The organism is Paenibacillus sp. FSL k6-2145 (assembly GCF_037976585.1).
Taxonomy (GTDB): Bacteria; Bacillota; Bacilli; order Paenibacillales; family Paenibacillaceae; genus Paenibacillus.
Genome location: NZ_CP150267.1, coordinates 6,920,347 through 7,114,147, shown reverse-complemented (window position 1 = coordinate 7,114,147; position 193,801 = coordinate 6,920,347). Strand labels below are relative to the sequence as shown.

182 protein-coding genes, 4 tRNA genes, 1 other RNA gene and 1 other annotated feature (1 of these 188 cut by a window edge) are annotated in these 193,801 nt (G+C 46.2%); of the genes, 159 read left to right on the top strand and 28 right to left on the bottom strand.

The genetic code is table 11. The features are described from left to right. Window positions 1-106: 106 nt before the first annotated feature. On the top strand, window positions 107-1,552 hold the full coding sequence (locus NZ043_RS31580; protein ID WP_339310132.1) for an SbcC/MukB-like Walker B domain-containing protein: 1,446 nt from the start codon (window positions 107-109) through the stop codon (window positions 1,550-1,552). Between the two features lie 515 nt (window positions 1,553-2,067). Then, window positions 2,068-2,412: a hypothetical protein gene (locus tag NZ043_RS31575; protein ID WP_036674796.1), complete on the top strand. Its 345-nt coding sequence runs from the start codon at window positions 2,068-2,070 to the stop codon at window positions 2,410-2,412. 758 nt (window positions 2,413-3,170) lie between these two features. Here NZ043_RS31575 and NZ043_RS31570 read toward each other — a convergent pair. Together NZ043_RS31570 and NZ043_RS31565 are read right to left on the bottom strand one after the other, a co-directional pair. Further along, on the bottom strand, window positions 3,171-4,304 hold the full coding sequence (locus NZ043_RS31570; protein ID WP_339310130.1) for a bifunctional cystathionine gamma-lyase/homocysteine desulfhydrase: 1,134 nt from the start codon (window positions 4,302-4,304) through the stop codon (window positions 3,171-3,173). A gap of 1 nt (window position 4,305) precedes the next feature. Next, window positions 4,306-5,229: a cysteine synthase family protein gene (locus tag NZ043_RS31565; protein ID WP_339310128.1), complete on the bottom strand. Its 924-nt coding sequence runs from the start codon at window positions 5,227-5,229 to the stop codon at window positions 4,306-4,308. Between the two features lie 247 nt (window positions 5,230-5,476). Here NZ043_RS31565 and NZ043_RS31560 point away from each other — a divergent pair, with 247 nt between their 5' ends. The 24 genes from NZ043_RS31560 to rnpB all read left to right on the top strand — a co-directional run bounded on the left by NZ043_RS31560 (window position 5,477) and on the right by rnpB (window position 28,258). Continuing rightward, window positions 5,477-5,836, top strand: coding sequence for a histidine triad nucleotide-binding protein (locus NZ043_RS31560; RefSeq protein ID WP_024628477.1), 360 nt, complete (start codon window positions 5,477-5,479; stop codon window positions 5,834-5,836). A 232-nt stretch (window positions 5,837-6,068) separates the two neighbouring features. Then, window positions 6,069-6,242, top strand: a complete 174-nt coding sequence (gene rpsU, locus NZ043_RS31555; protein WP_005547957.1) for a 30S ribosomal protein S21 — start codon at window positions 6,069-6,071, stop codon at window positions 6,240-6,242. A gap of 15 nt (window positions 6,243-6,257) precedes the next feature. Continuing rightward, complete coding sequence (locus NZ043_RS31550; protein ID WP_017687237.1) at window positions 6,258-6,701, top strand: GatB/YqeY domain-containing protein; 444 nt, start codon at window positions 6,258-6,260, stop codon at window positions 6,699-6,701. Window positions 6,702-6,983: 282 nt separating this feature from the next. After that, window positions 6,984-8,306: an NfeD family protein gene (locus NZ043_RS31545; RefSeq protein ID WP_051450046.1), complete on the top strand. Its 1,323-nt coding sequence runs from the start codon at window positions 6,984-6,986 to the stop codon at window positions 8,304-8,306. A gap of 159 nt (window positions 8,307-8,465) precedes the next feature. Then, window positions 8,466-9,476 (top strand): flotillin-like protein FloA, encoded by a 1,011-nt coding sequence (gene floA / locus NZ043_RS31540; RefSeq protein WP_076332307.1) that lies wholly within the window; start codon window positions 8,466-8,468, stop codon window positions 9,474-9,476. Between the two features lie 13 nt (window positions 9,477-9,489). Next, a complete protein-coding gene (locus NZ043_RS31535) occupies window positions 9,490-10,092 on the top strand; it encodes a hypothetical protein (RefSeq protein ID WP_091028413.1) in 603 nt (200 codons plus the stop codon). A 180-nt stretch (window positions 10,093-10,272) separates the two neighbouring features. Beyond that, on the top strand, window positions 10,273-10,566 hold the full coding sequence (gene yqfC, locus NZ043_RS31530) for a sporulation protein YqfC (protein ID WP_017687241.1): 294 nt from the start codon (window positions 10,273-10,275) through the stop codon (window positions 10,564-10,566). Then, window positions 10,563-11,756, top strand: coding sequence for a sporulation protein YqfD (gene yqfD, locus NZ043_RS31525; RefSeq protein ID WP_133385559.1), 1,194 nt, complete (start codon window positions 10,563-10,565; stop codon window positions 11,754-11,756). The genes yqfC and yqfD overlap by 4 nt, the downstream gene beginning before the upstream one ends. A 6-nt stretch (window positions 11,757-11,762) precedes the next feature. After that, the gene (locus tag NZ043_RS31520) at window positions 11,763-12,734 is read left to right on the top strand and encodes a PhoH family protein (RefSeq protein WP_017687243.1); all 972 of its coding nucleotides are present in this window, start codon (window positions 11,763-11,765) and stop codon (window positions 12,732-12,734) included. Window positions 12,735-12,750: 16 nt separating this feature from the next. Continuing rightward, on the top strand, window positions 12,751-15,000 hold the full coding sequence (locus tag NZ043_RS31515) for an HDIG domain-containing metalloprotein (protein WP_036674803.1): 2,250 nt from the start codon (window positions 12,751-12,753) through the stop codon (window positions 14,998-15,000). A 113-nt stretch (window positions 15,001-15,113) separates the two neighbouring features. Continuing rightward, window positions 15,114-15,611, top strand: a complete 498-nt coding sequence (ybeY, locus tag NZ043_RS31510; protein WP_036674804.1) for an rRNA maturation RNase YbeY — start codon at window positions 15,114-15,116, stop codon at window positions 15,609-15,611. Then, complete coding sequence (locus tag NZ043_RS31505) at window positions 15,611-15,982, top strand: diacylglycerol kinase family protein (protein ID WP_017687246.1); 372 nt, start codon at window positions 15,611-15,613, stop codon at window positions 15,980-15,982. The genes ybeY and NZ043_RS31505 overlap by 1 nt, the downstream gene beginning before the upstream one ends. Before the next feature lie 255 nt (window positions 15,983-16,237). Next, on the top strand, window positions 16,238-16,651 hold the full coding sequence (locus NZ043_RS31500) for a cytidine deaminase (protein ID WP_076211616.1): 414 nt from the start codon (window positions 16,238-16,240) through the stop codon (window positions 16,649-16,651). A gap of 37 nt (window positions 16,652-16,688) precedes the next feature. Next, on the top strand, window positions 16,689-17,588 hold the full coding sequence (gene era / locus NZ043_RS31495) for a GTPase Era (protein ID WP_062835494.1): 900 nt from the start codon (window positions 16,689-16,691) through the stop codon (window positions 17,586-17,588). Window positions 17,589-17,692: 104 nt separating this feature from the next. Then, complete coding sequence (locus NZ043_RS31490; RefSeq protein ID WP_074095877.1) at window positions 17,693-17,833, top strand: YqzL family protein; 141 nt, start codon at window positions 17,693-17,695, stop codon at window positions 17,831-17,833. A 33-nt stretch (window positions 17,834-17,866) separates the two neighbouring features. Next, window positions 17,867-18,619 (top strand): DNA repair protein RecO, encoded by a 753-nt coding sequence (recO, locus tag NZ043_RS31485; RefSeq protein ID WP_091028417.1) that lies wholly within the window; start codon window positions 17,867-17,869, stop codon window positions 18,617-18,619. 410 nt (window positions 18,620-19,029) lie between these two features. After that, complete coding sequence (gene glyQ / locus NZ043_RS31480; RefSeq protein ID WP_017687252.1) at window positions 19,030-19,917, top strand: glycine--tRNA ligase subunit alpha; 888 nt, start codon at window positions 19,030-19,032, stop codon at window positions 19,915-19,917. Beyond that, complete coding sequence (gene glyS / locus NZ043_RS31475; RefSeq protein WP_249912142.1) at window positions 19,910-21,985, top strand: glycine--tRNA ligase subunit beta; 2,076 nt, start codon at window positions 19,910-19,912, stop codon at window positions 21,983-21,985. Before glyQ ends, glyS begins: the two co-directional genes overlap by 8 nt. Before the next feature lie 208 nt (window positions 21,986-22,193). Continuing rightward, the gene (locus tag NZ043_RS31470; protein ID WP_047843776.1) at window positions 22,194-22,682 is read left to right on the top strand and encodes a YaiI/YqxD family protein; all 489 of its coding nucleotides are present in this window, start codon (window positions 22,194-22,196) and stop codon (window positions 22,680-22,682) included. A 47-nt stretch (window positions 22,683-22,729) separates the two neighbouring features. Continuing rightward, a complete protein-coding gene (gene dnaG / locus NZ043_RS31465) occupies window positions 22,730-24,550 on the top strand; it encodes a DNA primase (RefSeq protein ID WP_338587987.1) in 1,821 nt (606 codons plus the stop codon). A 43-nt stretch (window positions 24,551-24,593) separates the two neighbouring features. Continuing rightward, on the top strand, window positions 24,594-25,733 hold the full coding sequence (rpoD, locus tag NZ043_RS31460; protein ID WP_062835490.1) for an RNA polymerase sigma factor RpoD: 1,140 nt from the start codon (window positions 24,594-24,596) through the stop codon (window positions 25,731-25,733). 184 nt (window positions 25,734-25,917) lie between these two features. Next, entirely contained in the window at window positions 25,918-26,676 is a 759-nt protein-coding gene (locus tag NZ043_RS31455; protein WP_133385556.1) for a class I SAM-dependent methyltransferase, read from the top strand. Then, window positions 26,652-27,767 carry a Nif3-like dinuclear metal center hexameric protein gene (locus NZ043_RS31450; RefSeq protein ID WP_036674810.1) on the top strand — a complete coding sequence of 372 codons (1,116 nt, stop codon included), beginning with the start codon at window positions 26,652-26,654 and terminating at the stop codon, window positions 27,765-27,767. Before NZ043_RS31455 ends, NZ043_RS31450 begins: the two co-directional genes overlap by 25 nt. Before the next feature lie 82 nt (window positions 27,768-27,849). Continuing rightward, window positions 27,850-28,258: RNase P RNA component class A (gene rnpB, locus NZ043_RS31445), an RNA gene on the top strand. 258 nt (window positions 28,259-28,516) lie between these two features. Here the strand turns inward: rnpB and NZ043_RS31440 are convergent. Beyond that, window positions 28,517-29,746, bottom strand: coding sequence for a PLP-dependent aminotransferase family protein (locus NZ043_RS31440; RefSeq protein WP_339310124.1), 1,230 nt, complete (start codon window positions 29,744-29,746; stop codon window positions 28,517-28,519). A 107-nt stretch (window positions 29,747-29,853) separates the two neighbouring features. Between NZ043_RS31440 and NZ043_RS31435 the strand changes: the two genes are divergently transcribed. Both NZ043_RS31435 and NZ043_RS31430 read left to right on the top strand, forming a co-directional pair. Then, window positions 29,854-31,374, top strand: a complete 1,521-nt coding sequence (locus NZ043_RS31435) for a PLP-dependent aminotransferase family protein (protein WP_339310122.1) — start codon at window positions 29,854-29,856, stop codon at window positions 31,372-31,374. An 86-nt stretch (window positions 31,375-31,460) separates the two neighbouring features. Continuing rightward, a complete protein-coding gene (locus NZ043_RS31430) occupies window positions 31,461-31,718 on the top strand; it encodes a hypothetical protein (RefSeq protein ID WP_076211601.1) in 258 nt (85 codons plus the stop codon). Between the two features lie 101 nt (window positions 31,719-31,819). Here the strand turns inward: NZ043_RS31430 and NZ043_RS31425 are convergent, their stop codons facing one another. Next, on the bottom strand, window positions 31,820-33,694 hold the full coding sequence (locus tag NZ043_RS31425; protein ID WP_339310120.1) for a S8 family peptidase: 1,875 nt from the start codon (window positions 33,692-33,694) through the stop codon (window positions 31,820-31,822). Between the two features lie 283 nt (window positions 33,695-33,977). On the opposite strand from NZ043_RS31425, the gene NZ043_RS31420 reads away from it, so the two are divergent. From NZ043_RS31420 to thiI, 6 genes are all read left to right on the top strand, one after another. Then, window positions 33,978-34,484, top strand: coding sequence for a YpuI family protein (locus tag NZ043_RS31420; RefSeq protein ID WP_062835484.1), 507 nt, complete (start codon window positions 33,978-33,980; stop codon window positions 34,482-34,484). A 165-nt stretch (window positions 34,485-34,649) separates the two neighbouring features. Beyond that, window positions 34,650-34,868: a DUF1540 domain-containing protein gene (locus NZ043_RS31415; RefSeq protein ID WP_074095869.1), complete on the top strand. Its 219-nt coding sequence runs from the start codon at window positions 34,650-34,652 to the stop codon at window positions 34,866-34,868. A gap of 107 nt (window positions 34,869-34,975) precedes the next feature. Beyond that, the gene (locus NZ043_RS31410) at window positions 34,976-35,317 is read left to right on the top strand and encodes a hypothetical protein (RefSeq protein WP_240768140.1); all 342 of its coding nucleotides are present in this window, start codon (window positions 34,976-34,978) and stop codon (window positions 35,315-35,317) included. 190 nt (window positions 35,318-35,507) lie between these two features. Beyond that, complete coding sequence (locus NZ043_RS31405) at window positions 35,508-36,260, top strand: lytic transglycosylase domain-containing protein (protein ID WP_133385550.1); 753 nt, start codon at window positions 35,508-35,510, stop codon at window positions 36,258-36,260. Between the two features lie 171 nt (window positions 36,261-36,431). Further along, window positions 36,432-37,580: a cysteine desulfurase family protein gene (locus tag NZ043_RS31400; protein ID WP_339310119.1), complete on the top strand. Its 1,149-nt coding sequence runs from the start codon at window positions 36,432-36,434 to the stop codon at window positions 37,578-37,580. Window positions 37,581-37,585: 5 nt separating this feature from the next. After that, window positions 37,586-38,827 carry a tRNA uracil 4-sulfurtransferase ThiI gene (gene thiI / locus NZ043_RS31395; protein WP_133386013.1) on the top strand — a complete coding sequence of 414 codons (1,242 nt, stop codon included), beginning with the start codon at window positions 37,586-37,588 and terminating at the stop codon, window positions 38,825-38,827. 124 nt (window positions 38,828-38,951) lie between these two features. On the opposite strand, the gene NZ043_RS31390 is transcribed toward thiI, so the two are convergent. Beyond that, window positions 38,952-39,662, bottom strand: a complete 711-nt coding sequence (locus NZ043_RS31390) for a TerC family protein (protein WP_133385548.1) — start codon at window positions 39,660-39,662, stop codon at window positions 38,952-38,954. Window positions 39,663-39,749: 87 nt separating this feature from the next. Between NZ043_RS31390 and NZ043_RS31385 the strand changes: the two genes are divergently transcribed. The 6 genes from NZ043_RS31385 (at window position 39,750) to NZ043_RS31360 (ending at window position 45,519) form a co-directional block, all read left to right on the top strand. Further along, window positions 39,750-40,409: a TerC family protein gene (locus NZ043_RS31385; RefSeq protein WP_133385547.1), complete on the top strand. Its 660-nt coding sequence runs from the start codon at window positions 39,750-39,752 to the stop codon at window positions 40,407-40,409. A 296-nt stretch (window positions 40,410-40,705) separates the two neighbouring features. After that, the gene (locus NZ043_RS31380) at window positions 40,706-41,200 is read left to right on the top strand and encodes a hypothetical protein (RefSeq protein WP_133385546.1); all 495 of its coding nucleotides are present in this window, start codon (window positions 40,706-40,708) and stop codon (window positions 41,198-41,200) included. A 176-nt stretch (window positions 41,201-41,376) separates the two neighbouring features. Next, window positions 41,377-43,221 carry a translational GTPase TypA gene (typA, locus tag NZ043_RS31375; RefSeq protein WP_091028450.1) on the top strand — a complete coding sequence of 615 codons (1,845 nt, stop codon included), beginning with the start codon at window positions 41,377-41,379 and terminating at the stop codon, window positions 43,219-43,221. Between the two features lie 298 nt (window positions 43,222-43,519). Continuing rightward, window positions 43,520-43,816 (top strand): YlaH-like family protein, encoded by a 297-nt coding sequence (locus NZ043_RS31370; RefSeq protein ID WP_036614990.1) that lies wholly within the window; start codon window positions 43,520-43,522, stop codon window positions 43,814-43,816. A gap of 90 nt (window positions 43,817-43,906) precedes the next feature. After that, window positions 43,907-44,968: an LCP family protein gene (locus NZ043_RS31365; RefSeq protein ID WP_036614987.1), complete on the top strand. Its 1,062-nt coding sequence runs from the start codon at window positions 43,907-43,909 to the stop codon at window positions 44,966-44,968. A gap of 98 nt (window positions 44,969-45,066) precedes the next feature. Then, window positions 45,067-45,519: a pyridoxamine 5'-phosphate oxidase family protein gene (locus NZ043_RS31360; protein ID WP_076211583.1), complete on the top strand. Its 453-nt coding sequence runs from the start codon at window positions 45,067-45,069 to the stop codon at window positions 45,517-45,519. A 7-nt stretch (window positions 45,520-45,526) separates the two neighbouring features. Here the strand turns inward: NZ043_RS31360 and NZ043_RS31355 are convergent, their stop codons facing one another. Beyond that, on the bottom strand, window positions 45,527-46,222 hold the full coding sequence (locus tag NZ043_RS31355) for a YhcN/YlaJ family sporulation lipoprotein (RefSeq protein ID WP_133385545.1): 696 nt from the start codon (window positions 46,220-46,222) through the stop codon (window positions 45,527-45,529). A 152-nt stretch (window positions 46,223-46,374) separates the two neighbouring features. Between NZ043_RS31355 and NZ043_RS31350 the strand changes: the two genes are divergently transcribed. Next, window positions 46,375-47,709, top strand: coding sequence for a PhoH family protein (locus NZ043_RS31350; protein ID WP_024628438.1), 1,335 nt, complete (start codon window positions 46,375-46,377; stop codon window positions 47,707-47,709). 221 nt (window positions 47,710-47,930) lie between these two features. Beyond that, window positions 47,931-49,202 carry an extracellular solute-binding protein gene (locus NZ043_RS31345; RefSeq protein ID WP_133385544.1) on the top strand — a complete coding sequence of 424 codons (1,272 nt, stop codon included), beginning with the start codon at window positions 47,931-47,933 and terminating at the stop codon, window positions 49,200-49,202. Window positions 49,203-49,204: 2 nt separating this feature from the next. Here NZ043_RS31345 and NZ043_RS31340 read toward each other — a convergent pair whose 3' ends face one another. Continuing rightward, complete coding sequence (locus NZ043_RS31340; protein WP_133385543.1) at window positions 49,205-50,284, bottom strand: hypothetical protein; 1,080 nt, start codon at window positions 50,282-50,284, stop codon at window positions 49,205-49,207. A 184-nt stretch (window positions 50,285-50,468) separates the two neighbouring features. Next, window positions 50,469-50,705, bottom strand: a complete 237-nt coding sequence (locus tag NZ043_RS31335) for a DUF2626 domain-containing protein (protein WP_017687281.1) — start codon at window positions 50,703-50,705, stop codon at window positions 50,469-50,471. Between the two features lie 314 nt (window positions 50,706-51,019). Here NZ043_RS31335 and NZ043_RS31330 point away from each other — a divergent pair, with 314 nt between their 5' ends. The 37 genes from NZ043_RS31330 to NZ043_RS31150 all read left to right on the top strand — a co-directional run bounded on the left by NZ043_RS31330 (window position 51,020) and on the right by NZ043_RS31150 (window position 94,103). Then, window positions 51,020-51,670, top strand: coding sequence for an RsfA family transcriptional regulator (locus NZ043_RS31330; RefSeq protein ID WP_076211575.1), 651 nt, complete (start codon window positions 51,020-51,022; stop codon window positions 51,668-51,670). Between the two features lie 150 nt (window positions 51,671-51,820). Beyond that, window positions 51,821-52,780 (top strand): 2-dehydropantoate 2-reductase, encoded by a 960-nt coding sequence (locus NZ043_RS31325; protein ID WP_133385542.1) that lies wholly within the window; start codon window positions 51,821-51,823, stop codon window positions 52,778-52,780. Beyond that, window positions 52,780-53,154 (top strand): DUF3397 domain-containing protein, encoded by a 375-nt coding sequence (locus NZ043_RS31320; RefSeq protein ID WP_091028465.1) that lies wholly within the window; start codon window positions 52,780-52,782, stop codon window positions 53,152-53,154. The genes NZ043_RS31325 and NZ043_RS31320 overlap by 1 nt, the downstream gene beginning before the upstream one ends. Before the next feature lie 153 nt (window positions 53,155-53,307). Beyond that, window positions 53,308-55,005, top strand: a complete 1,698-nt coding sequence (locus tag NZ043_RS31315) for a peptide ABC transporter substrate-binding protein (protein WP_133385541.1) — start codon at window positions 53,308-53,310, stop codon at window positions 55,003-55,005. Window positions 55,006-55,194: 189 nt separating this feature from the next. Further along, entirely contained in the window at window positions 55,195-56,127 is a 933-nt protein-coding gene (locus tag NZ043_RS31310) for an ABC transporter permease (protein WP_076211567.1), read from the top strand. Window positions 56,128-56,129: 2 nt separating this feature from the next. Then, window positions 56,130-57,056 (top strand): ABC transporter permease, encoded by a 927-nt coding sequence (locus NZ043_RS31305; RefSeq protein WP_083657091.1) that lies wholly within the window; start codon window positions 56,130-56,132, stop codon window positions 57,054-57,056. A gap of 17 nt (window positions 57,057-57,073) precedes the next feature. Further along, the gene (locus tag NZ043_RS31300) at window positions 57,074-58,843 is read left to right on the top strand and encodes an ABC transporter ATP-binding protein (RefSeq protein WP_124116013.1); all 1,770 of its coding nucleotides are present in this window, start codon (window positions 57,074-57,076) and stop codon (window positions 58,841-58,843) included. Window positions 58,844-59,000: 157 nt separating this feature from the next. Beyond that, window positions 59,001-60,632: a bacillithiol biosynthesis cysteine-adding enzyme BshC gene (bshC, locus tag NZ043_RS31295; RefSeq protein ID WP_133385540.1), complete on the top strand. Its 1,632-nt coding sequence runs from the start codon at window positions 59,001-59,003 to the stop codon at window positions 60,630-60,632. 45 nt (window positions 60,633-60,677) lie between these two features. After that, entirely contained in the window at window positions 60,678-61,943 is a 1,266-nt protein-coding gene (locus NZ043_RS31290; protein WP_047843755.1) for an adenosylhomocysteinase, read from the top strand. Window positions 61,944-62,216: 273 nt separating this feature from the next. Continuing rightward, the gene (gene mraZ / locus NZ043_RS31285) at window positions 62,217-62,654 is read left to right on the top strand and encodes a division/cell wall cluster transcriptional repressor MraZ (protein ID WP_017687291.1); all 438 of its coding nucleotides are present in this window, start codon (window positions 62,217-62,219) and stop codon (window positions 62,652-62,654) included. An 18-nt stretch (window positions 62,655-62,672) separates the two neighbouring features. Next, complete coding sequence (gene rsmH / locus NZ043_RS31280) at window positions 62,673-63,623, top strand: 16S rRNA (cytosine(1402)-N(4))-methyltransferase RsmH (RefSeq protein ID WP_091028473.1); 951 nt, start codon at window positions 62,673-62,675, stop codon at window positions 63,621-63,623. A 27-nt stretch (window positions 63,624-63,650) separates the two neighbouring features. Next, window positions 63,651-64,079, top strand: coding sequence for a hypothetical protein (locus NZ043_RS31275; protein WP_076211549.1), 429 nt, complete (start codon window positions 63,651-63,653; stop codon window positions 64,077-64,079). A 12-nt stretch (window positions 64,080-64,091) separates the two neighbouring features. Continuing rightward, complete coding sequence (locus NZ043_RS31270) at window positions 64,092-66,452, top strand: penicillin-binding transpeptidase domain-containing protein (protein WP_339310108.1); 2,361 nt, start codon at window positions 64,092-64,094, stop codon at window positions 66,450-66,452. 94 nt (window positions 66,453-66,546) lie between these two features. Further along, the gene (locus NZ043_RS31265) at window positions 66,547-68,499 is read left to right on the top strand and encodes a stage V sporulation protein D (RefSeq protein WP_076211545.1); all 1,953 of its coding nucleotides are present in this window, start codon (window positions 66,547-66,549) and stop codon (window positions 68,497-68,499) included. Between the two features lie 140 nt (window positions 68,500-68,639). Then, complete coding sequence (locus NZ043_RS31260) at window positions 68,640-70,127, top strand: UDP-N-acetylmuramoyl-L-alanyl-D-glutamate--2,6-diaminopimelate ligase (RefSeq protein WP_124116018.1); 1,488 nt, start codon at window positions 68,640-68,642, stop codon at window positions 70,125-70,127. Further along, a complete protein-coding gene (murF, locus tag NZ043_RS31255; protein WP_339312924.1) occupies window positions 70,127-71,539 on the top strand; it encodes a UDP-N-acetylmuramoyl-tripeptide--D-alanyl-D-alanine ligase in 1,413 nt (470 codons plus the stop codon). Before NZ043_RS31260 ends, murF begins: the two co-directional genes overlap by 1 nt. Window positions 71,540-71,551: 12 nt before the next feature. Further along, on the top strand, window positions 71,552-72,520 hold the full coding sequence (gene mraY / locus NZ043_RS31250) for a phospho-N-acetylmuramoyl-pentapeptide-transferase (RefSeq protein ID WP_047843751.1): 969 nt from the start codon (window positions 71,552-71,554) through the stop codon (window positions 72,518-72,520). A 3-nt stretch (window positions 72,521-72,523) separates the two neighbouring features. Continuing rightward, window positions 72,524-73,945 (top strand): UDP-N-acetylmuramoyl-L-alanine--D-glutamate ligase, encoded by a 1,422-nt coding sequence (murD, locus tag NZ043_RS31245; protein ID WP_339310105.1) that lies wholly within the window; start codon window positions 72,524-72,526, stop codon window positions 73,943-73,945. Window positions 73,946-73,993: 48 nt separating this feature from the next. Then, window positions 73,994-75,091 carry a stage V sporulation protein E gene (spoVE, locus tag NZ043_RS31240; protein ID WP_062835457.1) on the top strand — a complete coding sequence of 366 codons (1,098 nt, stop codon included), beginning with the start codon at window positions 73,994-73,996 and terminating at the stop codon, window positions 75,089-75,091. Between the two features lie 7 nt (window positions 75,092-75,098). After that, a complete protein-coding gene (gene murG / locus NZ043_RS31235) occupies window positions 75,099-76,208 on the top strand; it encodes an undecaprenyldiphospho-muramoylpentapeptide beta-N-acetylglucosaminyltransferase (RefSeq protein WP_074095850.1) in 1,110 nt (369 codons plus the stop codon). A 149-nt stretch (window positions 76,209-76,357) separates the two neighbouring features. Further along, window positions 76,358-77,263, top strand: coding sequence for a UDP-N-acetylmuramate dehydrogenase (murB, locus tag NZ043_RS31230; protein WP_339310103.1), 906 nt, complete (start codon window positions 76,358-76,360; stop codon window positions 77,261-77,263). A gap of 17 nt (window positions 77,264-77,280) precedes the next feature. Then, window positions 77,281-78,564, top strand: a complete 1,284-nt coding sequence (murA, locus tag NZ043_RS31225) for a UDP-N-acetylglucosamine 1-carboxyvinyltransferase (protein ID WP_339310101.1) — start codon at window positions 77,281-77,283, stop codon at window positions 78,562-78,564. Window positions 78,565-78,622: 58 nt separating this feature from the next. Continuing rightward, window positions 78,623-79,390, top strand: coding sequence for an FtsQ-type POTRA domain-containing protein (locus tag NZ043_RS31220; RefSeq protein WP_091028483.1), 768 nt, complete (start codon window positions 78,623-78,625; stop codon window positions 79,388-79,390). A 293-nt stretch (window positions 79,391-79,683) separates the two neighbouring features. Continuing rightward, window positions 79,684-80,970, top strand: coding sequence for a cell division protein FtsA (gene ftsA / locus NZ043_RS31215; RefSeq protein ID WP_074095848.1), 1,287 nt, complete (start codon window positions 79,684-79,686; stop codon window positions 80,968-80,970). A 151-nt stretch (window positions 80,971-81,121) separates the two neighbouring features. Continuing rightward, the gene (gene ftsZ / locus NZ043_RS31210; protein WP_091028484.1) at window positions 81,122-82,237 is read left to right on the top strand and encodes a cell division protein FtsZ; all 1,116 of its coding nucleotides are present in this window, start codon (window positions 81,122-81,124) and stop codon (window positions 82,235-82,237) included. A 261-nt stretch (window positions 82,238-82,498) separates the two neighbouring features. After that, complete coding sequence (gene spoIIGA / locus NZ043_RS31205) at window positions 82,499-83,479, top strand: sigma-E processing peptidase SpoIIGA (RefSeq protein WP_091014080.1); 981 nt, start codon at window positions 82,499-82,501, stop codon at window positions 83,477-83,479. An 11-nt stretch (window positions 83,480-83,490) separates the two neighbouring features. After that, a complete protein-coding gene (sigE, locus tag NZ043_RS31200) occupies window positions 83,491-84,213 on the top strand; it encodes an RNA polymerase sporulation sigma factor SigE (RefSeq protein WP_017687308.1) in 723 nt (240 codons plus the stop codon). A 111-nt stretch (window positions 84,214-84,324) separates the two neighbouring features. Beyond that, window positions 84,325-85,107 (top strand): RNA polymerase sporulation sigma factor SigG, encoded by a 783-nt coding sequence (sigG, locus tag NZ043_RS31195; RefSeq protein ID WP_017687309.1) that lies wholly within the window; start codon window positions 84,325-84,327, stop codon window positions 85,105-85,107. 174 nt (window positions 85,108-85,281) lie between these two features. Beyond that, entirely contained in the window at window positions 85,282-85,674 is a 393-nt protein-coding gene (locus NZ043_RS31190) for a YlmC/YmxH family sporulation protein (protein WP_251035120.1), read from the top strand. Window positions 85,675-85,725: 51 nt separating this feature from the next. Beyond that, on the top strand, window positions 85,726-86,625 hold the full coding sequence (pgeF, locus tag NZ043_RS31185; protein WP_091028486.1) for a peptidoglycan editing factor PgeF: 900 nt from the start codon (window positions 85,726-85,728) through the stop codon (window positions 86,623-86,625). A 6-nt stretch (window positions 86,626-86,631) separates the two neighbouring features. Then, complete coding sequence (locus NZ043_RS31180; RefSeq protein ID WP_036614854.1) at window positions 86,632-87,333, top strand: YggS family pyridoxal phosphate-dependent enzyme; 702 nt, start codon at window positions 86,632-86,634, stop codon at window positions 87,331-87,333. After that, window positions 87,324-87,791 carry a cell division protein SepF gene (locus NZ043_RS31175; RefSeq protein ID WP_036614853.1) on the top strand — a complete coding sequence of 156 codons (468 nt, stop codon included), beginning with the start codon at window positions 87,324-87,326 and terminating at the stop codon, window positions 87,789-87,791. The genes NZ043_RS31180 and NZ043_RS31175 overlap by 10 nt, the downstream gene beginning before the upstream one ends. A gap of 16 nt (window positions 87,792-87,807) precedes the next feature. Next, a complete protein-coding gene (locus tag NZ043_RS31170) occupies window positions 87,808-88,068 on the top strand; it encodes a YggT family protein (protein ID WP_091034807.1) in 261 nt (86 codons plus the stop codon). A 15-nt stretch (window positions 88,069-88,083) separates the two neighbouring features. Then, window positions 88,084-88,866 carry a YlmH/Sll1252 family protein gene (locus NZ043_RS31165; RefSeq protein WP_091014083.1) on the top strand — a complete coding sequence of 261 codons (783 nt, stop codon included), beginning with the start codon at window positions 88,084-88,086 and terminating at the stop codon, window positions 88,864-88,866. Between the two features lie 240 nt (window positions 88,867-89,106). Continuing rightward, window positions 89,107-89,616, top strand: a complete 510-nt coding sequence (locus NZ043_RS31160) for a DivIVA domain-containing protein (RefSeq protein WP_062835445.1) — start codon at window positions 89,107-89,109, stop codon at window positions 89,614-89,616. Window positions 89,617-89,673: 57 nt separating this feature from the next. Continuing rightward, window positions 89,674-89,966: a binding site (T-box leader), on the top strand. Between the two features lie 513 nt (window positions 89,967-90,479). Further along, window positions 90,480-93,578: an isoleucine--tRNA ligase gene (gene ileS / locus NZ043_RS31155; protein WP_339310096.1), complete on the top strand. Its 3,099-nt coding sequence runs from the start codon at window positions 90,480-90,482 to the stop codon at window positions 93,576-93,578. Between the two features lie 165 nt (window positions 93,579-93,743). After that, window positions 93,744-94,103, top strand: coding sequence for a DUF5665 domain-containing protein (locus tag NZ043_RS31150; RefSeq protein WP_091028493.1), 360 nt, complete (start codon window positions 93,744-93,746; stop codon window positions 94,101-94,103). A 38-nt stretch (window positions 94,104-94,141) separates the two neighbouring features. Here the strand turns inward: NZ043_RS31150 and NZ043_RS31145 are convergent, their stop codons facing one another. Further along, the gene (locus tag NZ043_RS31145; protein ID WP_091028495.1) at window positions 94,142-94,879 is read right to left on the bottom strand and encodes a TraR/DksA C4-type zinc finger protein; all 738 of its coding nucleotides are present in this window, start codon (window positions 94,877-94,879) and stop codon (window positions 94,142-94,144) included. Between the two features lie 222 nt (window positions 94,880-95,101). Between NZ043_RS31145 and lspA the strand changes: the two genes are divergently transcribed. The 8 genes from lspA to NZ043_RS31105 all read left to right on the top strand — a co-directional run bounded on the left by lspA (window position 95,102) and on the right by NZ043_RS31105 (window position 101,620). After that, a complete protein-coding gene (lspA, locus tag NZ043_RS31140; RefSeq protein ID WP_091028497.1) occupies window positions 95,102-95,596 on the top strand; it encodes a signal peptidase II in 495 nt (164 codons plus the stop codon). Further along, window positions 95,580-96,551 carry an RluA family pseudouridine synthase gene (locus tag NZ043_RS31135; protein WP_091028499.1) on the top strand — a complete coding sequence of 324 codons (972 nt, stop codon included), beginning with the start codon at window positions 95,580-95,582 and terminating at the stop codon, window positions 96,549-96,551. The genes lspA and NZ043_RS31135 overlap by 17 nt, the downstream gene beginning before the upstream one ends. A 110-nt stretch (window positions 96,552-96,661) precedes the next feature. Further along, window positions 96,662-97,915 (top strand): LL-diaminopimelate aminotransferase, encoded by a 1,254-nt coding sequence (locus NZ043_RS31130; protein ID WP_339310094.1) that lies wholly within the window; start codon window positions 96,662-96,664, stop codon window positions 97,913-97,915. Window positions 97,916-98,118: 203 nt separating this feature from the next. Continuing rightward, window positions 98,119-99,009, top strand: coding sequence for a decaprenyl-phosphate phosphoribosyltransferase (locus NZ043_RS31125; protein ID WP_133386011.1), 891 nt, complete (start codon window positions 98,119-98,121; stop codon window positions 99,007-99,009). An 18-nt stretch (window positions 99,010-99,027) separates the two neighbouring features. Next, window positions 99,028-99,660 (top strand): HAD-IB family hydrolase, encoded by a 633-nt coding sequence (locus NZ043_RS31120; RefSeq protein WP_036614827.1) that lies wholly within the window; start codon window positions 99,028-99,030, stop codon window positions 99,658-99,660. Further along, on the top strand, window positions 99,648-99,977 hold the full coding sequence (locus NZ043_RS31115) for an EamA family transporter (RefSeq protein WP_339310092.1): 330 nt from the start codon (window positions 99,648-99,650) through the stop codon (window positions 99,975-99,977). The genes NZ043_RS31120 and NZ043_RS31115 overlap by 13 nt, the downstream gene beginning before the upstream one ends. Continuing rightward, on the top strand, window positions 99,964-100,284 hold the full coding sequence (locus NZ043_RS31110) for an EamA family transporter (protein WP_308737804.1): 321 nt from the start codon (window positions 99,964-99,966) through the stop codon (window positions 100,282-100,284). Before NZ043_RS31115 ends, NZ043_RS31110 begins: the two co-directional genes overlap by 14 nt. A gap of 31 nt (window positions 100,285-100,315) precedes the next feature. Further along, window positions 100,316-101,620, top strand: coding sequence for a DUF6080 domain-containing protein (locus tag NZ043_RS31105; RefSeq protein WP_339310090.1), 1,305 nt, complete (start codon window positions 100,316-100,318; stop codon window positions 101,618-101,620). A gap of 91 nt (window positions 101,621-101,711) precedes the next feature. On the opposite strand, the gene NZ043_RS31100 is transcribed toward NZ043_RS31105, so the two are convergent. Continuing rightward, complete coding sequence (locus tag NZ043_RS31100) at window positions 101,712-104,387, bottom strand: YhgE/Pip domain-containing protein (protein ID WP_339310088.1); 2,676 nt, start codon at window positions 104,385-104,387, stop codon at window positions 101,712-101,714. Between the two features lie 709 nt (window positions 104,388-105,096). Between NZ043_RS31100 and pyrR the strand changes: the two genes are divergently transcribed. The 21 genes from pyrR (at window position 105,097) to NZ043_RS30995 (ending at window position 126,688) form a co-directional block, all read left to right on the top strand. Further along, the gene (gene pyrR, locus NZ043_RS31095) at window positions 105,097-105,660 is read left to right on the top strand and encodes a bifunctional pyr operon transcriptional regulator/uracil phosphoribosyltransferase PyrR (protein WP_091034809.1); all 564 of its coding nucleotides are present in this window, start codon (window positions 105,097-105,099) and stop codon (window positions 105,658-105,660) included. Beyond that, a complete protein-coding gene (locus tag NZ043_RS31090; protein ID WP_276314456.1) occupies window positions 105,657-106,571 on the top strand; it encodes an aspartate carbamoyltransferase catalytic subunit in 915 nt (304 codons plus the stop codon). Before pyrR ends, NZ043_RS31090 begins: the two co-directional genes overlap by 4 nt. A gap of 126 nt (window positions 106,572-106,697) precedes the next feature. Further along, window positions 106,698-108,002 carry a dihydroorotase gene (locus NZ043_RS31085; RefSeq protein WP_339310087.1) on the top strand — a complete coding sequence of 435 codons (1,305 nt, stop codon included), beginning with the start codon at window positions 106,698-106,700 and terminating at the stop codon, window positions 108,000-108,002. A 437-nt stretch (window positions 108,003-108,439) separates the two neighbouring features. After that, on the top strand, window positions 108,440-109,582 hold the full coding sequence (carA, locus tag NZ043_RS31080) for a glutamine-hydrolyzing carbamoyl-phosphate synthase small subunit (protein ID WP_062835434.1): 1,143 nt from the start codon (window positions 108,440-108,442) through the stop codon (window positions 109,580-109,582). 1 nt (window position 109,583) lies between these two features. Beyond that, window positions 109,584-112,802 carry a carbamoyl-phosphate synthase large subunit gene (gene carB / locus NZ043_RS31075; RefSeq protein WP_062835433.1) on the top strand — a complete coding sequence of 1,073 codons (3,219 nt, stop codon included), beginning with the start codon at window positions 109,584-109,586 and terminating at the stop codon, window positions 112,800-112,802. Window positions 112,803-112,905: 103 nt separating this feature from the next. Next, window positions 112,906-113,646, top strand: coding sequence for an orotidine-5'-phosphate decarboxylase (gene pyrF, locus NZ043_RS31070; RefSeq protein ID WP_272907465.1), 741 nt, complete (start codon window positions 112,906-112,908; stop codon window positions 113,644-113,646). Continuing rightward, the gene (gene pyrE / locus NZ043_RS31065; RefSeq protein ID WP_036614805.1) at window positions 113,643-114,284 is read left to right on the top strand and encodes an orotate phosphoribosyltransferase; all 642 of its coding nucleotides are present in this window, start codon (window positions 113,643-113,645) and stop codon (window positions 114,282-114,284) included. The genes pyrF and pyrE overlap by 4 nt, the downstream gene beginning before the upstream one ends. A gap of 272 nt (window positions 114,285-114,556) precedes the next feature. Beyond that, a complete protein-coding gene (locus NZ043_RS31060) occupies window positions 114,557-115,504 on the top strand; it encodes an ABC transporter ATP-binding protein (RefSeq protein ID WP_105599685.1) in 948 nt (315 codons plus the stop codon). Continuing rightward, window positions 115,467-116,576 (top strand): efflux RND transporter periplasmic adaptor subunit, encoded by a 1,110-nt coding sequence (locus tag NZ043_RS31055; RefSeq protein WP_091028513.1) that lies wholly within the window; start codon window positions 115,467-115,469, stop codon window positions 116,574-116,576. Before NZ043_RS31060 ends, NZ043_RS31055 begins: the two co-directional genes overlap by 38 nt. Further along, a complete protein-coding gene (locus tag NZ043_RS31050; RefSeq protein WP_339310083.1) occupies window positions 116,576-119,494 on the top strand; it encodes an FtsX-like permease family protein in 2,919 nt (972 codons plus the stop codon). The genes NZ043_RS31055 and NZ043_RS31050 overlap by 1 nt, the downstream gene beginning before the upstream one ends. A 2-nt stretch (window positions 119,495-119,496) precedes the next feature. Further along, window positions 119,497-120,360: an ABC transporter ATP-binding protein gene (locus NZ043_RS31045; RefSeq protein ID WP_091028519.1), complete on the top strand. Its 864-nt coding sequence runs from the start codon at window positions 119,497-119,499 to the stop codon at window positions 120,358-120,360. 20 nt (window positions 120,361-120,380) lie between these two features. Further along, window positions 120,381-121,832, top strand: a complete 1,452-nt coding sequence (locus tag NZ043_RS31040; protein ID WP_339310080.1) for an extracellular solute-binding protein — start codon at window positions 120,381-120,383, stop codon at window positions 121,830-121,832. A 106-nt stretch (window positions 121,833-121,938) separates the two neighbouring features. Then, window positions 121,939-122,130, top strand: a complete 192-nt coding sequence (locus tag NZ043_RS31035) for a hypothetical protein (protein ID WP_047843730.1) — start codon at window positions 121,939-121,941, stop codon at window positions 122,128-122,130. Between the two features lie 71 nt (window positions 122,131-122,201). Next, a tRNA-Met gene (locus tag NZ043_RS31030) sits at window positions 122,202-122,275 on the top strand. Window positions 122,276-122,331: 56 nt separating this feature from the next. Then, a tRNA-Ile gene (locus NZ043_RS31025) sits at window positions 122,332-122,405 on the top strand. A 184-nt stretch (window positions 122,406-122,589) separates the two neighbouring features. Beyond that, window positions 122,590-123,015: a hypothetical protein gene (locus NZ043_RS31020; RefSeq protein ID WP_062835427.1), complete on the top strand. Its 426-nt coding sequence runs from the start codon at window positions 122,590-122,592 to the stop codon at window positions 123,013-123,015. 237 nt (window positions 123,016-123,252) lie between these two features. Further along, a complete protein-coding gene (locus NZ043_RS31015) occupies window positions 123,253-124,809 on the top strand; it encodes a tetratricopeptide repeat protein (protein WP_339310077.1) in 1,557 nt (518 codons plus the stop codon). 146 nt (window positions 124,810-124,955) lie between these two features. Then, a complete protein-coding gene (locus NZ043_RS31010) occupies window positions 124,956-125,123 on the top strand; it encodes a hypothetical protein (RefSeq protein ID WP_339310075.1) in 168 nt (55 codons plus the stop codon). Window positions 125,124-125,294: 171 nt separating this feature from the next. Then, the gene (locus tag NZ043_RS31005; RefSeq protein WP_339310073.1) at window positions 125,295-125,969 is read left to right on the top strand and encodes a hypothetical protein; all 675 of its coding nucleotides are present in this window, start codon (window positions 125,295-125,297) and stop codon (window positions 125,967-125,969) included. Between the two features lie 117 nt (window positions 125,970-126,086). Beyond that, on the top strand, window positions 126,087-126,200 hold the full coding sequence (locus NZ043_RS31000; protein WP_082219140.1) for a YjcZ family sporulation protein: 114 nt from the start codon (window positions 126,087-126,089) through the stop codon (window positions 126,198-126,200). Between the two features lie 158 nt (window positions 126,201-126,358). Beyond that, window positions 126,359-126,688 (top strand): DUF1904 family protein, encoded by a 330-nt coding sequence (locus NZ043_RS30995; protein WP_091028528.1) that lies wholly within the window; start codon window positions 126,359-126,361, stop codon window positions 126,686-126,688. A 40-nt stretch (window positions 126,689-126,728) separates the two neighbouring features. Here NZ043_RS30995 and NZ043_RS30990 read toward each other — a convergent pair whose 3' ends face one another. Both NZ043_RS30990 and NZ043_RS30985 read right to left on the bottom strand, forming a co-directional pair. Beyond that, complete coding sequence (locus tag NZ043_RS30990) at window positions 126,729-127,952, bottom strand: MFS transporter (protein WP_339310071.1); 1,224 nt, start codon at window positions 127,950-127,952, stop codon at window positions 126,729-126,731. A gap of 141 nt (window positions 127,953-128,093) precedes the next feature. Next, window positions 128,094-128,282, bottom strand: coding sequence for a DUF6199 family natural product biosynthesis protein (locus tag NZ043_RS30985; RefSeq protein ID WP_051447369.1), 189 nt, complete (start codon window positions 128,280-128,282; stop codon window positions 128,094-128,096). Between the two features lie 311 nt (window positions 128,283-128,593). Between NZ043_RS30985 and NZ043_RS30980 the strand changes: the two genes are divergently transcribed. Both NZ043_RS30980 and NZ043_RS30975 read left to right on the top strand, forming a co-directional pair. After that, window positions 128,594-129,742, top strand: a complete 1,149-nt coding sequence (locus tag NZ043_RS30980; RefSeq protein WP_165980228.1) for an ATP-binding protein — start codon at window positions 128,594-128,596, stop codon at window positions 129,740-129,742. A 108-nt stretch (window positions 129,743-129,850) separates the two neighbouring features. Beyond that, on the top strand, window positions 129,851-130,333 hold the full coding sequence (locus NZ043_RS30975) for a NucA/NucB deoxyribonuclease domain-containing protein (RefSeq protein ID WP_105599677.1): 483 nt from the start codon (window positions 129,851-129,853) through the stop codon (window positions 130,331-130,333). A gap of 193 nt (window positions 130,334-130,526) precedes the next feature. On the opposite strand, the gene NZ043_RS30970 is transcribed toward NZ043_RS30975, so the two are convergent. Next, the gene (locus NZ043_RS30970) at window positions 130,527-130,751 is read right to left on the bottom strand and encodes a hypothetical protein (RefSeq protein ID WP_017687353.1); all 225 of its coding nucleotides are present in this window, start codon (window positions 130,749-130,751) and stop codon (window positions 130,527-130,529) included. 207 nt (window positions 130,752-130,958) lie between these two features. Between NZ043_RS30970 and NZ043_RS30965 the strand changes: the two genes are divergently transcribed. From NZ043_RS30965 to NZ043_RS30955, 3 genes are all read left to right on the top strand, one after another. Next, window positions 130,959-131,408, top strand: a complete 450-nt coding sequence (locus NZ043_RS30965) for a general stress protein (protein WP_253501886.1) — start codon at window positions 130,959-130,961, stop codon at window positions 131,406-131,408. A gap of 463 nt (window positions 131,409-131,871) precedes the next feature. After that, window positions 131,872-131,957 (top strand) — tRNA-Leu (locus tag NZ043_RS30960). Window positions 131,958-132,326: 369 nt separating this feature from the next. After that, window positions 132,327-135,248 (top strand): insulinase family protein, encoded by a 2,922-nt coding sequence (locus NZ043_RS30955; RefSeq protein WP_339310067.1) that lies wholly within the window; start codon window positions 132,327-132,329, stop codon window positions 135,246-135,248. Between the two features lie 147 nt (window positions 135,249-135,395). Here the strand turns inward: NZ043_RS30955 and NZ043_RS30950 are convergent, their stop codons facing one another. Further along, entirely contained in the window at window positions 135,396-136,103 is a 708-nt protein-coding gene (locus NZ043_RS30950; RefSeq protein WP_017687366.1) for a helix-turn-helix transcriptional regulator, read from the bottom strand. Between the two features lie 250 nt (window positions 136,104-136,353). Between NZ043_RS30950 and NZ043_RS30945 the strand changes: the two genes are divergently transcribed. From NZ043_RS30945 to NZ043_RS30925, 5 genes are all read left to right on the top strand, one after another. After that, window positions 136,354-137,574 (top strand): MalY/PatB family protein, encoded by a 1,221-nt coding sequence (locus NZ043_RS30945; RefSeq protein WP_339310065.1) that lies wholly within the window; start codon window positions 136,354-136,356, stop codon window positions 137,572-137,574. A 241-nt stretch (window positions 137,575-137,815) separates the two neighbouring features. Then, entirely contained in the window at window positions 137,816-138,484 is a 669-nt protein-coding gene (gene ung / locus NZ043_RS30940; protein WP_091028548.1) for a uracil-DNA glycosylase, read from the top strand. 19 nt (window positions 138,485-138,503) lie between these two features. Then, a complete protein-coding gene (locus tag NZ043_RS30935; protein WP_017687369.1) occupies window positions 138,504-138,923 on the top strand; it encodes a hypothetical protein in 420 nt (139 codons plus the stop codon). A 451-nt stretch (window positions 138,924-139,374) separates the two neighbouring features. Then, the gene (locus NZ043_RS30930; RefSeq protein ID WP_091028552.1) at window positions 139,375-139,959 is read left to right on the top strand and encodes a TIGR00730 family Rossman fold protein; all 585 of its coding nucleotides are present in this window, start codon (window positions 139,375-139,377) and stop codon (window positions 139,957-139,959) included. A 120-nt stretch (window positions 139,960-140,079) separates the two neighbouring features. After that, a complete protein-coding gene (locus tag NZ043_RS30925) occupies window positions 140,080-140,208 on the top strand; it encodes a hypothetical protein (protein ID WP_255319930.1) in 129 nt (42 codons plus the stop codon). 218 nt (window positions 140,209-140,426) lie between these two features. Here NZ043_RS30925 and NZ043_RS30920 read toward each other — a convergent pair whose 3' ends face one another. Beyond that, window positions 140,427-140,693, bottom strand: a complete 267-nt coding sequence (locus tag NZ043_RS30920) for a hypothetical protein (RefSeq protein WP_036614763.1) — start codon at window positions 140,691-140,693, stop codon at window positions 140,427-140,429. Between the two features lie 231 nt (window positions 140,694-140,924). Here NZ043_RS30920 and NZ043_RS30915 point away from each other — a divergent pair, with 231 nt between their 5' ends. From NZ043_RS30915 to NZ043_RS30870, 10 genes are all read left to right on the top strand, one after another. Next, a complete protein-coding gene (locus NZ043_RS30915; protein WP_091028554.1) occupies window positions 140,925-141,662 on the top strand; it encodes a glycerophosphodiester phosphodiesterase in 738 nt (245 codons plus the stop codon). Between the two features lie 272 nt (window positions 141,663-141,934). Beyond that, window positions 141,935-142,990 (top strand): iron ABC transporter permease, encoded by a 1,056-nt coding sequence (locus NZ043_RS30910; RefSeq protein WP_036614761.1) that lies wholly within the window; start codon window positions 141,935-141,937, stop codon window positions 142,988-142,990. A 2-nt stretch (window positions 142,991-142,992) separates the two neighbouring features. Continuing rightward, window positions 142,993-144,024 carry an iron ABC transporter permease gene (locus tag NZ043_RS30905; protein ID WP_091028555.1) on the top strand — a complete coding sequence of 344 codons (1,032 nt, stop codon included), beginning with the start codon at window positions 142,993-142,995 and terminating at the stop codon, window positions 144,022-144,024. A 44-nt stretch (window positions 144,025-144,068) separates the two neighbouring features. After that, a complete protein-coding gene (locus tag NZ043_RS30900; RefSeq protein WP_105599668.1) occupies window positions 144,069-145,784 on the top strand; it encodes an ABC transporter ATP-binding protein in 1,716 nt (571 codons plus the stop codon). 233 nt (window positions 145,785-146,017) lie between these two features. Further along, window positions 146,018-146,347 (top strand): hypothetical protein, encoded by a 330-nt coding sequence (locus tag NZ043_RS30895; RefSeq protein WP_339310060.1) that lies wholly within the window; start codon window positions 146,018-146,020, stop codon window positions 146,345-146,347. 125 nt (window positions 146,348-146,472) lie between these two features. Beyond that, the gene (locus NZ043_RS30890; RefSeq protein WP_339310058.1) at window positions 146,473-147,042 is read left to right on the top strand and encodes a DUF3221 domain-containing protein; all 570 of its coding nucleotides are present in this window, start codon (window positions 146,473-146,475) and stop codon (window positions 147,040-147,042) included. A gap of 49 nt (window positions 147,043-147,091) precedes the next feature. Beyond that, window positions 147,092-147,493, top strand: coding sequence for a DUF5071 domain-containing protein (locus tag NZ043_RS30885; RefSeq protein WP_339310056.1), 402 nt, complete (start codon window positions 147,092-147,094; stop codon window positions 147,491-147,493). Between the two features lie 84 nt (window positions 147,494-147,577). Beyond that, window positions 147,578-148,663 carry a DUF3626 domain-containing protein gene (locus NZ043_RS30880; protein ID WP_339312922.1) on the top strand — a complete coding sequence of 362 codons (1,086 nt, stop codon included), beginning with the start codon at window positions 147,578-147,580 and terminating at the stop codon, window positions 148,661-148,663. A 303-nt stretch (window positions 148,664-148,966) separates the two neighbouring features. Next, on the top strand, window positions 148,967-149,146 hold the full coding sequence (locus NZ043_RS30875) for a ribbon-helix-helix domain-containing protein (RefSeq protein WP_339310054.1): 180 nt from the start codon (window positions 148,967-148,969) through the stop codon (window positions 149,144-149,146). Window positions 149,147-149,285: 139 nt separating this feature from the next. Then, a complete protein-coding gene (locus NZ043_RS30870; RefSeq protein WP_339310053.1) occupies window positions 149,286-149,585 on the top strand; it encodes a DUF6809 family protein in 300 nt (99 codons plus the stop codon). A 215-nt stretch (window positions 149,586-149,800) separates the two neighbouring features. On the opposite strand, the gene NZ043_RS30865 is transcribed toward NZ043_RS30870, so the two are convergent. Next, entirely contained in the window at window positions 149,801-150,703 is a 903-nt protein-coding gene (locus NZ043_RS30865) for a manganese catalase family protein (protein ID WP_091014199.1), read from the bottom strand. A 254-nt stretch (window positions 150,704-150,957) separates the two neighbouring features. Between NZ043_RS30865 and NZ043_RS30860 the strand changes: the two genes are divergently transcribed. The 4 genes from NZ043_RS30860 to NZ043_RS30845 all read left to right on the top strand — a co-directional run bounded on the left by NZ043_RS30860 (window position 150,958) and on the right by NZ043_RS30845 (window position 152,325). Beyond that, the gene (locus tag NZ043_RS30860) at window positions 150,958-151,266 is read left to right on the top strand and encodes a hypothetical protein (protein ID WP_339310052.1); all 309 of its coding nucleotides are present in this window, start codon (window positions 150,958-150,960) and stop codon (window positions 151,264-151,266) included. Between the two features lie 56 nt (window positions 151,267-151,322). Next, complete coding sequence (locus tag NZ043_RS30855; protein ID WP_124116058.1) at window positions 151,323-151,643, top strand: DUF3889 domain-containing protein; 321 nt, start codon at window positions 151,323-151,325, stop codon at window positions 151,641-151,643. A 195-nt stretch (window positions 151,644-151,838) separates the two neighbouring features. Next, window positions 151,839-152,060: a hypothetical protein gene (locus tag NZ043_RS30850; RefSeq protein WP_017687387.1), complete on the top strand. Its 222-nt coding sequence runs from the start codon at window positions 151,839-151,841 to the stop codon at window positions 152,058-152,060. After that, complete coding sequence (locus NZ043_RS30845; protein ID WP_047843713.1) at window positions 152,044-152,325, top strand: hypothetical protein; 282 nt, start codon at window positions 152,044-152,046, stop codon at window positions 152,323-152,325. The genes NZ043_RS30850 and NZ043_RS30845 overlap by 17 nt, the downstream gene beginning before the upstream one ends. Before the next feature lie 74 nt (window positions 152,326-152,399). On the opposite strand, the gene NZ043_RS30840 is transcribed toward NZ043_RS30845, so the two are convergent. The 3 genes from NZ043_RS30840 to NZ043_RS30830 all read right to left on the bottom strand — a co-directional run bounded on the left by NZ043_RS30840 (window position 152,400) and on the right by NZ043_RS30830 (window position 153,688). Next, a complete protein-coding gene (locus NZ043_RS30840; protein WP_253439183.1) occupies window positions 152,400-152,636 on the bottom strand; it encodes a DUF3892 domain-containing protein in 237 nt (78 codons plus the stop codon). A 112-nt stretch (window positions 152,637-152,748) separates the two neighbouring features. Beyond that, entirely contained in the window at window positions 152,749-153,192 is a 444-nt protein-coding gene (locus NZ043_RS30835; protein ID WP_339312920.1) for a GNAT family N-acetyltransferase, read from the bottom strand. 238 nt (window positions 153,193-153,430) lie between these two features. Beyond that, window positions 153,431-153,688, bottom strand: coding sequence for a hypothetical protein (locus tag NZ043_RS30830; RefSeq protein WP_339310048.1), 258 nt, complete (start codon window positions 153,686-153,688; stop codon window positions 153,431-153,433). Window positions 153,689-153,887: 199 nt separating this feature from the next. On the opposite strand from NZ043_RS30830, the gene NZ043_RS30825 reads away from it, so the two are divergent. From NZ043_RS30825 to NZ043_RS30805, 5 genes are all read left to right on the top strand, one after another. Beyond that, window positions 153,888-153,959, top strand: a tRNA-Val gene (locus NZ043_RS30825). A gap of 243 nt (window positions 153,960-154,202) precedes the next feature. After that, window positions 154,203-156,413 carry a M1 family metallopeptidase gene (locus tag NZ043_RS30820; protein WP_339310047.1) on the top strand — a complete coding sequence of 737 codons (2,211 nt, stop codon included), beginning with the start codon at window positions 154,203-154,205 and terminating at the stop codon, window positions 156,411-156,413. 172 nt (window positions 156,414-156,585) lie between these two features. Then, on the top strand, window positions 156,586-156,858 hold the full coding sequence (locus NZ043_RS30815; RefSeq protein WP_339310045.1) for a hypothetical protein: 273 nt from the start codon (window positions 156,586-156,588) through the stop codon (window positions 156,856-156,858). After that, a complete protein-coding gene (locus NZ043_RS30810; protein ID WP_339310043.1) occupies window positions 156,845-157,843 on the top strand; it encodes a hypothetical protein in 999 nt (332 codons plus the stop codon). Before NZ043_RS30815 ends, NZ043_RS30810 begins: the two co-directional genes overlap by 14 nt. A 2-nt stretch (window positions 157,844-157,845) precedes the next feature. Beyond that, window positions 157,846-158,532 carry a hypothetical protein gene (locus NZ043_RS30805; protein ID WP_339310041.1) on the top strand — a complete coding sequence of 229 codons (687 nt, stop codon included), beginning with the start codon at window positions 157,846-157,848 and terminating at the stop codon, window positions 158,530-158,532. 217 nt (window positions 158,533-158,749) lie between these two features. On the opposite strand, the gene NZ043_RS30800 is transcribed toward NZ043_RS30805, so the two are convergent. Further along, a complete protein-coding gene (locus NZ043_RS30800; protein ID WP_339312918.1) occupies window positions 158,750-159,898 on the bottom strand; it encodes a chromate transporter in 1,149 nt (382 codons plus the stop codon). A gap of 318 nt (window positions 159,899-160,216) precedes the next feature. On the opposite strand from NZ043_RS30800, the gene NZ043_RS30795 reads away from it, so the two are divergent. From NZ043_RS30795 to NZ043_RS30770, 6 genes are all read left to right on the top strand, one after another. Next, entirely contained in the window at window positions 160,217-160,636 is a 420-nt protein-coding gene (locus NZ043_RS30795; protein ID WP_124116066.1) for an organic hydroperoxide resistance protein, read from the top strand. A gap of 180 nt (window positions 160,637-160,816) precedes the next feature. Beyond that, window positions 160,817-161,383, top strand: a complete 567-nt coding sequence (locus tag NZ043_RS30790) for a YdhK family protein (RefSeq protein WP_339310039.1) — start codon at window positions 160,817-160,819, stop codon at window positions 161,381-161,383. 111 nt (window positions 161,384-161,494) lie between these two features. Next, window positions 161,495-161,674 (top strand): hypothetical protein, encoded by a 180-nt coding sequence (locus tag NZ043_RS30785; protein ID WP_017687398.1) that lies wholly within the window; start codon window positions 161,495-161,497, stop codon window positions 161,672-161,674. Between the two features lie 74 nt (window positions 161,675-161,748). Beyond that, the gene (locus NZ043_RS30780) at window positions 161,749-161,949 is read left to right on the top strand and encodes a hypothetical protein (protein ID WP_253439158.1); all 201 of its coding nucleotides are present in this window, start codon (window positions 161,749-161,751) and stop codon (window positions 161,947-161,949) included. 199 nt (window positions 161,950-162,148) lie between these two features. Beyond that, window positions 162,149-162,703 (top strand): copper amine oxidase N-terminal domain-containing protein, encoded by a 555-nt coding sequence (locus NZ043_RS30775; RefSeq protein ID WP_253439155.1) that lies wholly within the window; start codon window positions 162,149-162,151, stop codon window positions 162,701-162,703. 97 nt (window positions 162,704-162,800) lie between these two features. Then, on the top strand, window positions 162,801-163,118 hold the full coding sequence (locus NZ043_RS30770) for a DUF1292 domain-containing protein (protein ID WP_036614722.1): 318 nt from the start codon (window positions 162,801-162,803) through the stop codon (window positions 163,116-163,118). 217 nt (window positions 163,119-163,335) lie between these two features. Here NZ043_RS30770 and NZ043_RS30765 read toward each other — a convergent pair whose 3' ends face one another. Further along, on the bottom strand, window positions 163,336-164,811 hold the full coding sequence (locus NZ043_RS30765) for an aminotransferase class I/II-fold pyridoxal phosphate-dependent enzyme (RefSeq protein ID WP_253442690.1): 1,476 nt from the start codon (window positions 164,809-164,811) through the stop codon (window positions 163,336-163,338). 177 nt (window positions 164,812-164,988) lie between these two features. Between NZ043_RS30765 and NZ043_RS30760 the strand changes: the two genes are divergently transcribed. Then, complete coding sequence (locus NZ043_RS30760) at window positions 164,989-166,284, top strand: MFS transporter (RefSeq protein ID WP_339310037.1); 1,296 nt, start codon at window positions 164,989-164,991, stop codon at window positions 166,282-166,284. Window positions 166,285-166,581: 297 nt separating this feature from the next. Further along, window positions 166,582-167,181: a hypothetical protein gene (locus NZ043_RS30755; RefSeq protein WP_253439148.1), complete on the top strand. Its 600-nt coding sequence runs from the start codon at window positions 166,582-166,584 to the stop codon at window positions 167,179-167,181. A 106-nt stretch (window positions 167,182-167,287) separates the two neighbouring features. On the opposite strand, the gene NZ043_RS30750 is transcribed toward NZ043_RS30755, so the two are convergent. Then, window positions 167,288-167,893: a suppressor of fused domain protein gene (locus tag NZ043_RS30750; protein WP_339310035.1), complete on the bottom strand. Its 606-nt coding sequence runs from the start codon at window positions 167,891-167,893 to the stop codon at window positions 167,288-167,290. Between the two features lie 262 nt (window positions 167,894-168,155). On the opposite strand from NZ043_RS30750, the gene gndA reads away from it, so the two are divergent. Further along, entirely contained in the window at window positions 168,156-169,565 is a 1,410-nt protein-coding gene (gene gndA / locus NZ043_RS30745) for an NADP-dependent phosphogluconate dehydrogenase (RefSeq protein ID WP_339310033.1), read from the top strand. A 374-nt stretch (window positions 169,566-169,939) separates the two neighbouring features. After that, window positions 169,940-170,449, top strand: a complete 510-nt coding sequence (locus tag NZ043_RS30740) for a shikimate kinase (RefSeq protein ID WP_339310031.1) — start codon at window positions 169,940-169,942, stop codon at window positions 170,447-170,449. 130 nt (window positions 170,450-170,579) lie between these two features. Here the strand turns inward: NZ043_RS30740 and NZ043_RS30735 are convergent, their stop codons facing one another. Further along, entirely contained in the window at window positions 170,580-170,885 is a 306-nt protein-coding gene (locus NZ043_RS30735; protein WP_017687407.1) for a rhodanese-like domain-containing protein, read from the bottom strand. A 106-nt stretch (window positions 170,886-170,991) separates the two neighbouring features. Here NZ043_RS30735 and aroA point away from each other — a divergent pair, with 106 nt between their 5' ends. The 4 genes from aroA to ptsP all read left to right on the top strand — a co-directional run bounded on the left by aroA (window position 170,992) and on the right by ptsP (window position 176,616). After that, window positions 170,992-172,287 (top strand): 3-phosphoshikimate 1-carboxyvinyltransferase, encoded by a 1,296-nt coding sequence (gene aroA, locus NZ043_RS30730; RefSeq protein ID WP_339310030.1) that lies wholly within the window; start codon window positions 170,992-170,994, stop codon window positions 172,285-172,287. A gap of 59 nt (window positions 172,288-172,346) precedes the next feature. Next, window positions 172,347-172,781 carry a CoA-binding protein gene (locus NZ043_RS30725; RefSeq protein ID WP_017687409.1) on the top strand — a complete coding sequence of 145 codons (435 nt, stop codon included), beginning with the start codon at window positions 172,347-172,349 and terminating at the stop codon, window positions 172,779-172,781. Window positions 172,782-172,978: 197 nt separating this feature from the next. Next, entirely contained in the window at window positions 172,979-174,859 is a 1,881-nt protein-coding gene (locus NZ043_RS30720) for a glucose PTS transporter subunit IIA (RefSeq protein WP_036674872.1), read from the top strand. Continuing rightward, on the top strand, window positions 174,856-176,616 hold the full coding sequence (gene ptsP, locus NZ043_RS30715; protein ID WP_036614699.1) for a phosphoenolpyruvate--protein phosphotransferase: 1,761 nt from the start codon (window positions 174,856-174,858) through the stop codon (window positions 176,614-176,616). Before NZ043_RS30720 ends, ptsP begins: the two co-directional genes overlap by 4 nt. A gap of 120 nt (window positions 176,617-176,736) precedes the next feature. Here the strand turns inward: ptsP and NZ043_RS30710 are convergent, their stop codons facing one another. Beyond that, window positions 176,737-177,261, bottom strand: coding sequence for a type 1 glutamine amidotransferase domain-containing protein (locus NZ043_RS30710; RefSeq protein WP_133385497.1), 525 nt, complete (start codon window positions 177,259-177,261; stop codon window positions 176,737-176,739). Between the two features lie 275 nt (window positions 177,262-177,536). On the opposite strand from NZ043_RS30710, the gene NZ043_RS30705 reads away from it, so the two are divergent. The 4 genes from NZ043_RS30705 to NZ043_RS30690 all read left to right on the top strand — a co-directional run bounded on the left by NZ043_RS30705 (window position 177,537) and on the right by NZ043_RS30690 (window position 180,341). Beyond that, window positions 177,537-177,950 (top strand): hypothetical protein, encoded by a 414-nt coding sequence (locus tag NZ043_RS30705; protein ID WP_091014249.1) that lies wholly within the window; start codon window positions 177,537-177,539, stop codon window positions 177,948-177,950. Window positions 177,951-178,072: 122 nt separating this feature from the next. Beyond that, entirely contained in the window at window positions 178,073-178,420 is a 348-nt protein-coding gene (gene ytxJ / locus NZ043_RS30700) for a bacillithiol system redox-active protein YtxJ (RefSeq protein WP_091028599.1), read from the top strand. Window positions 178,421-178,512: 92 nt separating this feature from the next. Continuing rightward, window positions 178,513-179,526, top strand: coding sequence for a catabolite control protein A (gene ccpA / locus NZ043_RS30695; protein WP_062835383.1), 1,014 nt, complete (start codon window positions 178,513-178,515; stop codon window positions 179,524-179,526). 119 nt (window positions 179,527-179,645) lie between these two features. After that, a complete protein-coding gene (locus NZ043_RS30690) occupies window positions 179,646-180,341 on the top strand; it encodes a 5'-methylthioadenosine/adenosylhomocysteine nucleosidase (RefSeq protein ID WP_133385496.1) in 696 nt (231 codons plus the stop codon). Between the two features lie 133 nt (window positions 180,342-180,474). On the opposite strand, the gene NZ043_RS30685 is transcribed toward NZ043_RS30690, so the two are convergent. Further along, window positions 180,475-181,107: a GNAT family N-acetyltransferase gene (locus NZ043_RS30685; RefSeq protein ID WP_133385495.1), complete on the bottom strand. Its 633-nt coding sequence runs from the start codon at window positions 181,105-181,107 to the stop codon at window positions 180,475-180,477. Window positions 181,108-181,403: 296 nt separating this feature from the next. Between NZ043_RS30685 and acsA the strand changes: the two genes are divergently transcribed. Continuing rightward, complete coding sequence (gene acsA / locus NZ043_RS30680; RefSeq protein ID WP_091028608.1) at window positions 181,404-183,128, top strand: acetate--CoA ligase; 1,725 nt, start codon at window positions 181,404-181,406, stop codon at window positions 183,126-183,128. Between the two features lie 240 nt (window positions 183,129-183,368). On the opposite strand, the gene NZ043_RS30675 is transcribed toward acsA, so the two are convergent. The 3 genes from NZ043_RS30675 to rpsD all read right to left on the bottom strand — a co-directional run bounded on the left by NZ043_RS30675 (window position 183,369) and on the right by rpsD (window position 189,593). Further along, window positions 183,369-186,470, bottom strand: a complete 3,102-nt coding sequence (locus tag NZ043_RS30675) for a transglycosylase domain-containing protein (RefSeq protein WP_133385494.1) — start codon at window positions 186,468-186,470, stop codon at window positions 183,369-183,371. Window positions 186,471-186,699: 229 nt separating this feature from the next. Further along, window positions 186,700-188,805 (bottom strand): methyl-accepting chemotaxis protein, encoded by a 2,106-nt coding sequence (locus tag NZ043_RS30670; protein WP_339310025.1) that lies wholly within the window; start codon window positions 188,803-188,805, stop codon window positions 186,700-186,702. Between the two features lie 188 nt (window positions 188,806-188,993). Continuing rightward, complete coding sequence (gene rpsD / locus NZ043_RS30665; protein ID WP_062835377.1) at window positions 188,994-189,593, bottom strand: 30S ribosomal protein S4; 600 nt, start codon at window positions 189,591-189,593, stop codon at window positions 188,994-188,996. A gap of 465 nt (window positions 189,594-190,058) precedes the next feature. On the opposite strand from rpsD, the gene NZ043_RS30660 reads away from it, so the two are divergent. The 3 genes from NZ043_RS30660 to NZ043_RS30650 form a co-directional block, all read left to right on the top strand. After that, on the top strand, window positions 190,059-192,050 hold the full coding sequence (locus tag NZ043_RS30660; protein WP_133385492.1) for a sensor domain-containing diguanylate cyclase: 1,992 nt from the start codon (window positions 190,059-190,061) through the stop codon (window positions 192,048-192,050). A gap of 97 nt (window positions 192,051-192,147) precedes the next feature. Beyond that, the gene (locus tag NZ043_RS30655; protein WP_133385491.1) at window positions 192,148-193,038 is read left to right on the top strand and encodes a hypothetical protein; all 891 of its coding nucleotides are present in this window, start codon (window positions 192,148-192,150) and stop codon (window positions 193,036-193,038) included. A 111-nt stretch (window positions 193,039-193,149) separates the two neighbouring features. Beyond that, window positions 193,150-193,801: the 5' portion of an aminopeptidase gene (locus NZ043_RS30650; protein WP_339310023.1), read on the top strand. It continues 464 nt past the right edge of the window; 652 of the gene's 1,116 nt are visible here — the first part of the coding sequence; the start codon lies at window positions 193,150-193,152; the stop codon falls past the right edge of the window.

Below are 193,801 nucleotides of genomic sequence, written 5' to 3'. Positions count from 1 at the left end.
ACACGGGCGCTCCCCGGCAGGCTGGGCATCGCGTGCCGCTGCGCTGCGCAAAGCCACGCAGGCGCTGGCTGCCGCAGCAGCGCCGCTCCAGGTCGAAGCCGCCGCGTTGCAGCAGGCGGCTGTGGGCGCTCAGCAGCGCCGCATGGAAGCGGCAGCTGCGCAAGAGGTCGGCCGTGCCGGGCTCGCCCAGGCGGAGCGCAAGCTGGCCGAGAGCGAGGCCGCAGCGGCTGCCTTGCAGGGCCGCTGGGCCGCGGAACTGCCAGGCATCGCACAGGAGGAGGCCAAGGCCCTCTATCAGGCGATGCAGGAGCGCGATGCGCGCGCCGAAGACATCAAGGAACGTCTGAACAAAAGCGTGACGTTCCTTGAGGAAAAAGACGAAATCATTCAATCTCTCCAGCAGAAGCTGGTGGAATTGGATAAACAACTGATTCAGTGGCAAACGGAGTGGCAGGGCAATAGCAAACAGCTGGCCGAGAAGGAAGAGCGCTTGCGCCAGTGGGTTGGAGAGCAGCGGGTAGAAGATCTGATTACTGCGGCTCAGGCTCGTCTGGATGGACTGCGGAAAACAGCTTCGGACTCGGCACAACGCTTCAAAGAAGCGGACACGCTGAAGCAGGAATCAGCCAAGAAAGACGTTATGGCTCAGCAGGCAGCCGCCTCGGCCACAGAACATCTGCAACAGGCACAGGAACGGTGGAAGCAATTGCTGGAACAATCCCCGTTTGACTCGGATGATGCCGTTGTGTCCGCGGCGATTCCTTCCCAGGAAGCAGAGCGACTGGCAGGGGAGATCCAGCAGCACCGTGAACGTGAGCGTGAACTGTCATCCCAATTGCGTGAACTGGAACAAAAGCTGGGTGGTGCTGTTGTATCGGAGGAACAGTGGTTAGCCTGCACCGAACGTTTGCAGCAGGTCCGAATTGAGGACGAGGCTGCCCTTCGTGCTAAAGCACGTGCAGAACGTGATCTGGAGGATGTGGAGCAGCGACATGTTCGCTGGACCGAACTGGAGAACAAGCGGGTGGAGGTAAGCCATCAAGGCGAACTGCTCAGCAAACTGCAATCCGCGTTCAGAGGCAATGCTTTTGTCGAGTATATTGCCGAAGAACAACTGATGCAGGTTAGTCATGCGGCATCTCAGCGTCTGCGCTTCCTGACCAAACAGCGTTATTCACTGGAGGTGGATTCCGGTGGTGGTTTTGTGATTTGTGATGATGCCAACGGGGGAGTCAAACGACCGGTATCAACGTTGTCAGGTGGCGAGACGTTTTTGACTTCGTTGTCACTGGCCTTGGCACTGTCGGCCCAGATTCAGCTGCGAGGTCAGTACCCACTTCAATTCTTCTTCCTGGATGAAGGGTTTGGTACCCTTGACCCTGAACTGTTGGATACCGTCATTACGTCTCTGGAAAAATTGCATGACGACCGATTGGCTGTTGGTGTAATCAGTCACGTGCCTGAACTGCGTGCACGCTTGCCGCGCAAACTTGTGGTGATTCCAGCAGGTGAGGCCGGAAACGGCTCACGTGTGGTCTTGGAGACTCTGTAGAGGTAAACGTGTATGATGTATATCCGCTCACAATCCGGGCTTGGGCCAGAATGCCGAAAATATAGTGCGGATGAATGTTTGTCATGAGAAGTGACCTGTTACCGCTTGAACGGCAGGACGTGGAGAAAAGAGGGAGGCATTACGCTTCTCTCTGCCCCGAGAGTTTCAGCAATATAAAATGATAAAAGCTCTTATAGCCCAAGTGACTGAATATTTCCGAATTGATATTGTGAGAATATTTCTTTTCTTCCTTTTATAACATAGCGGAGTGAGTTACATCACAGATACAGGTTCATCCCGCTGTTATACTACAGTTAAGCCGACAAACTTTATTTAAGTACCCCGGCGGACATCTGATCAGGACGTTTCCTGAATAGATGTCCGCGCAGCAGCCTTCCAAGGAAGCCGCTCACGGGGTGCTTCTTTTTTGTGTTTTTTCGTCAGTAGTGTCAATTCGCCCAGTTCTGAATACCATAAAAAGGTGATCAAGAGCAGAATCAGGGAGGCGTTGGCAAGTGGAAAAAGTGGAAGCGAAGAAAATATGTAAGGAACACATGCACCGTTATGTATGTGTACAGATGAATGACGGTATGCACTACGATGGCATTATGGAAAATGTGGATGACGAAATGATCTACTTGGCTGTTCCCGTTGGACCAGAAGCCATGGTGAATCATGCGAACTGGGCTCCAAATGCAATGCCGGGAGCGAACTATCCGATAGGTCATACTCGCGGATTTTATCCAGGTTACGGCTACCCTACACCTTATCCGTATTATGGTTATGGCCGTAGACGTTTTAACCGACTGGTGCTCCCGTTATTTGCGCTTACAGCGTTAACCCTTTTACCGTACTATTGAAATTAAAAAAAACAGGCATAACTACAGTGATTCATTCTCATGCTTCTTATGAAATCTCGAAAATAACTAGCTGAGGATGGATGTTTCATTCATGGTACAGTACAGCAAGAAATAGAGAGGTCTTATCACATACGGAGTCTCAGCCTGATGTATCGCAACAGTCATTGCAATACTACAGGCAACATACCGAATATCCAAAAAAGGTCATGCCTGTGCAGAAGCGAACTTCTGTAAGGCATGACCTTTTATTGAATCTAATTAGTGTAAGGTCGATGATGAACGGATGGCACATAACGTGTATTCAAACTTACTTAAAGCAGAAGCGGGCCTTAACGTGTCCGCAGCAGAGGCGTACCGCATCCTGAATAAGCGAGAACGTGCCCATGTGCAAGCAAACGATCAAGACACCGAAAAACTTTAATTCTCTATTGGATAAAAATTTTCGCTTCGGGGTGGAATCGTTGCTGTTCTCTGGCCCACGATTGGAGGAGCAAAGCATGATGTGAATGCTGACGAATCTGAGGCATCTTATTCAAGGCTTTGAAGCGCCCTCAGAATTTTAAGGAATCTGATACACCTTATAACCGAATAAAGAGCCGCTTTCAGCATTTTTTTGAGTTATTTCGGGAAATAACGTGCCTGATGTTCCTTATAATTTCAAATGAGAGCCTGAACATCAAATAAGACGTCCTGTGTTCCCTGGAAAATCGTCCACTACTCCCTCTCCAAGATCAACCAGCATGGACTTCAAAATGTACTTAACTTAATGCAGATTTCAAATCCTCAAGTAAATCTTCAACATCCTCGATCCCAACGGAGATCCGAATCAAACCATCCGTGATCCCCAATTCTTGCCGACGTTCATAGGGAATGGAAGCATGTGTCATTCGGGCAGGGACAGAAATTAAACTTTCCACCGCGCCCAGACTTTCAGCCAATGTGAAATAACGGACTTTGCTTAACACGTCATCTACTTTTTCAGCACTGCCTACATCAAAGGAAACCATACCGCCATATCCTCTCGCTTGCGTGGAAGCGAGCTTATGCTGTGGATGGTCGGGCAACCCGGGATAATAAACTTTGCTCACCGTTGGATGCTGATTCAGAAATGTCACAAGCTGCTCTGTATTGCTTTCTTGCGCTTCCATCCGCAATCCCAATGTTTTAAGACCTCGCATCAACAACCAGGAATCCATAGGTCCCAGGACTGCGCCGATTGCATTTTGGATAAAATGCAGATCTTCTCCAAGTTGCTCGCTGTTAACAACCGCAAGTCCCGCCACGACATCACTATGACCACCGATATATTTCGTTGCAGAATGCAGTACAATATCTGCCCCCAGAGCCAGTGGTGTCTGCCAATAAGGCGTACTAAACGTGTTATCCACGATGAACAACAATTCATGTTGTTTCGACCATTTCGCTACAGAAGCAATATCAGTGACCTTGAGTAACGGATTGGTAGGTGTTTCTACATAGATGGCCTTCGTATTGGATTGCAGAGCTTGCTCCAGTGCTTGTAGTGAGGTGGTATCTACAAAGGTAGACTCGATCCCCAGACGATTCAGCACCTTGGTGAAAATGCGATAGGTCCCGCCGTATACATCATCCGTTAGAATGACGTGATCTCCAGTTTTCAACAGAGACATTACAGCGTGAATTGCAGCCATTCCCGAACTAAAAGCAAAACCTCGAACGCCATCCTCCAGCTCTTTAATAACTTCTTCTAACGCATGACGGGTAGGGTTGCCTGTACGTGAATACTCGTATCCTTTGTGTACGCCAACCGATTCTTGCTCATACGTGCTTACTTGATAGATCGGTACACTCACTGCCCCAGTGTGTGGATCACCAACAATACCTGCATGAATCAGCTTTGTTTTGGGTCTCATTTCATTGACCTCCATTATAGATATTTTGACTTAAATACCGTTCGCTGCTATCCGGGAAAATAACGACGATGTTACTTCCGGGAGCTGCGTGAACAGCTTCGTTTAATGCGGCTTGCATAGCTGCGCCTGAGGAACTTCCTACCAGTAAGCCTTCCAACAAGGCTAGATCCTTGACCCGCTCAAAGGCATCTTCATCTGAGATCGTATGAATGGCATCAAAGTAACTCACATCCATAAAAGAAGATAACGTTTCGACCCCTATTCCTTCTGTACGATGTGGTCCCGATGGACCTCCTCCGAGAATCGAACCTTCGGGTTCTACGATACATGTTTTAATTAACGGTTTTTGCTCCTTCAAATAGCGAGATACTCCCATGAAAGTTCCGCCAGACCCGGCTCCGGCGATATATACATCCACCTGCCCGTTCAGATCACGCCAAATCTCAGGGCCCAGATGTTCATAATGTACGAGTGGGTTATCCGCATTGGAGAACTGACCTGGAATATACGAACCCGGTATTTCTTTCGCCAGCGATTCCGCCTTGCGTATGGCACCGGTGATTCCTTCGGATGTGGGTGTGTTGACTACCGTAGCACCAAGGGCTTTCATCAACTGCTGCTTCTCAACGCTGAACTTCTGAGGTACCGTGAAAATGACCTTTAAATTAAGGCCTACAGCCGCCATTGCAAGACCAATTCCTGTGTTGCCTGCGGTAGCTTCGATCACCGTTCCACCTGGCTTAACATCTCCTCGTGCCAAGGCCTTCTCCAATAAAAACTTGCCAATCCGGTCTTTCACACTTCCTCCAGGATTCATGAATTCCAGTTTGGCGAACAGGCGGATTCCTTCCGGTAATGGATAACGAGTTAATTCAAGTAGAGGTGTATTACCTATAAGTTCCTGTACATGTTGATAAACGGTCAAATTAACCAATCTCCTTTTGTGTGTCATTAACCATACATATTTGTTTAATTGGGAAAAGTGCGTGATAAAACCATATTTCAATAAAATGGCTTGGTATACATCCAATGTCGTATAGTGTTCGACTTGATGATAGATGGAGAGTTGACCTAGATTACCTGGTTGTGTGTCTAGAGATTGGACGTGGGTTTTTACTTCTAGTATGATAGAAGGGAATACATACACTGGAATACAAAGGAGGGTATGAACTATGGATTGCTTATTTTGCAAAATTGTAGAGGGCAGCATTCCCTCCAATAAAGTGCTTGAGAATGACCATGTTATCGTTTTTCATGACATCCAGCCCGCTGCACCGACGCATGTTCTTGTCATTCCGAAGAAACATATTGCTTCCATGAATGAAGTTACTGCAGAAGATCTGCCATTGATCGGCGAGATTCATCTGGCTGCTCAAGAAGCGGCTAAGCGTCTTGGCGTGGAGGAAACAGGATATCGCTTAATCAACAATTGTGGTAAGGATGGAGAACAAACCGTTCATCATCTGCATTACCATTTGTTGGGTGGTACCAGACTTGGCGTGTTGACAAGTCTGTCCGATTCTCACAAATAAACGAGCTAATGGGTACTAATATTGAGGATTTAGTCATATGCATTAAATCCACGAATGTGTGACCAAATGCTTATATAATGAATTCATTTCATAATACCTTTGAGTTATAAAATGGATTCAAATAAGTGATCATTACATTGAGGTTGACACCTTTATTACCTTTCGCCTATAATGAAAGATGATGAACCGTGTTATTGCTCTTGGACGGTCTGGTCGGAGGGAGGGAAAACTGGTGTCTGAAACTAAAGTTCGCAAAAACGAGACTATTGATGCTGCACTTCGTCGTTTTAAACGCTCCATCGCTAAAGATGGCGTATTGGCTGAGGTGAAGAAACGTAAGCATTATGAGAAGCCAAGCGTAAAGCGCAAGAAAAAGTCCGAGGCTGCTCGTAAGAGAAAGTTTTAGGAGGATTTTAACTACATGAATCTTAGCGAACGATTGAACGAAGATATGAAGCAAGCGATGAAGAGTAAGGACAAGTTCAGACTCTCCAACATTCGGTTGATTCGTTCGACGATCAAGAATCTTGAAATAGATTTGAAAAGAGATTTGGATGACAACGAAGTGCTTGATATCCTGAGTCGTGAAATCAAACAGCGCAAAGATGCCCTCCAAGAATTTGACAAAGCGGGCCGTGAAGATCTCGCGGCAAATGCAAAAGCGGAAATTGAAGTACTCATCCAGTACCTTCCCACACAGCTTACCGAAGAAGAAATTAAAGTTATTGTACAGCAGACCATCCAGGAAACCGGTGCTTCTTCGAAAGCCGAGATGGGGAAAGTCATGGCGGCCCTTATGCCGAAAGTTAAAGGCAAAGCGGACGGCAAACTGGTAAATCAAGCAGTTCAACAATTTCTGCAATAAAGCAAATCAATAAACACCTCCTGACTTGTCAGGAGGTGTTTTTTCCATTTATCAGAAAGCATGATGTCCTTGGGATGACGAAATTTCTTTTTAATGGTTAATATATATTATTATGGATTTTTATTCTTGCAATTGATCGAGTTTTCAAATATAATTTTAAGATTTTGAAACGAAATGTTGCATTGCACGTAATAAATACCATAAGCTGGACAGTATAACATTAATGGAAAAGGGGGGACTATTGTGAAGGGAAAGCGCCGGAAGAAGCTTACGGGGCCATTGATGCTCTTAATGCTGCTGACGCTGTTGCTTCCTGTCTGGATTGGATCACCGTCAGCGCATGCAGCTGAGAAGAGTGGTGCCGTATATATTATTCCGGTTGATAAACCAATCGAGCAGGGACTTGGCAAGTTCATGGAACGCGGGTTCAAGCAAGCAGAAGAGATGAATGCTGGCCTGATCGTTCTTGATATCAATACGCCGGGAGGCCGTGTCGACACTGCAGAAGCATTGGGTACCCTGATCAAGGACAGTCCGATTGAGACTGTTGCATTTGTTCGTGGAGATGCTGCTTCAGCCGGGAGTTTTCTGGCTCTGAATGCAGATAAGATCGTAATGTCACCAGGCAGTATGATTGGTGCGGCAGCAATGGTCGACAGTACGGGTAAACATGTTGATGATCCAAAACTTGTTGCATTCTGGAAAAGCAAAATGCAGGGAGCGGCAGAAATCAGTGGTCGTGATGGCAAGATTGCAGCTGGAATGACGGATGTTAACATCGTTGTTGAAATGCCAGAGATCAATAAAACCAAGCAAAAAGGTGAAATTATTGCTCTCTCGGCTGAAGAAGCGCTGAAAGTTGGTTATGCCGACCACATCAGCAACACACCGGAAGAAGCGGCAGCTTGGCTCGGTTACAGTCAGGATGACGTATTTAAGGTAGAACGAACAACAGCGGAGAATATCTCCTCTTTTCTTACCAATCCGGTTGTCATGACTGTATTATTGTTCCTCGGAATCGCGGGTGTGATCATTGAATTGATTGTTCCTGGTTTTGGAGTTCCTGGTATTGTAGGTATCGTGTGTTTCGTGTTGTATTTCTCGGGTAATTACATTGCGGGATTTGCCGGAGCAGAGACATGGGTGCTATTTACCGTCGGACTCATCATGATGATTCTGGAGATGTTTATTCCGAGCTTTGGTATTCTGGGGATTTTGGGATCAATTGCGCTTGTGGCCGGTGTTGTAAGGGCTGCTTATGATACGAGTGATGCATTTGTATCTCTGGGTATCGCTTTTGGAGCAGCACTGGTAGTCATTGCGATCATCTCAATTATCTTTAAGGATCGAGGGATATGGAATCGGTTCATATTGAGTGACAGCATGTCTGCGGATCGGGGTTATTCATCAGCCACAGAACGCAAAGAGCTGGTTGGTCTGCAAGGAATCAGTCTGACACCACTTCGTCCTTCTGGAACAGCGATGTTTGAAGGGGAACGAATTGACGTTGTGACGGACGGAGATTTTATTCCCATCGATACTCCGATTATTGTGATTAAAGCGGAAGGTACCCGGATTGTGGTTCAGCAAGCTTTGCCGGTGTAACTCGCTCTGTTGTCGAAGCGGATTAACGCTTCGGCAATGTACATAACCATTAGCTGAAGCTGCCAGCGTGGTGCATTTCTTTAATTTTAGCAGCGGACTTATGAATGCCTTCTCAAATATTTTTATCAAATTCTAATTGCAAATGGAGGAAATTAAACAATGGACACATCTATGATTACGATTTTGCTCATTGCGGTAGTAGGTATTATCGTATTGAGCGTATTCTTCAGCTTTTTCCCGGTTATGCTCTGGGTTTCAGCGATTGCATCCGGCGTACGTGTAAGTATTATTACTCTGGTAGCGATGAGACTGAGACGTGTAACGCCTAGCCGTATCGTTAATCCAATGATTAAAGCAACTAAAGCCGGTCTTAAACTCTCAATGAACCAACTGGAAAGTCACTTCTTGGCCGGTGGTAATGTTGACCGTGTTGTAAACGCTCTGATTGCTGCACAACGTGCCAACATTCCACTCGAATTTGAACGTGCTGCTGCTATTGACCTCGCAGGTCGTGACGTATTACAAGCCGTACAAATGAGCGTTAACCCACGTGTTATCGAAACACCGATTGTCTCTGCGGTAGCCAAAGATGGTATTGAAGTTAAAGTTAGAGCGCGGGTTACGGTTCGTGCCAATATTGACCGTCTCGTCGGTGGTGCTGGTGAAGAAACGATCATCGCCCGTGTTGGTGAAGGTATCGTAAGTACAAACGGTTCCTCCAATTCTCACAAAGACGTCCTGGAAAACCCGGACCTGATCTCCCGTACCGTATTGTCCAAAGGTCTGGATGCAGGTACTGCTTTTGAAATCCTGTCCATTGATATTGCGGACGTTGATGTAGGTAAAAACATTGGTGCCTTCTTGCAAACAGAGCAAGCAGAAGCTGACAAACGTATCGCACAAGCGAAAGCGGAAGAGCGTCGCGCAATGGCCGTAGCCCAAGAGCAAGAGATGAAAGCACGCGTAGTGGAAATGAGAGCACGCGTTGTAGAATCCGAATCCCAAGTACCTTTGGCAATGTCTGAAGCTCTGCGTAGTGGTAAGATTGGTGTTATGGACTATATGAACCTGAAGAATATTGAAGCGGATACTCAAATGCGTAATACCTTGGGAAAACCTGGTGAAGGTTCGAATTCCAACGATCAGGGTGATTCCAAAAACGGAAGATAGGCGGTGAGTGCATATGGGCCTATTTGAATGGATTTTTGATAATCTGTATATTGTGGCCGTCATCGGTTTTGCGCTCTTCTCCTTCTTGGGGAAAGCTGCCAAATCGGCTGATCCGAACAAAAAGCGTCCTGCCAACGGGATGCCTACGTTTGGAGGCAGCGGTGATTCAGGCCGGGATGAACGCTCAAGAGACAACTCATCTCCGCAGCAGCAGTCTTCCGGACCTGCAGACCCACGTTATGATGAACAGTATGACGATCGGTATGATGACGTGCAATATGAGAATCAGTATGATCAGCCGTACTCGGAGCCTGCTGCATCTTCTCGCCCCGCAACTGACTACAGAAGTGAGGGCACGATGAGTGCCATGGAAAATTCACTTGAGGAACAGATGAGAGGCATGGAAGAACAGCAGCGCTTGATTGAAGAACGTTTGAATCGCATCTCTTCTGCGAATCGGCCAGTTGTGTCTGATTCCAGTTGGGATGAGACCAGCATTGATGAATCGGGAGCGTCTCCGCTTCGTCCTGCTGATATTCGCACAGGTGTCCTGTGGGCAGAAGTACTGGGTTCTCCTCGTTCCAAACAGCCGTTTGGTACAAGAGGGAAACTATAAATAAGTTAAGTTGCTGGACGGAAATAAAGCCGTCTCTGGTGAGCATAAAGCCGCCGGAGACGGCTTTTTCTGTGTTCTATCCTTTTTTCTCAACATTCGTCCCTAACACGCCCCGGAATTTTCATAAATTCATGAATCTGCGCATAAGTTGAACTGTAGAGGAAGGGGGAAGACCTTCGAATGACCCGGATCAGCCGCAAGCTGCGCAGATGGACCAGTGAAGTGTTGGATCTGCCGCAGGATGTGCTTTATGATATGCCACGGTTAACCCTGATCGGCAGTAAGCAACTGTATATAGAGAATCATCGCGGTGTCATCCATTTCACCCCGGATCGCATCGTGCTGGCTCTTTCCCAAGGCCAGTTGGAGATCAAAGGAACTGCCTTGGTGATACGTAACATTTTGCCGGATGAAGTAGCTGTTGAAGGAACGATTCTGGATATTCATATGAATGGAGTGGAGGGGAACGGATGAAGCAGCCCAGTCTGTACAAACTGCGGGGAGCAGTCCGAATCACGGTCACTGGGGGAGACATTGAAACATTGATCAACACGGTGGCAGAGCAGGGACTGGAAGTTTGGAACCTGCGTGCTCACGATGGACGCGTGGCAGAGATGAACATTCTGCTGCCGCATTTTTTCAGGTTGCGTCCTGTGTTGAAACGGACAGGCTGCAGGGTGAAAGTAACCCATCGCAGCGGTTTCCCCTTTTTTGCGGCCCGTTTATTGCGGAGGAAGTTCTTTCTTGGGGGTATGCTGTTTTTTGTGGCAGCTTTGTTTGCGTTGTCGTCCATGGTATGGAGTGTGGAGGTCAAGGGTAACGTCACCATTCCCACCGACGAGGTGCTTGCAGCAGCGAAGAAAGAGGGGATATATCCTTTGCAATGGGGGTTCCGTCTGCAAAGCCAAGACAAGCTCTCTAGACAGCTTGCACTCGCTCTGCCGGATGTAACCTGGATTGGCGTGAGCAAAGAGGGGACAACCATTACCATTCAGGTCGTAGAATCGGCGCAACCCAAGCGCGAACCATTGCTGAATCCCAGACATTTGATCAGCAAGTCAGATGCTGTGGTCACTCAAATCTATGCGGAGCAGGGACGCCCTGTTGTTCAGAAGGACATGCGTGTCAAAAAGGGTCAGGTATTGATCTCGGGGATTCTCGGGGATGAGGAGAACACTAAAACCATCGTTGCCAAAGGCGAAGTTCGTGGTCTGGTATGGCGTGAGTATCAGGTAGAGGTTCCGCTGGTGCAAAAACATAACACAATGACAGGTGAGAGCAAAGAACGTTTTTATATGGTGCTGGGGAAATGGGCGATCCAACTGTGGGGGTACGGAAGTACACCGTTCAGTTCATTTGATACCGAGAGTAATCATAAACCATTGACGTGGCGATCCTTTACACTTCCCATGGGTTGGCTGACAGAGAAAGATCTGGAGACCCGAGAGCATGAGCAACAACAGACGATAGAATGGGCCAGAACGAAAGGATTGGAAGGAGCAAGGAACGATATTATCGCCAAAAACGGCAAAGGAACAAAAATTATAAGTGAAAAAATTTTGCATGAGAAGAAAGAGAATGGTAAAGTTTATATGAAAGTCTTATTTGAAGTAGAAGAAAGCATTGCGGAAGAACTTCCGCTAGTCCATAGTCAAGGAGAATGAGGATATTTGTCAGAGCAAACACGCAGCATACAAATCTCCCTCCAGAGTGCGGGAGAGGGCCAATCTCTTTTTGGACCCCAAGATACTTTTCTTAAACTGATTGAATCCGAGATTCCCGCCCAGATTGCATCCCGTGAAGCGGAGATTGTGATATTTGGCAACGCACAGCAGGTGGAATCGCTTGAACAATTATTTGACGTGTTACTGCAATTGATACGCAATGGATATGTGTTAACCGAGAGAGATGTGAAGTATGCGATTGAACTTGCCAAGGATATGCGGGCAGACCAGCTATTGGATCTGTTCAAGGGTGAGATTACAACGACATACCGAGGTAAACCAATCCGTGTTAAAACCATTGGGCAGAAGCACTATGTAACTACAATTAAAAAACGTGATATTGTATTTGGCATTGGTCCTGCCGGTACGGGTAAAACCTACCTTGCTGTTGTTCTGGCTGTTGCCGCAATTAAAGAAGGCAGCGTCAAACGCATTGTGCTCACACGGCCTGCTGTTGAAGCGGGAGAGAGTCTTGGGTTTTTGCCAGGTGATCTTCAAGAAAAGGTAGACCCGTATCTGAGACCGCTGTACGATGCCCTGTATGACGTTATGGGACAAGAACAGACCGCTAAGGCACTGGAGCGAGGATTAATCGAAATCGCGCCACTCGCCTACATGCGGGGGCGTACGCTGGATGACTCCTTCATCATTCTCGATGAAGCACAGAACACAACGCCGGAACAGATGAAGATGTTTCTGACTCGTCTTGGTTTTGGCTCCAAAATGGTCATCACCGGAGACGTGACACAGATTGATTTACCGCGTGGTAAGAAATCCGGGCTTGTGGAAGCGAATACGATCTTGAATGAAGTTAACGAGATTGGATTTGTCTATTTTGCCGAGCAAGATGTTGTACGGCATTCCCTTGTCCAGAAAATTATCGTGGCTTACAACCACGCCGCAGAAAATCAAGCATAGAAAGGGATTGTCTAAAGTGACCTCGAAGGAACCGTCAAAAGGCAAATCTTTTCAGAATAAGGCTACAGGATGGAAGTATAGCGTGTGGGCACGCTATCTTCTGTTTTTGTTTCTGGTGATTCTTTTCTACGTCAGTCTGGCTTCCAAGCTGCTCCCTGAGCGGTATGATATTCAGGAAGGTACACGGAGTGAAGTGGATATTGCTGCGCCCATGCAGATTCCGAATAACAAGGCCACACTCAAAGCACAGGAAGAAGCTGCTGAACGGGTACAGCCGATATTTCAGATTGTCCAGCTACGAAATGAAAATTTGATGACTACTCTGCTTGATCGTGTTGATCGATTAAATCAGGATGATCAGATCTCAAGTCAGGACAAGATTGATATATATCGGGATGAAATTCCGCAGCGCCAGAAGGATTTTGTGACCAACTATATCAATAATAATCGGAAAGCCGGTACATACTCCGAGACTCTGTTGGAAGAGATCAGAAATGTGGTACAGGAGCAAAGCTACCGTATTCCTGAAGAAACTTACATCAAAATCTCGCGTCTCACATCGGATGATATCCAGGAGATGAAACCGGTTGCGAGGGATATTGTTGCCCGGTTAATGACGGATCAGATCAGCGATGCAACCACTGCCCGTGCCAAAGTAGCTGAGATGGTGAGTGTCAGCTCTCTTGGTAAGCGTACGCAACGTGAGGTCGTGCAAGAGCTTGCTCGCCTCGTGGTGACCGCTAACCGCTTCTACGATGAAGAGGGAACGAAGGAAGCGAAAGTTCAGGCGCGTGAGAACACGCAAACCGTCTTTATCAAGCAAGGGGACACATTAGTTGCCAAGGGTGAGATGATCACCCCGGAGATGTATACTTTGCTGGATGAAAATGACCTGCTGAAAAATGAAGTGAACTACTGGCCGCAGCTTGGACTTCTTATGTTTTCCTGCCTGTTGTCGGCAGCCATTCTGATGTATATTCAGCAAGGCAGCGGAACGCATTTCAAATATAATAATGCGCAGCTGTTGATGCTTGTTCTCATTTTTATTATTACGATTGTAGTTATGCATGTGACGGCGATTATCCAGACCAATGAGAGGTCTTATGTTGGCTTCCTTGCACCTGTTGCGGTAGGAGCGATGTTAATTGCGCTGTTGCTGGATACGTCGCTTGCCTTTGTATGTTCGATTTTGATCGGTATGTTGTCCAGCATTATTTTGAATACGCATCAGGGTCAACTTTTTGACTTCGAACTAGGTTTCTTTGCTGTATTGGTTTCATTTGTTGCGATCTTTGCAACTCATAAGGCTAGCCAGCGATCAACAATCCTGAAAGGGGCCATTATGGTCTGTCTGTTCGGGTCGATAGCCGTCTTCACCCTGGCTTTAATTGACTCGGGAGATTGGAATCGAACCACGACACTGTATGGGGTTGGGTTTGCATTTGCGGGTGGCGTATTAACTGCCATACTGGTCATTGGGCTGATGCCATTTTTTGAAACTTCATTTGGCATCTTGTCAGCGCTCAAACTGGTAGAACTGTCTAATCCGAACCATCCGCTTCTACGTAAGTTGCTGACGGAGACACCGGGTACCTATCATCACAGCGTTATGGTAGGCAATCTGTCCGAAGCAGCAGCAGAAGCCATAGGAGCTAACGGATTGCTCTGCCGAGTGGGTTCGTATTATCATGATATTGGCAAGACGAAGCGTCCCATCTATTTTATTGAAAATCAGAACAATATGGAGAATCCGCATGATTCAATTGATCCGAAACTGAGCAAATCCATTATCGTAGCCCATGCGCGCGATGGGGTGGAAATGCAGAAGGATTACAAGCTGCCCAGACCTATTCGGGATATTGCGGAACAGCACCACGGCACGACATTTCTCCACTATTTCTATCACAAAGCACTGCGCCAGGCGGAAGAAGCAGGCGTTGAGCCTGATTTCACGGAAGAAGATTTCCGTTACCCTGGGCCAAAGGCTCAGTCCAAGGAATCGGCTATTGTTGGCATTGCCGATAGTGTGGAGGCTGCTGTGAGATCTTTGCGCAAACCGACAGTGGAGCAAGTGGAGTCCATGATTGAGAAGATTATTAAAGGACGATTGGACGATCATCAATTCAATGATTGTGACCTTACGATGCGTGAACTGGATATCGTCGCCAGAACATTAAAGGAAACGGTGATGGGTATCTTCCACTCCAGGATCGAATATCCGGAGGAGATTAAGAAACCAAAGCCGACTTCACCCGAAGCAGGCTAATTTAATAATAGTTCGTGTTCAAAAAGGTTGGTTTTCAGTACCGAGAAGATGGGATGAAGTTAGAAAGTTTTTTTGAACAACCTCTAATATTAGTAGATAGGAGTTATGAAGGAATGAGTCTTAATCTGGCATGGAATAATGAACAACAGGATAAAGAAATTACAGAACCGATGATTGCAATGCTGGAACAGTTGCTGAACCTTGCAGGAGAAGCGGAAGGTGTTGCAGACGGGGAAGTGGCTCTGACTTTTGTAAACGATGAGCAGATCCATGAGTTGAACCGTGATTATCGCGGCATTGACCGTCCTACGGATGTACTGTCTTTTGCGATGAACGAAACGGTTGATGAAGAGCTTGATATTATCTATGAGCTGGACGAAGATGAAGAAATGGAAGAAATGCCGGATGTTCTTGGTGACATCATCATTTCCGTACCACGGACCATCCTGCAAAGTGAGGAGTATGGACACTCATTTGAACGTGAACTTGGTTTTCTGTTTGTCCATGGTTTTTTACACCTGCTCGGATATGACCATCAGGATGAAGCAAGTGAGGCTGAAATGATGGGTAAACAAGAAGCGGTATTGGCCCAGGCCGGGTTGACACGATAATGAAAAGGCGCTCCTGGGGTCTGGTATTCCGCAATGCTGCGGAAGGAATCGCATATGGGTTGCGGACTCAGCGTAATGTGAGAGTTCACACGGGAGTGGCTATTTTGATGTGTGTAGCCGGCTTTTTTTTCAGAATCTCAAGAACGGATTGGATGTTTGTGCTGACCGCTGTCTTTTTGGTGCTGGTGACTGAATTGATGAACACGGCTGTAGAGGCAGCGGTTGACTTGGCACACCCCCATATCCATCCGCTGGCAAAAGCGGCAAAGGATACCGCGGCCGGGGCAGTTCTGCTGGCTGCGGTATTCGCCGTCATCATCGGTTGTATCGTTTTCATTAAGCCGGTGATGAGCTGGCTGGGTTTGTACTGATTTTGTTTTAACCTTGTTTTGATTTGATTTTAATACTACACACTAATATAAATTTACTTGATGCAAACACGATAACGGAGAGGTCAGAAGAAACCTGAAGAAACGGAGTGTGCGCCTTTATCCCCGGATTTCCCCTTTAAAAGGGATCAAAAAAATCTGGGGATAACAGCGCTCGGAAGGTTGTTCTGACAGCGGAGTGTCCAGTGTAAATGCACTAGTTTGATTTTATATTGCACCCTAAGGGAGAGAATAATGATGGATAACGGTTTGTTAATGCAAGAAGCAATTAAGGCACGTACGAAGGCGTATACGCCTTACTCCCATTTTGGTGTAGGCGCGGCTTTGCTTGACAGTGAAGGTCATGTGCATCATGGTTGTAATATTGAGAATGCTGCTTATACCCCAGGTAACTGTGCTGAGCGTACAGCGATGTTCAGTGCCATTGCAGGTGGGCAGAAGCCTCGCAGCTTCAAAGCGATTGCCATTGTGGGAGACACGGATGGTCCGATTGCTCCATGTGGCGTATGTCGTCAGGTCATGTACGAACTGTGTGAACCGGATATGAAAGTTATCTTGGGGAACATGAAAGGTGATCTGCAAGAGACCACCGTTGCTGAACTGTTACCTTGGGCTTTTGGGCCTTCTGATCTGAATTCTGCCAAAAAATAAACCAATATTCCAGGCCTAGGCGCCTGAGGAGGAACATATGAAAAAACAAGCATTTAAATCCGGTTTTGTAGCTATTATTGGACGTCCAAACGTAGGTAAATCCACACTGATGAACCAGGTGATCGGACAGAAAATTGCGATCATGTCGGACAAACCACAAACCACACGTAATAAAATTCATGGTGTATATACATCCGAACATCAGCAAATCGTATTCTTGGACACACCGGGTATTCACAAACGTCAATCCAAACTTGGCGATTACATGAACCAGACTGCTCTGAACACACTTGGAGAAGTAGAAGCAGCGCTGTTCCTGATTGACGCTTCGGAAGGCATGGGTGGCGGTGACCGTTATATTGCGGAACAGTTGAAAAATATTCGTACGCCTGTCATTCTTGTCATGAATAAAATTGACAAAATTGAGCCGGAAGCGCTGCTGCCCCTTATTGAGGAGTATCGCAAACTGCATGATTTCGCTGAAATCGTGCCTGTATCTGCCATGCTCGGCAGCAATGTAAGCACCTTATTGGAACAGCTCGGCAAGTATTTGCCAGAAGGTCCACAGTACTATCCTGATGACCAGGTTACTGACCATCCGGAGCAGTTTGTATGTGCAGAGTTGATCCGTGAGAAAATTTTGCAGATGACTCGTGAAGAAGTGCCACACTCCATTGCCGTAACGATTGAGGATATGAAAGTGCAAGATAACGGTGTCGTTTATATCTCAGCTGTCATTTTTGTGGAACGGGATTCGCAAAAAGGAATCATTATCGGGAAGCAGGGTGCCCTTCTGAAAGAAGTGGGTAAACGAGCTCGACACGATATTCAGAACTTGCTCGGCTCCAAAATTTTCATGGACCTGTGGGTTAAAGTGAAAAAAGACTGGAGAAATCAGGATAGAGTTCTGCGTGACCTTGGCTTTGGCCGCGACTGATCGTCGGAATTGTATCCAGTAATTGCAACACATAGTTTACCTTGCAAGACTCCATCCTATTTGGTAGATGCAGACGTCATTTCCGAAGAGAGGATGAAATTCCGATGCGAGATTTTTCGTGGAAGGTTTTTGCGATGACGGGGGATGTAGAGTCCTATTTGTTATATACCGAGGCATGTAACTCGTTAGGACAGGAGTCGGATAACGCAAGGGAAGTGATTGAAGATGAAGAAGCCGAAGGATAATTGGCTGATTCGGGAATGGTTAGGTGACGAGGCATGCTATACAGGGTGGAAGGGATTGTCATCCGCAGCATGGACTACGGCGAAGGGAACAAAATCATTACGCTTTGCACCGAAAGCGGCGGGAAAGTAGGAGTACTCGTCCGCGGTGCCAAAAAGCCCAAGAGCCGACATGCTGCACTGGTGCAGCCGTTTACGTATGGTCAATATGTATATTTTCGAAATACAGGTCTAGGCACACTGAACGCTGGAGAAATTGTTGAATCTTATCATGAGTTGCGTGAAGATTTGGTCAAGGCCTCTTATGCCTCTTATGCGTGTGAACTATTGGATCGTGTGCTTCAGGATGAAGAGACGGGGACATTTTGGTTCAAACAGTTAAAGGCGTGTTTGCAGGCGTTGAAGGAAGAGAAAGATCCGGTTGTTATTACAAGTCTGTACGAAATGAAAATATTACAGGCATCTGGATATGGTCCACAGTTTGATGAGTGCATCTCCTGCAACCAGGAGCGACCAGATGAGCAGTTGTTTATGAGTCCCAGACTTGGTGGCGTCTTGTGTCGAGCATGCAAACATTTCGATCCTCCAGCGATGTCAGTAAGTCCAAAGGCTCTGAAGTTGTTGCGTTTGTTCGCGCAGTTGGATCTGCAGCGCTTGGGGAATATATCAGTGAGTGAGTCTACCCGTGATGAGATCAAAAAGTTGATGCGTGCCTTTATGGATCATCAGCTCGGTCTGAATCTTAAATCCCGTTCTTTCCTCGATCAGATGGAGAAGTACGGGATTTGAGGCGTTTTGGTGGAAGCGAAACTATATCTTGACTTCATACTAGATTTTATATATTATGAAATATAATTTCTCTTTATGAGACATGCATTGAACGAGAAAGTAAAAGACTGGATTTATTGCATTCATGGACACAAGTCGTTGTATAACACTTGGTAATCATGAATGAGCGAGCCGGGGATGGTGGGAGCCTGGCTGAATCGGTCTTTGAAACGGCACTCGGGAGCATGAATGGACACGGAAAAGTGGGCTGGAACGAACAGGATCATCCTGTTTGATCTAAGCCAAGTAGGGTGGAACCGCGGGAATAGCTCTCGTCCCTACGTCTGTACAACAGGCGTAGGACGGGGGCTATTTATTGTTGTCTTCACCGTCCTAAGCTTGCTAACAAACCATTGAAAAGGAGCATGATTATGAATTTTCAGCAGATGATTCTAACGCTGCAACAATTCTGGGCCGAGCATAACTGTATTATTGTCCAGCCATACGATACGGAAAAAGGGGCAGGTACGATGAACCCGATGACCTTTTTGCGCTCGCTTGGACCCGAACCTTGGAAAGTGGCCTATGTGGAGCCTTCCCGTCGTCCTTCGGACGGACGTTATGGTGAGAACCCTAACCGGCTGTACCAGCATCATCAGTTCCAGGTAATCATCAAGCCTTCACCGGACAATATTCAGGAAATTTACCTGGAAAGTCTAAAGCGTCTGGGCATTGATCCGCTCAAACATGATATTCGGTTTGTTGAAGATAACTGGGAGAATCCTTCCCTCGGTTGTGCAGGTCTTGGTTGGGAAGTATGGTTGGATGGAATGGAAATTACACAATTTACGTATTTCCAACAGGTTGGTGGAATCGAGACAAATCCGGTAGCTGTTGAAATTACGTATGGTATGGAGCGTTTGGCTTCTTACATTCAGGATAAAGAGAATGTGTTTGATCTGGAATGGGTGGAAGGTATCACTTATGGTGATGTATTCCGTCAGCCAGAATTCGAACACTCTAAATATACGTTTGAAGTATCTGATGTCAAAATGCTGTTTACACTCTTCAACATGCATGAAGAAGAAGCAAACAAGGCCATGGCGCAGCATCTGGTATTCCCGGCATATGACTATGTGCTGAAATGTTCCCACACGTTCAACCTGTTGGATGCACGTGGAGCTATCAGTGTAACGGAACGTACGGGTTACATCACACGTGTCCGTAATCTGGCTCGCCAAGTCGCTGCAACATATATGGAAGAGCGTGAGAAGCTAGGCTTCCCGCTGATCAAGAAAGGGGGAGCCGAGCATGTCTAAGGATCTGTTGTTTGAAATCGGGCTGGAAGAAGTACCTGCACGCTTTATGCGCGCAGCAATCGCACAGCTGCAAGAGCGTGTCGTGAAATGGCTTGACGCATCCCGCATTGCTTATGGTGAAGTGAATGCATATGCTACACCGCGCCGTCTGGCTGTTTTGATTCAAAATGTGGCTGAAAAACAGGAAGATATCGAGGAAGAAGTGAAAGGTCCTTCACGCAAAATTGCCCTGGATGACAGTGGCAATTGGAGCAAGGCTGCACTCGGATTCGCCCGCAGTCAAGGTGTTGAACCGGACCAGTTTACGTTCAAGGAACTGAACGGTGTCGAATATATCTATGCAACGAAGAGTAGCAAAGGTGTGGAAACGGCTTCTGTGGTTGGGGAAGGATTACTTTCTGTATTACATGCCATGACGTTCCCGAAATTCATGCGTTGGGCTTCCTATGATTTCAAATTTGTACGTCCAATCCGCTGGATTGTGGCTATGCTCGGCAGTGATGTTATCGATCTGGAAGTGACAGGTGTTAAATCGGGTAATGTAACTCGCGGACATCGTTTCCTGGGTAAGGAGGCCGTGATCTCCACTCCGTCTTCATACGTGGAAGTGTTGCGTGCAGAACATGTCATTGCTGATATCCAGGAACGTGAACAGATGATTGTATCCCAGATTCAGGCACTGGCTGCTGAGAAGAAATGGGATATCGCGATTAAGGAAGACTTGCTGGAGGAAGTCCTGTTCCTGGTGGAAACACCTACCGTATTGTTCGGGACATTTGACTCCTCATTCTTGAATATTCCACAAGAAGTATTGATTACTTCCATGCGTGAGCATCAGCGTTATTTCCCTGTACTGGACAATGAAGGACAATTGTTGCCATTCTTCGTGACGGTACGTAACGGTGGAAGTGATTCACTGGACGTTATTGCCAAAGGGAATGAGAAAGTACTGCGTGCACGTCTGTCTGATGCCAAGTTCTTCTATGAGGAAGACCAGAAACTTCAGATTAAGGATGCATTGTCGAAGCTGGAAAGTATCGTCTTCCAGGAAGAGCTGGGAACAGTTGGAGATAAAGTACGCCGTATTCGCAAGATTGCCGATGGAATTGCTGCCAAACTGCAAGTATCCGGTGATGTTGCCGAATCCGTTAGCCGCTCAGCAGATATCTGCAAATTCGATCTGGTGACACTGATGGTGGGTGAATTCCCGGAACTGCAAGGTGTGATGGGTGAGGATTACGCTCGTAAAGCTGGCGAAAAAGAAGAAGTGGCTAAAGCGGTATTTGAACACTATCAGCCACGTTTCGCTGGAGATCAATCCCCTGCTTCTCTTGTTGGTGCCATTGTGAGTGCTGCGGACAAAATGGATACAATCGTGGGTTGTTTCTCAATCAACATTATTCCAACGGGTTCTCAGGATCCGTACGCGTTGCGCCGTCAGGCTGCAGGTATTGTACAGATTTTGCTGGATCACAAGCTTCCGCTGACATTGTCAGACGTGTTCGGAGCAGCACTTCAAGTGCATGCCCAGATGAACCTGTTGAAACGTGCAGATGAAGAGATTCGTAAAGATCTGCAAGACTTCTTTGGTCTTCGTGTGAAAAAATTGTTGTCCGAAACCGTTCGCTACGACGTAGTGGATGCCGTAATTTCTTCCGGATTCGATGATATCAGCGCTGTGGTTCCAAAAGGTGAAGCGTTGATGGCGGCTGTTCTGACAGGAGACGCATTCAAAACAACGGTTGAATCGTTCAACCGTGTGGGTAACCTGGCTGCCAAAGCATCCAATGCTTCTGTACATCCAGAACTGTTCACAGAAGATGGAGAGCGTCAGTTACACGAGTCATGGAGCAGAACGAATGCAGAATATCGTCAGGCTTTGACTCAGCATCATGCTGCTGAAGCACTGGCTATTGCATCTGCCTGGAAGGATGGTATTACCTCATTCTTCGATTCGGTTATGGTTATGGCTGAAGATGAAGCTGTTCGGGCGAATCGACTTGCCTTGCTCGCAGCTATTGATCGTGACTTAAAAGGATTTGCTGATTTTTCCAAGTTGGTTTGGTAATTGGACGTATTTCATGAGTCCTTTTCCACAGACTTGGCGCAAAGCTAAAATTCAGTATTAAAGAAGGATATATGAGGGTATAAATATACGGAACGGGTTGTGAAATGTATTTTTTACAACCGCTCCGTATTTTAGCCTTTGATTTCCCTTGTTGTGGCAGAAGGATTTTGCCTGGCCGGGGTCGTATATAACAATATGCAGCTATTTTATGAAACCGGGTGGTCTGGGTTTGAGTGAGTTAAATATACGTCACATTGTTGTGGATGGTGATGCTTGCCCGGTCAAAACCGAGATTGCGCAAACCGCTCGCCTTTTCAACATCCCCGTATTGTTAGTCTCTTCATTTGATCATTTGCTTCAAGGAGGAGAAGGGGTACGAACCGTGCAAGTGGATCGCAGTGATCAGAGCGCAGACCTGTATATTGCTAATCATATTAAGCCATATGATGTGGTTATCACTCAGGACTATGGACTTGCGGCACTTGCGCTCGGCAAACGTTGTTATGTTTTATCCTTTCGTGGTCGTGAGTTCAACGATCGTGACATTGATTTCATGTTGGATTCTCGTCATACTGCGGCCAAAGCACGAAAAAGAGGCCATTACGGGAAAGGCCCAAAGCCTTTCACAGAGCAGGATCGAGAAATGTTTCAACATAAACTGACAAAACTTTTAAAAGATTTGCAGGAGAATGTGTAAGTTTATCGAATTATATTTACGTGTTGAAGAGATGAAGGTGGCCAGAGATGAGTACCGGACAAGGCGGTATACCCGAAAGTATTATTGAATCGGTGTTACAGCAGAATGATATTGTCGATACGGTGAGCCGATTTGTGCATCTGACCAAACAGGGGAAGTATATGAAGGGCCTCTGTCCTTTTCATTCCGAGAAGACGCCTTCGTTCACCGTTACACCTGAGAAACAAATTTTCTACTGCTACGGTTGCGGCACGGGTGGAAATGCCATCAAATTCAGGATGGAAATCGAAGGGTTATCCTTTCCCGAGGCTGTCAAGACGATGGCGGAAGAAAGTCACATCTCTATGGGGGACTGGCAAGGGCGTGAATCTGCTCATGTGAATCCGGAGACGGAACGTCTATTGGAGGCTTATGAGCTTACCGCGAAGCTGTATCATTTTTTGTTGAAAAATACAGAGCACGGCAAGTCAGCCATGGAGTATTTACGCTCAAGAGGTTTTGGCGACAAGTTGATCGACCAGTTTCAGATTGGTTTCGCACCAAATCGTTGGGACACACTGGTACAATTTCTCGAGAAACGTAACTATCCGCTTGAAGAGATGGAAAAGGGTGGACTTCTGTCACCGCGAAATGAAGGTCAGGGATATGTGGATCGATTCCGAGACCGGATTATGTTCCCGATTAATGGCAGGAGCGGTAAGCCGATTGCATTTGCAGGACGCATATTGGGAGATGGGCAACCGAAGTATCTAAATTCACCGGAAACCCGGTTATTTAACAAAAGCCGTGTTCTCTATAATCTGCATCATGCCAAAAATGCAATTCGCAAACAAAGACAAGCCATTTTGTTCGAGGGATATGGTGATGTCATCTCCGCATGGGATCAGGACATCCAGAATGGTGTAGCGGCAATGGGCACTGCGCTAACCGAGAATCAGGCACTGATGCTCAAAGGGATGTGTGACGAAGTCATCATATGTTATGACGGCGACAAAGCAGGACAGGCTGCTGCACTCAAAAACTTCCCTATTCTTGAGGAAGCTGGATTGCAGGTCAAAGTGGCTCTCATACCCGAGGGACTTGACCCGGATGATTTTATCCGGAAGCATGGTGGTGAACGGTTCCGAAACCAGATTGTGGATGGTGCCGTGACAACTACAAAATTTAAACTTATAAACTTGAAAAAAAGCCATATACTGCTAGAGGGTGGCGGACAAATCGCCTATTCGAAAGAAGCAGTAAAATTGATTGCACCCTTACCTTCTCCAACAGAAAGGGAAGTGTATCTTCGTGAACTGGCTGCAGAAGTGGACGTATCCTTCGAAACATTGAAGCAGGAGTGTAATGAAGAACGGGAGGCAATGAAAAATAACCTCCAGTACGGGGATAATAACCCGAAAAGGTGGAATAATGGTAGGCAACAAAATAGGCAGGTGCCTACACCGAATCTGTTGCCGGCTTATCACGCTGCCGAACGCAAACTGATTGCCTGGATGTTGCAGGATGATGAGGCTGCCCAGTACGTGAATGAGCATCTTGGTGAAGCTTTTAACTTGGATGATCATGCAGCTATTGCTGCTTATCTATATGCCTACTATGCGCAAGGCAAACCGTCGGATACAAGCCGTTTTATGTCTTCACTGCATGACGATCGCTTGGAAAAAACGGTCAGTTCAATCTCGATGATGGATGGTCCAGGTGAATGGAGTATTCAAATGCTCGATGATTGCATCAGGGAAGTGCTGAAGTATCCGCGTAAAAAAGAGTACGATTTGAAAAAAGAAGAAATGATTGCTGCAGAGCGGGCAGGTGATTCTGTACGCGCGGCACAGATTGCAATTGAAATGATTGCCCTAGAGAGACAGTGAACGTCTGATGATTAGATGTTTCTAGGGAGGAGGGAGTCGAGTTATGGCGAATGATCAGCATACTGAACTAGAAACAGAATTGACACTGGATCAGGTTAAAGATCAATTGATTGAATCAGGTAAGAAAAGAGCTTCGCTGAATTACAAGGAAATTATAGAGAAACTCTCTCCTTTTGAGCAGGATGCAGAGCAAATGGATGAGTTCTATGAGCAACTGAGCGATCTGGGTATCGATGTAGTGAATGAAAATGATGAAGAGGTTACACTTCGTCCTAGTGAAGATTCCGAGAACAACACCAGAGAGGGAGAGGACGAATTTCACTTTGATGATGACCTGAGCTTGCCGCCAGGTATCAAAATCAATGACCCTGTCCGTATGTACCTCAAGGAAATTGGTCGTGTGCCACTGTTGTCGGCAGATGATGAAGTACAACTGGCTAAACGGATTGAGAACGGGGATGAAGAAGCCAAGCGTCGTCTGGCTGAAGCGAACCTTCGACTTGTAGTCAGTATCGCCAAGCGTTACGTTGGACGTGGAATGTTGTTCCTTGATTTGATTCAGGAAGGTAATATGGGTCTGATCAAAGCGGTTGAGAAGTTCGACCACAAAAAAGGATACAAGTTCAGTACGTATGCTACATGGTGGATTCGCCAAGCGATCACTCGTGCTATTGCTGACCAGGCGCGTACCATTCGTATCCCTGTACACATGGTGGAGACGATTAATAAGCTGATCCGGGTATCCCGTCAGCTGTTGCAGGAACTTGGGCGTGAACCGACACCAGAAGAAATCGCTGCTGAGATGGATCTGAGTGTAGAAAAAGTTCGTGAAATTACGAAGATTGCACAGGAACCGGTTTCTCTGGAAACACCAATTGGTGAGGAAGATGATTCCCATCTGGGTGACTTCATTGAGGATCAGGAAGCACTTGCTCCGGCGGATGCTGCTGCGTATGAGTTGCTGAAAGAACAGCTCGAAGATGTATTGGATACACTTACTGAACGTGAAGAGAATGTGCTTCGTCTACGTTTTGGTCTGGACGATGGACGGACGAGAACGCTGGAGGAAGTTGGCAAGGTATTTGGTGTTACGCGTGAGCGTATTCGTCAGATCGAAGCCAAGGCTCTTCGTAAATTGCGCCACCCGAGTCGTAGTAAACGACTCAAGGATTTCCTCGAATAATCGAACTATGGGAGACTTTCCGCAAGACGCTTTAGCGGCGGCGGGGTCTCCTTTATTTTTAATTTAAACGTCTTGATTTCTTGGTTTTGGAAATTCATCCTTGAAATGTTTTATTGGATTTTATTTTATCGCTTTTCCTTGTTCAATGCAAATCAATAAATTAAATGAATGGTGTAGGTGCTTCATGAAACTTTCGAATCGATTACAGCGAATACATGATCAAATTCCCGATGGCAGCCGTATGGCTGATATCGGTTCAGACCACGCGTTGCTGCCAGTAGCTGCTATCCGCAGTGGGAAAGCTGCGAGTGCAGTAGCCGGGGAAGTCAATCCTGGCCCTTATGATGCTGCATGCAAACAAGTCAGTGATGCTGGCCTGAAAGAAAAAATAACGGTACGCCGTGGAGACGGATTGGATGTAATCTCTGCAGGAGAAGTGGATGTCATCACCATTGCAGGCATGGGTGGTGCCCTGATTGCCTCTATTTTGGACCGAGGTTTATCCAAACTGGAAGGAGTCCAGTTACTTATTTTGCAACCAAATGTGGGAGAGGATATCCTCAGACGCTGGTTGTTGGAGCATCACTGGGTGGTTGTAGCAGAACAGTTGCTCGAAGAAGATGGAAAAATTTATGAGATTATAACGGCGATGCCACAATCTGTAAGCCCGATAGCCAATGTAGAGGTGTATCGTGCACGCCCGCTTCAAGGCGGGGCAGAATTAACGGAAGATTTGCTGCTGCGGATGGGACCTTATTTGGTGGATCGTCCAACGGATGTATTCTTTGCCAAATGGGAAAGTGAGATCATCAAACTGCAAGGGGTTGTAAACTCGATCTCCAAATCCGATCAGGATTCTTCCCGGGACAAGGCGGCTGAGGTAGAGCGTCTTATCGCAAACTTGAAGGAGGTTTTGGCATGTTTGCCAAAGGTCAAACTGTAATTCAACTGATGGAGCAGCTCGCTCCCAAACATCTGGCTGTACCGGATGACCGCATAGGTCTCCAGCTAGGCAGTTTGCAAAAAGAAATCAGTCACGTGTTAGTGGCTTTGGATGTAACGGATGAAGTGGTGGACGAAGCGATTCGTATTGGTGCGAACCTGATTATCGCTCATCATGCCATCATTTTCCGTCCGGTTAAGTCACTGAGTACAGATACACCTATGGGTAAATTGTATGAAAAGCTGATTAAGCATGATATCGCTGTCTATATCAGTCATACGAACCTGGATGTGGCCGAGGGTGGTATGAATGACTGGATGGCCGAGGCACTTGGCATCGAGAGTAAAGAATCGCTGGAAGATGTACACACAGATCATCTGTACAAGCTGGCTGTGTTTGTACCTCGTACCCATCATGAACAGGTTCTTCAAGCCATTCTGGAAGCCGGAGCGGGGAGTATCGGCCAATACAACAAGTGCAGCTTTAACACGGAAGGTACAGGAACGTTTGTACCTGGTGAAGGGACTCAACCGTTTATCGGTACCCAAGGGCAAATGGAACGTGTGGAAGAAATGCGAATTGAGACCATCGTACCCCAAAGTCTGAGAAGTAAGGTCGTTCAGGCGATGCTTAAGGCTCATCCGTATGAGGAAGTGGCCTATGACCTCTATGCCATGGATTTAAAGGGCCGTACGCTTGGTTTGGGACGCTTGGGACCCCTTAGGGAACCTAAGACATTAGGTGAGCTTGTGGAGGTCGTGAAGACCCAATTCAATGTGCCTCATGTGCGCGTAGTAGGAGATCTGAACAAGCAGATCAAAAAAGCAGCGGTTCTTGGCGGCTCTGGCAGCCGTTATGCGCTCACTGCCCGCTTCAAAGGTGCGGATGTTATTGTGACCGGAGATATTGATTATCACACGGCTCATGATGCTTTAATGGCAGGTATGTGTATCATTGACCCGGGACATAATTCCGAAAAGATTATGAAACCAAAAACAGCGGATTGGCTTCGTTCCCGTTTGGAAGAAAAACGATATGATACGCAAGTCACAGCTTCAGAGGTAAATACGGAAGTATTCCAATTTATCTAAAAAGACCGTTGCTATGTGGTTTCCAGTAATATTAAGCTTGTCTGGGAACCTAAATGCCTGTATACTATGTAATGTTGTTCGGAAAGCTTGACAGACAATCGCTGGTGGCCTTGTTGCCACGAGAGGAAAGTCCGGGCTCCACAGGGCAGGATGCTGGATAACGTCCAGTCAGCGCGAGTTGAAGGATAGTGCCACAGAAATGGACCGCCGATGGCCGGATTTTCCGGCACAGGCAAGGATGGAACCGAGGTGTAAGAGACCCCGAGGAACGCTGGTGACTTCGTTCCTGGTAAACCCCATCTGGAGCAAGACCTAATGGGACACAGCCGCCTTTTCGGAGGAGGCAGCCTTAGCCCGAGGTGTGTCTAGGTTGGTCGCTTGAGCTGTGCAGCAATGCATGGCCTAGATAGATGATTGTCGCTTCTGGTGGGAGGGTAGTTCCCGTATGAACCACGAAGAGCACAGAACCCGGCTTACGGTAAGCTTTCCTAACTGCAACAACAACACCATAGCAACACAATGTAGTCCACCTATCAGTCGAGGACAACTCGTATGAATCATCCGATGGCCTGACTGATCAGAAGGACCCATGAACATCTAAAAAAACATAACTCCTGTTGATAACAGGTTCTATAAAAATAAGGCGGCAGTTCCGAGATTCTCGGGCCTGCCGCCTTATTTTTATTTCTCATATCAAGTTATTTAACCTTCATACACTAATGGAATAGCGAAGCGTTTATGACAGTTCATTACAGTGTAACAACACTGTCCGATGTTAAGGAAGCATGCCAACGTTGGATGGCGCGATCCATTCTTTCCACGGCTTCAGGAAGGAGCTCAGGGTCCGTATGAGTAAAGTTGATTCGCATGCGGTTTAACTCTGGTGTACCTGCATAGAAGGAATCACCTGGCACAATGCAAACTTTCTCCTGGATACCGTAAGTGAACAGATTGCTTGCAAGCATGCCTTCAGGCAATTGCAGCCACAAGAACATGCCACCTTGTGGTGAATTCCACGAGATGCCTTCCCAAGCTTTGGCTGCCATAAGAGTCGTCAGTGTTTTCATGCGTTTTTCGTAATCCTCTGAAATACGGCGAATATGCGCATCCAGATCGAAAGATTCAAGCAGTGCATGAAGCGCTCTTTGGTCAATGCTGCTGGAGTGCAAGTCGGCACCTTGTTTGGCTCGTGCTGTCATTTTGACAATATCGGGAGCAGCCAGTATCCAGCCAGTACGAAGGCCAGGTGCTACCGTTTTGGAGAATGTACTGGTGTAGATAACATTGGAAGGGCCGTCATAGGATGCTGCATCCAGTTCTGCGAGAGCAGGGACATCCAATTGCTCCGGATTGAACCGAATTTCACCATAGGGGTCATCTTCCAGAATGAGTACACCATACTTGCGGCACAGATCCACAGCCTGCTGTCTTCTTTCTCGGGACCATACTTTTCCCGTAGGATTGGAGAACGTGGGATTAATGTAGACAAGTTTTGGACGATGCAACTGGAGCTGTTCCTCCAGAGATTCAGGCAACATGCCGTGATCATCACAGGCTACGCCGTGAGATTCAGCCTGATAGGAATGAATGACCTGCAGAGCAGCGAGGTAGGTTGGTGATTCAACCAATACGCGGTCACCCGGGTCAAGAAGGATGCGGCAAACCAAGTCAATGGATTGCTGTGAACCCGTAGTGAGAAGCATGTGATCGGGTGAAGCGGGAATGCCCTTGGATTCAAGACGTTCGGCGATTTTGGCGCGAAGAGGACGGTAACCCTCAGTCTCCGCATATTGAAGAGCGGCTGCTCCGCTCATAAATACTTTTTCATATGCAACGCGGATGGCTTCCAGCGGGAATGAAGTCTGGGCTGGTAATCCACCGGCTAGTGAGATCATTCCAGGTGCCTGAGCGGCCTGGAGCATGTCGCGAACGACAGAGGACGGGGTGTTTTGTGCCATTTTGGACCAAGGGATACTCATGTTATTCTCATCTCCTGTTATTCACTGTTATACTGATATTATAAACTATAATAGACGGACTACACTATAACAGTAAAATGAAGATCATAACAGTTGGGGGAGCACACATGCATATTGAATTAAAGCGGGGAAGCAGTACCAAATTGTACGTGCAGATTGCGCTAACGATTGCCGATCGCATCAGATCAGGACTCATTGAACCCGGAACCCGGCTTCCTTCTGTTCGTAAAATGACCACGGATTTGGGTGTCAGCCTAGTCACTGTATCCAAAGCGTATGCTGAACTTGAAGCGATTCAATTGATCACCTGCTCCCAGGGGAAAGGTTGTTATGTGAGAGGTACATTGAACGTGGATCAGACGGAGGATATGGACCGAGCGCAGCGAAATAATGCCAACAGTGAATCCAGTACGTCATGGAATTGGCAGATGGCACTGGTGGATTATTTACCTCGAGCGCAGCTCTGGAGACATTTTGATACGTCACCTCAAGTGCGGTATGAACTTCATATGTCAGCGATTCAGCCGGAATTGTTGCCTACACGCGAGATTATCGACAGCGCCTACCGACTCTCCTCTGATCACACAGAGCGTATGGCAGCTTACGGATCTTTTCAGGGGGATCGGGAGCTTAGACAGATCTTTGCCGAACATTTTGCCGAGCGTGGACTACAGGCTGCACCTGAACGCATGTTAATTACAAGTGGTGCACAGCAGGGGATCGATCTTGTGGCACGGACTTTTGTCGGACCTGGGGATGTTGTATACATGGAGGCACCAAGCTATACGGGAGCCATTGATGTATTTACGAGTAGAGGCGCGAAGATCATTACGGTCCCGATGGATGACGAAGGCATGCGTATTGATCTGTTGACCCGATTATGTGATACCTATCCACCCAAGCTGATCTATACGATCCCGACCTATCACAATCCAACAGGTATCACGATGAGTGCAAGAAGACGAGCACAACTTCTTAATCTCGCGCAAAGCTACCACTGCCTCATTCTGGAGGATGATCCGTTTGCAGATCTTTATTTTCGGGACCCTCCCCCGGCTTCCATTAAATCGATGGATGGGACAGGCCATGTCGTATATATCAAAAGCTTCAGCAAGGTGTTGTCTCCCGGTTGCCGTATAGCCTGCGCCATCGCAGACGGAAGCGTATTGACCCGGCTTGTGGCCGCGAAATCTACTGCGGATTTGGGGAGTCCGCTGCTTACACAAAAGGCACTGCAATCTTTTATTCAGAATCAGTACGGTGCCTATGTATCCCGATTGAGGGATGAATTGTATTCTCGCTTGTGCGCAGCTTCTAAAGTGCTGGAAGAGCATGCTACTATGGGCATGCAATGGCGCTTGCCAGAGGGAGGACTCAATCTGTGGCTCCAACTTCCCAGTAACTTGGATATGCGTGAGTTGCATCATCAGTCGCTTGCTGCTGGGGTCTCTTTCCTCCCCGGTTCCGCCTGTTATGTAGGGGAGATGGATACACCAAGTCTGCGTATCTGCTTCACTGTAACAAATGTTGAGCTTTTGTGTGAAGGACTTCGTGTACTGTGCCAAGTCATTGACAGAGTAACACCTGGGCAGGGTGGGACAGTGGCGGACAGGCTACCGCTCATATAATTTTTCGGACTATGGACATACATCCAATCCACTTTCGATCTGTTGCAATAGGTTATAGTATCACCAGAAAGGGAGTTGGTTTTGAAATGAACCATTACTGTCCACCGCTTTGCCCGATTGTCTGTGACCCGATCCAGGTTGTTGAGGATTATTACATCCCACAAATCGTACCTGTAATCCACCCGATTGAAGTGATCAAAAAACATCACTGTGTTCCGATTCATCACCACATGTATCCTGTTGTTGTCAAAGAAGAAGACCCTTGTTATGTATCCAGCCATAATCCGAAGAAAAAATCCGTGAAAAAATCAAGTAAAGCCCGCACATCTTCTCGCAAGCGCTAATTGCGGCGGGTGCCCCGGGGAATTGGATGTAAACCAAAAGAGCAGCGTACGCCCCGGGGCGCAGCTGCTTTTGTATTTTTTACAGATTATCCTCATTACGATTACTGGGTATACTTTTTCATCGTGTTATCCATTTGTTGTCTGACATGTTGCGGCCAGAATTGCAAAGGAGCGCTGTTGCCTGATGCGGCTTGCAGTGCCTTATAGACATCGATTTGCCCATAGCCGAAATACTTGTCGTGACCAGGATCACCGAGGTCAATAACACTTTGGCGCATCAAATCCATCACTTCCGTGTTGGTCAAGTCCGGGTTCAACGAACGAATCAAACCTGCAAGTGCGGCTACATGAGGGCTAGCCATGGACGTTCCAGATAAGGCCGCATACTGATTGTTTGGATAGGTACTGGCGATACTGGACCCCGGAGCCATCACATCCACATAGTCCCCGTAGTTGGAATAGGAAGCTTTGCTCATATCCGGGTCCGTAGCAGATACGGCAAATACTTCAGGATAAGCAGCTGGGTATCCTGGACGCTCTGTATTATCGTTCCCCGTGGCTGCAATCAGGACGATATCCCGGTCAAAAGCGTATTTGATGGCATCATGAAGAAATTGCGCATCAGCATAATTGCCCAGACTCATGTTGATCACTTTGGCTCCATGATCGGCTGCCCAGATGATGCCTTCGGCAACGGCATACGTGGTACCAGAACCTGAGTTGTCGAGTACTTTAACCGGTAGTACCTTGTTATACCAGCTCATGCCTGCCACGCCTTCATTATTGTTGACAGTAGCGCCGATAATGCCTGCGACGTGTGTCCCATGTCCCACATCATCCATCGGTTGGCTTCCCGGCTCAACCACATTATAACCCTCAAGGAGCTTGCCCTTCAGGTCAGGATGATTCATATCAACCCCCGTGTCGACCACCGCAACGATGACATCTTTGTTTCCCTTGGTAATATTCCAACCTCTGTTTGTCTCAATCGCAGGCAGGTTCCACTGATAATCGGAGAACAAAATGTCATTGGGTATCGTTACATCTGTTTGTTCAGTTACAGTATCATTGGTTAAATACATATAGTGGGGTTCCATATAGAGTGGATTCCATTTGCTTTCGAAATAACTATGCAATTGTTTGTAACTCATGTGTTCTGACCGAAAAACATACGTGTATCCCAGCTTGCGCGCAGATTGTGCTCTCAGATCGGATTTAATGATACGCATATCCCGTTCACCGGGATCTTGGCGAAATCGGATGACGATTTCATTTTCGTAAAAATGACTGGCATTTGCATTGTCATGTCCGGTCTTCACTGTGATTTCGTTAAGGGTATCCGGGTGAACAGACTCGATTTTGAATTTACCCTCACGCGGATAAGGGATCATGCGAAGATTTTTGCGCTGATGTTGTTCAACAGCATTTAATACGTTCTGGCTGAACAAGGCAATTACAGCTCTTTTGCCATCTTTGGAGGGTTGCCCCATAACAAAATATTTTTCCTTTCCCAAAGGAAAAGAAGAGGATTCAAAACTTTGACATTTGTTTACCGCTTTTTTGGCAAGATTGAACGAATGTTGAAGCTTCTGTTGTTCCAACTTGCTTCCTTGTGTGGAGGCCTGATCAAAGGGCTTATTAAAAGAGCCATTGGTATTCATGAGATGAATGGATCTGATATGTTCATGTGAATGTTGGAGATCATTCACATATCGGCTAACCTGCGCAGCATTCATTGTGGCGGTTTTCTCCAGCATGATACTGAGATGTTGCTTGGCATCCATACGGGTCAGAAGATCGGTTGCTTTGACATCCTGCACTTTCAGACGCTGCTTACTCGTGTGCTCTTCATGAGCAGAGTCGGACAGGGCACTTGGCTTAGGTTCGGGACGATTGGATGTTGGAAGCAAGAGCGTCAGTGCGAGTGCTCCCGCACCAGCTGCAAGGGCCCAGTTAATCCATTTCGGTCTGGACATGGTGGATGGAACCTCCTTCGTTCATTTTGGACAATCATTAACAGTGCTTCGTCGTTGTCACTGGTTATATCTATCGTTAGAAAAAGCGGATATTTTTATGCAGGCGAGTTCGAGTCTAACTGCGGATAATAGGCATGTTTAACGGCAGAAGCGGAAAGCATGATTAAGGGATACCGCTCGTCATCTTTTTATGGTAGGATTATAGCTGAGAATTCAAAGGTCAGGGGAAAACCACCGTTGGCCGACCTATATGTAAGGACTTATTTAAGGGGGAGCTACCTTTATGTCAGCAGCCAATGTACAGAAAACATGTGAGTCAACTAGGGAAAAGTTAAAACCGGCTATCGATCGGATTGAAAAATTTTTGAATGAGAATGCTTTGCCTGAACTGGATCAGAATCAGACGGAAGAATCAACAGCCTTCTACAAAGGATTTCTTTCAGATCTCCGTCATTTGCTCGTTTTTTCTGAAGTTTCTTACGAAAAACTTGGCGTTGTGCTGCGTCGTGCCAACTTTGATGTCGATTTTGCCGAAAAGGCTCTTTATAATACGTATCATCAATGCGTAAACAGCTTTTTCTATCCCAAAAATGAATGTTATTCCGAAGACGGAAGATACGCTTACACAGGACAAGATGCCATTCGTTTCCGTGACAAGCCAATCCGTGCAGTACGGGATGTCATTCTTGAGGTTTCCAAAACGTACGAAGAATTGCGCGATGATCTGGCATATTATGAAAGTGATTACCTGACTCAGCGCCGTATGCAAAATCAACGGAATCACGCCTAATTAACGTTTAAACCTTAATATGAAATTGGACGAAACCGCCCTTGTGGCGGTTTTTTTGTGTTTTTAGTGAGAATCAGACGAGGTGTGATCATGTCATCATCTGGCATTTTGACGGGGAATATCAGGTTTGTGGCGGGGAGACAATAGTAGTCGAGGTGATAAAAAATGAGCCAAGACAAACCAATTGTCAAATGCAGCGTCTCCAACTGCAACTTTTGGGGAGAAAACAACTTCTGCCACGCTGATGCCATCATGATTGACATTGACCAACATGCCACCCGTCGTCTGCATGAGGAATTTGCCGGTGAGACATTTGACTCCGATCACCATGATCACGCACGCACATCCTCTGCAACATGCTGTCACACGTTCAAACCCAAGTGAGCAGTCATCCCTATTCATAACGGAGGTGCTTCCCAATGAAAAATGATGATAATAAGTTTAATATTGAAGATCGCCCTGAAACCAAGGGTGACGGTGAAAAACAGCGTATGCGCGTCGATTATCCCAGAAAAGCACATCGGGAAGAATATGGGGCAGAGGTCGCTCCTCCGACTGTTGTAAGAACTGGAGGTACCGAACGGGCAGAGCCTGTACCTGAGAAACATGAGGCAGACCGGGTCATGGAATCAACAGGCAAGGTCGCGGGTTACATGGGACTTGCCTTCGGGATCGCGTCTTTGTTCATGTGGTCAATCGTACTTGGACCGGCCGCAGCCGTACTGGGTTACTATGCATATGTGAATGGTCGTAAGACAGCGGGAGCTTGGTCCATTGGACTGGGTATTGTAGCCACGCTGAGTTATTTTTTCATGATTCCATTTGCTCGCTAACGTGTAAAATGGTTCATTCAAAAGCCTTCTGTTCTCACCCAAATGTGGTGAATTACAGAAGGTTTTTTTCGTATATGCGCAGGTTAGGTGGGAAGATTCATATATTTTTTTGAAAACAATGGAACCTTGCTGTAAAACGATGTAGAATAAGGTCATAATACGCTTAATTATACGGGAGTGGGTATAACTCATGCAGATTGATCCAAGCGGATCGCGGCAGTTGTTGGAACTGCAACTATCCAATGTGAATAACCAAACCAGTGGATCACAATCGGATGCTGGTTCAACAGTGGATTTCGCCAATGTGATGGACGGGCTGTTAGGCACGGGTGCCAATTCGACGAGCAATACGGATTCCACCGCTACGGTCTCCAAAAGATCCAGTGATGGTTTGTTGTGGCTGCAACTCGGAAGCACGTACAATCCGGATATAAATACGGCAGGATCGTCCGCTGTCCCCAATAACATCGTTGAGTCTTTATTATCTTCATCCAATACAGGAATCGTGGATTCCGGTGCATCTGTACCTACGGATTATGAATCTTTGATTGCCGAGGCAAGTTCCAAATACGGTGTTCCTGAATCATTGATCAAGGCCGTCATTGACACAGAGTCTAATTTTAACCCAAATGTGGTGTCCTCTGCCGGTGCCAAAGGGCTCATGCAATTAATGGATGGCACGGCTGCAGGGCTAGGTGTGAGTAATTCATTTGATCCTGCCCAGAACATTGATGCGGGTACGAAGTATCTTTCCCTTCAGCTCCAGCGTTTCGGTGGAGAAGTGAAGATGGCGCTTGCTGCATATAATGCAGGACCTGGCCGTGTTTCACGTCTGGGTGTGTCGAGTGATAGCGAACTGATGAGTGTACTTAACCGTCTGCCTTCCGAAACTCAGAATTATATCTCCAAGGTGGAGAAGGCACAGTCGAAGTATGTGATCTAAATTCACAGAAAGACATTTGCGATAACAATGATAGGCAAGCCAAGATCAAATGTGGGAGCAGTAGCGCTTGAAACGCCTGTTCCCGGTTGGTCTTTTTGTGTTGTACGGGTATCATGTTACAATGCTCACTGTAGGTTCATGAACGAAGAGATAAGGGAGGTCTAACCTCATTTGAAATATTTTGATTATGCTGCAACCACACCTCCCCATCCGGATGTAATTCGTACGATGGCCGAGATTATGGAAACACAATTCGGTAATCCGTCCTCCATCCATGGGTATGGAGAGCGTGCTCATCAGTTGCTGCGTCGTGCACGATCCGGCTGTGCTGCGGCTATAGGAGTTAAGCCTGAGGAGATTGTATTTACTTCCGGTGCGACCGAGAGCAATAATCTTGCGATAAAAGGTGTGGCATTACGTTATCAGTCACGGGGCAAACACATCATCACTACGGCTACCGAGCATGCCTCGGTGTATGAAAGTTTTATGCAATTGCAACAGTGGGGATGGGAAGTGACATTACTACCTGTGAATTCCGATGGAGTGGTCAACGCTCAGCAGGTTGTAGACGTGATTAGGCCCGACACGGTGCTTGTGAGTCTGATGCATGTAAATAATGAAACAGGAGCCATCCATCCGATTGCAGAGATCGGCAAACAGCTCAAAAAGAAAGCACCACGGGTGCTTTTCCATGTGGATGGTGTTCAAGGCTTTGGAAAAATGAAGGCTAAACCTGCCGCTTGGGGGGCAGATCTATACAGTCTATCTGCTCACAAGATTCGTGGACCGAAGGGAGCAGGTCTCCTGTATGTGCGAAGTGGAGTGGAGCTTACGCCACTATTGTCAGGAGGATCACAGGAGCAGGGCCTAAGAGCAGGCACAGAAAACGTGGCCTTGCTGGTAGGCATGGCAAAGGCCATGCGGATGGCAGCAGAAGGGCAGGTTGATTTTGCCCGACGTACAACGGTGCTCCGTGATCGACTGATGGAAACGATACGTGCCATTCCTGAATTTGAATTGAACAGTCGCACAGAGGGGGCACCTCATATTGTGCACTTCTCCTATCCCGGGATGAAGGCAGAAGTGGCGCTGCACACCTTGGAACAACTTGGTGTAACCATATCGACCCAATCTGCCTGTTCTTCGCGTTCGGCTGAACCGAGTCGGGCTCTAATTGCGATGGGCAGAGATGCAGCTTGTGCTGGTGGCGGATTGCGTATTAGTCTTGGAGATGAACATACAGAAGAAGATGTAGCCTTGCTTGAACAGGCTTTACATCAGATGGTGGCGCAGTTGCGGCCCCTCGAAAGGCGGATGTAATGGATATGAAATATGATATGCTGCTTCTCCGTTTCGGAGAGTTTATGTTAAAAGGGAAAAATCGTGCCCGATTTGAAAAAACGATCATTACACAGGTGAAAGCTTTGCTTAAACCTTATCCTGGAGCGAGCCTTCGCAAAGAATATGGCCGTGTCTATGTGGATCTTGGCGGTGAATCACATACTGAACTGATTAAGGTGCTGAAGCGGGTATTCGGTGTGATGTCAATTAGTCCAGTTAAAGTTACACCATCAGAGCTTGATGAGATTGTGAAAACAGCAGTTGCGTTTATGGACGAAAGGGAAGACGAATTCAAAGAAGGCACCACATTTAAGGTAAATGTAAGGCGGGTATGGAAGGAGTTCCCGAACTCTTCCCATGAAATGAACCATTTGGTCGGTTCCCCGATCCTTCGGAAGTTCCAGCAATTGAGTGTTGATGTTCGCCAACCTGATATTGAGCTGAGAGTGGAAATTCGGGATCAGGGCACCTATATTTTCAACGAAACCATTCCGGCAGTAGGTGGGTTTCCGCTGGGTACAAATGGCAAAGCGATGGTACTGCTATCAGGTGGGATAGACAGCCCGGTGGCAGCCTGGTCTTCCATGCGCCGTGGACTGGAAGTGGAATGTGTACATTTTTACAGTTACCCGTTCACAAGCCAGCGTGCCAAGGAAAAAGTCATTGATTTGGCGCGTGCCCTTGCTGATCATGCAGGAACAATCAAGCTGCATCTGGTTCCATTTACGGAGATCCAAACGGCATTTACCCAGCTGGGTCAGGACAATCTGATTATTACCCTGATGAGACGTTCAATGCTGCGAATTGCCTCCAAACTTGCCGAGCGTGAGCGGGCACTAGCACTGATCACCGGGGATAGCCTGGGCCAAGTAGCGAGTCAGACTCTTCCGAGTATGAATGTCATTGGTCGTGCGACAGATCTGCCACTTTTGCGACCACTGGTTATGATGGATAAACAGGAGATCATTACCCTGTCCAAACAGATCGGAACGTATGACATATCTATTTTGCCATATGAGGATTGCTGTACTCTCTTTGTGCCAAAGTCACCTTCAACCAATCCAAATCTTCGAATTGTGGATAAAATTGAATCAACAATGAGCCATCTGTCAGAATGGGTGGATCAAGCGGTGGAACAAACTGAAACGATCACACTGCACGCGGGTGAAACTTCTGTGGTAACGAATCAGACGGGCGACAATGGCATGAAGGATGACTGGTTCTAAACTCAATAAAAATTAGCATGGCTGACATAATAAGGGCTATGTTAACTGCAAAAAAAAGGACTGTCCGATGAAATATCGTTCAGTCCTTTGCTGTATTCAGATGAAATTTTTAGTTTGAATTAGCCTACGAATAGGAGCGTTGCTGTTCCCCGCCAGATCCCTTGTGGCTGGAACTGCTGGAGCGTTTGCGATAACCTGCAAAGACTACGCCTGCAATAACCACAACGATGAAGAGAATGCGCAATGCCGGATGTTCAGTAAAGTAAGGCAAGAGTCGCCGTTCCTCAGTGATCATATTAGAAGCCGTATACCCCAGAACAATGGCTCCGACATAGATGATCCAAGGAAAATGATTAATTAGCTTGATAAACAGGGTACTGCCCCAGACGATAATCGGTACACTAATCAGGAGTCCAAGGATGACAAGCACGAGATGCTGCTGCGCTGCTCCAGCAACTGCAATCACGTTATCTAATCCCATGGCTGCATCTGCGATCACGATGGTACGAATAGCGGTCCACAAGGAAGTTCCCGCCTGAACATCATTGTGTTCATCTCCCTGATCCGCCAATAATTTATAGGCAATCCAGATCAGAAGTATGCCTCCCACAAGCAAGAGCCACGGAACTTTAAGCAACCATAAAACAACAACTGTTGCTAAAATTCGAATCAAAAGTGCGCCGCCAGTTCCATATAGAATCGCCTTTTTCTGCACGGAAGGGTGCAAATTTCGAGCTGCGAGACCAATGACGATGGCATTATCCCCAGCCAGAATTAGATCAATAAAGACAACGTTCAGCAAAGCCAGCCAGAATGTGGGACTAAATAGCTCCATGAGATATGTCACTCCTTATATACGGTTCAATCATTAAGAATAGCATGGACAACTCTGACATACAAGTTAATGTGGGGGGATGAGGACATGGATACGCTATGGCTGTTAACTGAAATTTTAATGATCAATCTGGTATTGAGTGGAGATAATGCGGTTGTTATTGCGCTTGCCAGCAAGGATCTTCCACCAATACAACGTAAAAAGGCGGTATGGTGGGGGGCTTTTGGTGCGGTAGTGTTACGCTGCGTATTAACCTTTGTAGCGGTATTATTGCTGGGAATTCCCTTTATCCAAGCAGCAGGTGGGCTGTTGCTACTCTGGATTGCAGTAAAGCTGCTGCTTCAAAATGATGATGAAGTACATATTCGAGAAGTTTCTACGACCTGGAAAGCCATTCAAACCATTCTGATTGCCGATTTTGTAATGAGCTTGGATAATGTTTTGGCCATAGCGGCTTTGGCAGATGGAGATTTGGCTTTAATTGTCATTGGTATTGCAATCAGTATCCCCATCGTCGTATGGGGGAGCGGGTTAATTGTTGGTTTGTTGAAGCGATTTCCGATTCTTGTATTCGCCGGAGCAGGCATCTTAGCCTTCACAGCAGGTGAGATGGTGATGAAAGACCCCAAGTTAGGAGAATGGCTGGGAGGTATGGCATCAGAGGTGCATACGCTGCTACCCGTAGCAATGGCTTGTCTTGTGGTTGCGATTGGAGGCGCACATAAATTTGTGCGGAAGAACGCATAGTTTAATTTTGGATAAAAGCTTGAACATATGACCGTCTGAACCGTCCGGTTTAGGCGGTTTTGTGTTGAGAGAATACGCTTGTGAATACAACAACCATTGGGCTAGTCATAAGTTGCACAATTTAGGGTAATAAAGGTAAAGGACGCACGCAAAGTGCGACATAAAGTATAGTTTTTTGCCGAAACATCGGATACACTAGAAGCAGGATTACAGGTTTAAAATCAACAGTCAGCATGAAATGCGTATCGTTTATGAAGAAATAAAGTACATAGCCATAGTATAAGAGGTGATTGCAGATGAGGATGAGAAATGAAAAAGCGATTGGACTATTTATTGCAGCTGCGGGAATTATTATTCTGCTTGGCAAGTTTGGCGTGTTTGGATTTATCGGTCGCAATTTCTGGCCTTTGCTGATCCTGCTGCCAGGCATCGCCCTTCATGCGTTATATTATGCGCGCATTTCACCATCGTGGTCCCTTGTTCCTGCCGGCATACTAACGGTGTATGGTGTTTTATTCAGTATAACGAATACATGGGGCGCTGGACTTATGAGCAGGCTGTGGCCAGCATTCTTGCTTGGGTTCGCCATAGGGTTACTCGAATATGGAATGGCTGAACGGCGAAGACCGGAATATGTGTTACCTGCAGCTTTGATCCTTGGTGCAGTGTCCATCATATTATTCGGATTTACCTTGCTGCAAACGGGAATAATCTATGTACTTGCTGTCCTTTTGATCTTGGCCGGAGTCTGGTTATTGCTTGGGCGAGGACGTCAAGGGAGAGGCTGGTAACATTCCCAGTGGTCTTTTCGTGCGAAATATCTTGATTTTTACCTATAATAAACTATAATATAAGGGATATAGACATGCGTCGGGATATCACCGACGCTTATTTTGTGAGTAACCTGCGAAATTGCGGGAAGTTTAGTAGATAAGAATTGAAATTGGAAAGGATATGGATACAAACCATGCATTCAAGAGAACACATTCGCAATATTGCGATTATTGCCCACGTCGACCACGGGAAAACTACGCTCGTCGACAAGTTGCTCCAGCAATCCGGTACTTTCCGTGATCACGAAACGGTACAGGAGCGCGCAATGGACTCCAACGATTTGGAGCGTGAACGCGGTATTACGATTTTGGCCAAAAACACGGCTATAACTTATAAAGATTATCTGATCAACATTGTGGATACACCAGGACACGCCGACTTCGGTGGTGAAGTGGAACGTATCATGAAAATGGTTGACGGCGTATTGCTCGTTGTTGATGCATATGAAGGCTGTATGCCACAAACGAAGTTCGTACTTCGTAAAGCTCTGGAGCACAACCTGACACCAATCGTTGTTGTTAACAAAATTGACCGTCCAGCGGCTCGCCCGACTGAGGTTATTGATGAAGTATTGGACCTGTTCATTGAACTGGGTGCCAACGATCAACAACTTGAATTCCCTGTTGTATATGCTTCCGCATTGAACGGAACATCCAGCATGGATAATGATCCTGCAAAACAGGATGACAACATGATGGCGATTTACAATACCATCGTTAGTCATATCCCACACCCTACCGAAAATGTTGAAGAACCACTTCAATTCCTCGTTACTTTGATGGACTACAATGAATACCTTGGCCGTATTGCCATTGGTCGTGTTAACCGCGGTGTGATCCGTCAAGGACAATCGGTAACGGTTATTATGCGTGATGGTAAGAGCAAAACTGCACGTATCGAGAAACTGTTCGGTTTCCAAGGTCTCAAACGTATTGAGACGGAAGAAGCAGGAGCAGGCGACATCGTTGCCATTGCAGGAATCAAGGACATCAACATTGGTGAAACCATCGCTGATCCAAACAATCCAGAAGCACTTCCAGTTTTGAAAATTGATGAGCCTACACTGCAAATGACGTTCCTCGTGAACAACAGTCCATTCGCAGGTCGTGAAGGTAAATGGGTAACTTCCCGTAAACTTCGTGAGCGTTTGTTAAAAGAATTGGAAACAGACGTTTCCCTTCGTGTTGACGAAACGGATAGCCCGGATGCATTTGTCGTTTCCGGACGTGGTGAGCTTCACTTAGGTATCCTGATTGAGAACATGCGTCGTGAAGGATATGAGCTTCAAGTATCCAAACCAGAAGTTATCGTTAAAGAAGTAGACGGTAAGAAAATGGAACCTCTTGAGCGCTTGTTGATTGATATCCCTGAAGAAAGCATGGGTTCCGTAATGGAGAGCCTGGGCGCACGTAAAGCAGAGATGGTTAACATGGTCAACACAGGTAGTGGTCAAGTTCGTCTGGAGTTCCTGATTCCAGCACGTGGTTTGATCGGATATAGCACCAACTTCCTGACATTGACTCGTGGTTACGGTGTAATGAACCATGCATTTGACAGCTACGCTCCAGTAGTATCCGGTCAAGTGGGTGGACGTCACCAAGGCGTGCTGATCTCCACTGAAACGGGTACATCTACGTTCTACGGAATGATGGGCGTTGAGGATCGCGGTACGCTCTTCTTGGAGCCAGGTACTGAGATCTACGAAGGTATGATTGTTGGTGAACATACACGTGACAATGATATCGTTGTTAACATCTGCAAAGAAAAACAACTGACTAACGTTCGTTCTTCCGGTAAAGATGATACGGTTAAAATTAAAACTCCGATTATCTTCTCGTTGGAACAGGCGCTTGAATATCTGAATGAAGATGAATATTGTGAAATTACACCAAAATCTATTCGTCTTCGTAAGAAAATCCTGAACAAATCCGAGCGTGAACGTGCAGAAAAACAACGCAAAATGGCTTCGAAAGCCTAATAACAACAAAATAATATATATAAGTTAGCATTTGATGGAACACAGAAGTTAACGATGTTACGCACAGTGGAAGTAGTGAAGGGATCGGAATCGATTCTGCAGAAGCGAAGCGTTCGCCTTTATCCCCGGATTTTACCATTGAAAAATGGATCAAAAAAATCTGGGGATAACAGCGATCAAAAGAACGATCCGATACCGGAACGGTCACCTCCGATGTGTGTTTTATTCAGAGTTATCGAAAGGGTTTCACAATAGTTAACTTATATCCTAGCATGAACACGAAAGGAGCTGGCTGTGCATGCAAGCATGGTTCGCATCACACCCGATCGTAGCCTACATCGTCATCTTTGTATTGATTACTTACGTATATAACAAGGTGTTTCGGGTACGTCAGAAATTGCCACTTGGTAAGGAAATCGTTCTCTATATTTTGATGGCGATGGGCACATTCATGCTTCTTATTTTTCAGATTGACAAGCTGCCCATCATTCAATGTTTGTTGGTCGCGGTTGGTTTGATGTTGTTAGTGAGAGTGCGTTATTTTATTGAAGGTCGTCAAAAGAAAAAAGCGGAAGCTGCCGCTCGAAACTCATAAATCCTGTCTTGTACAGACCATCCGTTTTCCTTAGGGAAAGCGGTTGTCTTTTATTTAGACAAAAACAGATGTGATAAAGGTGTTGAAGATATGAACTCAAATTCGAACGGACTGCCTCCACGGAGACAGGCACCAACGCAATCCGGTGCTTCTGGATCGAAGAATGGCAAGGGCAAGCAGCCTAAGAAGAAAAAGAGAATGAATGCTTTTGGCAGAATCCTTTTAAGTCTATTGGTTATTGCCATTGTGGTAGGCGGTGGATATGCGTACTGGGTATACAATCAAGTCGTGGATACAGGCATCGATAAACCGGTACCTCCCGGGATGTCAGCCACAACCAAACCGATCACGATGCTGTTATTAGGCACAGATAACCGTCCTGAAACTGGCACATATCTCTCGGATGTTGTTATGGTGGCTTCGTTGAATCCGGAGACCAAGACGGCAACCATTGTATCATTGCCTCGAGACACGCGTATTCAATTGGATGGGTACAAATCCAACAAGCTGAATTCCTATTATCCAAGATTCAAAGCACAGGAAAAAACCACTGGCAAAAATGCAGAGGATCAGATGAAAGAAATGATGGGCAAGTATTTGGATGTAGATATTAATTATACAACCGTCCTGAATTTCCAGGCATTCCGTGATGCTGTCAATGCCGTGGGTGGCGTGGATGTGACTGTGGATAAAAATATGTGTTATAGAGATACAGCCGATGGTACAGATATCAATCTGGTCGCAGGCGCACAACATCTCGATGGTAAAGCAGCACTAGATTTTGTTCGTTACCGCAAATCCAATTGTAATCCAAAGACTGATGAATCCAATGACTTTGATCGTAACAAACGTCAAAACCAAGTGCTGAACTCCATGCTGGATCAGATGAAATCTCTTGGGGGCATTACAAAGATCAGCAAAGTGATTGGTGCAGTTGACAAGAATATGACGACAGATGTGGAATCGGAACAAATGAAAAACTTTATCTCGACGTATTGGAACATTTCCACCTCGGATGTACATTATACTCCGGTTACCGGAGAGTGGAGAAGTCCATATGTGTATATTAATGAGACGGAACTCGCCAATGCCAAGCAGGCTTTACAAGATACTCTTTCAGGTAAAGTAACGGCTTCACCTTCAGGCGAATAACCTTCATTCTTTTGGGATTGGAAGCACGTTAATCGGTATGCTATAATAACATAAACCAAGTACAAGAATTGCATAAAGAAGGTTAGGGGGCTGGTTGAATGTCCGAAGCCGTCACACAATTAACTGAATCTCTTTTACAGCAATTCAAGAATGAGACCTTTGTGCTTCTGAGCACAGTGGATGTAGAATCCGGAGGTCCGACTTCAACAGCCATCTCCTGGATTTATGCGGAGAATGCTTCTACTTTTCGTTTAGCGATCGATCATCGTTCACGTTTAGTGAATAACATGATTACTAATCCGCTCATTACGGTGACTGTCTTTGGAGAAGAGACGGTGTACGCAGTGAACGGACGTGCTGCGGTACGACAAGATCCGCTGCAGGACGTTCCATTTAATATGTGCTGTTTCGACATTACAATTGAAGCGGTGAGGAATGCTCTGTTTTACGGCGCTCAATTGTCCTCTGTGCCTCAATACGTCAAAATATATGATCAGCGTGCCGCTGAGAAATTAGATGAGCAGGTTTTTGCTGCCATGAAAAAAGCCTAGTGAGAGATCACTGGGCTTTTTGTTGTCTTTTGTCAGATGAATGCAGCTGCTGCATTTGTTGTTTTTGATTCACGTTTTCATCCGGATTTTGACGGACTTTGACGTCTTTCGGGAGTTGAGGGATAATTCGTCCCACCATGTCAGCAAGTTCTGAAGCAAAACCGGAGATGGGGTGCCCTTGACGAATATGTTCACCGATTTCTTTAATTCGTTCAGTGACATCTGCATCAGCAGTAACGATGGAATCTACACCTTCGGGGTCTTTGCGAAGTGCCTCGGCAACAGCGTACTTAATGGTACCAACCCGAGCACGTTCCAGTTCACCATCAACATCGATGCCAACTACGGCTGTATTACCGAGTATGACGCAGTTCGCATCTTCAACACCTTCCACTTGCTTGGCAAGGGCTTTAAGGTGATTGATTCGTTTTTCATTGGGCATCCGGCCACTCTGTGCATCATCCGCAATGTTGGTATCATGGACTTCACCTGTATTCTCATTGAGGCGGTCCAAACGTGAAGGATTCATCCGATCTTCCTGTGCATTGAGCATGTGAGATCCTTTCCCTTGATCTTGCTGAGTTGTTACATTTCCTCCGTAACCTTTCGCATGTGTACCTTGATTCGGCGAAGCGCTGCGTGTGGAACTGTTGCAACCTGTAAGTATAAAGATCAGAAGCAGCGTGCAAACCCATATTTTCATAAATGTTCATCCTTTCTCGGAGTTTTTCAGAATGGTTGACAATTATTTTGCCCTAGTCGAATACATTTATGTATGGGATCATGATTGTCCATGCCGCTGCTGAAAGATCACACTATCCATGCCTTTAACGACGCCGCTTTGGAGGGGATTGAATGAAAAAGATTTTTGTATTGGATACCAACGTGCTTCTGCATGACCCCAATGCCATATTTGCCTTTGAGGAACATGAGGTAATCATTCCCGCGGTTGTACTGGAGGAGATCGACTCCAAAAAAAGAAATGCCGATGAAATTGGGCGTAATGCCCGTAATGTATCCAGACTGTTAGACGGATTACGTGAGCTGGGTCACTTGCACAGTGGGGTACCTTTGGCTAATGGAGGTAACCTGAAAGTAGAGCTAAATCATCGGAGTTTCGTGAAAGTTCAGGAAATGTTTGGTGAAGTGTCCAACGATAATCGCATTTTGGCTGTCGCACTGAATTATCAGATTGAGGAGAATGAAAAGGAAGTAGTCGAACGTCAGGTCGTGCTTGTCAGTAAAGATGTACTTGTGCGTATCAAAGCGGATGTACTTGGTCTGTTCACACAGGATTACTTATCAGATCGGACGGCAGGACTCAGTGAGTTATATCCAGGTTATACGGCCCTTAAAGTTCATCCGTCAGTGATTGATGAGTTTTACACATATCGTTTTTTACCGATCAAACCGTTACAGTTGTCTTATTCGTTGTATCCGAATGAATTTGTCATTCTCAAGGATGAGATGGGAACCAATAAATCGGCTTTGCTTAAAGTCAATACAGAGGGAACAAAGCTGGAACCGCTTTTCCTCAGTAATGACAATGTCTGGGGTATTAGCGCACGTAACGCACAACAACGGATGGCATTGGAACTGCTTTTAAATGATGACATCCCGCTTGTTACCATCACAGGTAAAGCTGGAACAGGGAAAACCTTGCTGGCACTTGCAGCAGGTCTACTAAAGGTAGAGGATGATCATAAATACAAAAAACTGTTGATCGCTCGTCCTGTCGTTCCCATGGGGAAAGATATCGGTTACTTGCCTGGTGAGAAAGAAGAAAAACTTCGTCCATGGATGCAGCCGATTTATGATAATCTGGAGTTTTTGTTTGACACCAAAAAAGCCGGAGATATCGATAAAATCCTAATGGGGCTTGGCAGTATCCAGGTGGAGGCCTTAACGTATATTCGTGGAAGATCGATACCTGGACAGTTTATTATTATTGATGAAGCTCAGAACCTCTCCCGCCATGAAGTGAAGACCATTGTATCCAGGGTCGGTGAAGGCAGTAAGATTATTTTGATGGGAGACCCCGAACAGATAGACCATCCGTATCTTGATTCTGCCAGTAACGGCCTGACATATATCGTGGAACGGTTCAAACAAGAGGGAATTAGCGGACACATCATGCTCGAAAAAGGAGAACGGTCCAAGCTGGCACAGCTTGCAGCTGATTTATTGTAATATTTAGGGGATTTATTTCCCGGAAAATGTTGTTATTAAAGCCGGCTCCTGGAGTCGGCTTTTTGCTGAAAAAATAAGTAAGCGTTATTACACAGAACTCGATATGCTCGTATTATGCAAAAATCCGAAAAAGTGTTTTTCGGCAGGGTAGGACAAGAGTACTACTTATTTGTTACAATAATTGCTGCAGGAAAAAACTAGGTGAACAGGGAGGGAAGTTAATGAAGCGTAGACATCAGGTTGTTTTATTCGCGGTATTGCTGCTTTCGTTAACGATCTTGTCACCAAGTTTTGACTTTAGAGGTTCGCAGCTCAATCAGGAACGCGATCAGGAAAAGGATGCTTTTCCTGGGTCTTCGTCCCGTAATGAAGATGCTCAAGCTCCGCTGGAGGTTGTAGTGGCCATGTCGGATGAAGAGTTTCAAGCCTTTCAAAAAATAGCTAAAGAAGTTGCTGTTTCCCAGCTGGTAGAAGTTAATCTTCGGAATGAGAAGCCGGATACATATAAGCATGTTTTGGATCTTGAATTTTCACTGGGGGAGAACGGTGATGTTGTTCTGCTTGATAGTGAGGAAGTGCAATACTATGCCCAAAAAGGGTACCTGTATCCGTTAAACGGAACAACATTATCGAAGTCGCTAGGAGATACGGTAGTTGGGTTACGGGGAATGACAGAGTGGAATGGTTATCAGTGGGGAATGCCTTTTGATTTTGATCCGTACATTCTGGCTGCACAATCTTCATTTCTGAAGAGAGCTGGTCTGGAGTCATTACCTCGAAATAAAGATCAGTGGGTCAAACTTACTCAACAAGCCATTGCGGAAGGCATCCCTTTAATTACAATGAACATCAATGATATGTACGGGACAAATGCGTGGCTGAATCATTTGGAACCGAGAATGGCACCAGATCAAGTTAAACGAACACAAATAGATTCGCAAACGGGGGATCTTCAGCAGGGGATTCAGTTGATGAATCAGATTCAGCCCCTTATTAGGCTTGAGTCTACCAATCCAGGGTTCTTTCCAACTGCTGACCAAAACGACACACCGATGGTTGTATCATTGTTATCTCAATTATTGAATGCGGATCAAGCGAGTACAGTTGAAAAAGATTCTTTGGAGCGGATTTCTTTGGAAACCTTGGAAACTGTAAACTCCAGAAGCCTTGTCATTACTGCGGGTTCGGTTGAGGCTGAGGAGGCCAGTAGATGGATTGAAGGAATGACCTCTGCTACGACACAGCTGAAATGGTACCAACAGGTCAACCGGTTGCCCGCAAAGCAACAGGAGCTGGATTTGGAGTCTGAGAAACTCGTTGGACCTTATGACATGACAAAGGGACAATCCTGGTTCTCAACCACCCAAGATGTCCCCGCTGCAACGAACAAAAGTCATGCTCTAATAACTCGTTTTCATAAAAAAGTACAACAATTCCTAAAGGGAGAAATTACAGCGAATCAATACGTAGACAGTATTAGAACGACGAACTAACTTTAAAAGGATATAGCTAGTTTTACTTCCAGTACGCCTTCACTTGTTGAAACATCGGTTGCTTTAACAAACGATAGGATTTTCTGTGGATAGAACCCAAGGTCAAATTCTCTTTCCAGCATTCGGCGAGTGGTATCTGGTAGTTCAAGCTGGTTGAATACAAGTTTGTCCACATGAAAACGAATGGAGTTTTGAGGTTCATTCTCTACCGTATAATGTCCTTCGATGCTTAATTGCAACTGATCCCGCTGACCGGAAGCTATAATCTTATCCTGGTTAAACTGAAAGGCAAAGTCTTCAAAGATTGGATTTTGGGAACGCAGAAATGCATTAAGCTCATCCTGCCCAATTCGAATCGTATACGTTGTTCCAGTCGTGGATATACCTCCGTTTTGTTTTTGGATAAAATCGGGCAGGTTCTGCATGGCAGATGCCAATGCTTTGAAATATCGTTTCACCTCATAGATGCCGATATTCTCCCAATAAAGGGTCAGTTCATCCATCAGTTTCTGAATCGCTGCCGCATCTCCGCTGGTGGCTATTTGGGCATCCATTTCTTTTTGCAAGGTGACTACACGTTCCCGCTGGTTTTGAAGATTAGTCTTCATTTCGGTTAATTCTGTTGTAGTCTGATGAATCTGAGTGGAAGTCTGTTGCAGGGTGTGATAACGGTCCTGATACTTGTCCAGCACAGCTTGATCCCGTCCGATAATAATCTGGTAATAATCATACAGTACAAACAGGTCTTTGAATGACCTGGCTCCCAGGACCGTCATGAGGAGGCTGTCGCGTTCTCCTGTGTAGTAGGACCTTACTACAGCTCCGGCCCGATCTTGCTGAATATGTATCTGTTCTTCCTGTTCCTGAAGCTGGACGGATAATGTCTCGTATTGTTGAGCCAGCTGCTTCTGCCTTTCGGCGATGCGTTCGATTTCGTGATCGATTTCAACAATAGATAGACTTTTTTGCAATATCTCACGTGTATCCTCAGGTGAAGACTCTCCATAGGCATGGGCTAAAGGTAGCTGGAGGAATAAAATGATGCATAATATAAAGGCGGCAATGCCGTATTGACGTTTCACCGATCCATTCTCCTTTCCACTTCTTAAATGACAATCGTACAGGCTTGTTGTCTTCCAGACAATATATGAAACAAATACGTGAAATATCCTTAGTGGTTACATAACACCACGAACAATCATTTAGTCTGAACACAACAAAAAAGCAACCCGACAGATATCGGATCACTTTGATGCTGCAGGTGGATTAGAGCGGCAACCCCATTTCGAATACGGTCCAGTAGCTGAACCCCGTGAATGTTACGATCATATAACCCCAGAAGAGCAATATGTACGTTCGCTCGGTAAATTTCAAGTATCCCAAAATGACAAAAAACGCAGTCTGCAGGAAAAAAAGCAAAGCCATTTCGACCAGATCTCCCGCAAAAGCCATCAGGCCAATTGCAAGCGTGAAGAACCCGAGTACCCGAAACATGCGTGCCACGGTAAATCCTCCTCTCCTAAGTACGTTCATAGATTGTCTACACAACATTATACCGGGAAAGGAAAAACGTGTAAACAAATTTGGATATGAAAGCGAATTCTTTTTTTACTCAATGTAAGTATAGAGGGATATGTTTTACGTATGTCACGTATGAGCAAGCCTGAATGTGGAAATACATTTTAGTATGAAATCAATTCTATGAACTCTATGAGAGGCATAAGAATGAATGAAGCAGCTTTTATACCTAATTCACATACCGGGCTTCCGGTAATGCGGACGGTTATTTTAGGATGTTGTTAGGAGGGTATTATAGCATGACTGCAGTGAGACAGGATGCTTGGAGTACAGAGGACGATTTGATATTGGCTGAGGTTACTTTGCGTCATATTCGGGAAGGCAGTACACAATTGGCCGCTTTTGAAGAGGTGGGCGAAAAAATAGGCAGAACATCTGCCGCATGCGGTTTTCGCTGGAACAGTTGTGTACGTAAAAAGTATGATTCTGCCATCAGTAACGCCAAGGCACAACGACAAAAACGAAGTTATCTCAGAAAGCAACCAGCTATGCTCGGACCGCAGGTTGCAGCACTGTCTACACTGGACACTGAAGAACATCTGTACAAATCAGATGGGATCTCAGACGATTCATTATCGATGGATGCAGTAATCCGCTTCCTGCGACAATGGAAGGGAACAGTGCAGGAGAGTAATCGTCAACTCAAGATGCTGGAGAAGGAGCTTCGCGAGAAAGAAGATGAATTGCTTGAACTACGTCTTGAGAATGACCGTCTTTCCAAGGAAGTGAATGAAGTGCAGACGGATTACCGTGTTGTGAACGACGACTATAAAGCTTTGATTCAGATTATGGATCGGGCTCGCAGACTCGCATTTTTGTCCGAAGAAGAAGAGGAACTTAAGACACGTTTCAAGATGGATGCCAACGGGAATCTGGAACGAATTGAATAACAAGTTCAGACGTTTGATTTGTGAAAGTCAGGTATGAACCCGCCACACCTCCGTTACACAACGGCAGGTATGACGGGTTTTTAGTTTGGTGTTTTTGTTCTATTATAGATAATAGAAGAGCAACTACTGAAGCGGAGAGGAGTGCATCATATGATTATTGACATCGTAGGAGCGGGGGCACTGGGTCTTTTGTATGGCGGGAAACTGCTGGCGTCAGGTAACCAGGTCAGATTTTGGACAAGAACAATTGCTCAGGCAAACCTGCTCAGCCATGATGGAGTAACCATTGTGGAACGTGGCGAGGAGATACATATTCTACCGGATCAAATACAGGCGAAACCTATAAGTGAGCTGGCTGACACATGGAAGAACACACCAGGAGAATGGTTGCTGCTCATGATTAAGCAGACAAGCATTGATGATTTCATTCATGAGATTAGTCCATTACAAGATCATGTGCTGAATATCGCTTGTTTCCAAAATGGGATGGGCCATCTGGCAAAACTTCAAGCAGCTTTGCCAAAGTCGCTTCTGTGTAGTGCGGTTACAACAGAAGGTGCGAAGCGCACACAAAGTCAGGTAACTCGTGCAGGTACAGGTGAAACCAGGCTGGGGAGGTACAACATACATATAGTAGCTTCTACCTCTATAGAGAAGGAGAGAACATTTACTCTGTCGGGATCGTTGCAGCAGGCAGGATTTGACTGTACAGTGTCGAATGAAATCGATAAGCTGATATACAGGAAACTATTGATTAATTCAGTCATTAACCCGCTTACGGCACTATGGCGAATCCCTAATGGAGAACTGATCATCAAGGAAGAACGAAAGAGGCTAATGCGCCAGTTATATGATGAAGTATTGTTAATCTACTCTGCAAGTGGAATATGTTTGGGTCAGGATATGTGGGATCAACTGATATCGGTCTGTCGTTCTACTGCCACGAATACTTCCTCCATGCTTGCAGATGTTCTCGCTGGACGTGGTACAGAAGTGAGGTCAATTAACGGTCATATTGTAAGAATGGCACAGAAGTTGGACCTTGTTGCACCTACACATGAAATACTGCTTCATCTGATTGAAGGAATGCAACCGGAAGGAGTGAATTAATGGGACTTTTTATTGTGTTGAGCATATTGCCCTTTTTTCCGTTCTTTCTTGTTTATTGGGGAATGTACGTATGGAAAAAAGACAAACGGAACGCCATGCGGATGGCAATGGATGTAACCACTTTTTTTCTTGTTTTTTCAGTATCGGCGTTATTCAACTTAACATTTGATTCGAATTTTGGTTTTTATCTGACACTATTACTCATACTACTAGCACTTGGATTCATCGGAGGTGCGCAAAATCGACTAAAGGGGAAGGTCGATGGGGGGAGAATGTTCCGGGCCGTATGGCGCATGGCCTTCATCATTATGAGTTTCGGGTATGTTTTGTTTACTTTATTTGGATTAATTAGATACTTCATGCAACAGATGTGAGGTTACATAACGCAAAAGGGCTAAAAAATGTGTCGATTTTGTCGAAAACTGAAAAAAACATTACTTTCTGAAAAAGTAATGTAGATTTTTTTGACCGGTGGTTGTATAATCTATAAACATATAAACCATATCAATTTAGGGGGAACGTGTTAGATGAAAAGGAAAAGTCTATTAGTCCTTTTGACGCTGATTTTGGCGTTCGGTACCGTACTTGCAGCGTGCGGATCGAAAAACGAAGGCACAGGTAACACCGATACTGGTTCTGCAAGCGAAGGAAATGGTCTTGCTAAAGATCAAATTCTGAAAATCAACCTGTCAGCTGAACCTCCTACGTTGGACCCGGCTCAAGCAAAAGACAGCCAAACCAACACAGTTTTGAAATTCTTGTATGAAGGTCTTGTACGCATCGATGCTGATGGTAAAGAACAAGCGGGCGTAGCTAAAGACTGGACAATCTCCGAAGATGGTTTGAAATATGTTTTCAACCTGAACCCGGATGCTAAATGGAGCAACGGTGATGCAATCACTGCCGAAGACTTTGTTCGTTCTTGGGAACGTGCTTTGAAACCGGAAACAGCTTCTCCATATGCATACCAATTGTACTATATTAAAGGCGCTGAAGGTTACAACCTCAGCAAAGATGAAACATACAAAGGTACTAAAGTCACAGATTTCTCACAAGTAGGCGTTAAAGCTACTGATGAACACACATTGGAAGTAACGTTGGAAAACCCAACACCTTACTTCTTGGGTCTGACAGCATTCTACACGTACTACCCAGTACATGCATCTGCTGACACAAATGACAAATTCTTCACAGACTACAAAAACATGATCGTTAACGGACCATTTGTAATGGATCAATATTCTAAAGGTCAAAAAATTGTTGTGAAGAAAAACGATGGTTACCATGCAGCTGCCGATATTAAATTGGCTCAAATCGATATGTCTCTGACGAACAGCAGTGCTTCCGAGCTGCAAGCTTACAAATCAGGACAATTGGACTACACTGGTGCACCTAACGGTGAAATTCCATCCGACCAAATTCCTTCTGTAAAAGCGGAATTGCCGGACGAGTTCAAAGCTACTGGTATTGCAAGTACGTACTACTATCAGTTCAACGTAAACGAAGCACCATTTAACAACGTTAAAATCCGTAAAGCATTTGCAATGGCAATTCAACGTCAGCTGATTGTTGACAAAGTTACACAAGGTGGACAAATTCCAGCATTCGGCTTTGTACCTCCAGGTATCCGTGGTGAAAACGGCGAATTCCGTGATGAGCACAAAGACGATTACTTCACAGAAAATGTGGAAGAAGCTAAAGCATTGCTTGCTGAAGGTATGAAAGAAGAAGGTTACACAACATTGCCAGCTGTTACGTTGATCTACAACACTAGTGATGGTCACGCGAAAATCGCTTTGGCGGTTGCTGACATGTGGAAACAAAATCTTGGTGTTGATGTGAAAACAGAAAACCAAGAGTGGGGCGTATTCCTTGAGAACCGTCAAAACCAAAACTTCCAAGTAGCTCGTGCAGGTTGGTCTGCTGACTACAACGATCCATACAACTTCTTGGAAATGTGGACTACTGGAAACACAAACAATGATTCCAAATTCAGCAACGAACAGTATGACAAAGATGTTAAAGACACTGTAAAATCTGCTGATCCAGCTGCACGTATGGCTGCATTTGCTGACGCTGAGAAAATCCTGATTCAAGATGAAATGGGCGTTATGCCAATCTATTACTACACTAACGTATCTTTGACCAAGCCTTACCTGAAAGGCGTACAACTTGATTTCAGTGGAGCTATTGACTTCACACGTGCATATCTGGAAGAGAAATAAGTTGTTCTGAAGTCTAATATGAATACTTCGGGATATATATGTGGAATTCCATATATATCCCGATTTTTTGTATGTGCACCGATTTTCCTTATAATTCTTGAAATTTCCGATAAATGGATTGGACTTTATTTCTGTCTAATTCTACAATCGATTTGTATACAAAATATTGTTTGTGGAGGTGTGCAAGGGTTGGTTAAGTATGTGTTGAAAAAACTATTATTTATGCTGCTATCGCTTTTCATACTCGCATCTGCAACCTTCTTCCTGATGAAGGCTATTCCGGGTGACCCTTTTACATCCGAGAAAAAAGTATCGCCTGAAATTCGGGTTTTGCTGGAACAGAAGTATGGATTGGACAAACCGATGTATGAACAATACCTGAAGTATATGGGTGGAATCCTTAAGGGAGATTTCGGAGTCTCAATGAAATATCTCAATCGAGATGTAGCCGGAATGATCGGCGAAACATTCACCGCTTCGCTGAAGCTTGGAGTGTTTGCAATTGTTATCTCCATTATCGTGGGTGTTTTGCTGGGGCTTATTGCTGCAGTTTACCATCGTAAACTCATTGATGATATCACGATGATCCTCGCTGTTATAGGTATAGCTGTTCCGAGCTTCTTGCTTGCGTCACTATTGCAGTATCTCTTTGCTACTAAATTAGGCTGGTTTAACGTTATGGGCTTTGATGGTCCATTGGATTACGTTCTTCCGGTTGCAGCGCTATCTGCATCTCCGATTGCTTTTATCGCTCGTTTGACGCGTTCGAGCATGCTTGAAGTCTTACATGCAGATTATATCAAAACAGCTAAAGCCAAAGGTCTGAAATGGCCTGCAATTATGTTTAAACACGTTGTAAGAAACGGTATTCTACCAGTAGTAACTTATGTTGGTCCAATGACAGCGAATATCATCACAGGTTCCGTTGTAATTGAACAGATCTTTAACATCGGGGGAATTGGTAAAGTATTCGTAGAGAGTATCACAAACCGTGATTACACTATGATCATGGGGATTACAATTTTCTATGGTATCCTCCTGATGTTGGCTCGTTTCTTTACGGATATCGCTTACGTGCTGATTGATCCTAGAATTAAGCTGGAAAGCCGGAAGGGGGCATAACGTTGTCTGGCACGAATAATAAAAAGAATGAAACGGCGAACACGAACCTGACTAGTCAGGCAGCGGTAAAACCGCAAGAAAGTGTATCCCTTTTTAAAGATGCCATGTACAGACTTGCAACCAATAAGGCTGCTATGATAAGTCTGGGTGTATTGGTTCTTGTCGTGATTTTCTCTTTGATTGGTCCAACTTCTTTGTTTACAAGTTATAATTATTATTCCAATGATTTGTTGAATGCCAATGCAGCGCCGAGTGCGGAGCACTGGTTCGGTACGGACGAGCTTGGTCGTGACGTGTGGGTAAGAACTTGGGTAGGAGCACGTGTATCCCTTACTGTAGGTTTGGCCGCAGCCTTGATTGACCTTGTTATCGGGGTTATTTATGGAGCGATCATGGGTTTCTACGGTGGACGTGTAGATGGAATTATGAACAAGTTTTCCGAAATCCTCTACTCCTTGCCGTACATGCTTGTTGTAATTTTGTTGCTGGTTGTACTGGAACCAAGTCTGACAACGATTATCATTGCCCTCACCATCACAGGCTGGATCAGCATGTCATGGATTGTGCGTGGTGAGATTATGCAACTCAAAAACAGAGACTTTATTCTTGCTGCAAGGTCCATGGGAGCAAGCACAGGGCGTCAATTGTTCCGTCATTTGCTGCCCAATGCAATAGGACCGATTCTTGTAACATTGACATTGTCTATTCCAAATGCAATCTTTGCTGAAGCGTTCCTGAGCTTCCTTGGATTGGGTGTATCAGCACCAAGATCTTCACTTGGTTCTATGATCAATGATGCACTTACAGGCTGGACGCTATTCCCGTGGCGGATGTGGTTCCCAGCAGGTCTAATGGTTCTTACAATGCTTGCATTTAACTTGCTCGGAGACGGTCTGCGTGACGCACTCGATCCGAAATTACGTAAATAGAAACAGGAGGTGGGATTATGGAGCCGATTTTAACTGTCAAAGACCTGAGTGTGTCGTTCTCAACACGTTCTGGTGAATTTGATGCCGTTAAACATGTGAGTTTTGAACTTGGCAAAGGAGAGACGCTGGGGATCGTAGGTGAATCGGGTAGTGGTAAGAGTGTTACCGCCCAAACCATCATGAAATTGATTCCCTCCCCGCCTTCGAAGGTCAAAAGCGGAGAAATTACTTTTCACGGGCAAGACCTGCTGAATAAGACAGACAAACAAATGGAAGCGATTCGTGGTAAAGATATCGGTATGATCTTCCAAGATCCAATGACTTCTTTGAATCCTACCATTAAAATTGGTAAACAAATTACCGAAGTATTGCGCAAGCATCAGAACATGTCCAAACAAGCGGCGAATAAAGCGGCTTTGGAGATGCTGGAACTTGTAGGTATTAAAAATGCGGCTATTCGCATGAATCATTATCCTCACCAATTCTCTGGTGGTATGCGTCAGCGTGCCATGATTGCGATCGCGCTTGCATGTCGTCCATCCCTTCTGATTGCGGATGAGCCGACAACTGCACTTGACGTTACAATTCAGGCTCAAATTCTGGATGTCATGAAAGACATGCAGCAAAAGCTGGGAACATCGATCATGCTGATTACGCATGACCTTGGTGTCGTAGCGGGTATGTGTGACCGTGTTGTTGTTATGAAGGAAGGCGAAGTTGTTGAAACAGGAACAACTGCTGAAATCTTTAGTAACCCTCAACATCCATACACCATTAAATTGCTGAATGCTTTGCCTCGTCTGGACGAGCCCAAAAAGGAAAAACCAGCTCCTGCTGGTATTATCAAAGGCAGCAATAAGCCTCTGGTACAAGTGAAAAACTTGAAACAGTACTTTAATTTGGGTAAAGGTAACATTCTCAAAGCGGTCAATGACGTAAGCTTTGATATCTTTGAAGGTGAAACACTTGGCGTTGTAGGCGAGTCTGGCTGTGGTAAATCCACAACAGGTCGTACCATTCTGCGTCTGTATGAGCCAACTGGCGGAAATGTTAACTTTAACGGAACGGATATCTACAAGTTGTCCCCGCGTAAAATGAAAGAAATGCGTAAAGATATGCAGATGATCTTCCAAGATCCATATGCATCTCTTAACCCGCGTTTCAATGTTATGGATATTATCGGGGAGTCCCTCGATATTCATGGTCTGGCTTCCAGCTCTAAAGAGCGTAAGAGACGAGTGGAGGAACTGCTTGATCTGGTAGGTTTGAATCCAAGTCATGCTCTTCGTTATCCGCATGAATTCTCCGGTGGTCAAAGACAACGGATCGGGATTGCACGTGCACTTGCTGTAGACCCTAAATTCATCATCTGTGATGAGCCATTGTCTGCACTGGATGTATCCATTCAGGCGCAGGTCGTTAAATTGCTTGAAGAACTTCAGCAACGTCTCGGCTTGACATATCTGTTTATTGCGCATGACTTGTCGATGGTTAAACATATCAGTGACCGTGTCGCTGTAATGTACATGGGTAAAGTGGTTGAGCTCGCAGAAAGTGAAGAACTGTATGCGAACCCTGTCCACCCTTATACCAAAACATTGCTCTCAGCAATCCCTGTACCTGATCCGGAAGTGGAAGCGAACAAACGTCGCATCTTGCTGCCGGAAGAGCATATGAGCCCGATTCAGAATGGATCTGGTGGTCCTGCAAATGACCCGTACAACCTGGAAAATGCTCAATTGATTGAGGTTTCCAAAGGTCACTGGGTTGCAGAACCTTACGTATAATAGGAATATTAAAGCGATATGCTATTATTGATGTATTAAGAGCCGCCGACTCGTTCGGCGGTTTTTTTTGTATTTTAATCACTTTCTTTTGACGAAGCGGCCTTGAATTCGGTACAATCAAGAAAGGCTCTTTGAAGCAGAATAGGAGGCAGACCTCATGAACGGTATTACCGAGGCACTCCGCAGCGGATCAAGACTTGCAGAAGATTATATCTGTTCAAGAGATGCTGCGCGTGGCCTTTACGAGTATGACATTCGCTGGGAATCAGGACTTCAGGCGCGTGCCGAGTGGCTGGACCAATCGGAAAACACACGTATTGATCGTCGTGATCTGGCAGAGTATTTACGTATATATAATAAGCGGGTGAACGACCATGGAGAGGTTCATGCGTCCATCACACGTCTTGCCGAACAAGATGCACTAGTGGTTACAGGAGGACAGCAGAGCGGTCTGCTCACCGGACCACTGTTCGTCATATACAAAGCCGCCAGTGTTGTGGCAGCTGCGCGTGAAGCGGAAGAAAGACTTCAACGCCCGGTAGTCCCAGTATTTTGGATTGCCGGTGAAGACCATGACTGGGATGAGGTTAACCACACATATCTACCTGATCATCAGGGAGACATGAAGAAGGTCAAGTTACAAGGACGATTCGCAGGAAGGGATTCTGTGAGTAATGTTCATGTGGATACACAGCAGTGGGTGAATGTACTCGAACAGGTGGAACATCTGTTACCTGATACGATACATAAACCAGGACTGATGAAATGCATCACAGAGATCCATCAATCCAGTTCAAATCTGAGTGATGCATTTGCCCGCATGATATCTGCCTTGTTTGCCAGCAGTGGACTTGTTCTAATGGATGCATCGGATCCAGATTTACGCAGGTTGGAACAGCCCGTGTTTGAGCGGTTGATACGCAAAAATGAAGTGCTGCGCAACGCATACACACAAGGTGCTGCGCTGGTACAACAAGCTGGTTATGCTATGCCTGCCGAAGTAGCGGAGGATGGAGCCAATCTGTTCTACATTCATGAAGGTACGCGTTTGCTCTTGTTGTTGAAGGACGGCTTATATAGTGATCGCAAAGGTTTGGTTTCTTTCACAGAGGAACGTTTGCTACAGGAACTGGGAGAACATCCGGAGCGCTTCAGTAACAACGTATTGACACGACCATTAATGCAAGATTCCGTGCTGCCTGTAGCCGCTGTTATTTTGGGGCAAGGTGAAATTGCATATTGGGGTTTGACTCGGGAAGCATTCCGTCAGTTCGGACTGCAAATGCCCATTTTGTTGCCGCGGTTGTCTTTCACCATTATGGAAGATATTCATCACAAACATATGAAACAATATGGACTTTCTTTTCAGGATGTTCAATATCATATGGAAGAAAAGAAGGAGCAGTGGCTCGCACAACAGGAGACGTTCCAGGTAGATGAACAGTTTGACAAGGTTCAGGAAGCGTTTCTTCAACTGTACGGACCTTTGCTAGATGAGATCGCGGAGATTCATCCGGGACTGGAACGAATTGGCGATACCAATTTGAGTAAAATCAACGAGCAAATGCAGTATCTGAAACAGCAGACTCACAAAGCTATCGAAGATAAACATAATGTGAGTCTAAGGCACTGGAACGGCATTCAGAACTCCTTATTCCCAACGGGCAAACCACAGGAACGAGTACATAATGCACTCTTTTACCTGAATCGTTATGGCACCGAGTGGATCGATGAACTGATTAAGGCCTCAAGTGAATTCCTTGGAGAGCACAAGGTCATTGCACTGTAGAGCCCTTTATAATAGAAGAAACACATAAACGAGGAGGATTATGAAATGACTACACCTGCATTGCAAAACAGTATTGTTAAAGATATGGGACTCGCTTCAGAGGGTCACCTGAAAATTGATTGGGTAGAAGCGCATATGCCGGTACTGAACCGCATTCGTCGCCAGTTCGAACAGGATCTGCCCTTCAAAGGTTTGAAGGTTGCCATTTGTCTTCATCTGGAGGCGAAAACAGCTTATTTGGCAAAAGTGATCCAAGCGGGTGGTGCAGAAGTAACAATTACGCATAGCAATCCATTGTCTACACAAGATGATGTTTGCGCAGCATTGGTGGAAGACGGCGTTACGGTGTATGCGAAGTACAATCCGGAACCTGCGGAATTCAAATCACTGCAACTGCGTGCGCTTGAGGTGAAGCCTGATCTCATTATTGATGATGGTGGAGACTTTGCAACCATTATTGCATCAGAGCGCCCGGACCTAGCAGCAACAATTCGCGGAGGAGCAGAAGAAACGACAACGGGTATTATTCGTTTGAAAGCATTGGCGAAAGAAGGCCAATTGAAGTTTCCGATGGTTGCGGTTAATGACGCATACTGCAAGTATCTGTTTGACAATCGCTACGGCACTGGACAATCTGCATTCGACGGGATTATTCGTACAACTAACTTGGTTATCGCTGGTAAAAACGTAGTGGTAGCAGGTTATGGCTGGTGTGGTAAAGGGGTAGCAATGCGCGCCAAAGGTCTTGGTGCGAATGTGATCGTAACCGAGATCGATCCAATCAAAGCGGTAGAAGCACACATGGACGGATTCCGGGTCATGACGATGGTGGAAGCCGCCAAATTGGGCGACTTCTTTATTGCAGTTACAGGCAATAAGGATGTTATCACAGGTGAGCATTACGATGTGATGAAGGACGGAGCGATCCTGAGTAATGCAGGTCACTTTGATGTTGAAGTGAATAAACCTGAACTGGCTAAACGTTCCGAATCGATTCGCACAGTTCGTCGCAACATTGAGGAATACCGTTTCAAAGACGGTCGTAAAATGTACCTTCTTGCAGAAGGTCGTCTTGTGAACCTGGGTGCAGCAGATGGTCACCCTGCCGAAATCATGGATACGACATTTGCTCTGCAGGCGCTTGGTCTGCGTTATGTAAGTGAGAATTATGAAAACTTGGGTAAAAACGTCGTTAATGTACCTTATGATATTGACCAACAGGTTGCCAGCTATAAACTTGAAAGCCTGAATATTGGCATCGACTCCTTGTCAGCTGAGCAAGAGAAATACCTGGATAGCTGGAAATTTTAAGCACTATCCAATAATTACAAGCTGATGAAATGATTCAATAGGTATAGAATGGTTTATTGATGATATGGCTCATGTGCGGGTAGACATACGGTTGCCCGTTTAAGGGAAGCGTCTTTGATCCTGAGTGACAGGATCAAGGACGTTTTTTTATGCTGAAAAATTAAAAAATCAAGTCATGCAAGAAGGGTTTTGATTTTTTTGTGCGAATCTATTATGCTTAGGTGGTGGAAAGTGGGGCAAAGTGGGAGAAACGGGTGAGGAGTGAATGGGCCAATGTTTATGGGGGAGTTCCAACATAGCATTGATGATAAGGGTCGGGTTATCATTCCGGCTAAATTCCGCGAATCTCTGGGACCGTCTTTCGTTGTCACACGGGGTTTGGACCAGTGTCTTTTCGTGTACCCCATGGAGGAGTGGGGGGTCATGGAACAGAAGCTCAAAGCACTGCCATTGATGAAATCTGATGCACGTGCGTTTACCCGGTTTTTTTTCTCGGGTGCAACCGAATGTGAACTGGACAAACAGGGCAGGGTAAATCTGCCGGGCAATTTAAGAGAGTATGCCAAGCTGGACAAGGATTGTGTTGTTCTTGGCGTGTCGAACCGGGTGGAGATTTGGAGCAAAGGCATATGGGAGAGTTATTTCAATCAATCCGAAGAAGCATTCAACGACATTGCCGAAAAGCTGGTCGATTTTAATTTTGATTTATAAAGTCAGGAGGGGTGCAGGTTGTTTCACCACATAACCGTACTCAAAGAAGAGGCAACAGAGGGATTAAACATCAAGCAGGACGGTATATACGTGGACTGCACTTTAGGCGGTGGCGGACATAGCTCCGTGATTGCTTCCAAGCTCGGTCCAGGGGGACGTCTGATCGCACTTGATCAGGATGATTGGGCTTTGGATAATGCTCGCGAGAAGCTCGCTGCTTATGGAGAACGTGTAACATTGGTGAAAACCAATTTTCGAGATCTGGAACAGGTACTCAAGGATCTGGATGTACCAATGAAGGATGGTGCACCACAGGTCGACGGTATTTTGTACGACTTGGGTGTGTCATCTCCGCAATTTGATGAAGGAGAACGTGGATTCAGTTACAATCACGATGCTCCGCTCGATATGCGAATGGACCAGGATGCAATGCTGACGGCCAAAGAGATTGTGAATGAGTGGCCAGAAGAAGAGATTGCTCGAATTTTGTATCGCTATGGTGAAGAGAAGTTTTCGAGAAGAATTGCCCGTGTTATCGTCGGAAAACGAGCGCAGTCTACCATTGAGACGACAGGTGAACTCGTGGAACTGATCAAGGAAGGCATCCCGGCGGCAGCTCGACGTACTGGTGGACATCCTGCCAAACGCAGCTTCCAGGCACTACGCATTGCCGTCAACGATGAGTTGGGCGCGTTTGAAGAAGGCTTGCATCAGGCTGTTCGTTGTCTGGCACCAGGAGGACGTGTATCTGTTATTACCTTCCACTCCCTTGAGGATCGGATATGTAAACAGATTTTCAGCAGTTATCTGGAAAAATGTACATGTCCACCCGATTTTCCGTTGTGTGTATGCGGCGGCAAGGGGGCCCTGCGTTTAGTTAACAGAAAACCGTTGATTCCAACGGAAACGGAATTGACCGAAAATTCACGTGCTCGTTCAGCCAAGCTGCGCGTAGCCGAGAAATTGTAGATCAAGAGTGGAGGAGAGAATCGGAGTATGGCATATACACGTGGTAATCTCGCTGTAAAAGAAAAAGCGTCCCAGGAACGTGTGACCCAGCAACGATACAAAGAAACCACCAAAGTGGTGACCCGTCGTACGGGTCTTCCGGCACGCGAGAAGATTTTGTATCTGATTACCGTGGTTGCAGTTATCCTTGTTGGTGGAGCCTTAATGTCTCGTTATGCTCATATCTATGATCTGAACAAACAGGCACAGTCTACTATTTCGGATATCAAGGGGTATGAAAAGACGATTGCAGACCTGCAGGTGGAAAAAGAAACATTGAACAACCAGGTCATCGAAAATGCAAAACAACTTGGTTACGTTGAAGCTTCCGGTAAAGATGTCATTTATGTACCTCGTTCAACAAGTACGAAATCAACTGGTACTGAGTCGTCCTCCAATACAGCAAGCAGTAAGTAAAGAGGTGTTCCGATGATAAAAAGAATAAAGATGCGCACGTTGCTTATAGGGGGATGTATTACCCTCTTTTTTCTTGTACTCGTAACCCGAATCTTTTTCATTCAAGTTGTGAATGGCGGTGTATGGCAGGAACGGGCGGCCGGTTTGGTAGAGCGGGAACAGACGATTAAGGCTGCACGTGGAACGATTACGGATCGAAATGGTAACATTTTGGCTACCGATTCCCCTGCGTATACGGTTTCTGTTAATCCGTTATTAATTAATGAACTCGGAATTCAGGATGTTGTTACGGAGAAGCTCTCTTCCCTTCTTGGAAAAAATGAGAGTGAAATGCGTGCTCTGGTCACAGCCAAAAAGGAAGATGGCAAGTTCTATCAGCAACGTGAAGTACGCAGTGAAGGATATAAGATAAGTCCTGAGCTTGCGGAAAAAGTCAACGAACTGCGTGAGGAATTACAAGAAGAATACAAGGCTCGTAATGCAATTGTCATGGCTCAAGAGTCGAAGCGTTTTTACCCTGAAGAAACACTTGCTTCTCATCTCTTGGGATATATGAGCCGTGATGGGAAAGCTGTAAATGGACTTGAAGTCTCATATGATGAAGCACTGACAGGTACAGATGGATATCTGAATTATCAGAAGGATGCCAAAGGCATTAAACTTCCGGATTCACAGGATAACTATCTGCCACCTCAGAATGGTAAGAACCTAACGCTGACCATCGATGATACGATCCAGTTCTACATTGAGGATGCAATGAAAGAAGCGGTTGCCAAGTATAATCCACTGAGCATGACGGTCATTGCAGCGGACCCAAACACAATGGAGATTCTGGGGATGGCGAACTGGCCAACCTTTAACCCGAATACGTATGGAAGTACACCTGATCAAAAGAATTTTATCAACCATGCTACTCAATCTATCTATGAGCCAGGTAGTACATTTAAAATAGTTACGCTAGCAGGGGCTGTAGAAGAAAAACTCTTTGATCCCAATGCAAGTTTTGAATCCAAACGCATGTATATTGGTGGTTTCCCAATTAGTGATAATGGTCATGCCTATGGTTGGATCTCGTATCTCGAAGGTGTCAAACGGTCAAGTAACATTGCTTTTGTTAACTTGGGTTACAACATGCTTGGCGGTGAACGTCTGCGTCATTACATAGACGAATTCGGTTTCGGCAAAAAGACGGGTATTGATTTGCCAAATGAGGCAGCGTCCCCGATCAAGCCACTGGTTTACAAATCCGAGATTGCCACGGCAGCCTATGGTCATGGTCTTGTACAGGTAACACCAATTCAACAGGTCGCAGCCATCTCTGCGATTGCCAACGGCGGCAAATTGCTGGAGCCACATCTGGTGAAGGAGATCAAGAACCCGAATGATGGGACAACGGAAGTGATCAAACCTAAAGTTGTTCGTCAGGTGATTTCCAAGGAATCTTCCAAACTGGTGAGCGGTTATCTGGAACAAGTAGTTGCAGACCAAACGATTGGTACCGGTCGTAACGCCTATATTGAAGGTTACCGTGTAGCTGGTAAGACAGGTACGGCAAGAAAGGTTGTTAACGGGGCATACAGCAAGTCGAAAGACGTTGTATCGTTTATTGGATTCGCGCCCGTGAATAATCCGAAGATTGCTATACTTGTTGTCATTGACCAACCGGATGGAACCAACATTGGGGGAGGAACCGCAGCTGCCCCGGTGTTCAAAAAGATTGTCAGCCAGACTCTTCAATACATGGGAATACCCAAAGATACAGCCAAAACTCCTGACAAAAAGTCAAAAGAAGTCTCTGTCGTGCAAGCCAAGGCGCCTGACTTGAGTGGCAAGACAGCCAAACAGGCCAGAAGCCAGCTTCTAAGCGCGGGTATTGCTTATGTGACACTTGGTCAAGGTGATAATGTAATTCGGCAGTATCCGGTTGCTGGCGCCTCTATGAATCCAGGCCAACGAATCTATCTGCTAACGGAAGAAAGCAGCAAGATGAAGATTCCCGATCTAACAGGTGAATCTCTCCGTGATGCCCTTGAAGTACTTTCTCTCATGAAGGTGGGGGTTACGGTCAAGGGTGAGGGTTATGTCGTGAAGCAAACCGAGCAGGTCGCAGGTGAGCAGAGAACTGTACAGTTGAACTTGCAAACTGCCAAAGCTGCAGTGACAGGTATAGCCGATGAGGCTCCAATCTCATCTGATCCGTCGTCAGAAGCTGAAGTGAAGGAACAAGAGCCTTCGGGCGGAGAAGGTAAAACCGACGGAACAGACGAAACAGATGAAACAGATGAAACAGATGAAACAGATAACAACAAGGCTTCTGCCAATGAATCCGAATCTTCTGATGATCCAGCCACAAACGGAGCTTCGCTTCCTTAGGGAGCTCTGACAGCTTGTTCTAACCCCCGGTTGTCCTGAATATTCATGAATGGAACGAATGTCATGATTTTGGGACGAGTGGGGGGATCTTTTCGTGAAGGGATCAAGCGTAAATCTGCGGCGCAGGTTGCTATGGAGTTTAATGATTTTAGTTTTGTTATTTTCGGCCCTGATGATCAGGCTTGCTTATGTACAGCTCGGGGAAGGCCCTGAATTGTCAGCAAAAGCAGAAGAATCCTGGCGGCGTAATATTCCTTACTCCGCCAAGCGGGGGGAGATCCTGGATCGAAATGGAACCTCTCTGGCCTATAATGTGACAACACCGACCATTATGGCCATTCCGGCTCAGGTTAAAGAAGCTGAAACGACAGCTAAAGCGTTGGCCCCATTGCTTGGGATGACGGAAGAAAAAGTGCTTGCAACCATCAAGAAACGAGAACTCATTGTAAGACTACAACCCGGCGGCCGCAAAATTACGATGGAGAAAGCTCAGCGCATCCGTGATTTGAAGCTTCCGGGTATCGTTGTTGCTGAGGACAATAAACGTTTTTATCCTTATGATGATTTGGCTGCCCATATTCTTGGTTTTACGGGCATTGATAATCAGGGCTTAACGGGTGTCGAGAAGAAGTATGATGATAAGCTGAATGGTTTGAATGGCAGTGTGTCCTACTTGTCCGATGCGGCCGGAAGGCTAATGCCGGGCTCATCCGAGAAGTATGTGGAACCGAAGGACGGCCTTAACCTCAAGCTGACCATTGATAAATCCATTCAGTCTATCATGGAGAGAGAACTGGATCAGGCCATGGTGAAGTTCCAGGCGAACTCAGCATTGGCCATAGCGATGAATCCCAAAACGGGTGAAATTTTGGGGATGTCCAGCAGGCCGGGATACGAACCTGCCGATTATCAGCAATATCCCGCGGAGATATACAATCGGAATTTACCGATCTGGATGACCTACGAGCCGGGCTCCACATTTAAGATTATTACCTTGGCAGCAGCGCTTGAAGAGAAAAAGGTCAATCTGCAACAGGATCAATTTTTTGATCCCGGATATGTTGAGGTTGGTGGAGCTCGTCTGCGTTGCTGGAAAAAGGGCGGCCACGGAAGTCAGACCTTCTTACAAGTTGTGGAGAACTCATGTAACCCGGGCTTTGTGGCTTTGGGGCAGAGGCTGGGCAAAGAATCGCTCTTCTCCTATATTAAAGACTTTGGCTTCGGTACCAAAACAGGGATCGACCTCAGTGGAGAAGCCAGTGGGATTCTGTTCAAACTGTCCAGAGTGGGGCCTGTCGAGCTTGCAACGACTGCTTTTGGTCAAGGTGTATCCGTAACGCCCATTCAGCAAGTAGCAGCTGTGTCAGCGGCCATCAATGGGGGTAAACTTTACAAGCCTTATGTTACGAAAGCGTGGGTCCATCCGGTTACCGGAGAAGTCATGGAAGAAGCCAAACCGGAACTGGTTCGTCAGGTGATCTCGGAGAATACATCCAAACAAGTACGTGAAGCCCTCGAGAGTGTTGTCGCAAAAGGTACCGGGCGTCCGGCATTCATTGATGGATACCGGGTCGGTGGCAAAACAGGTACAGCCCAGAAGGTTATCAACGGACGTTATTCCTCAACAGAGCATATCGTATCCTTTATCGGATTTGCACCGGCAGATGACCCACAGATTGTGGTCTATACCGCTGTTGATAATCCCAAAGGAATTCAGTTCGGAGGTGTGGTTGCCGCCCCGATTGTGCAGAACATCCTTGAAGATGCTTTGCATTATATGAATGTACCTGTTCGGAAGGATCAGGTCGCCAAAGAATACAAGTATGGTGAAACCAAAATCGTGACAGTTCCAGACCTGACAGGAGCTACTGTTGAAGATCTGTACGAAGACCTGAACATGAATTTTATGCTGGCGAAGTCTGGCAGTGGTAAATACGTGATTAATCAGGCACCCAAACCTGGGGCGAGGGTAGATCAGGGATCAACCATCCGCATTTATATGGGGGATGTACTGAATGATGCACATGATCACACAAAGGATGAATAACAGGGCTTAGGGGTAGTTTGAGGCTTCTAGCGCAACAAAATTCATCCAAGTGCGTTTCATTATTGGGTTGTATTGACGATATTAATAAATACAGACATATGTTAAAACAGAAGTATATTTGGAAAAGTGAGGTTATTCATGTGCTTTTAAAACAATTTGCATCGATGCTGACCACCGCCCGCCTCGTGGGCGAATCAAATACAGAATGCCAAAACCTTCAGACAGATTCCCGGCAGGTAAAACCGGGTGATCTGTTTATCTGTCTTCCGGGACATACGGTAGATGGTCATGATTATGCAGAAAAAGCTGTAAATGCTGGTGCAGTTGCATTGGTGGTTGAACGGCAGCTGGATCTTCCTGTGCCACAATTGCTGGTGAAGGATAGCCGATTTGCGATGGCTGTTCTGGCAGATTTCTTTTTTGACTCGCCAAGCCAGAAGATGAATATGATTGGTGTAACGGGAACGAACGGAAAAACAACGACCACCTATTTGATTGAAAAAATCATGAGTGATTACGGACGCAAGACGGGATTGATCGGTACTATTCAAATGCGGTATGACGGTCGCACCTACCCGATGTCAGGAACGACACCAGAGGCGCTTGATCTGCAGCGTAGTTTGCATGATATGGTTCAGAAGGGTACGGACTGTTGTGTTATGGAAGTTTCTTCTCACGCATTGGAACAAGGGCGAGTAAAGGGAACAAATTTCCGTACTGCGGTATTTACTAACCTGACGCAAGATCATCTGGACTACCACCATTCCATGGAGGAATATCGCGGGGCCAAAGGATTGTTCTTTGCACGTCTGGGTAACGGTTATACAGAAGATGTTTCACAGCGTAAATTCGCTGTCATCAATGCAGATGATCCGGCTGCGGCTTATTTCATCTCTGTGACGGCGGCTGAAGTGATTACATATGGCATGGGTGAAAAGGCGGATGTACGCGCATCCCAAATCTCAATCACGTCTCAGGGAACTTCTTTCCACGTGGATACATTTGCAGGCAGCGCGGATATTCGATTGCGCATGGTAGGCAAATTCAATGTGTACAATGCAATGGCAGCAATCTCTGCAGCGCTGGTGGAAGGTATTCCGCTGGAAGAGATCAAGCGCAGTCTGGAGACGGTTCCGGGCGTGGATGGACGTGTTGAAGGAGTGGACGAAGGACAGCCATTTGCTGTTATTGTCGATTATGCCCATACACCGGATGGACTGGAGAATGTGCTGCGGACGGTGAAAGAATTTGCCGAAGGACGTGTAATTTGCGTGTTTGGCTGTGGTGGTGACAGGGACCGTACCAAACGCCCTCTCATGGGGAAAATTGCTGCGAATTATAGTGATTTTGTACTGGTTACTTCCGATAATCCACGGACAGAAGATCCGGATCTGATTCTCAAAGACATTGAACAGGGCCTGATTGAAGAATCCGTTCCTGCTGAACGTTATACGATGATTGTGGATCGACGCCAGGCGATTCATGAAGCTATTGAAATGGCAAGCCCAGCCGATGTAGTATTGATTGCGGGCAAGGGTCACGAGACCTATCAGATTATCGGCACAACCAAAACCGATTTTGATGACCGAATCATAGCCAAAGAAGCGATAAGGGGCAAATCCAATTGATAAAAAGAACATTGGCACAATTGGCCGAGATGTGTGGAGGAACATTAAGTGACGTTGCCACTCATGGCAATGTAATGGTTGAAGGGGTGTTTACCGATTCGCGTAAACCTCTGGAAGGCAGTTTGTTTATCCCGCTAGTGGGTGAAAGGTTTGACGGACACGAATTTGTGCAAGCCTGTCTAGAGAAGAGGGCTGCAGGCGCGATCTGGCAAAAGGATCATGGTATTCCGCCACAAGGAGCTGTCATTGTTGTTGACGACACACTTGTCGCACTGCAAGCACTCGCATCTGCGTATCTCACGGAGAATAAAGCGGCTGTAGTCGGCATTACAGGCAGTAACGGCAAGACAACAACAAAGGACATCGTTGATGCCATTCTCTCAACGACTTTTAAAGTGCATAAGACGCAAGGCAACTTCAATAATCACATTGGTTTACCGCTGACTGTACTAAGCATGGACCCGGATACCGAGATTATCATTTTGGAGATGGGTATGAGTGGTCGCGGGGAAATTAACGATTTGTCAGTTATTGCTCAGCCAGATGTAGCGATTATAACCAATATTGGTGAATCTCATCTGCTTCAGCTGGGGTCCAGATTGGAGATTGCCAGAGCCAAAGCCGAGATTGCCGCGGGATTGAAGCCTGGCGGGTTACTGATCTACAACGGAGACGAGCCTTTAATTGCACAAGTCCTTGAAGAGCCCGCAACGAAACAACCCGATGGATTGCAGCGGTTTACATTTGGTCTGCAAACCGATAATGATGACTATCCTACCGGACTTATGAATGCGCAGAACGGCGTAGTTTTCACCACCAAACAGTTTGGAGAACATGCATTTACGCTACCTCTGCTGGGAACGCATAATGTCGTTAACTGTCTGGCTGCTTTGGCTGTAGCCCGTCATTTCAAAGTGACGACTGAGCAGATTGCCGCGGGATTGTCTCGCTTGAAACTGACAGGCATGCGTATTGAGGTTACTCAAGGCGTTAGTGGTCTAACCCTGCTGAATGATGCATACAATGCAAGTCCAACCTCCATGAAGGCCGCAATCGATGTACTAGAAGGTCTGAAAGGATATCGCATGAAAGTGGCTGTGCTTGGTGATATGCTTGAACTCGGTCCTCAGGAGCAGGATCTGCATCTTGGAATTGGTGAGTATATTACATCTGCCAAAATGGACATGGTGCTCGTATATGGCCCGCTATCAGCACATATTGCTGAAGGAGCAAGAAAGCATATGCCGGCAGAGGCTGTGCATGCTTTTATAGATAAAGAAGAAATGACCCGTTATCTACTGGAGAAACTACATCCCAGAGACGTTATCTTGTTCAAAGCCTCAAGAGGCATGAAGCTGGAGGACGTGGTCGAAGCATTACAGATAGCACCATTACAGAATCGAGTAGACTAGAGGGGTGAACCCATGGATTTTCAGGTATTACTGTTAACAATCGGTGTTTCATTTATTCTGGCGGTGATTGCCGCACCGCTCCTGATTCCGCTGTTACGTCGAATGAAATTCGGACAGCAGGTTAGGGAAGATGGGCCTCAGAGCCATTTGAAAAAAAGCGGAACACCTACAATGGGTGGAGTCGTCATTTTAGTTGCGTTCACATTGGCCTTTTTGAAATTTTCGGCAGTCAAAAATACAGACTTTTATGTCTTGCTTGTGGCTACGCTGGGATTTGGGCTCATTGGTTTCCTTGATGATTACATCAAAATTGTGTTCAAACGTTCGCTGGGACTGACGGCCAGACAAAAAATGCTGGGCCAATTGTTCTTCAGTGCAGTGATGTGTTTCTTGCTGATCCAGAATGGACACAGCACAGCCATCTCTATTCCGGGTACGTCATTCTCATTTGACTGGACCGGATGGTTCTATTATCCGTTTGTTGTATTCATGATGCTTGCCATTACCAATGCGGTTAACTTTACCGACGGTCTGGATGGTTTGCTGTCAGGGGTAAGTGCTATTGCCTTTGGCGCGTTTGCCATTGTGGCGATGCAAGCCACGTCGATGCCGGCAGCCGTGTGTGCAGCAGCGATGATCGGAGCCGTACTCGGTTTTCTGGTATACAATGCACATCCGGCCAAAGTGTTTATGGGAGACACCGGTTCTCTGGGTATTGGCGGTGCGATTGGTGCGGTAGCCATTGTAACCAAAACAGAGCTTCTTTTTGTCATCATTGGTGGTATTTTTGTTATCGAGATCTTGTCTGTCATCATTCAAGTGGTATCTTTCAAGACTCGTGGCAAGCGTGTATTCAAAATGAGCCCCATTCACCATCACTTTGAATTAAGTGGTTGGTCAGAATGGCGGGTTGTTATTACCTTTTGGGCGGTAGGCGCAATTCTGGCCGCTCTTGGACTTTATCTCAACAAGGGGTTGTAGATCATGAATCATCCTGAATCATATCGCGGACAACAAGTAGTCGTGCTCGGATTGGCCAAAAGCGGCGTACAGGTCGCCAAAGTGCTGGATCGCGCCGGAGCGAAGGTTACAGTAAATGATAAAAAAGAGAGAGATCAGTGTCCCGAAGCTTCCGAATTGGAGGCTTTGGGAATTTCTGTTGTATGCGGAGGACATCCGGATGATCTGATTCACAGTGGTGTGAAGCTGGTTGTCAAAAACCCGGGTATCCCATACCATGCTGCTCCTGTGCAGCAAGCTCTGGCATTGGGCATTGAAGTGGTGACCGAAGTAGAGGTTGCTTATCATCTATGTGCTGCACCCATGATCGGGATTACGGGCTCCAACGGTAAAACAACAACCACCACTTGGGTGGGGGAAATGTTGGAACATGCCGGCCTCAACCCGATCGTTGCCGGTAATATCGGAACACCTCTCTGTGAAGCGGCAGAACAAGCTTCTCCAGATAACTGGATGGTTGTTGAGCTTAGCAGTTTCCAACTCAAAGGAACGGTTGATTTCCGTCCCCGGATTGCCAGCTTGCTTAACGTTGCAGAGACGCATCTAGACTATCACGGGGATCTGGATGATTATGTGGCTTCCAAAGCGAAATTGTTCGCAAATCAGCAACCTGACGACGTGGCCATTCTGAATTGGGATGATGCGGTATGTCGTGGTCTAGTTCCTTACATCAAAGGCAGATTGCTTCCCTTCTCAATGATTGAGAAGTTGGACGTAGGTGTATATGCAGATCCTCCTTATGTGGATGGAGAAGAGGATGATGTGAAGCGTCAGATGATCTACGCGGATGAAAAGGGAAATCACCACACCATTATTGACATCGAGAACATTGGCATCGCTGGACGATTCAATGTGGAAAATGCAATGGCCGCTGTGGCCATTGCCGTAGCGGCAGGAGCTGATCCAGCAGTGCTGGTTGCTCCGCTTGCAGATTTCAAGGCGGTTGAACACCGACTTGAATACGTTTTAGAGCATAATGGCTCTGCGTATTACAACAACTCCAAAGCGACCAATTCGAAAGCTACGGTTATGGCCCTGAATTCGTTCAAGGAACCGGTCGTATTAATTGCTGGAGGGTTGGATCGTGGGTCAGACATGATGGAGTTGTTGCCCTTGTTCCAGGAACGGGTAAAAGCTGTCGTTGCAATTGGAGAGACACGGACAAAAATTGCCAAGGTCGCGGAACTTGCCGGATTAAAGCAAATTAAGGTCGTCGATAATGAGGAGGACGCTGCCCGGACGTTAACCGTTGCTGTGCAGGAAGCATCGAAACTTGCCAGTGCCGGTGATGTCGTTTTGTTATCCCCGGCATGTGCAAGTTGGGACATGTTTGCTTCCTATGAAGAGCGGGGACGCATTTTTAAAGAGGCGGCGCATAACTTGTAAGTAGGGGGGTGGAAAAGCCCCTACTTCCATGCAAGGGGTGGCCTCCTGATGAAACAGACGCGACCGGCACCAGATATTTGGTTGCTGATTTGTATTTTGGCATTGCTTGCCATCGGCATTATTATGGTATATAGTGCGGGCTCGGTGCTTGCCTTTCATGACTATGGCGATTCATTTTATTTTGTAAAAAGACAGGCTCTGTTTGCGGTGCTTGGGCTTGTGGCCATGTTCGTAACTGCTAACGTTGACTACCGGGTGTGGAGGAAATATGCCAAACCTATATTGATTGCCTGTTTTATTATGCTCATCGCGGTGCTCATTCCTGGCATCGGTGTGGTTCGCGGTGGTGCACGAAGTTGGCTGGGCATTGGTTCGTTCGGTATTCAGCCCTCAGAATTCATGAAACTGGGCATGATTCTGTTTCTTGCTCACTGGTTGAGCAAGGAACCGGGCAAAATCAAAACCTTCACAACGGGGCTTCTGCCACCGTTGGGATTGATCGGTTTGGCTTTTGGGATTATTATGCTGCAACCTGATTTGGGGACTGGCACCGTGATGATGGGCGCATCGATGCTTATTATTTTCACAGCCGGAGCGCGAATGAAACATCTGAGCTTGCTTGCTCTTGGCGGCGTAGCGGGGTTTGCAGCTTTGATTGCAGCAGCACCCTATCGGTTGCAGCGTATCACAGCGTTTTTGGACCCGTGGTCCGATCCGCTGGGTGCCGGATATCAGATCATTCAATCCTTATACGCGATTGGTCCTGGTGGACTGGCGGGATTGGGACTGGGTATGAGCCGGCAGAAGTACAGTTATGTACCTGAACCGCAAACGGACTTTATTTTTAGTATTTTGGCCGAAGAACTCGGCTTTATAGGTGGAATGATTGTATTATTGTTGTTTCTGGTGCTGGTGTGGAGAGGAATGCGTGTAGCCATGACCGTTCCGGATGCCTTTGGCAGTCTGCTTGGTGTTGGTATCGTAGGTATGGTCGCCGTACAGGTTATTATTAACATTGGTGTTGTCATTGGCATGATGCCTGTTACGGGCATTACATTACCTCTGATCAGTTACGGCGGATCATCATTGACCCTCATGCTCACAGCACTGGGCATTTTAGTGAATTTATCCCGTTATGCGAGGTGACTATGCGATGCGAGTCGTTCTAAGCGGTGGCGGTACGGGTGGACATATCTATCCGGCCGTTGCCATAGCAAGACAATGCGAGGCGGAGAACCCGGACTCGACATTTCTATATATTGGAGGAACCAGAGGGCTGGAAAGTAAACTGGTACCCCAGGAAAATATTCCTTTTAAATCCATTGATATTACGGGCTTTCGGCGGAAATTGTCCATCGATAACCTGAAAACAGTCATGCGTTTCATTCAAGGTGTACGCAAGTCCAAAAAAATGCTGAAGGAATTCAAACCGGATGTTGTGATTGGTACAGGTGGATATGTGTGTGGACCTGTGGTATATGCAGCAACAAAACTGGGAATTCCGAGTATAATTCATGAACAGAACGCCATCCCTGGTCTGACGAACAAATTTTTGATGCGTTATGTGGACACGGTTGCCGTTAGCTTTGAAGGTTCTGAAAAATCGTTTTCCGGCGCAAAAAAGGTGATCTACACTGGTAATCCGCGAGCGACTACGGTAGCCCAGGCTAGCCGTGATCGTGGTTTTGCCACGTTAGGTGTACCGATGAACAGCCGTGTTGTTCTTGTGGTTGGTGGCAGTCGCGGGGCAAAAGCAATCAATCAGGCCATGGTGGACATGGCTCCAATGCTGGAACAACTGGACGATGTACACGTAGTTTACGTGACAGGGGATACCTATTTTGATGAAACGCGTGAAGCCATTCGCAGCTCATTGGGTACGATGCCAAACCACCTGCATGTCCTGCCTTACGTGCACAATATGCCTGAGGTGCTTGCCTGCACATCCTTGATTGTAAACCGCGCAGGTGCATCATTCCTTGCAGAGATCACATCACTGGGTATTCCTTCGATCCTGATTCCTTCACCTAACGTGACTAATAATCATCAGGAAGCCAATGCACGCACGCTTGAAGGTGGAGGTGCGTCACTCACGATGCTGGAGAAGGATCTTACAGGCAAAGTCCTGTATGAAGCCATCGCCAAGATTATGAATGATGAATCGGGACGCAAACGAATGGCTGAAGCCTCCCGGAAACTGGGGAAACCCGATGCAGCTGAAGTGCTTGTTCATGAAATTCAGCGTCTTGCTGCACGCCGATAAAGTGTGATTGTGGGCGATTGTCACACACAAGACGGGGCTGACATAAGATACCGTATAAATCGTGACCATCGTTCCATGGCGCCAGAACACGGTCTGTAACAACAGAAGATACCGTGCTCATCGGTTTTGAAGCAAAGGAGGAAGCAAACATGCATCAGTGGATATCGTTACTATCCCAGAATAATGTTGGCAGAGTTCTTGAAAACGAATCGCTAGCCAAATACACCACATGGAAGATCGGCGGTCCTGCGGATGCACTGGTCATTCCCGAGAATAAAGAGCAGATGATGAATCTCATTCAATTGCTTCACACGTATCAGATTCCGTGGATGCAACTTGGGCGGGGCTCAAACATGCTGGTGTCAGACAAAGGAATACGTGGTGTTGTGGTGAAACCAGGCGAGGGCTTTGATTATGCCGAATTTCACGAAGGCGGTGTAACCGCCGGAGCGGCGCATTCTTTTGTTAAACTCAGTGTGGTTGCTGCCAAAAAGGAATGGACCGGTCTGGAATTCGGCAGCGGTATCCCCGGCACTGTCGGTGGAGCTGTGTACATGAATGCAGGCGCGCATGGATCGGATGTGTCACGGATATTCAAATTCGCTGAGATTGTACTGGAGACAGGGGAATTGGTACGTTACAGCAAGGAGGACATGGATTTTGCCTACCGCCACTCTGTTCTGCATGATCGGAGAGGCATTGTGCTGGAAGCCACATTTGAACTCCAGCATGGGGAGCGCAACGTCATTTCGGAAACGATGGCGGCTTACAAAGATCGCCGGCGCCGCACACAGCCACTGCAGATGGCATGTGCAGGCAGTGTATTCCGAAATCCACCGGGTGATCATGCAGCCCGTCTGATTGAAGCAGCAGGGCTGAAAGGAATGATCCAGGGAGGCGCACAGGTATCCACCATGCATGCCAATTTCATTGTTAATACAGGCCAAGCAACAGCAGAGGACGTTATCACCCTAATGCAGCAGATACAGAGCACTATATCATCTCAAAACGGTATTAACCTGGTACCGGAAGTCTTCGTAGTGGGTGAGCGGTAAACCCCGGAGGTGATACATTGGACAAATTGGTGATTGAAGGCGGGAAACCCCTCTCAGGATCCATACGCATCCATGGAGCAAAAAATGCCGCTTTACCGATTATGGCCGCAAGTTTGTTGGCAGATGGAGAAGTTACACTGCATAACGTTCCACACTTGCTGGACATTGAAGTGATGCTGTATATCCTGGAACGGCTTGGATGCACGTGTCGGCATGAACAGGGAACAGTGACGATTAATACCTCGTCTATCCGGTCATATGATGTGCCAGAAGATCTAATGAAGCAGATGCGCTCTTCCATTTTTTTGATGGGACCATTGCTGGCTAAGTTTGGGCAAGTGTCAGTGTATCAGCCAGGCGGCTGTGCCATTGGAGAACGCAAAATTGATCTTCACCTCCGGGGCCTGGAAGCGCTCGGAGCTTTGATTGAAGAGCAGGACCAACAGATTATCTGTCATGGGCACAATCTGGTGGGTACAGATATTCATTTGGATTTCCCAAGTGTGGGAGCGACCGAAAACATCATGATGGCAGCCGTCCTGGCTAAAGGCACGACAACCATTTGCAACGCGGCAAGAGAACCTGAAATACAAGACCTGCAACACTTTTTGAATGCTATGGGTGCAAGCATTATTGGTGCAGGAACGGATACAATCACGATCAATGGCGTTGAGAAACTGAAGCCTTGCTCCTATGAGATTATACCGGATCGAATCGTTGCCGGAACCGTGATGATTGCAGCAGCAGCAACACGAGGCAATGTTACGCTTACACACTGCAATCCTGCTCATCTTACTTCACTTATACATGTATTGAAGCGCACTGGTGTTCAAATCACAGTCTGCAATGATATAATGACGGTGAGCTGTATGAGCCGTCCCAAATCAGTAGACCGTATTGTGACTTCTCCGTATCCTTCGTTTCCGACAGATTTGCAATCTCAAATCATGGTGCTGCTCAGTCTGGCAGACGGATTCAGTGTGATGAAGGAAACGGTATTCGAGGGTCGGTTCAAACATGTGGATGAACTGAATGTGATGGGGGCTGATATTTCAGTCGATCTGAACGCAGCATTTATCCGTGGTGTTCCCCGTCTGTACGGGGCTACAGTAGAAGCAACCGATCTTCGTGCAGGTGCAGCTCTGGTCATTGCTGGTCTGGCTGCTCAAGGCAAAACGGTTGTGGAGCAAGTGCATCATATTGACCGGGGCTACGATCAGATCGAGAAGTTATTCCAAAGTCTTGGAGCATCGGTTGAGCGACAGTCGCCCGTTTCGAAACAGTTGGATTTTGCCAATTAACGTCCTTGGAGTCCCCTTCTTGAAGGGAGGGGACCTGAGGCTTTGTGGAGCGCTACTTATGCCTAAAAGTCAAATTCCGGTTCTGAAGAAGAATCGGCCAAAAGGAAACACAAGCCGCAAAATTGTAATTATTCTCTTATTATTATTTATTGTATTGCTCGCTGTATTATTCTTTCGTTCTTCCATGAGTCGGATTTCGGCAATTGAAATTACGGGTAATGTATATACAGCAACTTCAGAACTGCTGGAGAAAAGCGGGCTGAAAGAAGGCGAACAATTTTTTGGGACAAGTACTGCCGAGGTTATTGAGCGTCTCAAGACCATCAAGGCGATTTCCACCGTTACCGTGGACAAGCAATTTCCGGGTATTATCCATATCAAGGTTCAGGAATATGCCACGGTTGCTTATGAGCTTGGTTCTGACGGTACGTTAAAAGCGATATTAGCCAGTGGGACAAGCTTGACGGTTCCGGCAACAATTGGTGTTGCTGTGGAGAAGCCCATATTGACCCAATGGAAGGCTGATGATCCACTCAAAGCCAAACTGAGCCAGACACTGGCTAAAATTCCGAATGAATTGACGACGGATATTTCGGAAATTATTCCGAATCCAACACCTTCATTTCCGGATCAGATTCGGATGTATACCAAATCACAGTTTGAAGTGATTACAACCGTCTCTCTTTTATCGGATAAAGTGGAGTATCTGAATCAGGTGATTGAGACCGAACGGCCTGGGAAAATCACCATGCTTGAGGCAGATACCTATGTCCCTTTCATCCCGGATGACCCGGAAGATGATGCTGAACTAGGAGGAACCCCCTGATCTTTGCCATTATGAGGCTGGACTGAATATGAAAGCCTAGGCAGGTCGGGGTTTGGCCCCGTCAGAGCAATGAAACTTGTTCTTTCTGAGATGAAGAAAAAATGATACACTTGAACTTATGGCACATGAGTTGCCTCCTTCTTTTTTCTTCAATGTTTTATGTCTGGCAACCAGATTTTGACACCCAAAAACATTGTAGAAAAAAGAGGGAAAGCCTGAAGTGTGTTGAATATGTTTTAAGAGTGTTTAAATTCGAACTTAATTTACTATTGGAGTCAGGAGGTGCCACAGACTTGAGCAACAATGACATCATTGTTAGTTTGGACATCGGTACATCCAAAATTCGCGCTATTATTGGGGAAATGAATAATGGAACCTTTAATATTATAGGAGTTGGATCTGCCGACTCGGAGGGAATTCGCAAAGGTGTAATCGTAGATATCGATCAGACGGTGCAGTCGATTCGCAACGCAGTGGATCATGCAGAACGTATGGTAGGTATTCAAATATCCGAAGTGTATGTTGGAATCTCGGGAAATCATATCGGACTGATGAGCAGTCACGGCGTCGTGGCTGTGTCTAACGAGGATCGTGAAATCGGAGAAGAAGACATGGAACGGGTGTTGAAAGCAGCCGAAGTCATTGCAGTTCCGCCGGAACGGGAAATTATTGATGTTGTCGCCAAGCAATATGTTGTAGATGGCTTGGAGGGCATACAGGACCCCCGTGGTATGATTGGTGTTCGTTTGGAAGTTGAAGCAACGATCATAACGGGTGCAAAAACCGCGATACATAATCTTTTGCGCTGCGTGGAAAAAGCGGGTCTGAAAGTAAGCGATTTGGTTCTCATGTCGCTTGGAGCGGGTCAACTGGCTTTGTCCAAAGATGAAAAAACGATGGGTTCAGTGCTTGTTGATATTGGAGCAGGTGCAACCACCATCGCCATTTTTGAAGAAGACAGTCTTGTTGCAACATCAACGTTGCCTATAGGTGGGGAATTCGTAACAAATGATATCGCCTATGGCTTACGCACGTTAACGGATCAGGCGGAGAAGGTGAAACTGAAATATGGTTGTGCCTGGTTGGATGATGCTGCTGCGGATGTGATGTTCAAAGTCACCCGAATTGGCAGTAATGTAGACAAGGAGTTTTCACAAGAGGATCTGGCGGCTATTATTGAACCTAGGGTTCAGGAAATATTCCAGATGATATCCCAAGAAGTGAAGCGTCTTGGTTACAACGAGCTTCCTGGAGGTTATATACTAACGGGAGGTACGGTCTCTATGCCGGGGGTTCTGCAGGTCGCTCAGCATGAGCTTGCTGCTTCGGTACGAGTTGCAGTTCCGGATTATATTGGTGTGCGTGACCCTGGGTTTACAAGCGGAGTCGGCATATTGCATAGTGTAATTCGCAGTTTGCGCATTCGTCCCTCGATCAATAACGGCGGTGGAAATAACAACAACAACAATAATAACAACAAGAAACCGACCAACCGTCCGAAGCCAAATACGGCACAGGAATCGGAGCAAAAACCCGGTCTGTTCGAACGGCTGAAGAATATGTTCAGCGAATTTATATAACAGGTTGGATCCATTTCATACATTCTTGTAAGCCGTCTGAATGCGCCGGTACTAAAATAAACGCTTTCGTTCGTCGATATATGAAATTGATTCGGTTCAAATCAAAAATTGGACGGGCCATCCATGCACATTGAGGGGGAGATGGAATAATATGTTGGAATTTGATTTCGAGATGGAGAGCTTGGCTCAAATTAAAGTCATCGGTGTAGGCGGCGGCGGAAGCAATGCAGTCAACCGTATGATTGAAAATGGTGTACAAGGTGTTGAATTTATTACGGTGAATACGGATGCGCAGGCGTTACACCTGGCGAAATCCGAGCATAAATTGCAAATCGGTGATAAATTGACTCGTGGTCTTGGTGCTGGCGCCAACCCGGATGTAGGTAAAAAAGCAGCGGAAGAGTCCCGCGATCTGATCATGAACACGTTGAAAGGTGCAGACATGGTATTTGTTACAGCCGGTATGGGCGGTGGTACAGGTACAGGTGCGGCTCCGGTTATTGCCGAAATCGCTAAAGAGTGTGGTGCGCTTACAGTGGGTGTCGTAACTCGCCCATTTACATTTGAAGGACGCAAGCGTTCCAGCCATGCAGAGCAAGGTATTGAAGCTCTCAAGGAAAAAGTCGACACACTGATCGTTATTCCTAATGATCGTTTGCTCGAAATCGTAGATAAAAAGACACCTATGCTTGAAGCGTTCCGTCAAGCGGATAACGTACTTCGTCAAGCGGTACAAGGTATCTCTGATTTGATCGCTGTACCGGGTCTGATCAACCTTGACTTTGCTGACGTCAAAACGATTATGCATGAACGTGGTTCTGCACTTATGGGGATTGGTGAATCAACAGGTGAGAATCGTGCGGCAGAAGCAGCACGGAAAGCCATTATGAGTCCTTTGCTTGAAACTTCTATTGAAGGTGCTCGCGGCGTAATCATGAACATTACGGGTGGCATTAATCTGTCCCTGTATGAAGTGAACGAAGCGGCAGAGATCGTAACGTCTGCTTCCGACCCGGAAGTAAACATGATCTTTGGTGCCATCATTGACGAAGACCTGAAAGAGGAGATTAAGGTTACAGTTATTGCAACTGGTTTTGAAGATAAACCTGCTCCACCACCACCAGGACGTAAGCCAGCTCCAGCAACAGCGGAGACGACGGATACGCGTTCGCCGAACCTGCGTCCTTTCGGAAATCAGCCGAGCAATGATCAGCTGGACATTCCGACATTTTTACGCAATCGTTCACGCAATAACAACAACGATTAATACGCAAATCAATTTATTGGAAACCCGGTACTCCTTATGGAGCGACCGGGTTTTTTCTGTTTATTTAGATATCATAGCATACAGCAATGAACAAATTCTGAACAAAGGGCCTGAGCAATTCCGACAAAAAAAGTTGGAACCACACCCCCATGATTAGACAGACTTTGAACAGGGGGCTCCGTATACTTGTGAATATGCTCATGAATATCAGGATATCGGGTACCGGTATTTCGATATGTTGCGCGCAGGCAGGTGAAGACTTTGGTTGTTTATGTGGATTTAATTTTTTTGACAAACCTGTGTATTGACGGTGCACTCATCGGAATGACCGCCTGGATGCGCAAGACAAAGCTGGTTTGGTGGCGATGGTTGCTGTCAGCCATTGTGGGTGCATTATACGTGGTCATGATGTTTGTACCGGAGTTTGATTTTATGTTCACCTTTTTGATCAAGTTCGGGTTCTCGCTGGTCATGCTTACGATTGCTTTTGGTTTTAAAGGTCTGCAGGCTTTTGCGAGGACGCTCGGTACCTTCTATGTGATTAATTTTGTCGCTGCCGGAGGTATTCTGGGTGTGCATTACATGCTTCAGAGCTCCGGTGAGTTGTTTAACGGCATTTGGTTCACGGCTTCTGGCGGTATGTCATTTGATCTGAAAATTGCTTTCTGGTTCACGTTTATCGTATTTTTTGCTGTCCTGTTTTTATTCAAAGCTGTGCAGAGTTCAAAACGGAAAACGGATCGCATGACGACCTATTTGGGCAAAGTTGAGGTCTGCATCGATGAGGTAGTCATTTCTTGTACAGGCCTTCTGGATACGGGCAATCAACTAACAGATCCCTTATCGCGCATGCCGGTCATGGTGATGGAGGTTTCGTTATGGCAAGACATGTTACCTGCTTCATGGAAGGGGAGACTCAAGGACGAGGCGCCGGACAACCTTATTCTCGAGCTTGATCAGGAAAGTTTTCAGTGGCAGGATCGACTGCGGCTAGTGCCTTATCGGGGCATTAACAAAGGGACTGCGTTTATGTTGGCCATGAAGCCGGACCGGGTGAAGGTGACGATGGAGGAAACATGTTATGAGACGACAAGAGTACTCATTGGGCTGGATGGAGGTGTTTTGTCGTCGGATGGGAAATACCAGGCCGTGATTCATCCTGAACTTGTGCAAGACGCTGCTTCTGCGCAGTCTACGGCTCTCTCTGCGGGAGCAACAGAAAAGCCGCTGAATGTGGTATAGGAGGAACGTACATGCTTGTGAAATGGAAACTGGTGGCGCAGCTGCAATACTACCGTCTGTTATTTTTATTGGGACTCAAAAGCGAAGAGATCTATTATATTGGGGGAAGTGAGGCACTTCCGCCGCCATTGACAAGGGAAGAAGAAGAATTTTTACTGCAAAAATTATCCTCGGGAGACTCGGCCATTCGCGCGATGCTTATTGAGCGCAATCTGCGTCTGGTGGTGTACATCGCACGCAAATTTGAAAACACTGGAATCAATATTGAGGATTTGGTCTCCATTGGAGCCATCGGATTGATTAAAGCAGTTAATACATTTGACCCGGAAAAGAAAATCAAACTGGCAACCTATGCTTCACGTTGTATCGAAAATGAAATTTTGATGTACCTGAGACGTAATAGTAAGATCCGAACTGAAGTTTCTTTTGATGAACCGCTCAACATTGATTGGGATGGAAATGAACTATTATTATCCGATGTATTGGGTACTGAAAACGATACAATCTATCGGAATATTGAAGAGCAGGTAGACCGGAAACTTTTGCACAAGGCACTGGAAAAATTAACGGAGCGCGAGCGAATGATTATGGAGCTTCGTTTTGGCCTGACGGATGGGGAAGAAAAGACTCAAAAAGATGTAGCGGATCTACTTGGAATCTCCCAATCCTACATCTCTCGACTCGAAAAAAGAATCATTAAAAGACTCCGCAAGGAGTTCAATAAAATGGTCTGAAATACATCTTTGGTCAGAATGGGTATTACTGGCAAGGGTGCCAAGTACGAATAAAAAAGCCTGCCCCGGAGATAATGTACATTAATGTTTCTCCTTGGGAGGTAAATCACGATGACCCGAAACAAAGTCGAGATTTGTGGCGTGGACACCGCAAAATTGCCTGTCCTCACCAACACTGAAATGCGGGAATTGTTTCATTCCCTTCAGCAACACCATGATCGCTCAGCAAGAGAGAAATTAGTGAATGGCAACCTGCGTCTGGTACTCAGTGTCATTCAGCGTTTTAACAATCGGGGGGAGTTTGTCGATGATCTGTTCCAGGTTGGTTGCATCGGCCTGATGAAAGCCATTGATAATTTTGATTTATCCCAGAATGTCAAATTTTCAACCTACGCGGTGCCGATGATTATCGGTGAAATCCGTCGATACCTGCGTGATAATAACCCAATTCGGGTATCTCGCTCCTTGAGGGACATTGCTTACAAAGCACTTCAGGTCCGTGACAGCCTGACGAATAAAAACTCCCGGGAACCGACGATATTCGAAATTGCGGAAGTACTGAATGTGCCGAAGGAAGATGTTGTTTTTGCATTGGACGCCATTCAGGACCCGGTCTCGCTCTTCGAACCGATTTATCATGATGGTGGAGATCCGATCTATGTCATGGATCAGATCAGTGATGACAGAAACAAGGATGTGTCATGGATCGAAGAAATTGCACTCCGTGAAGCAATGCATCGTCTTGGTCAGCGGGAAAAAATGATTTTGTCGATGCGGTTTTTCGAAGGGAAAACCCAGATGGAAGTGGCTGATGAAATTGGCATTTCCCAGGCTCAGGTATCACGTCTGGAGAAATCAGCGATACAACAGATGCAGAAACATGTGAAGTCGTAACACGATGCAAGAGCAGGAGGACGATCAATCGGGGCAGTGTATACCGTTGGTCGTCTTTTTGTGTTAAGCCGTTTCCACATTCAAAGAAAAATAGGACATTTTTCGCCCCTGAAACATATATTGTATAGAAGCGTGAGGAACGGGCAGAAGAGTAATAACAGGGGGCGGGAATGAATGAAAGTAAATACGAGCGAAGTAGCGGCACGAGGCATGAAAATCTCGGACTTTCAGACAAAGGATGTCATTAACATTACAGATGGTAAACGCCTCGGTCAGATCAGTGATTTGGAGCTGGATTTGAAGCAGGGACGAATTGAAGCGATTGTAGTCCCAGGGTACAGCCGTTTTATGGGTCTTTTTGGCGGGGGAACGGATCTGGTGATTCCCTGGAGAAACATTGTGAAGATTGGTTCAGATGTGATCCTGGTAAAGATGGATGAGGTGAAGGAAAATACGTATGACGAGCGTGATCGCGAAGCGCGCCTGTATGATGAACAGCAGCATAACCGGACAGAGCGTGTGGAACGCATTGAACGATCAGACCGTAATCAGCGTCGAACGATATAAATGAGACAGAATGTGGCTCATTTGGTACACTGGAAGTGGTGAGGTGAGATAATGGAACCCTTTGTATTGGATAAGGAATTACTTGAACGGACCAAGAACCCAAATTCAGATTTCAGTCCTGATCCGTTATTATTATATGTTGAGCCCTGGACACAGCAATTTGAACAGTTGTCAGTCGGTTTTACGACGAGGCATGGTGGAGTCGGAAAAGCTCCGTATGCCACGCTCAATTGTGCTTATCATGTGGGGGATGACCCTGAAGTTGTACTTAACAACCGCAGACTTGTAACCGAGAAGCTTGGCTTTGCAGCAGAAGCATGGACCTGTGGAGAGCAGGTGCATGGCAAACATGTAGCTGTAATTACCGCTGAAGATCGGAGCAGAGGATTATTTGATCGTCAATCTGCGTTGCAGGATACGGATGGATTGGTCACGAATGTGCCTGGTGTGCTGCTGACTTCTTTCTACGCAGACTGTGTTCCGCTTTATTTCTATGACCCAGTGCAGCAAGCGGTAGGTCTTGCTCATGCCGGCTGGAAAGGTACAGTTGCGGGTATCGCTGTATCCATGGTGGAGACGATGGAACGGGAGTATGGCAGCCGCAGGCAGGACATCCGGGCTGCAATCGGTCCCTCGATTGGGGATTGCTGTTATGAAGTGGATGAGGCGGTCATGCAGCATGTACGGGTTTGGTTTGATGATTCCCCGGTTAATGATGAATACAAGGATTCTGCTTCTAAACAAGCATATCGAGCCGTGAATAACGGTAAAACGATGTTAAACTTGAAAGAATGTAATCGACACATTATGATGAAAGCAGGAATAATGCCGGATCATATCGAATGTACAACATGGTGTACAAGTTGTCATCCCGAACTATTTTTCTCCTATCGGAAGGAAAATGGTGTTACAGGGCGGATGGCGAGCTGGATTGGGCTGGAAGAGAGGTGACCCTCTGTGTCATTGGAGGAGCGTATTCAACAGGTAAATCAGAAGATCGAAGACGCATGTCGGCGCAGTAACCGTCATCGTGATGATGTGAATGTGATTGCGGTCACGAAATATGTCTCACTTGAAACAACGGGATCGGTGCTGGATCATGGTCTTGAGCATATTGGAGAAAACCGGTGGCAGGATGCACAGGCCAAATGGGAAGCTTTTGGTCAACAGGGTACCTGGCACTTTATCGGTCATTTGCAGACAAATAAGGTGAAAGACGTGATTGGCAAGTTTCGTTACATACATTCACTGGATCGTTTGTCATTGGCGAAGGAGTTGGATAAAAAAGCCGCTTCACTTGGCATCCAAGTGGAAACGTTTTTGCAGGTGAATATTTCGGGTGAAGAGAGCAAGTATGGATTACAGCCTGAACAGGCAAGTTCTTTTTTGCGTGATATTCGTTCGTTCAACAATCTCAAGGTCGTTGGCCTGATGACCATGGCACCTCATGAGGAAGATCCGGAGCTGACGCGTCCCGTATTTCGTGGCTTGCGTGAGCTGAGAGATCAATTGAATGGACAAGCCCTTACAGCAGAGCCACTGACTGAGCTGTCAATGGGGATGTCCAATGATTTTGAAGTGGCCATTGAAGAAGGTGCAACCTGGGTACGGCTAGGATCGATTCTCGTAGGAAAAGAGGAGGGTTCACGATGGGCGTAATGAATAAATTTATGAATTTCCTCGGACTTCAGGAAGAGGAAGAGATTGTGGAACGTGAACGAATGGCTGCGCAGGAGGAAAATGAGGCTGAACATCAGGAAGCTGAAACCTCCAGTCTCGATAAACGTAGAAACCAAAGGGGGAATAATGTGGTGAGCATTCATTCCCAGAAAAATGTTAAAGTTGTCCTGTATGAACCGCGTTCTTATGACGAGGCTCAGGAAATTGCCGACCATCTGCGTTCGCATCGTACCGTTGTGGTGAACTTGCAACGAATTCGCCAGGACCAAGCGCTGCGCGTTATTGATTTTTTGAGTGGCACGGTATATGCATTGGGTGGCGGTATTTCCAAAATCGGCGGAAACATTTTTCTCTGTACGCCAGATACGGTTGAAATTCAGGGCTCAATTACGGAAATACTGGCTGACAGCGAGCAAGATTATAACAGAATGAGGTGAGCCACTTTTGTATCAGATTGAAAGCGTGTTGTACACGTTATACCAGATTTACTTTTACATGGTCATTGTCTACATATTGATGTCTTGGCTTCCCAATGCGCGGGAAAGCTTCATCGGTGAATGGCTGGGCAAATTAGTGGAGCCATATCTAAGACCATTCCGTCGATTTATCCCCCCTTTGTTCGGTGTGCTGGATATTTCCCCGATTGTGGCGCTAATCGTTCTGCAACTCGCGCTTAATGGGCTGATCTCCATACTTCGGTATTTTGTATATTAGGGTAGGGTGATATAGATGAGCGGTGAAATTTACGAACATTTTAGCCATGATGAGCGGGATTTTGTAGATAAGGCTTCGGATTGGGTTGAGCGGGCAGGTAAGTATCATGATATGAAGCTAACTGACTTCCTTGATCCAAGACAGGTTTTTATCTTACAGACTCTTGCCAATCGCCGTAACGATGTTCAGATTCGTCTGGATGGTGGTTACGAGGCTGCTGAACGCAAGCGTGCGCTGGTTGCACCTGATTATATGTATCTGGATGATGAGGATATGGGTATGCAGGTGCTCAGTATCACGTCTGATGATCAGAAAATCTCGGAGCTGGAGCATGGGGACTATATGGGTTCCCTGCTCGGGCTTGGGATGAAACGTGGAAAGATCGGGGATATCCAAGTGCTGGAGGACGGTTGCCATACAGTGGTGGCGGCGGAAACCGGCGCTTTTTTATCGCTTCAACTGAATCAGGTGCATCGGTTACATGTGTTCACAGAGTTACTTCCTTTGGATCAGATGCGATGGTCAGAGAGTAAGCTGGAGACGATGGACATTACGGTCGCTTCTCTTCGTTTGGATGGAATCTGCGCAGATGTGTATCGGCTTAGTCGCAGTAAAGTGCTGGTGCCGATCAAAGCTGGTCGCTGCCGTGTGAACTGGAAAGTTGAGGAAGATCCTTCCAAATCACTAAAAGCGGGTGATGTCGTATCCATTCAGGGATTTGGCCGTTTCAAGGTTATGGAACAGGATGGGATGACCAAAAAAGGACGTTGCCGAGTGAAAATCGGCAAATTTGCCTGAGTCTGTTGCAGGAAAATCCGCTTTCTTGTCGAAATGTTTATCATAAAGGTGTAGAAAATACGCGGTGTATCCGATATACATTAAGTCAAAGCTTTACATGAACGTTGGAGGATGCAATTCTGATCCTGCATTCCGTATACGTTGCCAAGGTTAGGCATCAACGATACGGCCCCTTGGGTGGTACCCATATGCTGCAAACCTTCTCTGGACGGGAAGGAACTTTAACAGGAGGTGGACAGCATGCCATTAACGCCGCTGGACATACACAACAAGGAATTTTCCCGACGTTTGCGCGGGTATGACGAGGATGAAGTCAATGAATTCCTGGATCAAGTCATCAAAGATTACGAAGGCGTCATTCGCGAGAACAAAGAGCTGAGCAATCAGTTGCTGTCCGTTCAGGAAAAGCTGGATCATTTTGCCACGATTGAAGAGACACTTAGCAAAACGATCATCATTGCACAGGAAGCTGCTGATGATGTGAAGAACAATGCGAAGAAAGAAGCGCAGTTGATCGTGAAGGAAGCAGAGAAGAATGCAGACCGGATCGTGAATGAATCGCTGGGAAAATCGCGTAAAATTGCTTTGGAAGTGGAAGAACTGAAAAAGCAGGCATCGATTTATCGTGCCCGTTTCCGCACGCTTGTTGAAGCGCAGCTTGAACTGTTGACTCAGGATGGTTGGGAAGTGCTGGAGAGCCGGGAGCAGGAAGTGCGTGACCGTGAGCGGGAGATGAAAGAAATTTATTAGTCTGTCGCCTGGTTGACTTTTGTCTGCAAAGAGGCTATAACTATATTCATAATGAATAGTGATTCCATGACGGGTTCAGTACGTTATGATCTCATCCCTCAGAGAGTTGGTGGTTGGTGCAAACCAATGGATGAGTTATAGCCGAATATCTCCCCGGAGAAGTGACGCTGAAGCGGTGATTGTGATTGCCGTGTGTAAGCCGAACCGTAAGCCGTACGTTATAACGGCACCCTGCGGTAGTATAGCGGGGCATAAGCGCTGTTGATGACAGAGCATACCTAGGCTTGCCTGGATGTGGTTTGTGATGAACAGAATTAGGGTGGTAACGCGAGTATAGCCTCGTCCCTTTCCAGGGACGGGGCTTTTTTGTGTCCAAAAAAGGCGAGCGTTCATGAGGCCCGAAGGGACCTCAAGGAGAGAGCCGCCCCGCCGGGAGAGCGAAGCGCCCGGCACACGGGTTTCGCTAAGGCGAACGCCCATGAGGCCCGAAGGGACCTCAAGGAGAGAGCCTCCCCGCCGGGGGAGCGAAGCGCCCGGCAATCAGGGTTCGCTAAGGCGAACGCCCATGAGTCCCGAAGGGACCTCAGGGAGAGAGCCTCCCGCCGGGAAAGCGAAGCACCCGGCAACACCCGCCTCGCGGTAAGGCCATGCGGCGTTCACGCAGAGAACAGCCGCAAAATGGCCGCCACTACGCACATCCACCCCTCGCCCATAAGCGCCACCGATCCCTACCGACAACCCATCCCGGGTGTCCAGAGGGCGGAGCGCCTATGGGGTCCCCCTTGGCAAGGGGGATTTAGGGGGATTGAAACGCTTTTTGTGGACGGTCCACAATCCAACCAAAGAAAGGGAAGATAATCATCATGCAACGAGTTGACGTCAAAGAGAAGGCACGTGCCAGAGAATTACGCGTGTTAGATAAATGGAAAACGGAGAATACATTTAAAAGATCCATCGAAAACCGGGAGGGCAAGCCAAACTTCGTATTTTACGAGGGTCCACCAACAGCGAACGGTAAACCGCATATCGGTCATGTACTGGGACGGGTAATCAAGGATTTTGTTGGACGGTATAACACGATGAAGGGTTACCGTGTTGTTCGTAAAGCAGGCTGGGATACACATGGTCTGCCTGTAGAACTGGGTGTACAGAAGAAGCTAGGTATCTCCCACAAGTGGGAAATCGAAGATTACGGCGTGGAAAAATTCATTAACGAATGTAAAGCGAGTGTATTCGAGTACGAGCAACAATGGCGTGATCTGACAGAAGGCATCGGATATTGGACGGATATGGATAACCCATACATCACTCTTGATAACAACTACATCGAGAGTGTATGGAACATCCTGGCGACGATCCATGAGAAAGGTCTTTTGTATCGTGGTCACCGTGTGAGCCCGTATTGTCCATCTTGTCAGACAACATTGAGTTCCCATGAAGTTGCACAAGGATACAAAGACGTCAAAGACCTGAGTGCTACAGCGAAATTCAAACTGAATGACAGCGGAGAATTTGTACTGGCTTGGACGACAACACCTTGGACACTGCCTTCACACGTTGCACTTGCCGTGAATCCGGATATGGACTACTCCCGTGTTCGTCAAGGTGATGAAGTGTACATCATGGCAACCAATCTGGTTGAAAAAGTGATGAAAGATACCAAAGGTGAGTATGAGATCATCGGTGCACTGAAAGGTGCCGACCTAGTTGGCAAAACGTATGATCCTCCGTTCAACTACGTACAGGCTGAGAAAGCCAACATCATTCTGGGTGCAGGCTTTGTAACGGATGCAAGTGGTACGGGTATCGTACACATGGCTCCTGCCCATGGTGAAGATGACTACCGTGTATGCCGTGAGAATGGGATCAGCTTTGTGAACATGGTGGACTTGGAAGGTAAATTTGTAGCTGAGGTTACTGACTTTGCCGGACGTTTCGTGAAGGATTGTGATATTGATATCGTGCGATATCTGTCTGAAAATGGACGTTTGTTCAGCAAAGAAAAATATGAGCACAGCTATCCGTTCTGCTGGCGTTGTGATACACCGCTTCTGTACTATGCAATGGACAGTTGGTTTATCCAAACGACAGCCATCAAGGACCAATTGATTGCCAACAATAGTGAAGTGGATTGGTACCCAGGTCACGTTCGTGAAGGTCGCTTCGGGAAATTCCTTGAGGATCTGGTGGATTGGAACATCAGCCGTGATCGTTATTGGGGAACACCGCTGAACATCTGGGTGTGCGAGGAGACTGGCGAACAATTTGCTCCACACAGCATTGCAGAATTGCGTGCTCGTGCGGTAGGTGATGTGCCTGAGAATCTTGAATTGCATAAACCATATGTGGATGACGTTAAAGTCATGAGCTCTTGTGGCAAATATGAAATGAAACGTACACCGGAAGTGATCGATGTCTGGTTCGACAGCGGCTCCATGCCGTTTGCCCAGCAACACTATCCATTTGAAAATAAAGAAGTATTCGAACAGCAGTATCCTGCTGATATGATCTGTGAGGGAATTGACCAGACACGTGGCTGGTTCTACAGCTTGCTGGCGGTTTCTACCCTTTTGACAGGCAAAGCGCCTTACAAAGCGGTTATGGCTACAGGACACGTTCTTGATGAGAACGGACAGAAGATGTCCAAATCCAAAGGTAACGTTATCGATCCTTGGGAAGTGATTGAAGAATACGGTACAGATGCATTCCGCTGGGCTTTGTTGTCTGACAGTGCACCGTGGAACAGCAAACGTTTCTCCAAAGGTATCGTAGGCGAAGCCAAATCCAAAATGGTGGATACGCTGGTTAACACCCATGCATTCCTGACGCTTTATGCTACCATTGATGGATTTGATCCACAGGAGCACCCGTTCCAACTGTCCGCACACAAGCTGGATCGCTGGATTCTGTCGAGACTGAACAGCCTGATCCTGGTTGTAGAAAAAGCGTTGCTGGTTAACGACTATCTGAACTCTTCCAAAGCGATTGAAGCATTTGTTGATGAACTGAGTAACTGGTATATCCGTCGTTCCCGTGACCGTTTCTGGGGAAGTGGTCTGACAGAGGATAAACTGGACGCATATCGCACATTAACTGAGGTTCTGGTGACTACTGCGAAGTTGGTTGCTCCGTTCACACCGATGCTGGCAGAAGATATCTATCTGAACCTTGCAACAGGTGAGAGTGTGCACATGGAAGACTATCCGGTAGCCAATGAAGCGATGATTGATGTAGGACTGGAACAGGATATGGAGACGGCTCGCCGCGTGGTTGAACTTGCCCGTAACGTTCGTAACGAAACAGGCATCAAGACACGTCAGCCACTGTCCGAATTGATTGTTTCTCTGGATAAAGGGTTTGACCTGGCAAGTTATGAAGAGATCATTAAGGAAGAGATCAATGTAAAAGGAATCCGTACGGAGCATAATGATGCGGAATTTGTTGACTTTACATTAAAGCTGAACCTGAAAGTTGCAGGTAAGAAATACGGTAAAAACGTAGGATTCCTGCAAAACTTCTTCAAGGGAATGTCGGCTGATGAGACGCGTAAAGTGGTTTCGGAGGGTGTGCTGAACATCGTTTCACCGGAAGGCGAAGAGCTGCAAGTGACGAGCGAAGAATTATTGGTTGATAAACAGGCCAAATCAGGTTTTGCTTCAGCATCAGGTTACGGTCTGACGGTGGCGCTCAATACCGAAATCACGCCAGCATTGGAACAGGAAGGCTGGGTCCGCGAAGTGGTTCGTGCTGTGCAGGATACCCGGAAACGACTGGATCTGCCAATTGAGAAAAGAGTACGTTTGACGCTGGATGTGGATGCATCCCTTCAGGAAGCTATTCAGGCGTTTGATGATGTGTTGCGTGAAAATGTTCTCGTAACCGAAGTCACTTTTGGTTCGAATGAGTCGATGGAACGTGTTGAAGCCGGAGGCAAATCGATCGGTATTTACATCGAAGCGTAATTCGGAGCATGTCCCATCCAATTAGGACAGAATTTAGAGTATAAACCAACGAGCCGCAGAGGCAGGGACATATTCCCTGGTTCTGGGCTCGTTTGTTTTTTAAGCAAAAAGGCAATGATTCTATAGTGCAGTCAATCTATATTGATCAAAGGAACTGACCATAACATGAGCGAACATGACAAGCAACCCGCATCCACTTCACAACAATCAACATCTGACAATCTAAATTCGCATGACAAAATTGAAGAGTTACATACCCTGACGAACCGTCTGGCGAATGAACTGGAACGTTCACGAATTGCGCAATACACAGAATTGCTGAACAGGCCATGGAAGCTGATTGGACTTAACCTGTTGTCTGGAGCCGCCCGAGGTGTGGGGATTGCGATTGGGTTTACCTTTTTTGCAGCAACGATCATTTACGTTTTGCAGCTACTTGGGGCGCTTAATCTTCCCATTGTTGGAGACTACATCGCTGATATTGTGCGCATTGTCCAGCGTCAGCTTGATATGAACACCTACTAAGCGATTATCAATTAAAGGTGAAAGATATCAAAGTGCATTTAGTACATGTCATCCGTCTCCATATCCGGTTCTAACAGACCCTCGCCTTCACGGTTCTCCAGGTACTGACGATATTGCCGATTGCGCACGATGGAGACGTCATGACCATAGATGTCCGTGGCAACAAAGCTTTCGTACGCTTCAACGCAGCCTTCCACTTCATCGGTTGCTTCAATCGCCATAACATCATAGCTGTCGATATCACGTCCCTCAGCCATGGCTGGTGAGTTCGATGTGCCCCAGCTTTCAACAATCTGCCAGGTGTCTTCACCATCGAAGCCATTTTGGTCATCACGCTCGTCCAGACTGGTTCGACCAAATGCCGGGGCAAGGAATTCTTCCTCTACAGGACGGTTTTCGGAGACAACGGTTTCCGGTTGATGTTTTTTGCAGTATTTGGTGTAGGGAACAGCTTCCATGCGTTCATAAGGGATGGGTTGCTGGCAGACCGCACATGTTCCGTAATGTCCTTCTTCGATGGAGTGAAGTGCAGAATCGATTCGTTCCAATTGGAATTCATCATGTTCCAGCAGGGAAATATCTTTCTCACGTTCATACACCTCCGTAGCTATGTCGCCAGGATGGTTATCAATCGGTGATAATTCACCTGTCTGTAGTTTAAGGGAATCTCCAAGGCCATAATGTTCGTTTTCCGACAGTCTATGTTCAATATCACGCTTATCGGACATCAGTTGGGAACGTAAAAATTGCAGTTGTTTGTTAGTAAAATGTGACATGATTTTCCCCTTTCTGCGTTCATGCTGGAATCCGGATTTTGACTCTATTGTAGGATGTGCCATTAAGGGCAAGATTACAGAAGGGAAATGTTATCGTTTTTGCCATAAGCGTTGCTGATATAGCGCGTCGTGGACGATTTCCAAACAGCTGTGCTACAATAAACAAGTCTGGCGTAAGGCTGGTATCGTTTGGAAAAGACAAGAACGGAGTGACAAACAAACGTGGTGTATTATATCCTCGCTTTTATCGTATTTTTATTGGATCAGGGAACCAAGTATCTGATTGCAACCCGGATGGAACTCAGAGAAGAAATTCCGGTCATCGGCAATTTCTTTGTCATCACATCACATCGTAACTCAGGAGCAGCTTTTGGCATTCTGCAAGACCAGCGTTGGTTCTTTATCGTGGTTACGTTGATTGTGGTCGTTGCCTTGATTTGGTATTTGCAAAAGGTAAAAGATACCCCGCACAAATTGCTGCCTGTGGCGCTTAGTTTGGTGCTTGGTGGAGCAATTGGCAACTTCCTTGACCGGGCATTGACCGGAGAAGTTGTAGATTTTGTACAACTTAATTTTGGAAGTTATACGTTTCCCATTTTTAACATCGCCGATTCGGCAATCTGCATCGGTGTAGCGTTAATCATTGTGGAGACGTTGCTTGAAGGACGGCGCGAAAAAGCAGCCGCGAAGATTGAAGGGAATGAACATCATGAGTAATCCGAATAAGGAACAGATTAACGACGAAGAACTAATGAATGGCAATGAACGTATGGAATGGACCGTTGCCGCTGAACATAAAAAAGAACGAATTGACAAATATATTACGGAAGCTGTGGATAACGTATCTCGCTCCCAGGTTCAATTGTGGATCGGAGACGGGATGGTTACGGTAAATGGTGCTGTTGTCAAAGCCAATGCCAAGTTATCCGAAGGGGATCTGGTTGAGTTACAGATTCCTGAACCGGCTGCCGTTGAGATCATTGCCGAAGATATTCCGCTGGAAGTGGTATATGAAGATAGCGACTTGATCGTGATCAATAAACAACGTGGTCTTGTGGTGCATCCAGCACCAGGACATACGTCGGGCACACTCGTCAATGCACTTATGCACCACTGTAAAGACCTCTCGGGTATTAATGGGGAGTTGCGTCCTGGTATTGTGCATCGTATCGATAAGGATACATCGGGTTTGATCATGGCTGCCAAGAACGATCGTGCTCATGCATCACTGGCTGCTCAGTTGAAGGAACATACGGTGAATAGACGGTATATTGCGCTCGTTCATGGTCATCTTAACCATGATCAAGGGACCATTGATGCACCGATTGGACGGGATACCAATGACCGCAAAATGTATACGGTCACAGAACGTAACAGTAAACATGCCGTTACGCATTTTACCGTTACTGAGCGGATTAATGATTACACCTTGTTGGAATTGAAACTGGAGACAGGACGTACTCACCAGATTCGGGTTCACATGAAATTTATTGGTCACCCGCTTGTAGGAGATCCAACTTATGGACGGAATAAAGGCATCAAAATGCAAGGACAGGCTCTTCATGCGGCCATTCTTGGATTTGTGCATCCAACAACGGGAGAATACCTTGAATTTTCAGCTCCGATTCCGCAAGATATGGAAGACGTGCTTGCCTCGCTACGCAGTCGTTAACAGCTCCAAGAAAGTACAAATGTTCGGATACTTTGTCCATGGCTTTGATCACGCAAATGCTTCATATTAAAGTGTAGAAATTTGCGTCAAATGAGGAGATGAACAACGTTATGAGTATCGATAAATATCAAGAAACTTACATTCAGACTAATTTTGCCGACCGTATCGGTGGCTCCAACTATGGTAAAGACACGAACATTTATAAATTCGAGAAAATCAAACGTGCCAAAGCTTCGGCCAAAAAAGATTTTCCCGATGTGGAACTGATCGACCTTGGTGTAGGTGAACCGGACGAAATGGCGGATGCAGGCATTGTGGCTGCACTCGCAGAAGAAGCTTCCAGACCTGAGAACCGTGGTTATGCCGACAATGGTATTCCTGAATTCAAGGCTGCTGCTGCTTCTTACCTGAAAAACGTATTTAACGTAGAAGGTATTGATGCAGATACTGAAATCGTACACTCCATTGGCTCCAAACCGGCTTTGGCGATGATGCCTTCATGCTTCATCAATCCGGGTGATGTGACCATCATGACCGTTCCAGGTTATCCGGTTATGGGCACACATACGAAGTATCTGGGTGGAGAAGTGTTCAACATTCAGTTGACGAAAGAGAACAACTTCCTGCCTGATCTGACGGCTATTCCGGAAGACATCGCAAAACGTGCGAAGTTGCTCTACCTGAACTACCCGAACAACCCTACAGGCGCTAGCGCGACGGTCGAGTTCTTCACTGAAGTCGTGGAGTGGGCTAAGAAATACAATGTTGTGGTTGTACATGATGCTCCATACGCAGCATTGACGTATGATGGCAAGAAACCGTTCAGCTTCCTGTCGGTACCTGGAGCGAAGGATGTCGGCGTAGAGCTGCACTCTCTATCCAAGTCATACAACATGACGGGGTGGAGAATCGGATTCGTAGCGGGTAACCCGCTTGTAGTCAAAGCATTCAGTGACGTGAAGGACAACAATGACTCCGGTCAGTTCATCGCGATTCAAAAGGCTGCCGCTTACGGATTGAATCACCCTGAAATTACGGAAAAAATTGCAGAGAAATATTCCCGTCGTCACGACATGCTCGTTGCCGCATTGAACGAACTGGGCTTCCAGGCTGAAAAACCTAAAGGTTCATTCTTCCTGTATGTTGAAGCACCAAAAGGTGTGGTTGGAGGACGTCGCTTCGAATCAGGCGAAGATTTCTCCCAATTCCTGATCCGTGAGAAACTGATCTCATCCGTACCTTGGGATGATGCGGGTAACTTTGTTCGTTTCTCCGTAACCTTTGAAGCGAAGGGTGTAGAAGAAGAGAAACGTGTTATTGCTGAGATCAAACGTCGTCTGAGCGACGTGCAATTCGAATTTTAATTGTAGTACCCTATAGATTAAACATGTGAAAACGAAGAGACCGGTAACGGTCTCTTTTTTTATGCCCATATTAGATTTTTTTCATTTACTCCCTTTACAAAATTATACAAGCAACATATGATTAGATCTTTACGTTATTTGTTATATACAGAAGTTGTTTTTGAAGGGAGTTATTACAATTGTTATCATCACGAACGAGTACGGTGTCCTCACCGGCTACAGGAACAGGCAGTACAGTGTCAGGATTATTCAGATTGTTAAGACCCAAACAGTGGACTAAAAATCTGCTGTTATTTGCTGCGTTACTATTCTCTTTTGAGGAGATTCGGACGGAAACCATTCTTGCGACGTTGCTCGGTTTTATTCTATTTAGCCTCGTTGCAGGCTGTGTGTATATTTTAAATGACTTTGTAGACCGGGACAGGGATCGACAGCATCCGGTGAAAAAGTATCGTCCTATGGCTTCTGGGCAGGTGAATCCGAGTCATGCTTTGTTGTTTGGCATTATTCTATTAATCCTTTCCGTAGGAACGGCCTTCATGATGAACCCTCTATTCGGGGTGTTATGTATCGTCTATTTCCTGTTGAATGTATCGTATTCATTTGTGCTGAAACATCTCGTTATCCTGGATATGATGACTATTGCAGCCGGGTTTGTACTTCGTGCCATTGCAGGTGGTGTGTTGATCCATGTGCCATTCACACCGTGGTTTTTGATCTGTACAATGCTGTTGTCGTTATTTCTGGCCATTGGCAAACGCAGAAATGAACTTACGTTGCTTGAGGGAAATACGGGATCACACCGTAAGGTTTTGGATAACTACTCCATTACATTACTGGATCAATTCAATACGATTGTGACGACAGCTACGATTATCAGTTATTCCCTGTTCACATTCACTTCAGATCGAACCATTCATCTCATGTGGACGATTCCATTGGTCATTTACGGCATGTTCCGTTACCTGTATCTGATCCACATGAAGAACCAGGGAGGTTCGCCCGATCGGGTGTTGTTTGAGGACAAGCCCATATTAATTACGGTTATGTTGTATGTGATAAGTGTTGTTACAATCTTTGCTATCTTTGAATAAAGGCTGAGGGGGATCAGGGTGAAAAGCACGAAAGTCGCAATTTTTGATATTGATAAAACGATCATACGCAGTGATTCCATGTTTCAATTTGTGCATTACGGTGTTCGCCGTTACCCGTGGCAGGTATGGAGATTACCTGTCATCGCATTACATACCGTGTTATTCAAGGCAGGTTTCATGACGGTTGAACAAGTCAAACGATCCTACTTTCAAGAGATTGAGCGTATGTCTGAAAAAGATCTCGAACATTTCTTTGATACTCGTTTGCGTACGTCCATTTTTGCCGAGGCCAGTGTAGAGATGCAACATCGTAAAGAAGCAGGCTATCATGTCTTACTGGTAACTGCATCTCCGCATGCCTATATGAAATACTTTAATAATTTCCCCTGGGTGGATCATGTAATTGGAACTGAACTTGTCCGTCATGAGAATGGTTACACATGCAGAGTTGATGGCAGCAATTGCAAAGGGGAAGAGAAGGTACGCCGAATTCAGGCTTATCTGAGTGAGAAGAATATGGTCATTGATTATGACCAGTCATGTTCCTACTCGGACTCCTTATCCGACCTTCCAGTCATGCAGCTAGTGAGTCAACGATACTTTATTAACAAGCGTGTTCCGGACATGGAGGCATTAACGTGGGGGAAATAAAATCGCGTCATACTGGTAAATGGTTGATGCTCGTTTCCGCATTTCTGACAGCAACGGGTCAATTGTTCTGGAAATGGGGATTAACCGAGTGGATCTACCTGGGTGTTGGTTTTCTGTGTTATGGACTTGGAGCGATTTTGATGATTAAAGCTTTTGCTCTGGAAAAACTCTCTGTTGCTTATCCTCTGATGTGTGTCAGCTACGTATTTGCCTTAATCTATGGATATTTTTTGCTTGGGGAAGAAATTACGGTGCAGAAGCTGGCAGCAGTTGTGTTGCTTGGAATCGGGGTGACATTAACCAGTGTTGATCGATAGCTGGATGGTTGCCGTATTAATTGTCATGACGTTGTGTGGTGCACTGGGCGGGGCCGGACTGAAAGCTTATGCATCCAGTCGCAATCGTCTGCATGTACTCATGGGACTTGGATTCTACGGAACGGGTGCGTTGCTGAATATTGTATTGCTAAAGTTTCTTCCATTAACCGTAGTGTTGCCTGCGAACGCATTAACATATGTTTGGACTCTCATCATAGCGCGGCTGGTATTTAAAGAGATGGTGGGCCCTTTACGCTGGATAGGTGTGGCATGTATTATGGGTGGTCTACTGTTACTGGTATTTTAGAACTTATTTAATCAGGATGTGAAATGAAAGCATGAACTTTTTAGATTACTTATTTTATAATCGCAGAGCCAACTGGACAGCCTTTTACCTGTTTGCAGGATTTGCTTTGTTCTATGGTTTAATGAACGGCTCGTATATTCTGTACATTGAAAATAATGCAGAGATGCTTGGGAAGTATACCCCATTTAATACGACACTGTTTCCAATCAATTTATTCAACTTTGATCCTTCAATGTATTATGGGGACAACAGTTCTTCCGTGATCCATCCGCTGATCTCCTTTCTCGCAGTCACCCTTGCGGCTGTAGCGAAACTGCTGGGAGGCAACTGGTTCTTTCTAATCCTGCAATCGCTGATTAATGCGGGTTCAGTGGTGCTGGCGTATCTGTTCCTGAGTCAAAAAGAAGATAAACCAACCATTGTACCGCTGTTGTTCGCCTTACTGTTTGGTTTAAGCTCCTACCTGATGTATACCGCGTTGATCCCGGATTCGTATCCGTATGTACAGTTCGTTATCCTGTTCTCGGTGGTTTACATGCAGTATACTCGTGAGCGTCAGGACGTACGATATGTACCTAATGCATTGATTGCGTCCATTAACTTCGGACTAACCTCGACCAACATCGTACCGTTTGCTGCTGCCACATTCTTCAATATACATGCATGGCGCAATAAGGCAAATTTGAAAAAATACATCGGCATCATGGCACTGGCGGTTCTGATCATCGTCGTATTAACTGGTATTCAGTATGTTGCATTTGGAGGTCGAAGCTGGGTTAGTAACTGGCTATTGGGCATTCAAAATGGTGGGACTAGCTATGCTACACCATTCCAGTTCGCTGTTCACTGGAAAGCATTGACCATGCTAACCATCAATCCGATGCTGACACCGAAGATGCATTTACTGGACCCGGGCATGGCAGCCTTTGTTACGGATCTATCCCGTTCCAATCCAATCTATGTGCAGATTACAGGTATCTTTATTTTACTTTTGGCACTCATGGGCTTCATTAAGGGCATTCGTGAACGTGAAGTATGGACCCTTGTGCCATATATTCTATTTGCCTTTTTGCTTCATGTAGTCGTGGGCTTTGGATTGGCTGTATTTCAATATGATATGTACCTGTATGCGGGGCACTATCTGTTTGCGTTCTTCCTGTTGGGTGGAGGTTTTGTCATCAGCCTTCGTCCTGGATTGGGGAAAAAAGTGGTTATAGGCTTGATCATGTTATGTGTTATCGTTACGGCAAGTAACAACATCTATCGCCATGTAGAAACATTAACAACAATCAAACAATCCTATAATCAGTTGGAACAGGAACGCTCAGTGAATTAATCAAGATGTATCGATTCATATAATGAAATAAGATAAGGCCATTGGATGGGAAGTCCAATGGTCTTATCTTATTTAGTGTCCAGTAAATGAGTTAAGCAATAATTTTGGTCCTCTTGGCATTCTCGGCTGAACGTTTGGTGAGACTGCTGAGTGGACGTTTCAAAGCGAGAGCAACAATGAGACTTAGCGCGATGAACATACACAACCACAGAATATCCTTGATTGCAGTAGACCACAATATGCCGCCGACCGACTCACGCAGCAGACTGATCGCATACGTGAAGGGCATGAACGGATTTAATGCCTGGAAAAAGGGTGATGTCATGCTGATTGGGAACGTACCGCCGGAGCTGGAGAACTGGAACACCATGAAGATAATGGCGATCCCTTTTCCGATATTCCCAAAAACGGACAGCAGGGTGTACGTTATGGTGACAAATACGGCACTCACCAGCATGGCAAACAGGACAAACCACAGTTTATCTGCGACATAGGTACCCAGGATTAAGATATCTCCCAGGGTGACGCATATCGCCTGAAGTAACCCAATGGTCAGAAAAGTAGCGAGACGTCCAAGATACAACTCATATCCCCGGAACCTGCCCTCTGGATTTTCAGCTTCGGCACGAAGCAGAGAAATCAGCAGTGTTGAGCCAACCCACAAGGACAGCACGCCATAAAATGGTGACATGGCCGATCCATAATTCGGAATTGGGTAAAGCTGTTGTTCCTTGATTTGCACCGGACTTGCAAGGAAAGCACTTTCTTCTTCGATATCGCCGCGCAAAAGTTTGGCGAGCTCGGCAAACTGGTTATTACCTTCGACTTCCCTAAGTTTGTCAGCAGCCTTACTGATGGCACTTTCTAATGCTGGCAGATCATCACGTACCAGCGTGGCAACACGATGTACTCCTTTTTCGACCTCCGGAAGCTGGTTCTGGACAAAATCGGATGCCTTGCCTATCTGTTTCTCGGCATTAGGCAGATCATTACGAACAAAATCAGCCGTTTCGTTCAGTTTGGTTCCCAGCTTGGGCAGATCATTTCGAATTAATGAAGACACGGTGTTCAAAGCTTGGATAAAACCTTCACTTTTGTTCGCGAGTGTCTCTGATATCTGATGGATCTTAGATTGTATTTGCGGCAGTTCGCTCTGGATTTTTGTCAACTCGGTCTGCCCAAACGTAATTCCTTCTTTGGCAGATGCAAGAATGTCCGCAATATCAGGAATACGATCTTTTGCTCCTTGCAGAGTTTCTGCTGAAGTGGAGAGGATGGATCTTAGTTTATCCGCTCCAGCCGATAGAGCCGGCGATATATCACTTTCGTAAGTGTTCAAGAAATTGCCAATGCCGCTGCTAATGTCCTTGGAGAGCGTATTTAACTGAGCGATGACATCTGCGGGCAGTGTTGTATTACGACGTATGGCATCACTCATGATCCCAGCCAGACGGATTTGCAACTGAAGTTTATCAGAAACGGAGTTCAGCTGCTTAATTTTATCGGCAAGTGGATGGCTTGGAAGCAAGTTGTCTATTTTGCCCAAGAGTTCTGCCATACTGTCGACGAGTTTTACCGCAATCCCCAAGCGTGCAGCAATCCGGTCCAGATCTTCTGCTGTGGGCAAGTTATCAAGATCCGAATTTTGCAATTGTGCAAATACGTCTCCAGCAGCGTTAGTAATCTGCTGCACCAGCAGCAGATTTTGGCGGATCGTTGGGCCAATAGCCTGAAACGCTTCTTCGCTAGAATCCACGAACTGATTTAATCCCTCTGCAAGCTCAATCCCGTTGCCAGCGATTTGTGATACTTTGTCCAGATCTTGTTCTGCGGCCGTTACGATAGACAGAGCTTTGTTGGTTTTAACCAGCGCCGTTTGGATGACATCTGATACCTGACCAAAGTGTTCATCCACTTCTCGAATGCGTTCTACCGCTTTTTGTATATCCGGTATCCGCCCTTGAATAGCCAGCACTTCGGAAGCCGCATCATTAATTTGTGGCCAATACTCCTGCACCTTGAGCACATACTGTGCCGCTTCATTGATTTCAGGCAGTTTTTTCTCGATATCAACGATCTTTTGAGCATCTTTTACAATCTCAGGCATGGCTTTTTCTACTTCTAGTACCTTTTGACCAGCGGCTTGAATGGCCGGGAGATTTTTCTCCAGTGTGAAAATGCCATTCTCCATCTTGCGCAAAGTTGGAAGCTGGGCATTAATTTCAACCCCGGCTTCCTTCAACTTGCTTAGAACGGCCTCACTGACAGCTTCAGTGAAGTTTTCATTGATTTGTGTTGTTATGGCAGATACACCAGAGCCTGTGATTTTAGGAGCAATGGCATTCACCTTCTCATTAACGGTATAGATCACCTCTGGGCGCTCCAGCTTTCCGTCAACGATACCTGTAATTTTGGATGAAAAGTCTCCGGGAATGAGCAGGCTTGCATAATAATCTCCAGTCTGTACACCCCGACTAGCCTCGGTCCGATCTACAAAAGTCCAGCCCAGCTTTTCATTGTGTTTGAGGCTGGATACCAGTTCGTCTCCGATATTAACATTGGTTCCTTCAACAGTTGCACCCTTGTCCTCGGTTGTCACTGCAATTTTGATCCCCTGGGTGTTACTGTACGGGTCCCATACGGACTTCACGTTGACCCAGTCATACACCCCGGGCAGTAAAATGATAGCCACAATTAAAAATATACCTGTGGGAACCTTCAGAATATGTAACCAGTCTGTTTTGTAAACGTGCCAAATGTGACGCATGACTTCCTCCTAAATGTACATAAATGTAGGGCGTATCTTATTTCTATGACGCATATTTGTGAATCTTATGTATATCGGCATTATGGCAGCATCTATGAACGGGTTCATGTTTATAAACTGTACCCATTTCAATTGGACCTAATGCAGAGCTTTCATATATTGCTTAAATGAGATTCACCGTTTCTTCTAAAAAGAAGTGTTTTGTCTCTACATAAGCATAGTCAAAGGTTTATTTTGGTTATATCAAATTTCTCATTTGCCTATGGATAAATATGCAGAAATGTTGTATAATTATGAATAACCAATGAGATGTATTGTGCATGGATGTTTTTCAGCCTAACTGCTGATTCTAAGAAGAACGTAGCAGAGGGTTTTCACCTGCGATGGTGAGGTGTTGACAGGGGGTTGTCTTTCTGTCATAATTCATGAAGACAAACGGACATATTGATTACAGAACCCTGTGAGGTCCTGCAATATGAACGACATGAATAGCACCTTTAAATCAGTCCCGTGAGACTGGCAAGGTAACGTGAACGATACATCGTTTTTTTGCTGCGGCAAATGAAGCGATGCATCCCCGAGAGTAAACTTTCTTCAGAGCGGTCTGAAGTTCGGAGACTCCTTGCCAATAAACACGGCAAGGAGTCTTTTTTTTTCTCCTCGTCACGGGGCCATGATGCTGAAGGGAAATCCTGAGGAGGCTGAACGCATGAGCACAGAGACACATGTCATTATGGATGAGACGGCGATCCGCCGCGCACTAACACGGATTGCCCATGAGATATTGGAGAAAAACAAAGGAATCGACGATTGTGTGCTGGTCGGTATCCGCACACGCGGGGTTTACCTCGCAGAACGGATTGCCGCCAAGATTGAAGAAATCGAAGGCGCCAAAGTCCCCTGGGGAGAACTGGATGTGACTCCTTACCGCGATGACCGCTTGGACGAAAATAAAGCGAATCGCAAGGAAAGGTTGATTATGACACCTGAATCACTTTCGATTCATAACAAAAAAGTGATTTTGTTCGATGATGTGCTCTATACCGGACGGACGATTCGCGCAGCGATGGATGCCCTGATGGACTGTGGAAGACCGCAGAACATTCAGCTGGCTGTACTCGCAGACCGCGGACACCGGGAACTTCCAATTCGACCTGATTTTATCGGCAAGAATGTGCCGACTTCCAAATCAGAGGAGATCGAAGTTGCACTCATGGAAACGGACGGACAGGACGAAGTCAAAATCACTCAGAACCGGGGGGAGCAAGCATAATGATTACACAGACAGCATTGAGAGACCGAAGCTTGCTTGGACTGAAGGAACTTAGTCGAGGAGAAATCGAGTCCATTCTGAACAGAGCGGCTCACTGGGAAGCGCAGAAAGAGAAACTGGCTCCTGTACTGGAATCACGCTTTGTTGCGAACATGTTCTTCGAGAACAGCACACGTACCCGCTTCTCCTTCGAAATGGCAGAGAAACGCCTGGGTGCACAAGTGCTGAACTTTACGGCAGCCGCATCCAGTGTGGAAAAAGGAGAGTCCATCTACGATACGGTACGAACACTTGAGTCGATGGGCATTGATGCAGGCGTGATCCGGTTGAAACCGGCAGGCGTTCTGCAACAACTGGCTCAGAAAGTGAATGTACCACTCGTGAACGCCGGAGATGGCAACAATGAGCATCCCACACAGGCGTTGCTGGATCTCTACACAATGAGGAAAGCATTTGGCGAACTGAAGGGCTTGCGTGTCTCCATCATTGGTGACATCCTGCATAGCCGTGTAGCTCGTTCCAACCTGTGGGCACTGCAAAAGTTTGGTGCAGATGTACGCTTCTGTGCTCCGCAAACGATGCAGGCACCGGAACTCGCAGAGCATGCTCCTTATGTCGGTCTTGAAGAAGCGCTGGATGCAGATGTAGTCATGATGCTCCGTGTTCAACTGGAACGTCATCAACATGGCTTAATTACTTCAGCTGAGGATTATCGCGAACACTACGGATTGACGGAAGAACGGGCATCACGCCTAAAACCAAGCACCATTATCATGCACCCTGCTCCTGTGAATCGCAACGTCGAGGTAGATGACGCGGTTGTGGAAAGTGAAGCATCACGGATCTTCCCGCAGATGGCAAATGGCGTTCCCATCCGCATGGCGGTTATGGAACGTGCGATGAAACTGTAACAGGGTCTGGCTGTGGGTCATAGGCTGACGGTACGGTAGTTCTTATAGAGCAATAAGAGAGTACACGATAAAGAAAATCATCCGGCTTGCCTGGTAAGCTGGACAGAACCGAAGCGGAGGGCAATTATGCTACAGATTATAAAAAACGCGAACGTCTTGAACCAAAAAGGGGAACTTGAACGGAAAACCATCATTATAGATGAAGGTAAAATTAAAAAGATCGCTGGTCTGGAAGACCAAGCTGTACTGGATGCCGAAAAATCAGCACAGAGTGTAACAGACGCATCAGGCAAACTGGTCATTCCGGGATTGATCGATATGCACGTGCATCTGCGTGAACCTGGATTCGTACACAAAGAGACGATCGAGACAGGTGCCCGTTCAGCAGCACAAGGTGGTTTTACAACAATCGCTTGCATGCCAAACACAAGACCAGTAACAGATACAGCGGAAGTTGTGAAGCTGGTACTGGATAAGGCCAAAGAAGCTGATCTGGTTAAAGTGTTGCCTTATGCTGCCATTACAAAAAATGAACTGGGTCGTGAACTTACCGATTTTGCCGCATTAAAAGAAGCAGGCGCTATTGGATTTACAGATGACGGTGTAGGCGTACAAAACGCTCAAATGATGAAAGATGCCATGAGCCTCGCGGCAAGCATGGATATGCCAGTGATCGCACACTGTGAAGATGACTCACTGGTTGTTGGTGGATATGTGACGGAAGGTGAGTTTTCGAAGCGCCACGGCATCAAAGGGATTCCAAATGAATCCGAAGCCATCCACGTTGGCCGTGATATCTTGCTCGCAGAAGCAACAGGAGTTCACTACCATGTCTGTCACGTAAGTACAGAGCAATCGGTTCGTCTGATTCGTCTAGCGAAGTCCATCGGCATTAAAGTAACTGCTGAGGTATGTCCACACCATCTGGTGTTGTCGGATGAAGATATCCCGGGCATGGATGCCAACTGGAAAATGAACCCGCCACTACGCTCACCACGCGATGTGCAGGCTTGTATTGAAGGCTTGCTAGACGGTACGCTGGATATGATCGTAACTGATCACGCGCCACACAGTGAAGAAGAGAAAGCCAAAGGCATGGAGCTGGCACCTTTCGGAATCGTAGGATTCGAAACCGCCTTCCCACTGCTGTACACCAAGTTTGTGGAAACAGGACTGTGGAGCTTGGACTTCCTGGTGAAACGCATGACAGCTGATCCGGCACGTGTATTCCGACTGGATACTGGCAAACTGGAAGAAGGAGCACCAGCGGATATCACGATGATTGACCTGAACGAGGAAAAAGCAGTTGATCCTGCAACGTTTGCAACCAAAGGAAGAAACACCCCATTCACAGGCTGGAAGCTGAAAGGCTGGGCCGTACAAACATGGGTGGACGGCAAAAGCGTATGGAGCAACACTGTACAACAATAAAACGGTAACTCAGCAAATTTATAAATCAGTAATCTTTAACTCTTTATATCAGTAACAGTAATTCTTAACTTTTTTAAAACAACAAATCTTTTTAAATCTAACTCTAAAACTTAATCTACAACTTTTACACCAGTAACATCTTTTCAACTAACTCGAGGCAGATCATTGCCGAGAGTCAAATATACGAAACAAGCAAAGTTGAATGTCATGGTTTTGAACTTGGACACCAACGTAACTGCGGAGCGGACAGAAAAGACCCGAAGAAGCAAAGCGTTCGCCTTTATCACCGGATTACATCATTTGAAAAATGATAAAAAGTAATCCGGGGATAACAGCGATCAAAGGGTTTTCTGTCAGCGGAGCCGCACAATCGTAACGTCCCCCATGTTCAACCCAAATGCCATTCAACGTTGATAAACACAGAGGAGTGAAATGGGATGCAGGCACAGGCAAGATTATTGTTGGAAGACGGCACACTGTTCACCGGGAAAGCATTTGGTGCTGAAGGTGAAACTACAGGTGAGGTCGTTTTTAATACGGGAATTACAGGCTATCAAGAGGTGCTTTCGGATCCTTCCTATTGCGGTCAAATCGTAACCATGACGTATCCGCTGATCGGAAACTACGGCATTACGCGTGATGACTTTGAGTCGATTCGTCCATACGTACATGGTTTCGTTGTGCGTCGTCATGAGCCAACGCCAAGCAACTGGCGTGCGGAATACAGCGTAGACAATCTGCTCAAAGAATACGGCATCGTAGGAATCAGCGAAATTGATACACGCATGTTGACTCGCCGGATTCGTCACCACGGCACAATGAAGGGAATTCTCACAACAGGATCGAAGCCTGTGGAAGAACTGCTGGAGATGATGGGAGACACCACCATTGCCGAGCTGCGTAACCAGGTGCCAATGACTTCTACGGAGCATGTCTACAACAGCCCAGGAACGGCTGAACGTATTGTGCTTGTGGATTACGGTGCTAAAACAGGAATCTTGCGCGAACTCAGCAAACGTAACTGTGACGTTGTTGTTGTTCCACACGATGTAACAGCAGACGAGATTCGTCGCCTGAACCCGGATGGCATTCAACTGTCCAACGGCCCTGGGGACCCGAAAGACGTACCTCACGCAGTTAAGATGATCAGTGAACTGCTTGGCGAATACCCGATCTTCGGTATCTGCCTGGGTCACCAGTTGTTCGCACTTGCAGCAGGAGCAGACACCGAAAAACTTAAGTTCGGACATCGCGGAGGAAACCACCCGGTGAAAGAACTGGAGAGCGGACGTTGCTTCATCACATCCCAGAACCATGGATTTACCGTAAACGAAGAGTCTGTGAAGAGTACAGACCTGGAAGTTACACATATCAACAATAACGATAAGACCATTGAAGGTCTGAAACATAAATCATTCCCGGCATTCTCGGTTCAATATCACCCTGAAGCAGCCCCGGGTCCTTACGACAACAGCTATCTGTTCGACCGCTTCATCGAGATGATTCGCGAGCACAAGATCACTAACCCGCAAAAGCCGCGTCAAGCCGTATTGGCAGCCGCAGTGAAAGGAGCACAATAACATGCCGATTAACAAAGATCTCAAAAAAATCCTGGTGATTGGTTCCGGTCCAATCGTCATCGGTCAAGCGGCCGAGTTCGACTATGCCGGTACGCAAGCTTGCCAGGCTCTGAAAGAAGAAGGCGTGGAAGTTGTACTTATCAACAGCAACCCGGCGACCATTATGACGGATACAAACATGGCTGATAAAGTCTACATTGAGCCAATTACACTGGATTTTGTAACCCAAATCATTCGTCAGGAGCGTCCAGACGGCTTGTTGCCAACACTGGGTGGTCAGACAGGTCTGAACATGGCGGTAGAACTGGCACGTGCAGGCGTGCTGGAACGTGAAAATGTGAAATTGCTCGGAACACAGCTGACTTCCATCGAGAAAGCGGAAGATCGTGATCTGTTCCGTGACCTGATGCGTGAACTGGAACAGCCTGTACCTGAGAGTGTGATCGTAACCACACTTGAAGAATCACTTGAATTTGCAAATGAGATTGGTTATCCAATCATCGTGCGTCCAGCCTATACGCTGGGCGGAACAGGCGGCGGAATCTGTGCGAACGAAGAAGAGCTACGCGAGACCGTGGTAGCGGGAATTCGTTACAGCCCGATTGGGCAATGTCTGGTCGAGAAGAGCATTGCAGGCATGAAAGAAGTCGAGTATGAGGTTATGCGGGACAAAAATGATAACTGTATCGTTGTCTGCAACATGGAAAACTTCGACCCGGTAGGTGTTCATACAGGCGACAGTATCGTTGTAGCACCAAGCCAAACCCTGTCGGACCGTGAATATCAAATGCTGCGTTCAGCTTCCCTGAAAATCATCCGTGCCCTGAACATCGAGGGTGGATGTAACGTACAGTTTGCACTGGACCCACACAGCTTCCAATACTATGTTATCGAAGTAAATCCACGGGTAAGCCGTTCATCGGCTCTGGCTTCCAAAGCAACGGGTTATCCGATTGCCAAAATGGCTGCCAAAATTGCCATGGGTTACACGTTGGATGAAATCGTGAACCCGGTAACAGGTCAAACGTACGCTTGTTTCGAGCCTACGCTGGATTATATCGTGAGCAAAATTCCTCGCTGGCCGTTCGACAAGTTCATCTCGGCGAACCGTAAACTGGGAACTCAGATGAAAGCAACAGGCGAAGTAATGGCGATTGGCCGGACATTCGAAGAGTCGATTCACAAAGCAGTTCGTTCCCTGGAAATTGGCGTACATCGCCTCTACCTGAAGGATGCCGAAACGCTGGACGAAGCTACCTTGAACGAACGTCTGATCAAAGCAGATGATGAGCGCATCTTCCTGATTGCCGAAGCATTCCGCAGAGGTTATACGTTGCAACAGCTACAGGATTTGACCAAGATTGACTGGTGGTTCCTGGACAAAATCGAAGGTCTGATCGCATTCGAAGATCGCATTCGCGAAGAATCCGAATTGTCTTCCGACATTCTGTATCAAGCGAAACGCCTTGGATTCACAGACCGTGCCATTGCTGAACTGCGTGCGCAAGGTCAACCAGGAGGCACATTAACAACTGAAGCGGAAGTTAGAACTCGTCGGGAAGCAGAGAACCTGCGCCCAGTGTACAAAATGGTAGATACATGTGCAGCTGAGTTCGAAGCAACAACGCCATATTACTACTCAACTTACGAGACAGAGAATGAAGTGATCCCTTCAGACAAGCAAAAAGTTGTGGTGCTGGGTTCAGGACCAATCCGGATCGGTCAAGGGATTGAGTTTGACTACTCTACTGTTCACGCAGTATGGGCATTGCAAAAAGCAGGATATGAAGCAGTCATTATCAACAATAACCCGGAGACGGTGTCTACGGACTTTAATACATCCGATCGCCTGTACTTTGAACCGCTCTTCTTCGAAGATGTCATGAACGTGATTGAACAGGAGAAACCAGTAGGGGTTATCGTACAGTTCGGTGGTCAAACGGCCATCAACCTGGCAGCACCACTGCGTAATGCAGGTGTAACCATTCTCGGAACGGATCTGGAAAGCATCGATGAGGCGGAGGACCGCAAGAAGTTCGAACGTCTGCTCTCCCGTCTGGAGATTGCACAGCCAAAAGGTAAAACAGTCATTTCCGTTGATGATGCGGTAGAAACAGCTCAAAGTCTGGGCTACCCAGTATTGGTTCGTCCTTCCTATGTACTTGGCGGTCGTGCGATGGAGATTGTATACTCCGATGCTGAATTGCTGACATACATGGAACAGGCGGTTAAAATCAATCCGGAGCATCCGGTCCTGATCGACCGTTATATGATGGGTAAAGAAGTTGAGGTTGACGCCATCTGTGATGGTGAAACGGTATTGATTCCAGGAATCATGGAACATATCGAGCGTGCAGGGGTTCACTCTGGTGACTCCATCGCGGTATATCCTCCTCAACACCTGTCCCAGGATATGAAAGAGAAAATTGTAGAGATTACAATCAAAATTGCCAAAGAACTGAAAACGGTAGGTTTGGTCAACATCCAGTTTGTTATCCATGATGGCCAAGTGTACATTATCGAGGTGAACCCGCGTTCATCCCGTACCGTACCATTCCTGAGCAAAGTAACCAACATTCCGATGGCGAACCTGGCAACACAAGCCATTCTGGGTGTGAAACTGAAAGATCTTGGCTATGTCGATGGACTGTGGCCTGAATCAGATCATGTATCTGTCAAAGTTCCGGTCTTCTCCTTCGCGAAACTGCGTCGTGTTGAACCAACCCTCGGACCTGAGATGAAATCCACAGGTGAGGTTATGGGTCGTGACCCGAATTACGCTAAAGCGTTGTTCAAAGGTCTCATCGGCGCAGGAATGAAAATTCCGGCAACCGGAGCGATTGTTGTGACTGTAGCAGACAAAGACAAAGACGAAGCGGTTCCTTTGCTCGAAGGTTTCTACAGACTGGGTTACAAAATCATGGCTACCGGCGGAACAGCAGCTGCGCTTGAAGCAGCGAACATTCCGGTAACGACTGTGAACAAATTAAGTGAAGGTTCGCCAAACATTCTGGATATGATCCGCAGCGGCGAAGCAAACTTTGTCTTCAACACACTCACCAAAGGCAAAACACCGCAGCGTGATGGATTCCGTATCCGTCGTGAAGCGGTAGAAAACGGCATTGTATGTATGACTTCATTGGATACGATTCGTGCGCTGCTGATTATGCTGCAAACGATCAACTTCTCTTCGGAAGCAATGCCTGTCTTTGTAAAATAAATAACTCTCTGATGAAGGACATCAGTCAGCCTGCGGGCTGGCGGGATGTCCTTTATATCGGGCAAAAACGGAAAAAATGAGCAAGTGGAGGGGAGCGCTGGTGATGAATCAAGCGAGTTTCAATGAAATGGCTGGCCGTCTGATGGTGGCACTGGATTATCCTGGAGCGGAAGAAGCGAAAGCATTGGTACAAGCTCTTGAAGGCATTCCCTGTTATCTCAAGGTGGGTATGCAGCTGTTCTACGCAGCAGGACCTGACTTTATTCGGGAGTTGAAATCCAAAGGTTACTCCGTTTTTCTGGATGTGAAAATGCATGACATTCCCAACACCGTTCGTGGCGGTGCTGAAAGTATCACACGTCTTGGGGTAGACATGTTCAATGTACATGCAGCGGGTGGAGCCCTCATGATGCGTGCTGCACGTGAAGGTGCTGAGGCAGCAATCGCTGCCGATCCTTCCCTTAGCAAGCCCGAGATCATTGCAGTCACCCAACTCACCAGTACAAGTCTGGAAACGATGAATAACGAGATTGGCATCCCGGGAAGTGTGGAAGCTGCTGTGGTCCGTTATGCAGGACTGGCCCAAGAGGCTGGACTGGATGGGGTTGTTGCTTCTCCGCTGGAAGTACCTGCAATTCGGGCAGCGTGTGGCAGTGCTTTTCACACCGTTACACCAGGAATTCGTCCAGCGGGTAGTGGTCTGGGAGATCAGACACGCGTCTTGACGCCGGGTGAAGCCATCGCCAGAGGCAGTCATTACATTGTTGTAGGCAGACCCATTACAGGCGCTCCCAATCCGCGTGAAGCGGCAGAAACCATTTTGAAGGAGATGTTGAACGCATGATCGAACTGAATGAGATTCCGAATCATATTGCTTCCCAACTGTTGAAAATTAAAGCCGTGGCGTTACGTCCACAGCAGCCATTTACATGGACATCCGGCATCAAATCACCAATATACTGCGATAACCGCTTAACGATGTCCTATCCGGAGATTCGCAACGATATCGCTGAGGCCTTTGCAACGATTATTCGTAACCAATACCCGGATGCAGAAGTCATTGCAGGTACGGCAACCGCAGGTATCCCGCATGCTGCCTGGGTGGCTCAGAAGCTGGATCTGCCGATGGCCTACATTCGTGATAAAGCGAAAGGACACGGCAAGGAGAACTTGATCGAAGGTCTGATTACCGAAGGACAGAAAGTGGTTGTCATCGAAGATCTGATCTCTACAGGTGGAAGCTCGATCAAAGCAGCCGAAGCTGTACGCGTAGCAGGTGCAACACCGCTCGCCGTACTTGCCATCTTCAGCTACCAGCTGGATAAAGGTGTTAAAGCATTCGAAGACGCAGGAATTCCACTTCAGACGTTGTCCAATTACACGGCTCTGATGGATGTGGCTTTGGCTCAGGGAACGATTCAGGAGAGTGACTTTGAATTGCTCAAATCCTGGCGTGAAGATCCTTCTTCATTTGGTAAATAATATCATTGATACCTCGAAAAAATGTTCATGAATGAACGGTATCAAAATTGTAATGATTGCCGTCATAGCGGCAAAACCATCGAATATGCAAGAGGCATCCCGCACTTTGGGGTGCTTTTTTCGTTTGTTCATCAAAATATTAACTTTTTCCCTCTACCGTTGTAAAAAGCTTGTAACTTTTAGTTGGGATCGGTCGTTTATAATTCAGTGTAGGTTGGAACAGATTTCTAATTTTAGGTTTTTTGAAGAAATGATCGGTATATCAAGAAAGGATGAGCGTGATTGCTGGCATGAAGAATTTATTTCTCAGAAAAAGAACTGCCAAGAGCCAGTCAGGCGATGAACATCAACAGGGGGAAACACCGTTGGAGGCATCGACGGAGTCGGGGGAAAGTACATACATAAGTGAACCAGCGCACCCGACAAGTGAAGTATCTTTATCTGAAAGTGAAATCGCTTCGGATGAAGTGGCTGCAGCTGCTGTCACCACCGTTGATGAACCCCAGAAGAAGATCAAACCAAAAAAGGATATGTTACCTCCATATGATGGACCTGTACTGGAGGTGCGTAACGTGCATCGCAGTTTCCAGACAGGCAGTCGCATTATCCATGTGCTCAAAGGCATTGATATGGAAGTGAATCCGCAACAACTGGTCATGCTGAAGGGGCGATCGGGCTCAGGAAAAACAACACTGCTGAATATGCTCGGTGGACTGGATCAGCCTTCAAGTGGAGACATTCTGTTCTCTGGCCAGCCTCTTCAGGATTGGGGAGACCGGAGGCGGACCGCTTTGCGGCGTAAAGAGATCGGTTTTATTTTTCAGGCATATGCACTCATGCCCTTATTATCTGCTTGGGAAAATGTAGAACTGTCGCTGCGCATGGCGGATGTTCCGCGAGCGGAATGGAAGGACAGGGTTGGTCACTGTCTGGATCTGGTTGGACTATCCAAACGGGTGAAGCACCGACCTTTCGAGATGTCCGGGGGAGAGCAACAGCGTGTGGCTATAGCCAAGGCCATTGCACATAGACCCAGATTGTTGCTTGCGGATGAGCCTACAGCGGAATTGGATTCCAAGATGGGCGCTCAGGTCATGGCCGTATTCCGCAATATTATTGAAGTAGAACAAGTAACAATATGTATGACTACACACGATCCTACAATTTTGGAGGTTGCGGACCATGTTTATGAAATGGCGGACGGCAGATTTATCAGGTAAAGGGGCCGCTCCGAAGAGGGGGAAACGCGCAGCACTTATTGTACTTGGTGCGATAATGGTTGCAACGATGTCCGGCTGCTCATTGCTGCCGTCAGAAACAGAAGAAGAAGTGCTTCCGCCTATTACGCCGCCAACGATCTCCAAGAAACCGGAATATGAAGTCCGGACGGAAACGTTGGAGAAAAAAGTAAGTGGTAGTGGCAAGATGATGAGTCAGCGGGAAGAGAAGGTGTACTTCACGCTTGATGGCATGCATGTCAAAGAGTTAAATGTTAAACCAGGGGATAAAGTGAAAAAGGGCCAACTTCTCGCGGTGCTCGATGTGGAGAGTGTGGAGAAGGAGATCCGTGGCAAGAAACTTGCTATTCGCAAATCCGAAGTTCAAATGAAGGAAACACTCCGCAAGAAGGATGAGATGGACCCGGTGGAGTTCGAAGAAGCAACGATTGCTTTTGAAGAACTGCGCCAGGAACTCGCTGATCTGGAAGAACAACTGGGCAAAGCCACGTTGACTGCTCCGTTTGGCGGTACCGTTATTGCTGTGCAGGTAGAGAAGGGTGCAGCCGTGAAAGCGTATGATCCGATTGCTACGATTGCGGATACATCCAATCTGGTTGTGGCAGCTACCTTTGCCAAGGAAGATCTGGAGAAGTTCTCAGCTGGGATGAAGGCAGAAGTAGATATTAATGGAGCTGGTAAAGTCGCTGGCAAAATTAAAGTCATGCCTATCGCGGAAGCATCGGGAAGCGGCAGTGGCGAAGGGACGGGTGAAGGCGGTACGCCTCCAACCAAGGAAACGCTGGATAAGTATGTTATCGTTACCCTTGCAAAAATGCCAAAAGGCGTGGAACGTGGCACACCACTATCGGTCTCAATTGTAACGCAGCGTACCGAGAACGCAATTGTGATTCCTGTATCCGCTTTACGCTCCATCGGTTCAAGAACGTATGTACAAGTCGTGGAGAGTGATGGCAGCAAGCGTGAAGTGGACGTTGAAGTTGGTCAGCAGACATCGACAGATGTCGAGATTCTGAAAGGTCTGACCGTAGGCCAGAAAGTAGTGGGACGCTAATGGGGCTGCCATTGCTTCGGCTGCTGTTCCGCAAAATGTGGAACACGCGCTGGATGACCTTCAGCACACTGATCGGATTGATTGTGGCGGTAGCGTTCACCGTCAGTATTCCAATGTATGCCGATGGTGCGCTGAAACGGGTTGTCGCGCAGACGCTGCAGGATAACAGTGAAGGGTTGCCAGCCGGTTCGTTGCTGATGAGTTATCAGGCACCAGGTGGCGTGAAGACAGACACTCGGGGTCTGGACGAAGTAGATCGTTATATTCGTGAGGATGTTCCTCGCGACATCGGGTTTCCTTTTCATACGTATGTGAATTCGAGATCCATTCGCAGCACAGAGGTAAGCCCGGAAGATCCAACCAAAGTGGATGCCAGCAGGGTACGCAGTATGAGTCTGGGTACGATGAGTGGGCTGGATGCACAGGTGAATTACTCTGCCGGGGTGAAACCTGGAAACCAGGTCAAAGATGACACGATCGAGGCAGTCATGTTGGAAGAGGGCATGTACCGTAACGATCTGCATATCGGTGACATTCTGGAATATCCGGTGTATAGCGGCCTTGATATTACGTTACGTGTGAAGATTACGGGGTCCTTCAAGGCAGATGATCCGAACAGCCCTTACTGGGTACAGGGATTTGACGGCATGATGAATGGACTTTATGTGGATGAATCGGTTTTTAATGATGTTTTACTGAAGGAAAAAGGGATTCCACTTCAAAATTCACGTTGGTATTATGCCTTTGATCTGAAGGAAATTCAAACCAGCCAGTTATCAGGTCTGACTTCCATGCTGGAAAGGCTGGATATCGATCTGTACCAGCGGCTGAAAGATACAAAAGTGGACATCACCTTTGGTGATCTGCTCAAGCAGTTCCGCAGTCAGAGTCTGCAATTGCAGACCATGTTGTTTACCTTGGCAGCACCGATGATTGCGATGGTCTTTTATTTCATTGCGATGAATGCCAGACAGTCATTACAAAAGCAAGAGAGTGATATTGCGGTATTGCGCAGCCGTGGAGCTTCAGCTCGGCAGATCTTCTCTCTTTACCTGCTTGAAGGCATATTTCTGGGCGCTATTGCGCTGGTTATTGGGCCGTTGCTTGGTTGGTTTATGGCCAAGAGTATCGGTTCAGCAAGTGGTTTTCTCTCGTTCGTAGATCGGAAGTCCATTCCAATCGGTGTATCAAAAGAAGCTATTCTCCTGGGCGTAGCAGCGGTCCTTGTTGCGATCATCGCATCACTTATCCCTGCGATAACCTATGCACGGGCAACCATTGTATCTGCCAAACGGCGCCAAGCACGGACAGACCGTGCTCCAGTATGGCAACGCTGGTTCCTAGACGTTGTGTTGCTGGGTCTGGCTGGATATGGATACTACCTGTTCTATGAACGTCAGATGTTGACCTTCCAGACCGGAATGACAACTGATCAGTTGCAGGTACAGCCGTTTCTGTTCTTTGTACCAGCACTCGCTATCTTTGCGCTTGGACTATTCTTCCTGCGCTTGTTCCCGTGGATATTAAAGCTCATTCAGTTGATCGGTCGCAAGTTTCTCCCGGTCCCGTTGTATCTGACATTAACACAGCTATCGCGTTCATCTTCTTCATATTATCCGCTGATGATCCTCCTTGTACTGACACTGGGACTTGGGGTTTACAACTCGGCTGCTGCTCGGACGATTGATCTGAATTCCACTGAGCGTACCTTGTACCGTTATGGTTCTGATGTGATTATGCAGACTGTGTGGGAAGGAACACCTGAGGTTAAACCCGGTGGTTCCGGACAGAATGGCGGTACGGGTGGAGGTCAACAAGGTGGTGGCAATGGAGGAGGAGGTTCTGCTGGTGGTGGTTCCGGCGGAGGCAATGGCGGTGGAGGTGCTCCAGGCGGCGGCGGTTCTTCGCAGCCATCCAAAGTCATCTACTCCGAACCTCCATTTGAAGTGTTCCGCAGATTAGACGGGGTTGAACATGCAGCACGAGTGCTGCAGACCAAAGGCAATATTATCGTCTCTGGTAAATCGGGCGGACAGGGGATGCTGGTCGGAATTGATAATGTGGACTTTGCTCAAGTGGCGTGGTTCCGCAACGATCTGTTCCCGGCACATCCCTACAAGTATCTTGACTTGCTTGGTAGATATGAAGGGGCTGTATTGATCTCTTCCAAATTTGCTGACAAATTTAAGTTGAAAACTGGAGACCTCGTCTCCATGGGTGTACAGGGACAGGCGATTGAATTCGTCGTGTTCGGGATCATTCCTTACTGGCCAGCCCAGTATCCGGATCAGATGCCATTCTTCGTGGCGAATCTGGATTATATCTATGATCAGGTGCCTCTGATTCCTTATGAGGTATGGCTGAAAATGGAACCGGATGCCAAAGTGGCTCCACTAATGGAGAAACTTGCAGCAGAAGGCATTGAGTTATCGTCTGTGCGTGACGTACGGACCGAATTGGTATCTCAGGGTAAACATCCGTCAAGAGGTGGCGTATTCGGGATTCTGAGCCTTGGTTTCCTGGTTTCGGTTATTATCTCGTTGATCGGATACGTGCTGTACTGGTTCTTCAACCTGTCTGGACGTGTTGTGCAGTTTGGTGTATTACGAGCCATGGGGTTATCACGCGCACAACTGAGCGGTATGCTGCTGCTGGAGCAGGTGTTCACAGCAGGTCTATCGATCCTGCTCGGTATCGGTATTGGTCAGGTATCCAGTCGTTTATTCCTGCCATTCCTGCAAACAACGGATAATGTATCTGCTCAGGTACCTCCGTTCCGGATTGTGTTTGAACAGCAAGATATGTTGCAACTGTATGGGGTCACCGTAGTGATGCTGGTCATTGGTGCAACGATGTTGCTCTGGCAGATTCGCAGATTGCGGGTTCACCAGGCAGTCAAAATGGGAGAGGAGAGGTAAACGTGATCCAATGCGAAGGACTTGTCAAAATTTTTAAATCCAGCGATGTGGAAGTCGTTGCCCTTCAGGGTCTCAACCTGACTGTCAATCAAGGTGAAATGATGGCCATCATCGGTAACAGCGGTAGCGGTAAATCCACGCTGCTGAATATTCTGGGCGGGCTTGATCGTCCTACAGCTGGTACGGCTGTTGTGGGAGACTGGGATTTGCTGAAAATGACAGATGCCCAATTGGTCGAATACAAACGTCATACGGTAGGTTTTATCTGGCAAAATAACGGTCGTAACTTGCTGCCTTATCTCACTGCATTGGAAAATGTAGAGACTCCCATGATTCTGGGAGGCAAGCGTGATCGTGCTTACGCGAAACAGTTGCTCGAATGGGTAGGTCTTAAGGATCGGATGCATAACAAATTGCATCAATTGTCAGGAGGAGAGCAGCAACGGGTAGCGATTGCGATCTCATTATCCAATCGTCCCAAAATTCTGCTTGCAGATGAACCAACCGGTTCGGTCGATTCCGAGACATGTGATACAATTATGGGCATTTTCCGAAGAATGAACAAGGAACTCGGCGTTACGATTGTCATCGTTACCCATGACTTGACGCTTGCTGGCAAGGTAGACCGGATCGTTGCGATTCGGGACGGCTTGACCAGTACCGAGTTTGTGAAGCGCAACCCGAATCTGGATGATGAGCATAACTTGTCCGAATCGGGTATGCCGGACATTCACGAAGCATTTGTCATTATTGACCGTGCAGGGCGGCTTCAGGTGCCAAAAGAGTATCTGGAGGCCTTATCCATTGATAACCGGGCTACATTGGAATTTGACGGTGAACGTATTGTGATTACACCGCCAAGATAATTAAGAGGGGGAACTGGGAAATGAAGAATAGTATGTGGGGAAAACGTGTGCTGGCTGTCATCGCTACTGCGACGCTAGCACTGCCACTGATTGCTGGCTGTACGGCAAGTGAGGCCAAGGATACGGAGCAGCGTGTATTACGTGTGGCTACGTTGTGGGGAGGACAGGATGACAGTTACTTCCGTCAGCAATTCACCGATGCTTTTGAATTGACACATCCCAATGTAACCATCGAAATTGTAGCTGCTGTTGATCAGAGCAGCATGTATGGTTATGGCAACACGGAAGAACAGCCGGAAGTCCCGGATACGATGGAGAGTCTGAAGAAGATTATGACTGGGGATAACCCGGTTGACGTTATCGTGGCCGATACCGCCACTGTGAAATCATTAATTCAGGAGAATCTGGTGAAACAGCTGGACCCACTGATGCAGGAAGATAAGTTTGATACCAGTGATATCGTGCCTAGTGTACTGGAGGGAATTAAGGACCTTGGGGATCAGAGCATCTATGCATTGACACCAACGTTCTCCTCATCGGCTTTGTTCTATAACAAGGGTATGTTTGAAAAAGCAGGCGTGGAACCGCCAACGGACAACATGACATGGGACGATATTTTCAATCTGGGTACCCGTCTAACGAAAGGTGAAGGTAAAGACCATGTATTTGGTTTCTCCTTCACGACATATCAGGGTGGTTCGCCGTACTACTCCATGCAACAGTACTACAGCTCGTTGCAGCTGAAGACGTTTGATGACAAAGCAGAGAAGATGACAGTAGATTCTCCTCAATGGGAGAAAGTGTGGAGCACCATCAGCAAACTTGCGATTGACAAAGTTATTCCTAAAGGTGACGAACCGCAGGATCAGAATACGAATGGACGATACGATCCGGTACAGGGTGACCTATTCCTGAGCGGCAAGACAGCCATGGTTATTGGTGATTACAGCTATATTAATCAATTAATTGATGCGAATAAAAATGCGGATAAAATGAAAGACTTTACGAAAGTGGATTGGGATGTTGTAACACCTCCAGTTCACCCGGAAGCTCCTGAAATTGGAGGCAGCATCTATCTGAGCAACCTCATGGCGATTAATAGTGCGGCTCAGAACCCGGATGATGCGTGGGAACTGATCAAGTACATGAACAGTGAGGACTGGGCCAAGATCAAAGCACGTAGCAGCTATGAGATGGTATCACGGAAGAGCTTCATTAAGCCAAAAGATGGCCTGGATTATAACATTCAAGCATTCTATGCGCTGAAGCCGGTCCCGCCAACAAATACCAATCTGGATAAGATGTATCAAAAATCCCCAGGCTTATGGCAAGTCAATGAAAAAGGTATGGAATATTTCAACCAAGTACTAGAGAACAAAAAGACACCAAAAGAAGCACTTGGTGAGTGGGCAGCTAAAGGAAACGAGATGCTGGAGAAATTGAAAAAGGATCCTAAAGCTACGTTTCAATGAGATTTGATGAAGTAGTCATATCATGATAAGGATATAGCCGCTGAAGATTTTAATCTTTGGCGGCTATTTTTATGAAAATGGGGTATTCTACAAAAAGCAGGAATAAATGACGACTCCGGAAAGGACGAGCGGTATGCACTGGGTATATTTCAGCAAGTTGTATGCAACCAAATTTCAGGCAGGATGTCTGGCCAAGCGTATGGAGCAGGATGGGTGGATTTACGGTCATAATGAACCGGCGGAAGTTGAAGTTTATCGATCACGTAAAGGTCGTTATGGTGTACGTTTTATTCCCTGACTTTACCCCTTGACTTATAGGGTGACGATAGTGTATATTAATTAAGTCGCTGTTTTAATATTTCTTACTGACGCGGGGTGGAGCAGCCCGGTAGCTCGTCGGGCTCATAACCCGAAGGCCGCAGGTTCAAATCCTGCCCCCGCAATTTAGTTTCACTTGGATGATTCACAGCCATCATCTGCACGTTATACATTATGTCTAGGGCCCTTAGCTCAGTTGGTTAGAGCGGTCGGCTCATAACCGATTGGTCACAGGTTCGAGTCCTGTAGGGCCCATACTCTTAAAACCCTTGCCTAGCAAGGGTTTTTTTCTGTCTTCATTTAGGTGCTAGAGTCAAAAATGTAATTTGTTAATAGTGTCTTTCTAGTATGCCCTTTTTTTGCGTAATTCAGTGTATGTCCACGCCGTACACCAAATCTCGCATATACTATCCTATCCCACACATAGGAGGTAGATTTCATGAGTCAATTTATTGATGCAAGAACCTCGCAGAATGCGAGTTTGGCTAACTCAATTGCCATACCAATCCTTGTAATTAACACGCCTCAATTATTTGGACAAATCGGTTTGATAACCACTGCTGGCATTGGAGCAAACCCGCGGGTGCAGTTCAAGGGAACTGTGTCTGTACAACTTCCTTTAGCGCTGGTTGGTATCACCATCACAATTGTCAGAGGAACTGCGCCAACAGATCCTGTTATTTATTCTGCAACTTCCACATTTAGTTTGAGCATCCTGGCACCTCAGATTATTACCTTCTCTGCCGATGACTTCAACCCACCAATTACACCTCAATTGACGTACACTGCATTTGTGAGTTCCAACTTGTTGGGTACGATCCGTGTAGGCCCCGAGAACTTCGACGGAGTCTTGTATTCCGACTAATGCTCAGCGGCCTTGCCTAAATGAATTAGATCAATATTCTTCTTGAATGAAGGACATCACAGACCTGCCCTCAAAAGCAGGTTTTTTTCTAGTTAAAGGGGAAAACTGAACTTCATCGAGTAGGCAGGGTTCTATGATATAATGCATTACAGAGACTGAATGGTATTCGAACTAAAGTAGTCCGTCAACATCTGAGAATCTTATGAAATTAGTGATAGAAAGCAGGTTTCCATTTTAATGACGTCAAATGAAAGTCAACGTTTTCGTTACAGCGAAGCTCCAGTCTGGGATTGGCAGAGAGCTTATTATGAACAAAAGGGGCTAGAGGCTTGGACAGAGAATCAGGTCCCTCAATATATTACCAGTAATCCGATGATTGCCACGGCGTATGCAGAGATGATTTTTGGCTTTCTTCAGGACCTCGCGAACAAGGGACAGATCACCGAGACCGTGACTATTCTGGAACTTGGGGCGGGTGTAGGGCGTTTGGCACACCAAATCCTACTTAAACTGATTGAATTAAAGGATTTTGCAGGAATAGATTTACCTCCTTTCAAATATGTATTGACAGATCTCGTAGCGGAGAATGTGCGGGGTTGGAGAGAGCATCCATCCATGGAATCCTTAATTCAACAAGGTATAGTGGATTTTGCGCGTTTTGACGCTGTAGCAGATACGGAGCTAAAACTGGTCGTTGCGGGTACAGTTATTCGGCCGGGTGATCTGAAACAACCGTTGTTGTTGATTGCCAATTACTTTTTTGACAGCATTCCGCAGGAATTAATCTATATTGGGGATGGCGAGATCTACGAGTGCGATCTGCTTGTTCAGTCTCCGGATCGTCGTCATGATCTTGAACCCGCTGAGATGCTGAAGAACATGACGCTGAGTTATGAGTATCGCCGAGCGCCTGAATACAGTGCAGATAACTATCCGTATTCGGAACTGATCACATTGTACAAGGCGGAGCTGGAGGATTCACACATCCTTTTTCCCGCAATTGGCTTGTCCTGTCTCGAACGGTTGAACAGGCTGTCTCAGTCAGGTTATGTGTTGATTACCGCTGATAAAGGGGATCATCGACTGGATAACTGGAAGTTCGCAGAGCCACCTGAATTCGTTCTGCACGGGAGTTTTTCTTTAACGGCTAACTACCATGCGATTCAATATGTCTTGGAACAACAGGGAGCACATACGCGATTCACAACACATCATTATAAAGATCTGAACGTTGGGTGCATGTTAATGGTGGACGAACCGATCAGTTATGTGAACACGCGACTGGCCTACCATCGATTTGTTGAACGTTTTGGGCCGGATGACTTTTTCAGTATGAAACAATGGGTAGACTCTCGAATAGAAAGTATGGAGTTGAAGCATATTTTACCGTTTTGGCGTCTGGGTGGATATGATGCTGAGTTCTTGATTCACAGTGCTACCCACATTTCCAGTCTTCTTCCTGATGCAAGTGATGAGGAAATGCTTGATATTCAGTCTGGTATTCATACGATGTGGTCCTCCTACTATGTGATGGAGCAGCAAGGAGGTCTCGCATTTCTGGCAGGGCAGCTGTTATATGAGATGTATATGTATGAGGATGCAAAACGGTTTCTGGAGATATCATTGGTTGCAGACCCGAGTAATCATAATCCAGCCGTCTTGTACGATTTGGCTGTGTGCTGTTACGAACTTGAACTGGAAGAAGAAACCCTGTCATATACCCGTAAGGTACTAGCTCTGGAACCTGATCATGAAGAGGCAGCAGCGTTGCTCCAGAGTTTCGAGTTGATCTGAACGGAACAATTGAAGTCTTGTCTCCTATATGTATCTTGGATGTAATTGGTAATGTTTATATAGAAATTGAAACCTTTAATTGAACTTCATCGTATTAATGGGATATTCAACCAATTATTTCTATAGTACATAAAGGAGACAGAGCTATGAAGAAAATGTTATCCGTTGCATTATATCCATTTGCTTGGGTGTTGGGGGCACTGAGTATTTTATCTGGAAATGCAGACAGTGTCCTATTGGTGAAAGATATCGCTACAGAACGAAGCTATGATGGGCAGGCTATCTATGATAGTATTGAACGTAGAAATGCCTAACTACATATCATTCAACTGTAAAGGTAATTGTTTCACCTAGCAATAACATGAGAACCAATTACTCTTGAAGCGAAGTACGGTGAGCAGGAGTTCTGTCCGTACAATCTTTAAGCCGGTTTCGTACCTTATTCAGGTATGAACCGGCTTTTATTTATGAATGGGGGATGCCAGATGAAGATTATCATTGGACAACCGAGGCTGGAACAGCATTTGCTGCAGCTTGAAGCCGAACTCAAGCAACACCCTGATGCAGATATATTGCTCTTTCCTGAAGGTTATCTGAACCAGAATGTTGAGGAAGCTTGCAGGTTGGCGGCTGAATATGGGACCATGATTGTATCAGGTCATCGCAGATTGGACGAACGTCCAAAGGACCGATCGATTATCATCAGTAAGGCTGGAGAGATTGTATTGGAGAAAGCTAAATATACACCTGCTGAGACGGCTCAGGAACAGGGTTGGGTAATAAGCACTTTATTGTGTGATGAGCTGGTCCTGCAAGGATTTGGCAATGAGAATATAGGGAATGTGGACATTGTGATGCATTCCATTGGTGTGGGCATGTTCAGTGAAGAGCAGTACGGTGAGTGGGTCGAAGAGGCTCGGCAGATCGCCTTGAAGCATCAATGTATTGTCATGGGGACAAGCCATGCGGATGGTTCGTACCGTGATAGCGAGATCTCCATTCCAATCGCCTATTTTATTACACCTGATGGAAAGGTTGTTCTGACATCCCGAAGTGATACACGTACTCGTACAATCCTTCTGGACAGAGAAAATACAGACCCGTCACCTCAGGAGTCACAAGAAAAACAACTGAAAATCTCCATCGAACCATCCGGTTAAATCACCGGGTATGAATCCTTGATGAATGGGCTGATGAACTTGCCGATTCGCCCGGTCACTTGCGCGGAATACGCATATGTTATGGCATACCTTGAAATTCAAAGGAGGCCAATCAAAATGAGTCAAGTTGGATACGGTTGTTGTAATGCTGGTGGCGGATGGACTTCTACAAGTGCAATTCTTGTGCTTTTCATCCTGCTGGTGATCATCACAAAATCTTTCTGGCTGTAAGTCACGTATCGAAACGTACAAACAGTGGCTCCGCTGAGACTTCAGCGGGGCTTTTCCTATTTATAAGCAGCAACATAGCCATCCATGATATTTGACAACTGAAAACAATGTGCTTAAAATCACATAAGAGACTATTAACAGAGATTGAAGGGATAGCAATGCCGTTTATTCGCTTTAAAGGATTCACAGGTCCTCAGCTAGAGGAAGTTGTACCCCAAATTACAGAGCAGATGGCCCTAATTACTCATATTCCAAGGGAGAGAATGAAGGCAGAGCGTCATGATGTACAAGCGCTAACACCTTCTCCGGCTTCTATAGAGATTCTGATGTTTCAACGTGACCAGGAGATTCATAATCGGATTGCATCGTCGGTGCAAGCTATTTTGGAAGAAGCATACATGCCGGATGTGCATATTTTCTTCAATATATTGTCACCTAATTTGTATTATAAAAAAGGCAGGCCGCTGACAGATTATCGATTGGATTGAGATTGTAAGGGACGAGCAGAATGTTGCTCGTCTCTTTGATTTACATATTTTTCGTATGTTTAGCAATGGGCTGGTTCCTGTGAACCCTGCTCAACGATAATGAGCATATCGCAGATACAATAAACAAGGCTCCACCGATAAGGTATACCCACCGAACGCCCAGTTGATCTGCGACTAGACCAAAGATGACTATGGATACACTCATAACCGTGGATATCAGGAAGCCATGAGTGGCGTATACCTTGGTTAAGGATTCGACAGGTACACTGTTCTGAAGCGCTGTCTGCTGAGCCACATCACGAATCTGATGAACTGGACCCATGAGTATGCATAACACCAAAGCGAGCCATGGCAGGTTGTTTAGACCATAAACGACGGTCAGCAGGCTGAAGAGGAGAGAACCCATGGTCATACTTGCGATTAGATGCTTCTGAATACGTTTGGCCAGCGCAAGAGCCAGAATACCTCCAAGCATGGTTCCAGCAGCGTAACTCGAGTTCATGAGTCCCCACCAACCTTCTCCTCGTCCCAGAGCTTCTTTTGCAAAGGCCAGTGTGACAGCTCCAATCCAGATGGAACCCGCAAGAGCCTGAGCAATGTCCATCAGCGTGAGCAGTCGTAATGATGGATTGTTCCAAAGTATACTCCAGCCTTCCCTAAATACATTCCACGATACAGCAGATTTCTGAGGTTGTTCTACATTCCGTGTGAGCGAGCCCATGGCAATCATGAAGATCAGAACGGCCCAGGACAGGCTTGTAGCTGCCCAGAAGGTCTGTGACGCCCCCCAGTTCATCACGGCGAATCCCGTCATGGCGTAACCGACAATGGTTACAGTCTGATTGGAGAAAGATAGTAGGCTATTTGCCTTCACGAGGTCTTCTCCTTGAACCAATCGTGGCGTTAAAGCATTCAGTAACGGAGTTTCCCATCCGTCCAATAAGGATAGTATGACCACGCCGAACAATAGAAGCGGCAGTTGTGAAATCAAGTGATTCAACGAAATGGCTATACAGGTCAAGATTAATGTTTTGGCTATGGAAATGCTGATCAGTAGTCTGGAGAATGGGAAACGGTTCACAAGTAATGGCAAAGTGAAACCTGCTATTATGCGTGCAGTGATCTGAATAAGTGGAAACATTGCAGCAGAGAGTACCGATCCAGTGAGACCGTATATAAACGTAGTAATGACCATGATATATATGACATTAATAAGCGAGAGCAGCGTTTTGGCGGCCCAGTACGGATAAAATGCGATGTTCATGCCAATGGTGTCCTTTCCGAAACGATATATCTATATTACGGGCATTGTCATCATTACACCACAAACAAAGTTATCATTTTCCCGTCATTTCACCCACAAAAAAACTGCCCAACAGGGCAGTCATCTTCTAATGCCTATAGTTCATGCCATAGCGAGTGTGAAGGCGATAAGTAACATCAGCAGGCTGGTCGTTCTGACCATAGTCATATAAGGCCTGCTGGGTTCGGCTTCACCCCGGGAAATCCAGCCATAACGCAGATACCAGCCGAATTTTGGGAAACAGAGATTGATGATACAGAGTACCATGAATATAAAAAAGAGGGTTCTCATACCCATCTTCCTTTCTCACTTACATAACGGATCTCATCTTAACGTTTGCGTCTGGTAAAAAAGACTACAATCAAAATGATAATGATGATAATTAACAGAAATTTCATGTATGTTCCTCCTGATGAGTAGTTAGGTTATTGTGTAATGTTAGTTATCAACTATTACCCAAGAACCACATGACTTGAATAACTGTGTTACAATTAAAATATATTGATTTAATATCAACACATTCCGTTTGGTTAGTTTTCTCTCCTTATAATGTACGATTGCAGAATATATAAACATTAATGTGTTAGATGAAGGAGGAAGGCATGAGCCAACATAATCAACTCTCATTACAATGGGAATTTATCATCTCGAAAGTGAAATCCTCCGTGACGGTGGTCGATGCTACCTTGCCTGAGCTTCCGCTCATGTATGTAAACGAACACTTTACCCAACTGACAGGATACACGTATGAAGAGTCTGTCGGACACAATTGCCGATTTTTGCAAGGGCAGGATACAGACCCCGAAACGGTAATGCAGATTCGTGATGCGTTAAAGAAACAACAATCCATTAAGATTGATATTTTAAATTATACAAAAAGTGGTCAGAAGTTCTGGAACGAACTGAATATTGATCCGATCTTTAATGAATCTGGAGAGTGTTTATATTTTGTAGGCATTCAATACGATATTTCAGAACGGAAGTATGCTGAACAGCAGTTGAAGTTTGCAACTTCCATGGCTGAGATGAACAGCAGAGGGCAATTGGAATTCATCGGCAAGTTGAATCACGAGCTTCGTACCCCGCTTAACGGCATTATGGGCATGATCGAACTTGCCAGTATGGGTGAAACTACGGATGAGCAGAAAGAATATCTGGAGCTTGCACGTCAATCAGGTGAGGCGCTGCTGAACATCATTAACAATAGCCTGGATATGGCGAAACTGGGCAGAGGCAAAATGGATGTTGAAAACATTGAGTTTCAACCCCTGAAGCTGATTCAACAGATTGTGAAGACACATGAACCTGCGGCACAGAATAAACAAATACGTCTGCTCTGTCATGCTGATCTGAATGTTCCTGATGTGCTTATCGGTGATCCGCTAAGACTTCGGCAGGTACTGGATAATTTGCTGAGTAATGCGATCAAGTTCACGGAACAAGGTGAAGTGCAGTTACAGGTGGATGTGAGGAAACAACTGATGGATACCGTTGTATTGGTATTCTCTGTGAGTGATACGGGAATTGGCATTCCTCAGCATCAGATCGAACAATTGTTTGATGCATTTACCCAGACCGACATCTCCCATGCGCGCCGATTTGGCGGAAGTGGTCTTGGTCTGACCATCTGCAAAGAACTGCTGGAACTGATGAATGGTCAGATTTCGGTGGAGAGTAAAGAAGGGAAAGGCACACAGTTTGAGGTGACACTGCCCTTGCTGCGCCAACAGGCCATTCCCAATGTAGGATAATAATCAAGCAGGACAGCCGGGCGGTCTCGGCTGTTTTTTTATTTTTTTGGATTGTTTTACGAACGGGTGTTCTGTTATAATGCAAGTGTTGAATGGGGGAGACACAGCATGAGTAAGAGACGCACAAGAAGAAAGCGTAAAGGTAAACAAGGTTTCAAAAAGCAGGTTTTGACGCTGGTAGCAATGCTTCTGGTAGCCCTCTATGCCTGGGCTGGGGGCGAATGGCCGGAGGAGATACCTTCTCCATTCGGTGGGACTAATAAGAGTGTAGACCATACCATTACGTTCCCTTCAGAGCGTTATCCCGAAACAGCCAACCATATTAAAGCTGCTATCAAGGCAGGGCATTCGGATGTATGCACCATTGATCGTAATGGAGCGGAAGGCAATCGGGATTTATCACTTAAGGGTGTTCCGGTCAAAAAAGGTAAGGATCGTGACGAGTGGCCCATGGCGATGTGTGCTGAGGGAGGAACAGGTGCAGATATCCAGTACATTACCCCGAAGGATAATCGTGGTGCAGGTTCATGGGTAGGGAATCAGTTAAGTACATATCCGGATGGAACACGAGTGAAGTTTGTAGTGAAGTAACAACAGGATATGGGTGGACAGAAACAAGAGTAGTAAGGCCTTTGTTGTGAGGCTAGTGGCAGCGTGGTACAGCATAAGTAGAAGAGAAAAACCAGACGTGCATGCGTCTGGTTTTTTGGTATGATGTGCTGGCATAAATAGATCCAGTTAACGTATCTATACGGGAACTGAGTTTCTAGGATTACAGATCCGACTATACGAGTTGCATTCCGCTTAAATGATGAGACCGGATGCTTAACAGACGCGTAACATGTTCAACCTCATCAAACGGTATCCACAGACTGCCGTGAACCGTACGTAAGGAAAGAATGGATGTATCAGCGGTACGCTCGGGAAATCCAGTTACCGTCTGACCGCTTGTATTACGAACCATGATCTGTTGTTTGCGCCGGATGGCAATTTCTACCTCTTTTTTCATAAGTCATTGCTCCTGATTATGAGATGTTAAATCCATATGTCAATGTTTTCAATGGTTAATTTGTCTTCTTTATCTAGTCTATCAGAACTAGGTATAGATTTCCAGAAGAGAAATCAACATTCTTCTAGGTGATTTGTCTTAGCTGTGGACGATCCGTTTTTGAATGGGGATTACGGGGTTATATTAGGGTAAAAGGAGGGGAACGGAATGACACAATTGATTATTGGGCTGGCCCGTACCGAAAACGAGGCTATAATTATGCTGAATCAGGTGAAAGAGGAAGGCATCAAGGATAAATATTTGGGAGCGGTGGCGAAGGAGCAGCTCAATCTGGAGCTGGTAAGCGAGAAGACGGGGCTGCCCAAACCGTTGAAGGGTGCCGGGACAGATGGTGCCTTTGGCGCTCTGAAAGGCATATTGGCTGGGCTGGGGAAGCGAATGGATCAGACAATGTCGATCGGAAATGCAGTGCGTAGACTCGCTGGTAATGAGATTGGGAGTGAGACTGATGATTTGGTGCTTACACTGACTGAAGCGGGGATTTCGGAGGAGGATGCGCGGTATTACGAAGATTGGCTGTTAAAGGACCATATCTTGGTTATTGTGGAGTGCAGTGAGGAAGAAGCGGCTCGTGTTCGACCTATTTTACTTTTTTAGTTTAATTTAAGGCTGATTTTAGGTTTCTTTAATGTTGGGGAGGTATTCTTATCTCACACCTCCCTTAATATAGATTGGTTTACCGGAAGTCCGGGACCGCAACTCGGACTTTCTAGGCACTGCGAGCTGACGCTTGCAGTGCCTGTTTCATTTATATAAGTTGAACTAAAGATTATTTACACTGACACTCCGATGACAGAATAACCTTCTAATCGCTGTTATCCCCAGATTTTTTCGATTCCCTTTTCTCAAGGGAAAATCCGGTGATAGCGTATGCTTCCGATGCAGCTTTCTTTCAGAAAGCTTTTAGGCGAGCGCTTCGCTTTTTCAGTTTTTTCTGTCCTCTCCGTTATCGTGTAAATCATTAGTTAAACTTATATAGTTAGATTATTTTAATAAAAGTGTTGCAAAGTTAATTAGTTCATGGTAAGATATTTCTTGTCGCCAAGAAATACATAATCCTGCCGGGGTGGCGGAATTGGCAGACGCACAGGACTTAAAATCCTGCGGTAGGTGACTACCGTACCGGTTCGATCCCGGTCCTCGGCATATTAAAAAAAAGATCGCATGAGCTTGTTAACCAAGCTGCATGTGATCTTTTTTTTGTGTTCTTTACTATGAATATGATGTCATAGCTGACCACTTCACCGTGCAGTTCATAAACATAAACCCTGCATAATACATATCAGAAGGTACATTTATCTGACTTTTATGAAGAGACGGAACAATGGTGTATACTATCCATAGGCATATATTACCTTTACCTTGCTGAACGATATAGGTTCAACTACACATTTACACGATACAGCGATCGGAAGGTTATTCTGTCATCGGAGTGCCCGTGTAAATAACCATATTTGAACTTATGTAGAGTCACAAAACCAATAAAACAATCTTATGGACGGAGGACTCAAGTTTATGTTGAAACAGCTTAAGCCATACAAGGTGTTACAGGAGCGCAGAATCGAAGAATTGAAATCGGATGCGTATCTGTTGGAGCACCAGAAATCCGGGGCCAAAATTGTACTTTTGTCCAATCAGGACGACAACAAAGTATTCAGTATCGGTTTCCGCACACCTCCGGAAGATGATACAGGGGTAGCCCATATCCTCGAACACTCCGTGCTCTGTGGGTCCAAGAAATTTCCGGCCAAGGATTCTTTTGTTGAGTTGCTGAAAGGTTCATTGAATACATTCCTTAACGCCATGACGTATCCCGATAAGACGATCTATCCGATCGCGAGTCGTAATGATCACGACTTCCATAACCTGATGGATATATATCTGGATGCGGTATTAAATACAAACATTTATGAGAATGAAAAGATATTTTTGCAGGAAGGCTGGAACTACAACCTGACCTCTGCAGATGATGAGTTAACTTACAACGGAGTTGTATATAACGAGATGAAAGGTGCCTTTTCTTCACCGGAACGAATGGTGCGCAGAGAAGTGTTGAACTCCCTTTTCCCGGATACCACTTACTCCTCTGAGTCTGGCGGGTTCCCAGAAGCTATCCTGGATCTGACTTATCAAGGGTTGCTGGATTTCCACACGAGATACTATCATCCTTCCAACAGTTACATCTATCTCTACGGCGATATGGATATGGAAGAGAAGCTGCAATGGCTCGATGAGAACTACCTGAGTGCATATGATCGAATCGAGATTGATTCGGCCATTCAACTTCAACCTGCCTTTGCAGAACGGGTAGACACAGTTAAGACTTACTCTGCGGGAAGTACGGAATCGGAAGTGGATAACAGCTTCTTGACCTATAATGCGGTGATCGGCACAAGTCTGGACAAGGAACTGAACATTTCGTTCCAAATTCTGTTATACGCCCTGCTGAACGCTCCGGGAGCGGTATTGAAACAGGCTTTGCTGGATAAAGGAATTGCGAAGGACGTCTACGGTTCGTATGATGACAGCCTGTATCAGCCAGTGTTCACGGTGGGACTGAAGAAGAGTAACCTGGCGAGCAAAGAGGATTTCCTCGGAACGGTCAAAGAAGTGCTTGAGCGTGTGGTAAAAGAAGGCTTTGATCCTAAAGCGCTCCTTGCAGGAATTAACTCGTATGAGTTCAATCACAGAGAAGCGGACTATGGCAGAATGCCGAAGGGTCTGATCTACGGATTCTCCTCCCTGCAAAGCTGGTTGTACGATGAAGATGCACCTTTCACTCATTTAGAAGCCAATGACGTATTTGCTGAGCTGCGGACAAAAATGAACGAAGGTTACTTCGAGCAACTGATTGAGAAGTATTTATTGCAAAACACACATACTTCCTTTGTAGCTCTGACACCGGACAAAGGGTTGAATTCACGTAAAGAAGAAGCGCTGAAAGCACGGCTGAAAACCATCCAAGCCGGACTTAGCGAGGAAGAAGTTCAGACGTTGATTCAGAAAACGGAAGCACTCGCCGAGTATCAGAATACACCTTCAACCAAAGAGCAGCAGCAGGTCATTCCGACGTTATCGATTGAAGATATTGAACCAAAAGCCTCTACGTTGCATCAAACGTTGAACCAGGTCGACGGTACAACCATTCTTCATCATAACCTCTACACCAACGGAATTGGTTATCTGAGACTGTTGTTCGATATCAAAGAAGTGCCACGTCATCTCCTGCCGTATGCAGGGTTGCTCAAGAATGTACTGGGTTACGTGGATACTCAAAACTACTCGTTCAATGAACTGTCCAATGAAATTCATATTCATTCAGGCGGTATTCATAGCGGGATTGGATCTTATGCCAACGCACATAAGCATAATGAATTCAAGGCTACCTATGAGTTCAACGCCAAAGTGTTGTATGACAAGCTTGGATTTGCCTTTGATATGATCAAAGAAATTGTGTTCACATCCCGATTCGATAATTCGAAGCGATTGTATGAGATCATCTCCCAGATGAAAGGTAACCTGCAACGTAATCTGATCAATAGCGGACACTCTGCTGGAATTGGCCGGTCTTCGTCCAAACATTCAGCGGTTGCGGATTTCAGGGAAGCTGTAAGTGGTATCGCGTTTTACCAGTGGCTTGAGGATCTTCAGGCGAATTTTGAGGCTAAAAAAGAAGAGTTATCTTCTAGCTTGCAAGAGTTGACGGGGTATATTTTCAGACCGGAGAACTTGCTTGTTAGTTACACTGCGGATGATCAGGGATATGAAGGACTGGAGCAACGGGTATCTGATCTGAAAGCGAAGCTATTCACACATGAGGTTGCCAAGGAAGAATTTACATTCACACCGGCTACTCATAAGGAAGGATTCCGTTCCCCGTCAGAAGTGCAGTACGTGGTGCAAACGGGCAATTATATCGACAAAGGATATCAATACACCGGTTCACTACGGGTCTTGCAGGGAATCCTGTCTCTGGATTACTTATGGACCAATATCCGGGCCAAAGGTGGAGCTTATGGCTGCATGTCAGGCTTCAGACGGAACGGAGACAGCTACGTTGCATCGTATCGTGATCCGAACCTGGATAAAACGTACAAAGTATATGAAGAGATACCGCAATATTTGACCGATTTCCGGGCAGATGAGCGGGAAATGACGCGTTATATCATTGGTGCGATCCAAGATCTTGATACGCCGAGAACACCTTATGGTGAGGGGGCATTCTCTCTGGAGTGTTATCTGTCAAATGTGACTGAAGCGGATCTGCAACAGGAACGTGACGAAGTGTTAAGCACGAAGGAAAGCGACATTATCGGTTTTGCTGAGCTTTTATCTGCCATACTTGAACAACAACAGCGCTGCGTAATCGGTAATGAGAACAAGATTGAGGAACAGAAACAAATGTTTGACGAAACGCTTGATTTAATTAAAAACTAAGCGTAAGTCTCGCTTATTCCCGGATCGAATAGGCGTCATAGCGAAAGGCACTTTTATGAGCTGGTTTCAACAGCTTATAGAAGTGCCTTTTCTAATGGGGAGGGACTGTCTCTATCCCATATGAGAATGTGTGACACGCTACGTTGTTCAAGTGACAGCGAGCATGTTGTATATTTTCAGGGTCCGCAGATCTTCCTTTGAGATTTTTAATTCATTATATAACTCCTGATTCTCGGGCAACGGGGTTCTGGAGAATAACATTTTGAGCGCGATCGGCATGAAAGGTCTGAAGGAGACACCAGCCATCAGTCCCCATTTTTTCTCTGATTCCTGAAAAGAAGCCAGAATATTAATATATAGATTCTCCAGCGGTGTAGCCTGATTTTTCAAAATCAGCGTGGTGAGTGTATCATAATGCTCGGTGTGGCCCCAATACATATTCTCGCATTCCTGATAGTTCTCAAAGTCCTTCACATTCATATACATCACGGTGCGATAACGGTTGGCATCCGACTGAGCCATCATGTCAATGACACAACGAATCAGACTGTTGTTACGCCCGTCATAGAAGTAGGAATAGAAACGAGTGGAGTTCTTGAAAAAGCTGGACGGGACCGCGTTCATCAGGGGAGATGCATGCCTAGGTTCTTGATACAAGAGTTGCTCTACCTGAATGTTTAGCGCATTCGCAATATGATGTAACGTGACCAGATCAAGTGTAATATCTCCGCTTTCATATTTGGACAGAGTGCCCTTGCTCTTGAAGATCTGATCCGCAAGCTGTTGGATGGTCAGTCCCCGCCACTTCCGAAAGTTTCGTATTTTTTTGCCAACTTCCTGATTGATATTGTTCATAATCGGTTCTCCTTATGCAATGTTTCTTGAGAGTACGTGAAAATGATGAAAGTCATTCATAAAAATGATGTTATATGAGAAATATATCACTTTTTCATCGAAATACCTATTTTGGAGAAACAATTAACTTCATTTGTTTCGTCAGGGTAGATTGTATTGCATTTGATGCAATTCTTGCGTCATGAAATAATAGGTGTAATACGACATGAAACGACAATGAAAAAGTAAAGCAGATAGAGGAGCAGAAGCTATGAAATATAACTTTGATGAGATTATAGACCGCACAGGAACAAATGCCATGAATACGGATGGTTTCCGTCAATATATTTTTAACGCCACAGAGGACATGACTTTTCCATTCAAAGATGAAGAGTTTATTCGCATGTGGATTGCAGATATGGAATTTGCCACACCTCCCGAGATTCTGGATGCAGTTAAGGAGCGTCTGGACCGTAGAATTATGGGTTACTCCCAGGTGTTTGATCCGGCATATTACGAAGCTGTCTCGAACTGGATGAAGAGATACTATGACTGGTCCTTCCCGAAGGAGCATTTGGAGACCTCAAACGGGATCATCCCCGCTTTGTATGAACTGGTGGAATATATCTGTCAATCGGATGAGAAAGTACTGATCGTGACTCCGTCTTATGGTTTCTTCAAGTCAGCAGCGGAGCATAATGATCTTGAACTGGTATGTTCGGATATGCTCAATGAGCAGGGACGTTACTCGATTGATTTTGAGGATTTTGAAGCCAAGGCCAAGGATGAAAAGGTAAGGGTTTGTATTTTCTGCAACCCCCATAATCCGTCTGGACGCGTCTGGACAACGGAAGAGTTACAACGTGTGGGTGAGATCTGTCTGAGGAACAATGTATGGATTATTTCGGATGAAATTCACTGTGATCTGCTGCGGACTGGCAAGAGACATACGCCACTCGCGAAGCTGTTCCCGGATACTGATCGAATCATTACATGCATGTCTCCGAGCAAAACATTCAACATGGCTGGTCTGATGTTCTCCAATGTCATCATTCCGAATAAGGCACTTCGAGAGATCTGGCAGGCACGCCATTATGGTTTCAAAAACCCACTGAGCATCGCTGCCACGCAAGCGGCTTACGAAACGGGTGATGAATGGCTGAAACAATTAAAAGGGTATCTAGACGCCAATTTCGCCTGCGTAGAACAGGTTGTGAAGCAGCATCTACCACTAGCTGTTTTTCACATTCCGGAAGCCACATATCTGGCCTGGATTGATATCTCGGCATATGCTCCCCAACATGTAAGTTTACCGTTATTCTTCGCGGAGCAAGCGGGTGTGTTGCTCGAAGATGGTCATATGTTTGTAGCCAATGGTGAGGGTTGTATTCGGTTGAATCTGGCTTGTCCCCGTGCTGTCCTTCAGGAAGGATTACGGAGAATCAGCAGTGTGCTTGTGAAAGAAGTCGAAGAGGTGCCCGTCCAAGTGTAAATTCATCAAGTCATCACGCAACAGCGAGATGACTTTTTTGTATGAGTATACGGATTGCAGTAAGAACAAGGTTTATTTTGAGGTGAACTTATACCCTGATGTGCAATTCTGGTCTGCTGTCCCCGGTTATGTTAAAATGGTGGATAGTCTATGAGTTGCATGACATGCGGCTCTCAGAAGGAAGAGCTCAGTAGTTGGGCTGAACGCAACTGCATTCATCAGGGGAAAGGAGCCTATACATATGTTTGGAAACGATTGGGACAAGGTGCTTCAGGAAGAGACGGAAGCCGAATATTTTAACAAGATTCGTTACACTCTCGCCGCCGAGTACAAAACGCAGACGGTCTTTCCGCCCAAAGAAGACCTGTTCTCCGCACTGAAGCTGACGCCGTATCATCAGGTTAAGGCCGTTATTATTGGTCAGGACCCTTATCACGGAGCGGGACAGGCTCATGGCTTAAGCTTTTCGGTTAGACCGGGGGTACGTGTACCTCCTTCTCTGAAAAATATATATAAGGAACTTCATGCCGATCTGGACCTGCCAATTCCGAATCATGGATCTCTGGTTCATTGGGCGCAGCAGGGAGTCCTGCTATTAAATGCTGTTCTGACGGTCCGTGAAGGTCAGCCGAACTCCCATCAGGCACTGGGCTGGCAGACGTTTACGGATGCTGTCATTCGCGCGCTGAATGAACGTTCAGAGCCGATGGTATATATGCTGTGGGGCAGTCATGCCCAGAAGAAAGGTACATTTATTAACAGGGACAAGCATCTGGTACTGGAGTCTACACATCCCAGTCCGCTTGCTGCGCATCGCGGATTCCTCGGCAGTCGTCCCTTTTCCAAAGCCAATGATTTCTTGACCTCCAAAGGTATTGAACCGATCGATTGGAAGATACCTGAAAACTAGACAGATGGAGGTGAGAACATTGCGACATTGGATAGGACGAAAAGTAGCGGTATATCGTGCAACAGGCATACGGGAGCCATTGAAGGGAACGCTGGTCGAGTGGGATGAAGAAGCGGAATGTGTACGGATCGGACCAAAACGGATTAAGGTATCGTTTGACAATATCGCAATGATCAGACCTCTTCCCGAAGAGAGTCTTCCCTTAAAGAAAGCACGTTCTGAAGTGCACAAGGTTGGATATGTGATGAAAAAGGCGATTCAGTTCGAAAATGCAATCTATTTCAAGTCACAGGTGATGATCTGGCGCCGGGCCAAGATTGTAGCGTTATCCACAACGATTCTGCGTCATGATGAGGATCAGGTCGAACTTGCAGATGGCCGGGTTCTGCGTAAAGACAAGCATATGTTTGTCGTGCGTTCACGCCGTGGGATACGTTAGTTATACGAAGATTTAATATTCATTTCATGCAAAGATCATATGGATTTAATGTTCGGTCTGTATATTAGATAGTAACAACCCCTTCTAAATTGATGTGTATTAAAACGGGAGCCCGGCCGGCTGCAAACGGTCGGGTATTTTTTTGTCCATTAGTTCTGTTAACCTGTTGTACATACCCATAACATTCATGTTATATATTATTAAAATAGATAAATTGAACTAAACATTTACACGAGAACGTAGAGGGCAGAAATAACCTGAAGAAGCGGAGCGTTCGCCTAAAAGCTTTCTGAAAGAAAGCTACATCGGAAGCATACGATATTCACCTTTGTAAAATTGAATCAAAAAATCTGGTGATAACAGCGATCGGAAGGTTGTTCTGTCATCGAAGTGGCAAGTGTAAATATTCTTTAGTTCAATCTAAAAAGATCATGAGAAGGAGTGAAACCCAATGAAACGTATAGCTGTTTTTGCAGGCTCCAATCCGGGAAATCACCCCGAATATACAGAGAAGGCTGTTCAACTGGGAAAACAAATTGCCGATAGTGGTTATGCACTGGTCTATGGTGGTTCTTGTATGGGTTTGATGGGTGCAGTAGCAGATGCTGCTCTTGAGCAAGGGGGAGAGGTAATCGGGGTAATGCCTACCGGATTGTTCCGGGGCGAGGTTGTTCACGGAGGGCTCACACAACTGATTGAAGTGGGAACCATGCATGAACGGAAGGCTACGATGGCTGAATTATCCGATGGATTCATTGCACTTCCCGGCGGCATGGGTACATTTGAAGAACTATTCGAGGTACTGTGCTGGGCACAGATCGGTATTCATCGTAAACCTGTTGGCTTATTAAATGTCAACGGATATTATGGACCGCTAATGAAGATGGTAGAACATAGCGTACAGGAAGGATTCTCCAACACTTCGCATCTCAGTCTGTGGAGTCTGGAAGCTGATCCGGCTGAACTGATCAAACAAATGTCATCCTATATTCCTGCAGAGCTGACTCAGAAGTGGTCACAACTCAACGGGAAATGAGTGCATAAGAAGACGGGCCTGTACCCAATCGTTCCTCGGGAGAATTTTCGATCTGCCCAAGCAAGTTGCGCTATCGGACATAGTCTATAGTGTACTTCGATGAAGAGGGGAGTGTCACTGATGAGCGAACTCAAAGGTACAGGTTACGGATATTGCGGAGGCTTCGGTGGTGGAGCATGGACATCGACAGGTGCAATTCTGGTATTGTTCATTCTGTTGGTTATTATCTCTCGCACATTCATTCTGTAATTCGGTCAGTATCCCGGGACGGGGATGACGCTGCAGAGGCAGCGCCCGAATAAAAAATGACCTTTCCAAAGAGACGCTGGTATATGCCGGCGTTTCAGGGGAACGGTTTTTTGACGTTTCCAGCATACGTTGAGTATTTGAAAAAGCAAAAACCTGCCCCTGAATAAGGTCAGAAGCAGGAGAGAGCCTCCTGAGCCATTAGCTGCGCAACAAGCAGCTTACACCACAACAGCAGTTTGATCCGGATTACTTAACGATTTCCAGGCGATATATAGCCCGATGGCGGCTGCAATTAAGGAGAGTATTGCTGCAACAATAGCCAGCTGATCCAGTGTGTTGGGTGAACTGGAGTTAAGAGAACGCTGATTAGCCGTCTTGCCGGATTTGTTTTTGATATGGACAGATGATCTGGAAAGCCTGGAAGCCGACTGTAACTGGGATGTGTGAGGACGCGTAGGTATCGATTTTTTCTTTGAGGGATTCAATAGTCAACCTCCTTATAACGGAGTTCAGTGCTTCCATCGTTCATACTATGTTATGTCGATTTTCAGATTGAGTTCGCAAAAATGAGTGAATCCCCAGCCCGTTAGATGTTGGGCCCGGTCGCTAGTATCAGCGAAGCAGGCAACCGATTATACGCTCTGTTAATACAGGTCTAACAAACGGTGTTTATAGTAAGGATCATAGAGTGAAGCTTGAACACAGGAGGCGCTGGAATGAGGAACATGGAGATTATTGCCCACCGTGGTGCATCTGCCGTATGCCCGGAGAATACGATGAGCGCTTTTGAACGGAGTCTGGAGCTTGGAGCAACAGGCATTGAGACCGATGTGCAGATGACGAGTGATGGCAGACTGGTACTGATTCATGATGAGACGTTAAGCCGAACTGGCGGCACAGAAGGCTGGGTTAAGGATACGACTTACGATCAATTGCGCACACGGGATGCGGGGTCCTGGTTCCATGCTGATTTTGCCGGCGAACGTATTCCTTCTCTGGAGGAGTTATTTAAGCTGGTACAGGGGAAAGGAACCCTGCTTAATCTGGAATTGAAAAATGGTATTGTGAGTTATAAAGGGATGGAAGAGATGGTTATACAGGCGATCCGGGACTGGAATCTGGAGCAACAGGTCGTGCTGTCCAGCTTCAATCATGCATCGCTCGTGAGATGTAAACGTCTTGCCCCGGAGATTCGTACAGCACTTCTATATATGGAAAAGTTGTATCGTCCCTATGATTATGCCGCCAAACTCGAGGCTACCGGCCTTCATCCCTACAAGCTGGCGGTGACACAAGAAGATGTTGCTGCTGCACTGGCACATGGCGTTGTTACCTATCCATTTACGGTGAATGATCCTGCTGAGATGCAGGCCATGATTGACATGGGTGTGCAAGGGATCATTACTGATGTTCCGGATGTCCTGGCATCCTTACTTACGGTACATGCTCGTTAAACGAGTCTGTATTTTACATGTTCTACATATGCAATGATAAGGCTGTGTTCGAGCTATTTGGCTCTTGCGCAGCCTTTTTGCGTGTAAAATTGTGTGCAAATCTTCATATATGCAATAAACATGTCCTATTTGTCCATTGCCAGAGCCCGTGGATTCACTTACAATGGTCTATGGGAATGAGAATCAATATCATTAAAGTTCGGTATTTATAGAGAGGTGATTGTTATGTACATAGGTTTGAGCAGCTCCACTCATAACGAGGGTGGGCGCGTATGAGTTCACAAGCTTCACCAGAAAAACATAATCCGGATTCACCCACAGCGAAGATACACACTCGTCCGTGGGCAGCCACACTTATTCTTACAGGGGGAGTTTTGCTACTCGCTCTGGGTATGGCGTTGTCCATTTCATTTGGTGCTGCTGATATTAAGCTTAGTGTAGTCTGGAAGGCTATCTTTGATTTCAATCCTGAGCTGACACCACATCAGATCATATGGGAGATTCGATTACCACGTATCCTTGGAGGAGCAATGGTAGGTGCATGTTTCGCTGTAGCTGGTGCGATCATGCAGGGTATGACTCGTAACCCGCTGGCCGATTCAGGTCTGCTTGGGTTAAATGCGGGAGCTGGATTTGCGCTTGCAGTTTGTTTTGCCTTCTTCCCTGGATTGCCATTTATGTATATCATCATGTATTCCTTCCTTGGGGCAGGGCTTGGTGTCCTGTTGGTGTATGGTTTTGGTGCAGCTTCCAAATCAGGCCTTACACCACTACGCCTTGTACTTGCAGGTGCGGCTGTATCAGCGATGTTGTCGGCACTCAGTGAAGGGATTGCATTATATTTCAGAATTGGACAAGATCTGGCTTTCTGGACAGCCGGTGGTGTAGCCGGAACGAAGTGGTCTCAACTTGAGGTCATGTTCCCATGGGTACTCGCGGCACTGATCGCAGGTCTTCTCATCTCCCGTTCCATTACTCTGCTTAGTCTCGGAGAAGATATTGCGGTGGGCTTGGGGCAACGTACTGGGCTGATCAAGCTCATAGGCCTGATTGTTGTACTGATTCTCGCGGGTACGGCTGTGTCCGTGGTGGGTGCGGTCGGTTTTGTTGGACTCATTATTCCCCATCTCACGCGGAAGCTGGTTGGGGTCGATTATCGCTGGATTATTCCATGTTCCGCTGTGATGGGCAGTCTGTTGCTTGTATTTGCGGATCTGGCTGCACGTATGATTAACCCGCCGTACGAGACGCCAATTGGCGCATTGGTTGCCCTCATCGGGGTACCATTCTTCCTGTATCTGGCGCGTAAAGAAAGGAGGACTCTGTAACTATGGAATCCTCAACAATAGTTGGAGCAGAGCGCAAGAAGAGAACCAAGAGTACGATTGTCCTCATTGTGCTTGCCCTATTAATTATTACGGCTTTTGTGGTGAGCATGAACACAGGTTTTACCAAGCTTTCGCCGCTTGAGGTGATGCGAACCCTGTTTGGTGGAGGCACGGCGAAACAGGAATTGATCCTGTTTGAATTCCGTCTGCCACGTATTGTAATTTCGGTGCTGGTCGGGGCCGGACTTGCGTTATCTGGTTGTATTTTGCAGGGAGTATCTCGGAATGCGTTGGCAGATCCGGGGATCCTCGGGATTAATGCAGGTGCTGGTCTGGTCGTCATGTTATTTGTTTCCTTTTTCCCGACAACGACAGCGGCGCCGGTATTTCTTTTACCAATTCTGGCCCTGATCGGTTCTGGTTTTGCTGCATTTCTGATCTACGTTCTCTCTTATAAAAAAGGAGAGGGCATCCTGCCTACGCGTATGCTGCTAACGGGGATCGGGGTAGCGGCGGGAATCAGTTCTGCCATGATCGTGCTTACGTTACGGCTTAGTCCGGAAAAGTATCAATTTGTAGCTACCTGGATGGCAGGCAGCATCTGGGGTTCGAACTGGAAATTTGTAACGGCATTGCTACCGTTTCTTATTATTCTTGTCCCGCTTGTTCTGTATAAGGCACGTGTATTGAACGTACTGAATCTGGGGGACCAGACTGCAAGCGGACTCGGGACTCCGGTTGAGCGTGAGCGACTGATTTTGCTTGCGGCTGCTGTAGGACTTGCCGGCTCATGTGTATCTGTAAGTGGGGGGATCGGTTTTGTTGGTCTGATCGGACCGCATTTGGCGCGTCGTCTGGTCGGTCCCAAACATCAATTTCTTTTACCCGCATCTGCACTGATCGGTTCATTGCTCGTACTGGTTGCAGATACGCTGGGTCGTGTCATACTACAGCCTTCGGAGATTCCTGCGGGGATCCTGGTTGCCATTATTGGTGCGCCATACTTCCTGTACCTCTTAAGCAAGACGAAATAGAACGTAATCATCATTGTGTGGTTGCATAAGGAGGACTTCAGTCCATGCTTCGCCGTTTCTTTGCCTATTATAGGCCTTACAAAAAGCTCTTTATTCTTGACTTCAGTTGTGCGATTTTAGTCGCTCTGCTGGAGCTGGCATTTCCACTGGCGGTCAACCGGGTAGTCGATGATCTGCTGCCAGGCGGCCGCTGGGACTGGATTCTATGGGCGTGTCTAGCACTGCTAGGCATCTACTTCCTGAATTCATTTCTGAACTTCGTGGTTACCTATTGGGGACACAAGCTGGGCATTAACATTGAGACGGATATGCGTAAAAGTCTGTTTAATCATGTGCAGAAGTTATCGTTCCGTTTCTTCGATAATACAAAAACAGGGCACCTCGTCTCCCGCATGACTAACGACCTGATGGATATCGGTGAGATTGCCCATCATGGTCCAGAGGATGTATTTATCGCGGTCATGACACTGATTGGTGCATTCAGCATCATGATGAGCATTAACGGAAATCTGGCGGTGTTAACCTTTATCATCGTACCGCTGATTATTTATCTGTCGCTCTACTTTGGTAGCAAAATGTCCAAGGCATTCAGCCGAATGTTCGGAGATATTGCAGACTTCAACGCTCGTGTAGAGAACAATATCACAGGTATCCGTGTTGTTCAGGCTTTTGCTAATGAAGAGCATGAAAAAGCACAATTCGCTGTGAACAACGGTCGTTTCCGTCAAACGAAGCTGATCGCATACAAAATCATGGCCTGGAATTCCTCTGTCAGTTATATGCTGATGAAGCTGGTATCCCTCTTTGTCCTGGTATGCGGAACATGGTTTGTCATTAACGGCAGTATGACCTACGGTCAGTTCATTGCATTTATTATGTTGTCCAATGTGTTCCTGACACCGATTCAGAAGATCAACTCGGTTATTGAGACGTATCCGAAAGGGATTGCAGGCTTCAAACGTTATACGGAGCTGCTTGATATGGAACCGGATGTGGAAGATCGTCCAGGGGCCGTTGCGGTATCCCATTTGCGTGGAGATATTTGTTATGAGCAAGTGACCTTTGGTTATTCGGATCAGGAGCCTGTACTCAAAGGTATCGATCTTAATGTACATGCAGGAGAAACTGTGGCCCTCGTCGGTCCATCGGGTGCAGGTAAAACAACGCTGTGCAGTCTGCTGCCACGATTCTATGATGTGCTGGAAGGTCGCATCACGATTGATGGTCAGGAGATACAGGACATGACGCTGGACTCCTTGCGCAGTCAGATCGGTATTGTACAACAGGATGTATTCCTCTTCGATGGAACCATTCGCGAGAATATTGCCTACGGCAAGCTGGACGCATCCGAAGAAGAAATCTGGATGGCCGCCAGACGTGCACAGATGGAACCTTTGATTCAATCGATGCCGGAAGGATTGGATACGTTAATTGGTGAACGCGGCGTGAAGCTGTCCGGTGGACAGAAACAGCGTTTGTCTATTGCCCGTATGTTCCTGAAAAACCCACCAATTCTGATCCTGGACGAAGCCACATCCGCGCTGGATACAGAAACGGAAGCGGCGATTCAGCAATCCCTTGCTGAACTGTCCGAGGGCCGGACCACACTGGTTATTGCTCACCGATTGGCTACGATCAAAAATGCAGACCGCATTATTGTCGTTGCTGAACAAGGTATTACGGAGCAGGGACGTCATGAAGAATTACTCGCAGCAGGTGGGGTGTACAGCCGCCTTCACTATGCGCAGTTTGGCGCGTAACCTGTTCGATATGGGTTAACAATGTTAATAAGAGAAGTAATGCCATCGTTCATGACTTGGAAGGAGTCAGAACGATGGCATTTTTTTCTGTGATGTGAATAGGATGTAGGTCTGGGGTGCTGAATTGTGTCTGCCTGTGATCAAGGGACATGGAAACGGGTAATGATCATCAAGTCTCAAACACTACTTGGTTAAGATACTCATCATTATTTATAGCGTAGGAGGCGAACGAGATGCAGATGAACGACATGCTTAAAATTCTTATGACCTGTCTATTATTTATTCTAATTTTGTGGCTTCTCATTAAAGGAGTTCGTAAACTTTCCAGTCCTGGCGCGGGGTCTGGTTTTCGACGCTGGGGTGGATGGTTCATTGGGCTTTTCATTATCGGGGCTGTGCCACTCGGTTTTTCGCTATACACAGAGATCTTTGATGAGCGCCTGGATGCCAACATCGGCTTGGGGCTTGCCATGCTGTTTGTTTGGGCCTATTGTGTGATCTTGTTATGCGCGGCGTTGGTGGTATGGGGCAGGTATGTGTATAAAAGGAATATAAAGAAGTGAATATATGGGTTGGTCGTGCTGGGCCCATGAGTATGTTAAAGGTGAGCTAACGGCAGTATTTGTAACAATAACCTGATATGAAACGTTAAGCTTAGAAAGAGGTGTTAGTAAAGGGGGATTTACATATGTCCTATCTTCGTCAAGTCTTTATGTTGCTCTCAACCCTAATCGTATGCCTTACCGGATGTTCAGAACAGATCGAGTGCAACTCCGTGCAGACTCAAGCCGATGCACCAAGTGAAGATGGATTCACTGGTTATGTGGTTGATCGTAAAGACGATTCCATTCTTGTTGTTGATCCTGCCTACCGGGATAACAGTTCCAATGGAGGAGCCGATCGATATTATCCGGCAAAATGGTTCTCCAATGCACCTGATCCGCAGATCGGCTCCTATGTTGAAGTCTGGACAGATGGAGGCCCGGAAAATCAACCCTATCCCGGGCAGGCCAGAGCAGAAAAGATAGCGGTATCTTGTCCAGTGGCACCGGATGGTGGGCATATGACGGATGCGGATGCGATTCGTAGTGGACTTCTTTCACTTGATACAGAGAACATCCGTGTTCCAGTGATTGAAGATGTACAATTTGATCATGATGCAGGAACGTGGACGATTCGCATGAGAGATGCGATGTCAACGACGGAGAATCAAGATGAGATTGATATCAAAGTAGACGATGTAGCGCCAGTCGAGTAACACAGGTGGGGTATGATTTTGCACATTGAGATTGAGGAAGGAAGTTTAAATGGATATTAGGGAGTGCCTTCCCCGCGATAAGTTTGATTATGAAGCGGTGCGTAAGTTAAGTGAGTTCAGTGATGTCGAATTAAAAGTTATCATCCCAGAGCTTATGGAGTGGTTACAAGACGGGAATTGGCCTATCTCTAAGCCGGTAGAGGATCTACTATTGAGACTGGGCGAAGACTTAATTCCTCATATTAAAGATGTATTGCAAACCCAAGATCCACAGTGGGAATATTTCATTTTGGTCGGATTAATTGATCGATTGCCTGTATCTCATCTAAGTATGCTACGGTCGGATTTGGTAAGGATACTTGAGTCTCCTACACCGAGTGAGGTACTTGAGGAGTTGGATGAGGTTATCGTGGAGCTTTTGGAAAAGATGAAGGAGACCAACGAGAGGTAAGTGGAGATACTAGGCTACAATCTATATGATAAACAAGGAAAACGCCATTATGATTTTATAAAAAGAGAAAGGACTCTTCCGCCCATGGAGTTATCAAGGTCTCAGCAATTAGCTCAAGAGCATGTAACCAAATATGCAAGAAGCCGCAAAAATGAGGCGGACCAAACCATTAGGGAAATCCTTCATATGTCCAATATCGAGCTGAAGACATTTGAAGATGCTATCGCCAAACTAAAATCTCATGCAAGGATCGCGTTACACTTTCACCCAGATCGATTAGATCTGTCCATGAAAAGCGTGGCTGAAGCACTACTTGAGCAGGGGATTTATAAAAGTCAGTTTGAGACTTTCTTATCTAATGGAAGTGTATCCGCATTTTCAGGCGGTGAACGTGACGTTTGGGAAAATAAAATGTTTGGCGGAGCGTACCAAATCAACGGCTCAACCAATAGCGAACGGCCCAAGTATGGGGCACTCCATGTCATGTTACATCCCGATGGACCTGCTCCTCGTTTTGGATCATGTTACTTCCTTTTATCCACTGAGGTCTCCCAGCGTTGCACGTATACCTATTTGGATTCTCACCAAGACCCCGAGGAAAAGGGAACGTATGAGGAATTTGACCTTATTTTGGCTGCTCTCATGAGGGATGTATTCTATAGTGGTTTTGCCATTGGCGAAAGAAATCTAACGGTTCAAAAGTTCATCGGCCATATGCTCGTCAATCTTGAGAAACCCTTCCAAAATCCATCCAACCAAGAGCCAAACCGAAATCTGGACCATTATATCGAAACTCAGGTTCATGGTGACATTTCTCTTGAAAAAGATGTCAAGATGCTTGTTGCGGATCCATCATTTAAAGGCACCCATACCGGACGAATCTTGGAGCAGATTTGTCTAAAGTATTCCATTGATCTCCATTGGCACATGGGTTTTACACTATTGGTTGATGAGGTTCCTAATGATTTTCGTGGTCCTTCGATGCCTTCACTGGCCAAAAGAATTGCCAAAAGTGATTTTATTGATGCAAATATCATTGGCTCTGCAGCTATGGAATTGAAACAAAATCCAAGTCATTGGATCGATCGAGGAACCTACAAAGAAGTTCTACAAGAATTAAAATTACTCTGGCATGTTTTAGTGAGATATGGAAAGCCAGTGGAAAAGTGAAAACATTTTTCGAAATTAAAAATATTGAATATGTAGTGATAAAAATGCTAAAACAACAAATTCTTTTTCCTACTTGTTTGCGTATCTCCTGAATCTTAATTGTTAATCAATAATAGTACTCTAACAACCTTAAGCGCCTAGCCTTTCAAGGTTGTTTGTTTTTTTATCATTCAAACGGATTACTGACTATAGATTTATCTATGAATCTGTTGTGACAAAAACGAACGTATGTTTTACAAATACATTGACTTTTTGTCCGGGCAATAATATATTGTTGTCAGGACAAAAAAAGAGGTGAAGCAAATGTCCGCCAAAAAGATGGGGCGGCCTAAATCTGACAAACCCAAAAGCAGAACGATTGAGATACGTGTTGACGAGGAAATTATGAACAAGCTCGATATTTCGGCTGAGAAGCTGAATACGAATCGATCAGACATCGTTCGCAAAGGGATTGAGATGATTTACGACGAGCTCCAAAAATAAAAAGGAAGCAGCGCTAGTCCCGCGAAGAACACGCTGCTTCCTATACCGCAATCACTTGAATGAGCGACTGCATAAATATCCTACCATGTGCAGAACGTTCATTCAAGTGAGGTGCGAGAAGATATACAGGAGGATGCACATGAATTCGATATTAGAAGCATTATATAATGGACGACTTCGACCGGATGAGATGATGATGCCGACACATCCTGAATACCAAGCGTTAGGACGGCAGATTGCAGCTCTGACAGAGCAGTGGAAGAATCGATTGAGCGAGGAAGAATTCCATGAGCTTGAACAGTTATTTGACTTGTGTGGCAGATGTGAGGGCATGCATACGGAAGCAGCGTTTGCACAAGGTTTTCGTCTGGGTGCCAACATGCTCATTGAAGTCATGAGTCAGCGGGAGGAATCGGTGTTGGAGTTTAACGAAGTTTAACGATGTGAACAGAGATCCGGTTTACTTTTACAGCTAATTTCTCAGAAAATGACGTGCATACAACATGCTCATTTTGCATCATAAAATTGTATCATAAATTGATTATAACAAAGCCCTCGAATCCTCTCTGCATTCAGCAGCAGGGTTCAAGGGCTTCACTTAAACATAGAGTTAACAATATATATAGGGAAAGAACCTGTTAAACAAATTGTTCCTTAATCCGCAATATTCCCCGCCATCTTCAGACGGCGAGCAATCTCTTTGAAGTCTTCTTGCGAAATGCCTGGTGCGAATTCTTCCTCGACCGCAGGAGCTTCCGGGATCGGGAAACCTTCTGGTATACCCTGGATTACTTCCAGAGGTTGTCCATCTTCGGGGTGAGTTCCTTTCCAGATCTGACCAATGGCGTTGAAATCTTTATCACTATAGGTATACAGCTTGGTGTGTACCCCTTTTTCTTCATATTTGCGAGCCTCGTTGAAGGCTTTGTTGTTCAGTGAGGGAATAGGAACCAGCTTGGTCACATTTACGCCAGTTGCAATCTCAAGTGCTTTTGCATATGCGACAACATGCACGCCGCCACGTACCAGCAGGAAACCAACCACTTCGCGGGCTGCGGGGTGATCTGTCATCTCATATACCTTCATTTTATGCGTACGCGCTCCACATTCGAGGAAAAAGTTGTGCAACAGATCTTCGACCAGATTGCCGCTGTTGAAGACGTTTGCTCCCGTCCATGGATTACCCATAGAGTCAAAAGGCATTGCGCCTTGTGCACCTGCCAGATAGTGATAAGACAGACGAGCATCTTTCACGGAACCTAGCGGCGTATCGTCGGGTTCTTTGTACTCGGTTGATCCTCTAAGACATTTGTTAATCCCGTGAGACACCAGCTCAACATGTCCCAATTCTTCGGCCGTAATACTCATGACCAGATCATAGAAGGGCTTTAACTTTTCTTTGGAGCGAAAATTAAACGATTGATAGAGGTAGTTGTTCAACGTTGACATTTCTCCGAATTTGCCGCCGAGCAATTCCTGTATGGCTGCCGCTGCATTCGGATCGGGCTTCTCGACATTGGGAATCTCAATCAGAATTTCATCCAAGCGTTTGAACATTCGGGTGTAACCTCCTCAAAGTGGTATTGCAGAACATGTAGAAATGTTAGCCATTAAGTCAGGCTGTCATGGCCTATTACACGGTTATTCCCTTTTTTAAACATAAAATCAACCAAATGGGACTTAAGTATTGCATCGCATGCTGCATATCTTCTCCCTTTTGTTATTTCCAATTCCGTGAATTTTATGTATAATCTAACCTTTAAATGGGGCTTCCAGTTACAAGAGAATTAAGGTACATAAAGGAGTTAAAGATGAACAAACGTTGGGTAAAAATAGTGTGGATTTCGATGTTTCTGATGATGCTGATGTACATAAGCAGCGAGTCTGTCACAGCATACGCCGGTACGAACGAGGTTCAGGTGGATGAAGCAACGAGGCAGTTACTTGAGAAGAAATACGGGTTGGAACGTCCTCAGGAACTACAGACACAACAACCATTTTTCTCGGGTGACTGGGGAATGAGTTTCCGGACAGAGCCGCCTGATTCGTTGGACCGTCTTGTTCATGTGGTTCCTTTTTCCCTACGGCCACTGGCCTGGATCTTTCGTTTATTCGTGTAAAATGAAACCCGGACGGGCAATATAACAGAAATATATTGTCCCAAGGAGTGAGTGAAATGAGAATGCTCATTGTTACCGTCATGTCGGTAGTCCTGAGTTTAGCCGGAATTACATCAGGAACAGGTGGCGCCATCCCTGATTATGCGAAGTGGGGAATTATTGCGGTCAAAGAAACACAGACCAAATATAATGTGGATATTTTGGACTATAAGCACATCGGTCGTACCTCTCTAACAGCGGATCAGTCACGGGAACAGTTCAAGCTATGGGTTCGTGCCAAAGATGGCAAGCAGTTCGCGGTCTATGTGAATGTTGATTTTAATCCATCTACACAGCAATTAAAAAAAGTGCAATTTTCGGAATCGGATCGACACTGATCCGTTACTGAACTGGGTCATTACAAGTCACGTAGTTATATGAGCAGCATTATTAGAGGAACCAGACTCCCTTGATCGTTAAGGTGAAAGTCTGGTTTTTTTATTTTACAAAATCCTTTTTTTACTATTGAATAAAGAACTTATGTTCGCATATAATATGAAATACAAACAAACGTTCTTATCGGAGGGATGATAATGCTAGGGAAATATATTGGCCAGATGGTGGAGCTTGTCTACATGGATCGTGCAGGGCAGATTACGCAGCGACAGATTCGAATTAACAGTGTACGTGGAGGGATGATTAGAGCATCGGCGGGAAAAGAAGGCTCACCCCGAACATTTCTGGAGCAAGGTATTCTGGCATGGCGTCCTGTTACGGATCTGAATGGGGAGGTAAAGTATGCTGAACGACTTTGAACGCAAGATTTTGCGTATTATGGTGAACTATGCAGGACAACGGCGCAGGTTGCCGCGTATGGATGAACTAGAGAATAAGACGGGACGGAGCAGAGCTTACATTCATGAGTCATTGCTGGAGCTTGAACGCACCGGACACATCGCGTGGGAGAATCGGTCTACTCTCGAAGGGATACAGATTTTGCAGGCATGGGAACAGGTGCAACAGCCGATTCGCAAAAGCCAGCCTTCCGGGGACTCCGTAAAATATTTTACGGACTACTAATTCTAATAAGAAAACGCCAACCCGGATAACCGGATTGGCGCTTCTGTGTAACACGTACGATCTGTGCATCTATTTTAGAAGTGGGGAAGTTGGTCCAGGTTGTTGGTTGGGTCACCGTCGGCATCGCCGCGAATATACATTTCGCCATCTTTGCCTTTAAATACATTCACGCCGGCAATAGCGCCAGCCTTTACTTCTGCAAGTGCTTGTTGGTAATCCAGTACACGTCCTGCTGAAGTCTGAAAGGCTGTCAGGTCACCGTCGCCATTTTTCTGTACGGCTGTGAAACTCTCGCGTGTCGATTGATCCATGATGTCACACTCTCCTTATATGACGAGATAGGAATCTGTTTACCTGATTAGCCTATCCGAATTCTTGGGAAGTATGCATCATATGCTGATCAGACTTGCCAATGCCGAAGATTTACAGACTCTTTTTCATACGAACATGCAGAATATCTGCATCATAAAAAGGTTCTTCCGAAATTACTTCATAGCCCAGTTTCTCATAGAATTTCTGCGCCTGACATTGAGCATCCAGTAGGGAATAGGATAAACCGAGTTCACGTGCCAGTTCCTCCATCGCAAGCAGAAGCACGCGTCCATAACCGAATGAACGATGAGACTCAAGCACCGCGATCCGCTGCATTTTGGCCGTATCCTTGCTGTAATAGATCAGACGTCCTGTAGCTACAGCTTGCCCTTCCGTACTTAACAAAACGTGATGCACATCCGGACTGATGACATCGTAGTGATCAATCTCAATCTCGGCAGGCACCTGCTGCTCGATCACAAAAACGTGATTGCGAATACCCAGGGCTTGTTCCAGTTGTTCTTGCGTCGTTACATAACTAATCTCAGCTGCCAATTCCATTCCTTCTTTCTGCTCTTGCGCGACATATCAGACTGAATTATACAAAAAAATGTTTTTCCTGTATAGTGAAGTCTGGAACATATTGGGAGAGGAGGGGGTAGTGATGGGCATGACAGGCATCATGATCATTACATTGTTAATGTCGACGGGAATGATTACTCTGTTGTATTACGTTACGAAGAAAGCATACTCACGCAAGTGGGATGAAGATGAGTAATTCACCTGTTAATCTTCACGGTAATACTTCACTGCTTCCTCGTGGAGAATATACATCTTGAATTACAGACTTGGAGTATACGTCCAGCCAGACGGGCAGAGATTCAACATTTTCATTGGGTTGTTTTAACTGTTGGAATTGAACCGTATGTTCATCCCGCTCCAAGCCGCAACCAGTAACGGTTGTACTGAGAATCATAAGCCCAGCAAAGAGAAAGAAGCTTTTGGTAAATGTATGTTTATTGGATTTTGACCGTTTTGTTAAATTTCTCATAGGGAATTCACCTCGTTGTAGAAATGGTAATCTTTCCTTTATTGTGCACCATTTCGGGTGAATTATAACCAAATAAATCATTGACAATGAACACGGTTACTTGATATGATACTGTTACTTGATTGGGAAATAATTATGTATCATGATCTGTTAGCTCAGCTAAAGATAGTGGTATGACCGTTAACATCTTAATTATTACAGGGCGATAGCTCAGCGGGAGAGCATTATCTTGACAGGGTAAGGGTCGTGGGTTCGATCCCCACTCGTCCTATATGTAAAATGAAAGGCAACTCCTTTTGAGAATTATATCTCAAGAGGGGTTGTTTTTTTTATAATAATATTGCTACCTCCAATAACATATGTAGGTGGTTTTTGTTGATAATAAATATACTTAATGGTACAGGTTCTTTCCTCTTTTTTTAAACAAAACTTAAATAAAACATAAATTCAGCGTAAGGTTCGTCTTCTATACTTGGTTCTGAGATCAACAGACACTTTTTAGAGGAGAGAACTTATGAATTATTCAAGTCTATTTACATCAAAGTTAGCCAGAGTAGGGATCGCGGGTACACTCGCCTTAATACTAGCAACAAGCCCACTTGCCAACATGGGGGTTATTGCCGCGGAAGCAGTCCCATCACTTGTTTCTACGAAGATGCATAACACACAGAAAGACTCCCTGGAGCATGCCCCAATTCAATACCAGATCCAGGCTCGGCTGAATGAGAAGGACATGACTCTCCGGGGTAACGAAAAGATTACGTACCGTAACACAAGCAAGGATACTCTGAAGCAAGTAGTCCTCCATACGTATGCTGATGCGAACCTGTCGAAGTCTACACAGGCGAGCATGTACCAACAGCATAATGAAAAGATTAGTAAAGATCATCAAGAGAAGACAGCGGAGGACTTTCTGGGTGGCATCGATATTCAGGCTGTAACAGCAGATAGCCAATCGCTGGATTTCCATAAGGAAAACCAAGCGTTGACCGTACAGTTGAAAGAGCCCGTTCAACCAGGTGAATCGGTATCATTCCAACTGGAGTTTCAGTTGAATATACCCTATGGCACACAGCGAGTTTCCTACTATAAGGACATGATCAATGGTGCACACTGGTTCCCGGTGATGTCTGTATACGACGAGGTTAAGCATCAATGGAACAAGGCACCGTATAGTCGAACATTTGAGAGCGATTATTACACCTCATCGGACTTTGAAGTTCAATTAAATGTTCCTGATGAGTATCAGGTAGCCATGCCGGGTATAATCACCACTCAAGACAGTACAGAACATGGTCGTAAAGTTGTTTCTGCTGTGGCTGAGAATACAAGGGAGTTTGCATTCTTTGCTAGTCCAAACCTTCAGGTGGAGAGGGTTACCCGTAACGGTCTGACGGTGGAATACTATTATTACAACGATGATCCATCCAAGAAAAAGATCGTTGACCGGTACATTAATCAGGCATTCAAGGTCATCGATTTCTATAGTGAGAAATATGGCAAGTATCCTTATCCAGAGTTTCGGATTGTTGAGACGTATGTACAAGGTGTAGCCGTGGAGTATGCGAGGCTCATTCAGATGGGACAGATTCAAAGCGGTGCTGTTCCAGAGAAAGATACGACATTTGTGCATGAGATTGCGCATCAGTGGTTTCATGCATTAATTGGGAATAATTCAGAGAAAGAGTCTTTCCTGGATGAAGGATTTGCAGATTTTTCGATGGTCTATTTTGCCGAGAAACACGGAGACAAGCTTAATGGCTTTAGATCCTTACAGTTTGATGATTCATCCGTAGAGGTGGCGATTGCGTCAACGAATGATGAGGTAGAGGACTTGGCTAGTCTGGTCTTCTATCAAAAAGGACGACAAGCGATATACCAGTTTTACCGCTCCGTCGGTGAAGAGAAGTTTGATCAATTTATGAAAGAATATTTCAATCGATACGTGTACCAGAATGCAACGATTGATGGACTTCTTCATACCATTGAAGATGTGCTCGGAAAAGAACAGCGTATGGAAATGGAGACAGCACTATATAAACCTAATTTTGTGTTGAAGCCTGAATACCAGCTGTCGTTGGAAGAGCGAACCGCCTATTTGCATGACGTTTTTCAATTACAGTATCAGACAGTCATGAAACTGATTCCGGATTTACCTTTTGAAGTTATGAACCGCATGATGGATAAAGTTCTTCAGGGTGAGCGTTTAACCATTGTGCTCAGTGATCGGGTAAGCAAGATAGCAGACAAGCAGCAGGAAGCAATCGTGAGTCAGCTGACCTCGTTTTTGGATATGAGTGGTGTGAAGTATGACGTGGTTAGGGATCGCCGTGAACTGAAGCAAAAATTGAAAAAGGACATGGCTACCAGCAACCTGATTGTGATTGGCAATGCGAAGTCAAACGGAGTGGTGCAGGCTTTGAAATCCAGCATCATGGACCGGGCGAATCAGATTGGTTTTGACTGGAAGCAGACTATGAAGCAACCGCTGGCTGCCGGCGCGTACATTACCAAACATCCTTATAATCAGAATCGGTTGATGCTTCACTATTTCTGGAATGAAGATCATCTAAGTGAGGCAAGATTTGAACCATTTATGATGAAAATACAACAAACTATCGGATTCACTAACGACTTTTACCAGTACTATGTATTGGATAACCAAGGCAAGGAGAAATCCGATAAAAAAGTTGCGAATCCCATATCTTCACTTTTTGCGGAGTAAATAGTACAAATTTTTCCTTCAACAGGTTAGCCAATTCTTATTGGTTAGCCTGTTTAGTCTTGTTATGAAAAACCAGACTTAGAATAATAGGCTGCAAGATGGGCATAATGCTTTAACAGAAAGGTAACTTCATGAATATACTTATCGGGAGAATACAATAGGAGGGATTAATATGAAGGATCAACATTATCCGGGCGTACCAATGAAAGGGACAATGGCTGATTGCAACGGTAAAGGAATTAAAGGAATCACTAAAATGAAAGCGTATTCATATAGTGCTAGAATTCGCCCTATCATTCGTATTTCTCAGGAGTCAGCTGCGAATGAGGGTAATGTTGTTGATTATTCAATCCTATTAAAGGACGCTTCGGATGTTTTATATTCGCGACCGGTAACGGGTAATACCCCGTTCACGAAGGAGTTGAGTTCCCATGTCTATGACTGAGAATATTGCTCAGGCAGCACTCGAAGCAGCGATGAAGGCGAATAGGGCCATTGCACCTTATGACTATTGTGATGCAGAATCCAGACACATGTACACGCCTCAATTTGATAAAAAAATGGACAATCCTATATATACCGCTGCGATGGCGGGTTTGCAATCGATCTACTGGTTTCGGGCAATCAAAGTGAAGGGGCTTATCCCTGATGCGAAAGCAGATTATTATGCTACGTATTCTACCAACCATAATCGTATCGGTGGAATTGGACTTGCGTATTCCAACAGCCCGACAGGACCATGGACCAAACACGGACAGGTATATCTCGATACTGTGGTGGGGAATTCGACGGAAACGCCATTTGTGATCTGGAACGATGAAGAACAATTGTTCTTTATGTATTATCAACAAAACGGACTTGGAATCAATCAATCGACGGCACTTGCAACCTCTGTAGACATGATTAACTGGACAAGAGTGGGTTTGATTTTGGACAAACCTCCCGGTTTCCCAGGTGATGGTCATACCGGTTACTTCTCGTGTTTTAGAAATGGTGGCAAATGGATCGGTTTCTCGGTAATGGGCGGCGGTGACTTTGGCCGTAAATGTATCTGGCATTCTCATGACGGACGTAGCTGGTTAGCTGATCCAAGACCATTAATGGGTGGTAATGATGCGACTTTATCAGCGGAAGAAAACATTTCGAGACCCAATGCAGGTGTATTTATGTACAAAGGGAGCATGTGGTGGCTGGGCATGTTATCGGCTTATGCTTCAGGTGGGGTTACGACTGTAGCTCGGCCTGCCATTGCCAAGATCAGCGCAGACTTCCGTCAACTGTTGGACAAACCTTCAGATATATATTTTCCGGCATTGAATTGGGAAACGACCAACATGCAATCCTTGATGGTGTCCGTTATGGACGGTGTAGTGTACGTGTATTACAATACCGATCATAATATCGGTGTAGCCTATTCGGTGGGGGTGTAGAGATGATTATACGTGATGCAGCGGGTCAGATTGTGCCCTTTGGAAAGGTCCACAAACAGCTTGTGGCCGATTTTCTATACGGAACGTTACCGGATTGGGTGGAGGTTGTGGGCACCCCTACGTTTGAGCCTTTGCCCGACAGAGGGACCATAACAGTTACAACACCGACCACGGCAGGAGCGACGGCAGAGTTGAAAATGAAACATCTGATTGACAGCTCGAAAGTAACAGCAATTGCAATTACTTTGGAAGCGCTACAATTCAACGGGAATATTGGAATATCAGTTCAGGTTGGCATTAAATCCAAGGATAGCAAGGCCGGCATCACCTTTTTTCATAACGTTAATCAGAAGTATGGTATGGTCCGAGCCTATAAAGCAGATGGAACGTACACGGATTTTAAGCAAAACATGGTTTTCTTCACCACCCAAGGTTTGGCGGGAGATGAGGCGCAGAATCGTAAGAACCTGACGGTGCTGCTCTGCACCGGGTTACAGTTCTCGGCGGGGTTCGAAAGACCTTCCGTGTGGCTTGGTGCGGATGATCAGTATGGAGGTGTTGCTGCTGACCTGAGTGGTGGGTTGTTCCAACATGGAGAATTGCAATGTCTGTTGAAACTCACCACAAGCAAGGCTGAGGCCAAGTATTTCAAATGTGCACAGATGAAAGTGGATATCTGGAGTAACTAATCAAACTGGGGAGCAGTCTGAAGACGAACAAGGAGCCTGATTGGAAGGGAGTAACAACATACTACGCCAAGCTGGGATTGGAGAAACTTGAATTGGGATGCTGAAGAAAATAAATAGATGATCTGCATGGATCGGTCAATAACTTACTGGCAGTAATAGGGTACCTAAACACCTGACGCTTTGAAAAAGAAGTGCAGTGTTTGGGTACCTTTTTTATTTAGAGAAGGTTCATCATTGTACCGCCTGCTGCACCAGCAGCGACAACGATCCACGGTGGTACTTTCCAAAAAACGAGCATTAGAAACAACATGCATACCAGGGCAAAATCAACAGGAGTCAGGATCGCAGTTGTCCAAAGCGGATCGTACAACGACGCCAACAAAATACCTACAACGGCTGCATTAATTCCGAGTAATGCATCTTGAGTTTTCGAGCTTTTGCATAAAGAATTCCAGAAGGGCAATGCGCCTACGATCAGAAGGAAAGCTGGCAAAAAGATAGCGATCGTTGCAACCAAAGCTCCTGGAATGCCACGCATCATCGCTCCTAAATAACTGGCAAAGGTGAACAATGGTCCGGGTACAGCTTGTGCTGCTCCATATCCCGCCAAAAAATCGGACTTGTTGATCATACCTGCCGGGACGAATTCACGTTCCAGTAACGGAAGTACAACATGCCCTCCGCCAAATACGAGTGATCCTGAACGGTAGAAGCTATCAAAGAATAACAGCCACCCCGAACGATCAAAGGGTGTGAGTAACGGGAGAAGAATCAGGATTCCAAAGAACGTAGCCAAACAGACGATTGCCAAGTTACGATTCACAGGGACAGACAAGTCTACTGTTTTAAACTCAGTCATTTTACTAAAATGAACCATCCCTATTACGCCTGCAATAACAATAAAAAGGATTGGAGTGAACGCAGTCTGCCACACAAGAGTCGCCGCTGCAGTAAAGATAGCGATGGTTGCCCTGTAGCGGTCAGGAGTTAGTTTTTGCCCCATGCCCCATATCGCCTGAGCGACAATAGCTACAGCAACAATTTTCAGACCGTGAATCCAGCCAGTACTGCTGATATCAAATCCTTGCAGAAGAAAAGCGAACAATACTAACGCAATGACAGATGGAAGTGTAAAACCAAGCCAAGCCATCAGTCCCCCCAGCAATCCGCCTCGGATGATGCCAATTCCAATCCCGACTTGACTGCTGGCAGGTCCGGGCAAAAATTGACATAGCGCAACTAAATCTGCATAGCTTCGTTCATCCATCCATTTTCTACGGCGAACATATTCTTCATGGAAATAACCAAGATGAGCGATGGGTCCTCCAAATGAAGTAAGGCCCAGTTTGGTTGATACAGCCAACATCTCATAGAGTGTCCTGAATTTATGTTTGGGCTTGTCCGGGGATAGAAATGAATTATTCTCCAAACGTGTTATTCCTCCTTAGGTTCGACTTAAGCAATCTGATGGATGACAGTTAAGAAAGGAGACATTTCCTCTACTGATGACTACAATGATAATCCTCATCATCGCTAATCATTTAAACGCAGCATTAAACTGTATTATTTTTTAATAATAACTATTTACATACACAATTTAATTGTGTACAATGTAATTGTTAGCGATACAAGAGAATAGAAATTTAGCCAAAATAAATCTAATCAACTAAAGGAGTTTTCACAAATGAAAACATTATATGAAACAACAGTCATCAATACAGGTGGACGTCAAGGAATTGTACAATCCCCGGATAACGTGTTTATGTTGGATGTTGCGGCACCGCCTGAACTGGGAGGACAAGTGACAACAGCTACCAATCCGGAGCAATTGTTTGCAGCAGGGTATAGTGCTTGTTTTAACTCCGCACTGGAGTTTCAGTTGAAGAAACACAAAGTTGAAATTGAAAGAAGTACTGTAGCTGCAACCGTCATGTTGGTGACGGATCCTGAGGATAACGGCGTGAAGCTTCAAGTCGATTTGGAAGTTAAAATTCTTGGTCTGGATGAGGAGACAGCACAGAAATTTGTGAAACTTGCCCATGACTACTGCCCATATTCCAAAGGAATTAAAGGGAACGTGAATGTTAACGTGGAACTGGCGTAAGGTATAATCACTGAAATGATTTGTTCTTGATAAGAAGCCTCCGAGAAATCGTGAGGCTTTTTTGGTTTATTTTGCTCCGAGTAAGATACACCTTGCCCAGAAAAAAACAATAATAATGGTTGTGATATACCTATAGGGGGTATAATGAGTAGTATAAATAGAATTAAAGGAGTGCAAAACATGAAAAAGTACTTACTGACCATATCGACTATAATGATCGCAAGCAGTTTGGTTTTGAGTGGATGTGGCAAGGAGACTCGGCAGACTATTGAAAGTAACGATGACAGTCGTACAACCACCGCAGGTGAGATGCACCATTCTGAATCGGGAGAGCTACCGGAAGGACTGCGGGAGAAAAGCAATCCCACCTTTCCAATAGGAAGCCAGGCGTTGATGAGTGCCGATCACATGTCGGGCATGAAGGGTGCAAAAGCAAAGATCGTTGGAGCATATGAGACTACGGTATATGCAGTGACGTATACCCCAACCACAGGTGGAGATCCCGTACAGAATCATAAATGGGTTATTCATGAGGAAATACACGATCATACGGAACAATCGTATGCGGTAGGTTCTGAGGTGCTGTTGAGCGCTGATCACATGAAAGGAATGAAGGGTGCCAAGGCCACAATTGAGACTGCTGAACAGACAACGGTATATATGGTTGATTACACCCCGACAACAGGGGGAGATTCGATAAAAAACCACAAATGGGTCACAGAAGAAGAACTATCTGCTATCCAATAGAACCATTTGCATCAAACAGCCCTTTTGATACAGAAAAATCAAATTCATACTCAATTATGGGTTATAATGGTATTAAGATTACACAAAACTGCTGAAAGGGGGAATGTACTTATGATGGATTTTAGCAAACCACCCCATGGCTCTGAGACCGATACACACCGTCAGCGTCATCAGGAGAATGAACAGAAATACCTGTCCGGAGGCAAGAGCATTTGGTATGAAATCAGCAACTGGCTCATTCTTGGAGGTATCCTCCTTGTCATATTTTTATTATTTAAATACGTTTTCTAAATAGACACACAACCGGGCGAATCCCCATATGATGCATTACATCAGTAAGCATTTGGGGAAATGGGGAATCCGGGATGGCAAAAGCAAAGGGAAAGAAAGCTCCCGCATTAAAGAGTGACAAAATTCGGGTGTCCATGAAGTTGGTCACTTCCGATGTATGTGAGAGATGTAAAACACCATGTACACGAGGCATGGATTACGCTGCGCGGATGCGAATTGATGGGGCTATAGGCAAGGGCGTTCCCTGTATCCTGACCCGCCATACTTCATCATAACTCTTCGTATAATTCCGTAATTATAACAATAATAGAACAGAGGCATCCTTTAATGAGGAGTGCCTCTATTTGTGCATTCCAAGGGGTGGAAAAAATTCTGGATAAAAAATGAAAAATGATGAAAAACAGCGCAACTTTGTGGATGAATCTACAGTATAAATGTACAACAGCTAGCAGCAGGGGAGGGAATATTGACGGGATGAAATGGAAACGAGTATTGCTTTGTGTCACGGTATTCTCCTTGCTCGGCGGGTCTTTATTGTTTGCTGATTCGGTGAACGAGAAGATTCGTGTTCTCATTAACGGCAAGGAAGCAGCTGATGGAGGTTATCTCATTGATGGAACGACCTATGTACCCGTAAGGGAAGCCGGAGGCGTCGTCAAGTGGGATAGCAGTAACAAGAGAGTAACGGTGATCAAACCGAATGTACATATTTTTCTCTTCAAGGGAGACACTGTATTTGGCAACGTTAACGTAGGGAAGCTGAAATTCAATGTATTTTCCCAAGTGGACAGTCTGACAGCAGATGTAGCTGCGGTGAAAGTAACGATTACCAATCCAAGCGGTCAGGTGAAGGATATCCAGTCACAGGAGCTTACGACACAGAAGGATAACTTCTGGTTCCGCACATACGATTTTACGTACGATTTCAGTCGTGCCGGCAAGTATCAAGTCGGCTTTCATATTAAAGAAAATGCAAACAGCAGCTACGTCCTGGTAGCGGAGAAAATCATTACAGCGCTGAACGATTGAAGCGAAAATAACCCTGTGAGTTAAATTGACCTGGGTCATTGAACATGTTACGATATGCAAGGTTACACAATTTCTATTTATAAAGCGAGGTATTTCAATGAGCGATCACACACATGAACACGGCGATGGCTGCGGATGCGGGCAAGACCACGACCACGACCACGAGCATGAAGAAGTCCTTCTCACATTAACTGACGAGAACGGCCAAGACGTGGAGATGGTTTTGGTTGAGACGTTTGACGTGGAGAAGCATGTTTATGCGCTCCTGCTGGAACGTAACAATCCTGAAGCTGACGGCATCATCCTGCGTATGGAAGAAGAAGACGAGGAAATGGTGCTCTACAATATTGAAGACGAAGAAGAGTGGAACCGCGTTGAAGCGGCTTACAACGAACTCGTTGCATCACAAGAATAGTCATTCTTTTGGAACATAACACGAAGGCTCCTTGAATTCAGGGGGCCTTTTGTTTGCTTTTAAGAAGTGGACGAGCATATGTATGATCGGTTTGAAGGACGAAATAGACGGGAAAATGCAAACTCACTTGTCCAATAAAATTGTCTGACAAAATTAAAAAGACCAAGCGCAAGGCTTGGTCCTTCAAGTTTATCCCTGCTCAGCGCGAGGGGGTGTTTTAGAAAATGGCATCGGCTTCCACGATCACTTTAACGTTGGTTACGCTGCGATCTTCGGGTCCTTTGACAGGCAATCCAACTTCGACATGATCGATGATGTAGTCGATGTTCTCTTGGGTAATAACCTCACCCGGTAACAGGATCGGAATTCCTGGCGGATAGACATAGATGAATTCCGAGATAATACGTCCTGCGGATTCCTTAAACGGAATCACTTCGGTATCACCGTAGAATGCATCACGTGGAGTCAACATCAACTGTGGAATATCCGGCACTTTGACTACCAGTTCATGGGCTGGGTTCACTTGATAATAGGTACGGGAGAGATCCTGCAGAGCGTTCAGCAAGATATCCACGCTGTCGTCCGTATCTCCTGGCGTGATGAGACACAGAATATTGTACATATCACTAAGTTCGACCTCAATGTTGTAATGCTCACGCAGCCAGTTCTCTGTCTCGTACCCTGTAATGCCCAGATGGCGAACATGGATGGTTACTTTGGTTGGGTCGTAATTGAAGGTCGCTTCTGTACCCAGCAGCTCTTTACCGAAACAATACAGTCCATCCATATCGTTAATCGAACGTCTGGCAAAATCGGCCAGATCAATCGCCTTCTGTGCAATCTCACGACCGTGGAGTGCCAGGTTACGTCTGGATGTGTCGAGTGAAGCAAGCAAAATGTATGAAGTTGATGTTGAGGTGAGCAGACTCAGGATCGTCTGTACACGCTGTGGATTCACGAATCCATTCTTCGTGTTCAGGTTGAGTACGGAACTCTGTGTCATGGAGCCACCAAGCTTGTGAACACTGGTTGCAGCCATATCGGCACCTGCTGCCATCGCAGACAATGGCAGATCCTCATGGAAATGAATGAGTACGCCATGTGCTTCATCAACAAGCACAGGGACTTGATAGCTGTGTGCCAGCTCAACAATCTCTTTCAGATCGGTAACCACGCCGTAATAGGTCGGGTTAATGACAAGTAATGCCTTGGCATCCGGATGACGCTCAAGTGCACGACGGATGGACTGTGTAGTCACTCCATGGTCAATACCCAGATTGGCATCTTGTGAAGGAGAAACAAATACGGGTTTGGCGCCTGAGAAAATAATGGCGGACAGAACCGATTTATGCACATTGCGGGGCACAATAATTTTGTCACCCGGTGAGCATACAGACAGAATCATGGTCATAATGGCACTGCTTGTGCCTTGTACACTAAAATAGGTATAATCGGCTCCGAAGGCATCTGCTGCCAAAATCTGTGCTTCCTGAATGACACCGGTTGGCTGATGCAGGTCATCCAGCGGTGCGATGTTAATCAAATCTATGGAGAAGGCATTATCGCCAATAAATTCACGGAATTCGGTATCCGCTCCCAATCCTTTTTTATGGCCCGGAATATGAAACTGTACCGGATTGAGTGCCGCATGATTTTTTAAAGCGGTAAACAGCGGCGTACGGTGGTGATTCATTATTGCTGTCACAACCCTTCCTAATAAAATTGGTAAACAAAGATGAGTATAGCAAATTAAGACCCGAATGCAACAGGTATAATCGACAATTTTTTAAATTGCCGAGATTTGGGCACATTCCCCACGGTTACACTAAGGATAGGGAATAGGCAAATGAACGCCGAAAGGGGAAAAAGAATGCAAACTGATACAAAACCAGCCAAAATTTTGCGATCACCATTTTTTATCGCGATGTGGCTGACACTTTTTCTAGTTGAAATTATCAAAGGAGCCCTGTTGGTAGCCGTTTTGCCCGTGTATATGGACAATATTCTGGGTCTGTCCGCAGGCGTCATTGGTGTGGCATTTGCTCTTCAATATCTGGGCGATAATCTGTTCCGGGCACCTTCCGGCTGGGCAGCAGAACGGATCGGGTTCCGCGCAACGATGGTCACAGCACTAATCTGTACCCTAATCGCTGTTATTATGATCCTTTTTCTCAAAAGTGCCGTTGGACTGGCCATGGCCTGTCTGATTCTTGGCATCGGTACGTCACCGCTCTGGCCTTGCGCCATGACAGGAGTGACTGCGATGTCAGGCCCACAGAACAAGAATGGTACAGCAATGGGGGCGCTGGAGATGGCCGCTCTGGGCGGTACAGGCCTTGGTCCAGTCGGCATGAACTGGTTGCTGGAGCGTACGCATCATGATTATCGCACCATATTTCTTGTGTTGATGGGTTGTGCCATTCTCGTTATTCTGGTGGCCATGATTCTTCCTGGACGTGTCATCGTCGAAGGAGAGGAGCATGCCGAGCAAGCGGTGAAGAATCGAGATGTGAAATATCCAGCCAAACCAAACTTGCTCACGCCGTTCATCCGGCTGCAAAAGAGTGTAAAGGGCACACTGCAGCGGGTTCGCAGCACGCTTAATGTTAATCCGTTAGTGTATCCTGCCTTGTTTATGCAGTCATTTGTCATTGGGCTGCTCAGTCCAGTAATCACGCTATATACACGCACAGACCTGCATATCTCACCCAACCTGTATAGTCTGTTGTTGATTGCGGGGGGAGGAATAACCGTTATTGCCTTACTGCCTGTAGGTAAAATGGTAGACAGGTTTGGTACGAAACCATTCCTGAACGTTGGTTTTTTGATGGCGTCAGCAAGTCTGTTCGCATTTTCCTCCATAACATCCATTCCGGTAGTCTTTGGTGTTGTTATGCTGGTGGGCGTCAGTTATGCCATGATTCTGCCCGCCTGGAATGCGTTTGTAGCCACACTGATTCCCAAAGGGGAGCGGGGAGCAATCTGGGGATTCTTCCTCACTTTGCAGGGATCAGGCATGGTTGTAGGTCCAATTGTTTCCGGATTGTTGTGGGACCACGTTAGCCATCCGGCCCCATTCATTGGCAGTGCCATCGTCATGGCAGGACTTGCCGTAGTGCACTTTGTGTTATCCCGTAATCCGTTTCGCACCGCTCCAGCCAAATAAAATAGAAAAAAGGGAGTTCCGTCAACCTTCATGGTTGTGGAGCTCCCTTTTTTGATGTGGCGGGTTATCCTTCTCGCCACAGAAGTTAACAGCATTTGGGATGTTTATAACATGAAAATCGGGGGCTTGCCCCTGTGCGCTTGCGGAAAGCTGTAGTGCTGCGGTCCTTTCGGTGAAAAATAGTCAAATAACCAAGTACCCTTACATAAAATGAAGTATAAAATAGGGTAAGCCGATTGAGTAGAAGCGATTGAAGACGAGGGCCGGAGCAGATCCGGTACAGATGGAGGGAGTGCCGTGAATAAGAGTTATGAAGTTGAATATTGCAATCTGGAGCTGCGGTTCAACCGTCGGCATATCCAAAATTTGATCAGAGACCTTATTCGTGAGGGATATTCACTATATTGGAGCGAGGACGAATCCTTTTTTATCCTGTCAGTCCGGACCGGCCGCAAGCTGGTAAAGCTCCGCTTTCAACAGACACGCACGGGGAACTATAAGATGACTGGGGATTACATCATTAAGGACGCAAAGCTTGCAGAATGGCTGGAGAAGCTGATTGGAGATACACGTGGGCATGCAGTTGTGAAGCGGTTTAAGGATCAGCAGATGACTGTTGAGAACATTTTATTCGGTGAAGTGATTCGGCTCGTGGAAGTTTCTGGTTTCAAACAGCGTGTGATATTTCAAAAGGAACCCGCGCCAACGGCGGAAGAGATGGAAGAAATGTTCCTCTCGCGTGAAGGCGAGGAAAGGCTCATGTTGTTGCGCATGGAAGTGGACGATGAACTGGAGCGCCTCCACACTGCCATACAGATGGATAATCTAGACAAAGCAAATGCTTGTCGTGAAGTCTTAAAACAACTGTCCGGACATCTGTTAATGTTGGAAGGTTGAGGAACAGTTAACGCTGGAAGGTGAATGAAAACTGCTCTCGAAAAATAACATCAATTCATATCAAAACCCTGGCGCAAGCCAGGGCTTTATTTGTATATAGAGGGCATTATGGACGACAGGGGTCAATGATAGAGTATTCCGAGCTTTCGATGAAGGCGTCGAATTCATCCAATCCCGCGGATAACAACAGATTGGCTTCATACGAGGTGATGGGGATGGCCCATAGTAACGGAATCGTTTCATGGCCTACGTGTATCTGTTCCAAGGATTCGCTTTCACCTCGCAATTCATCGAGGAGAAAGGCAGTTACAGTCCAACGGGAGGGTGCTAATTCGCTCGATGTCATCACACGCGGAACCGTTGAATCCGGTACATTTTCGATGTGATGGGAGATCAGATCGGCCATATAGGTGTTCACACGCTCCACATTTTCCCCACCGAGATTGGGTTGCAGCGCGAGCATCCACTCCGAAGCGACCTTCTCCCCTGAAGGACGACATGCCTGAGACAATCCGACCGTTGCGAATCTGGCGATGTCTGCATGCGCGGTGGGAGGGAAATAATAAATTTCGATATGAATGCCTCGGTTCGGTTGCGAAAGAACGGTTCTGAGCTCTGGCATACCCCATTCATTGATATAAGCCCCCAACAAAAAGGTTCTGCGAATATCCATTAAAAATTGTTCTTGCTTTGAAAGCTGTTCCCATGCCACGTGTTATGCTCCTCCTTCTTCAGTCCAGGTTCAATGGATATGATTATACCATCAGATGTACAATATTGGATTACTTTGGCATGATCTATTGTCTTCACGGTTCTATTTATGAAAATACGATGAACACCTCAGCAGATTGGGGTGTTTTCTCGTTGCGTACCTGTACCACGGGGTTCACTTCTATACATAAAACCGTTAAAATGGGAGTATTGTTGAGAATTTATTTCAATAAAATTAATTGGAGCAAAGGATGGAGGACCAGATGACAAAACAACAAATTGGCGTAATTGGCCTGGCTGTCATGGGCAAAAATTTGGCCCTTAACATTGAAAGCAAAGGTTTCTCAGTATCGGTATATAACCGTTCCCCGGAGAAAACCAATGATCTTCTGAAAGAAGCTGAAGGTAAAAACCTGACAGGCTCATTCTCCATTGAAGAGTTCGTAGCATCCCTGGAATCCCCGCGCAAAATTTTGATCATGGTACAAGCCGGTAAAGCGACCGACGCTACCATTGAACAACTGCTTCCTCACCTGGATGAGGGCGACATCATCATCGATGGAGGGAACGCATACTTCCCTGACACGCAACGTCGCAGCAAAGAGTTGGAAGACAAAGGTATTCGCTTCATCGGTACAGGTGTGTCCGGTGGTGAAGAAGGCGCACTGAAAGGCCCTTCCATCATGCCTGGTGGACAGGAAAGTGCTTATAAACTGGTTGAACCGATTCTGACGGCGATCTCGGCCAAAGTCGGTGACGATCCATGTTGTACATATATTGGACCTGATGGTGCCGGACACTATGTGAAAATGGTACATAACGGTATTGAGTACGGAGATATGCAGTTGATTGGTGAAGCGTACCACTTGCTCAAATCCGTATTGAACGTTTCCGTTGAAGAGTTGCATGAGATCTTCACCGAGTGGAATCAAGGAGAGCTGGACAGCTACCTGATTGAAATCACTGCAGATATCTTCTCCAAATACGATCCAGAAACAGGCAAACCAATGGTTGACGTGATTCTGGACGCGGCTGGACAAAAAGGAACAGGTAAATGGACAAGCCAAAGTGCGCTGGATCTCGGCGTTCCATTGTCCATGATCACAGAATCCGTATTCTCCCGGTTCCTGTCTGCGATGAAAGACGAGCGTGTAGCAGCTAGCAAAATCCTGAGTGGACCAGCGACTGAAGCGTTCTCCGGCGACAAAAAAGCATTTATCGAGAGCGTGCGTAAAGCCCTCTTTGCAAGTAAAATCGTATCCTACGCACAAGGATTTGCACAAATGCGTGCAGCTTCCGACGAGTATGGCTGGGATCTGAAATACGGCAACATTGCCATGATCTTCCGCGGCGGCTGCATCATCCGTTCGCAGTTCCTGCAAAACATCAAGGAAGCTTATGATAAAGACGCAGCTCTGAAAAACTTGCTCTTGGATCCTTACTTCCAAAACATCGTTGAGTCTTATCAAGGCGCATGGCGTGAAGTTGTAGCGGCTGCTGTAAAACAAGGTGTTCCAGTACCTGGTTTCTCCAGCGCACTGTCTTACTACGACAGCTACCGTACAGAGCGTTTGCCAGCAAACTTGCTGCAAGCACAACGTGACTACTTTGGTGCTCACACGTTCAAACGTGTGGACAAAGAAGGCAGCTTCCACCACAACTGGATGGAGTAGTATCACCTATACGAATTCGATGAGATTTGGGTTGAGCGCCTTAAAGAGGCAGATTTGGCCTGCTAAGAGGCTTAAAAGAGGTTTGGCGTTCCGGTGATTGCCGGTTAACGCTAGGCCTCTTTTTTACTGTAAATAAGCTTATTGGGGTTCGTCAGGTTGCTGAAGAGTACGGATTGAGAAGTTTGGGGGCTCAAAACTGCTTGAGGTTGAGATCTTACGTAGCTTATATGCTGGGAGTTACTTGATCTGTCTTGGAAGTACCTGCGGATGGTCGAAAGGAAGTCGGTTGGGAGATGGTCTTTCCCAGTCCGCAGGGCTGTGTTATGATAGGACAAAAGTGCTCACGAATTGCTTGAATTAAAGGAGTGTACACCTTGAGCAAGTCTAACAATATTATTCTCATCGGCATGATGGGAACCGGCAAATCAACCGTCGCTGATATGCTCGCACGTGAGCTTGGTTACCGATTGATTGATGTGGACGCCGCGGTGGAAAAAGAGGAAGGCTGTACGATTCCGGAACTGTTCACCGACAAGGGAGAGACGTATTTCCGTGATGCCGAGAGCCGCGTGTTGTGTTCGGTACTGGAGAAAAAGTCACAGGTCATAGCGACCGGAGGTGGCGTGGTGCTGCGTTCAGATAATTGTGACGTGATGTTGGAAAATGGTTGGGTTGTTGCTCTGACTGCTGATCCGGCAGTGATTGTGGAACGTGTTAGCGGCTGTGACAATCGTCCCCTTCTTGCAGGCAATGCAGAGGAACGCATCAAGGCAATTATGGAGGAACGGAAAGACGCATACCGGTTCGCACATTATACGGTGGATACAACCGAGTTATCCGCTGCTGAAGTGACTCGTTTAATTTTAGCGCATTACCGCGTCTAAGCTTGTTATCATCGAAGTTTGATGGATGAAAGATGGTGGCAGATATAACAAAACGGGCCATATTGGCCCGTTTCTAAGAGTGGAGTAGAAGTTAAAGGTTACAAATGATTTCGCTTCTCTCCGGGTTACTCTAGTCTTCCTGTTGCCACTGAAGCATACCGCCGACCATGTTCGTACAGCCTTCATATCCCAGTTGCTGCAGATATTCACAGGCACGCTCACTGCGGTAGCCGCTACGACAGATGATCACGATCTCGCCTGATTTCTCAATCTCAGACAGTCGGTCCGGAATCTGTCCAAGCGGGATATGCTTGGCTCCTTCGATCATACCTTGCGCGACTTCATCGTCCTCGCGGACGTCTATCATCTGCAGCTTCTCTCCCGCCTGTAAACGGCGGCGCAGCTCAGACGTTTCAATTTCAGCTATTTGTGTCATATTCAGGTCCTCTTTTCTGTATGGACTTAACGCCTATAATGATACCCAAGCGATGCATGGAATGTCAATTTGGCCACAATATAATCAATGAAGGAGAATTTCATCCATGGACGTTATTGTTAAACCAACCCCCACTCTGAACGGGGAAATCGGGGCTCTGTCCTCCAAAAACTACACTACCCGCTATTTGCTGGCTGCTGCGCTGGCAGAAGGCACAAGTACCATTCATTTCCCAGCACACAGTGAAGACAGTGACGCCATGCGCAGATGTATTCGTGATCTTGGGGCAGTACTTGAAGAAGACGACAGCAAGATTGTGATCAAGGGCTTCGGCAGTCATCCCCGTGATGTGCGTGAGTTGAATGTGGGGAATGCGGGTGCTGTACTTCGTTTCCTGATGGGAGTTACAGCGCTCTGCCCTGACGTTACATTTGTAAATACGTACCCGGATTCGCTGGGCAAACGTCCGCATGATGACCTGATCGATGCGCTTGGCCAACTGGGTGTAGAAGTACAGCACGAACAAGGACGTTTGCCGATTACAATTAAAGGTGGCAATGCCAAGGGTGGACACATTCGTGTATCCGGCTCCGTCAGCTCCCAATATCTGAGCGCATTGTTGTTTGTTACGCCTTTGCTTGCAGAAGACAGCACCATTGAAGTGCTGAATGACCTGAAGTCCAAGGTCGTTATCGGACAGACGCTGGAAGTGCTGGAGCAGGCAGGTATCGTTATCCATGCAAGTGATGATTACATGTCCTTCCGTGTACCAGGTGGACAGGCATACCAGCCAACGACTTATACGGTACAAGGGGATTATCCTGGATCAGCAGCGGTTCTTGCAGCAGCAGCGGTTACACAGTCTGATGTGAAAATTCTGCGCCTGATGGATCAGAGCAAACAGGGTGAACGTGCCATCGTTGACGTGCTGCGCATGATGGAAGTGCCATTGACACATGAGAACGATGTTGTACACGTTCAAGGTAATGGCAGACTGAAAGCGATCGAATTCGACGGGGATGCCGCGACGGACGCCGTTTTGGCTATGGTAGCCGCAGCTGTGTTTGCGGAAGGCACGTCACGGTTCTATAATGTAGAGAACCTGCGTTACAAGGAATGTGACCGAATCACCGATTACTTGAACGAACTGCGGAAGGCAGGAGCGAACGTTGAAGAGCGTCAAGCTGAGATTATCGTACACGGACGTCCAGAAGGCGTTGAAGGCGGCGTTGAGATTAACGCTCACTACGATCATCGCGTAATTATGGCGCTTACTGTTGTTGGTCTGCGTTCCAAGGAGCCGCTTCGTATTCGGGATGCACACCATGTAGCCAAGTCTTATCCGCAATATTTCGATCATTTGCAGGCGCTTGGCGCCTCGGTTCAATGGGTAAAAGAGTAAATAACTGAAAATCAGTCTTTTGAACACGCACTTTAATCAGAAAAGGATGGTGCTTGAACATGGAATTTAACAACCCTACTCGTGAAGAAATTGGACAACTTTTGCGCAAGGCAGGCAACATCGCAGTCGTCGGCTTATCAGACAAATCAGATCGCACTTCCTATATGGTGGCAGAAGCCATGCAGAGCAGAGGTTATCGCATCATCCCGGTTAATCCACAGGTGCAAGGTGAAATCCTTGGCGAGACGGTATATGCCACACTCGCGGATATTCCAGAGCCGGTAGACATTGTCAATGTGTTTCGTCGCGAAGAGTTTTGCGCGGATGTCGCTCGTGACGCCGCTGCCATCAAAGCCAATGTGCTGTGGCTGCAGCTTGGCATCCATAGTGATGAAGCGGTCCAGATTGCTGCAGAGAATGGCATGACAGCGGTAACGAATCGTTGTATCAAGGTAGAGGATTCCATCGTTCTGCGCGGCGCTGGACGCGGCTGAGAGGCTCGTTCACCTGTGATCGAATGATCTCCTGATCTGAACCAATTGAATGATTATAGGATGAATCCCGTTAACTTGAAGTTGACGGGATTTTTTCTGCTCTATTTTTGCCGTTATTAATTACCAATTGGTTACTGTTTTGCTTTGACAAAACGTTGCGTAAAGCTTACCATCTAGGATAGAAAGGAGAGGTCGCCATGAATTGGCTCGGATCCTTGCAGCAGCTCGGACGAGCGGTAATGCTGCCTACAATGGTCCTGCCCGCAGCCGCAATTTTGCTCAGTGTTGGCAGTCTGCCTTGGGACGCCTGGGGATTGGATATTGTCGGTGAAGTGTCTACCGTGGCCGGACACGGTATTTTTTATTTCTTACCGTATTTGTTCGCTGTCGGTGTAGCACTGGGACTCTCCAACCAGGCCGGACAAGCGGGACTTGCTGCTTTGGCTGGTATCGTGATATATGATCAGGTGACTCGGAACTTTGGGGATGGCACCGTTCAGCCCGCTTCCTTAATCGGAATCATACTCGGCGCGCTTGCCGGTGGGATGCATAATCGGTTTAAAAGCATTAAACTGCCTGAAATTTTACAATTTTTTGGAGGTTCAAGGTTTGTTTTGCTCATCGTCGGACTCTGTTCGGCATTGTTCTCCTGTTTTATGTTATGGCTCGCTCCGATCCTACAGCATGGATTGAACGGCATTGCTACTTGGGAATACAGTCTCGGGGGTTTTGGACTGTTCATTTACGGGGTGTTATACAGGGTGCTGGTGGCTTTCGGGCTTCATCACCTGCTTAACAATGTGTTTTGGTTCCAGTTAGGGACGTTTGAAACGCCTGATGGTAACATTGTGCAAGGGGATTTGCCCCGATTTTTTGCAGGTGATCCAACGGCAGGATTCTTTATGGCGGGTTTGTTTCCCATCATGATGTTTGCCATTCCGGCAATAGCCTTTGCTATTATTCAGGAAGCCAGGGAAGATCTGAAACCAAAAATCAAGAAAACTTTTCTGACATCGGCACTCGTTTGTTTTCTAACCGGGGTATCGGAACAGATTGAGTTTGCTTTTTTGTTCGCGGCACCTTATCTGTTCATCGTGCATGCAGTGATGTCCGGCGTTGCCATGTGGATTAGTTACTGGCTTGATATCCGGCATGGATTTTCTTACTCCGCAGGTATTATTGATTACATACTCAATTTCCATCTATCGGAGAATGCTTGGAAGCTCATTCCGATTGGCATACTATATGGGCTGGTTTACTACTTCCTGTTCCGATGGGCGATTCGTACGTTCAAGATTCCAACACCAGGACGTGAAGAGGGCTCCATGCTGGAAGATTGGGTAGGTAACATTCCTTATCAAGCACCTTTAATCCTCGAAGCATTGGGTGGGAAGAGTAACATTGTACAGGTTGAAGCATGTATTACACGTCTTCGCCTGACTGTGCATGATGACCGCCTGATCGACACGGGTGCCATGAAGAGTATGGGGTCCGCTGGACTGATCAAGTTGGGTGGCGGTAACGTACAGGTGGTATTCGGGACCTACTCGGAATTGATTCGGGAAGAAATCGCGAAGCTGCTGGAAAGAGATCTGCAACAGGTTCTGTTCTGTGCCCCCGTTCAGGGCAAAATGCTCCCAATTGAAGAGGTGCCAGATCAGATCTTTGCAGCCAAGCTTGTGGGTGATGGTGTAGCCTTTGTTCCGGAAAAGGGAGAGCTGGTCTCACCCGTGTACGGAACGATTATGCACTTGTACCCGACCATGCATGCCTTGGGTATTTCTACCCGTGAGGGGCTTGAGGTGTTACTGCATATCGGCATCGATACCTCTCAATTGAAAGGCCATTTTGAAGCTTTTGTTCAGGAGGGCGATACGGTGGAGCCAGGGCAGTTGTTGATCAAGTTTGATCTGGCAGTACTCCGCGAGCAAGCGGCGTCACTGACAACACCAATGGTAATTACGAATCCGGATCGTGTAAAATCATGGAGTTTTGCTCCATTTAAGCAAGTTAAGAAAGGTCAGGCATCCGTTATGTCCGTGGTGCTCTATGACAGGAACGTTGGAGGGGTAGAATGAAGATACAAGGCATCAACGGAGCTGCAGGCATAGCCATCGGCAAAGCATTTGTCCTGCCCAGTTGGGAATGGGATCTGCCGGATCAGAAGATGGATTCGGTAGATCTCGCCCAAGAGTTCGAACGGCTGTATGAGGGCATACGGACATCTAAGGATGAGATCGAATATATCAAAAATGAGTTCAAGGAAGTTGTTGGTCCGGAGGAGTCCAGTATTTTTGATGCACATCTTGCAATCCTCGAAGATCCAGTATTCATGAACGAAATTCGCGGCATTATCGAGCGTCAATATAAGGCAGCAGAAGTGGCGGTCAAAGAAGCCATTGATCACTTTGTCACGATGTTTGACTTGCTGGAAGACGAGTATATGAAGGAGCGGGCCATTGACATCAAAGATGTGGGTAACCGTCTGCTCAAGCATTTGCTCGGTGCACCGGAGATTACACTTCCTTCGGATACCCAGCCGTATGTGCTCGTTGCCAAAGAGCTTTCGCCATCTCAACTGGCGCATCTGAATCCGACCCATGTACTAGGCATTGTGACCTTGATTGGCGGGAAAACATCACATTCTGCGATTATGGCTCGTGCCCTTGGTATTCCTCTCGTTTCCGGTCTGGAAGCGAGTCTTGGCATGCCGGTAGAGACAGGGGATATGCTTGTGGTGGATGGTGACAATGGCTTGGTATTTACGGACCCGGATCGCAAGACGATTGAACGGTATACCATGCTTCGCAGCAAACAACTGAAGAAAAAGGAACAACTTCAAGTCCTTGCTACCGTGGATGCCGTAACCAAAGATGGGGCCGTTTTGCACTTGGCTTCCAATATCAGTTCGGTGAAGGAATTGGACCTTGCTTTGAAACAAGGAGCCAAAGGTGTGGGCTTGTTCCGAACAGAGTTTTTGTATATGGACCGTGCTACGTTCCCGGGTGAGCAAGAACAGTATGAGGTGTATCGTCTTGTGGCAGAGAAAACAGCAGGACAATCTGTTGTTATTCGTACACTGGATATCGGTGGTGACAAGCAACTCGATTACTTTGAACTGCCGGAGGAAGACAATCCGTTTCTGGGGTACCGTGCCATTCGGATTAGTCTGGACCGCAAGGATCTGTTCAAAACACAGCTTACAGCCATTCTGCGTGCCAGCGCTGCCGGAAATGTCAAAATCATGTACCCGATGATCTCTTCGGTGGAAGAACTTCAGCAGGCCAATGAGATTCTCCGTGAGGCGATGTCTGATCTGGACGAGCGCGGATTATCATACGATCCTCACATTCAGGTGGGAATTATGATTGAAGTTCCTGCAGCGGTGATGATTGCTGATCTGCTCGCAGAGGAAGCGGATTTCTTCAGTATTGGTACGAACGACCTGGTTCAATATGTACTGGCAGTAGATCGAATGAATGAGCAGATCGCTCATATGTATCACCCCTATCATCCGGCTGTTCTGCGGATGCTTCGTGCGACAGCAGATGCGGCTCATACGGCTGGAATTGATGTCAGTGTGTGCGGAGAGATGGCAGGGGACGAACGCGCCATTCCGCTTTGGTTGGAGCTTGGCATTCGCCACTTGAGTATGTCTCCACAATCCCTGTTACGTGTGAAGCACAGAGTGCTGAACACAACAGCATCGGCCGCCAAAGAAGAAGCGCGAAAGTGCTTCGCCTTACGGACCAGCGGAGATATTGAGGAGCGACTGCAAGTCTTTAATGACTCCACGGGAAGTCCAGATGAACAAAGTGGTTCGAACGCATCGTGATTAGGTAAAATGGATATAAATACCTTTAAGTTAATATATTTACATTTGTGATAATTATTTATTGGAAAACTTGTTATATAAAATAACCCCAATGTGCATGAGAGCACAATGGGGTTATTTTTACTTGTCAGCGAGTGCATCACAGAATGCCTTGCCATAAGGTGGAAGGTCAGGCGGACGACGTGCCGAGATGATATGTCCATCAACAACAACCGCTTCATCTTTCCAGATCGCACCTGCATTTTCCATGTCATCCCGAATGCCTGGTGTAGAGGTTACCGTTACCCCGTCCAGAATTTTGGCAGAAATCAGCACCCAGCCCGCATGACAGATCTGTCCAATCGGTTTCCGGTCTGCATTCATTTCCTTCACAAGCTCCAGTACTTTGGAATAACGACGCAGTTTATCTGGCGCCCAGCCGCCTGGCACGAGAATACCATCGTAATCTGAACTGTCGAGTTCATCGAAACTGTATTCGGCTTCAGCAGGCACACCGTATTTGCCAATATAGGTTTTTCCTTTTTTCTCACCAGCAAGATACACTTCTGCACCTTCTTCACGAACCCGATGTACAGGGTACCACAATTCTAAATCCTCGAATTCTTCATCGACCAGAGCGATGACTTTTTTACCGGTTAATCTCATGTCCATCTCTCCTTTTTGCGGTGATATGTCTGTTGCGTCTTTAATTGTAACAGATTCTCCAAGGGACTTCATGGAAGTGCATATTCAGTTTGGAGGAAGCGATTACAAGTCAGTAACTGCCTGCATTCGACAACCTTCATCTGGAGGGAGTGGTAATTTGTGCAACCTTTCGTATATAGCAGGATTTGAGCCGAAATAGGTCGAATGGTACTTATATAGAGTATAGAACGAATGAGGTGATGGTGGTGCGCAAGTCGTGCAGATGTGGACATGTAATGGAGTTGGAATTAAGAACAGTGGTATACGCCAAAAAAGTGGAGATTCGAAACGTACCCGTATTTGCGTGTACAGACTGTGTATCATACGAAGTGCTTCCGCCGGTCAAGCCGGACTTAACAGAATGCATAAACACATTGGGTGAACAGCCCGTGAAGCAAGACGTATCTTTTGGTGAACGTAATGAACTGGCAGACCTGTTTCATGAGCTACTGCTGGCCTGGCCGGATGCGACCGATCGGGAGATGGAATATCGAATGCAGCAAGCAGTGGAGGAGCGTATCAATCTGTTGCTGGACATTATGGGTTACGCAACGAAGTCTGGTGATACAGCGTGGATTGAGACCACGGAGCGCAGATTAAGTCAATTATCCGGATTTGTGTGGCAGGAGTACTTCTCAAATGCTGTCTAATTTTGACGTGTAAAATGCTTGTTTTCATGAAAATTGGCTTTTTCGCGCACTTTTTGTTAAGATATCGAAGAGTGAAAACGCTCAACATAGCGGTATTCCTGGTAAAGGGGGATGTATATCTAATGGCTGACATGACTAAAATGACAAGTATTGAACAGCTAAACTCCGCAGTGGAGGCTACCGAGGATCAACCCTTGCTTCTGTTTAAGCATAGCACGCGCTGTCCGATCAGCTCGAACGCTTATCAGGAGATGAACGATTATTTGCTTAACAATGCCAATGAACAAGTGAAATATGGCATCATCTATGTTGTGGAAGATCGCCCGGTATCGAATGAAGCAGCAGACAAGCTGGGTGTTAAGCACGAATCTCCACAGGCAATCCTGATCAAAAAGGGAATTCCTGTATGGCATACTTCCCATTCAGATATTACTAGAACCACACTTACGAATGTTTTGAGTGAGTCCTAAAGCCTATTTTAATTGATTAATGCAAAAATTTGTCGTAATATAAATCTTAATGAAAATGGTATGAAAATTTACTGGTAATGGAGAGAAGTACTGTGACGGTAACCATTTATGATGTGGCACGTGAAGCTGGAGTGTCTATGGCAACGGTATCACGGGTAGTTAATAATAACCCTAATGTCAAACCGCAAACGCGGAAAAAAGTATATGAAGCCATCGAACGGTTGGGATATCGTCCGAACGCGGTAGCCAGAGGTCTGGCAAGCAAGAAGACAACCACGGTCGGGGTCGTTATTCCAGATATTTCGAACTCAACCTTCGCGGAGATTGCCCGCGGAATTGAAGATATTGCGAATATGTATCACTACAATATTATTTTGTGTAATGCAGATAAGAAGAAAGAAAAAGAAATTCGTGTTATCAACACGTTGCTCGAAAAGCAAGTAGACGGACTGCTCTTCATGGGTGGAACAGTAACGGACGAACACATTCAGGCGTTCCAGTCTGCGGCTGTGCCGATCGTACTTTGTGCAACGAGTGATGAGAAGGGCACATTCCCTTCGGTGGATATTGACCATGAGGCGGCTGCGTTTGACGCGGTAAACACCCTGATTCGTCATGGACACAAGGAAATTGCGATGATCAGTGGTACACTGCAAGATCCGGCGAATGGATATGCCCGTTTCCAAGGTTACAAGAAAGCACTGGAAGCAGCAGGCATGGAATACCAAGAAGATCTGGTACGTATCGGTAACTATCGTTATGAATCCGGTGTGGAAGCGATGAAATATTTCCTCGGACTGAAGAAGAAGCCGTCGGCGATCTTTGCTGCAACAGATGAAATGGCGATTGGTGCCATTCACAGCATTCAGGATGAAGGTCTGAAAGTACCGGATGATTTCTCCATTATTAGTGTGGATAACATCCGTATGGCTTCCATGGTGCGTCCTCAGTTGACAACAGTGGCTCAGCCAATGTACGACCTGGGTGCAGTAGCGATGCGTTTGCTGACCAAGTTGATGAAGAAAGAAAATGTGGAGAACCCACGGGTTATTTTGCCGCATGAAACGATTCTTCGTCTGTCTGTAAGTCACGCAGATGTAGTTTAATCGGGATTATATACAGTAAGGGAGAAGTCATTCTCTCTACATAGTGGATATGCGAAAGCTCCGGAGACGGAGCTTTTGTGCTGAATGAGGTTAAAAGTGAAAACAGGAGGTATCGGAAGATGCGTGAAACGATTGGGATTATCGGAGCGATGGATGAAGAAGTTGAGCTTTTGCTGGCAGGCATGAAGCAGCTTGAGACGGTCAAACAAACCGGGATTACATACGTTGCAGGCGAGTGGCTGGGCAAGCAAATTGTCGTGTGCAAATCCGGCGTAGGTAAAGTCAATGCAGCGGTTACGACGCAGATCTTGATTGATCGTTTTCAAGTTAATCGGATTATCTTCACAGGTGTTGCGGGTGCAGTTAACCCCGATCTGAACATCGGAGATATGGTTATATCGTCTGTATGTGTTCAGCACGACATGGATGTAACGCCACTGGGGTTCGCACGCGGGGTTATCCCTTACCAGGAGACATCTGCATTCCCTGCCGACGCTTCACTTATTAAACTGGCTGAAGAAGCATGTAAAGCTCAGGAAGCCAATTATCTGATCGGTAAAGTGTTATCTGGAGACCAATTTATTGCGAATAAAGATACGGTTAATATGTTATATACCGAAATGGACGGTGCATGTGCCGAGATGGAAGGGGCTGCAGTTGCTCAGGTCTGTTACATGAATCGGGTACCATTTGTTGTCCTGCGTGGTATGTCAGATAAAGCGGATGGTTCGGCGCATGTTAACTTTGCTGAATTTACCGTGCAATCTTCGCAGCGTTCACATCGCATTGTGGAGCATATGTTAGAAAATATGTAATGGCATAAGTCTGGACTGTGAGGCAATACGTTATGAATGAAAACCGCCCTTCGATTAGCTGTTCCATGAAGTATGGAGCAACGCTGCGAGAGGCGGTTTTGTTATGTATATTGTTTTGGAATAGATCATCGAATCAGTACATGAAGCGATGGCGAAAGCGTACACGATCAAACTGTTCTTCTGATGTGATGGGCACCTGACTTCCGATTCGCACCATCAAACAGTTTGCAGGATGTGAACAGATTTCGGGGTCGTCTGTTGCATACCAGGTCATGTCGATCGTTTCCATCAGCCTCTCCATCATTTTGCGATAATCCCATACGTTTAGTCCGCTGCCCTTCAGATCCCAATGCCAATAATATTCTGTGGTGAAAATAATGTAGTTCTCCATGTATTTATCTTCCAAAGCGGTAAGCAACATCTCACGTCCAATGCCAAGCGAGCGATAGTCGTCCGCAACCTCGATTGCCCCAAGCTCAATCAGATCAGTCATATTGCCCTCGGACCAGCGTTCACAATCATCCGCATAGTGAAAGGTTACATAACCAATAATCGTTTCATTTTCATGTGCAATGATAATTCGCCCTTCAGGTAATGCTGCGATCTCTGCGAGAGCTTCCTGCTGCTCCGTTGGTCGCCGAAAGGCATCCAGATCCAGATGGAAGGCAAGACGGGTTATCTCCTCGGCCTGCACGGGGCCTTCAACAGTAATTCGGTGGCCGGACTTGAAGATGGAACGCATATGATGTTCTTTGATATGTTCCATGGTTCATGCTCCTCTCTCTCCCTACTTATAGAGGTTATTCAAAAAGAACGCTATAGCAAAAATCCAAAAAATTGAAAAGCCATAGACGACAATTGAAAAGATTTGCTATAATTGCGTAGACAAAAAATGTTCACAATTCAATACAGTATAGTTAACATCTGTTTGGCCGAGCAAGTACATGATGAGAAGTTCTCTCTACTAATGTAAGCGCTAACTGGAAGTTCAGTCAACACAAAGGCAATGAGAATTGACCCCTAACGGGAATCGAAATGTCGAGTTGAAGGAGGCTGGCAAGCATGAGTCAAGCACATGGTGAGATGCTGCAGACGGTTGTGTCTGAATCTAATCTGGGCGATTACACGGAGGCGAGAAGCCGGTTCGATTGGGAATCGGTGGAAAGGCACTTTACGTGGCACGCCAGCGGAAAAGTAAACATGGCGCATGAAGCGATTGATCGTCATGTACTGGAAGGAAGGGGCGGGAAAACCGCTTTATTGTATAGCGATGCTTCACGTGAAGAGTCCTATACTTTCGCTGATCTGAGTGAACAGTCGAGTCGGTTCGGGAATGTTCTCCGCAAATATGGCATAGCCAAAGGGGAGCGAGTGTTTATTTTTATGCCTCGAAGTCCTGAGCTGTATTTTAGTCTTCTGGGCATATTGAAAGCTGGAGCCATCGCGGGCCCTTTGTTCGAAGCTTTTATGGAAACGGCTGTGAAGGATCGGCTGGAAGATAGCGGAGCAGTAGCACTCGTCACAACTCCAGAATTACTGAAACGCATCAAACGTTCCGAGTTGCCCGAACTCAAACATATATTTATCGTGGGTGGGGGCGTACAGACTGAAGAAGGACTCATCGATTTTGATGCAGAGATGTCTGCCGCTTCGGATGAGATGGAAGTAGAGTGGCTGAATCGTGAGGATGGTTTGCTTATTCATTATACCTCAGGCTCTACGGGTAAACCCAAAGGGGTGTACCATGTTCAAAATGCCATGATTCAGCACTATTATACAGGTAAGGTTGTTCTGGATTTACGTGAGGATGATGTGTACTGGTGCACTGCTGACCCTGGTTGGGTGACAGGGACTTCTTACGGTATCTTTGCTCCATGGCTCAACGGAGTGACCAATGTGATACGGGGCGGTCGTTTCAGCCCTCAAGATTGGTACAGCACCATCCAGAAGAACAAAGTCACGATCTGGTACAGTGCACCAACGGCCTTCCGTATGCTGATGGGAGCGGGAGAAGAGACCATCGCCCAGTTTGATCTGAGCAGTCTGCGTCATGTCATGTCTGTCGGTGAACCGCTCAATCCGGAGGTTGTTCGTTGGGGATGGAAAGCCTATGGTCAGCGAATTCATGATACATGGTGGATGACGGAAACAGGGGCACAGTTGATCTGTAACTATCCCGGAATGCCGATCAAGCCTGGCTCCATGGGACGTCCGTTGCCTGGCATCGAAGCAGCCATTATTGATGATCGCGGGCAGGAATTGCCGCCGTACAGCATGGGTAATCTGGCCATACGGGCACCTTGGCCATCCATGATGGCGAAGATCTGGAATAACCCTGTGAAATACGAGGAGTACTTCAGGCTTACGGGCTGGTATGTATCCGGTGACTCCGCTTATATGGATGAAGAAGGATATTTCTGGTTCCAGGGACGGATTGATGATGTGATTAATTCGTCAGGTGAGCGTATCGGACCCTTTGAGGTGGAGAGCAAGCTTGTAGAGCATCCTGCGGTAGCAGAGGCGGGTGTAATCGGTAAGCCGGATGTGACACGTGGGGAGATTATCAAGGCCTTTGTAGCGCTTCGTGAAGGATATGAGGCGACACCGGAGCTGAAAGAAGAGATCTATCGTTTTGTCAAAGAGGGCTTGTCTGCCCATGCTGCTCCGCGTGAGATTGAGTTTAAGGATAAACTGCCCAAGACACGTTCCGGCAAGATCATGCGGCGTGTATTGAAAGCCTGGGAGCTTGATCTGCCAACAGGAGATCTATCCACTATTGAAGACTAACGTGACAGTGCTAGGATCATCAATGTGTCTGTATCGATGCCGATACCAATGAGTGTGGGAAAGAAGTTAATACTCTACGAATCCATATACGTTGACTCTACCCATTAAATCGGTTGTAAAAGCCTGCTTTATGCCAATGGCATGAAAGCAGGCTTTTTTAGCTGTTGCATATGCAAATAAAAAACCGCACCCTCAGATACGGTCTGAGGGTGCGGTTTGTTTTGGATCGCTATGCCTGAATCAGGGTTGAAAATGTACGGCCGCAGAAGGTTCGGACTCACCCGCACTGTTACTGGCAGATACCTTAAACCATCCACTGGTAGACGAAGGCACTCCATAATCCATGGTAGTTCCCGACGTTGTTCCAATTTTGGTGTAAGGAGCTGAGCCTGTTTCACTGTAATATACAGCATAACTATCTGCGTTTGGACTGGACGCCCATTGAATACGCAGTCCTTGAGAGAGGGCAGATACGCTGACTTGACCAGGTGTGCCTGGGGCTGTCGTTGTTGTATTGTCGGTCTGCGTTTCTCCTGGCGTAATGACTGTACCTGGAACTTCAATCGGCTCATTAATCTCTTCTTCCACAGGAGGAGCTACACCAGCACTATTTACTGTAGCGCTAGGAGCAGACTCTCTGCCTGCAACATCCACTGCCGTTACATAGAAGGCGAAGTTACCGCCTTGCGCTGCATATGCAGAGAATGATCTGGATTCACCAGTCAGGACAACTTGACCCTGGTTCTGGAATCCTCCACCGTTTACAGAACGGTACAGACGATAACCGACGACATCATTTTCAGGTGTGGCATTAAATGTAATGACTGCTCTGTCACCTGAGGTTGAGATGCGTACGTTGCCTGGTGCATCAGGAGCTTTGCCGTTATCTGTCCTTGGATCAATCTGTGTTGGCATGTCTGCATCAGCATCTTCAGGAAGGTAATAAGCAAGTGACTCATGTCGACTCATACGTGAGAATGCATTTTGCAATTCTTTGATGAGATCCGAGATTGGTTTTTTACGCTTGATTACTGTTTTTTCCTTCAACATGTCCGAAGGTGTTCCGTCACGCGGAATATAGTTTACACCATTGTAAGTAATGTACCTGGCTTTGGCTACACCGTCATCGCTATCCTTCGGAACAAACTTGCTGTTGAAAATATCCGTAACAAATTTGTCAGTCATGGATGTTGGCAACTTGCCGCTGTATGCCGACACCGTGCGTGTTTCGATGCCAGATGGTTTTTTGAACGAATCCGTGACGAACAGATCTTTTTGCGTATCGATCACTTCGTTCAGGATTTTCGACCACAGTTGCTGCGCACGTTTTCTCTGTGATTTACTTTCCAGCGTATTCACCGGCTGTTTGTATCCAACCCACACGCCAAGTGTGACATCTGGTGTATAACCTTCAAACCAGACATCTGCGTAGTTTTGAGTGGAACCCGTTTTACCTACGATTGGTACACTCTTGGAATATTTGTAATTTTCACGTACTTTATCTGCCGTTCCTTCTGTAATAACGGTCCGCAGCATATCGGTCATCAGGTATGCTGTCTGCTCCGAGAAGGCTTGGACAGGTTCAGTATCGTGTTTATAAACAATGTTGCCTTTGGAATCTACGATTTTGCTAATCATGTAAGAATCGTTATATACACCATTATTGGCGATCGCACCATAGGCACTGGTTAATTCTTCAACGGTTACACCGTATTGGAGACCTCCGAGAACACCGGTCTGAGCCTGATAGTCTTCCTTCTGAATGGTGGTAATACCCAGTTTCTTGGCGAAGGTCCAAGCCTTCTCGATTCCTACTTCTTCATTAAACAACTTCAGAGCCGGTATATTAAGAGAATAATTCAGTGCTCTGCGGGCAGTGACCAGTCCCTGATACCGGTTATTGGCATTCTTGGCAATGTGGTAACCGCTCGGACCATTTTTGAGAATGATCGGTGAGTCATCAATAATAGAAGCAGGTTGGACAAGACCTTCATCTAGCGCAGGAAGATAAGCGGCTATAGGTTTCATCGTTGAACCTGGCTGACGTATCATCTGCGTTGCGTAGTTCATCTGTTCATCCTGGAAATTCCGGCCCTCAATCATACCCAGAATAGCACCCGTTTTGTGATTAATCAGCATGGCAGCAGTTTGTTCTTTTCCTTTGACAGGATCATCTGCTGAGAAATTGCTGTCATCTTCCGCAATGGTACGCATCGTTTTGTAGATACTTTTGTTGATGGTCGTGTAGATACGATATCCACCTGTCCGCAGTTGCGTCTGAGCTTCCTCTAATAATGCACTGCTTTCCTTTTGAGGTGTGTCTGCATCCGTAGCTTTGTCTGTGTCTGTAGATTCATCTGTGTCGGAATTCAACTGTTTCATCAAAATCTGTGCAGCTTGTCGTTCCGTTTCCATCATAAGATATGGATAAGTGTTGTAAGCCTTGATGGTCTTCGGAGCGAGAGAGCTTTTGATATCAAAAGCAAGAGCTTTGTCATACTCGGACTGATTGATTTTGCCCAGTTCAAGCATACGACGCAGTACCAGATGCTGACGGTTGATTGCGCGGTCAAAATTCTCCTCTACAAAATCACCTTTACCGTTAAAAGCGGAGTAAGAGGAGGGGAGTTGTGGCAATCCAGCAAGATAAGCAGCTTGAGCGATGTTGATTTTATCCAGATCGTTAATATTGAACAATCCTTTGGCGGCCGCTTTGATTCCGTAAACGTTGTATCCACTGGAACCATTACCAAAAGGAACTTTGTTCAGATAGGCTGTCATGATCTCGTCTTTGGTCAGGAAACGTTCGAGTCGGAGTGAGAGCAAAATTTCTTTCACTTTCCGATCTTCCGTGCGATCCAGATTCAAAAACACACGACGCGCCAATTGCTGAGTCAGTGTGCTACCGCCGGTTTGTACTGATTCTTTCAGCACTTTCTGTTTCACGGCACGTAGTGTTCCGCTCATGTCTACACCTTTATGTTCGTAAAAATGATTGTCTTCAATCGAAATAACAGCATCAATAACCTTCTGTGGGATCTGGTCCGTAGTGACCGGACGCCTGTCTTCTTCCGTACGTAATTGACCGATCGGACTGCCGTCGGCAAAGTAAGCAAAGCCTGTGATGGAGTTTTCGCTGACTTTTTGTTCAATCAGGGCCCTTGAACGGACAGGCTCGTCTTTCACAATGGAACTGACGTATCCCATCAAAGCACCGCCTACAAATAGTGCCCCCATAAATCCAAGGACAACCATCCATTTGACGAAACTTCCCAGTCTGCGGGCAAAGCTGCGTTTGCGTACAGGCTGTTCATCGGGCTTTTTCTTATTAACATCAACCATTCAGTGTCTTCCTCCTTTTAACAGCACTTATTATAGCATAAAAAGGCGGGTTTGCATGCCTGAGAAATACAAGTAATGGTCGAAATTTGCCATTCTGCCATGCATTATGCTATATATGATGCGATATTGAAGCACATTTCATGAGTTGTAAGCCAAAATAAGCAGGCCACCTCCATGCTGAGGTGCATAGGGTGGCCTGAATGATTTGTCGTTTTGGAGGTCTCCTACATTAGGTTTTGAAGCGTTGAATCAGTTCTAATAGTTCCTGGGTAAGATTAGCCAGTGAGGCAGATGCCGCCGTAATCTCTTCCATGGATGCGAGTTGTTCTTCAGAGGCAGAGGCAACACGAGTTGCATGATCTGCTGTCTCATGACCAATGGTTTTGAGTTGCGCTAACGTGGCATCAACCTGCTGTGATCCAGCTGACATCTGCTGCGCAATGGCTGAGACATGCTCAATCTGCTCATTAACATCTGTAATCTGTGATGAAATGGAGAGGAATAGTTCACCACTCTCATTAATCACTTCCGCTATATGGCTTACCTCGGCGTTCCCCTGTTCCATATTTTCAACGAGAGAAAGGACCTCTTGCTGAACGCTATGAATCAACGCTGCAATCTGCGCTGCTGATGTTCTGGATTGTTCAGCCAGATTACGGATCTCGGAAGCAACAACACCAAAGCCACGCCCGTGTTCACCTGCTCGTGATGCTTCAATGGAAGCATTAAGGGCAAGAAGATTAGTTTGACGGCTAACTTCCGTGATCATGCCTGTAATATGGCCAATCTCTTCAGAACGTTGACGGAAATTCTCCAGTGCGGTCATGGACGTCTGCACAGAAGAGGTGGCACTATCGACCATACGCATGGCGGACTGAATCTTATCGGTTCCGACAGTTGTTCGCTCAGCCACAGCTCGCGATGAATCCGATACATCGGAGGCAGCCTTTGCAATTCTTCCGATCCCTGCAGATATTTCATTCATGGAACGGGAGGACTCTTGCAGCTCCTGCACCTGTTTACCTGCTTTATCTGCAACTTCGACTCCTGTTAATGCAATCAGTTCGGCTGCTTTACCTGTTTCTTCGGCACCTGCGGTCAATTGTTGAGAAGTGGAGCCGACAGATAAAGCATGTTCGGATATAACCGAGATGGTATGTCGCAGTGTATCCATCATCTGATTCATATGACCCGCCATGACGCCAAATTCATCTTTGGATCGTACAGGTAACTTTTGTGTCAAATCCCCGCCAGCGAGCTGTCCAGCGACAATATTGACTTGATTCAACTGCCTTACAATGGAGACGATAGTGTAGGTAACCACACCTGCAAGCAGAAGTACTGCCAGTGCGGCAATCAGTATGGACCAGTTCAAGCTGTCATAGAAAGGTTGAAGGATGTGGCTCTTTGGCAGCGCCGATACAAGGTACCAGTTTGAATCCGTTCCTTGTAACCTGGCGGGCTCGGCAATAAATAGTTCTTCCCCTACTTCAGGGTCTGTAGCGTAAAACTGGGACTCGCCAGACTGTATACGCTGAATGACTGTCTTCATTTCAGATGGAATTACGGCTCCTTCATTAGCCAGTTCCGGTTTGGAGCCGTGTGCAGCAATCTGTCCTTCACTAGTAATAAGCATGGCATAACCCTGATCCGGATTAAGTGATGCTATATTTTGCTGAAAACGATCAATGGTAAAGTCGGCCCCAACAATGCCCAGAAAAGTTTTGTTTTCATCTAATAGAGGGAGGACAATCGAAACGAGCAGTGTTTCTTTACCACCAACCGTATAGGTAACAGGCTCGGACCAATAGATGGATTTGGTTTTCTTTGGTTGCTGATAGTAAGTACTAGTTTCACCGCTTCCCTCATAAGTAGGCATTGGCTCAAAATGCAGGGAGTTGCCATCACGTGTAACGTATGGAACGAATCGACCCGTAGCATCATCATATTCATTTTTGTTGACGTGATCCGCATCGTTTCCATCAAAGGCGTCAGGTTCCCAACCCGTATAAAAGCCAAAAACTTTCTCGTCCTTTTTCAGATATTGTTCAAGAAGTCTGACGATTTCTTCACGGTTGAGTGATCCGTTCTGAGCAGCATCCAATAACGTAGTACTCATGGTGTCCAACGTGTTTTTGACCTGATTAATGTCAGTCATAAACTCATTCGTAGCCCGGTTTGCTGCCTGTCCAGCAACGGTTTCGCCGTACTGGAGGCTTTTGTCGTAAATGGATTTGGTATTAAATGCAATCAGGGCTCCAATACAACAGATTAATACGATCCCGAGTAAAAGTCCAAGCTTAACAGCGAGCTTGCGGTTGCGAAAAAAATGCATGTTTTAATCCCCCTCGATGTCATTCTTGTGATGTATATATGGATGTGTGCTTCTCCTGAAGGGAGTCTATATTTTATATCGTTATTTACGTTCCTATAATGAAGATAATTAAAAAAAAGCATAGAAAAACAGCTGCCGAGAAAATCTCGACAGCTGTTTGGATTGAAACTTTAATGTGATTGCAACGATTAACGGTTGTAGAACTCGACGATTTGTTTTTCATCGATGTCTTGGGACAATTCAGCACGCTCAGGCAAGCGGATGAATTTACCTTCTACAGCTGCTTCGTTGTATTCAACGTATGCTGGAAGATGCGAACGACCTTCCAAAGCTTCTTTAACGGAAGAAAGAGCGCGGCTCTTCTCACGCAAGCCGATTACATCGCCAGTACTTACTTGGTAAGAAGCGATATCGACTTTTTTGCCGTTTACAGTTACGTGACCGTGTGCTACCAACTGACGCGCTCCAGCGCGGGAGTTAGCAAACCCAAGGCGGTAAACGAGGTTGTCAAGGCGGCACTCAAGCAAGAACATGAAGTTCTCACCGGCAATACCTTGCATTTTTTGAGCTTTAGAGAACAGTGTGCGGAATTGTTTCTCGCCCAAACCGTACATGTGGCGCAATTTTTGTTTTTCTTGCAATTGCATACCGTAGTTGCTCATTTTTCTGCGTTGGTTAGCTCCGTGCTGACCTGGAGGGAAAGGGCGTTTCAATTCTTTGCCTGTTCCGCTAAGGGAAATGCCGAGGCGACGGCTCAATTTAAATTTAGGACCAGTGTAACGTGCCATGTTTAAAGTAGCTCCTTTTTAGTTAAAGTTCATATTAGGGCTCTGTTTGCGCTCCAATTTGTTGATGCGGGCTTGGCCTCGCATAGAACAATCAGGAAAGTTCAGCCGCTGTCCTGAAAGCAACAAAAAGAATGAGGGTGACACAACCGGTAATGCCCAAATTTAAAGACCCATTAGTAGTCTTCATCAACAATTTATATTACAGTTTAAGAGAAACAAAGTCAAGCGTAGAATAAAAGCAAAAAAACGTCTAAATTTGTCGATAGGTCATTGGGCCTAAAATAATGGGACAATTTTCTGAAATATGGATGCAAAAAAGCTTTAAACAGAGTAAAATAGATTGTATCTTAACTTTAAATCATCTTTATGTAACAAGGTTATCGCAACAAATTTGCAGGTTTGCGATAACGTCTGCAGATTAATGCATCCTTGTGGATGCAAAAACGGTGCAAAGGAGCGCCTGACATGTTAGAACATCTAAGAAGTTTACCTGCCAGCTTGAATTCACGAAGTTCGGGCGATTCCGCATCTTTTGCCGCTCCTCGTTCTCATGAAGAGCATGTGTTGTGGATGCAAAAAATGGATATCACACCTTTTGATTTTTCATATTTGGGCAGCTTGCTAGAGCAGGCATACAGTGACTGGAACTCCAGAGTGGGTTCAAGGCTGGCCAGAACATCAACCTTTTACAGTGTGTGGAACACGGAAGGTGATTGCATAGGATACGATAGCGATCATGAAGCTGATCCGGGTGTAAATGCACGCAGGCTGGTATTGGAATGTTTGGATAAGAGACAGGTCCTGTCCCTTAAAGGGACAAGCGAACACGGAGAATATCTTATAATAACACATCCCTTATTCTCCAGAACAAACAAGGATATGTTTGCCGTATTCACTGCTGTGATCTATGAATCCAATGGATATGAAACGTCTGAAGCTGTGGTTCAATCTGAGGCATTGCATTATCGCACCTGCTTTTACCGAAGATTTGAATACATATTTATGACGGACCTGTTACATGCTCATGAACAAACAGCCCGTGAGGAACACCGGAGGTCCATCCTCTTTCAGATTGTTCAGCGAATGCATGACAAAATGGATGTCGAGGCTATATTGGATGAGGTATTTGACAGTATGGACTACTTGTACCCGGCCACTTATATCAAATTGTATATGTCTCAGGATCAGAGCAATTCTGATCCACGGATTAAACCGTTGCTTGTCCACGAGCGAGGAGAAGATATTTGTGTGCGTTCATTTATGGAAGGTAAGCTGATCGTTGCTCGCTCACATGATGCAGAGAACCGCATTGTAGATGTAGGGATTCCGCTGAAAGGCAAACAAGGCATATACGGTGTGTTCCATATCGAAATGAATGAAGAGATTATGGAAGAATCGGACTTGCAATTGATTACGATGATGGTAGACACTGCAGGAACGGCCTTTGAGAACGCCAAGTTGCATGAACAATCCAATATGTTAATTCAGGAACTTCGTTTAATTAATGATCTTACACAGCGGTTGAACAAAAGCCTGCATCTTTCGGAGATTTATCAACTATCCGAGCAAGAGTTAAAGGAAATATTCCAGGCCGAAACGTGTTGCATTCTTCAACTCAATGACAGTACCAATGACTTCGAAGTCATGTCTTCTAACGTGAAAGATGTTTTTCACCAATCCTTTTCTGTAGACTACGGTATCGCAGGCTTGGTGTACCGAACAGAGGAACCGCTTATTATAGTCAATTATGCGCAATATGATAAAGTGTCCTCCTTTTTCATGGAAGATACGGGATCCATGTCACTGATTGCATCACCGATCAGAGTTAATGGTGAAGTGAAGGGTGCTATTTTGCTTGGACACAGTAGAGAGCACTACTTTTCATATGATAACTATCGGCTCTTGCAGATGTTATCCATTCATATCGGGCTTGCCCTGTCGAATGCCACACTGCATGCCGAGGTTCGGCGCTTGGCTAATCTGGATATGTTGACAGGTCTGTACGTAAGGCATTATCTGGATAGTGTTATCCACGAGCGACAGGCTCATGAATTCTGTGGCTCCCTCATTGTGGTGGATATTGATCAGTTCAAACAGGTGAATGATACATTCGGACACCAGACGGGGGATCAAGTATTGAAACAAGTGAGTGAGATCGTCACCAGCTCTGTTCGCCCGGAAGATGTCTGCGCCAGATGGGGTGGAGAAGAACTGGCGATCTACATGCCACAGGTGAGTGTAAGGCAGGCGCTGGACTATGCGGAAGTGATTCGAAAGAGAGTTGCAGAAGAGACCAGACCGCTCGTCACAGTATCCAGTGGCATCGCAGAGTGGAATTGGATGGATGAAAAGGTCAGTGTAGAGTCCTTGTTTTATCGGGCTGATATGGCTTTGTACAGCGCGAAGAATGGTGGTCGGAACAGAATCGTTGTAGAGGAACAGGATGTAACGCGTTAAGAGAGAACAATTCCAATTGCGGAGTCGTTCTCTTTTTTTCGTCGGAGATCAAGTTGTGTATAGAAGGAAGTATAAGCGTATACGGGCGGGGCAATCTATGGAGAAAGTTCATGGAAGGGTGAAGATAGATATGCTTAACCGCCATTCGGTACGTACATTGTGGTTATTTGTGAGCATCGTGATTATTGGTGTTCCGGGTTGTGGATTCATCCAGCGAGATCGAACGCCCGAAGAGGTTTTTTCCCTGGCTTTATCGGGGATAGCTGGAAAAGAAAAATTGAGTTTTGAAGGAGAGGCAGGGCTTCGACGGGAGAACAGCGGGCTGTTCGAGAATCAGTTCAAATTTGAAGGCAAGCTGGAGAATCATGATCGTCTGACCCTTCAGACCCGATTACCTGGAGAAGTAACAGCTGTGGGCACAGGCATTCATACGACCGCCGTAAAAAATAACGGACAGCCCAGTGGGTTTAGCGCCTCTTTCGAGCGGAAACAAGGGCAATGGATGGCATTGTCAGCGCAACATGAGCCGCTGCGTGGTTCTCTTTCCCGCTTTAATCCAATTGCCCAAATGGAGAAGATCGATAAGATGAACAAAACCATTCAATCCGAGTATGGGGCGGGTCGTCGAACCAGAATATTACGGATTGAACTTGCACCGGAAGACGCCAAAACATGGGCTGTAGCCCAGCTAAACGATGAGATGAACGCTATTCGCGCAGAATATATGCATAAGGCAGCTAGCGTGAAAGGGACGCGTAAGGAGAAGCTGGAGAAGGAACTGGACAACGTTTGGAAGCAGGGTGAAACAACGATGCAACAGATGATGAAACAAGCTAGCGTGCAGACGGTATATCATCTCACCGTAGATCGGAAGAGCAGTCTGCCCCTTCGTCTATCTTCTGAAAGTCAGGTGAGTTATACGGACAACAACCGTAAAAGTAACAAAGAGGCCCTTGTCACCGATGTAAACTTCAAGTCATATCAATAAACGAAGTGAGGGACTGCCTGCTGACGGAATGACTGTTCGCGTGCTACAATAGTATCGTAATTTACCGTTGTTCAATTCAAGCATGGCAGATGACAGGAGGATTTTACCAAGATGAAGGACCCAAGAATTCAAAAGCTTGCAGCAAGCCTGGTGGGCTATTCTGTAGATGTACAGCCTGGTGAAAATGTATTGGTTGAGATGATTGGATCGGAACGCGATCTGATTAACGCCATCATTGAAGAGATAGGCAAAAAAGGTGGTAACGTCTTTGTACAGTTGACCGATAAAACCGTACAGCGTGCGATGCTGAAAAATGCGACAGAAGAAATGATGAAAACGTGGGCAGAGATTGATCTGAACCGTATGAAACAGATGGATTGTTATATCGGTATTCGTGCGGGAGAAAATGTGAATGATCTGTCCGATGTGCCGGAAGAAAAAATGAAAATGTACAATTCATTGTACTCCCACCCGGTACATAGTGAACAACGTGTCAAACATACGAAATGGGTTGTACTTCGTTACCCTAACGCAAGTATGGCGCAACTCGCCAATACGAGTACGGAAGCGTTCGAAGATTTCTACTTCGACGTATGTAACCTGGATTACGCCAAAATGGACAAAGCTCAAGACTCACTCGCTAACCTGATGAAGCGGACGGACAAAGTTCGTATCACCGGACCAGGAACAGAGCTGAGCTTCTCCATTAAAGATATCGGTGCAGAGAAATGTTCTGGCCAAAAAAATATCCCGGATGGCGAAG

Coding starts and splice junctions, on each gene's coding strand:
- pyrE (WP_036614805.1), top strand. CDS start 113,643: ATGATCGAACTGAATGAGATTCCGAATCATATTGCTTCCCAACTGTTG.
- NZ043_RS30985 (WP_051447369.1), bottom strand. CDS start 128,282: ATGAGAACCCTCTTTTTTATATTCATGGTACTCTGTATCATCAATCTC.
- sigG (WP_017687309.1), top strand. CDS start 84,325: ATGACCCGAAACAAAGTCGAGATTTGTGGCGTGGACACCGCAAAATTG.
- NZ043_RS31470 (WP_047843776.1), top strand. CDS start 22,194: ATGAAACCGGGTGGTCTGGGTTTGAGTGAGTTAAATATACGTCACATT.
- ytxJ (WP_091028599.1), top strand. CDS start 178,073: ATGGCTGACATGACTAAAATGACAAGTATTGAACAGCTAAACTCCGCA.
- mraZ (WP_017687291.1), top strand. CDS start 62,217: ATGTTTATGGGGGAGTTCCAACATAGCATTGATGATAAGGGTCGGGTT.
- NZ043_RS30830 (WP_339310048.1), bottom strand. CDS start 153,688: ATGAGAAATTTAACAAAACGGTCAAAATCCAATAAACATACATTTACC.
- NZ043_RS31430 (WP_076211601.1), top strand. CDS start 31,461: ATGAACCATTACTGTCCACCGCTTTGCCCGATTGTCTGTGACCCGATC.
- NZ043_RS30895 (WP_339310060.1), top strand. CDS start 146,018: ATGCAGATGAACGACATGCTTAAAATTCTTATGACCTGTCTATTATTT.
- glyQ (WP_017687252.1), top strand. CDS start 19,030: ATGAATTTTCAGCAGATGATTCTAACGCTGCAACAATTCTGGGCCGAG.
- NZ043_RS31505 (WP_017687246.1), top strand. CDS start 15,611: ATGAAAAGGCGCTCCTGGGGTCTGGTATTCCGCAATGCTGCGGAAGGA.
- NZ043_RS31370 (WP_036614990.1), top strand. CDS start 43,520: ATGCAAGCATGGTTCGCATCACACCCGATCGTAGCCTACATCGTCATC.
- ftsZ (WP_091028484.1), top strand. CDS start 81,122: ATGTTGGAATTTGATTTCGAGATGGAGAGCTTGGCTCAAATTAAAGTC.
- recO (WP_091028417.1), top strand. CDS start 17,867: ATGCTATACAGGGTGGAAGGGATTGTCATCCGCAGCATGGACTACGGC.
- NZ043_RS31425 (WP_339310120.1), bottom strand. CDS start 33,694: ATGTCCAGACCGAAATGGATTAACTGGGCCCTTGCAGCTGGTGCGGGA.
- NZ043_RS30690 (WP_133385496.1), top strand. CDS start 179,646: ATGCGTGAAACGATTGGGATTATCGGAGCGATGGATGAAGAAGTTGAG.
- pyrR (WP_091034809.1), top strand. CDS start 105,097: ATGAGCACAGAGACACATGTCATTATGGATGAGACGGCGATCCGCCGC.
- NZ043_RS30795 (WP_124116066.1), top strand. CDS start 160,217: ATGAAAACATTATATGAAACAACAGTCATCAATACAGGTGGACGTCAA.
- NZ043_RS31165 (WP_091014083.1), top strand. CDS start 88,084: ATGAGCGGTGAAATTTACGAACATTTTAGCCATGATGAGCGGGATTTT.
- NZ043_RS30800 (WP_339312918.1), bottom strand. CDS start 159,898: ATGTTGGCTGTATCAACCAAACTGGGCCTTACTTCATTTGGAGGACCC.
- NZ043_RS31145 (WP_091028495.1), bottom strand. CDS start 94,879: ATGTCACATTTTACTAACAAACAACTGCAATTTTTACGTTCCCAACTG.
- NZ043_RS31455 (WP_133385556.1), top strand. CDS start 25,918: ATGAAACTTTCGAATCGATTACAGCGAATACATGATCAAATTCCCGAT.
- NZ043_RS30965 (WP_253501886.1), top strand. CDS start 130,959: ATGACACAATTGATTATTGGGCTGGCCCGTACCGAAAACGAGGCTATA.
- NZ043_RS31150 (WP_091028493.1), top strand. CDS start 93,744: ATGAGCGAACATGACAAGCAACCCGCATCCACTTCACAACAATCAACA.
- NZ043_RS30815 (WP_339310045.1), top strand. CDS start 156,586: ATGAAGGATCAACATTATCCGGGCGTACCAATGAAAGGGACAATGGCT.
- NZ043_RS30805 (WP_339310041.1), top strand. CDS start 157,846: ATGATTATACGTGATGCAGCGGGTCAGATTGTGCCCTTTGGAAAGGTC.
- NZ043_RS30705 (WP_091014249.1), top strand. CDS start 177,537: ATGGAGTTGGAATTAAGAACAGTGGTATACGCCAAAAAAGTGGAGATT.
- NZ043_RS30875 (WP_339310054.1), top strand. CDS start 148,967: ATGTCCGCCAAAAAGATGGGGCGGCCTAAATCTGACAAACCCAAAAGC.
- NZ043_RS31060 (WP_105599685.1), top strand. CDS start 114,557: ATGAGCGTGATTGCTGGCATGAAGAATTTATTTCTCAGAAAAAGAACT.
- NZ043_RS30855 (WP_124116058.1), top strand. CDS start 151,323: ATGAGAATGCTCATTGTTACCGTCATGTCGGTAGTCCTGAGTTTAGCC.
- spoVE (WP_062835457.1), top strand. CDS start 73,994: ATGAAACAGACGCGACCGGCACCAGATATTTGGTTGCTGATTTGTATT.
- NZ043_RS31100 (WP_339310088.1), bottom strand. CDS start 104,387: ATGCGTCACATTTGGCACGTTTACAAAACAGACTGGTTACATATTCTG.
- NZ043_RS31385 (WP_133385547.1), top strand. CDS start 39,750: ATGGATACGCTATGGCTGTTAACTGAAATTTTAATGATCAATCTGGTA.
- NZ043_RS31415 (WP_074095869.1), top strand. CDS start 34,650: ATGAGCCAAGACAAACCAATTGTCAAATGCAGCGTCTCCAACTGCAAC.
- NZ043_RS30675 (WP_133385494.1), bottom strand. CDS start 186,470: ATGGTTGATGTTAATAAGAAAAAGCCCGATGAACAGCCTGTACGCAAA.
- dnaG (WP_338587987.1), top strand. CDS start 22,730: ATGAGTACCGGACAAGGCGGTATACCCGAAAGTATTATTGAATCGGTG.
- NZ043_RS31035 (WP_047843730.1), top strand. CDS start 121,939: ATGACGACTCCGGAAAGGACGAGCGGTATGCACTGGGTATATTTCAGC.
- aroA (WP_339310030.1), top strand. CDS start 170,992: ATGGACGTTATTGTTAAACCAACCCCCACTCTGAACGGGGAAATCGGG.
- NZ043_RS30990 (WP_339310071.1), bottom strand. CDS start 127,952: ATGAACATCGCATTTTATCCGTACTGGGCCGCCAAAACGCTGCTCTCG.
- NZ043_RS31020 (WP_062835427.1), top strand. CDS start 122,590: ATGAGTCAATTTATTGATGCAAGAACCTCGCAGAATGCGAGTTTGGCT.
- pgeF (WP_091028486.1), top strand. CDS start 85,726: ATGGAACCCTTTGTATTGGATAAGGAATTACTTGAACGGACCAAGAAC.
- murB (WP_339310103.1), top strand. CDS start 76,358: ATGCATCAGTGGATATCGTTACTATCCCAGAATAATGTTGGCAGAGTT.
- NZ043_RS31380 (WP_133385546.1), top strand. CDS start 40,706: ATGAGGATGAGAAATGAAAAAGCGATTGGACTATTTATTGCAGCTGCG.
- NZ043_RS31085 (WP_339310087.1), top strand. CDS start 106,698: ATGCTACAGATTATAAAAAACGCGAACGTCTTGAACCAAAAAGGGGAA.
- NZ043_RS30870 (WP_339310053.1), top strand. CDS start 149,286: ATGAATTCGATATTAGAAGCATTATATAATGGACGACTTCGACCGGAT.
- NZ043_RS30840 (WP_253439183.1), bottom strand. CDS start 152,636: ATGGATCAATCGACACGCGAGAGTTTCACAGCCGTACAGAAAAATGGC.
- glyS (WP_249912142.1), top strand. CDS start 19,910: ATGTCTAAGGATCTGTTGTTTGAAATCGGGCTGGAAGAAGTACCTGCA.
- NZ043_RS30970 (WP_017687353.1), bottom strand. CDS start 130,751: ATGAAAAAAGAGGTAGAAATTGCCATCCGGCGCAAACAACAGATCATG.
- NZ043_RS30880 (WP_339312922.1), top strand. CDS start 147,578: ATGGAGTTATCAAGGTCTCAGCAATTAGCTCAAGAGCATGTAACCAAA.
- NZ043_RS31390 (WP_133385548.1), bottom strand. CDS start 39,662: ATGGAGCTATTTAGTCCCACATTCTGGCTGGCTTTGCTGAACGTTGTC.
- NZ043_RS31410 (WP_240768140.1), top strand. CDS start 34,976: ATGCGCGTCGATTATCCCAGAAAAGCACATCGGGAAGAATATGGGGCA.
- carA (WP_062835434.1), top strand. CDS start 108,440: ATGCAGGCACAGGCAAGATTATTGTTGGAAGACGGCACACTGTTCACC.
- NZ043_RS30655 (WP_133385491.1), top strand. CDS start 192,148: ATGGAGAAAGTTCATGGAAGGGTGAAGATAGATATGCTTAACCGCCAT.
- NZ043_RS30720 (WP_036674872.1), top strand. CDS start 172,979: ATGAATTGGCTCGGATCCTTGCAGCAGCTCGGACGAGCGGTAATGCTG.
- NZ043_RS31550 (WP_017687237.1), top strand. CDS start 6,258: ATGAATCTTAGCGAACGATTGAACGAAGATATGAAGCAAGCGATGAAG.
- NZ043_RS31290 (WP_047843755.1), top strand. CDS start 60,678: ATGACTACACCTGCATTGCAAAACAGTATTGTTAAAGATATGGGACTC.
- NZ043_RS31300 (WP_124116013.1), top strand. CDS start 57,074: ATGGAGCCGATTTTAACTGTCAAAGACCTGAGTGTGTCGTTCTCAACA.
- NZ043_RS31315 (WP_133385541.1), top strand. CDS start 53,308: ATGAAAAGGAAAAGTCTATTAGTCCTTTTGACGCTGATTTTGGCGTTC.
- yqfD (WP_133385559.1), top strand. CDS start 10,563: ATGAAGCAGCCCAGTCTGTACAAACTGCGGGGAGCAGTCCGAATCACG.
- NZ043_RS30865 (WP_091014199.1), bottom strand. CDS start 150,703: ATGTTCAAACGCTTGGATGAAATTCTGATTGAGATTCCCAATGTCGAG.
- NZ043_RS31015 (WP_339310077.1), top strand. CDS start 123,253: ATGACGTCAAATGAAAGTCAACGTTTTCGTTACAGCGAAGCTCCAGTC.
- NZ043_RS30885 (WP_339310056.1), top strand. CDS start 147,092: ATGGATATTAGGGAGTGCCTTCCCCGCGATAAGTTTGATTATGAAGCG.
- NZ043_RS30765 (WP_253442690.1), bottom strand. CDS start 164,811: ATGAATCACCACCGTACGCCGCTGTTTACCGCTTTAAAAAATCATGCG.
- NZ043_RS30945 (WP_339310065.1), top strand. CDS start 136,354: ATGAAATATAACTTTGATGAGATTATAGACCGCACAGGAACAAATGCC.
- NZ043_RS30660 (WP_133385492.1), top strand. CDS start 190,059: ATGTTAGAACATCTAAGAAGTTTACCTGCCAGCTTGAATTCACGAAGT.
- NZ043_RS31420 (WP_062835484.1), top strand. CDS start 33,978: ATGTCAGCAGCCAATGTACAGAAAACATGTGAGTCAACTAGGGAAAAG.
- NZ043_RS31050 (WP_339310083.1), top strand. CDS start 116,576: ATGGGGCTGCCATTGCTTCGGCTGCTGTTCCGCAAAATGTGGAACACG.
- NZ043_RS31055 (WP_091028513.1), top strand. CDS start 115,467: ATGTTTATGAAATGGCGGACGGCAGATTTATCAGGTAAAGGGGCCGCT.
- NZ043_RS31535 (WP_091028413.1), top strand. CDS start 9,490: ATGGGCCTATTTGAATGGATTTTTGATAATCTGTATATTGTGGCCGTC.
- NZ043_RS30785 (WP_017687398.1), top strand. CDS start 161,495: ATGATGGATTTTAGCAAACCACCCCATGGCTCTGAGACCGATACACAC.
- NZ043_RS30910 (WP_036614761.1), top strand. CDS start 141,935: ATGAGTTCACAAGCTTCACCAGAAAAACATAATCCGGATTCACCCACA.
- NZ043_RS31010 (WP_339310075.1), top strand. CDS start 124,956: ATGAAGAAAATGTTATCCGTTGCATTATATCCATTTGCTTGGGTGTTG.
- NZ043_RS31105 (WP_339310090.1), top strand. CDS start 100,316: ATGAACTTTTTAGATTACTTATTTTATAATCGCAGAGCCAACTGGACA.
- NZ043_RS31275 (WP_076211549.1), top strand. CDS start 63,651: ATGGCATATACACGTGGTAATCTCGCTGTAAAAGAAAAAGCGTCCCAG.
- NZ043_RS31135 (WP_091028499.1), top strand. CDS start 95,580: ATGAACATCATGAGTAATCCGAATAAGGAACAGATTAACGACGAAGAA.
- NZ043_RS31365 (WP_036614987.1), top strand. CDS start 43,907: ATGAACTCAAATTCGAACGGACTGCCTCCACGGAGACAGGCACCAACG.
- NZ043_RS30975 (WP_105599677.1), top strand. CDS start 129,851: ATGAGTAAGAGACGCACAAGAAGAAAGCGTAAAGGTAAACAAGGTTTC.
- NZ043_RS31190 (WP_251035120.1), top strand. CDS start 85,282: ATGAAAGTAAATACGAGCGAAGTAGCGGCACGAGGCATGAAAATCTCG.
- NZ043_RS30905 (WP_091028555.1), top strand. CDS start 142,993: ATGGAATCCTCAACAATAGTTGGAGCAGAGCGCAAGAAGAGAACCAAG.
- NZ043_RS31490 (WP_074095877.1), top strand. CDS start 17,693: ATGCGAGATTTTTCGTGGAAGGTTTTTGCGATGACGGGGGATGTAGAG.
- carB (WP_062835433.1), top strand. CDS start 109,584: ATGCCGATTAACAAAGATCTCAAAAAAATCCTGGTGATTGGTTCCGGT.
- NZ043_RS31560 (WP_024628477.1), top strand. CDS start 5,477: ATGGATTGCTTATTTTGCAAAATTGTAGAGGGCAGCATTCCCTCCAAT.
- NZ043_RS30980 (WP_165980228.1), top strand. CDS start 128,594: ATGAGCCAACATAATCAACTCTCATTACAATGGGAATTTATCATCTCG.
- floA (WP_076332307.1), top strand. CDS start 8,466: ATGGACACATCTATGATTACGATTTTGCTCATTGCGGTAGTAGGTATT.
- NZ043_RS31570 (WP_339310130.1), bottom strand. CDS start 4,304: ATGAGACCCAAAACAAAGCTGATTCATGCAGGTATTGTTGGTGATCCA.
- NZ043_RS30710 (WP_133385497.1), bottom strand. CDS start 177,261: ATGAGATTAACCGGTAAAAAAGTCATCGCTCTGGTCGATGAAGAATTC.
- rpsD (WP_062835377.1), bottom strand. CDS start 189,593: ATGGCACGTTACACTGGTCCTAAATTTAAATTGAGCCGTCGCCTCGGC.
- yqfC (WP_017687241.1), top strand. CDS start 10,273: ATGACCCGGATCAGCCGCAAGCTGCGCAGATGGACCAGTGAAGTGTTG.
- NZ043_RS31355 (WP_133385545.1), bottom strand. CDS start 46,222: ATGAAAATATGGGTTTGCACGCTGCTTCTGATCTTTATACTTACAGGT.
- NZ043_RS30735 (WP_017687407.1), bottom strand. CDS start 170,885: ATGACACAAATAGCTGAAATTGAAACGTCTGAGCTGCGCCGCCGTTTA.
- NZ043_RS31160 (WP_062835445.1), top strand. CDS start 89,107: ATGCCATTAACGCCGCTGGACATACACAACAAGGAATTTTCCCGACGT.
- NZ043_RS31175 (WP_036614853.1), top strand. CDS start 87,324: ATGGGCGTAATGAATAAATTTATGAATTTCCTCGGACTTCAGGAAGAG.
- murG (WP_074095850.1), top strand. CDS start 75,099: ATGCGAGTCGTTCTAAGCGGTGGCGGTACGGGTGGACATATCTATCCG.
- rpoD (WP_062835490.1), top strand. CDS start 24,594: ATGGCGAATGATCAGCATACTGAACTAGAAACAGAATTGACACTGGAT.
- NZ043_RS31345 (WP_133385544.1), top strand. CDS start 47,931: ATGAAGCGTAGACATCAGGTTGTTTTATTCGCGGTATTGCTGCTTTCG.
- murD (WP_339310105.1), top strand. CDS start 72,524: ATGAATCATCCTGAATCATATCGCGGACAACAAGTAGTCGTGCTCGGA.
- NZ043_RS31270 (WP_339310108.1), top strand. CDS start 64,092: ATGATAAAAAGAATAAAGATGCGCACGTTGCTTATAGGGGGATGTATT.
- NZ043_RS31330 (WP_076211575.1), top strand. CDS start 51,020: ATGACTGCAGTGAGACAGGATGCTTGGAGTACAGAGGACGATTTGATA.
- NZ043_RS31440 (WP_339310124.1), bottom strand. CDS start 29,746: ATGAGTATCCCTTGGTCCAAAATGGCACAAAACACCCCGTCCTCTGTC.
- NZ043_RS30780 (WP_253439158.1), top strand. CDS start 161,749: ATGGCAAAAGCAAAGGGAAAGAAAGCTCCCGCATTAAAGAGTGACAAA.
- NZ043_RS30955 (WP_339310067.1), top strand. CDS start 132,327: ATGTTGAAACAGCTTAAGCCATACAAGGTGTTACAGGAGCGCAGAATC.
- typA (WP_091028450.1), top strand. CDS start 41,377: ATGCATTCAAGAGAACACATTCGCAATATTGCGATTATTGCCCACGTC.
- NZ043_RS30810 (WP_339310043.1), top strand. CDS start 156,845: ATGTCTATGACTGAGAATATTGCTCAGGCAGCACTCGAAGCAGCGATG.
- NZ043_RS31350 (WP_024628438.1), top strand. CDS start 46,375: ATGAAAAAGATTTTTGTATTGGATACCAACGTGCTTCTGCATGACCCC.
- NZ043_RS30725 (WP_017687409.1), top strand. CDS start 172,347: ATGGAATTTAACAACCCTACTCGTGAAGAAATTGGACAACTTTTGCGC.
- NZ043_RS31435 (WP_339310122.1), top strand. CDS start 29,854: ATGCATATTGAATTAAAGCGGGGAAGCAGTACCAAATTGTACGTGCAG.
- NZ043_RS31450 (WP_036674810.1), top strand. CDS start 26,652: ATGTTTGCCAAAGGTCAAACTGTAATTCAACTGATGGAGCAGCTCGCT.
- NZ043_RS30860 (WP_339310052.1), top strand. CDS start 150,958: ATGAACAAACGTTGGGTAAAAATAGTGTGGATTTCGATGTTTCTGATG.
- NZ043_RS31000 (WP_082219140.1), top strand. CDS start 126,087: ATGAGTCAAGTTGGATACGGTTGTTGTAATGCTGGTGGCGGATGGACT.
- NZ043_RS30820 (WP_339310047.1), top strand. CDS start 154,203: ATGAATTATTCAAGTCTATTTACATCAAAGTTAGCCAGAGTAGGGATC.
- NZ043_RS31405 (WP_133385550.1), top strand. CDS start 35,508: ATGCAGATTGATCCAAGCGGATCGCGGCAGTTGTTGGAACTGCAACTA.
- NZ043_RS30770 (WP_036614722.1), top strand. CDS start 162,801: ATGAGCGATCACACACATGAACACGGCGATGGCTGCGGATGCGGGCAA.
- NZ043_RS30925 (WP_255319930.1), top strand. CDS start 140,080: ATGAGCGAACTCAAAGGTACAGGTTACGGATATTGCGGAGGCTTCGGT.
- NZ043_RS30670 (WP_339310025.1), bottom strand. CDS start 188,805: ATGCATTTTTTTCGCAACCGCAAGCTCGCTGTTAAGCTTGGACTTTTA.
- mraY (WP_047843751.1), top strand. CDS start 71,552: ATGGATTTTCAGGTATTACTGTTAACAATCGGTGTTTCATTTATTCTG.
- NZ043_RS30760 (WP_339310037.1), top strand. CDS start 164,989: ATGCAAACTGATACAAAACCAGCCAAAATTTTGCGATCACCATTTTTT.
- NZ043_RS30900 (WP_105599668.1), top strand. CDS start 144,069: ATGCTTCGCCGTTTCTTTGCCTATTATAGGCCTTACAAAAAGCTCTTT.
- acsA (WP_091028608.1), top strand. CDS start 181,404: ATGAGTCAAGCACATGGTGAGATGCTGCAGACGGTTGTGTCTGAATCT.
- pyrF (WP_272907465.1), top strand. CDS start 112,906: ATGAATCAAGCGAGTTTCAATGAAATGGCTGGCCGTCTGATGGTGGCA.
- NZ043_RS31500 (WP_076211616.1), top strand. CDS start 16,238: ATGGATAACGGTTTGTTAATGCAAGAAGCAATTAAGGCACGTACGAAG.
- NZ043_RS31040 (WP_339310080.1), top strand. CDS start 120,381: ATGAAGAATAGTATGTGGGGAAAACGTGTGCTGGCTGTCATCGCTACT.
- NZ043_RS30950 (WP_017687366.1), bottom strand. CDS start 136,103: ATGAACAATATCAATCAGGAAGTTGGCAAAAAAATACGAAACTTTCGG.
- NZ043_RS31325 (WP_133385542.1), top strand. CDS start 51,821: ATGATTATTGACATCGTAGGAGCGGGGGCACTGGGTCTTTTGTATGGC.
- NZ043_RS30930 (WP_091028552.1), top strand. CDS start 139,375: ATGAAACGTATAGCTGTTTTTGCAGGCTCCAATCCGGGAAATCACCCC.
- NZ043_RS30790 (WP_339310039.1), top strand. CDS start 160,817: ATGAAAAAGTACTTACTGACCATATCGACTATAATGATCGCAAGCAGT.
- NZ043_RS31360 (WP_076211583.1), top strand. CDS start 45,067: ATGTCCGAAGCCGTCACACAATTAACTGAATCTCTTTTACAGCAATTC.
- thiI (WP_133386013.1), top strand. CDS start 37,586: ATGAAATATGATATGCTGCTTCTCCGTTTCGGAGAGTTTATGTTAAAA.
- NZ043_RS30890 (WP_339310058.1), top strand. CDS start 146,473: ATGTCCTATCTTCGTCAAGTCTTTATGTTGCTCTCAACCCTAATCGTA.
- NZ043_RS30775 (WP_253439155.1), top strand. CDS start 162,149: ATGAAATGGAAACGAGTATTGCTTTGTGTCACGGTATTCTCCTTGCTC.
- NZ043_RS30995 (WP_091028528.1), top strand. CDS start 126,359: ATGCCGTTTATTCGCTTTAAAGGATTCACAGGTCCTCAGCTAGAGGAA.
- NZ043_RS30685 (WP_133385495.1), bottom strand. CDS start 181,107: ATGGAACATATCAAAGAACATCATATGCGTTCCATCTTCAAGTCCGGC.
- NZ043_RS31320 (WP_091028465.1), top strand. CDS start 52,780: ATGGGACTTTTTATTGTGTTGAGCATATTGCCCTTTTTTCCGTTCTTT.
- NZ043_RS30915 (WP_091028554.1), top strand. CDS start 140,925: ATGAGGAACATGGAGATTATTGCCCACCGTGGTGCATCTGCCGTATGC.
- gndA (WP_339310033.1), top strand. CDS start 168,156: ATGACAAAACAACAAATTGGCGTAATTGGCCTGGCTGTCATGGGCAAA.
- ptsP (WP_036614699.1), top strand. CDS start 174,856: ATGAAGATACAAGGCATCAACGGAGCTGCAGGCATAGCCATCGGCAAA.
- sigE (WP_017687308.1), top strand. CDS start 83,491: ATGCTTGTGAAATGGAAACTGGTGGCGCAGCTGCAATACTACCGTCTG.
- NZ043_RS31545 (WP_051450046.1), top strand. CDS start 6,984: ATGCTCTTAATGCTGCTGACGCTGTTGCTTCCTGTCTGGATTGGATCA.
- ybeY (WP_036674804.1), top strand. CDS start 15,114: ATGAGTCTTAATCTGGCATGGAATAATGAACAACAGGATAAAGAAATT.
- NZ043_RS30845 (WP_047843713.1), top strand. CDS start 152,044: ATGCTGAACGACTTTGAACGCAAGATTTTGCGTATTATGGTGAACTAT.
- ileS (WP_339310096.1), top strand. CDS start 90,480: ATGCAACGAGTTGACGTCAAAGAGAAGGCACGTGCCAGAGAATTACGC.
- NZ043_RS31005 (WP_339310073.1), top strand. CDS start 125,295: ATGAAGATTATCATTGGACAACCGAGGCTGGAACAGCATTTGCTGCAG.
- NZ043_RS31220 (WP_091028483.1), top strand. CDS start 78,623: ATGCCTAAAAGTCAAATTCCGGTTCTGAAGAAGAATCGGCCAAAAGGA.
- ung (WP_091028548.1), top strand. CDS start 137,816: ATGTTTGGAAACGATTGGGACAAGGTGCTTCAGGAAGAGACGGAAGCC.
- bshC (WP_133385540.1), top strand. CDS start 59,001: ATGAACGGTATTACCGAGGCACTCCGCAGCGGATCAAGACTTGCAGAA.
- era (WP_062835494.1), top strand. CDS start 16,689: ATGAAAAAACAAGCATTTAAATCCGGTTTTGTAGCTATTATTGGACGT.
- NZ043_RS30850 (WP_017687387.1), top strand. CDS start 151,839: ATGCTAGGGAAATATATTGGCCAGATGGTGGAGCTTGTCTACATGGAT.
- NZ043_RS31130 (WP_339310094.1), top strand. CDS start 96,662: ATGAGTATCGATAAATATCAAGAAACTTACATTCAGACTAATTTTGCC.